Origin of the sequence: Microbacterium sp. zg-YB36 (genome assembly GCF_024623575.2) — a bacterium.
Taxonomy (GTDB): Bacteria; Actinomycetota; Actinomycetes; order Actinomycetales; family Microbacteriaceae; genus Microbacterium.
Genome location: NZ_JANJFD020000001.1, coordinates 958,336 through 1,186,328, shown reverse-complemented (window position 1 = coordinate 1,186,328; position 227,993 = coordinate 958,336). Strand labels below are relative to the sequence as shown.

General features: G+C 68.5%; 214 protein-coding genes, 4 tRNA genes and 2 pseudogenes (2 of these 220 only partly in view). 109 read left to right on the top strand and 111 right to left on the bottom strand.

All coding sequences use genetic code 11. The features are described 5' to 3' along the window. On the top strand, positions 1–1,959 hold the 3' portion of the coding sequence (gene helR / locus NQ151_RS05815; protein WP_257527309.1) for an RNA polymerase recycling motor ATPase HelR. The gene continues 180 nt to the left of window position 1, outside the view; the window shows 1,959 of its 2,139 coding nt (coding positions 181–2,139); its start codon lies off the left edge, out of view; its stop codon occupies positions 1,957–1,959. Between the two features lie 6 nt (positions 1,960–1,965). On the opposite strand, the gene NQ151_RS05810 is transcribed toward helR, so the two are convergent. The 4 genes from NQ151_RS05810 to NQ151_RS05795 form a co-directional block, all read right to left on the bottom strand. Then, positions 1,966–2,400 (bottom strand): VOC family protein, encoded by a 435-nt coding sequence (locus NQ151_RS05810; protein WP_257527308.1) that lies wholly within the window; start codon positions 2,398–2,400, stop codon positions 1,966–1,968. 92 nt (positions 2,401–2,492) lie between these two features. Continuing rightward, positions 2,493–3,137, bottom strand: coding sequence for a hypothetical protein (locus tag NQ151_RS05805; protein ID WP_257527307.1), 645 nt, complete (start codon positions 3,135–3,137; stop codon positions 2,493–2,495). Between the two features lie 54 nt (positions 3,138–3,191). After that, positions 3,192–3,362 (bottom strand): hypothetical protein, encoded by a 171-nt coding sequence (locus tag NQ151_RS05800; RefSeq protein ID WP_257508156.1) that lies wholly within the window; start codon positions 3,360–3,362, stop codon positions 3,192–3,194. Positions 3,363–3,433: 71 nt separating this feature from the next. After that, positions 3,434–4,270, bottom strand: a complete 837-nt coding sequence (locus tag NQ151_RS05795) for a zinc-ribbon domain-containing protein (RefSeq protein WP_257527306.1) — start codon at positions 4,268–4,270, stop codon at positions 3,434–3,436. Positions 4,271–4,358: 88 nt separating this feature from the next. Between NQ151_RS05795 and dinB the strand changes: the two genes are divergently transcribed. From dinB to NQ151_RS05770, 5 genes are all read left to right on the top strand, one after another. After that, on the top strand, positions 4,359–5,555 hold the full coding sequence (dinB, locus tag NQ151_RS05790) for a DNA polymerase IV (RefSeq protein ID WP_257527839.1): 1,197 nt from the start codon (positions 4,359–4,361) through the stop codon (positions 5,553–5,555). Positions 5,556–5,591: 36 nt separating this feature from the next. Further along, a complete protein-coding gene (locus tag NQ151_RS05785) occupies positions 5,592–5,732 on the top strand; it encodes a hypothetical protein (RefSeq protein WP_257508158.1) in 141 nt (46 codons plus the stop codon). Between the two features lie 166 nt (positions 5,733–5,898). Continuing rightward, positions 5,899–6,465 carry an RNA polymerase sigma factor gene (locus tag NQ151_RS05780; RefSeq protein WP_257508159.1) on the top strand — a complete coding sequence of 189 codons (567 nt, stop codon included), beginning with the start codon at positions 5,899–5,901 and terminating at the stop codon, positions 6,463–6,465. After that, positions 6,465–7,085: a hypothetical protein gene (locus NQ151_RS05775; RefSeq protein WP_257527305.1), complete on the top strand. Its 621-nt coding sequence runs from the start codon at positions 6,465–6,467 to the stop codon at positions 7,083–7,085. The genes NQ151_RS05780 and NQ151_RS05775 overlap by 1 nt, the downstream gene beginning before the upstream one ends. 75 nt (positions 7,086–7,160) lie before the next feature. Further along, the gene (locus NQ151_RS05770) at positions 7,161–7,748 is read left to right on the top strand and encodes a hypothetical protein (RefSeq protein WP_257527304.1); all 588 of its coding nucleotides are present in this window, start codon (positions 7,161–7,163) and stop codon (positions 7,746–7,748) included. Positions 7,749–7,864: 116 nt separating this feature from the next. On the opposite strand, the gene NQ151_RS05765 is transcribed toward NQ151_RS05770, so the two are convergent. Then, the gene (locus NQ151_RS05765) at positions 7,865–8,515 is read right to left on the bottom strand and encodes a TetR/AcrR family transcriptional regulator (protein WP_257527302.1); all 651 of its coding nucleotides are present in this window, start codon (positions 8,513–8,515) and stop codon (positions 7,865–7,867) included. A 139-nt stretch (positions 8,516–8,654) separates the two neighbouring features. Between NQ151_RS05765 and NQ151_RS05760 the strand changes: the two genes are divergently transcribed. The 4 genes from NQ151_RS05760 to NQ151_RS05745 all read left to right on the top strand — a co-directional run bounded on the left by NQ151_RS05760 (position 8,655) and on the right by NQ151_RS05745 (position 11,819). Then, the gene (locus NQ151_RS05760; protein ID WP_257527301.1) at positions 8,655–9,668 is read left to right on the top strand and encodes an NAD(P)-dependent alcohol dehydrogenase; all 1,014 of its coding nucleotides are present in this window, start codon (positions 8,655–8,657) and stop codon (positions 9,666–9,668) included. 93 nt (positions 9,669–9,761) lie between these two features. After that, positions 9,762–10,250, top strand: a complete 489-nt coding sequence (locus tag NQ151_RS05755; protein ID WP_257527300.1) for a DUF6326 family protein — start codon at positions 9,762–9,764, stop codon at positions 10,248–10,250. Positions 10,251–10,371: 121 nt separating this feature from the next. Then, positions 10,372–11,067, top strand: a complete 696-nt coding sequence (locus NQ151_RS05750) for a hypothetical protein (protein WP_257527299.1) — start codon at positions 10,372–10,374, stop codon at positions 11,065–11,067. A 275-nt stretch (positions 11,068–11,342) separates the two neighbouring features. After that, positions 11,343–11,819 carry a hypothetical protein gene (locus NQ151_RS05745; RefSeq protein ID WP_257527298.1) on the top strand — a complete coding sequence of 159 codons (477 nt, stop codon included), beginning with the start codon at positions 11,343–11,345 and terminating at the stop codon, positions 11,817–11,819. Positions 11,820–11,934: 115 nt separating this feature from the next. On the opposite strand, the gene NQ151_RS05740 is transcribed toward NQ151_RS05745, so the two are convergent. Then, positions 11,935–12,681 (bottom strand): alpha/beta fold hydrolase, encoded by a 747-nt coding sequence (locus tag NQ151_RS05740; RefSeq protein WP_257527297.1) that lies wholly within the window; start codon positions 12,679–12,681, stop codon positions 11,935–11,937. Between the two features lie 65 nt (positions 12,682–12,746). Here NQ151_RS05740 and NQ151_RS05735 point away from each other — a divergent pair, with 65 nt between their 5' ends. Next, positions 12,747–13,355 (top strand): recombinase family protein, encoded by a 609-nt coding sequence (locus tag NQ151_RS05735; RefSeq protein ID WP_257527838.1) that lies wholly within the window; start codon positions 12,747–12,749, stop codon positions 13,353–13,355. Between the two features lie 340 nt (positions 13,356–13,695). Then, the gene (locus NQ151_RS05730; RefSeq protein ID WP_257508168.1) at positions 13,696–14,460 is read left to right on the top strand and encodes a class I SAM-dependent methyltransferase; all 765 of its coding nucleotides are present in this window, start codon (positions 13,696–13,698) and stop codon (positions 14,458–14,460) included. 117 nt (positions 14,461–14,577) lie between these two features. On the opposite strand, the gene NQ151_RS05725 is transcribed toward NQ151_RS05730, so the two are convergent. The 3 genes from NQ151_RS05725 to NQ151_RS05715 all read right to left on the bottom strand — a co-directional run bounded on the left by NQ151_RS05725 (position 14,578) and on the right by NQ151_RS05715 (position 16,380). After that, the gene (locus NQ151_RS05725) at positions 14,578–14,859 is read right to left on the bottom strand and encodes a hypothetical protein (RefSeq protein ID WP_257508169.1); all 282 of its coding nucleotides are present in this window, start codon (positions 14,857–14,859) and stop codon (positions 14,578–14,580) included. A gap of 149 nt (positions 14,860–15,008) precedes the next feature. Next, positions 15,009–15,917, bottom strand: coding sequence for a serine hydrolase domain-containing protein (locus tag NQ151_RS05720; RefSeq protein ID WP_257527296.1), 909 nt, complete (start codon positions 15,915–15,917; stop codon positions 15,009–15,011). A 247-nt stretch (positions 15,918–16,164) separates the two neighbouring features. Next, entirely contained in the window at positions 16,165–16,380 is a 216-nt protein-coding gene (locus NQ151_RS05715; protein WP_257527295.1) for an AsnC family protein, read from the bottom strand. 369 nt (positions 16,381–16,749) lie between these two features. Here NQ151_RS05715 and NQ151_RS05710 point away from each other — a divergent pair, with 369 nt between their 5' ends. Beyond that, the gene (locus tag NQ151_RS05710; protein ID WP_257527294.1) at positions 16,750–17,184 is read left to right on the top strand and encodes a hypothetical protein; all 435 of its coding nucleotides are present in this window, start codon (positions 16,750–16,752) and stop codon (positions 17,182–17,184) included. Next, positions 17,181–17,474, top strand: a complete 294-nt coding sequence (locus NQ151_RS05705; RefSeq protein ID WP_257508172.1) for a transcriptional regulator — start codon at positions 17,181–17,183, stop codon at positions 17,472–17,474. The genes NQ151_RS05710 and NQ151_RS05705 overlap by 4 nt, the downstream gene beginning before the upstream one ends. Here NQ151_RS05705 and NQ151_RS05700 read toward each other — a convergent pair. Together NQ151_RS05700 and NQ151_RS05695 are read right to left on the bottom strand one after the other, a co-directional pair. Beyond that, entirely contained in the window at positions 17,461–17,781 is a 321-nt protein-coding gene (locus NQ151_RS05700) for a hypothetical protein (protein ID WP_257527292.1), read from the bottom strand. The two genes, NQ151_RS05705 and NQ151_RS05700, sit on opposite strands and share 14 nt — an antisense overlap. Further along, entirely contained in the window at positions 17,778–18,446 is a 669-nt protein-coding gene (locus NQ151_RS05695; RefSeq protein ID WP_257527291.1) for a hypothetical protein, read from the bottom strand. The genes NQ151_RS05700 and NQ151_RS05695 overlap by 4 nt, the downstream gene beginning before the upstream one ends. 453 nt (positions 18,447–18,899) lie before the next feature. Here NQ151_RS05695 and NQ151_RS05690 point away from each other — a divergent pair, with 453 nt between their 5' ends. Then, on the top strand, positions 18,900–19,169 hold the full coding sequence (locus NQ151_RS05690) for a hypothetical protein (protein WP_257527290.1): 270 nt from the start codon (positions 18,900–18,902) through the stop codon (positions 19,167–19,169). 30 nt (positions 19,170–19,199) lie between these two features. Here the strand turns inward: NQ151_RS05690 and NQ151_RS05685 are convergent, their stop codons facing one another. Next, a complete protein-coding gene (locus NQ151_RS05685) occupies positions 19,200–19,403 on the bottom strand; it encodes a hypothetical protein (protein ID WP_257527289.1) in 204 nt (67 codons plus the stop codon). Between the two features lie 562 nt (positions 19,404–19,965). On the opposite strand from NQ151_RS05685, the gene NQ151_RS05680 reads away from it, so the two are divergent. Beyond that, positions 19,966–21,702, top strand: coding sequence for a hypothetical protein (locus NQ151_RS05680; protein ID WP_257527288.1), 1,737 nt, complete (start codon positions 19,966–19,968; stop codon positions 21,700–21,702). Between the two features lie 386 nt (positions 21,703–22,088). On the opposite strand, the gene NQ151_RS05675 is transcribed toward NQ151_RS05680, so the two are convergent. Beyond that, positions 22,089–22,505 carry a pyridoxamine 5'-phosphate oxidase family protein gene (locus NQ151_RS05675; RefSeq protein ID WP_257527287.1) on the bottom strand — a complete coding sequence of 139 codons (417 nt, stop codon included), beginning with the start codon at positions 22,503–22,505 and terminating at the stop codon, positions 22,089–22,091. Positions 22,506–23,029: 524 nt separating this feature from the next. Here NQ151_RS05675 and NQ151_RS05670 point away from each other — a divergent pair. Both NQ151_RS05670 and NQ151_RS05665 read left to right on the top strand, forming a co-directional pair. Then, positions 23,030–23,464 carry a hypothetical protein gene (locus NQ151_RS05670; RefSeq protein WP_257527286.1) on the top strand — a complete coding sequence of 145 codons (435 nt, stop codon included), beginning with the start codon at positions 23,030–23,032 and terminating at the stop codon, positions 23,462–23,464. 164 nt (positions 23,465–23,628) lie between these two features. Next, positions 23,629–24,105: a hypothetical protein gene (locus tag NQ151_RS05665; protein ID WP_257527285.1), complete on the top strand. Its 477-nt coding sequence runs from the start codon at positions 23,629–23,631 to the stop codon at positions 24,103–24,105. 23 nt (positions 24,106–24,128) lie between these two features. On the opposite strand, the gene NQ151_RS05660 is transcribed toward NQ151_RS05665, so the two are convergent. From NQ151_RS05660 to NQ151_RS05630, 7 genes are all read right to left on the bottom strand, one after another. Beyond that, entirely contained in the window at positions 24,129–24,692 is a 564-nt protein-coding gene (locus NQ151_RS05660; RefSeq protein WP_257527284.1) for a hypothetical protein, read from the bottom strand. Between the two features lie 164 nt (positions 24,693–24,856). After that, complete coding sequence (locus NQ151_RS05655) at positions 24,857–27,430, bottom strand: AAA family ATPase (protein ID WP_257527283.1); 2,574 nt, start codon at positions 27,428–27,430, stop codon at positions 24,857–24,859. 301 nt (positions 27,431–27,731) lie between these two features. After that, positions 27,732–28,403, bottom strand: coding sequence for a protein kinase family protein (locus tag NQ151_RS05650; protein WP_257527282.1), 672 nt, complete (start codon positions 28,401–28,403; stop codon positions 27,732–27,734). A gap of 243 nt (positions 28,404–28,646) precedes the next feature. Next, positions 28,647–29,183: a hypothetical protein gene (locus tag NQ151_RS05645; protein WP_257527280.1), complete on the bottom strand. Its 537-nt coding sequence runs from the start codon at positions 29,181–29,183 to the stop codon at positions 28,647–28,649. Positions 29,184–29,710: 527 nt separating this feature from the next. Beyond that, positions 29,711–29,783: transfer RNA gene (locus tag NQ151_RS05640), tRNA-Lys, on the bottom strand. A gap of 23 nt (positions 29,784–29,806) precedes the next feature. Then, positions 29,807–31,351 (bottom strand): serine/threonine-protein kinase, encoded by a 1,545-nt coding sequence (locus tag NQ151_RS05635; protein WP_285891684.1) that lies wholly within the window; start codon positions 31,349–31,351, stop codon positions 29,807–29,809. 187 nt (positions 31,352–31,538) lie between these two features. After that, a complete protein-coding gene (locus tag NQ151_RS05630) occupies positions 31,539–32,189 on the bottom strand; it encodes a fasciclin domain-containing protein (RefSeq protein WP_257508740.1) in 651 nt (216 codons plus the stop codon). Between the two features lie 155 nt (positions 32,190–32,344). Between NQ151_RS05630 and sigK the strand changes: the two genes are divergently transcribed. From sigK to NQ151_RS05610, 4 genes are all read left to right on the top strand, one after another. Next, on the top strand, positions 32,345–32,944 hold the full coding sequence (gene sigK, locus NQ151_RS05625; protein ID WP_257508183.1) for an ECF RNA polymerase sigma factor SigK: 600 nt from the start codon (positions 32,345–32,347) through the stop codon (positions 32,942–32,944). Further along, positions 32,941–34,089, top strand: a complete 1,149-nt coding sequence (locus NQ151_RS05620) for an anti-sigma factor domain-containing protein (RefSeq protein ID WP_257527279.1) — start codon at positions 32,941–32,943, stop codon at positions 34,087–34,089. The genes sigK and NQ151_RS05620 overlap by 4 nt, the downstream gene beginning before the upstream one ends. A 39-nt stretch (positions 34,090–34,128) precedes the next feature. Beyond that, complete coding sequence (locus NQ151_RS05615; protein ID WP_257508185.1) at positions 34,129–34,770, top strand: DNA-directed RNA polymerase subunit beta; 642 nt, start codon at positions 34,129–34,131, stop codon at positions 34,768–34,770. Between the two features lie 321 nt (positions 34,771–35,091). Further along, entirely contained in the window at positions 35,092–35,976 is an 885-nt protein-coding gene (locus NQ151_RS05610; RefSeq protein WP_257527278.1) for an aminodeoxychorismate lyase, read from the top strand. A gap of 18 nt (positions 35,977–35,994) precedes the next feature. On the opposite strand, the gene pstB is transcribed toward NQ151_RS05610, so the two are convergent. The 7 genes from pstB to NQ151_RS05575 form a co-directional block, all read right to left on the bottom strand. Continuing rightward, the gene (pstB, locus tag NQ151_RS05605) at positions 35,995–36,774 is read right to left on the bottom strand and encodes a phosphate ABC transporter ATP-binding protein PstB (protein WP_257508187.1); all 780 of its coding nucleotides are present in this window, start codon (positions 36,772–36,774) and stop codon (positions 35,995–35,997) included. Between the two features lie 38 nt (positions 36,775–36,812). After that, entirely contained in the window at positions 36,813–37,922 is a 1,110-nt protein-coding gene (gene pstA, locus NQ151_RS05600) for a phosphate ABC transporter permease PstA (protein WP_257508188.1), read from the bottom strand. After that, the gene (gene pstC / locus NQ151_RS05595) at positions 37,922–38,878 is read right to left on the bottom strand and encodes a phosphate ABC transporter permease subunit PstC (protein ID WP_257508189.1); all 957 of its coding nucleotides are present in this window, start codon (positions 38,876–38,878) and stop codon (positions 37,922–37,924) included. The genes pstA and pstC overlap by 1 nt, the downstream gene beginning before the upstream one ends. A gap of 73 nt (positions 38,879–38,951) precedes the next feature. Continuing rightward, entirely contained in the window at positions 38,952–40,058 is a 1,107-nt protein-coding gene (gene pstS, locus NQ151_RS05590; protein ID WP_257527277.1) for a phosphate ABC transporter substrate-binding protein PstS, read from the bottom strand. A gap of 384 nt (positions 40,059–40,442) precedes the next feature. Next, a complete protein-coding gene (locus NQ151_RS05585) occupies positions 40,443–41,390 on the bottom strand; it encodes an NUDIX hydrolase (protein ID WP_257527276.1) in 948 nt (315 codons plus the stop codon). Continuing rightward, the gene (locus NQ151_RS05580; protein ID WP_257508192.1) at positions 41,387–43,555 is read right to left on the bottom strand and encodes an RNA degradosome polyphosphate kinase; all 2,169 of its coding nucleotides are present in this window, start codon (positions 43,553–43,555) and stop codon (positions 41,387–41,389) included. The genes NQ151_RS05585 and NQ151_RS05580 overlap by 4 nt, the downstream gene beginning before the upstream one ends. A gap of 52 nt (positions 43,556–43,607) precedes the next feature. Next, on the bottom strand, positions 43,608–44,306 hold the full coding sequence (locus NQ151_RS05575) for a response regulator transcription factor (protein ID WP_257508193.1): 699 nt from the start codon (positions 44,304–44,306) through the stop codon (positions 43,608–43,610). A 114-nt stretch (positions 44,307–44,420) separates the two neighbouring features. Here NQ151_RS05575 and NQ151_RS05570 point away from each other — a divergent pair, with 114 nt between their 5' ends. From NQ151_RS05570 to ygfZ, 3 genes are all read left to right on the top strand, one after another. Continuing rightward, on the top strand, positions 44,421–44,711 hold the full coding sequence (locus NQ151_RS05570) for a hypothetical protein (RefSeq protein ID WP_257527275.1): 291 nt from the start codon (positions 44,421–44,423) through the stop codon (positions 44,709–44,711). Between the two features lie 134 nt (positions 44,712–44,845). After that, on the top strand, positions 44,846–45,445 hold the full coding sequence (locus tag NQ151_RS05565) for a nitrobindin family protein (RefSeq protein ID WP_257508195.1): 600 nt from the start codon (positions 44,846–44,848) through the stop codon (positions 45,443–45,445). Then, positions 45,445–46,530, top strand: a complete 1,086-nt coding sequence (ygfZ, locus tag NQ151_RS05560) for a CAF17-like 4Fe-4S cluster assembly/insertion protein YgfZ (protein WP_257527274.1) — start codon at positions 45,445–45,447, stop codon at positions 46,528–46,530. The genes NQ151_RS05565 and ygfZ overlap by 1 nt, the downstream gene beginning before the upstream one ends. A 52-nt stretch (positions 46,531–46,582) precedes the next feature. On the opposite strand, the gene NQ151_RS05555 is transcribed toward ygfZ, so the two are convergent. Further along, positions 46,583–47,419 carry a class I SAM-dependent methyltransferase gene (locus NQ151_RS05555; protein WP_257527273.1) on the bottom strand — a complete coding sequence of 279 codons (837 nt, stop codon included), beginning with the start codon at positions 47,417–47,419 and terminating at the stop codon, positions 46,583–46,585. 50 nt (positions 47,420–47,469) lie between these two features. On the opposite strand from NQ151_RS05555, the gene NQ151_RS05550 reads away from it, so the two are divergent. Then, positions 47,470–48,219 carry a phosphoglyceromutase gene (locus tag NQ151_RS05550; protein ID WP_257508198.1) on the top strand — a complete coding sequence of 250 codons (750 nt, stop codon included), beginning with the start codon at positions 47,470–47,472 and terminating at the stop codon, positions 48,217–48,219. A gap of 204 nt (positions 48,220–48,423) precedes the next feature. Here the strand turns inward: NQ151_RS05550 and phoU are convergent, their stop codons facing one another. Next, the gene (gene phoU / locus NQ151_RS05545) at positions 48,424–49,110 is read right to left on the bottom strand and encodes a phosphate signaling complex protein PhoU (protein WP_257527272.1); all 687 of its coding nucleotides are present in this window, start codon (positions 49,108–49,110) and stop codon (positions 48,424–48,426) included. Between the two features lie 188 nt (positions 49,111–49,298). On the opposite strand from phoU, the gene NQ151_RS05540 reads away from it, so the two are divergent. Both NQ151_RS05540 and NQ151_RS05535 read left to right on the top strand, forming a co-directional pair. Beyond that, positions 49,299–50,504: a sensor histidine kinase gene (locus tag NQ151_RS05540; protein ID WP_257508200.1), complete on the top strand. Its 1,206-nt coding sequence runs from the start codon at positions 49,299–49,301 to the stop codon at positions 50,502–50,504. Then, positions 50,501–51,184, top strand: coding sequence for a response regulator (locus NQ151_RS05535; RefSeq protein WP_257527271.1), 684 nt, complete (start codon positions 50,501–50,503; stop codon positions 51,182–51,184). Before NQ151_RS05540 ends, NQ151_RS05535 begins: the two co-directional genes overlap by 4 nt. A gap of 9 nt (positions 51,185–51,193) precedes the next feature. Here the strand turns inward: NQ151_RS05535 and NQ151_RS05530 are convergent, their stop codons facing one another. Then, the gene (locus tag NQ151_RS05530; protein ID WP_257508202.1) at positions 51,194–51,679 is read right to left on the bottom strand and encodes a DNA modification methylase; all 486 of its coding nucleotides are present in this window, start codon (positions 51,677–51,679) and stop codon (positions 51,194–51,196) included. A gap of 144 nt (positions 51,680–51,823) precedes the next feature. Here NQ151_RS05530 and NQ151_RS05525 point away from each other — a divergent pair, with 144 nt between their 5' ends. Beyond that, the gene (locus tag NQ151_RS05525) at positions 51,824–52,306 is read left to right on the top strand and encodes a CarD family transcriptional regulator (protein ID WP_257508203.1); all 483 of its coding nucleotides are present in this window, start codon (positions 51,824–51,826) and stop codon (positions 52,304–52,306) included. A gap of 22 nt (positions 52,307–52,328) precedes the next feature. After that, the gene (gene ispD, locus NQ151_RS05520) at positions 52,329–53,525 is read left to right on the top strand and encodes a 2-C-methyl-D-erythritol 4-phosphate cytidylyltransferase (RefSeq protein WP_257508204.1); all 1,197 of its coding nucleotides are present in this window, start codon (positions 52,329–52,331) and stop codon (positions 53,523–53,525) included. A 15-nt stretch (positions 53,526–53,540) separates the two neighbouring features. On the opposite strand, the gene NQ151_RS05515 is transcribed toward ispD, so the two are convergent. Both NQ151_RS05515 and NQ151_RS05510 read right to left on the bottom strand, forming a co-directional pair. Then, positions 53,541–54,002 (bottom strand): GNAT family N-acetyltransferase, encoded by a 462-nt coding sequence (locus tag NQ151_RS05515; protein ID WP_257508205.1) that lies wholly within the window; start codon positions 54,000–54,002, stop codon positions 53,541–53,543. A gap of 16 nt (positions 54,003–54,018) precedes the next feature. Beyond that, positions 54,019–54,948, bottom strand: coding sequence for a DMT family transporter (locus tag NQ151_RS05510; RefSeq protein WP_257527270.1), 930 nt, complete (start codon positions 54,946–54,948; stop codon positions 54,019–54,021). 79 nt (positions 54,949–55,027) lie between these two features. On the opposite strand from NQ151_RS05510, the gene cysS reads away from it, so the two are divergent. From cysS to NQ151_RS05495, 3 genes are read left to right on the top strand one after another with little or no spacing between them, the layout of a single operon-like run. Next, on the top strand, positions 55,028–56,458 hold the full coding sequence (gene cysS, locus NQ151_RS05505; RefSeq protein ID WP_257527269.1) for a cysteine--tRNA ligase: 1,431 nt from the start codon (positions 55,028–55,030) through the stop codon (positions 56,456–56,458). Then, the gene (rlmB, locus tag NQ151_RS05500; RefSeq protein ID WP_257508208.1) at positions 56,451–57,446 is read left to right on the top strand and encodes a 23S rRNA (guanosine(2251)-2'-O)-methyltransferase RlmB; all 996 of its coding nucleotides are present in this window, start codon (positions 56,451–56,453) and stop codon (positions 57,444–57,446) included. The genes cysS and rlmB overlap by 8 nt, the downstream gene beginning before the upstream one ends. Then, on the top strand, positions 57,443–58,081 hold the full coding sequence (locus tag NQ151_RS05495) for an NAD(P)-dependent oxidoreductase (protein ID WP_257527268.1): 639 nt from the start codon (positions 57,443–57,445) through the stop codon (positions 58,079–58,081). The genes rlmB and NQ151_RS05495 overlap by 4 nt, the downstream gene beginning before the upstream one ends. A gap of 33 nt (positions 58,082–58,114) precedes the next feature. Here NQ151_RS05495 and NQ151_RS05490 read toward each other — a convergent pair whose 3' ends face one another. Then, a complete protein-coding gene (locus NQ151_RS05490) occupies positions 58,115–59,422 on the bottom strand; it encodes a DUF4032 domain-containing protein (RefSeq protein ID WP_257508210.1) in 1,308 nt (435 codons plus the stop codon). Between the two features lie 72 nt (positions 59,423–59,494). Next, positions 59,495–60,598 carry an ABC transporter ATP-binding protein gene (locus NQ151_RS05485; protein ID WP_257508211.1) on the bottom strand — a complete coding sequence of 368 codons (1,104 nt, stop codon included), beginning with the start codon at positions 60,596–60,598 and terminating at the stop codon, positions 59,495–59,497. Between the two features lie 205 nt (positions 60,599–60,803). Here NQ151_RS05485 and NQ151_RS05480 point away from each other — a divergent pair, with 205 nt between their 5' ends. Together NQ151_RS05480 and NQ151_RS05475 are read left to right on the top strand one after the other, a co-directional pair. Then, the gene (locus NQ151_RS05480) at positions 60,804–61,754 is read left to right on the top strand and encodes a DsbA family protein (protein ID WP_257508212.1); all 951 of its coding nucleotides are present in this window, start codon (positions 60,804–60,806) and stop codon (positions 61,752–61,754) included. Positions 61,755–61,881: 127 nt separating this feature from the next. Next, positions 61,882–62,154, top strand: coding sequence for a hypothetical protein (locus tag NQ151_RS05475; protein WP_257508213.1), 273 nt, complete (start codon positions 61,882–61,884; stop codon positions 62,152–62,154). 232 nt (positions 62,155–62,386) lie between these two features. Here the strand turns inward: NQ151_RS05475 and NQ151_RS16750 are convergent, their stop codons facing one another. From NQ151_RS16750 to NQ151_RS05465, 3 genes are all read right to left on the bottom strand, one after another. Next, positions 62,387–62,713, bottom strand: a complete 327-nt coding sequence (locus tag NQ151_RS16750) for a helix-turn-helix domain-containing protein (RefSeq protein ID WP_350338708.1) — start codon at positions 62,711–62,713, stop codon at positions 62,387–62,389. Positions 62,714–62,896: 183 nt separating this feature from the next. Then, positions 62,897–63,181, bottom strand: a complete 285-nt coding sequence (locus NQ151_RS05470) for a transposase (RefSeq protein WP_257527267.1) — start codon at positions 63,179–63,181, stop codon at positions 62,897–62,899. A 24-nt stretch (positions 63,182–63,205) separates the two neighbouring features. Next, positions 63,206–64,375, bottom strand: coding sequence for an FAD-dependent monooxygenase (locus NQ151_RS05465; protein ID WP_257527266.1), 1,170 nt, complete (start codon positions 64,373–64,375; stop codon positions 63,206–63,208). Between the two features lie 461 nt (positions 64,376–64,836). Between NQ151_RS05465 and NQ151_RS16820 the strand changes: the two are divergent. After that, a pseudogene (locus NQ151_RS16820) lies at positions 64,837–66,001 on the top strand (IS30 family transposase). Between the two features lie 452 nt (positions 66,002–66,453). Here the strand turns inward: NQ151_RS16820 and NQ151_RS05450 are convergent. The 8 genes from NQ151_RS05450 to NQ151_RS05415 all read right to left on the bottom strand — a co-directional run bounded on the left by NQ151_RS05450 (position 66,454) and on the right by NQ151_RS05415 (position 70,102). After that, positions 66,454–66,714: a hypothetical protein gene (locus NQ151_RS05450; RefSeq protein WP_257508218.1), complete on the bottom strand. Its 261-nt coding sequence runs from the start codon at positions 66,712–66,714 to the stop codon at positions 66,454–66,456. Continuing rightward, positions 66,711–67,253, bottom strand: a complete 543-nt coding sequence (locus NQ151_RS05445) for a hypothetical protein (RefSeq protein ID WP_257527264.1) — start codon at positions 67,251–67,253, stop codon at positions 66,711–66,713. The genes NQ151_RS05450 and NQ151_RS05445 overlap by 4 nt, the downstream gene beginning before the upstream one ends. A gap of 11 nt (positions 67,254–67,264) precedes the next feature. Next, the gene (locus NQ151_RS05440) at positions 67,265–67,651 is read right to left on the bottom strand and encodes a helix-turn-helix domain-containing protein (protein WP_257508220.1); all 387 of its coding nucleotides are present in this window, start codon (positions 67,649–67,651) and stop codon (positions 67,265–67,267) included. A 33-nt stretch (positions 67,652–67,684) separates the two neighbouring features. Then, positions 67,685–67,849: a hypothetical protein gene (locus NQ151_RS05435; protein ID WP_257508221.1), complete on the bottom strand. Its 165-nt coding sequence runs from the start codon at positions 67,847–67,849 to the stop codon at positions 67,685–67,687. Position 67,850: 1 nt separating this feature from the next. Next, entirely contained in the window at positions 67,851–68,513 is a 663-nt protein-coding gene (locus NQ151_RS05430) for a helix-turn-helix domain-containing protein (protein ID WP_257508222.1), read from the bottom strand. A gap of 130 nt (positions 68,514–68,643) precedes the next feature. Further along, entirely contained in the window at positions 68,644–69,171 is a 528-nt protein-coding gene (locus NQ151_RS05425) for a hypothetical protein (protein ID WP_257508223.1), read from the bottom strand. Then, positions 69,168–69,779: a hypothetical protein gene (locus NQ151_RS05420; protein ID WP_257508224.1), complete on the bottom strand. Its 612-nt coding sequence runs from the start codon at positions 69,777–69,779 to the stop codon at positions 69,168–69,170. Before NQ151_RS05420 ends, NQ151_RS05425 begins: the two co-directional genes overlap by 4 nt. Positions 69,780–69,889: 110 nt before the next feature. Continuing rightward, on the bottom strand, positions 69,890–70,102 hold the full coding sequence (locus tag NQ151_RS05415) for a helix-turn-helix transcriptional regulator (RefSeq protein ID WP_257508225.1): 213 nt from the start codon (positions 70,100–70,102) through the stop codon (positions 69,890–69,892). Positions 70,103–70,192: 90 nt separating this feature from the next. On the opposite strand from NQ151_RS05415, the gene NQ151_RS05410 reads away from it, so the two are divergent. The 3 genes from NQ151_RS05410 (at position 70,193) to NQ151_RS05400 (ending at position 72,076) form a co-directional block, all read left to right on the top strand. Further along, positions 70,193–70,882 (top strand): helix-turn-helix domain-containing protein, encoded by a 690-nt coding sequence (locus tag NQ151_RS05410; protein WP_257508226.1) that lies wholly within the window; start codon positions 70,193–70,195, stop codon positions 70,880–70,882. Between the two features lie 175 nt (positions 70,883–71,057). After that, positions 71,058–71,927, top strand: a complete 870-nt coding sequence (locus NQ151_RS05405; protein WP_257527263.1) for a site-specific integrase — start codon at positions 71,058–71,060, stop codon at positions 71,925–71,927. A 76-nt stretch (positions 71,928–72,003) separates the two neighbouring features. Continuing rightward, positions 72,004–72,076, top strand: a tRNA-Thr gene (locus tag NQ151_RS05400). A 336-nt stretch (positions 72,077–72,412) separates the two neighbouring features. On the opposite strand, the gene NQ151_RS05395 is transcribed toward NQ151_RS05400, so the two are convergent. Both NQ151_RS05395 and NQ151_RS05390 read right to left on the bottom strand, forming a co-directional pair. Beyond that, complete coding sequence (locus NQ151_RS05395; RefSeq protein WP_257527262.1) at positions 72,413–73,417, bottom strand: SDR family oxidoreductase; 1,005 nt, start codon at positions 73,415–73,417, stop codon at positions 72,413–72,415. Positions 73,418–73,427: 10 nt separating this feature from the next. Continuing rightward, positions 73,428–73,790, bottom strand: coding sequence for a UBP-type zinc finger domain-containing protein (locus tag NQ151_RS05390; RefSeq protein ID WP_257527261.1), 363 nt, complete (start codon positions 73,788–73,790; stop codon positions 73,428–73,430). A gap of 187 nt (positions 73,791–73,977) precedes the next feature. Between NQ151_RS05390 and nhaA the strand changes: the two genes are divergently transcribed. After that, positions 73,978–75,783 (top strand): Na+/H+ antiporter NhaA, encoded by a 1,806-nt coding sequence (gene nhaA / locus NQ151_RS05385; protein ID WP_353477563.1) that lies wholly within the window; start codon positions 73,978–73,980, stop codon positions 75,781–75,783. Positions 75,784–75,791: 8 nt separating this feature from the next. Beyond that, a complete protein-coding gene (locus NQ151_RS05380; RefSeq protein ID WP_257527259.1) occupies positions 75,792–77,420 on the top strand; it encodes an FAD-dependent oxidoreductase in 1,629 nt (542 codons plus the stop codon). 557 nt (positions 77,421–77,977) lie between these two features. On the opposite strand, the gene NQ151_RS05375 is transcribed toward NQ151_RS05380, so the two are convergent. After that, entirely contained in the window at positions 77,978–78,256 is a 279-nt protein-coding gene (locus NQ151_RS05375) for a putative quinol monooxygenase (RefSeq protein ID WP_257508232.1), read from the bottom strand. A 98-nt stretch (positions 78,257–78,354) separates the two neighbouring features. On the opposite strand from NQ151_RS05375, the gene NQ151_RS05370 reads away from it, so the two are divergent. After that, positions 78,355–79,269, top strand: coding sequence for a DMT family transporter (locus NQ151_RS05370; protein WP_257527837.1), 915 nt, complete (start codon positions 78,355–78,357; stop codon positions 79,267–79,269). A 5-nt stretch (positions 79,270–79,274) separates the two neighbouring features. On the opposite strand, the gene NQ151_RS05365 is transcribed toward NQ151_RS05370, so the two are convergent. Together NQ151_RS05365 and msrB are read right to left on the bottom strand one after the other, a co-directional pair. Beyond that, positions 79,275–79,811 carry a nitroreductase family protein gene (locus NQ151_RS05365; RefSeq protein WP_257527836.1) on the bottom strand — a complete coding sequence of 179 codons (537 nt, stop codon included), beginning with the start codon at positions 79,809–79,811 and terminating at the stop codon, positions 79,275–79,277. A gap of 14 nt (positions 79,812–79,825) precedes the next feature. Continuing rightward, positions 79,826–80,245, bottom strand: a complete 420-nt coding sequence (gene msrB, locus NQ151_RS05360) for a peptide-methionine (R)-S-oxide reductase MsrB (protein ID WP_257527258.1) — start codon at positions 80,243–80,245, stop codon at positions 79,826–79,828. A gap of 70 nt (positions 80,246–80,315) precedes the next feature. Between msrB and NQ151_RS05355 the strand changes: the two genes are divergently transcribed. The 5 genes from NQ151_RS05355 to groL all read left to right on the top strand — a co-directional run bounded on the left by NQ151_RS05355 (position 80,316) and on the right by groL (position 84,286). After that, positions 80,316–81,326 (top strand): DUF2332 family protein, encoded by a 1,011-nt coding sequence (locus NQ151_RS05355; RefSeq protein WP_257527257.1) that lies wholly within the window; start codon positions 80,316–80,318, stop codon positions 81,324–81,326. A gap of 9 nt (positions 81,327–81,335) precedes the next feature. Next, positions 81,336–81,596, top strand: coding sequence for a DUF3263 domain-containing protein (locus NQ151_RS05350; RefSeq protein ID WP_257508235.1), 261 nt, complete (start codon positions 81,336–81,338; stop codon positions 81,594–81,596). Between the two features lie 9 nt (positions 81,597–81,605). Continuing rightward, the gene (locus NQ151_RS05345) at positions 81,606–82,178 is read left to right on the top strand and encodes a LytR C-terminal domain-containing protein (protein WP_257508236.1); all 573 of its coding nucleotides are present in this window, start codon (positions 81,606–81,608) and stop codon (positions 82,176–82,178) included. A gap of 144 nt (positions 82,179–82,322) precedes the next feature. Next, positions 82,323–82,523, top strand: a complete 201-nt coding sequence (locus tag NQ151_RS05340; RefSeq protein ID WP_257527256.1) for a cold-shock protein — start codon at positions 82,323–82,325, stop codon at positions 82,521–82,523. Positions 82,524–82,666: 143 nt separating this feature from the next. Then, positions 82,667–84,286 carry a chaperonin GroEL gene (gene groL, locus NQ151_RS05335; protein ID WP_257508238.1) on the top strand — a complete coding sequence of 540 codons (1,620 nt, stop codon included), beginning with the start codon at positions 82,667–82,669 and terminating at the stop codon, positions 84,284–84,286. 68 nt (positions 84,287–84,354) lie between these two features. Here the strand turns inward: groL and NQ151_RS05330 are convergent, their stop codons facing one another. From NQ151_RS05330 to NQ151_RS05315, 4 genes are all read right to left on the bottom strand, one after another. After that, entirely contained in the window at positions 84,355–84,642 is a 288-nt protein-coding gene (locus NQ151_RS05330) for a WXG100 family type VII secretion target (protein ID WP_257508239.1), read from the bottom strand. Positions 84,643–84,756: 114 nt separating this feature from the next. Next, positions 84,757–86,505, bottom strand: coding sequence for a sensor histidine kinase (locus NQ151_RS05325; RefSeq protein WP_257527255.1), 1,749 nt, complete (start codon positions 86,503–86,505; stop codon positions 84,757–84,759). Positions 86,506–86,509: 4 nt separating this feature from the next. After that, a complete protein-coding gene (locus tag NQ151_RS05320) occupies positions 86,510–87,202 on the bottom strand; it encodes a response regulator transcription factor (RefSeq protein WP_257508241.1) in 693 nt (230 codons plus the stop codon). A gap of 80 nt (positions 87,203–87,282) precedes the next feature. Beyond that, the gene (locus NQ151_RS05315) at positions 87,283–87,819 is read right to left on the bottom strand and encodes a TetR/AcrR family transcriptional regulator (protein ID WP_257527254.1); all 537 of its coding nucleotides are present in this window, start codon (positions 87,817–87,819) and stop codon (positions 87,283–87,285) included. Between the two features lie 111 nt (positions 87,820–87,930). On the opposite strand from NQ151_RS05315, the gene NQ151_RS05310 reads away from it, so the two are divergent. The 5 genes from NQ151_RS05310 (at position 87,931) to NQ151_RS05290 (ending at position 94,216) form a co-directional block, all read left to right on the top strand. Then, entirely contained in the window at positions 87,931–88,851 is a 921-nt protein-coding gene (locus tag NQ151_RS05310; protein ID WP_257527253.1) for an alpha/beta fold hydrolase, read from the top strand. Between the two features lie 297 nt (positions 88,852–89,148). Beyond that, complete coding sequence (locus NQ151_RS05305; RefSeq protein WP_257527252.1) at positions 89,149–90,543, top strand: ABC transporter substrate-binding protein; 1,395 nt, start codon at positions 89,149–89,151, stop codon at positions 90,541–90,543. Continuing rightward, complete coding sequence (locus tag NQ151_RS05300) at positions 90,540–91,556, top strand: carbohydrate ABC transporter permease (protein ID WP_257527251.1); 1,017 nt, start codon at positions 90,540–90,542, stop codon at positions 91,554–91,556. Before NQ151_RS05305 ends, NQ151_RS05300 begins: the two co-directional genes overlap by 4 nt. Then, entirely contained in the window at positions 91,553–92,473 is a 921-nt protein-coding gene (locus NQ151_RS05295) for a carbohydrate ABC transporter permease (protein WP_257508246.1), read from the top strand. Before NQ151_RS05300 ends, NQ151_RS05295 begins: the two co-directional genes overlap by 4 nt. Positions 92,474–92,488: 15 nt before the next feature. Beyond that, entirely contained in the window at positions 92,489–94,216 is a 1,728-nt protein-coding gene (locus NQ151_RS05290; RefSeq protein ID WP_257527249.1) for a sugar phosphorylase, read from the top strand. A gap of 226 nt (positions 94,217–94,442) precedes the next feature. On the opposite strand, the gene NQ151_RS05285 is transcribed toward NQ151_RS05290, so the two are convergent. Next, positions 94,443–96,101 carry a DNA repair helicase XPB gene (locus NQ151_RS05285; RefSeq protein ID WP_257508248.1) on the bottom strand — a complete coding sequence of 553 codons (1,659 nt, stop codon included), beginning with the start codon at positions 96,099–96,101 and terminating at the stop codon, positions 94,443–94,445. Between the two features lie 69 nt (positions 96,102–96,170). On the opposite strand from NQ151_RS05285, the gene NQ151_RS05280 reads away from it, so the two are divergent. Then, positions 96,171–96,461, top strand: coding sequence for a DivIVA domain-containing protein (locus tag NQ151_RS05280; RefSeq protein ID WP_257527248.1), 291 nt, complete (start codon positions 96,171–96,173; stop codon positions 96,459–96,461). Between the two features lie 10 nt (positions 96,462–96,471). Here NQ151_RS05280 and NQ151_RS05275 read toward each other — a convergent pair whose 3' ends face one another. Together NQ151_RS05275 and NQ151_RS05270 are read right to left on the bottom strand one after the other, a co-directional pair. Then, positions 96,472–98,226 carry a helicase-associated domain-containing protein gene (locus NQ151_RS05275; RefSeq protein ID WP_257527247.1) on the bottom strand — a complete coding sequence of 585 codons (1,755 nt, stop codon included), beginning with the start codon at positions 98,224–98,226 and terminating at the stop codon, positions 96,472–96,474. A gap of 1 nt (position 98,227) precedes the next feature. Further along, the gene (locus tag NQ151_RS05270; RefSeq protein ID WP_257527246.1) at positions 98,228–98,494 is read right to left on the bottom strand and encodes a multidrug ABC transporter ATPase; all 267 of its coding nucleotides are present in this window, start codon (positions 98,492–98,494) and stop codon (positions 98,228–98,230) included. A gap of 103 nt (positions 98,495–98,597) precedes the next feature. Between NQ151_RS05270 and NQ151_RS05265 the strand changes: the two genes are divergently transcribed. Continuing rightward, complete coding sequence (locus tag NQ151_RS05265) at positions 98,598–98,981, top strand: cold-shock protein (protein WP_257508252.1); 384 nt, start codon at positions 98,598–98,600, stop codon at positions 98,979–98,981. After that, the gene (locus NQ151_RS05260; protein WP_257527245.1) at positions 98,965–99,651 is read left to right on the top strand and encodes a DUF3027 domain-containing protein; all 687 of its coding nucleotides are present in this window, start codon (positions 98,965–98,967) and stop codon (positions 99,649–99,651) included. The genes NQ151_RS05265 and NQ151_RS05260 overlap by 17 nt, the downstream gene beginning before the upstream one ends. A gap of 293 nt (positions 99,652–99,944) precedes the next feature. Here the strand turns inward: NQ151_RS05260 and NQ151_RS05255 are convergent, their stop codons facing one another. The 6 genes from NQ151_RS05255 to NQ151_RS05230 form a co-directional block, all read right to left on the bottom strand. After that, on the bottom strand, positions 99,945–102,251 hold the full coding sequence (locus NQ151_RS05255) for an exo-beta-d-1,3/1,6-glucosidase (protein ID WP_257527244.1): 2,307 nt from the start codon (positions 102,249–102,251) through the stop codon (positions 99,945–99,947). Continuing rightward, the gene (locus tag NQ151_RS05250; RefSeq protein WP_502883556.1) at positions 102,248–103,282 is read right to left on the bottom strand and encodes an ABC transporter permease; all 1,035 of its coding nucleotides are present in this window, start codon (positions 103,280–103,282) and stop codon (positions 102,248–102,250) included. The genes NQ151_RS05255 and NQ151_RS05250 overlap by 4 nt, the downstream gene beginning before the upstream one ends. A gap of 1 nt (position 103,283) precedes the next feature. Continuing rightward, a complete protein-coding gene (locus NQ151_RS05245) occupies positions 103,284–104,267 on the bottom strand; it encodes an ABC transporter permease (RefSeq protein WP_257508255.1) in 984 nt (327 codons plus the stop codon). Continuing rightward, positions 104,264–105,067: an ABC transporter ATP-binding protein gene (locus tag NQ151_RS05240; RefSeq protein WP_257527242.1), complete on the bottom strand. Its 804-nt coding sequence runs from the start codon at positions 105,065–105,067 to the stop codon at positions 104,264–104,266. The genes NQ151_RS05245 and NQ151_RS05240 overlap by 4 nt, the downstream gene beginning before the upstream one ends. Next, positions 105,064–105,927 carry an ABC transporter ATP-binding protein gene (locus tag NQ151_RS05235; protein ID WP_257527241.1) on the bottom strand — a complete coding sequence of 288 codons (864 nt, stop codon included), beginning with the start codon at positions 105,925–105,927 and terminating at the stop codon, positions 105,064–105,066. The genes NQ151_RS05240 and NQ151_RS05235 overlap by 4 nt, the downstream gene beginning before the upstream one ends. A gap of 73 nt (positions 105,928–106,000) precedes the next feature. Continuing rightward, positions 106,001–107,656, bottom strand: coding sequence for an ABC transporter substrate-binding protein (locus tag NQ151_RS05230; protein WP_257527240.1), 1,656 nt, complete (start codon positions 107,654–107,656; stop codon positions 106,001–106,003). A gap of 173 nt (positions 107,657–107,829) precedes the next feature. Between NQ151_RS05230 and NQ151_RS05225 the strand changes: the two genes are divergently transcribed. Beyond that, on the top strand, positions 107,830–108,462 hold the full coding sequence (locus NQ151_RS05225) for a TetR/AcrR family transcriptional regulator (RefSeq protein WP_257527239.1): 633 nt from the start codon (positions 107,830–107,832) through the stop codon (positions 108,460–108,462). Between the two features lie 151 nt (positions 108,463–108,613). Here the strand turns inward: NQ151_RS05225 and serC are convergent, their stop codons facing one another. Beyond that, the gene (gene serC / locus NQ151_RS05220) at positions 108,614–109,726 is read right to left on the bottom strand and encodes a phosphoserine transaminase (protein WP_257527238.1); all 1,113 of its coding nucleotides are present in this window, start codon (positions 109,724–109,726) and stop codon (positions 108,614–108,616) included. A 109-nt stretch (positions 109,727–109,835) separates the two neighbouring features. Between serC and NQ151_RS05215 the strand changes: the two genes are divergently transcribed. From NQ151_RS05215 to NQ151_RS05205, 3 genes are all read left to right on the top strand, one after another. Beyond that, a complete protein-coding gene (locus tag NQ151_RS05215) occupies positions 109,836–110,537 on the top strand; it encodes an iron-dependent transcriptional repressor DtxR (RefSeq protein WP_257508261.1) in 702 nt (233 codons plus the stop codon). A gap of 230 nt (positions 110,538–110,767) precedes the next feature. Beyond that, positions 110,768–111,697: a M23 family metallopeptidase gene (locus NQ151_RS05210; RefSeq protein ID WP_257527237.1), complete on the top strand. Its 930-nt coding sequence runs from the start codon at positions 110,768–110,770 to the stop codon at positions 111,695–111,697. Between the two features lie 300 nt (positions 111,698–111,997). Beyond that, positions 111,998–112,495, top strand: coding sequence for an HNH endonuclease (locus NQ151_RS05205; RefSeq protein ID WP_257527236.1), 498 nt, complete (start codon positions 111,998–112,000; stop codon positions 112,493–112,495). Between the two features lie 169 nt (positions 112,496–112,664). Here the strand turns inward: NQ151_RS05205 and NQ151_RS05200 are convergent, their stop codons facing one another. The 7 genes from NQ151_RS05200 to NQ151_RS05170 all read right to left on the bottom strand — a co-directional run bounded on the left by NQ151_RS05200 (position 112,665) and on the right by NQ151_RS05170 (position 121,223). Beyond that, a complete protein-coding gene (locus NQ151_RS05200; protein ID WP_257527235.1) occupies positions 112,665–114,248 on the bottom strand; it encodes an MDR family MFS transporter in 1,584 nt (527 codons plus the stop codon). A 59-nt stretch (positions 114,249–114,307) separates the two neighbouring features. Then, the gene (locus tag NQ151_RS05195; RefSeq protein WP_257527234.1) at positions 114,308–115,282 is read right to left on the bottom strand and encodes a sugar kinase; all 975 of its coding nucleotides are present in this window, start codon (positions 115,280–115,282) and stop codon (positions 114,308–114,310) included. Continuing rightward, positions 115,279–115,932: a bifunctional 4-hydroxy-2-oxoglutarate aldolase/2-dehydro-3-deoxy-phosphogluconate aldolase gene (locus NQ151_RS05190; RefSeq protein ID WP_257527233.1), complete on the bottom strand. Its 654-nt coding sequence runs from the start codon at positions 115,930–115,932 to the stop codon at positions 115,279–115,281. The genes NQ151_RS05195 and NQ151_RS05190 overlap by 4 nt, the downstream gene beginning before the upstream one ends. After that, the gene (manD, locus tag NQ151_RS05185; protein WP_257508267.1) at positions 115,922–117,148 is read right to left on the bottom strand and encodes a D-mannonate dehydratase ManD; all 1,227 of its coding nucleotides are present in this window, start codon (positions 117,146–117,148) and stop codon (positions 115,922–115,924) included. Before manD ends, NQ151_RS05190 begins: the two co-directional genes overlap by 11 nt. A gap of 70 nt (positions 117,149–117,218) precedes the next feature. Beyond that, a complete protein-coding gene (locus tag NQ151_RS05180; protein WP_257527232.1) occupies positions 117,219–118,610 on the bottom strand; it encodes an MFS transporter in 1,392 nt (463 codons plus the stop codon). Between the two features lie 76 nt (positions 118,611–118,686). Further along, a complete protein-coding gene (locus NQ151_RS05175) occupies positions 118,687–119,691 on the bottom strand; it encodes an L-idonate 5-dehydrogenase (RefSeq protein WP_257527231.1) in 1,005 nt (334 codons plus the stop codon). Beyond that, positions 119,688–121,223 carry a mannitol dehydrogenase family protein gene (locus NQ151_RS05170; RefSeq protein WP_257527230.1) on the bottom strand — a complete coding sequence of 512 codons (1,536 nt, stop codon included), beginning with the start codon at positions 121,221–121,223 and terminating at the stop codon, positions 119,688–119,690. The genes NQ151_RS05175 and NQ151_RS05170 overlap by 4 nt, the downstream gene beginning before the upstream one ends. Before the next feature lie 90 nt (positions 121,224–121,313). On the opposite strand from NQ151_RS05170, the gene NQ151_RS05165 reads away from it, so the two are divergent. The 4 genes from NQ151_RS05165 to NQ151_RS05150 all read left to right on the top strand — a co-directional run bounded on the left by NQ151_RS05165 (position 121,314) and on the right by NQ151_RS05150 (position 128,275). Then, on the top strand, positions 121,314–122,279 hold the full coding sequence (locus NQ151_RS05165) for a LacI family DNA-binding transcriptional regulator (RefSeq protein WP_257527229.1): 966 nt from the start codon (positions 121,314–121,316) through the stop codon (positions 122,277–122,279). Positions 122,280–122,609: 330 nt separating this feature from the next. Beyond that, on the top strand, positions 122,610–123,299 hold the full coding sequence (gene imuA' / locus NQ151_RS05160; protein WP_257508744.1) for a DnaE2-dependent mutagenesis accessory factor ImuA': 690 nt from the start codon (positions 122,610–122,612) through the stop codon (positions 123,297–123,299). Continuing rightward, a complete protein-coding gene (locus NQ151_RS05155; RefSeq protein WP_257527228.1) occupies positions 123,296–124,819 on the top strand; it encodes a DNA polymerase Y family protein in 1,524 nt (507 codons plus the stop codon). Before imuA' ends, NQ151_RS05155 begins: the two co-directional genes overlap by 4 nt. Before the next feature lie 33 nt (positions 124,820–124,852). Next, a complete protein-coding gene (locus tag NQ151_RS05150) occupies positions 124,853–128,275 on the top strand; it encodes an error-prone DNA polymerase (protein WP_257527227.1) in 3,423 nt (1,140 codons plus the stop codon). A 71-nt stretch (positions 128,276–128,346) separates the two neighbouring features. Here NQ151_RS05150 and NQ151_RS05145 read toward each other — a convergent pair whose 3' ends face one another. Further along, positions 128,347–129,120, bottom strand: a complete 774-nt coding sequence (locus NQ151_RS05145; RefSeq protein ID WP_257527226.1) for an EcsC family protein — start codon at positions 129,118–129,120, stop codon at positions 128,347–128,349. 72 nt (positions 129,121–129,192) lie between these two features. Between NQ151_RS05145 and NQ151_RS05140 the strand changes: the two genes are divergently transcribed. Beyond that, complete coding sequence (locus NQ151_RS05140) at positions 129,193–129,771, top strand: hypothetical protein (protein ID WP_257527225.1); 579 nt, start codon at positions 129,193–129,195, stop codon at positions 129,769–129,771. Between the two features lie 319 nt (positions 129,772–130,090). Here the strand turns inward: NQ151_RS05140 and NQ151_RS05135 are convergent, their stop codons facing one another. Next, the gene (locus tag NQ151_RS05135; RefSeq protein WP_257527224.1) at positions 130,091–130,372 is read right to left on the bottom strand and encodes an iron-sulfur cluster biosynthesis family protein; all 282 of its coding nucleotides are present in this window, start codon (positions 130,370–130,372) and stop codon (positions 130,091–130,093) included. A 167-nt stretch (positions 130,373–130,539) separates the two neighbouring features. On the opposite strand from NQ151_RS05135, the gene NQ151_RS05130 reads away from it, so the two are divergent. The 8 genes and pseudogenes from NQ151_RS05130 to NQ151_RS05095 all read left to right on the top strand — a co-directional run. Next, a tRNA-Arg gene (locus NQ151_RS05130) sits at positions 130,540–130,614 on the top strand. A 413-nt stretch (positions 130,615–131,027) separates the two neighbouring features. Continuing rightward, positions 131,028–131,213, top strand: a complete 186-nt coding sequence (locus tag NQ151_RS05125; protein ID WP_257527223.1) for an excisionase family DNA-binding protein — start codon at positions 131,028–131,030, stop codon at positions 131,211–131,213. Between the two features lie 2 nt (positions 131,214–131,215). Continuing rightward, complete coding sequence (locus tag NQ151_RS05120; RefSeq protein WP_257527222.1) at positions 131,216–134,473, top strand: helicase-related protein; 3,258 nt, start codon at positions 131,216–131,218, stop codon at positions 134,471–134,473. After that, the gene (locus tag NQ151_RS05115; RefSeq protein WP_257527221.1) at positions 134,470–135,135 is read left to right on the top strand and encodes a DUF4391 domain-containing protein; all 666 of its coding nucleotides are present in this window, start codon (positions 134,470–134,472) and stop codon (positions 135,133–135,135) included. Before NQ151_RS05120 ends, NQ151_RS05115 begins: the two co-directional genes overlap by 4 nt. An 18-nt stretch (positions 135,136–135,153) precedes the next feature. After that, positions 135,154–137,106 carry a site-specific DNA-methyltransferase gene (locus tag NQ151_RS05110; RefSeq protein WP_257527220.1) on the top strand — a complete coding sequence of 651 codons (1,953 nt, stop codon included), beginning with the start codon at positions 135,154–135,156 and terminating at the stop codon, positions 137,104–137,106. Between the two features lie 4 nt (positions 137,107–137,110). Then, positions 137,111–140,191 (top strand): type III restriction-modification system endonuclease, encoded by a 3,081-nt coding sequence (locus NQ151_RS05105; RefSeq protein ID WP_257527219.1) that lies wholly within the window; start codon positions 137,111–137,113, stop codon positions 140,189–140,191. Positions 140,192–140,202: 11 nt separating this feature from the next. Next, the gene (locus NQ151_RS05100) at positions 140,203–140,364 is read left to right on the top strand and encodes a DUF262 domain-containing protein (protein WP_257527218.1); all 162 of its coding nucleotides are present in this window, start codon (positions 140,203–140,205) and stop codon (positions 140,362–140,364) included. Continuing rightward, a pseudogene (locus NQ151_RS05095) lies at positions 140,345–141,031 on the top strand (IS30 family transposase); the annotation flags it as partial. The gene NQ151_RS05100 and the pseudogene NQ151_RS05095, both read left to right, overlap by 20 nt. Here NQ151_RS05095 and NQ151_RS16745 read toward each other — a convergent pair. Next, the gene (locus NQ151_RS16745; RefSeq protein WP_353477559.1) at positions 141,009–141,401 is read right to left on the bottom strand and encodes a transposase; all 393 of its coding nucleotides are present in this window, start codon (positions 141,399–141,401) and stop codon (positions 141,009–141,011) included. The pseudogene NQ151_RS05095 and the gene NQ151_RS16745 overlap by 23 nt on opposite strands. Before the next feature lie 326 nt (positions 141,402–141,727). Here NQ151_RS16745 and NQ151_RS05090 point away from each other — a divergent pair, with 326 nt between their 5' ends. Further along, positions 141,728–142,906 (top strand): DNA cytosine methyltransferase, encoded by a 1,179-nt coding sequence (locus tag NQ151_RS05090; RefSeq protein WP_257527217.1) that lies wholly within the window; start codon positions 141,728–141,730, stop codon positions 142,904–142,906. A 19-nt stretch (positions 142,907–142,925) separates the two neighbouring features. Here NQ151_RS05090 and NQ151_RS05085 read toward each other — a convergent pair whose 3' ends face one another. Next, positions 142,926–143,858 carry a NaeI family type II restriction endonuclease gene (locus NQ151_RS05085; protein ID WP_257527216.1) on the bottom strand — a complete coding sequence of 311 codons (933 nt, stop codon included), beginning with the start codon at positions 143,856–143,858 and terminating at the stop codon, positions 142,926–142,928. A 315-nt stretch (positions 143,859–144,173) separates the two neighbouring features. Between NQ151_RS05085 and NQ151_RS05080 the strand changes: the two genes are divergently transcribed. After that, positions 144,174–144,698 carry a very short patch repair endonuclease gene (locus NQ151_RS05080; protein ID WP_308211127.1) on the top strand — a complete coding sequence of 175 codons (525 nt, stop codon included), beginning with the start codon at positions 144,174–144,176 and terminating at the stop codon, positions 144,696–144,698. 234 nt (positions 144,699–144,932) lie between these two features. Here NQ151_RS05080 and NQ151_RS05075 read toward each other — a convergent pair whose 3' ends face one another. Then, positions 144,933–145,112 (bottom strand): hypothetical protein, encoded by a 180-nt coding sequence (locus NQ151_RS05075; protein ID WP_257527215.1) that lies wholly within the window; start codon positions 145,110–145,112, stop codon positions 144,933–144,935. A 298-nt stretch (positions 145,113–145,410) separates the two neighbouring features. On the opposite strand from NQ151_RS05075, the gene NQ151_RS05070 reads away from it, so the two are divergent. From NQ151_RS05070 to NQ151_RS05045, 6 genes are all read left to right on the top strand, one after another. Beyond that, positions 145,411–150,072 carry a DEAD/DEAH box helicase family protein gene (locus NQ151_RS05070; RefSeq protein ID WP_257527214.1) on the top strand — a complete coding sequence of 1,554 codons (4,662 nt, stop codon included), beginning with the start codon at positions 145,411–145,413 and terminating at the stop codon, positions 150,070–150,072. Continuing rightward, positions 150,069–153,299: a helicase gene (locus tag NQ151_RS05065; protein WP_257527213.1), complete on the top strand. Its 3,231-nt coding sequence runs from the start codon at positions 150,069–150,071 to the stop codon at positions 153,297–153,299. The genes NQ151_RS05070 and NQ151_RS05065 overlap by 4 nt, the downstream gene beginning before the upstream one ends. Beyond that, entirely contained in the window at positions 153,292–155,094 is a 1,803-nt protein-coding gene (gene drmB / locus NQ151_RS05060; RefSeq protein WP_353477558.1) for a DrmB family protein, read from the top strand. Before NQ151_RS05065 ends, drmB begins: the two co-directional genes overlap by 8 nt. A 2-nt stretch (positions 155,095–155,096) precedes the next feature. Next, positions 155,097–156,893: an alpha/beta hydrolase family protein gene (locus NQ151_RS05055; protein ID WP_257527212.1), complete on the top strand. Its 1,797-nt coding sequence runs from the start codon at positions 155,097–155,099 to the stop codon at positions 156,891–156,893. Positions 156,894–157,202: 309 nt separating this feature from the next. Continuing rightward, positions 157,203–157,421: a hypothetical protein gene (locus NQ151_RS05050; RefSeq protein ID WP_257527211.1), complete on the top strand. Its 219-nt coding sequence runs from the start codon at positions 157,203–157,205 to the stop codon at positions 157,419–157,421. A gap of 268 nt (positions 157,422–157,689) precedes the next feature. Next, positions 157,690–158,319 carry a hypothetical protein gene (locus NQ151_RS05045; protein WP_257527210.1) on the top strand — a complete coding sequence of 210 codons (630 nt, stop codon included), beginning with the start codon at positions 157,690–157,692 and terminating at the stop codon, positions 158,317–158,319. Positions 158,320–158,383: 64 nt separating this feature from the next. On the opposite strand, the gene NQ151_RS05040 is transcribed toward NQ151_RS05045, so the two are convergent. The 4 genes from NQ151_RS05040 to NQ151_RS05025 form a co-directional block, all read right to left on the bottom strand. Further along, positions 158,384–158,968, bottom strand: a complete 585-nt coding sequence (locus NQ151_RS05040; protein WP_257527209.1) for a hypothetical protein — start codon at positions 158,966–158,968, stop codon at positions 158,384–158,386. A gap of 13 nt (positions 158,969–158,981) precedes the next feature. Beyond that, complete coding sequence (locus NQ151_RS05035) at positions 158,982–160,421, bottom strand: ADP-ribosylglycohydrolase family protein (RefSeq protein WP_257527833.1); 1,440 nt, start codon at positions 160,419–160,421, stop codon at positions 158,982–158,984. A gap of 157 nt (positions 160,422–160,578) precedes the next feature. Then, complete coding sequence (locus tag NQ151_RS05030) at positions 160,579–161,253, bottom strand: hypothetical protein (RefSeq protein ID WP_257527208.1); 675 nt, start codon at positions 161,251–161,253, stop codon at positions 160,579–160,581. A gap of 790 nt (positions 161,254–162,043) precedes the next feature. After that, the gene (locus tag NQ151_RS05025; protein ID WP_257527207.1) at positions 162,044–162,394 is read right to left on the bottom strand and encodes an MDR/zinc-dependent alcohol dehydrogenase-like family protein; all 351 of its coding nucleotides are present in this window, start codon (positions 162,392–162,394) and stop codon (positions 162,044–162,046) included. Positions 162,395–162,562: 168 nt separating this feature from the next. Here NQ151_RS05025 and NQ151_RS05020 point away from each other — a divergent pair, with 168 nt between their 5' ends. Then, entirely contained in the window at positions 162,563–163,810 is a 1,248-nt protein-coding gene (locus NQ151_RS05020; protein WP_257527206.1) for an MFS transporter, read from the top strand. 82 nt (positions 163,811–163,892) lie between these two features. Here the strand turns inward: NQ151_RS05020 and NQ151_RS05015 are convergent, their stop codons facing one another. Then, complete coding sequence (locus NQ151_RS05015) at positions 163,893–164,054, bottom strand: helix-hairpin-helix domain-containing protein (RefSeq protein WP_257527205.1); 162 nt, start codon at positions 164,052–164,054, stop codon at positions 163,893–163,895. 101 nt (positions 164,055–164,155) lie between these two features. On the opposite strand from NQ151_RS05015, the gene NQ151_RS05010 reads away from it, so the two are divergent. After that, a complete protein-coding gene (locus NQ151_RS05010) occupies positions 164,156–164,992 on the top strand; it encodes a nuclease-related domain-containing protein (RefSeq protein WP_257527204.1) in 837 nt (278 codons plus the stop codon). A gap of 281 nt (positions 164,993–165,273) precedes the next feature. Continuing rightward, entirely contained in the window at positions 165,274–165,945 is a 672-nt protein-coding gene (locus NQ151_RS05005; protein WP_257527203.1) for a VOC family protein, read from the top strand. Between the two features lie 34 nt (positions 165,946–165,979). Here the strand turns inward: NQ151_RS05005 and NQ151_RS05000 are convergent, their stop codons facing one another. From NQ151_RS05000 to NQ151_RS04975, 6 genes are all read right to left on the bottom strand, one after another. After that, positions 165,980–166,765, bottom strand: coding sequence for a Stk1 family PASTA domain-containing Ser/Thr kinase (locus NQ151_RS05000; RefSeq protein WP_257527202.1), 786 nt, complete (start codon positions 166,763–166,765; stop codon positions 165,980–165,982). Positions 166,766–166,929: 164 nt separating this feature from the next. After that, entirely contained in the window at positions 166,930–167,346 is a 417-nt protein-coding gene (locus NQ151_RS04995; RefSeq protein WP_257527201.1) for a GNAT family N-acetyltransferase, read from the bottom strand. A gap of 48 nt (positions 167,347–167,394) precedes the next feature. Continuing rightward, complete coding sequence (locus tag NQ151_RS04990) at positions 167,395–168,267, bottom strand: ABC transporter permease subunit (RefSeq protein WP_257527200.1); 873 nt, start codon at positions 168,265–168,267, stop codon at positions 167,395–167,397. Beyond that, positions 168,264–169,178, bottom strand: coding sequence for an ABC transporter ATP-binding protein (locus tag NQ151_RS04985; RefSeq protein WP_257527199.1), 915 nt, complete (start codon positions 169,176–169,178; stop codon positions 168,264–168,266). The genes NQ151_RS04990 and NQ151_RS04985 overlap by 4 nt, the downstream gene beginning before the upstream one ends. Before the next feature lie 125 nt (positions 169,179–169,303). Next, positions 169,304–169,975 (bottom strand): NAD(P)H-binding protein, encoded by a 672-nt coding sequence (locus NQ151_RS04980; protein ID WP_257527198.1) that lies wholly within the window; start codon positions 169,973–169,975, stop codon positions 169,304–169,306. Between the two features lie 85 nt (positions 169,976–170,060). Continuing rightward, positions 170,061–172,814 (bottom strand): helix-turn-helix transcriptional regulator, encoded by a 2,754-nt coding sequence (locus tag NQ151_RS04975; protein WP_257527197.1) that lies wholly within the window; start codon positions 172,812–172,814, stop codon positions 170,061–170,063. A gap of 159 nt (positions 172,815–172,973) precedes the next feature. Here NQ151_RS04975 and NQ151_RS04970 point away from each other — a divergent pair, with 159 nt between their 5' ends. Genes NQ151_RS04970 through NQ151_RS04955 form a run of 4 tightly spaced genes read left to right on the top strand, consistent with a single transcriptional unit; the run spans position 172,974 to position 175,281 of the window. Beyond that, positions 172,974–173,171 carry a hypothetical protein gene (locus NQ151_RS04970; protein WP_257527196.1) on the top strand — a complete coding sequence of 66 codons (198 nt, stop codon included), beginning with the start codon at positions 172,974–172,976 and terminating at the stop codon, positions 173,169–173,171. A 9-nt stretch (positions 173,172–173,180) separates the two neighbouring features. Then, complete coding sequence (locus tag NQ151_RS04965; RefSeq protein WP_257527195.1) at positions 173,181–173,942, top strand: helix-turn-helix domain-containing protein; 762 nt, start codon at positions 173,181–173,183, stop codon at positions 173,940–173,942. A 51-nt stretch (positions 173,943–173,993) separates the two neighbouring features. Further along, entirely contained in the window at positions 173,994–174,578 is a 585-nt protein-coding gene (locus NQ151_RS04960; protein WP_257527194.1) for a small multidrug efflux protein, read from the top strand. Positions 174,579–174,585: 7 nt separating this feature from the next. Continuing rightward, on the top strand, positions 174,586–175,281 hold the full coding sequence (locus NQ151_RS04955; RefSeq protein WP_257527193.1) for a hypothetical protein: 696 nt from the start codon (positions 174,586–174,588) through the stop codon (positions 175,279–175,281). Between the two features lie 281 nt (positions 175,282–175,562). Here NQ151_RS04955 and NQ151_RS04950 read toward each other — a convergent pair whose 3' ends face one another. Together NQ151_RS04950 and NQ151_RS04945 are read right to left on the bottom strand one after the other, a co-directional pair. After that, the gene (locus NQ151_RS04950; protein WP_257527192.1) at positions 175,563–176,609 is read right to left on the bottom strand and encodes a hypothetical protein; all 1,047 of its coding nucleotides are present in this window, start codon (positions 176,607–176,609) and stop codon (positions 175,563–175,565) included. A gap of 4 nt (positions 176,610–176,613) precedes the next feature. Further along, complete coding sequence (locus tag NQ151_RS04945) at positions 176,614–179,460, bottom strand: hypothetical protein (protein WP_257527191.1); 2,847 nt, start codon at positions 179,458–179,460, stop codon at positions 176,614–176,616. Between the two features lie 251 nt (positions 179,461–179,711). Between NQ151_RS04945 and NQ151_RS04940 the strand changes: the two genes are divergently transcribed. From NQ151_RS04940 to NQ151_RS04925, 4 genes are read left to right on the top strand one after another with little or no spacing between them, the layout of a single operon-like run. Continuing rightward, a complete protein-coding gene (locus NQ151_RS04940; protein WP_257527190.1) occupies positions 179,712–180,101 on the top strand; it encodes a VOC family protein in 390 nt (129 codons plus the stop codon). A 16-nt stretch (positions 180,102–180,117) separates the two neighbouring features. Further along, positions 180,118–181,953 carry a glycoside hydrolase family 15 protein gene (locus tag NQ151_RS04935; RefSeq protein ID WP_257527188.1) on the top strand — a complete coding sequence of 612 codons (1,836 nt, stop codon included), beginning with the start codon at positions 180,118–180,120 and terminating at the stop codon, positions 181,951–181,953. A 22-nt stretch (positions 181,954–181,975) separates the two neighbouring features. Then, positions 181,976–182,131: a hypothetical protein gene (locus NQ151_RS04930; RefSeq protein ID WP_257527187.1), complete on the top strand. Its 156-nt coding sequence runs from the start codon at positions 181,976–181,978 to the stop codon at positions 182,129–182,131. 39 nt (positions 182,132–182,170) lie between these two features. Next, positions 182,171–182,857, top strand: coding sequence for a DUF6226 family protein (locus tag NQ151_RS04925; RefSeq protein WP_257527186.1), 687 nt, complete (start codon positions 182,171–182,173; stop codon positions 182,855–182,857). Here NQ151_RS04925 and NQ151_RS04920 read toward each other — a convergent pair. Then, positions 182,805–183,569 (bottom strand): hypothetical protein, encoded by a 765-nt coding sequence (locus NQ151_RS04920; protein WP_257527185.1) that lies wholly within the window; start codon positions 183,567–183,569, stop codon positions 182,805–182,807. The genes NQ151_RS04925 and NQ151_RS04920 overlap by 53 nt on opposite strands. A gap of 153 nt (positions 183,570–183,722) precedes the next feature. Here NQ151_RS04920 and NQ151_RS04915 point away from each other — a divergent pair, with 153 nt between their 5' ends. Continuing rightward, on the top strand, positions 183,723–186,617 hold the full coding sequence (locus NQ151_RS04915; RefSeq protein ID WP_257527184.1) for a helix-turn-helix transcriptional regulator: 2,895 nt from the start codon (positions 183,723–183,725) through the stop codon (positions 186,615–186,617). An 8-nt stretch (positions 186,618–186,625) separates the two neighbouring features. Here the strand turns inward: NQ151_RS04915 and NQ151_RS04910 are convergent, their stop codons facing one another. The 5 genes from NQ151_RS04910 to NQ151_RS04890 form a co-directional block, all read right to left on the bottom strand. Continuing rightward, a complete protein-coding gene (locus tag NQ151_RS04910) occupies positions 186,626–186,898 on the bottom strand; it encodes a DUF4242 domain-containing protein (RefSeq protein ID WP_257527183.1) in 273 nt (90 codons plus the stop codon). A gap of 80 nt (positions 186,899–186,978) precedes the next feature. Next, a complete protein-coding gene (locus NQ151_RS04905; RefSeq protein ID WP_257527182.1) occupies positions 186,979–187,947 on the bottom strand; it encodes an NAD-dependent epimerase/dehydratase family protein in 969 nt (322 codons plus the stop codon). Then, positions 187,944–190,583 carry an alpha/beta fold hydrolase gene (locus NQ151_RS04900; RefSeq protein WP_502883555.1) on the bottom strand — a complete coding sequence of 880 codons (2,640 nt, stop codon included), beginning with the start codon at positions 190,581–190,583 and terminating at the stop codon, positions 187,944–187,946. The genes NQ151_RS04905 and NQ151_RS04900 overlap by 4 nt, the downstream gene beginning before the upstream one ends. After that, positions 190,580–191,602 (bottom strand): 3-oxoacyl-ACP synthase III, encoded by a 1,023-nt coding sequence (locus tag NQ151_RS04895; protein WP_257527181.1) that lies wholly within the window; start codon positions 191,600–191,602, stop codon positions 190,580–190,582. The genes NQ151_RS04900 and NQ151_RS04895 overlap by 4 nt, the downstream gene beginning before the upstream one ends. Positions 191,603–191,719: 117 nt before the next feature. Then, positions 191,720–192,808 (bottom strand): LacI family DNA-binding transcriptional regulator, encoded by a 1,089-nt coding sequence (locus NQ151_RS04890; protein WP_257527180.1) that lies wholly within the window; start codon positions 192,806–192,808, stop codon positions 191,720–191,722. A 73-nt stretch (positions 192,809–192,881) separates the two neighbouring features. Between NQ151_RS04890 and NQ151_RS04885 the strand changes: the two genes are divergently transcribed. The 4 genes from NQ151_RS04885 to NQ151_RS04870 all read left to right on the top strand — a co-directional run bounded on the left by NQ151_RS04885 (position 192,882) and on the right by NQ151_RS04870 (position 197,682). Next, complete coding sequence (locus NQ151_RS04885; RefSeq protein WP_257527179.1) at positions 192,882–194,141, top strand: ABC transporter substrate-binding protein; 1,260 nt, start codon at positions 192,882–192,884, stop codon at positions 194,139–194,141. A gap of 27 nt (positions 194,142–194,168) precedes the next feature. After that, a complete protein-coding gene (locus tag NQ151_RS04880) occupies positions 194,169–195,107 on the top strand; it encodes a carbohydrate ABC transporter permease (protein ID WP_257527178.1) in 939 nt (312 codons plus the stop codon). 98 nt (positions 195,108–195,205) lie between these two features. Beyond that, the gene (locus NQ151_RS04875) at positions 195,206–196,027 is read left to right on the top strand and encodes a carbohydrate ABC transporter permease (protein ID WP_257527831.1); all 822 of its coding nucleotides are present in this window, start codon (positions 195,206–195,208) and stop codon (positions 196,025–196,027) included. Further along, positions 196,027–197,682, top strand: coding sequence for a glycoside hydrolase family 13 protein (locus NQ151_RS04870; RefSeq protein WP_257527177.1), 1,656 nt, complete (start codon positions 196,027–196,029; stop codon positions 197,680–197,682). The genes NQ151_RS04875 and NQ151_RS04870 overlap by 1 nt, the downstream gene beginning before the upstream one ends. On the opposite strand, the gene NQ151_RS04865 is transcribed toward NQ151_RS04870, so the two are convergent. Beyond that, positions 197,679–199,028, bottom strand: a complete 1,350-nt coding sequence (locus NQ151_RS04865; protein ID WP_257527176.1) for an HNH endonuclease signature motif containing protein — start codon at positions 199,026–199,028, stop codon at positions 197,679–197,681. The genes NQ151_RS04870 and NQ151_RS04865 overlap by 4 nt on opposite strands. A gap of 183 nt (positions 199,029–199,211) precedes the next feature. Continuing rightward, positions 199,212–199,799 (bottom strand): TetR/AcrR family transcriptional regulator, encoded by a 588-nt coding sequence (locus tag NQ151_RS04860; protein WP_257527175.1) that lies wholly within the window; start codon positions 199,797–199,799, stop codon positions 199,212–199,214. On the opposite strand from NQ151_RS04860, the gene zapE reads away from it, so the two are divergent. After that, positions 199,798–200,841, top strand: coding sequence for a cell division protein ZapE (gene zapE / locus NQ151_RS16740; RefSeq protein WP_353477557.1), 1,044 nt, complete (start codon positions 199,798–199,800; stop codon positions 200,839–200,841). The two genes, NQ151_RS04860 and zapE, sit on opposite strands and share 2 nt — an antisense overlap. A 37-nt stretch (positions 200,842–200,878) precedes the next feature. On the opposite strand, the gene NQ151_RS04850 is transcribed toward zapE, so the two are convergent. From NQ151_RS04850 to NQ151_RS04835, 4 genes are all read right to left on the bottom strand, one after another. Beyond that, complete coding sequence (locus NQ151_RS04850; protein WP_257527173.1) at positions 200,879–201,553, bottom strand: esterase/lipase family protein; 675 nt, start codon at positions 201,551–201,553, stop codon at positions 200,879–200,881. Then, positions 201,550–202,257 (bottom strand): alpha/beta fold hydrolase, encoded by a 708-nt coding sequence (locus tag NQ151_RS04845; RefSeq protein ID WP_257527172.1) that lies wholly within the window; start codon positions 202,255–202,257, stop codon positions 201,550–201,552. Before NQ151_RS04845 ends, NQ151_RS04850 begins: the two co-directional genes overlap by 4 nt. Positions 202,258–202,307: 50 nt before the next feature. Beyond that, positions 202,308–202,658 carry a histone-like nucleoid-structuring protein Lsr2 gene (locus tag NQ151_RS04840; protein WP_257527171.1) on the bottom strand — a complete coding sequence of 117 codons (351 nt, stop codon included), beginning with the start codon at positions 202,656–202,658 and terminating at the stop codon, positions 202,308–202,310. A gap of 68 nt (positions 202,659–202,726) precedes the next feature. Beyond that, positions 202,727–203,584 (bottom strand): LuxR C-terminal-related transcriptional regulator, encoded by an 858-nt coding sequence (locus NQ151_RS04835; RefSeq protein ID WP_257508336.1) that lies wholly within the window; start codon positions 203,582–203,584, stop codon positions 202,727–202,729. Positions 203,585–203,754: 170 nt separating this feature from the next. On the opposite strand from NQ151_RS04835, the gene NQ151_RS04830 reads away from it, so the two are divergent. Together NQ151_RS04830 and NQ151_RS04825 are read left to right on the top strand one after the other, a co-directional pair. Beyond that, entirely contained in the window at positions 203,755–204,105 is a 351-nt protein-coding gene (locus NQ151_RS04830; protein WP_257527170.1) for a DUF485 domain-containing protein, read from the top strand. After that, positions 204,102–205,718 carry a monocarboxylic acid transporter gene (locus tag NQ151_RS04825; RefSeq protein WP_257508338.1) on the top strand — a complete coding sequence of 539 codons (1,617 nt, stop codon included), beginning with the start codon at positions 204,102–204,104 and terminating at the stop codon, positions 205,716–205,718. Before NQ151_RS04830 ends, NQ151_RS04825 begins: the two co-directional genes overlap by 4 nt. Before the next feature lie 62 nt (positions 205,719–205,780). Here NQ151_RS04825 and NQ151_RS04820 read toward each other — a convergent pair whose 3' ends face one another. Continuing rightward, positions 205,781–206,290, bottom strand: coding sequence for a methylated-DNA--[protein]-cysteine S-methyltransferase (locus tag NQ151_RS04820; protein ID WP_257527169.1), 510 nt, complete (start codon positions 206,288–206,290; stop codon positions 205,781–205,783). Positions 206,291–206,457: 167 nt separating this feature from the next. Between NQ151_RS04820 and NQ151_RS04815 the strand changes: the two genes are divergently transcribed. Further along, positions 206,458–210,195, top strand: coding sequence for a DEAD/DEAH box helicase (locus NQ151_RS04815; RefSeq protein ID WP_502883567.1), 3,738 nt, complete (start codon positions 206,458–206,460; stop codon positions 210,193–210,195). A gap of 196 nt (positions 210,196–210,391) precedes the next feature. Here NQ151_RS04815 and mscL read toward each other — a convergent pair whose 3' ends face one another. The 3 genes from mscL to NQ151_RS04800 are packed head-to-tail and all read right to left on the bottom strand — an operon-like array spanning position 210,392 to position 211,772. Then, entirely contained in the window at positions 210,392–210,799 is a 408-nt protein-coding gene (gene mscL / locus NQ151_RS04810; RefSeq protein WP_257527830.1) for a large conductance mechanosensitive channel protein MscL, read from the bottom strand. A 33-nt stretch (positions 210,800–210,832) separates the two neighbouring features. After that, complete coding sequence (locus NQ151_RS04805) at positions 210,833–211,156, bottom strand: FmdB family zinc ribbon protein (protein ID WP_257508341.1); 324 nt, start codon at positions 211,154–211,156, stop codon at positions 210,833–210,835. Between the two features lie 19 nt (positions 211,157–211,175). After that, positions 211,176–211,772 (bottom strand): 5-formyltetrahydrofolate cyclo-ligase, encoded by a 597-nt coding sequence (locus NQ151_RS04800; protein WP_257508342.1) that lies wholly within the window; start codon positions 211,770–211,772, stop codon positions 211,176–211,178. A gap of 67 nt (positions 211,773–211,839) precedes the next feature. Between NQ151_RS04800 and galU the strand changes: the two genes are divergently transcribed. From galU to NQ151_RS04780, 4 genes are all read left to right on the top strand, one after another. After that, a complete protein-coding gene (gene galU / locus NQ151_RS04795) occupies positions 211,840–212,724 on the top strand; it encodes a UTP--glucose-1-phosphate uridylyltransferase GalU (RefSeq protein WP_257508343.1) in 885 nt (294 codons plus the stop codon). A 20-nt stretch (positions 212,725–212,744) separates the two neighbouring features. Then, positions 212,745–213,371, top strand: a complete 627-nt coding sequence (locus NQ151_RS04790; protein ID WP_257508344.1) for a GNAT family N-acetyltransferase — start codon at positions 212,745–212,747, stop codon at positions 213,369–213,371. 83 nt (positions 213,372–213,454) lie between these two features. Next, a complete protein-coding gene (locus NQ151_RS04785) occupies positions 213,455–214,447 on the top strand; it encodes a large exoprotein (RefSeq protein WP_257527167.1) in 993 nt (330 codons plus the stop codon). Positions 214,448–214,525: 78 nt separating this feature from the next. Beyond that, a tRNA-Ala gene (locus tag NQ151_RS04780) sits at positions 214,526–214,601 on the top strand. 174 nt (positions 214,602–214,775) lie between these two features. On the opposite strand, the gene NQ151_RS04775 is transcribed toward NQ151_RS04780, so the two are convergent. Both NQ151_RS04775 and NQ151_RS04770 read right to left on the bottom strand, forming a co-directional pair. Further along, entirely contained in the window at positions 214,776–216,074 is a 1,299-nt protein-coding gene (locus NQ151_RS04775; protein WP_257527166.1) for a cellulase-like family protein, read from the bottom strand. Then, positions 216,071–219,328, bottom strand: coding sequence for a DUF5107 domain-containing protein (locus NQ151_RS04770; RefSeq protein ID WP_257527165.1), 3,258 nt, complete (start codon positions 219,326–219,328; stop codon positions 216,071–216,073). Before NQ151_RS04770 ends, NQ151_RS04775 begins: the two co-directional genes overlap by 4 nt. Before the next feature lie 94 nt (positions 219,329–219,422). Between NQ151_RS04770 and NQ151_RS04765 the strand changes: the two genes are divergently transcribed. Continuing rightward, positions 219,423–220,286, top strand: coding sequence for an AraC family transcriptional regulator (locus NQ151_RS04765; protein ID WP_257527164.1), 864 nt, complete (start codon positions 219,423–219,425; stop codon positions 220,284–220,286). A 30-nt stretch (positions 220,287–220,316) separates the two neighbouring features. After that, positions 220,317–222,437: a beta-galactosidase gene (locus NQ151_RS04760; RefSeq protein ID WP_257527163.1), complete on the top strand. Its 2,121-nt coding sequence runs from the start codon at positions 220,317–220,319 to the stop codon at positions 222,435–222,437. A gap of 19 nt (positions 222,438–222,456) precedes the next feature. Here NQ151_RS04760 and NQ151_RS04755 read toward each other — a convergent pair whose 3' ends face one another. Then, positions 222,457–223,179, bottom strand: a complete 723-nt coding sequence (locus NQ151_RS04755) for a VIT1/CCC1 transporter family protein (protein ID WP_257527162.1) — start codon at positions 223,177–223,179, stop codon at positions 222,457–222,459. Positions 223,180–223,233: 54 nt separating this feature from the next. Further along, a complete protein-coding gene (locus NQ151_RS04750; protein ID WP_257508351.1) occupies positions 223,234–224,307 on the bottom strand; it encodes a Glu/Leu/Phe/Val dehydrogenase family protein in 1,074 nt (357 codons plus the stop codon). A 341-nt stretch (positions 224,308–224,648) separates the two neighbouring features. On the opposite strand from NQ151_RS04750, the gene NQ151_RS04745 reads away from it, so the two are divergent. Beyond that, positions 224,649–225,500, top strand: coding sequence for a PDDEXK-like endonuclease domain-containing protein (locus NQ151_RS04745; RefSeq protein WP_257527160.1), 852 nt, complete (start codon positions 224,649–224,651; stop codon positions 225,498–225,500). A 226-nt stretch (positions 225,501–225,726) separates the two neighbouring features. On the opposite strand, the gene NQ151_RS04740 is transcribed toward NQ151_RS04745, so the two are convergent. Then, positions 225,727–226,170 (bottom strand): pyridoxamine 5'-phosphate oxidase family protein, encoded by a 444-nt coding sequence (locus NQ151_RS04740; RefSeq protein ID WP_257527159.1) that lies wholly within the window; start codon positions 226,168–226,170, stop codon positions 225,727–225,729. Positions 226,171–226,193: 23 nt separating this feature from the next. On the opposite strand from NQ151_RS04740, the gene NQ151_RS04735 reads away from it, so the two are divergent. Together NQ151_RS04735 and NQ151_RS04730 are read left to right on the top strand one after the other, a co-directional pair. Then, positions 226,194–226,670, top strand: coding sequence for a YbaK/EbsC family protein (locus NQ151_RS04735; protein WP_257508355.1), 477 nt, complete (start codon positions 226,194–226,196; stop codon positions 226,668–226,670). A 9-nt stretch (positions 226,671–226,679) separates the two neighbouring features. Further along, entirely contained in the window at positions 226,680–227,501 is an 822-nt protein-coding gene (locus NQ151_RS04730) for an SDR family NAD(P)-dependent oxidoreductase (protein ID WP_257527158.1), read from the top strand. An 8-nt stretch (positions 227,502–227,509) separates the two neighbouring features. Here the strand turns inward: NQ151_RS04730 and NQ151_RS04725 are convergent, their stop codons facing one another. Then, positions 227,510–227,993, bottom strand: partial view of a 2,3-butanediol dehydrogenase gene (locus NQ151_RS04725; RefSeq protein WP_257527157.1) — the 3' portion only. The gene runs 572 nt beyond the window's last position; 484 of the gene's 1,056 nt are visible here — the last part of the coding sequence; its start codon lies beyond the right edge, outside the window — the gene reads right to left on this strand; it ends in the stop codon at positions 227,510–227,512.

Genomic DNA, 227,993 nt, shown 5'->3' with positions numbered 1-227,993 from the left:
CAGGCCGCGCTCGAGCGCGACCTCGAGATCCACCGCATCAACTCGCAGTTGACCACGCTGCGCCGCTTCGGTCTGGACATGTGCCTCGGCCGCCTCGTGGCATCCGATGGCTCCGCCCCGCTCTACATCGGGCGAATGGGTCTCACCGGGGAGGACGGCCACCCGCTGCTCGTCGACTGGCGCACGCCCGCCGCCGAACCGTTCTTCGCCGCGACGCACGCTGACCCGATGGGCCTCGTCAGCCGCCGCCGCTACCGCTGGGCCGGCGGTCGGGTGATCGACTACTGGGACGAGGTGTTCACCGCCGACGGCGTGGAGGCCACCGCCGCGGTCGACGAGCAGTCCGCGTTCCTCGCCGGTCTCGGCGGCGCCCGCACGTCGCGGATGCGGGACGTGCTGGCCACCATCCGGGCCGATCAGGATGCCATCATCCGCGCGGGATCCCGCGGTGCGCTCGTCGTCGACGGCGGACCGGGCACCGGCAAGACCGTCGTCGCGCTGCACCGCGCCGCCTACCTGCTCTATGCCGACTCCCGCATCACCCGCGGCAGCGGCGGCGGCGTGCTGGTCGTCGGACCCCACCAGCCGTACTTGGCCTACGTCGAGGATGTGCTGCCGAGCCTGGGTGAGGACCGCGTGCAGCTGTGCACCCTGCGCGACCTCGTCGCCGAGGGCGCGACCGCACTGCCGGAGGCCGACGCCCGCGTCGCGAGCATCAAGGCCGACGGCCGCCTCGTCGACGCGATCGACAACGCCGTCCGGCTGTACGAACAGCCGCCGCTGACCGCCATCGTCGTGGAAACCGACTGGGACGACGTGCGGCTCACCCCCGACGAGTGGGCGGATGCCATGGATGCCGAGCCCGGCCAGCCGCACAACGACGCTCGTGACGAGGTCTGGGATGCGCTGCTCGGCATCCTGACCGCCAAGTCCGACATCCCCGCTGCGCACACGCGGCAGGTGCTGGCGCAGAACGACGCGCTCGCCCGGGCGTTTCACCGGGTGTGGCCGGTGCTCGATCCGCGCGGGCTGGTCGCGACGCTGTGGACGGACGCCGATTTCCTGCGTCGCTGCGCGCCCTGGCTGAGCGACGCCGAGGTGCTGCTGCTGCAGCGCGACGATGGCCGCGCGTGGACGGCATCCGATCTGCCCTTTCTCGACGCCGCCCACCAGCGGATCGGCGACCCCGGCGCCGGCCGCGTGCGCCGCCGGCGCGAGGCCGCGCTCGCCGCCGAACGGGAGTACCGCGCCGACATCGCCGACTATCTGATGCGGTCCTCCGACGACGACCTCGGGCTGATGTCGATCCTGCACGGGGAGGACGCGCAGAACAGCCTGGACGACCACGACGCGCTGCCGCGCACGTCGCCCGACCTGCTCGCCGGGCCGTTCGCGCACGTGATCGTCGACGAGGCGCAGGAGCTGACGGATGCCGAATGGCGGATGCTGCTGAGCCGCTGTCCCTCCCGCAGCTTCACCGTCGTGGGAGACCGCGCGCAGGCGCGGCACGGGTTCACGCAGTCGTGGCCGGAGCGACTGACGCGGGCCGGGCTGAAGAACATCACGGTGTCCGAACTGACGATCAACTACCGCACGCCCGCCGAGATCATGGCCGAGGCCGAGCAGGTGATCCGCGCGGCTGTGCCGAATGCGAACGTGCCGACGTCGGTGCGCACCGGTGGGGTGCCGGTCAGGCGTGGCACGCGGTCGGAACTCGAGACGATCGTGGCGTCGTGGCTGGCCGAGAACGAGGAGGGCACGGCGTGCGTGATCGGGGACCCGACATTCGCGTCGTCGGCGCGGGTGCAGTCGCTGACGCCGGAGCTGTCGAAGGGGCTGGAGTTCGACCTGGTGGTGCTGGTGGATCCGCACCGTTTCGGGGAGGGAATCGAGGGGGTCGTCGACCACTACGTCGCGATGACCCGGGCGACGCGGGGGCTCGTCGTGCTGGAGGGGTGACCGGGCTCAAGCCTGCACCGACTGGGCGAGCATCACGAGGATGCCGCTGGGCCCGCGCACGTAGGTGAGCTTGTACATGTCCTCGTAGGTCGCCACTCCCCGGAGCGGAAAGCAGCCGTGCCGCGCGGCGATCGCGAGGGCTTCGTCGATGTCGTCGACGGAGAAGGCGACGCGGTGCATGCCGATCTCGTTCGGCAGGGTGGGTTCAGTCTCGATCGCTTGGGGGTGGATGTACTCGAAGAGCTCGAGCTGGCCGTGCCCGTCCGGCGTATCGAGCACGGCGATGCGGGCATGGTTGCCGTCGAGGCCCACGGCGGTGTCGGCCCACTCGCCGCTCACCGTGTCGCGCCCGAGCACGGTGAGACCGAGGTCGGTGAAGAAGGCGATCGTCGCTTCGAGGTCGCGCACGGCGATGCCGACGTTCACCAGCTGGATGCTCATGCGACGGATGGTAGCCGCGACCGGTGCCCGATCACAGGCGTCTCTAGGCGGTCGCGTTGAGCGCGGCGCGAGCGCGGGTGGCGGCAAGGCTCCTACGAGGAGCCCTCCACGACACGGGTGACAGCCGCGAGGGCGAGGTTCGCCGCGGTCTCGTGTGACAGAGCCGTGCCGTCGGCGATCGCCCACACATTCGCGTCGAAGGCGTAGGCGATCGTCGACCCGAGTTCGTCCTCGATGGACATCGAGAACACCGGGATGCCGCCGCGGGTGGTCGCGGTGTACACGGCAGCGGAACTCAGCGCGTCAACCAGGCTCTCGCTCGCGCCGGGAGCGATCAGCGCCACGGAGACGTACGCGCCGGAGTCGGTCTGCGGAACGCCGTAGCTGCAGGCGACGGTGGCGGATGCCGAAGCGAAGGTCTGCCGTGCAACCGGACCGGGTAAGTGGCTCCCGTCAAACTCCTCCAGGTCACCGAAGGCTTCGGCGTTCGGCATCTGCGCGGTGTTCCTGACCTGGTCGAGCGTGAGCAGGTTCGCGCAGTCGGGAAGCGTCGTGACCTCCGCCGTCGCTGGGGTCGGAGTCGGAGCCGGAGTCGGGGTCACGGGCGGGGAGGTCGCCGGACTCGGCGTGTTCGAGCTCGCCGTGTCCGAGCGCTGCGGCGCCGGTTGATTCGTGCATCCGGCGAGCACGGCGGCGACGGCGAGAAGGCCGAGCAGGCTGGGCAGGGTCCGACGCATGGTCTGACTGTGGGGGAGGATGACCTCGCGCGTCAAGACCGGTGTCGCCGAGATCTACTCCCGACCGGAGTCGCCGTGGTCGATGTCGGGCTTGGCCCGGAGCACGTCGGCGATCTCTTCCTCCGGCCGCGGCGCGACCGTCTGGTCGTCCTCGATTTCGGGGATCGTCGACTCGCCCCGATCGGGAACGTGGTCGGGAGAGTGGTGCTCATTCGCGGATGCCATGGGGAGTCCTTTGTTCGGCGACTTCAGGCTACCCACACCCCTGATCTCGCTCCGGGCCTGGCGCCCTCCGGTCAGACACGATAAGCGTCCACCATGAGCGGGCCGCGGATGTCACGCAGCGCCTCGATCAGTCGCTCGACGGTGCGGCGGCTCGTCGTGGCCCCGGTGATGTCGTGCGGCCCGAGCGGCGGCAGCGCGCCCGCGCGCAGGCGCACCACTTCCCAGCCGGCTGCGCGCAGCAGTCGGTCCTTGCGGCGGTCCGTCTCCTCACGCTGTCCGACGTGCTCCAGACCGAACTTGCCGGTCGTGTCGTACTCGACGGCCACGCGCAACTCGGGCAGCAGCATGTCGGGCCACACCTCGAGGTGCTCGAAGAAGGGACGGGAGACGCGCACAGCGTTCATGCCGCCGGTGACGGCAAGCGTGCCGAAGAGGGCGGCGCGGATCTTCTCCTCCGCGGCCGACGCCGGTTTCGGCGCACAGGTGCTGACGAAGGCGGTACCCACCGGGACGTCCGGAGTCTTCGGGCAGACCTGCTTGCGCCGGGGAGCACGTGGCTGTGGCGCGTCGGGGGAGCGCGCCTGGGCCGGGGCGAAGCGCTGCTGCACGGCGCCGGCGGTGCAATCCGGGCACCATGCCGAGCGTCGCCGACGGCCCTCGGGGCGCTCGCGCTGCTCCGTCGGGGTGGCGACGAACAGATGGCCGGCCTCGCACTGCCAGAGCAGCAGCACGTCCGCGGCCGGCGGGATCTGCGACAGCACGATGCCGGCGTTGAGCTCGGGGTGGTACTGCCGCACGAGCATCGGATACGACGCCCACGCGTCGTGATAGGTGCCGACGTCGTACGGCACCGCGCGGCCGCGGGAGAACTGCCGCCGCGCCCACCAATCCTCGATGCGCTCCGTCATGTCACGGAGGGTACGACCCGCCCCCGACATCGCGAGGGCGGTGTCCGCCGTGCGTGGCACGATCCACATCACGGAGGAGGAGGCCGATATGCGAGGCGAGGCCACCGTGCTGCACGCCGATCTCGACGCGTTCTACGCGTCGGTCGAGCAGCGCGACGCACCGGCGCTCCGCGGTCGTCCCGTCATCGTCGGCGGTGGTGTGGTGCTGGCGGCGAGCTATGAGGCGAAGGCGCGAGGAGTGCGGACCGCGATGGGCGGCCGGCAGGCGCGCGAGTTGTGTCCGGATGCCGTTGTCGTGCCGCCGCGCATGGATGCCTACACCGCTGCCAGCCGTGCCGTGTTCGCGATCTTCCACGAGACCACGCCGCTCGTCGAAGGACTCTCGATCGACGAGGCGTTCCTCGAGGTCGGGGGCCTCCGGCGCCTCGTTGGTACACCCGAGCAGATCGCGGTGCGCCTGCGCGAGCGCGTCCGCCTCGAGGTCGGCCTGCCGATCTCGGTCGGCGTCGCGCGCACCAAGTTCCTCGCCAAAGTCGCGAGCGCCGTCAGCAAGCCCGACGGGCTGCTCGTGGTCGAGCCCGACGGTGAGGAGGCGTTCTTGCTACCCCTCCCCGTCGAGCGACTGTGGGGTGTCGGCGCCGTCACCGCGGACAAGCTGCACCGGCTCGGCATCCGGACCGTCGGTCAACTGGCCGAACTCGAGACCGCGACCGCCGAGCGCTTGCTGGGTGGGGCCGTCGGAGCGCACCTGCACGCGATGGCGCGGTTGCGCGATCCGCGCCCCGTCGTCACGACCAGGCGTCGGGGCTCGATCGGTTCGCAGCGTGCGCTCGGCATCCGCCCGCGCACCGCCGAGGAGCTCGACGTCATCCTGACGCAGATCGTCGACAGGGTCGCGCGCCGCCTGCGCGACGGGGAGCGCGGATGCCGCACTGTCGTGCTGCGGCTGCGGTTCGGGGACTTCACGAAGGCGACGAGGTCGCGCAGCCTGCGGTCGCCGTCCGACCGCACCGCGGTGCTGCTGGCCGTGGCCCGAGCGCTGCTGGATGCCTCGCAGCCCGAGATCGCGGCGCGTGGCATCACCCTGATCGGCATCTCGTTCACGCAGCTGGCGCGCGGGGAGGAGCTTCCGCCCGAGCTGCCCATCGACTGGGGCGATGGCGCGCACCTGGATGCCGTGTTCGACACGGTCCGGGATCGTTTCGGTTCCGCGTCGCTCGGCCGGGCGACCCAGCTCGGGCGCGACCCGGGGTGGTCGACGCCGGTGCTCCCTGAGCACGAGTGACCGGTGCGTGCTCCACCGCGTCCCTACGCTGGGGGCATGGAGATGCGCCCTTCAGAGACGTGGAGCTGCCCGACCTGCGGCGACCAGCTGAAGTTCGAGATCCTCGACGATGAGCGATTCCTCGTCGCCTGGTCGTGTGTCACCTGCGGTCTCATCCGGACGACTGAGCCGATTTGACGGGGCTCGGCGCAGGTGATCCGGCATCCAGACCCGAGGCGTCGAGCCTCTCGCGGGATCCCTGAGCGGACGCTGGTTACGCGATCGTTGACATACGACTCGCCGGGGGATTGCTCAACGCGTGAAGGACGTGTGACTATTCGGCCGGCTCCGGACATTATGGAGTGTGTCGGAAGACTCGGATGAGGTGGTGTGGCGGCTGGTGCTGTCGGGAGACAGCCGCTGTTACGGCATGATCTGGGACCGGCATCGGGACCGCATCTTCCGGCACCTGGTTGCGAGCGGGAACAGCCCGAGCAATGCCGAGGATCTGACGGCGGCGGCGTTCCTCGAGCTGTGGCGGCGGCGGGGCTCGGTGAGGTTCGTGGATGGTTCCCTGCTGCCCTGGTTGATCGTCACGGCGCAGAACATCTCGAGGAACGCCGCCCGTGCCGCCCGCCGGTACCAGCGGTTCCTCACAGCACTTCCCCCGCCACCGGTGATGCCCGACCCCGCCGACCCGATCGCTGATCGCGATGATGTGCACCTGATCGCTTTGCGTGCTGCGATCGCCGCCGCGCGCCCTGCGGACGCGACGCTTCTCGCCATGACGGCGCTGGAGGGATTCACCACCCGCGAGGCCGCGACCGCGCTCGGACTTTCCGAGTCGGCCGCGAAGATGCGGCTCAGTCGGCTCCGTGCCCGGCTCAGGAGTGCGGTCACTGCACAACCGATCCGTGAAGGAGGCTCGTGATGGTCGACTTCACCCCGAGACGCGCCGACTCGATCAGGGCTGCCCTGATCAATCACGTTGCCGAGAACCGACGGCCGAGACGGCGCCGTGCCCTCTGGGCTGCGGGACTCGTGCTCGCTGGGGCACTGGCCGGTGCCGGGGCGTCGGCGGCCGCTCTTGCCCCCGCTGGCCTCTTCGCACCCGCTGACGTGCAGCCACGTGTACCCAACTATGGGCCTGGACCGGAGTACGTACTCGCGCTGCAGGCAGTCGGCGCCGACGTGGATGAGCCGAAGGACCCGCACGGCACGCTCACCATGCTCGGTCTCAGCCCTGGCGAGCTGCGGCAGTACGAGAACTTCCGCGGCCTCAGCATCTGGAGTGGAGAATCGCGCCACGGCAGGGCTTGCCTGCTCGTAGCCCACCCCGTGCAGGGACTCCTGGAGGGGATCGGCGACGCACGCTGTTCCCCGGAAGGCCTCGACACCATCGCTGACCTGACGCTGTGCTCCGGGTGCTCAGCCCCGGACGTCTTCGACGGCCTGCCGACTGGCAGTCTGATTCGATTCGTGCTCAAGGGCGACCACGTCGACGTCTACGTATATGTGAGGGCCGCCTATCCGATTTCGTCGTCTGGGTAGGGACGTACCGCGACACTGATCCGGTTCCTGGCATCGAACAGTCAACCGGCTGAGCCGAACCGAAAGGACACGCCGATGGACGAGTCGACAAGTGCAAGGAACAGCGAACCGGCCGGTTGGCAGGCAGCGGGCCGGGCTTCGGATCCGTCCCCGGCTGCGGCGCTCCACACCAAGCCACGAGATCCGCACAAGGCGCAGGTTCGACGGATCCTGCCGTGGGTCGTCACCGCGGCCGCCGTGCTGGTGGCGGGTATCGCAATCGCCGCTCTCCTCATCGACAACGCCAGCGAACCCACACCCGTCGCACAGCTCGCGCCGCAGACCGATTCCGCCCAGGGCACCATTCCGCTGGACGACGAGACCGCCCGCAACTGGGGAGTGACGGAGGCTGACTTCGTCTCGCACGGCTCGTACGGTGACTTGCAGATTTGGAGTACAACAGCGCCGGAGGCGAAGCGGTGCCTCGCGGTGGTCGTGGAGAATCGTATTTCGGTGTTCAACTGTGCCGCGCCGACACTCGACACAATTGCCGATTTCGACATCGACCCCAACTTGGTTCCACCCGCGCCGTCCGGTGAACCTGCGTCAAACGTCCGATTCGTCCTTCACGATGAAATCGTCGACGTGTACCTGGCACCTAATCCTGAGGGCGGATTCTTCTGACGCCAGTCCTACATGGCCTCCGGTACTCCACGGTCACCGTCAGCGTCGCCGGCGAGGTTGACGATCGGGTTCGGGCGGCGGTGCAGAGCCCTCGCCGCCAACCGTAAGCGTCGCCGCTATGCGGAGGCTCTCAGAGGCTCGAGAGCGGCCAGGACGAGGTCGAGGCCGAAGATGAACTCCTCCGCCGGGTCATAGCCGGCAGCGACGAGTCCCAAGGCGGACTCGTTGAGGAAGGGGAACTGATCAGGAGGAAGCTGAGGCAGGTAGACGTCCTCGGTCATGTCGGCGAGTTCGTCGGCGGTGTCGAACGGCAGGCTGGCTTCCTGCAGGGCGTGACCGTAGACATAGCTGTTGAGCAACCAGTTGGCGTGTGTCGCCATCAAGACTGAGAACCCGGCCTTTCGCAGGCAGGCGGTGACCGCTTCGCGGTGGCGAAGGTTCGCGGGCCCGGGCCTGGTCCGCGACTCCATAAGGGCGATCGCCCAGGGGTGGCGGGCGAGAACCCGTCGTGTGGATACCGCCTCCCGTCGCATCGCCGACTGCCAGTCGGCTTCTTCGAGCGGGGGTTCGATCTCCTGGAACACGATGTCGATCATGGCGTCCAGCAGGTCGTCCTTGCTTGCCACGTAGTGGTAAAGCGACATAGCGCCCGCGCCGAGTGCGCCGGCCAGGCGGCGCATGCTCAAGCCGTCGACCCCCTCGCGGTCGGCGAGCCGCACCGCCTCGGACACCACCCGCTGCTTGCTCAGCCCCGCGTCTGATGCCACCGGGCGTTGTTCCTTCGCAGACACAGGTCTCCTCGCTGGCTAGAACCGCTTGACAAGCGTACAGCGTACGGCGATAGTACATCGTACGACGTACGGTGTACGAGCAGCGAGGGTCGCGGCTCGGTGTGAGGAGGCTTCGGTGGGTATCGAACAGCAATTGAATGCGGGAAAACACCTGGCGACCATGCGGGCCGTCGTCCAGCACCGATACGGCCCGCCCTCAGTGCTCGCGTTGTCCGAGGTCGCGATCCCGGTTCCGGGTTCAGGCGGTGTGCTCGTCCGGGTGAGCGCGGCCTCGGTGCATCCTGGCGACTACTTCGTCATGACCGGGAAGCCGTACATGGTGCGTCTGGTGTTCGGGCTCCGCCGGCCACGCCACGGCATCCCCGGCATGGACCTCGCCGGCGTCGTGGCGGCGGTCGGAAGCGATGTCACCGCCCTCCGCCCCGGCGACGAGGTGTTCGGATGGAGCACCGCTGGAGCGCTCGCGGAGTACGCCTGCGTCCCGGCGGACAACCTGGTGCCGGTGCCCGCCAACGTGTCGGTCGTCCAGGGCGCAGCGGTGCCCACGTCGGCCATGACGGCGCTGCAGGCGTTGCGCAAGATCGCGAACGTCCAACCAGGCCAGACGGTGCTGGTCACGGGCGCGTCCGGCGGCGTGGGCTCCTTCGCCGTCCAGATCGCCAAGGCTTTCGGCGCCGAGGTGACCGGTGTGTGCAGCACCCGCAACGTCGACTTGGTCCGATCGCTCGGCGCCGACCACGTCGTCGACTACACGAGGACCGACTTCACCCGGAGCGAGAAGCGCTACGACGTCATCCTCGACAACGTGGAAGCTCAGCCCCTCGCGGCTGTCCGCCGAGCGCTGACGCTCACCGGCATCCTGATCCCCAACAGTGGACGAGGTGGCCGCTGGCTCGGCCCCATCCGTCGGATCGTCAAAGCGCGCCTGCTGTCCGGGTTCACCCGTCAGCGACTGAAGCCCTTCACGTCGATCGGGAAGCGTCAGGACCTGCTCGCCCTGGCCGACCTGCTCACGACGGGGCAGGTCAGGGCGGTCATCGATCGCACCTGCGCCCTCGATGAAGCTGCCGACGCCCTCCGCTACGTCGCGGCGGGCCACACCCAAGGGAAGGTCGTGATCACCGTCTGACGAGCAGACCGACGAGAACGCCCATTTGTGCGTACGGACCACAGACCTTCCCCCACTCCGGGGCACGGACCGCTCCTGAAGGAAGAAGAACCGATGATCACCCGAACAAGCACCCCGAAACTGCTCGACAACGCGCCGATCCCCGTCCAGGCCAAGCTCGCGGCAGCCTGGACCAGCCTCATGTTCCTCATCATCTACATCGACTATTTCCACCTCTATCAGCCCGGCGAAATCGACGACATCCGGGGTGGCATCATCTTCGAGTTCGACATCAGCGGCACATTGATGTCCATCTTCTTCGTGATCATCGCGGTCCCGGCCTTGATGGTGATGCTCTCCATGACGCTGCCCGCCCGGGTGAACCGCGTCACGAACCTCGTCATTGGATTGCTGTACATCCCCGCCGTCGGGATGAACTTCCTGGGGGCGCTCCCGGACTATGCCTTCTATTACGCCCTCACCATCGGAGTCGAGGTGCTGATCCTGGCCCTCATCCTGCGCTCCGCCTGGACGTGGCCTCGCACCGTCGCCGTTCCCGCCGGTGTTGCGACGGCCGACCTTCGACAGGGCCTTCGACAGTAGGTATCCGTTGGAGCCCTACGGCGTGAAACCGCCTCGCTGTACACCGGACCTGCTCGTGAAACGAAGACCGCGCAACTGCTCGCAATCCGCCGGTCAAGCGACCGCAACCAAGGAGTATGAGATGACATCCCCGAAGAACACCGCCACCGCCCCAGCCCGCAGTGGGTTCGCTCAAGGACGGCTCGTCGGTGCCGCGGCGATCGGGTTCGCGGTGTTGTGGGTGAGCGAGAACGCGTTGTTCGCGGCAACGGTCCCGCCGACCTACGGTGCGCCGATCGAAGAAGTGCTGGCCTACTACGCGGCCAACCGCAATACGGTCGCGATCGTGTCCGGTCTGGTGGCCCTGTACCTGCCGCTGCTGCTCGTGTTCGTGACGGGCCTGCACGGCCTGGTGGAGCGACGCGGAGGGGCGGGCGCGGACTGGTCGCGCCTCGCCATGGCCGCTGGCGCGACGCTGTCGGCCATCTTCGTGCTTTTCAACGTGACCCAGATCGGGCTCTCGCTCTTCGCCGGCGGGCTGGACGAGCCGGCGCCCGCTTTCGAGCTCGTCTGGCAGATTCACGCGGCGGCGTTCGGGCTGGCGCTGCCGATGATCGGCACCACCTGCATCGGCGTGGCCCTCGCCGCGCACGCGAGCGGGCTGACTCCGGCGTGGCAGCGCTTGCTGGGCCTGGGGGGCGGGAGCCTGCTGCTGGCCGCGGGGCTCGGCAATCTCGCGATCGCCGACGGCTCGGCGCTGATCTTCGTTGGGCTCCTGGGGTTCGCCGCCTGGCTCGTCTGGCTGCTCGTGACCGGCATGCGCCTTATCCGATCGTGACCAAGATAGGGCGGCGGAGTAGGCGCTGGATGGGGCCGAGCGTTATCCGCGCGTCGACCGACCCTCTTGTACGGGCTCGGGCGGGGTGCGAGCCTCAGCCCCGTGCCAGATGAGCGACCGGGCGCGTCCGTAAGCCCATCGACCTGCGCGACAACGATGCCGCGTTCAAACGACCGGCTTGCCGGCGCAGTGATGAAATCGCAACGGCGCCGCGTCCATTAGCCGGATCGATGTCTACTCATGCAAAAGCGACCCCGACGTAGGCTGTCCCTGACATGAAAGACAGCGATGCGGGTGTTCGGTACGTCCCGCTTGATCCCGACGCGGCCCGTACCGAGCCCGCCAAACGTCTGCCGTTTGACCTTTCCACACTGTCCGTGACAGGTCTGGTCATCATCTGTGAGATCGATGACCCGCCCCCGGGGAACTCCAGGCCAACCATGAGCATGAAAATGACTCAATTTCTACGGCTGTCGGATGAATCGATGATTCGCCTCGACATGGATCGCGGAGTCAACACCTTCAAGTACGGGTACACCGAACCGGTCTCGTGGAAACGAACTTCGGCAGATGTCATCTCAGAAGTGCTAACGCTGGTGCAAGGTGATGAGCCCGACCCCGGGGTCTTTCCCTGGGAAGAATACTCGCAGGCCGCAAAGCTGCGCGGAATCTCAGTTGGGGCCGAGACGCTGCGGGACCTCCCGCACACGGTGCTGTTCTCAGATGAACTCGCCACGATCTTCGAATTCTGAACGACGCCCATCCCGCGGACAACAAATTGGCCGGCTCTCAGAGGTCATCCACTAATGGGCACTGCGCGGGAGCGCCCCTGGCGGGCAGGCATGACCTGGTCCGACTGGCATGGGCTTACGGACGCGTCCGCCAGTCGCTCATCTGGCGATCGAGTTCCGACACGACGACACGTGGGTCTGAGAGGGGGATGTCGTGCGCAGCACCCTCCACGGTGAGCAGGGTGCTCCCGGGTAGAGCTGACGAGGTCAGACCGGCAGAGTCGTGCATCAGCTTCCTCTCCCGTGCCCCGACGAGGATGCTGGCGGAGCCCGGGTAGTCGCTCCATGTTGAGGGAAGTGTGAATCGAATGTTCTCACTGACGCTGGCGAGGAGGGTTTCGCGTGAGGTCGTCGCGCTGTCGCGCAGGTATTCAGCCCAAAGGTCCTTCGGGATGCCGAGTTGGCGGGCTTGAGCTTCGGCGAACCATCGCTGACGGGAGAGTGGTGCAGCCAGTGCCAGCAGACCGAGCGTGGGACCGGGGAGTGGTGCGGGTTTGGTTTCTGCGCTGATTATCGTGGCGCTCCGTACGAGGTGGGGTACCTCCGACGCGAGCAAGATCGTGAGTTGTGCTCCTAGTGAGAACCCGACGACGTGCGCTCCCTGCGGGGCGTGACGTTCAATGACCACACGCAATTCTTCGACCGTGGCCTGATGCGAAACGTACGGATGGGAAGCACTGCGGCCGAATCCGGGGAGGTCGGGAACGATCGTTTTCACTGCAGAATTCAGCAGCGCACGTGTGGGTGACCACATCCACCCGCTGACACCGGCTCCATGGAGCATCAGCACCGGTTCGTCGCCATCGCCCACGTCTATGTACATCAGGCCATCATCCCGCGAGGGGTCCTCATCGTGTGGCGTCGGTAGCGCGGCACGACGCTGGGCCTATGGATGGAATACAGATTGGATACGCCAGGGTCTCGACCACGGATCAGGACCTGACCGCTCAACGCGACGCACTGCTGCGTTTGGGCGTTCACGACGCGCACATCTACGTCGACCACGGCATGACCGGCGCGAATCGCGCCCGACCGGGATTGCGGGAGGCGCTTGCCGCGGTGCGAAGCGGAGACACCCTCGTCGTAACGAAACTCGACCGGCTCGCCCGGTCGCTGAGAGATGCGCGCGAGCTCGCGGATGAGCTGACGTCGAAAGGCGTCGCACTCAGCCTCGGCGGGAACCGATACGATCCCACCGATCCCGTTGGTCGACTGCTGTTCAACGTGCTCGCCATGGTGGCGGAGTTCGAGCGGGACCTGATCAGCATGCGCACCCGGGAGGGGATGGCGGTCGCCCGCGCCAAAGGGAGGCTGAAGGGAAAGCAGCCGAAGCTGTCGAAGACGCAGCGCGGCCTGCTGTTCGAGGTGCACGATCGAGGCGAGTACACCCAGACCGAGATCGCGGAACTGTTCAGCGTCTCGCGCGCCACCGTTTACCGCGAGCTTCAGCATCGCCGTGAGAAGTTCCTCGCATCCTGCGAAGCGCACATCTTCTAGCGCCCTTGGAGCCGCGGTCGCCCAACTCGAGCGTCCGACCCGACACGGCCGCGGCCCGCTGGGAGATCCTCCTGCGTGCGGCCTCGAGAGGTCAGCGACGGACGTGAACTCCCTGCCATCAAACAAGGTCGGCGCCGATGCATGATCGTTTGGTCGGCGAATCGTGAATGAATGCGGTCGGCCAACCCGCTCCCGAAGGGCACGGATGGGTGGTGCTGGTCGGCGTGGATTCGTGGCGCGCCGTACTATTCGCGCGTACCGATCTTGGAGGATGCTTCCGCTGCCTGCACTGATCGGGCGGTCCCTTCCACCGATGGGTCGGGGGACGTACGGTGTGCGCATGGGATTCGAGGGCGCAGCGGTCGATTACGACCGCTTCATGGGTCGCTATTCCGAGCTGTTGAGCTCCCCATTTTCGGATTTTGCGGGTGTCCAGCAGGGTCAGCGCGTGCTCGATGTGGGGTGCGGGCCCGGGGCGCTGACAGCTGAGCTCGTCGCTCGACTGGGAGCGGCGGCCGTCACCGGAGTCGAGCCCTCAGTCTCGTACTCAGCGGCGGCGCGGGAGCGCTTTCCGGGAGCACGAATCGAGATGGCGGCTGCGGGCGATCTTCCCTTCGAAGATGCCGAGTTCGACGTCGCGTTGGCGCAACTGGTGGTCCACTTCATGAGCGACCCGGTGCACGACCTTCGGGAAGTGGCGCGGGTGGTCCGCCCCGGCGGCGTGGTTGCAGCGTGCGTATGGGACCACGCCGGGGGTACCAGTCCGCTTAGTCAATTCTGGGAGGTGCTCAGCACGGTCGATCCGGACGCGCCGTCCGAATCCGAGCGCCCGGGTACTCGACGGGGACAGCTCGGCCGCTACCTGGCTGCGGCCGGGCTCCGTGAGATCGCCGAGACCGTATTGACGGTGCGCGTGCTTCATCCGACCTTCGAAGACTGGTGGCAACCCTACGAGCGCGGCGTGGGTCCGGTCGGGGCGTACATCGCGTCGCTTGACGACGCGGGACGGCTGCGATTGCAACACACGCTTCGGTCCGAGATGCCGCCCGCCCCGTTCGAAGTCACGGGGTCAGCGTGGACAGCGCGGGGGACTGTGCCCGCGTAGCCGTAGAGGCGCAACTCAGGATGCCCTGCAGGCGGGACCCTGGATTCTCTGGAGAGCGCAGATCCCGTCCTCCCGAGGGTCAACGGCGTAACCACGGAGGTGCAATTGCCGGTCCTCCTACGCCCCGTCAATTTGGCGCAGAAGACGGTCGAGGTCGTCCAACTCTTGTCGGATCTCTACCATGGCCGCCGGCGTGAATCTCGGTACCTGCAGATGGAGGATGGCGTCGGCCGCTATCTCGCTGACGCCGAAAGCTTCGGCGACCGCTGACCTTGCTGCCGCGGCATCACCGTCGACGCTGGCGCAGACGTGCAGCAGCTCACCAGTGCGCTCGAGGACGGTGACGTAATCGCGGAGAATCTGTCGGCGCGTTAGCAGATTGTTGCGGTCTTGGTTCATGGGCTCCCCGTAGCGAGCTACGGGCATCCGTCACCGCGACGCTGATTGACGGGTTCAAGCACCGTTACTCAGCCCTAGTCGTGCCCGCATGGGATCCGCTTGCGCATCGAGAAGCAGCCCCGGCTATCGGTAGATCGAGTGCAGCCTCATCAGTCGAGGACTGCCGATCCACTAGCTACGAGTTCCTCGAGAAGACGAAAGCCCGGACGGTCCACGGCTGCGTGCCGTGCGGAAAGCACGGCCACACCGATGCGGGCTTCCCTGTCGATACCGATCCAGCTACTGAACCCCCCAGTCGCGCCGTTGTGCCACGTGATTGTGCGGCTGCGGTACGGCATAGTAATCCATGCGGCGCCGATCCGGACCCTTGAGGAGAAATCTGCAACGGGTTCGAGCGCGGTGACACCCGGAGCAGTGTGATCCAGGATCGATCGCAGGAGGTCTCCTATGGTGCCTATGTTTGCCCGGATGCCGCCTGCCGGAGCCAGAGCCTCGCCGACCCACGGCTGGACCAGGCGGCCAAGCCGGGAGGTTCCCCGGAGGTCTGCGTCATCAAGGTCGTCCTGACGCGACGGCGTCCAATACCCGGGGCCAAAGACCTCACGGAGGAGTCGGCCGTACTTTCGCCCGTCAGCACTCGCGGTCGCGTGCCCGAGAAGTTGAAACCCGAGGTTTGAGTACCGAGGTCGCGTCGACCCTACGCGTACGTCCCGCGTCTGCTCGAGGAGCTCAGCGAGGGTCTCGCCGTACGGATTCTCCCCGCGGATCGAGAACGCCAGACTGCGACGTAGAACGGGCATCCCGGGCGCCAGGCGTGGGAGGCCAGATCCGTGGACGGCCAGCGAGCCGAGGGGCACCGCGGCGACGGGTCCGAACCCGTTCAGAGGAAGCAAATCCCCCAGCGTCGTCTTCGGCGAAACTACGCCGCGCTGAAGCGCGTCGGAATACAGCATGCCGGTGAGCGCCTTCGAGACCGACCCGATCTCGAAGGTGTCTTTCACCTCGGTCCCCGCAGTTGCAACGAAGACCCGCTGCGGAGAAGCGACCGCGATCGCCACCGGCCACGATGGCCGGAGTACCCGATTAGCCGGGCGGAGCAACTCCGCGTCCCCTGTCCACTCCCATGGCTGCATGAGATCCTCCTCGGGGCGCTCCGCACGCCCGTATATGCCAAGAGCCTGTCAACATACGTTGACGCGTCCTCTTCGCTGAACGTAGTGCATGAAGGTCTATTGCGTCAACATTCATTGACGAGTCGCGTTGGTGCGCCCATCAGGACATCGATGGGCGGCTGCGCCGCCAGCCCTACTGCTTGCCGTATTTACGATGCACGGCCTGCTTTGTCACGCCGAGACACTCCGCTATTGCCTCCCACGACAGGCCAGCCTGGCGGGCGCTGCGGACGAGACCAGCTTCGGTGCGGGCGACCTCGCCCCGGAGCTGGGTGACGGCCCGTAGTGCGGCGGCCGGACCCTTGCCAGACAGGGAATCGACGAGCCCATAGAGTTTCTCCGCGGTCATCTGTCAAAGATAGTTGACGGATATCCGCAGACGGCGAAGAGCTTCACGTCAGGATTTGTTACCCAGCGCGAAGTGTCGACAAGTCGAAGCCCGACCACCCTCCGCATTTGCAGCGATGCATGAATGGATCCCTCAGCGGGCACTGAACGATCCGAAGGTGACGCGGGCGCACGTTGGCTCGATGCGTTTCGACCGGCCTCTCGCCTCGATGTTGCACGCCTTCTCACCGAAAACGATCGTTTTCGGCAGCCCCTGGGTGGCCTCAGTGTGTTCGGCTAGTCCCAGTTTCGCTCTCCGCATCTACTTGCGTACATGCCAACTAGATGCCATGCTTGCAACTGCAACGTCCACACAGCAAGGAAGCGACGCATGAGTTCCCATGAAGTAGACCCGCAGGACGCCGCCGCCACGCTTGCGCAAACCGACCGGCTTGCCGCAAAGATGAGCAAGGACGTCTACGCGATGCGTGTCGCTATGGTGAGCCTGTCCGCTGCAACCGCCTTCGGGCTGCTCATCATCGGGCTGGTTCCGTCGATCGGGGCGATCATCGCCGGCACCGCCGCGATCGTCGCTGCAACCGTTCCGGTTTCGCTCGTTGGAGCAACCGCACGAGCACGTGACCGTGCGTTCTCTCGACGCTACGTTCTCACCATCGGCTGCTGGGGGCTGCTCTTTGCCGCGACGATCGTCATCGGCATGCTTCTCTTCCCCCATGTGTGGGGCTTCTGGATCCCCGCGGCGATCCTGTGCGCAATCCCGCCGGTCGCCTTCGTCATCACAGGGAGCCGAGCGGTCCGCTCATGACACACCCACGATCCGAGCTCGACAAGGAGCTCCTCTCGCCTCTCCGCCTCTCGGTCCTCGCCGCTCTCTCCCGCGTGGGGGAGGCCGAGTTCGCCGCCATTCGGGATGCAATCGAGACGAACGATGCCGAGCTTTCGCGACAACTCACCCGACTGTCTGAAGTCGGCTACCTCCTGATCGATAAACAGCGCTCCGGCCGCTACATGAAGACATGGCTCTCCCTCACAGAGGAAGGTCGCGTCGCCCTCACTTCACATATCGCGGCGCTCAAGCGGATCACAGACATCTGAGACCTCTATCGCTGTTCAGCAACGCCCGGAAGAGGTTCGCCTGGGCGACTTCGGCGCCGCCACAGAGTGATAGCAGAACACCGCCTCGAAGCGATTTAGCTTTAGTGCGCACCGGGCGGTCGACGTCGGTCAGCCCACCGCTAACGATCATTTCCGGTTCCGCTGAACGACGCCAGGCGATCATCATCGTCTCTGCGAGGAGATCGGCCGCGTCTGCCGAAACATCAACCCGACGTTCGAAGAACGCGAGCAAATCGGCAGCATTCAGGGCCAGAGCGTCGCGCACCCGCTCGTCGTGGGCGGTCACCCCTCCGCTCCAGGGCACTTCGTTTCGGCCTCAAGCCCGAGCAATCCCTGGCCGCCTCTTGGGTCCAGCCCGCGACGCTCGAGTTCATCGAAGATGACCTCACGGAGGGCCTTTTGTACAGCCATGGAGTACTCGCGGTCCGGGGACGGGTAGTACTCCGTGCCGTACCAAGCAGGGACATCGATGCCCTCGTCGGTTTCCATCCACACGTCCCGGTTACTGCGCGCCGCCGCGATCTCCTCGTCGATGTCGATGGCGTCCATGACATCGAGACCCGCAAGGTACTTCAGGATGTCTGTCTCCTGGCTCTCGAACTCGGGCGACAGGCTGAGCCCGCCGATCCGCGACTCACACGTCTTTCCGCTGGGCAGCGTGTAGGAGAACTCGACCGCAGGGGTTTCCGCCCATGGGAAGATCCAGTTCGTGCCGGCGCTGGCAGCGGCGACGCCCGCCCCCGTCAGAAGCAAAGCCCCGACAATTGCACCCGTTGCCACGCCTGGGCGGTTCCACCGATCTGCCCGGCGCGCCAGCGCATCGTCGGTCCTTGCGGCCACAGTCATCCGCGCGAGCTCGTCTTCCACTCGATTGCTGACTGTCGTCGTCTTCGGTGCTGCGGATTGCAGCACCTGCTCGAAGTCCTCGTCGAGTGGGTCGTCCATGTCCATGATGATCCTCCAGATGCACTCATCACGTACATGTCCGGCCAGGGCCGTCGCGTCCACGGGGGATAGCGAATGTTGAGTCGTCAGGAACCGAAGTGGGGAGAAGACGAACGCAGAAGTTGCTTACTTCCCAACTACACCCGCGCCGGTAACGATCGTTTTCGGCGGGCTTACCATCCGGCACGATAGGCGCGCGACACGCCGTTGGATCGGGCCACCGAAAACCCCCACCGAAACGGCGGTCCGCCGAAACGCTCCTCAGACGTTTTCGGCGCGCTCTCGCCGTCGCTACGTTTGGTCCGGCTTCCATCCCGGATCCGCAAACCGGCAGTGCCCGCAAGCGGGACCCGAGCAAGCACCGGTGACCATTCTGCTCGATGTGCGGGCACGCGGCGTCACGAGCCGGGAGCCCTTTTGGCACGCGTCGGAGTCGGAGGCGTCTTGTAGCCTCGCAGCATGCGCCTGCAGGAATCTATGAACGCCGACGAGGCTCCCGTGACGGCAACGCTCTATGCGCTTATGGAGGGTCAGCGCGCGGACATGCGGCTGTTGCGAAAGGATGCCAAAGAGCAGCTCGGAGAAGATCTGACGCCGCACCAGCGTGCGATCCTCCTCGAAGCGGAGACCGACAGCATGTGGCATGTGTTCGACGCGTTCCTCGAGGCGGTGCACAAGCTGGAGACGGGTACCGGCTTCACTTCCAGGCTCGAACTCGACGCTGACTGAGCAAGTTAGCGCGAGCGTCCTGCCGGGCGGCTAGCGGGTGATGAGGTCCTCTGTCGCGATGTAGTGCACCTCGTTGTGGTCGAGGTTCGAGATGCGCGCGTACCGCTCGCCGTAGAAGTTCATCTCATTCAAGGGCTCACCCTCGTAGAGTTCGACGATCTCACGCCCAACCTCGGAGCCAATGCGTCCGTTCATTCGGGCGAAGATGGCGACATAGGTGGTCGGGAGCGTCATGCGCCAAAGGTACACGGACCTTGTGTCGTCGATGACGCAGTCCGATCAGACTCACGACTTTCATCGAACCGGAAGATCTTGTGGGCGAGCGATCCCCATTAGGGCCAAGCACGGTGAAGGTGCGTGCCCGGGAGACTAGAAAGGTCGGGGTGGATGGCGATCGCTCGCAGGCAGCTTCTTCAGTTGTCCGTAATCCGAACCTCGCCGCCTGACTCCGTCCACCAAGCGGTGTGCTTCTCGCCGGACACATCCCGCCACCGCGTTGCGTGGTCGGCCGCATCGGGAATCGGCAAGTTCGCGTGGCCAGCAGGCAGGGCGCACTGAAAATCGCCATTGCGTGATCCGCAGGCAGAGCTCGGGACGGTCATGCCGCGACTGTATCAGCGCACGTTTAGTCACTGCCGGCATTCTTATCCGGGCATCGCTCGTTGAGCGGACCGCCTCGTTCAAGCCAGGTCGGATGTCACCCTGCTCAGTCAGCAGTCCCGACGTACATGTGCTGAGCTGGACTCGGTGCATTGCGAATGTGGCGTTCGCGTTCGGCAACAGGCCAGGATGGAGTGTGCCTGATCCGGACGAGGTTGCTCACCCGAAGCCAACATTGGCGACGGTTCGAGAGCTGTACTCGCACGCGTTCACCTGCGCACAGCCGGAGTGCGCGGAATGGCTGTACCGGCAAGAGTCGGGTGTTGCGCGACCGGTGCTGAACAGCCGGGTCTCGCACATTCATGCGAGGCAGCCGGGCGGGCCGCGCTGGAAGCCGGGGATGTCATCGGAAGATAACCGGTCGGTCAAGAACCTGCTCTTGATGTGCATCCCGCACTCGTACGAGATTGATGAGCACGAGGCCCGATTTTCGCCGGAGTTGTTGCAGGAGTGGCGGGTTGGACAGATTCAGGAGTACTTCGACCGTCGTCATGGTTGGCCGATCGACGAGGACGAGGCCGTTGAGGTATTGGCGGCCTCGTTCGACTCTCCGCCGATCGCGGCGCCGGTGCTGAGGTCGGTCGTTGAGGCTGCAGAGTTGTATGCGCTTCGGGCTCTGGGTACTAGATCTGGGCCGGCAGCCGCTGCGGCGGCTTGGCGGAGGACGCGTGCCGAGGCGAACGCGATGGTGCTCGCCTACGACGACGACGGTAATCGTGTGTTCGTGGAGCCGTCGAACATGGAGCGGCAGCAGCATGAGCGAGCGGTGCTTGCGGCGCTGGATGGGGTGCGGGCGGTGGTGGGGCCTCTGTACGAAGACGTCCTGGCGAAGGTCGCGACCGCCCGGCACACCTCCTTACGGTCGGGTCCTTGGTGCGACTGGGTTGCACGTGCTGTCGACGAGCTCCTTGCTGCTGCCTCAACCTGGCCTTGGGTACCGCCGTACGAAGACACTGACCGGCTGAGCGAGGCTGCTGCCGAGGTGCGTGCGGCGGTCAGCGGGCTCGCATCATCGCTTCGTGGAGAGAACCCGCCTGCGCCGCCGACTGTGCCGGAGCCGGTTGCAAGCAAGGAGGACGAAACTCGTGCTGCTCTCGCTGAGGCAATGGCATCGCACAACGCCCTCCTGGAACGGGCCCGGCCGTGGGCCCGAGTAAAGACAAAGGCATACGACCCCGACCTGCGCGCTGAGCTCGTTGTGGCAGCCGACGAGGTGACGCTAATACCGCAAGTGTGGTCCACCTATGGGTTCGCGTTGGGTTCTGTCGCCAGCCTTGCTGCCTCCGTCGCGCGGAACGCCACTGGCGAAGAGGTGGCGGCACTCATCAGCGAGGACCGCGCGCGCCGGCCGTTGGTAGTTGCCGCGGCGCTATTGGTGGAGCTGTGGCAAGAGATGATCGCCGCCGAACGTGGCGACCTGGCCAACCTGGCCCGCGAGAGCCTTCTCGAGGAGCTCGCGGCCCAGGACTGGTCGGCCGAGAACGCATGGGTCGGGAACTACGTGCATGGGGCGAAGATATTCACAGCGTGGTCGCACTGGGCGTCAGCTGACGCGGTGAAGGGTGCGCTTTCGGGTGCGCTGGACGCCGCACCCGCGCGTCTGGACGATGTCGTGCTCACATGCGCCTCCTGGTTAGAACGTGAGAGCAGAGTCGATGGGTCGCGGCATGCTGCGCGCTCCTATCGTGAACTGCCGCATTGGTTTCCGACCGAAGCCCTCGTCCGCGCGGCTGCGGTCCAGTATCCACACGTGGTCGCCACGACCTCCGACTACGACGACGGCGTCCCCGAAGGGACGCCCGAGGTGGAGCACCACCTGAGCCACATCCTTCGCCTGGCAACCGGACCTACCGCACAGACTGGTGACGGTTGAATCGGCCTGACTTTCGTTCCGTTCTTCAACCAAGGATTCCCAAGCAAGGATAGGAACTCGATCAACAGTGAGGCCCTCGTCTCCGATTGGCTCGACGCCTCGATTGATGCTGGTTCCCAGGTCACCTGGTTCGCGTTCTCGACCGCCGTCTGGTCGATGACGTAGCGCTCAGTGCCTGCGCGGTCGGATCGCCGTCAGGCCATCGCGTTGGCTTGCAGACCAGCACGAGGAAAGTCGGGAAGGGCTGAAAAACTGAGCGAGCTCCGTCGGACACCTCATTGGGATTGCCAGCCCGCAACCCGGTCCGTGAGCGGGTGAGTGCGGACGGAGTCAGCGCGCTGTCTGTCCCAGCGTGTCGATGCCGCTAGCGATCGAAGGCGTGGGAGCTAGACCGCGTAGCGCGATACACGCTCAGGCGAGAATACGATCCGCACCAGCTCCGCGGCGCGCCAATCGTCCAGAACGGCAAGCTTCTCGGGCTCGCCTGCGTAGTACCGGAGCGCCAATCGTTCAGCCAGTTCGTACGCACCTTCAGTGGTCAACGTCACTGACCCTTCGAGCGACACCCACTGCTCGGCTTCTCCTAAGGGCGCGGCCACAACGATCGATGCGCGAGGAACCTCGCGCAGGCGGGCGACGCGCGTTGTAGAGGCAAACGAGAATATCTGAACCGCGTCCGAGTTCGTTAACTCAAACCACACCGGCCGCGGCGCTGGCCATCTGTGACGCGCTGGCTGCACGGTCACCATCGCTTGCAACGGCCGTGAGAGCAGTTCCCGATCAGCTGGCGTCAAACTGCTCACGCCACACCGATGAGCTCGTCGCGCCGAATCAGCGTGGCGCCGTTCGTTCGCTTCGTGGCTTGCAGCAAGTTCTCTGGCTGCTCCAAATTTGAGCATCTCATAGGCCAAGGGTAGCTTCGTGCGTGCCCGTGGGCCGTCGGAGAAAACTGGTCAGCGGTTCATCCCGCCACAGGGAACGAACTTCGCTGCGGACTCGGCGCCTGCATTCCCGTGACGCGGGGCCTTGACCAGCGCAGCCAGCTTTCGATCCTTATCCGGGCCGTTGCCGGTTGAGGGACCCTCGCGTGCGCTCGTCGAAGTCCTGCGGTCGGGGTGTCGGCCGGCGAACTCGTGCCAGCGACTTCATTTCACGCAAACGAACGTCCTTGCGGGAGCCGGGGCGTGAGCCTCGTGCAGACTCTCTTCATGGCGAGCGCTAAAGGTCCATCGTGGGGGCGCATTGAGATAGGCCCCGGAACGGAAGTCGATGCACACGGTGTGCCCCTTGGCGCCTTCGGCGAGCCAGTTCCTTCGGAGTTCTTGAGGTGTTGGGCCGAATCCTGGCCGTCAACGGAAAGATTGAGTACCTACACGATCGCTTGAGCCATCTGCCGTCCTCCGAGACGAACGGGACGAGAAAGGTCGAGCAGTTCCTCGCGCGGGTCAGTGCGGAGAAGTCGGATCGAAACGCCATTGTGCACTCCCATTGGACGTTTGGCGCGCACACGAGTGGGCCTGACGTAGTCACAGCAATTCGGTACAAGACCAGGAAGCAGACCTCCGGCGAGGTTGCGACGCTCTCGATGGTCGACCTACCCGGAAGCGAACGCGAACAGGACTTTGCTCTCTACACCCTGGATGATCTGCGGGGAGTGCTGCGGCGCAGCGTCACGACGATGCAGATCGGTGAACAGGCGTACACCCAGGCGATGCTCAAGTGGGCCGCGACACAGCCTGATGCGGAGCCATCCCCGCGCTAGGACTGCACCGTGTGGGGGCGTGGCAGCCGGATCTACTCTGCGATCCACTTGCGGGCAGTGCACGGACGCGGGACCGTCACGTGCGTTGCCCGGATCTCGACCCGTCCAGCTGGTTACCCCGCCGAGATGTTGCTACCAACCGAGCCCGGCGCCATTGTAGGTGGGTGAACCTGGCCGAGCTACACGACGCATCTCTGACCGATCTTCTCGCATTGCGTGCTGCGATCGATCAGGAGATCGCCGAGCGGGGCCATAGCAGGACGGCCTCATCGCTGCCAGGTGAGCTGATGGAGCGCGCGGTCGCTGACGCATACTCGGCTACGTTGGCACCAGTTGGCGTGAAGTCGTTCGACGTCATCACGGGCGACGGTCGACGGATTCAGGTAAAGACTCGTTCCCTGCCCAAGGGCGACATGCGCCACTGGGCGTTCAGCGACTTCGAGTTCGAGGTAGCCGTCGTGATCGCTTTCGACCGCGCCGAATCACGAGTGGACTGGGCGCGCGAGTTGTCTGCGGATCAGGTACGTGTACTGGCTCGTCCACACGCCTCCGATGGTTGGCGACTCCGTATGGCGCCCGCCCGCACTGCTGGCCGAGACGTTACCGACCTGGTAAGCCGTGCCCTCACTGAGCTCGCGTAGTTATGAGCCCATCGGGGCCGACATCACTCGCCCGAAGCGTGATCGCTCTCGCGCCCGGCCGATTCTCGCCGCGACCGCGCCTCACGCCTCGCTGTCCAGATGCGCTGCCAGTCGCGGCGTTCGCCCTCTACGAGTTCAAGCAGCGACGGTACATGGATCCCGGCCTCGCTCAGTCGTCGCGAACGTCGCCGCTTCACCCAGACTGCAACAAGCGCGTAGCCAATACACACAATCGCGATCGAGACAAAGGCAACTACCGCAGTCGACGACGGTGCAAGAACGGCCGCGATGAGGAGAAGCACTCCGTAGGTGAGCACTCCGAACGTCGACCACCATCCCGGGCCATCGTTCAGCATGAGGCGCGTGAACTCGGCGGTGGCGAACCGGGCGGTGTTGGTCAGACGGGCTTCCATGAAGCCGTCTGCGCCCTCGCGTTCACCTGACTCCCGGCGAGCCTTCAGTAGGGCAAGCGCCAGCTGCGCCTCCTCGGCACGGCGACGTGCTCGCGACGTACGCGTGGAGGCCCACGCCACGAGACCTGTCACGCCAACCCCCAGCGCAGCGATGACGGCATTGACCCAGTCCACAGGCTGACGATACCGGCCGGGGCGCTCGAAACCCGCCGCAGCTGGGCGCGTGCCGGATCCACAGACGGGCATGGTGCGCAAGCGGGTCCGCAGGATCCCGCCCCGGACTTCGCGATCGCTATGGACCATCTGCGGAAGCGCGGCAGGTGCAGGCCGGACGTCGCTTAGCTGATGTAATCTTTGCGGGCCTGTTGGATCTGCGCCCACTCGGTTTCAAACTCGTCGAGCTTGGGGCGCACCGACAGAGTCTCCAGTGGCTGCGAGTGTCCGTCCATGATGCGGCAGGCCTTCTCATACAGCGGATAGATGATCTGCTTGGCCTTATCCAGCCGTTGCCCGTCGATCGCGGGGAGCCGGGTGAGCATGATGTTGGGCTGGTAGCGCTGCACGACCTGTTGCAGGATTTCTTGCTCCACCACCACCTCGATCCATGACCGCAGCAGGCTGTAGCACTTTTCGACGAGCGCCTCCCTGGTCTCTCCTTCAGCGCCCCGCGCGGCCCTCTGCATCGAATCGACCTTGCTGGTCAGCTTCTTCACCGTGTCCCAGCGTGGATGGTTGCCGGCAGTGACGATTCCCTTGGTCTCACCGTCGTCCTCGATCGAGTAGTAGCTGCAGCTGGCCTGCTTTTTGTCGAACCTCGACAGCAGTTCCGTGGCGAACCAGATGTTGTGGGTGAACACGATGACCTGGCGCTGCTCGGCGAGCACAGCGATCCGTGCGGACACTTCTTCGATGCGCCGATAGTCAAGGCTGTTGACCGGATCATCAAATACGACCGGGGCGGAAGAGGACCTCAGCCCGGATTCGGCGAGGAAGTCCGCGAGGGCGATGGCCTTCTGCTCACCCTCCGAGAGAACCTCGGACGGCTTGTGCTGCTGCACAGTCTTGAGCCGCCGCGTCGTGCCCTGCCGTCCCGGGAAGTCGAGCTTCACCTCCGGTGCGCGCAGCGCGATGCGCTCCTTCTCGAACCGCGCCTCGAAGTTGCCATTCAGGAGCAGTTCGCCGGCTTCTTTTGTCACACGGGTCAGCGACGTCGAGGTGGTCGAGAGGCGTCCCGCGGCCTGCTTCGCTTTCGCCGTCCACTTCGCGTCCTCGACGTATGCGGTGATGTCGCTGAGGTCAGCCTGCAGTCGGATGCGAGACTGCAGCTCGGCCAGCCGCGACTTCTCCTCCGACAGTTTCTCCGCTCTCGTGTCCGAGCGTTCGGCGAGTTCGCTCAGGAGGCTGCGGCTCGCCTCTACCCGCCTGCCAGCCTCCACTGACAGTTCGTTGAGCCCGGAAGGCGCATCCCAGGCCACTGGACTGCGTACGTTGAGGTTGTCCTGCGCGGTCCGCAACCACTCGATCATCTTCAGCGCCGCGTCCGTGTGGGGGTCTTCGCGACCGCCATCAGAATCCGCACTGAGAGCCGCGAGGAGGCGCTCCGTATCGATCGATACCAGGGGGCCGATGAGGGTCCCGGCAGTGTTCTGGGCGTGACTGATCATCGCCTGGGCAGCGTTCGTCGCGAGGTCCTGGTAAGCCTTCAGCAACTCGATCTGGTCTGCACTGAGCGGCTGACGACAGTAGAGGCATGCGTCGCCCTCGTGGGGATAATCGACAAGCCCGAGATGGCGCCGGTACTCATCACCGGATCTCACGAACGTCTGCCACTGCGGGCTCTCCGCGCCTGGGATGCCGAACGTCGTCGAGGTGGTCACAGTCAGTTGATCCTGAGCGGCGATCGCCTCGGCCAGGTTCTCGAGAGTGGCGTTATAAGCGTCAGCGTTGAACTGCTGAACCGCGGCGACGGCCGCGGAGAGTTGAGTATTCGCTTCGTACCGGTTACGCGCCACCGCCTGCTGCGCGGCGATATTGTCAGACTGCAACGCCGTCACAGCCTGCTGGATCTCGGGAACGCTCGCGATCTCGCTCTCAGAAACGTCAGCCAACCCTTGCAGCACGGCGAGGTCCGTTGCCGCACTGAGAGTCTCGACGAGGGGGTACACCCGGGTGCCGCGTTCGTAGCGCTGCAGGAACGACGGGCTCTTCGGCGCCCGGTCGTCGATCTCCGCTCCGGCACGCTCGCTGACGGCACGGATCGCGTCAGAGACGTGCTTGAACAGGGCGATGTCGGCCGGTGTGTACGAGTAAGTCAGATCGGTGTCGACATGCATCAGCACCGCGGGAGCATCGAAGACATCCACTCGTGTCAGCGGGAACAGCCCCTCCTCGTTCTCCCACCGGTGTGTGACCTCCACGCCATCCAGGCTCCACGTGACCTGAGCGGAGGGCTGCCGACCGGCCGGGGAATGAACGTTGCCCAGGACGGTCTCGGCCGATCGTGTCTTCGCCGCGCGCTTCAGCACGCGGGTGTAGCCGGTCTTCCCGGCGCCATTCTCACCGAATACGACAGTCAGCTGGGGATTGAACTCGATCTGCTGGTCGCTGGCGAGCGCATTCACTCCCTCCACCGATTCGAGCCTGACGAGCTTCAACGCCGCGCCGTCCTCGGCCGCCCCGCCTGCTCCGGAGAGGAGCTCGACCTTGACGACGTCGACCTCGGACAGACCCTTCTCCGCGAGGTACTGGGCGTAGAGCGCATCGATGTCCGAGCCATCCAACTCCGAACCGGATTCGAGGACCTTAGCCGCCGCAAGCCTCACCCAACCGTCCTGCGCGTTCGCCCACGCGATGAGGAGATCACGCGCGGTCTCGGCGATTACAGGGGCGGCAATGGCGGTGTTAGTTTCCACGTGCTCTCGATGCAGTCGAAGGGTCTCGGTCGTCCGATTCTGGCAGAGGAGCGAACGCGGACTTGGTGAACCCGGATCACGCCCGAGCACCGCGTCGCGGTAGGTACGGTCAGCGCCAGTTCGATATCACGGTGCACGAAGCCGAGAGGCGCGATGCGACCCCGTGGATGATCATCGACACGGCGGGAGCGACGGGGCAATCGCCGCGCTCTTGCTGGTTGTCTGGCCACCGCTGCCCGCACCAACTCCAACTCCATTGCCGAACTGAGCTGCGACGTAACCCGGTCCCGTAGCGCGCGGGTTAGGTGCTGGCGTGAGTTGTCAGTTCGACTCGGACGAAGGGGAGTTCGTCGCGGGTTAGGACGACAGTAACTAGGGCAGAGCTGTCGAGTTCGGTTCCGACGGCGAAGACATGCGGATCTGTGTCGATCAGGACCGCGGGGCGGTCGATTCCATCGATCCGGAGGACGGCATCGTGTTGCACGGCGGCGGTGGTGATGTCGGGTGCCGGGGGGAGGCTGCCGACCCTGCCGTCGAGTCCACGCTCTGGCCGGAAGCTGGTGTTCAGCACCTCGGTGGTGTGAGCGACGAGCGCTTCGGCGATCGAGGGCCGTTCCGCTGGGTCGCGGTACCAGCTGGTCCTCACGGCCTCCCACAGCATGGGGTAACGCTGCCGCTCGGTCAGGTCGATGAGCCATTTCGGTAGCGGCCAAGGCGGGACCTCGTCCAGCACGCGCGTGACCTCTTCGTCGAGATCCGCCAGGTTGGCTGGGTCAGCCCGATCTGCAGGGTTACGGATCACGATGTACGACAACCCGACCTGCGCGTTACGCAAGCCGGCGCTGTCCGATCCATTGCCGATCGAGGATGGGTCGAACATCTCGATCGTCGGTTGAGGAGCCAACCCGAGCACCGGGATCGGCCACTGCGCGATGCGTTCCCACTGTGCGTCCATTGGGTCCGGCGAGTCCACACCGAGGACTCCCTCGAACTCATAACGAGCAGATTCCATGCGACCGAGTCTCCTCCACGTTTGCGCCCACACACCACGGCGATGATCGACGCGTGGATTCTCTACAGTCGCTCATCAGGCTCGGCGACGTTCGAGCGCTGGTTTATCCCCGCGGCGGTCGATGGTCTTCGGGGCTGCACCACACGGAGCGCAAGCCGGTCGGTGAGCGCGCTGATTCTCGTGTGAAGTGGTGGGATAACGGGGTCAGCTGTCCCAGCCGTCGGGGAGACGGGGATCCTCACGGATGAGCGCCGCGGCTGCCACCGGGTCACGATGCCAGAGTCGGATGCGATCGCCCAGCAGCTGCATCGCGTCGAAGGATTCCATGGAGCCAGCGGCGAGGGTGCTCTTTACGTCGATGGAATCAGCGAACCTCGTGACCCATCGCGCGATCCCATTGTCGGCTTCGGGCCCAGCGAGGAACGCAGCCTCGTTGAGCCGGAACGTGTACTCCTGGACGACCTCCTGCTTCGGCTTGCCCGCGAATCGCGCTCCGACGAGCCCCGCGGCGAGCTCATTGAGGACCGAAGCGTAGCCGGCCCGTGCAGACATGCCCGCGATGTCATTGGCACGCGTTAGCGCGGTGGCCGACTCCTGCCAAGCGGTGAGCGCAGCGATCTGGGCCTGCCGAGCCTCTACGCTGGCGCGATCGGCCTGGATCGCCTGCCACCACGCGACGGCTGCAGCTCCGGCGGTCGCGACGAAGATCCCGATGTTGATGTACAGCGCGGCGTAGTCCACGCCGGCACTCTATCGGCGAGCTCATTCGTGAGCTCCGCGTCTTCCTCCTTGACCGCGACGTCGGGCTCGACGACGCCGGCGGGGGCGCCGGCTGCGCGTGCGGCGTGATCCTCTAAGGTGTGTGCGGAGGCGGGTCCTCGATCGGGCGCGTTCGTGTCCGCGGTCGTCAACTGTGGTCGTCGCGGCAGTCGCGTCGCAGAGGACCCGCCCGCACGAATTCTCAAAGAGCGGACCCTATGTGATGTCGAGGATCCTGACAGCCTCTCTAAGGCCCGTGGAAGCCAGCCGGTCGAAGCCGAAGACGGCAACGCGCGCAGGCAGGTTGTATGGGTGCTTTGCGTTTCGGAAATACAGCGATCGAGCGCGAAGCACTCCCTGCCGAGGAGCGGGAGTATCTATGGGCAGCACCTATCCGGACGCGAAAGCGACCGGGAGACGGCATGCGATCAGGTGCTCAAGCTCGGAGGTAGGCGACCTGCGCGGAATCCGCACCAACGGCGAAAGGGTTGACGAGGCGAAGATTGGAGTGGGCCCCGTGGGGCTCGAACCCACGACCCGCGGATTAAAAGTCCGATGCTCTACCGACTGAGCTAGAGGCCCTCGACATCTAGCCTAGTCGGCCCTCAGCCGTTGCCGTTCCCAGGCCCCCCGTTGCCGTTGTTGTTGCCCGGTCCACGGTTGTTGTTGCCGGGGCCGCCACCGTTCCCGTTGTTGCCCGGCCCGCCGTCCTTCGCGGGGTCGGGTTTCTCCGCAGGTCCGGGTTTGTCCGCGGGTCCGGGTTTGTCCGCGGGTCCGGCGGGCGACTCCTTCTCCACTACCGGCGCGGGCGCCTCTTCCTCAACCACCGGCGCGGGCGCCTCGGTCTCGATCACCGGTGCCGGCTCCTCGTCAACCACCGGTGCCGGCTCCTCCTCCGTCGGGGTCACGACGGGCGCGGGGTCCTCCACTGCGGGCGCGGTGGGGGTGGGTGTCGGCCGCAATGTGGACAGTGCGGCGATCCCCGCTCCGGCCAGCGCGAGCAGCAGCAGCACGATGACGGCAGCCAAGATCAGGCGGCGGCGCCGATCCGCCGGCGGAGCCTCAACGCGGTCCTCAGCACCGCCAGGCCCGACCGGGGAAATCTGCGTCACCGCCGTCTCACCCGCCACCGACGGCGGGAGGATCAGCGACAACGGAGCCGTCGGCGGATCCGCCGACGCCGGCTTGCCCGAGGCATCCGCCGGCACCAGCGCCTGCGTCGTCTGGTCCGTCACAGTCGGAGCGGCCCCAGCAGTCGCAATCGCGGCACCGACGGCACCGGCCGGAGCCCCCCCGCGCGCCGACCCCGTGAGCTGCGCCGCGGCAGTCGCCACTTCCAGCGCCGTGGGGCGATCCTCGGGCCGCATCGCAGTCATCCGCCGCAGCAGCGACCACCACGGCTGCGGCAACGTCTCGGGCACCGGCGGCGGGTCCAGGAGCCGCGCCATCAGGGCGCCGATCCCCTCGGCATCCGCCCACGGCCGCGCGCCGGTGAGCGCCTCGATGAGCATGATGCCGAAGGCGTAGATGTCCGCGGGTGGCGCGGGTGACTCGCCGCGCGCCTGCTCCGGCGCGAGGTAGGCGGCGGTGCCTAGAACCAGCCCCGGCTCGGTCGCCCGGGTGGAATCCTGCAGGTACGCGATGCCGAAGTCCGCCAGCTTCGCCCGCCACCGCTCGCCGTCCAGGGGTGAGCGCCACAGCAGCACGTTCGACGGCTTGATGTCGCGGTGCACGACACCCGCGATGTGCGCGACGTGCATACCCTCGGCGATGTCGACGGCGATACCCGCGAGTTCTTCGGAATCCATCGCCCCCTGCGCCATGCGATCGCGCAGCGTGACTCCCGGCACGTACTCCATCACCAGATACGTCGGTTCGTCCTCGCTGGTCGCGATGCGCGCGTCGAACAGCGTCACCAGGCAGGGATGGCTGAGGGATGCCAGCGTCAGCGTCTCCGCCCGCGCCCGCTCGACCGAGCCCAGGCCGTCGACGTGCCCGCGCATCACCTTGATCGCGATCGTGCGCTGCAGGTGCTCGTCTTCGGCCCGGTATACGCGCGCCGCCCCGCCGGCGCCGATGTGCTCGATCAGGCGGTAGCGCTGATCGAGCAGCTCTCCGGTGGAGACGCCGTCCACCCCAGAATCGATCATTCTTCCCCCTGCCGTCGCGGCACCCAGAGCCGCCCACTCGCCTCTCACACGTTAGCCCCGCCGCCACGCCGCAATATCACACTTGACGCGGGCCCCTCAACGGTGCAACGGCCGCCGACGCCCCCAGAGCGCCGGCGGCCGCACCGCCCACCACGGGCCGCGGCCCCCCCGCCGCGACCCGGGTCGATCACTGTGCCGGAGGCATCAGCACCGTGTCGAGCAGGTAGACGGTGGCATTTTCGGTCTGCACGCCGCCGCAGATGACCATGGCGTCGTTGACCATCCACTCATCCCCAGAGCCGGTCACCTCGATGTCCGCGCCCTGCAGCGTCGTGTGAGTGCCGGCGATGTCCGCAGGATCCACCCGGCCATCGACCACGTGGTACGTCAGGATCGACGTTAACGTGTCGGTGTCGGTCTTCAGCGACTCGATCGTGGCCTCATCGATCTTCGCGAACGCGTCGTCCACCGGCGCGAACACCGTGTACTCGCCGCCGTTGAGCGTCTCCACCAGATTCACCTCGGGGTTCAGTTGGCCGCTGACGGCGGCGGTGAGCGTGGTGAGCACCGGACTGGTGGATGCCGCCGTGGCCACCGGTACCTGGGACATCTCCTCGATCGAGCCCGGTCCATCCGGGACGGCCTCGGCGTAGTCCTCGCAGCCGGCTCCGACGAGCATCGCCGTGGCATCCATCGCCTCCGGCGTCATGGATTCCTCCGTCATCGTGTCCGTCGCCTCGTCGGTGGTGTCGCCGCCCATCGTGCATGCCGACAGCGCGAACGCGCCCGCCAGCGTGAGAGTCAGAGCTGCGGTGATCTTCTTCTTGGTGCTGAGCATCATGTCCTCCGTTGTCGGTACCGCCTCACTGCGGCGATGACAGGTGTTCGGAGCGGTCGCCGGATCGGATGGGATGCGACGCCGCGGCATCCGCGATCGCCTACTCGTCCCCGCCCTGCAGGGCAAGCCCTCTGGCGGCAGGCAGGGTGGCGTGCATGCTGGGGGCGATGGTCATCGACGGGGTGGAGGAGCCCGAGGACGGCGTGACGCGCGATCGCGCCGCCGACCTCCTCGTTCGCGTGGCCGCCGGAGACAAGGCCGCGTTCGCGCGACTGTACGACCTGCTCGTGCCGCGCGTGTTCGGTCTGATCGTGCGCGTGCTGGTGGACCGCGCGCAGAGCGAAGAGGTGCTGCAGGAGGTGTTCCTGGAGGTGTGGCAATCCGCCGCGCGGTTCGCTCCGAACAAGGGACAGGGGAGAGCGTGGGTCCTCACGATCGCCCACCGCCGCGCGGTGGATCGGGTGCGGGCCTCGCAGTCGAGCAGCGACCGTGACGTGCGTGCGGGGCTGCGCGACATCGATGTCGCCCACGACGGTGTCGCCGAGCAGGTGGAACTGAAGCTGGAGGGGGAGAAGGTGGCCGGTGCGCTGTCGACCCTTCCCGATCCGCAGCGCGAGGCGATCGTCCTGGCGTACTACGGCGGCTACAGTCAGAGCGAAATCTCGACCCTGGTGGGGGCACCCCTGGGGACGATCAAGACCCGGATGCGTGACGGCCTGTCGCGCCTGCGCACGGCGATGGGGGTGACCGCATGAACGAGCAGGAGTTCGCCGAGCTCGCCGCCGGTCACGCCCTCCACGCCCTGTCGCCCGACGATGAGGCGCGGTACCTCGAGGCGCTGGCGGAGCGGCCGGAGTGGGAGAGCGTGGCGCTGGCGGATGCCGCCGCCGTGGCGTCCCTCGCCGACGGCGTCGCCGATGCCGTCCCGCCGCTGACGATGCGCTCGAACCTGCTGGCACGCATCGCGCATTTGCCGCAGGAGGCGGTGGTGGTGGCGGATGCTCCGGCGGATGCGCCCGTGGTCGACGCGGAGGTTTCGGATGCGGATGCCACGCGCGTTGTTCCGGTGGTCGACGCCGAGGCGGAGGATGCGGACGCGACGCGCGTTGTTCCGGCGGTCGCGGCTGAGCCCCCGGGCGCGGATGTCACTGTCGTGGTGCCGGCGGTCGACGCCGAACATGCTGCCCCGGAACCCCACATCGCCGAGGCCTCGCCGGAGACCACCGACACGGACACCGACACCGCCGACGCCTCGCCGGAGACCACCGACACGGATCCCCTCGACAGGCTCCTGCGGGAAGGGACGACCGGCCGGCCCACCGACGCCATGCCCCTCAGCGCCGATGCGCTGACGGTGGTGTTCGCGCCGGGTGCCGTGCCGCCACCGGGCACCGGCCGAGACGAGCCGGTGCCCACCACCACGACGACGCAGGCTATCGTGCGCCGCAGCTGGACCCGCGCGCTGCTCGCGCTCGCCGCGTGCATGGCGCTGCTCGTGGGGATCGGGCTCGGCGCGGGGGCGCTGTACAACTGGCTCAACCGTCCCGCCGCGCTGGTCGCGCTGGAGCAGATCGAATCCGCGCCCGACGCGCAGTCGGTCACCGTCACCGAGGAGGGGCTGTCGGCCACCGCCTACTGGTCGGAGCAGGTCGGCGAGGCCGTTGTCGTCTCGGAGGGGCTTCCTGCGATCACCGAGGACGAGACGTTCGAGCTGTGGCTCATCCGGGACGACGAACCGATCTCCGCGGGCACCTTCGCGGCCGAAGGCGCGACTGCCACCGCAGCCGTGGACGGCGAGATTCAACCGGGAGACGTGATCGCCATCACGGTGGAGCCTGCCGGGGGAGCGCCCGGTGGCATCCCGACGGGCGACCCGATCGTCGCGGTCCCCACGGCCTGACGCCGGCCGGTCCTCCGGGGGCGCGGGTAGCCTGGATTGATGACCGACGACGCCGGCAACCACTTTCACAAGCCCGTCCGGCGACCCTCGGAGACGTTCGACCGCCTGTTCGCGGCGGAGGATCCGGCCGAGGTGTCGCGAGTCGCTCACGCCACCGCGCACGCGCTGCTGACCCGGGTGCGGGAGCAGCAGGACGCCGACGTCGTGGAGCGTCTCGTCGGATTCACCGATAGCCACGGCATCCACGACATTGCGGAGCTGTGGTCGCGCGCGCCCGCCCGTTCGCTGCCCGGTGCGCTGTGGCGGCTGTACCTACTGCAGCTGATGATCCACGACGACCCGCAGACGGCGGCGCTGCTGTACGACCGGGGCCGGCTTGCGATCGTCACAGTCGACCCGGTCGTCGCCGGGGCGCCCACGCCCGCCGGGCCGGAGGAGCTGGTGGCGCTGGTGGACACGATCCTGCGGGGGCTGTTCACCGGGGACTTCGCGGTGGCGCTGGAGCGGGCGGCGGCGTTCTGCCGGGTGCAGGCCACCGGGGCAACGCATCTGGCCGACGACTATGACGCGACCGAATCCGACCGCGCCACGGCCCTGACCACGCGCGCGCTGCGGCTGTCGACCTACGCCGGCGACCTCGCCTCGTGCGCCGCGCTCTGGCGCCGCGACTCGCTGACCTGACCCCGGGACGCTGAGACCACAGCTGGTCGCCGAGACCGTGGGAACCTCCCATCGTTTCGGCGACCAGCTGTGGTCTCACGGGCCGAGGGAGGCCGGGAAAGAAGGTGCCGGGCCGCAGAACGCCTCTCGGCGCGAGGCCGCTCAAAGCGGCAGAAGATGGAGCCCGGGGTTACTGCGGCCCGGCTGGTCAAGTGTAACCGAGGCCCGTGGCGGGGCATTCCCCTTGACAATTCAGCCTGTGCGGACAAAACAGCTCCGGATGCCGCGGTTCGGGTCTCCTCAGGCTGAATTCTGACGGCGCAACGTCGCTAGGCTCACGTCATGGCCTGGCGATTCGCGCTCACGATCGACCCCGCAAACCCCTCCGACGCCCGCGACTCGTTCGCCGACACGTTCACGGTGATCGACCCGTCCGCACCCGCGCTGAGCGTCGGCGAGCTCAGCACGCAGCGCGGCGACGGCATCTTCGAGTCCATCGGCGTCATCGACGGCCACCCGCAGGAGACCACCGCCCACCTGGAACGCCTCGCCCACTCCGCGCGACTGTGCGACCTGCCAGAACCCCACCTGACGCAGTGGCGCCAGGCCATCGACACCGCCGCCGCAGCCTGCGGCCCGGGGGAGTCGGTGATCAAGCTCATCCTCAGCCGCGGCGTCGAGCACGGCCCCGCGCCCACCGCGTGGGTCACCGCCGCGACCGCCCCCGGCCGCAGCGCCGTCCGGGAGCACGGCGTGCGGGTCGTGACCCTCGACCGCGGCTACGCGATGGACGTCCCCGCGCGCGCCCCGTGGCTGCTGCTGGGCGCGAAGACCCTGTCCTACGCGGTCAACATGGCCGCACTCCGCGAGGCGCACCGCCGCGGCGCGGACGACGCGATCTTCGTCAGCTCCGACGGGTTCGTGCTGGAAGCGCCCACCGCCTCGCTCATCCTGCGCCGCGGCGACACGTTCGTCACCCCCGCGCCCAACGGCGGCATCCTGCACGGCACCACCCAGCTGAGCGTGTTCGCCCACCTCGAGGCGCAGGGGTTCGCCACCGCGTACGAGACCATCCCGCTGACGGACCTGACGACGGCGGATGCCGCGTGGCTGGTGTCCAGCGTGCGGCTGGCCGCGCCCATCACCGCGATCGACGGGGCCGCGCTCCCGGTGGATGCCGAGCTGACGGCATCCATCAACCGGTACCTGCTGAGCCCCCGCGATTGAGCCCGCGAGGCCCGCACCTCACCCGAAGCGGCCGGAGACGTAGTCCTCGGTGGCCTTCTGCGACGGGGTCGTGAAGATCGTGTTGGTGTCGGCATACTCGATGAGCTTGCCGGGCTTGCCGGTGCCGGCGATGTTGAAGAACGCGGTGCGGTCGGACACCCGCGAGGCCTGCTGCATGTTGTGCGTCACGATCACGATCGTGTAGTCCGCCTTCAGCTCCTCGATGAGTTCCTCGATCGCGTAGGTCGAGATGGGGTCCAGCGCCGAGCAGGGCTCGTCCATCAGCAGCACCTGCGGCGACACTGCGATCGCCCGCGCGATGCACAGTCGCTGCTGCTGCCCGCCGGACAGCCCCGACCCGGGTCGGTCGAGGCGGTCCTTGACCTCGTTCCACAGGTTCGCGCCCTTGAGGGACTTCTCCACCAGCTCATCCGCGTCGGATTTCGAGATGCGCCGGTTGTTGAGCTTGACGCCGGCCAGCACGTTCTCGCGGATCGACATCGTGGGGAAGGGGTTGGGGCGCTGGAAGACCATGCCCACCTGCCGGCGCACCAACACCGGATCGACGGTGGGGCCGTACAGGTTGTCGCCGTCCAGCAGCACCTCGCCCTCGACACGCGCGCCGGGGATGACCTCGTGCATGCGGTTGAGGGTGCGCAGGAACGTGGACTTGCCGCATCCGGACGGACCGATGAACGCGGTCACGCTGCGGGGCTCGATCTCGAGCGAGACGCCTTCCACGGCCAGGAAGTCGCCGTAGTAGACGTTGAGGTCGTTGACTTCGATGCTCTTTGACACCTGGGGTATTCCTTCGGGTTGGAGATTCGGATGCCGCGTCAGCGGCCCATCTTGGGAGCGAAGATGCGCGCGACCAGTCGCGCGACGAGGTTCAGCACCATGACGATGACGATCAGCACGAGGGCGCCGGCCCACGCGCGGTCGAGGTACGCCCAGCTGGGGATTCCCTGGTTCATGTACTGGGTGTAGACGAACACCGGCAGTGACGCCATGCGCCCCTCGAACAGGTTGTAGTTCATGGAGGTGGCCATGCCGGCGGTGATCAGCAGCGGCGCGGTCTCGCCGATCACGCGGGAGATCGACAGCATGATGCCGGTCGTGATGCCGGCGATGGAGGTGGGGAGCACCACCTTCACGATCGTCAGCCACTTCGGCACGCCCAGCGCGTACGCCGCCTCGCGCAGCTCGTTGGGGACGAGCCGCAGCATCTCCTCGGTCGAGCGGACGACGACCGGGATCATCAGGACCGACAGTGCGACGGCGCCCATGATCCCGAGGCGCACGCCCGGGCCGAAGAACAGTGCGAACAGGGCGAACGCGAACAGGCCGGCGACGATCGAGGGGATGCCGGTCATCACGTCCACAAGGAACGTGATGCCGCGGGCGAGGCGCCGGTCGGCGCCGTACTCGATGAGGTAGATCGCGGTGAACAGGCCGATCGGGATCGAGATGATCGCGGCGGCCAGCGTCATCAGCAGGGTGCCGACGATCGCGTGCAGCGCCCCGCCGCCCTCGCCGACGACGTTGCGCATCGAGTGGGTGAAGAACTCCGCAGACAGGCCGGCGATGCCGTTGGTGAGCACGGTGATCGCCACCGACACCAGCGGCACCATTGCGATGAGGAACGCGACGGTCACCACCCCGGTTACCAGGCGATCCACGCCCTTGCGGCGGCCCTCGATGACCGAGGAGATCGTCGTGATCAGCGCGAGGTAGACCAGCGCGGACACGATGGCCCAGCCGGCGATGTTGAACGCGGTGCCGGCGGCCAGCGTGATGACGCCGAACAGCAGTGCGACGGTGGCGGCGGAGACCGCCAGCAGCACCCAGGGCGCCCAGCGGGGGAGACGTCCGCTGGTCAGGCGCATCGAGTCGGCGTCGGTTTTCGGTGGTGCGGGCGCCGGGGCGGGAGCGGTGGTGACAGTCATCAGTTGGCTCCCGAGAATTCCTTGCGGCGGCTGACGATCCAGCGCGCGAGCGCGTTGACCGCGAAGGTGACGATGAACAGGATCAGCCCCGTCGCGATCAGCACGTTGACGTTGGTTCCGTATGCCTCGGGGAAGGTGAGGGCGATGTTGGCGGGGATCGTGCTGGGGTTGTCGGGGGTGAACAGCCGGAAGGTCACGATGCCGGTGGCCGAGAGCACCATGGCCACGGCCATCGTTTCGCCCAGCGCACGGCCGAGACCCAGCATGGATGCCGAGACGATGCCGGAGCGGCCGAACGGGAAGACGGCCATCTTGATCATCTCCCACCGCGTTGCCCCGAGGGCGAGGGCCGCCTCTTCGTGCAGGCGCGGGGTCTGCAGGAAGATCTCGCGGCAGATCGCGGTGATGATGGGCACGATCATCACGGCCAGCACGACGGACGCGGTGAAGATGGTGCGGCCCGTCGAGGAGGCGGGGCCGGCGAACAGCGGGAACCAGCCCAGGTTGGTGACGAACCAGCTGTAGACCGGCTGCACCGCCGGGGCGAGCACCATGATGCCCCACAGGCCGAAGACGACCGAGGGGACGGCGGCGAGCAGGTCCACGGCGTAGCCGAGCGCCTGCGCGAGGCGGCGGGGCGCGAAGTGGGAGATGAACAGCGCGACGGCCACCGACAGCGGCACCGCGATGAGCAGGGCGATGAATGACGCCCACACGGTGCCGAACGCGAGCGGTCCGACGTACTCCCAGAAGTTGCTGCTCAGCAGTGACGCATCCTCGTTCGTGGCGGCGATGCCCGGCAGGGACTGCACGACGAGGAAGATCGCGACCGCGGCGAGTGTGGCGAGGATCATCGACCCCGCGAACAGTGCAGTGCCCGAGAACACGCGGTCGCCCACGCGCTGCGGGGGTTTGGCCGGTGCGGTCGCGGTGACCGGGGCGGGGGTGGTGGTCATGGCTTCCTGTCTCGGTTCAAGCTTTCGGGGCGCTGCCCGGTCCGGTGCGCGCACCGGACCGGGCAGCGGGAGGTCACTCCGTGACGATGAGGTCCACGGCGGCGTTGACCTTCTCGCGCAGCGAGTCGGAGATCGGTGCGCTGCCGGCGGCGGCCGCCGCGGCATCCTGGCCTTCGGCGCTGGCGACGAACTGCAGGTAGCCCTTGACGATCGGGGCGACCGCGGTGTCGACGTAGTCCTGGCAGGCGATCATGTAGCTGATGAGCACGATCGGGTAGACGCCGGCGGCCTGGGTGGTGCGGTCCAGCGCGATGGCGAGGTCGCCGGGTTCGCGGCCGTCCTCGAACGGGGAGGCGTCGGCGACGGCGGCTGCGGCCTCCGGCGAGTACTCGACGAACTCGTCGCCGACCTGGATCGCGACCGTGGACAGGCCCTCTTCGCTGGCGCGCGACGCGTCGGCGTAGCCGATGGTGCCGTTGCCGCCGCTGACGGCGGACACGACGCCCGAGGTGCCCTGGGCGGCCTCGTTGACGCCGCCGGTGCTGGGCCAGACGCCGTCCGGCTCCCAGGTCCACGTGTCGGGGGCGGCCTGGAACAGGTAGTCGGTGAAGTTCTCGGTGGTGCCGGAGTCGTCGGCGCGGTGCACGACGGTCACGGCCTGGTCCGGCAGCGTCGCGTCGGGGTTGAGCGCGGCGACGGCGGGGTCGTTCCAGTTCGTGATCTTGCCGGAGAACAGGCCCGCGAGGGTGGCGGCATCCAGGTCGAGGCTGTCGACGCCTTCGACGTGGAAGATGACGGCGATGGGGGAGATGTAGGTGGGCAGCTGGACGATGCTGGTGCCGTCGACGCAACCGTCGAACGTGTCGGCGAGTTCCTCGGTCGTGAACGGGCGGTCGGAGCCGGCGAACGCGACCGCGCCGGCCTGGAACGACTCGCGGCCGGCGCCGGAGCCCGCGGCGTCGTAGGTGACCTCGACGTCGGGGTTGGCCTGCTGGAAGCCTGCGGTCCAGGCCTGCACGGCGACTTCCTGCGACGAGGCGCCGGAGCCGGCGATCGTGCCGGAGAGGGCCGAGGAGCTTTCCGTGGATTCGGGCGCGCGTTCGTTGGCCGCGCAAGCGGTGAGGGTCAGAGCGGCGACGGCGACGAGAGCGCCGGCCTGGGCGAAACGGGAGAGCTTCACTGTGTGATCCTTCGGATGTCGGAGTGGCGGGCCCGGTGCAGGGCACGCCCCGACGCTAGAGAGCGACTCTTACGAGAGTGCGCTGTCTGGGTGAACGAAAGGTGAACGCCCCCGCCGCCGCTGCCGAGTGAGTATTGCTGCTGCCGAGTGAGTATTGCTGCCGCCGAGTGAGTATTGCTGCTGCCGAGTGAGTATTGCCGCTGCCGAGTGAGTATTGCCGCTGCCGAGTATTGCTCGCGCGAGTGAGTACTCGGAGGCGCGCGAGTACGCACTCGCGCGAGTACTCACTCGAGACGACGAATACTCACTCGAGACGACGAATACTCACTCGAGACGACGAATACTCACTCGAGACGACGAATACTCACTCGGCAGCGCGAGTACTCACTCGGGGGACGGCTTCGGGTCGTGGGTCTCGATCGCGACGATTCCGGAGCCCGGGTTCGTCGCGGACAGGTGCACGACCGAGAACGACGCGACCTCCAGCGCCGACGCGCTTCCCAGGTACGAACCCCGCATGGTGCCGGTCGCGAGCGCGATCTCGGTCAGGATGTCGGGAAGCACCGGGCCGTGGCTGCACAGCAGGGTGGGCTTGCGGGCCCGCACCCGCGCCCCCACGACGGCACGTGGGTCGGAGCGGCCCTCCTCCCACGCGTCCTGGCTGATCGCTTCGCTGCGTTCGATCCGACGCTCCAGGGATGCCGCGAGCGGCGCGACCGTGGCCACACACCGTTCCGCGGGGCTGGTGACGACCCGCATCACCCCGAACGCGCTCAACGGCCCGACCAGCGCCGCGGCCTGCCGGGTGCCCTTCTTCGACAGCGGCCGCTTCGCGTCGGCCTTGGTCCACTTCTCCCGGGCCACCGCCTTGGCATGGCGCAGCACGATCAGCGGGAACGTCTCCAGCACCCCGTCGTCGACCAGACGCTCGAACCCGTCGAGGATCTCGATGTCCACCGGGTAGCTCAACAGCCCGCGCGCCTTCTTCAGGGTCGCCCACTCCAGCGCGGCGATCTCCTTGTTGGGCACGAAGACGGAGGCCCGGATCGCCGGCTCCGTCGCCTGCGCCGACCAGTAGTGCACGATCTTCTGCTTCTTGCTGGGCAGGCTGTACCGCGACACCCCCAACGCGACCCCGAGGGAGACACGGATGCCGGTCTCCTCGTGGATCTCGCGCACCGCGGTCTCGGCGAGTGTCTCGCCCGGGTCGACCTTGCCCTTGGGGAGGGTGACGTCGCGGTAGCGGGTGCGGTGGATCAGCAGCACCAGCAGCTTGCCGTCGACGACACGCCAGACGACACCGCCGGCGGCGTAGATCGCCGTATCGGTCATCGCACCGCCCGCACGCGTCGACGCCGCTGCACGGACGCCATGGTCTTGTCCTGCAGGTCGGCCAGCGGCTTGCCGGTGCTGCTCAGGTGGTGACGGGCCCATGCGCCGTCCGGCTCCAGATGCCACGAGCTGGTGCGGTCGCTCATGGCCAGATCGAACAGGTCGACCAGTTCCTTCACATGGGCGGACTCGGTCACCCGCACCAGCGCCTCGACGCGGCGGTCGAGGTTGCGGTGCATCATGTCGGCGCTGCCGATGAAGACCTGCGGGTCGCCGTCGTTGTGGAACGCGAAGATGCGCGAGTGCTCGAGGTAGCGGCCCAGGATGCTGCGCACCGTGATGTTGTCGCTCACCCCGTCCAGCCCGACCTTGATCGAACAGATGCCGCGCACCCACACGTCGACCTTCACGCCGGCCTGGCTCGCGCGGTAGAGGGCGTCGATGATCTGCTCGTCGACCATGGAGTTGACCTTGATGCGCACCGACGCGGGTTTGCCGTTCTGCGCATTGCGCCGCTCTGCGTCGATGAGGCGCAGCAGCCCCTTGCGCAGGTGCAGCGGGGCCACGAGCAGGCGCTTGAACTTCTTCTCGATCGCGTAGCCGCTGAGTTCGTTGAACAGTCGCGTGAGGTCCCGGCCCACCAGCTCGTCGGTGGTGAACAGCCCGAAGTCCTCGTAGAGCCGGCTGGTCTTGGGGTTGTAGTTGCCGGTGCCGATGTGGCTGTAGCTGCGCAGCGCCCCGTCTTCGTCGCGGATGACGTGCAGCAGCTTGCAGTGCGTCTTCAGACCCACCAGGCCATACACGACGTGCACGCCGGCCTTCTCGAGCTTGCGGGCCCAGACGATGTTGGCGGCCTCGTCGAATCGGGCCTTGACCTCCACCAGCGCCAGCACCTGCTTGCCCGCCTCGGCGGCGTCGATGAGCGCCTTCACGATGGGGCTGTCACCGGAAGTGCGGTACAGCGTCTGCTTGATCGCGAGCACGTGCGGGTCCTTGGCCGCCTGCTCGAGGAACGCCTGCACGCTCGTGGTGAACGACTCGTACGGGTGGTGTACCAGCACGTCGCCCTGGCGGATCGCGGCGAACATGTCGGCGCGGCCGTTCTGCTCGTTCGGCTGGAACGCCACCGCCGTGGTGGGCACATGCGGCGGGTAGTGCAGGTCGGGCCGGTCGATGCGGGACAGGTCGAACAGTCCGCGCAGATCCAGCGGCCCGGGCAGGCGATAGACCTCCTGCTGGGTGATGTCCAGCTCGCTGATCAGCAGATCCAGCGTGAGGTCGTCCATGTCGTCGCCGACTTCCAGGCGGATGGGCGGCCCGAAGCGGCGCCGCAGCAGCTCGGCCTCCAGCGCCTGGATGAGGTTCTCGGTCTCGTCCTCTTCGATCACGACGTCTTCGTTGCGGGTGAGCCGGAACGCGTGGTGGTCGAGGATCTCCATTCCGGGGAACAGGTCCTTGAGGTTGTGCGCGATCAGGTCCTCCAGCGGCAGGTAGCGCACCGTCTGACCGTCGGCGCGGACCTGCACGAACCGGGGGAGCATCGGCGGCACCTTCAGCCGGGCGAACTCCTGCCGCCCGGTGCGGGCATTGCGGATGCGAATCGCGAGGTTCAGCGACAGCCCCGAGATGTACGGGAAGGGGTGCGCCGGATCCACGGCCAGCGGCATCAGCACCGGGAACACCTGACCCTGGAAGTAGTCGTACAGCAGGGTGCGCTCGCCGTCGCTCAGGTCATGCCACGAGACGATGTCGATGCCGGCATCCGCCAGCGCGGGACGCACGAGGGTCGTCCAGGCGTCGGCGTGGCGCACCTGCAGCGCGTGCGCTTCGGCGGAGATGTCGGTGAGCACGTCCAGCGGCGCGCGCCCGACGTTGGTCGGAATGGCCAGGCCGGTCACGATGCGGCGCTTGAGGCCGGCGACGCGCACCATGAAGAACTCGTCGAGGTTGCTGGCGAAGATCGCGAGGAAGTTCGCCCGCTCCAGCACCGGAATGGCCGGATCCTCCGCCAGTTCCAGCACTCGGCGGTTGAACGCGAGCCAGCTGATCTCCCGGTCCTGGTAGCGATTTTCCGGCAGTTGCAGGTCATACGTCTCGACGGCCTGGTCGAAGTCGTCGTCGTCTGCGTCCCCGAGGCCGCTATCGAGTGCTTCGGTGTGGATCATCAGCCCATCATGTCAGGGCGTTGCGGCAGGAGGGGGAACGGATGCCGCCGCGTCACGCCTGCGAGCGCTCGCGGGGAGCGGGCACCTGATCGTCCTCATACACGTTGAAGCGGTACCCGACGTTGCGCACGGTGCCGATGAGCTGCTCGAGGTCGCCGAGCTTGGCGCGCAGGCGCCGCACGTGCACGTCGACGGTGCGCGTGCCGCCGAAGTAGTCGTAGCCCCACACTTCGCTCAGCAGCTGTTCTCGCGTGAACACCCGCGAGGGGTGCGTCGCGAAGAAGTGCAGCAGCTGGAACTCCTTGTAGGTCAGATCCAGCGGCTTGCCGTGCACCTTCGCGGAGTAGGAGGACTCGTCGATCGTGATGCCGGAGGTCTGGATGCGGGTGGAGACCTGCTCCGCCGACTGCCGTCCCACCGCCAGGCGCACCCGTGCGTCGACTTCGGCCGGTCCCGCCGTGACGAGGATGACGTCGTCGATGCCCCAGTCGGTGGACACCGCGGTCAGGCCGCCCTCGGTCACCACGAGCACGAGCGGGGCGTCGAGCCCGGTGGTGGTGAGGATCTTGCACAGTGACTTCGCGCCGACCAGATCGATACGGGCATCCACGAAGATGACATCGGCGCTGGGGGCGTTCACCAGTTGGGCGGGCTCCGCGGGGATCTGGCGCACGCGGTGGCTCAGCAGTTCGAGCGCAGGCAACACGGCAGTGCCGCCAGGCGCGGAACTCAGAACGAGTAGCTGGGCCAACAGAGGATCCTCCCCGCGGCGCGGCGGGCCGCGTCGTGCCCCCATCTTAGGGTGCCGTCGCCGCACCGATCGCACGCACAGCCAGAAGGGGGTGCGGTGGTCCACAATGGTGAGATGTCCATTCCCGAACTCGCCCCGCGGCGCACCTTCGGCGGCATCGTCGCCGTGTGGGTGGTCGCGGCCGTTGCCGCCGTGGTGATCGGCGTGCTGTCCCCGCCGGAGTGGCGGTCGGCGTGGGTGACGGTGGCGCTGGGCGGATGCCTGGTGCTCGCGTTCGCCGTGCAGCTGTTCTACGGCCGGTCGCAGCAGTTCACCGAGCGCATGGCGGTGAGCGTCCTCGGCGCACTGCTGGTGATGGGGCTCATCGGCCTGGGGTTCGGGCTGGCGACCCTCGTTCCGGCGTAGAGTGCTACCTATGGATCTCTTCGCCCTCGAGATGTTCTTCGTCGGTCTGCTCGGCCTGGCAGGCCTCGCGATCGCTTTCGTATCCGGCGTGGTGCTGAAGAACCTCTACCGCGGCCAGCGCTGACGGCGGCGCCGTGCTCGAGCTGCCGACCGATCTACCAGCGGACCTCGTCCCGCTGTCCTGGCTGCTCGGCGTCTGGGAGGGCACCGGGGTCATCGACTACGAATCCGGTGACGGCCGTCGCCTGGAGGGCGAGTTCGCCCACCGCGTGAGCTTCAGCCACGACGGTGGCGACTACCTCAACTACTCCGCCGACGCCTGGCTGCTCGGCGACGTGCGACTGCCGCTGGTGGCGGAGACCGGTTTCTGGCGGCTCGGCCGCCCCGCGAGCGACGCCGACGCCGGCCCCGGGCTGCTACCTGCCACCGCGGACCCGGTCGTGCGCACCGTCGACGATGTCGAGGCGCTGCGCACCGAGGAGGGCGGCTTCGCCATCGAGGTGTCGATCGTGCACTCCGACGGCGTCAGCGAGCTGTACCTCGGGCAGGTGCGCGGTCCCCGCATCGACATCGCGACGGATGCCGTGATGCGTTCGGCATCCACCAAGCCCTATGCCGCAGCGACGCGCATGTACGGACTGGTCGAGAACCACCTGCTGTGGGCCTGGGACATCGCTGCGCTCGGTGCCCCGCTGGCCTCCCACGCGTCGGCGCGTCTGGCCCGGGTGCAGTGATGACCGATCCGTTCACCGCCGTCCCCGGCGCTGTCGTCGACGACGGCCGCCTGGTGCACCTCGGTGCGCCCACCACGGAGCAGCGTTCCCTCGCGCAGGGCACCGCCGTCGCGCCGCTGGGCGACCGCAGCGTGCTCGCCGTGACCGGCGAGGACCGGCTGTCGTGGCTGGATTCGCTGTCTTCGCAGGCACTGACCGCACTGGCGGCGGGGGAGAGCACCGAGTTGCTGATACTCGACCCGCGCGGTCATGTCGAGCACGCGGCATCCGTCGTCGATGACGGCGAGACCACGTGGCTCATCGCCGACGCCCCGGATGCCGCGGGGCTGCTGGCCTGGCTGACGCGCATGCGCTTCCGGTTGCGGGTGGCGCCGCGGGACGCCTCGGACGAGGTCGCCGTCATCGGCGGGACCGCCGCCGCGGTGGCCCGGGCCGTGCCCGACGCCCTCGCAGTGTGGGTGGACCCGTGGCCGCAGGTGGGCGCCGGCGGCTGGGGTTACGCCCCCGCCGAACCGCACCCCGGTGCCGAGCGCGACTGGAGCGAGGCGATCGTGCCCCGCGCGGTGCTGCAGCGGCTCGCCGACGCTGCGATCGCAGGCGAGATCGCGCTGGCGGGAACGCTGGCCGCCGACGCGCTGCGGGTCGCCGCGTGGCGTCCGCGTGCCGTGACCGAGGGGGGCGAGCGCACCCTGCCGCACGAGGCCGATTGGCTCCGCACGGCCGTGCACCTGAACAAGGGCTGCTACCGCGGTCAGGAAACCGTCGCGAAGGTGCACAACCTGGGCCACCCGCCCCGGCGCCTGGTCGCGCTGCAGCTGGACGGCAGCGATGCGATGCTCCCCGAACGCGGTGCCGCGGTGCGCCGCGACGGCGACGCGATCGGCGAGGTCACCTCGGTCGCCCACCACTATGAAGAGGGGCCGATCGCGCTCGCGTTCGTCAAGCGCTCGGTGCCGCTGGACGCCGCACTCACCGTCGACACCCCCGACGGCGTCATCGCCGCCGCGCAGGAGACGATCGTGCCGCCCGACGCCGGCGCCACCGCCGCCGTGCCGCGCCTGCCGCGGCTGTCGCGCCGCCGCTGACCCGCGCCCGCGTCAGCTGACCCGAGCCCGCGTCAGCTGACCCGAGCCCGCGTCAACGCGGAGCGACCGCGTCCCACGGCAGGGTGACCTCGCCGAGACGCCACCGCCCCGGCGCCTGCACCGGCCAGCCGGAATCGACCATCGCCTGCAGCGCCGTGCGCCAGCGGTGCACCGGTCCGAACGGGGAGACGACGGCGGCCTGATCCCAGTGCCGGTCCAGCGCTGTGAACAGGTCGTGCACGCGTTCGCCGGGCACGTTGCGGTGGATCAGCGCCTTCGGCAGCCGCTCGGCGGCGATCGACGGCTGCAGCAGTCCCGGCAGGCGCAGCGAGATGGTGAGGGAGCGCGGCGCGGCATCCGCACCCACCTCGATCCACGTACACACCCGGCCGATCTCGTCGCAGGTGCCTTCCACCAGGATGCCGCCGGGCGCGAGCCGCGCGGTCATGCGGCGCCAGGCGCCCGCGACGTCGGCCTCGTCGTACTGCCGCAGCACGTTGAACGCGCGCACGACGGTCACCGGGCGCGGCGCGGGCACTTCGAAACCGCCGCGCGCGAAGGACACCCGGGCATCGGGGGCGAAAGTGCCCAGCCCCGCCCGCACCTCGGCCAGCTGGGCGTTGGCCCGCGCGACCCGGCCCGGGTCGATCTCGAGCCCCAGCACCTCGACGCCGGGGCGCAGGAGTCGCAGCCGGGCCTCCAGCTCGAACGCCGTCACTCCGCTGGCGCCGTAGCCGAGATCGACCACGAGCGGGTCGGCGGACGCCCGCAACGAGGGGTGGCGGGCGATCCACCGGTCGACGCGGCGCAGGCGATTGGTGTTCGTGGTTCCGCGCGTGATCTGCCCGACCGGGGTGGACATGATCCGCCCGGCCGGGCTGGGTTTCATACGCCCATCATCTCAGGTGCCGTTGAGAGGCCCCCGAGTAGGATTGCCCTATGACCGAGCCCTATACCCTCATCTTGCTCCGACATGGCCAAAGCGAGTGGAATGAGCTGAATCTGTTCACCGGATGGGTCGATGTGCGCCTCACGGCGCAGGGGAAGGCAGAGGCCCAGCGCGGTGGCGAGCTCATGGCCGAAGCGGGCCTGCTGCCGGACATCCTGCACACCTCGGTGCTCAGCCGCGCCATCCAGACCGCCGACATCGCGCTGGATGCCGCCGACCGGCTGTGGATCCCCGTGAAGCGCTCGTGGCGCCTCAACGAGCGTCACTACGGCGCGCTGCAGGGCAAGGACAAGGCGCAGACGCTCGCCGAGTTCGGCCAGGAGCAGTTCATGCTGTGGCGCCGTTCGTTCGACGTGCCGCCGCCGCCCCTGTCCGCCGACAGTGAGTTCAGCCAGGCGAACGACCCGCGCTACGTCGGCATCGACGGGGACATCCCCGACACCGAGTCGCTCAAGCTCGTCATCGACCGCCTGCTGCCGTACTGGCACGACGAGATCGTCCCCGACCTGCAGACCGGCAAGACCGTGCTCGTCACGGCGCACGGCAACTCGCTGCGCGGGCTCGTGAAGCACCTTGAGGGAATCAGCGACGACGACATCGCGCAGCTGAACATCCCCACCGGCATCCCGCTGGTCTACCGCCTCGGCGCCGACTTCACCCCGGTCGCACCGGGCGAGTACCTCGACCCGGAGGCTGCTGCCGCGGGAGCTGCCGCCGTGGCCGCGCAGGGCAAGAAGTAACAGCCACAAACGACGAGGGACGGATGCCACGTGGCATCCGTCCCTCTTCGCTTCTCACCGACCTCACGCAATGGACGGTTCGGTCGTCGCGTACGTCCCTCGATCGCCCGGAAGACGGCACGGATGTGACGACTGAAGGCGACTGACCCGGCGCCGGAGCTCGCAGGCGCTCTCCGCCCGCGCAATAGGTGCTGGGCCGCGGGGTCAGGCGTGCTGCTGCGCGCGCAGCATCTCCAGCGTCTCGGTGTCGGGGGTCCAGTCCCCCGTGGCGAGGTACAGCACCTTCTTCGCGACCGACTCGGCGTGGTCGGCGAACCGCTCGTGGTAGCGGCTGGCGAGCGTGGCATCCACCGTCGCTGCCGCCTCGCCCTGCCAGTTATCGCTCAGCACCTTCTCGAACACCGAGATGTGCAGGTCGTCGAGCTTGTCCTCCGCGGTGCGGATCTGCTCGACCAGTGCGAGGTCTTCGGTGCGCAGCAGCTCGGTCAGCAGGCGGGCGACCTCGACATCGAGCTCGCCCATCTTGATGAACGTGTTCTTCAGGCCGCGCGGGATCGCGCGCTCCGGGAAGCGCATGCGGGTGAGCTGGGCGATGTGCTCCGCGATGTCGCCCATGCGCTCCAGCGATGCCGACACCCGCAGGGCCGCCACGACGATGCGCAGGTCTCGCGCCACCGGCTGCTGACGCGCCAGGATCTGAATCGCCAGCTCGTCCAGGGCGATCGCCTTGTCGTCGATGACCTGATCGGCTTCGATGACCTCTTCGGCCAGGCCCACGTCACTGGCGCTGAATGCGCGCGTCGCCTTGTCGATGGCCACCGTGACGAGCTCGGAGATCTCGACGAGACGTCCCTGAACGTCCTCGAGGGACTGATGGAAAACTTCGCGCATGGCTGCACCTTCCTTGTCGCGGTGCGCAGCACCGCTCTGGCCGCGCGGCCGACGTCGTTCGCGGGCTCGGCGATTCTTGTCGGCGAAGGTTAACGAACGGTGCCGCGGGAGTGAATTGTATCTCGCGCGCATCCGGGACCGTCGGATGCCGACGGAGCGGCGGCGCGGGGCACGCTTACGCTGGAGTCATGGACTCGCTGCAGCTTGCGCTGCTTGCCCTGCTGGTGGGGATGATCGTCGGCGTTTCAGTGGCGATGCTCATCGCGCTGGCGCTGCGCGCCCGGGACCGCGCGTTGGCGATGGGTTCCTCGCACATCCCCGAGGGCGTACATGCCGTGCTCGGCGGCATGGAAGACATCGCCGTCATCGTGGATGCCTCGTTCACGATCGTCGCCGCGTCCGCCGCGGCGCAGATGTTCGGGATGACGGAGGGCGTCGCGGTGACCAGCCCCGAGCTGCGTGCGCTGGTGCGCGGGGCGCGCACGACCGGTCGACCCCACAACGAGACGCTGCGGCTCGGTCGCAGCGCCCCGCTGGCGCCCACGCGGCTGGTCACAGCGCGGGCGAGCGTGGTGACACCGCGCCTGGTGCTGCTGATCGTGCGCGACATCAGCGAGCGCGAGCGGGTGGAGGACATGCGCCGCGACTTCGTCGCCAACACCAGTCATGAGCTGAAGACGCCGGTGGGTGCGGTCATGCTGTTGTCCGAAGCGATCGAGTCCGCCGCCGACGACCCCGCGCAGGTGCGGGCCTTTGCCGGTCGGTTGCACGCGGAGGCGGCGCGGCTGGGGCAGTTGACCGGCAGGATCCTGAACCTGTCGCGGTTGCAGGCATCCGACCAACTCGCCGAAGTGCGCGACGTCGCCATCGACCAGGTGGTCGCCGCAGCGATCGACGCGCATCAGACGCAGGCGGAGGCCGCCGAAGTGGAGCTGGTGCGCGGCGGCGACCGCGGCCTGTTCGTACGAGGTGATGCGCAGATCCTCGCCGAAGCGGTGGGAAACCTGGTGGCCAATGCGATCGCGTACTCGCCGGCCGGTTCCCGCGTGGGCATCGGGGTGAAGGCGGTCGACGGCGTCGTGGAGATCGCCGTGACCGATCGTGGCATCGGCATTCCCGAGGGCGAGCAGGACCGCGTGTTCGAACGGTTCTACCGCGCCGATCAGGCCCGCTCCCGCCGCACCGGCGGCACCGGACTGGGACTGTCGATCGTCAAGCACGCCGTGCAGCGCCACGGCGGCGACGTGCGGCTGTGGTCACGGCCGGGGCAGGGATCCACCTTCACGATCCGGTTGCCGCGTTCCGAGCCGCCCGCGCCCGATGCCCAGCAGCGTAAGAAGAGGACCAGGTCCACACCCGACCGGGCCCCCGTGGCGAATGGAGAACACCGATGACCCGTGTGCTGATCGTGGAGGACGAGCCGGATCTGGCCGACCCTCTCGCCTACCTGTTGCGCCGCGAGGGCTTTGAGGTGGACATCGCCGAGGACGGCCACCGGGCGCTGGAGCTGTTTCAGGCCAACGGCGCCGACATCGTCCTGCTGGACCTGATGCTGCCGGGGATCCCGGGCACCGAGGTGTGCCGGCAGATCCGCACGACCTCGGCGGTGCCGATCATCATGCTCACCGCCAAGGACGCCGAGGTCGACATCGTCGTGGGGCTGGAACTGGGCGCGGACGACTACGTCACCAAGCCGTACTCGTCGCGTGAACTGCTCGCCCGAATGCGGGCGGTGCTGCGCCGCAGCGCGTCCCAGGACATCGACCTGGATGAGCGGGTGCTCACCGGGGGCCGGGTCACCGTCGATCTCGACCGGCACGCGGTGGCGGTGGACGGCAAGGAGATCAGCATGCCGCTGAAGGAATTCGAGCTGCTCGAAGTGCTGATGCGCAACGCCGGGCGGGTGCTCACGCGGGGTCAGCTGATCGACCGGGTGTGGGGGAGCGACTACTACGGCGACACCAAGACGCTCGACGTGCACATCAAGCGCATCCGCTCGCGCATCGAGGAGAACCCGAGCGAGCCGGTGATGCTGGTCACCGTGCGGGGGCTCGGGTACCGCTTCGAAGCGTGACCGCCTGGGTCAGTCGGTGATGAACTGGTCCTCGACCGGCACGAACTCCGAGTAGTACGGCAGCGCGCCGTCGAGCACGGGGATCTCCACCCGGGCGCCTTCGGCGCCGCCGGACTGCACCCCGATCGGCGTGGTCGCGCCGGGCGGAGTGTCGAGCTCGGCGATCAGCAGCGGGTCCTCGTCGACGCCGAGGGTCACGGCAGTGCCGCCATCGAGCAGCCAGACACCGATGTCACCGTTCTCGAATCCGATGTTGACCGTCTGCGGCTCGGTCGAGGTGTTCACCAACGACGCGATGAAGTTGCCGGCCGAGCCGTCTTCGTTCGCGATGATCATCGCGTTGCGCACGTCGACGGGGCCCGAGTCGGGCACGTTGACGCCGTCAGAGGGGGAATAGGTGATCGTGGTCGCCTGCGGGGCGATCATGTTGCAGCCGGTCGCTCCCAAGACGACGGCGGCACCCATAGCGAGCGACGCGAGCAGGCGCGATTTCACGGTTCCTCCTGGAGAGCAGACGGCAATCTGAGCAGTCTACGCGGTGCCCGAGGATCGCCCGCGAACCGCGGGAAGCCGCCCGCCGGAGAACCTTAGCGTATGGGGGCTGTGGTATCCTAGAGGTTGCCGAAAGGACACAGCTGCATGCTTTTTGAGGTTGGCGAGACGGTGGTTTACCCGCACCACGGGGCCGCGACGATCATTGAGGTCAAAGAACGAGTCATCAAGGGTGAGACGAAGAAGTATCTCAAACTGAACGTGACCCAGGGCGACCTGATCATCGAGGTGCCGGCGGACAACGTCGACCTGGTGGGCGTTCGCGACGTGATCGGTCAGGAAGGCCTGGACCGCGTTTTCGAGGTGCTGCGCGCCCCGTTCACGGAGGAGCCCACCAACTGGTCGCGCCGGTACAAGGCGAACCTTGAGAAGCTCGCCTCCGGCGATGTCATCAAGGTCAGCGAGGTCGTCCGCGACCTGTGGCGCCGGGATCAGGACCGCGGCTTGTCCGCTGGTGAGAAGCGCATGCTGGCCAAGGCCCGCCAGATCCTCATCTCCGAGCTCGCGCTCGCAGAGAAGACCGACGAAGAGCGCGCCGGCCTGGTGCTCGACGAGGTCCTCGCAAGCTGACGCCGCCCGGTAGGTTCGAGGCGTGAACATCACGCCCGTTCCCCGTGTCGCGGTGATCGTCGTCGCCGCCGGCTCAGGCACTCGCCTGGGATCCGGCGGACCGAAGGCGTTCGTCGGGCTCGACGCTCATACGATCCTGCGCCACTGTCTGCACGGCGTCTTCGCCGCGCCGTCGGCGCAGGTGATCGTCGTCGCGCCCGCGGGGCGTGAAGGCGACGCTCTCACCGACGCCCTCGAGGCCGCCGGCGATCGCCGCGACCTCGTGCACGTCGTCACCGGCGGAGCGACCCGGCAGGCTTCGGTCGCCGCGGGCCTGCACGCCGTCTGGCCCGACGTGGAAATCGTGCTCGTGCACGACGCTGCCCGCGCGCTCACGCCGCCCGAGGTCTTCGACCGGGTCATCGCGGCGATCGACCAGGGCGCAGCCGGAGCCATCCCGGCGCTGCCGGTGGTCGACACCCTCAAGCGCGTCGAGGGTGACCGCATCGTCGCCGCCGTCGACCGCGCCGAGCTCGCTGCCGCGCAGACCCCGCAGGGGTTCCGCCGTGACCTGCTGGAGGCGGCCTACCGCGCGGCATCCACGGACTTCACCGACGACGCCGCGCTCGTGGCATCCGCCGGTCACCGCGTCGTGACCGTCGCCGGGTCCGAGCGCAGTTTCAAGATCACCACCCCCGCCGACCTCGAGCGCGCCCGCGGACTGCTTGCGCCGCTCGCGGCGGCGCACAGCGCGATCGACGCGCCCCCGCGCGCCCCACGGGTGGGGGTGGGCACCGACGTGCACGCGTTCGGCGGCGAAGGGGCGCTGTGGCTGGCCGGGCTGGAATGGCCGGGGGAGCAGGCGCTGTCGGGCCACTCCGACGGCGACGCCATCGCCCACGCAATCGTCGATGCGCTGCTGGCCGCCGCCGGGCTGGGCGACATCGGAACCCACTTCGGCACCGACCGTCCCGAATACGCCGGCGCGCACGCCGACGCCTTCCTCGCTCGGACCCGCGCGCTGCTGGGCGAGGCGGGCTGGGCCGTGGGGAACGTGTCGGTGCAGGTGCAGGCGAACCGCCCCCGGCTGTCCGCGCGCCGCGTCGAGGCCGAGGCCGCGCTGTCGGCCGCGCTCGGCGCCCCGGTGTCGGTGTCGGCGACGACGACCGACGGCCTGGGGTTCACCGGCACCGGCGACGGCGTCTCGGCGTTCGCGGTCGCCCTCGTCGTTCCGGTGTGAACGGTGTGAGCGGCGTCAGAGCTCGCGGGTGAAGAAGACCGACAACCGGTCTTCGACGTAGCCGTCGAACGGCCCGCACGGGGTGAAGCCCTCGCTGAGGTAGAGGCTGCGGGCCGCGACGAACTCGTCACCGGCTCCCGTCTCGAGCCACAGGCTGGTGAGGCCCTCGGCGCGCGCCGTCGCCATGATGTGGCGCACCAGCGCGCGTCCGACGCCGGTGCCCAGGTGCGCAGGCGCCACCCGCATCGACTTGATTTCACCGCGGGCGTCGTCCAGCCGCTTCAGGGCGCCGATCCCGGCGAGGTCATCGCCGACCCACGCCGACCACACCCGGATCGCCGGGTCCTGCAGCTGGTCGACGCCGAGCGCGTGCACGCTCTCCGGAGGGGTGTGCTGGTGCATGTCACCCAGGTGCGCGGCCACGAGGGCGCGCGTAGCCGCCCCGGTCAGGTCGTCGCTGCGGATCTCGAGCGTCATGGCTGCATCCCCTCCGTCATCCCTCCACGGCATACGGCTGCGGGTCCCTCGGTGCGCGGGAGCCCCACGCCAGCAGCACCAGCCCCGTCGCCAGCACCGCGAGCCCGCCCACGGCCAGCGCGCTGAGCCGTTCCCCGAGCAGTGCGACCCCCAGGATGCCGGCCGTCAGCGGCTCCGCGAGCGTCAGAGTGGCCGCCGTCGCCGCGGTCAGCCGCTGCAGACCCCAGGTGAACAGGGTGTACGCCACCGCGATGGTGGCCACCCCCAGCCACAGCGCCATCACGAGGCCGGTGGGGGTGAGCACCCACGACAGGTCGACGAACGGCAGCATCAGGATGCCGCAGGCGGCGGCCCCGGCGCCCATGGCCGCAGCGACCGTGAACGGGTCCCAGCCGGCATCCATCAGCCGTCGCTGCGCATTGGCGATGACGGCGAACGACGCCGCGGCCCCGAGCGAACCGAGCAGCCCCCAGGGATCCACACCCGCCGAGGCGCCCGCGCTGCCGCCGAACGCGAGCAGCACGACGCCGGTCGTCGCCAGTGCGGTCGCGGCCATCCAGGCCCGGCTGGGCAGCCGCCGGGTCAGCAGCCACTCCAGCGCGCCCGCCATCACCGGCGCCGACCCCAGCGCGATCACAGTGCCCACCGCGACGCCGTTGCGTTCGGTGCCGGCGAAGAACAGCGGCTGGTACAGCGCCAGGCACACCCCGGTCGCCGCCATCAGCAGCAGGGCGCGGCGGTCGAGGGTGGGCCGCGGTGCCGCCGGTGTCACGCGGCGATGCCGGCGCGCGAGGGAGAAGGCGATGGCGGCGAGCCCCGCACCGCCGATCACCAGGCGCACCGCGCCGATGCCGAAGGGGGTCGCGTCGTCCGGTCCGAGCGCCTGCGAGGTGCCGGTCGTGCCGAACAGTACGGCGGCGGCGAGCACGGCGAGAACGGGAAGCACGCATCAGTTCTAGCCGATCGGTGTGTCGGCCTGATCACGGCGCCCCGGGGCGGGGTGGTGCCGCCGGTAGGCTGGTGCAGTGACGAACCGGGGATCGGGCGTGAAGCTCTACGACACGAAGACGCAGAAACTGCGCGACTTCGTCCCCGCCGACCCCGCCAACGTCACCGTCTACGTCTGCGGTCCCACCGTGCAGTCGGGTCCCCACATCGGGCACCTGCGCGGCGCGCTGAGCTTCGACATCCTGCGGCGGTGGCTCGCCCACCGCTTCGGGCGGGTCACGTTCGTGCGCAACGTCACCGACATCGACGACAAGGTGCTCGCCAACGCCACGCCCGCCGAGCCCTGGTGGGCGCTGGCGTACCGCATGGAACTGGAATTCACGCGTGCGTACTCGGCGATCGGCATCCTGCCGCCGACGTATGAGCCGCGTGCGACGGCGTCTATCCCGCAGATGCAGGAGATCATCGCCCAGCTCATCGACGCCGGCCACGCCTACGCCGCCGGCGACGGCGCCGGCGCCGGGGACGTGTACTTCGACGTGCGCTCCTGGCCCGCCTACGGCGAGCTGACGCGGCAGTCGCTGGATGCGATGGAACCGGCCGCCGACGCCGACCCGCGTGGCAAGCGCGACCCCCGCGACTTCGCACTGTGGAAGGGCGCCAAGCCCGAGGAACCCGCGGATGCCGCGTGGGAGTCGCCGTGGGGACGCGGCCGGCCCGGCTGGCACATCGAATGCTCTGCCATGGCGCGGCGCTACCTCGGATCGTCGTTCGACATCCACGGCGGCGGCCTGGATCTGCGCTTCCCGCACCACGAGAACGAACTGGCCCAGTCCACCGCGGCGGGCGACGCGTTTGCCGGCTACTGGGTGCACAACGGCCTGGTGACCGTCGGTGACCAGAAGATGTCGAAGTCACTGGGCAACTTCCTGCTCGCCGATGACGTGCTCGGCAAGCGCGACCCGCTGGTGGTGCGGTACGCCCTCGCGGCGGCGCACTACCGCTCGAACCTCGACATCACGGATTCGTCCTTCGACGAGGCTGACGCCGCGCTCGATCGCATCCGCACCTTCCAGACCCGCGCGGCGCGCACGCTCGGCGCCGGCAGCTGGCTCACCGTGGCCGACCTGCCCGACGCCTTCACGGCGGCGATGGACGACGACCTCGGGGTGCCGCAGGCGCTGGCCGTCGTGCACGAGCACGTGCGGGCCGGAAACGCCGCCCTCGACGCCGACGACCGTGACGCCGCCGCGCGAGCCGCGGTGCAGGTGGGACGCATGACGGGGCTGCTCGGACTCAACCCCGAAGACCCTCGCTGGGCCGCCGTCGACGGCGGCCCGACGGCATCCGCCCTCGACGCGCTCGTGCAGGCGATGATCACCCAGCGCGCTCAGGCGCGCACCGACAAGGACTGGCCAGCGGCCGACCGCATCCGCGATGCGATCGCCGCCGCCGGCATCACTCTGGAGGACACTCCGGACGGAACACATTGGAGTATCGATGGTTAAGCCAGGACGCCCCGGCGCAGGCAAGGGCAACAAGAAGGGCCCCACCAAGGGCACCGGCGGCAAGAACAAGCGTTCCCTGGAGGGGCGTGGTCCGACACCCAAGGCCGAGGACCGCGCCTGGCACCCCGCCGGCAAGCGCAAAGCCGCCGCGGAGCGCTACGCCGCCGCCGGCGGCAAGGGCACGCCCGCGTCCAAGACGGGTCCCCGTCGCGCCACCGGGCGCAAGGACGAAGACACCGAAACGGTCACCGGCCGCAACTCGGTGCTGGAGGCGCTGCGGGCCAAGATCCCCGCGACGGCGTTCTACATCGCCCAGCGGGTGGAGATGGACGACCGCGTCAAGGAGATGCTCTCGCTCGCCACCAACCGCGGCATCCCCGTGCTCGAGGTCACCCGCCCGGAGCTGGACCGCATGGCCGGGTTCGACGGCGTGCACCAGGGCGTCGCGCTGAAGGTGCCGCCGTACGAGTACGCGCACCCGCAGGACCTGCTGGAGGAGATCCTCGAGAAGGGGCAGACCCCGCTGCTGGTCGCCCTGGACGGCATCACCGACCCCCGCAACCTGGGCGCCATCATCCGCTCCACCGCCGCGTTCGGCGGGCAGGGCGTCATCGTCCCGCAGCGTCGCAGCGCGAGCGTCAACTCGGCCGCGTGGAAGACCAGCGCAGGCGCCGCCGCACGCACCCCCGTCGCGATGGCACCCAACCTCACGACCACGCTGAAGGAACTCAAGAAGCAGGGCCTGTTCGTGCTCGGGCTCGACGGTGCCGGCGACGTGTCGCTGCCGGACCTGCAGCTGGCCGACCGTCCGGTGGTCATCGTGGTGGGCTCCGAGGGCAAGGGCCTGTCGCGTCTGGTGACCGAGACCTGCGACCAGATCGTGTCGATCCCGATCTCGGCGGCGACCGAGTCGCTCAACGCCGGCATCGCGGCATCCGTCGCGCTGTACCAGGTGTCCGCGATGCGCTCCACGAAGGCCGGGGCATGACCCGCATCGCCGTCATCGGCGGCACCGGCTACGCCGGGCGCAACATCGTCGCCGAAGCGGTCGACCGCGGGCACACGGTGATCTCGGTCGCCCGCACGGTGCCGGGCGACCGCATCGAGGGTGCGACGTACCTGGAGGGCAACATCCTGGATGTGCCCTCGCTCGTCACGTCGCTGGAGGGTGTCGAGGTCGTCGTGGTGGCCACCTCGCCCCGCGGCGACATGGCCGGCAAGATGCGGGATGCCATCGCGCAGTTGGTCGCCGCACTGCCCGAAGACGTGCGGGTCGGCGTCATCGGCGGTGCCGGCGGGAGCCTGGTCGCTCCCGGTGGTCCCCGCCTGATCGACACCGACTTCCCCGAGGAGTACAAGGCGGAGTCGCTCGAGCTGATCGGCGTGCTGGAAGACCTGCAGGCGACGGATGCCGCCCGCGACTGGTTCTTCGTGCACCCCGCGGGCGCGTTCGGCGCCTGGAACGTGGGGGAGCGCACCGGGACCTATCGCGACGGCGGGGACGTGCTCGTCGTCAACGAGGCGGGGGAGTCGTTCATCTCCGGTCCCGACCTGGGCGTGGCGGTGCTCGACGAGATCGAGTCGCCGAAGCACCCGCGCGACCGCTTCACCGTGGGGTACTGACCCGCGAACCCGCGTGTGAGTGGCTTTGACCGCTCAGACCAGGTCGCGCCAGTCGACCGATTCTTCTTCGTCGTCGGTCACCGGGATGGCCGAGGTGGACATCAGGACCGACAGGGTCTCCGTCTCGGGGCCGACGACGGTCGCCTCGTCGCGGCGGTGACGCAGCACGTTCTCGATGTAGGACGTCAGCGTCTCGGCCAGCGGCACCGAGCGGCCCCGGCCCTGTGACATGTACCAGCGGTGCTCCAGCACCTGGTGGAACACCTCGGCGGGCTCGAGCTTGGCGCGCAGGTCCCACGGGATGGCCTTCACGACCGGCTCGAACACACGGGTGAGCCACTCGTGGGCCACCATGTCCTCGTCCGACCCCAGGCGGGAGACGCGGGCGGCGAACTCGTCGAGGTCGTTGAGCAGACGGCGGGCCTGGTTCTCTTCCACGTCCAGCCCGGTCAGCCGCAGCAGGCGCCGCTGGTGGTGCCCGGCGTCGACGACCTTCGGCTGGATCGACACCCGGGTGCCGTCGGCGGTGGACTGGATCGACATCTCGCCGATGTCGAAGCCGAGATCGTTGAGCCGGTTCACTCGCTCGGTGATGCGCCACGACTCGTTCGCGGCGAACGTCTCGCGGTCCGTCAGTGCAGCCCACAGGGAGTGGTAGGACGAGACGATGCCGTCGGCGATCGCCACGGCATCCACTCCGCCCTCCAGGCGTCCACCGGCCTCGAGATCCATGATCTCGCCGGCGATGTTGGTGCGCGCCACGTCGAGGTCGTGCTCGCGCTGACCGCGGGTGAGGCCGGATTCGTGCAGCTCACCCGTCTCGGCGTCGACGAGGTAGGCCGCGAACGCGCCGGCATCCCGGCGGAACAGCGTGTTCGACAGTGACACGTCACCCCAGAAGAACCCGACGTTGTGCAGGCGCACCAGCAGCAGCGCGAGGGCGTCGACCAGTCGGGACGCCGTGTCGGGGCGCAGCACCTGCGTGAACAGGGCGCGGTAGGGGAGGGAGAACTTCAGGTGCGCCGTGACGAGGGCCGCCGCGAGCGGTTCGCCGTTGTCATCGGTGCGCCCGTCGATGACGGCGACGCGGGAGACGCACGGCACGTCGAGCCGGGCGAGGTTGCCGAGCATCTCGTACTCGCGGCGCGCCATCTCGACCGTGGTCTCCTTGATCGCGACGACCCGGTTGGACAGGTTCGCGAAGCGCACCAGGTGCCGGGAGAGGCCCTTGGGAAGGAAGACGATGTGCTGGGACGGCCAGTCGGCCAGCGGCGTGGACCACGGCAGGGTCAGCAGGCCTGGGTCGACCGAGCTCGCGGTGATGCTGAGGGCTGAGGGCAACGGGTACTCCTGGCGAAAACGACGCGGCGCGGGAGCCCTAAGGCTACCCGCGCCGCGCTGTATCTGGGCTGATCAGGCCGAGACGACCGGCTTGTCGTTGAGGCGCTCGCCCGACTCGATGTCGAACGCGTGCACGTGACCGGCCGTGGCCGCGAGGGTGACCGTCTCACCCGCGTTGGGGTGGTTGCGGCCGTCGACGCGTGCGACGAGGTCGGTGCGCTTGCCGTTGATCTCGGTGTGGCCGTACAGGTAACCGTCGGCGCCGAGCTCCTCGACGAGGTCCACCATGACCGAGAGGCCACGGCCGTCGGCGGGGCCGACGACGATGTCCTCGGGGCGGACACCCACGGTGACCTGGCTGCCGTTGGCGCGGCCGACGGTGTCGCGGTCGAGCGGCACGACCTCGTCACCGAAGCGCACGCCACCCTCGGCGAGGTCGGCGGCGAACAGGTTCATCGCGGGCGAGCCGATGAAGCCGGCGACGAAGACGTTGTTCGGCTTCTCGTACAGGTCGCGCGGGGTGCCGACCTGCTGCAGCAGACCGTCCTTGAGCACCGCGATGCGGTCGCCCATGGTCAGCGCCTCGGTCTGGTCGTGCGTGACGTAGACCGTGGTGACGCCGAGGCGACGCTGCAGCGACGCGATCTGGGTGCGCGTCTGGACGCGGAGCTTGGCGTCGAGGTTCGACAGCGGCTCGTCCATGAGGAACACCTGCGGCTGACGCACGATGGCGCGGCCCATGGCGACGCGCTGACGCTGACCACCCGAGAGTGCCTTCGGCTTGCGGGTCAGGTACTCCTCGAGGTCGAGCAGCTTGGCGGCCTCGAGCACGCGGGCGGCGCGCTCTTCCTTGCCGACGCCGGCGATCTTCAGGGCGAAGCCCATGTTCTCGGCGACCGTCATGTGCGGGTACAGCGCGTAGTTCTGGAAGACCATCGCGATGTCGCGATCCTTCGGCGGGACGTCGGTCACGTCGCGGTCACCGATGAGGATGCGGCCCGAGTTGACCTCTTCGAGGCCGGCCAGCATGCGCAGCGACGTGGACTTGCCACAGCCGGAGGGACCCACCAGCACGAGGAATTCGCCATCGGCGACTTCGAGGTTCAGCTTGTCCACTGCGGGGCGCGTGCCTCCGGGGTACAAGCGGGTTGCGTTGTCGAAAGTGACAGTCGCCATGTTTTCTTCTCCTTCACCGGCAGGTACGTGCCGGACGATCCGTAGTGAAGTTGAGCGGGGCTTATTCCCGCGCGCCCGCCTTCGGGTGCGCGTTCAGTATGTCACGTCTGGGCTTTTCCCAGGCACTCTGACTAGCATCGATAACGCCGCGCATACCCGAGCGGCCCCCGCCGGACAACCGGCCGCACGTCTCCCAGAAGGTTCCATGTCCAGCGACGATCCCTCGACCGCACCCGCCAAGCGCGACGCCCGCGAAGCCGTGCGCGAGAAGGCCCAGCAGGTGCACGCGAAGCAGACGCGAATGCGCCTCATCCGCCGCTCGGTGCTGGCTGTGGCCGCGCTCGCTGTCATGGGGATCATCGCCGGATCGCTGGTCTGGATCGTCTCCAGCAACGCGTCGCAGCCGCAGATGTCGCCCGCGAACGAGGTGGACAACGGCTTCGCGATCTCGTCGGTCTCCGGCCTCGACGACGCCGGGCCGCTCGAAGCCACCGAGGCGACCGACGAAACCACCGACCCGGCGCCGGCGGAGGTCGCCCCCGAGGCTGTGCCGACGCCCGCGAGCGAGTCGGCCGTAGACATCCGCGTGTACGTCGACTACCTGTCGGAGGGGTCGCGCACGTTCCAGATGACCAACATGGAGCAGCTGGCGACGTGGGTCAACGACGGCTCGGCGACGCTCACGTACTACCCGGTCGCGATGCTCAGCGCCAAGTCCAACGGCACCAAGTACTCGCTCCGGGCCGCCAGCGCCGCTGCGTGCGTGGCCACCCACTCGCAGGAGGCGTTCTTCTCGTACACCAACGAGCTGCTCATCAAGCAGCCCGAGGTGGATGCGGACGGGATGTCCGACAAGGAGCTCGCCGACCTCGCCCAGGCATCCGGTGTGCAGGATCCCAAGACGGTGCGCGCCTGCATCGAAGAGGGACGCTTCGCCGCCTGGGCGCGTGACGCCACCGACGGCGCTCTCGCGGGCATTCCCCACACCGACAATTTGGCGCTGACCGGCACGCCGACCGTGCTCGTCAACGGCGAGCCGTATGTCGGCGCGCTGGACGACCCGGCCGAGTTCGCGCAGTTCGTGATGACGCTCGCCAGCGACGCGTACTACCAGGAATCGGCAACCCCGACCCCCACGCCCACCGCCACGCCGTAATCGGCCCCGGCGGCGCTCGCCTGTCGCGCATTCCGCGGCCGGACTGGTCATGCCGCGCCCGCTCTTCGGCAGGTTCGGCGCCCGGAATTTGGCGGTGCGCGCGCACTGAGGGTCGTATGCTCACCGCATGAGCGACTTTCGCGGAATGTGGGGCTTCGGCTGGGGCTTTTTCCTTGTGGGTGTGATCCTGTACCTCGGGATGATCGCACTCGTGCTGTGGGTGGGGTACCTCATCGTGCGCACCGGCGTGAAAAACGGCATCCTGCTCGCCGATCAGGAGCGCGCCGCGGTCGCCGCCGGCCGCACCGGGCCGCCCGCGCCGGCCGGGTGGTACGACACGGCAGCGGGACGCCGCTACTGGGACGGCCGCAACTGGAGCGCACCGCCGACGACTGGGTGACGGCGGCTGGCGCACACCGGACGCTCTAGACTCTGTGGTGGCTTCGTCGGCGACGGCGTAGCACTGCCGGCTTGGCGCAATTGGTAGCGCACCGTACTTGTAATACAGTTCGGGGCGATATCAGAGGTTAGTGCGGGGTGTCAGACCCACTGCCCCCCGTACCCCCGACTGCTCCCGTCGTATCACTGGGCCTCTTCGCCGCTCGCTGAATTTGCGGGGTAAATGCGGGGTTCTACCCTAAGAACCCGCCTCTCCGTAGGGCTTCGACGCTTTCGTCCTGGGTCATGCGCCCGTGGGGGTCGATGCGGTCGATGTACGCGGTCGCGGCACGCATATTCTCCAGTCCGCGTTCATAATCGGCTAAGCGCTGCGCGCGTCGGCGAGGGACCGGTCTGCTTGTGTCCGCTACTGGGCGCTCTGGCCGCATCGCGTCGATCACCTCTGAGACGCGGAAGCGATAGCGGCTTCCGAGTCGGATGTGGGGCAGGTCTCCCCTCTGCGCCATGGAGTACACGGTCGAGCCCGAGCCGCAACTCAGCGAGCACCCACGGCGCCCCATACGTCTGCCGAGAGTCGGCATGGATGCGCCGGATCGTGGCCGTCAGTTCGCCGTCGGCGATGGCCCGCGCAGACGGTGGCCGCCTGGCCCAGTCGTAGTAGCCGGAGGTTGAGATGTTCAGGAACCGGCAGGCCACCGCGACAGGGACACCGTCAGCGGCGAGCTCCTGGACCAACCGGAACCCTATTTTGGGAGCACATTCTCCCGGGCGAAGTACGCCGACGCGCGCTTGAGGATCTCGTTCTCCATCTCCAGAACCCGCAACCGACGACGCAACTCGACGAGCTCCTGATGCTCATCGGTGGTCAGGCCGGGCTTGCGGCCGGAGTCGACCGCGTCCCGGTTCATCCAGTTCCGAAGACAGGATTCGCTGATCCCGAGATCACGGGCGGTCTGGCCGACCGGGTTACCCTGGGCGACCAGATCCAGGGCTCGACGCCGGAACTCCGGCGGGTGGGCAGCAGGCATCTCACGGACTCCTCTCTGAGACGATCATCGCCTCAACTCAGGTGTCCGGAAAAGCGGGTCAAGCTCCCTTCGCTTCGGCCATGCGTGGATGCGTTGACTTAGCGCACCCATGACCTTGCCCGGCGTGAGTCTCAGAGCAGCGTTACGCAGTCCCACCGCTAGAGGGTTTGCAGCTTGCGCGACTCGGCCTGCCATGCGCGAGCGTTGCTGGATCGTGCTGGTTCGTTTCCGGCGGAGGTCGGAGTAGCGCGCGAGCACCGAGTCGAGTTCGTTGATGCCCGCATTGCGAAGCAAGAGTGCCAAAGTAGCGGCGTCTTCGATGCCTTGCCCTGCGCCTTGTCCGAGATTGGGAGTCATTGCATGGGCTGCGTCGCCTAGCAGAACCGCACGTCCGCGCACGAACGAGGGGAGCGGCTTCGCGAGGTCGTAGATGTCGTGTCGCATCACCGCATCCGGCTGGGTCGCGGTGATGCACTCTTGGATCGGATCATGCCACTGGTCGAACTGACGTTGAACTGCCTTGTACTCGTCGCGAAACACCGTGCCTGCTGCTGTGGTCAACGTTCCGAACCAATAGACATGATCATCTGGAAGAGGCACGATCCCGAAAAGCTGTCCGCGCCCCCAGGTCTCGCCGGCCTCTCCGTGAATATCGACAGGGCGGCTGGTGACTCCGCGCCAGGCGGTGTATCCCGCATAGTGGAGTCCGGCGTCCAAGCCGAGCGAGACGCGGTTCCGGCTGCGGATACCATCGGCGACGACTACGAGGTCAAAGTGCTCTGTCCGGGCGTTTACCGTGACGTGCGGGGAGCCGTCAGACGCGACAAGTGCGACGCTCCCCGTGCGCAGGGTTCCGGCTTGCAATTGTCCGGTGAGTGCTCGGTGCAGTTCGACACGGTGGACGCTGCGCATCGAAGCGACCGCGCTTTGAGGCACGGTGATGAGCCACGACCCCGAGGGGTGTCGCTGGCCGGACCGCATCGAGGCGATTGCTCCACTCGAAATGCTTCTGACCACATCGCCAAGGCCCAGCAAGTCCAGCGCCTCGAATGCGTTGCTGAAGAGAGTCAGTCCAGCACCGTCAGGGCTTGGCTTTTGCCTCTGCTCAAAGACCGTCACCTCATGGCCGTCAGATTGCAGCCCGGCAGCAGCCACGAGTCCGCCGATCCCTGCGCCGATTACAGCGATACGCATCACCACTCCTCACCTTCTACAAAAAGAGAGTCTCACGCCAGTACAGCGAGGAGCATCGCCTTGTCGGCGCGTCCGGTCAGACGATTCGCACTACGTGGGGGTACTACATCGCAGGCGCGTGCTTTCACGAGCGTGTTGACCACCACGCGGCCCATCACGGGGGCGGCGGTTCGCTGCATCGGTGCAACGGGTGCTGGGCCCCTGTGACGTACGAACACAACCGCCCCGAGTGTCATCGCTGCCGCGACTGGAATAGCTGCGGACGCGACTGCACACGAAGCGCGATGCTCTGCGAGAACTGCGGTATCCGCGTCGAATTCGCTCTTAGGTAATCGCGAATGCGTGAGCCACCTGCTCGAGCACAGGGACCCAAGGGATGCCGGAGCACGCAGGGGCACCACCCGCGGGCATCGCCCGCATGCGGATCGTTGGGTTCTTGCGGTGGTCGCAACACTTACTGAATGGAGAGTGTTGTGGCGGAGTTGGCGTTGAGGTTCCGGCTCGATGCAGTGCAGCAGGCGTGGGACGGTTTCCAGGCCGGGCTGTTCGCGAGTGAGGTCGGCGAGCAGATTGGGGTGGACCGCACGACGGCGAAACGGATGCTCGTCGCTGCCGGCGGCGTCCGGCCGCGACACGGACGGGACCTGCAGGGCCGGTATCTGTCGTTCGCCGAGCGGGAAGAGATCGCGGTCGGCGTCGCGCGGGGCGAGTCGGTACGCGCGATCGCGAAGCGACTAGGACGCGCGCCGTCGACGGTGTCTCGGGAACTGTCCCGGAACCCCGTGCGTGGCCGATATCGGGCGTCGATGGCGCAGATGACGGCGATGGGGCGGGCGTGCCGGCCGAAGCCGGCGAAGCCGGCGACCAACCTGCGACTGCGTGAGAGAGTGGAGCAGGACCTGGCTAAGCGTCGACCGCCGGAGCAGATCGCCGGCCGGCTGAGGCGAGAGCTCCCCGATGATCCGGAGATGCAGGTGAGCGTGGAGACGATCTACCAGTCGCTCTACGTGCAGTCGCGGGGCGCGTTGAAACAGAAGCTGACCCGGCATCTACGCACCGGGCGCGGGCTTGCGTCATCCCAGTCGGAAGGTCGGGCAGCGCAAGAACCGGATCCCCAACATGGTCAACATCTCGGAGCGACCGCCGACGGCGAGTGATCGGGCCGTCCCGGGAAGCTGGGAAGGCGACCTGATCATCGGCGCGGGGAACATGTCTGCGATTGGCACGCTCGTGGAACGACATTCGAACTTCACGATGCTCGTTCACCTCCCCGACGGCTACAAGCCCGACCAGGTCGCCCCCGCACTGACCCGCAAGATCCAGCAGCTCCCGGTGCAGCTGCGCGGCGCACTGACTTGGGATCAAGGACCAGAGATGCGCGACTGGGAGAAGGTTCGCATCGATACCGGCATCGAGGTGTTCTTCTGCGACCCGCACTCACCCTGGCAACGCGGCATCAACGAAAACACGAACGGGCTGCTGCAGTACTTCCCGAAAGGCACCGACCTCGACGGGTTCACCGAAGGCCAGCTCGACGCCGTCGCCCACGAACTCAACGACCGACCCCGCAAACGGCTCGAGTTCCAAACCCCGAATGAGATCATCAAATCGGTCCTGTTGCGATGACCGCTTGAATCCGCCGATCGGCTATCGGGCAGTGCTCGACAGCCGGGACCCTGTGGGCGGGCACCGTTGCGCGCATGTCGCGTTCAAGTGCTCCACTATGCCCCGGGCACGACCGAGCGATGGAGCCTGTCCGATCTACGGACCTACGGGGCTGAGGATAAAGCGGCCATGGACGCCTTCACATGGAGCGCTCAGAGAAGTAGCAGCGGTTGGCGCGTCCCGCCTTCCGCGGCGAGTCGCTCTTCTCGCCGCTGAACGATCGTCAACGGCGTCACCACCGCATCCTCACCGCCCCCAAATTCGTTCGTTTCCATGTGAAGTCCTGTCAGTCAGCCGGCGAGACGATGCTCAACCGGTGTCGAAAAAAATCTCAGAGAGGGACGTCGGCAGTACCCGGAGACCTGGGCGGCTGAGGCTGAGGGGTACCCTCCCCTGGGTGCTGCGCGGGGTCGTCATGAGATCCGCCCGGTTCTGTCTCTGTTGGTTCGGTCGATGGTGAGCAGTGCTTGGTATGCCTCGGCGAACTCGCCGCGAATGGTGAGTGAGAGACGTGTGCTCTTGGTGATCGAGACCGCAGTGTCTTGGGAGATGGGCATGAACCCTCCGCGGTGTGCTGTGCTGATCGCTTCGCGGAAGACTGCCCATGCTTCGGCTTGCGGTAGGTCGAGGCGGCGATCGTCGATCTGGATGGTCGCGCGGTTGTCTTCGGTCATCGGAGGATGAACGCGTACTGCATCGTGCGCTCGAAGCTGTTCTCCTTGAGCGCGTTGAGGCGGTTGAGGTCTCGCACCACGTCGGTGAGTTCGGGCCGGTGCGCGGTGAACGCATCTTGGACGCTGCGCCATCCGTTCTCGATGGCGCGGCGGAAGATTGCGTGGGCGAGCGAGGTGTCGTTCTGCCGGATGGCGCGCTCGAGCATGGGCTGCGCCTGCTCGGGCTTGGCGATGCGGTCGGCTCGGTCCTGGGCGTCGCGGAAGGCGATGATGTCCGCGGCGGTGCGTCCGCTTGTGGAGTCGATGCGGCCCTGGAGTTCCTGGATCTTGCTGCTGATCAGTTGCTCTTCGCGCTGGCGGAGTTCGCGCAGGCTGGCGCGGTGGCTGTCGTAGCTGCGCTTCTTGGCGTCCTCCTTGCCGGTGGCGCTGAGGCTGGTGTCGCTTTCGATCTCGCGTGTCGCGTTGCCGTGGCTGCGCTGCAGTACTTTGGCGCGGTCGCGGAGGGTGAGGATCTCGTTCTCGAGTGCGTCGAGGGCCATGGTGTTTCCTTTCAGTGCTTTCGTCCGCTGGCGATGTAGGTGGTGGCGTCGTCTTTGTGGATGAGCCAGCTCTTGCCGGGTTTGGTTGCGGGGATCGTCTTGTCCTGGATGTGTAGTCGGATGGTTCGTTCCGCTTGTCCCGTCGCTTTCGCCAGTTGTTGTGTTGTCCAGTACTCACGTTCCTCCGATGCCGCTTCTTGCCGCGTTTCGTTGCCGGGTGCGGCATCGGGGGAGACTGCGAGCCCGACGCGGTACACGTTCACCAGCAGGGAGTAGAGGCGGTTGTTGCCCCCTGTGCGGTGCTTCAATCGGAGCTCGTTGAGGCGTGCGGCCTGCCAGAGGATGCGGGCATCAGATGCCGTGAGGATGATCACGGGCTCGTCGGGTAGGTAGGTCACGCGGCACCGCCCAGCGACTCGGTGCGACCGGAGTTAGCTCCTGTCATGGCGGGCCTCCGTCCAGTCGACCGATTCGCCGTGACCTTCCCGGGCGAGTTGTGAGTAGTACAGGGCGATCTGGTTGGCGAACTCGTGTGGGTTGTTCCATGCGAAGGTGAGGGCGTCGAAGTTGTACGGCTTGGGTGCTGGACGTCCCATGTCAGGCCACCTCGTCTGCGCGGATGTCACAGTCGATGCAGGTGCCGTCTGCGACCGTGCGGTGTGTTCCGGGAGCGCAGTGGACCCCGGGCTGGACTGTGCGCATGAAAACGGCTGCCGGCTGCCGAGCGGTGTTCGCCATGGCCCGCTTGCGTGCTTCACCGCATGGACGGCATGGCTGGTCTGTCCCGAGGGGGTGGATAGCGCAGTAGGGGGAGAGGGGGGTCAGGTCGCTGGCCCCTCCCTTCTTGTTCTCTTCCTTTCCCTTCGTGGCGGGATACCCCGCCACGAAGCCCGCCACGTCGCCCGCCAGGTTCCCCGCCACGTCGCCCGCCAGGTTCCCCGCCACGTCGCCCGCCGGTTTCGTGGCGGGATATCCCGCCAGGTCAGCGAGGATCACCCAACGTGTAGACCTTCCGACCTGGCGGGATGCCCGCTCGATGAGTCGGTTGTGCTCCAACGCGTCCAGCGCGTTGCGTGCGTCGCGTCGAGTCATGCCGACGTCCGCGGCGATGCTGTCAGCAGATGGCCACGCCTCGAGATCCTGATTCGCGTACTGGCATAGGGCGATGAGCACACACTTGCTCGCCCAAGCTCCGACCTGCCTATTGCCGCTGACTGTTGCGGAGAGTGCCCAGCGGGTGAGTTCGTCGATCGCTGTCACGCCTCCCCCTTTCAATATGTGGAGCAGGCTTCCGGGGGCCTACCCGTGTTATCTAGCGCCGTGCCCGCATCGGCGGCAGGCATGTGATGGTGGGTGGCCCGAGACTGTTGGGCCACCCACCCGCGGGGCGTCAAACGTCTCGCTCTGCGAGTGCGAGGGTGACGCTGGGGTGCCGTTTGAGGGCGGGGGCAGGGGCCTCGCGGAGTTCTGATGCGGCGATAGTGAGTCGGGTCGCGAGCGCCAGGGCGAGGCTCCTGTCGCGGTCGAGTGCGATCTCACCGTCCGTGCCGAAGATGCAGAGCTTCGTGTTGTCTGTGGTTACTCCGACGATCTCCGCTGCCTCGTTGGCGTTCCAAGCGGCATCGGGGGTGATTTCTGCGGTCGCACCGCTGTGCGCCTTGGCGAACTCCAGGTACATGTTCTGCATGCGCAGGATCGCCGCTTGCAGGTCGAGCAGGGTGGTGTCCCCGACGTCGGGAACGTCGTACTCCGCCGCGCTAGACCAGTACAGGTACGGTTTGCCGGCTTCGATACCGAGCACGAACTCGAGGTCGATCTCGCCGCTGTTGACGGTGGCTTCTTTGCGGTGCCATTCGGGGTCGCGCGGGTCATCCGCGTTGTGGTCCTGATCGCACCAGTCGAAGGTTGCGCACGTCATGACTGCACCTGACCCTTCGTGTAGTCGATGCCGTGCATCCATGCGAAGGCGGTAACGATGTCTCCTTCGTGGACGACGTTGTTGAACGGGTCGATGAGCGCGACGTCGAGCCCGCGCACGCGTACCCGCATGCACTCTGACTTGGCCATGTTGCGGAGCCTTCCGATGGCTCGCCAGTGACCGGCTTCTTCGTCCTCGGGGGTGAGGGTCGGGACGACGAGGTAGCTGTGGTCATCATCGACAAGGATGACCTCGTGCTGACCCCAGTCGATGAAGAACTGGTTGGCGAGGGTCCCGGAGTACGGGCCGGGGAGCCGGCCGTGAGCGGGATGCCCGGGACGAATGGAGAGATCGTGCTCGACACGGCCGGGGTATGCCGCGACTCTCTCGACTACGAACCCTGTGGCGCCGACCTGGGGCACGCGCGAGTAGTTCGCGTGGCAGATGCGAGCGTTGATTCCGGACGCGATCAGCTCCGCGAGCGTAGTGATCATCAGGTTCTTGCGCCGCTCAACGAGGTCGTTGATCGGGGAGCGGATGTCGTCGAGCCGACTGCGAGCGCTTGACACGACGTCGGGGACGGGCCGTACGCTGATAGCGTCTTTCATGATCGTTCCTTTGGTAGAGATTCGGTCGTTGCCCCCAGCAGAGTTGGCGCTCTGAACCTGGGGGCTTTTTTCCGTTTGGGCGGGGCGCTGTATCTGCTGCGCGGTTGGCATCAGCACGTTTCCGCCAGGCCGTCGATCCACGCGAGCACGTCGGCCTTTTTGTACCTGCATGCCCGACCGATCTTCGTCACCTTCGGGCCTTCCTCATGCATCGCCCAACGGGCAAGTGTGGGGACAGAGATCTGCGTGTACTCGGCGACCTGCTGCCTCGTCGCCAGCGGCGGTAGATCGAGTGCCAATGTGTCCTGCGAGTGGGTGGCCATAGCCGGTCCTTACGGTTGTCGTGTTCAACAATCAATGTCGGTGACAACAACGTACCACGAGATTGCGCCGTGGAGCATAGGATGTCGCTCATGGCAAATATTGACGAGTCGTTCGGTTCATCAGTCGCGAAGGCGCGGTCGTTGCTCGGCATGAGCCAGAAGGAGCTCGCGAGCGCCCTGGCGGAACGCGGCATGAAAGTCGACGCCTCGGCGGTGTCTCGGATCGAGAAGGGGCAGAGGTCGGTCAGGCTGGCGGAGGCGAACGTGATTGCTGGCGCGCTCGGACGTGATCTAGGCGACCTGCTCGAGGCTTCTGGCACGCTGCAGGAGCGGTTGTTCGCGGCCTATGATCAGGTCGAATGGCGCACTACTGATCTCGCGGATGCGGCGTCGAAGTTCGTGCAGTCTCTCTTCGCACTTTCGAACTTGGTCCAGGGAAACGACGATCAGCTCGCGATGCTCAGGGACGAGGCTGTTGGTCAACCGACCTCGGGCCGCGATGTTCCACACTGGTACGCAACTTTGCTCGACGCTAAGCAGCTCGATCTGAAGCGTGAACGGGTGCGCCACGATCGATTCGTGGCGTACACCCACGCGGACGATATCGACGGTGTTCGGGCGGCGGTGAGCGCGGCGATCGAGCCGTCGTTGGTGACCTTCGCGGAGCTAGAAGCTCTGGAGGAGATGGGTTCCGGGACGCGATCAATTCTCGACACGATCTGGACTGGCAATGTTCTTGGGGGTGGTCATGATGCCCCGCCCTCGGACGCCGCTGAGTAGCTATGGCGCGATCCGCGCCGTAGAGGTAGCGCCGGGCAAGTGGCGGGCCCGGGCGCGATACAGGTTCGACGACGGGAAGTTGCGCCAAGTCGAGCGGTTCGCCCCCTCCCAAGCGAAGGCCGAAACGGCGTTGCGGAAGGCGCTAACGGAGGTGCAAGCGACCTCTGCGAGTGATGTGAAGCGGGAGACTCGCATCCGTGACCTCGGCGAGCGGTTCCTCGCGTCGAAGGCCGGCCGGGCGCCACGCACGGTCGAGACCTACGAGCATTCGGTGCGCAAGGTCATCGTGCCTCGGATAGGCGACCTGGCCGTGTCGGAGGCGTCCTCTGAGCGATTGCAGCGCCTGCTCGACACGATCACCCGTGAGAACGGTCCAGGGGAGGCGAAGAAGGCGCGCGCTGTGCTGTCCGGAATGATGGGCCTCGCTGCCCGATCCGACGCGGTGAAGACCAACCCTGTGCGTGAGCTCGCTGCGATCGAGGCCAAGGCTGTTGGTGCGGTGCCGGTGCCGCTGGGCGAGTTGCCGGGGCTGCTCGAGAAGGTGCGCGGCGACGAGCGGTTGCAGGCGATGGACATGGTTGACCTCATCGAGTTCATCGCCGGCACCGGCGTTCGCATCAGCGAGGCGGTCGCGCTCGATTGGGCAGACGTGGACCTGGACGCGGGTGTCGTGACGGTGCGGAAGTCGAAGACGACGGCGGGGGAGCGGCGCATCACGGTCCCTGCTCGCGTGCTCGGTGTTCTGTCTGCTCGCGAGCGGAGTGACGGCCCAGTATTCCCCACGCCATTGCTGAAGCGCCGTGACCGGCGCAACACCGCGGCGGAGTGGCAGGAGGCGCGCAAGCGCCTGGGGCTCCCCGACTACACGTTCCACAGTTTCCGGAAGACGGTGGCCACGGCGCTCGATCAGGCGGGCCTCACTGCGCGCGACATCGCGGAGTACCTGGGGCACGCGAACCCCTCGCTGACGATGAACACCTACATGTCGAAGACGGTGGGCGGTAGTCGCGCCGCGGACGCTCTAGACTCGGTGATGACGAAATGAATGTGCGGGGTTTGTGCGGGGTGGGTTACCCCCGAACTGCATGAGGCACCCGCAGAAGCCCGGAATCCCGGGCCTAGCCGGCTTGGCGCAATTGGTAGCGCACCGTACTTGTAATACGGGGGTTGCAGGTTCAAGTCCTGTAGCCGGCACCCCTCCGTTGGCGCTCGTGATGGCTTCATGGCCGCCCACCGCGAACCGCCGTCGGAATTCAGGCTGTCGAGCAGATTCGGCCCCGAAATCGCCGGGTTCCCGCCCCTCAGCCTGAATTCCGACGCCCGGGGTCGCGCGCCCGGCCCCGCCCGGCCTGCGGCCGCGCCCGCATTCCGCCGCAGCCGCACCCGACCCCGTGCCGCAACGCGGAGATCCGCCGAAATGCGGTCCCTCAGCGCCCAGGCATCCGCAGCCCGGCAGATCTCCTCACCCCGGCAAACCCGCGCCGACCCCGCGCCCGTCCTCCATGAGCCACGGCGGGGCCGGGGCCGAACTCAGGCCGGCGTGCCGGCTCCGCGGGCGTGGGCGACCATCGCGTCGAACGCGGCATCCAGAGATGCGTTCACGCGCTGCTCCTCCGGATGCGCGTCGTAGAACTCCACGATGCGCCGCGCGCCTTCGTCGAAGGTGATCGTGGTGCGAAACTGCGGCACCAGCCGGGTGACCTTGGACACGTCGAACGTCACCGAGTGGGCCTTGTCGCCCAGCAGGGTCGGACCGACTTCGGGTGCCCACGCGGCGATCGTCTCGCTCGCGACGTGCACGAACTGCGGGTCGGTGACGCCGGCGGCATCCGCGAGCCAGCGGTAGATCTGGTTCCAGGTGGGGGCGTGGGTGCCGGTGATGGTGAATGCGTCGCCGATCGCGGCCGGATTTCCCAGCAGCCCGGTGAAGGCGACCGCGAAATCGTCGGCGTGCGTGATGGTCCACAGGCTGGTGCCGTCGCCGTGGATCACGACGGGCTTGCCGGCCCGCATCCGGGCGATGTCGGTCCATCCGCCGATGGTCGGGATCTTCGTCTGGTTGTAGGTGTGCGACGGGCGCACGATGGTCACCGGCAGGCCCCGCGACCGGTGCGCGTCGACGAGCAGCTGCTCGCATGCGATCTTGTCGCGGGAGTACTGCCAGAACGGGTTGCGCAGCGGCGTGGATTCGGTGACCGGCAGGTACCGCGGCGGCTTCTCGTAGGCCGACGCCGAGCTGATGTACACGTACTGCCCGACGCGGCCCTCCACGGCGGACAGCACCGTTTCGACATGCTCGGGCACGAACGACAGGAAGTCGGCCACCACGTCGAACCGCTCATCCTTGACGGCCGCGCGCAGCGACGCGGCATCGCGGACGTCGCCGATGATCTGATGGACGGATGCCGGAAGCTCCCAGTCACGGGTGCCGCGGTTCAGGACGGTGACGTCGTGACCGGCGGCGACGGCGGCGCGGACGCACGCGGTGCTGATGGTGCCGGTGCCGCCGAGGAAGAGGAGACGCAGGGAGCTCATCTGTCCGACCCTAGCCAGCCGCCCCACCGGCCGCGAGCAGCTCGCGCCATCGGGCCGGCACGCGGCCTCGGGGTCCGGGCGACGGCTGGTCGTCGGGCCTGCTCGTCGGCGGTGCGAGGGGAGGACCGGTGAACGTCTCCTCGGTGACGTAGTCCCAGAACCAGTCCTCGCCTGGTTCGAAGCTCTGCACGTAGCGGTGGCCGGAGCTGTGGAAGTGGGCCGTGGCATGTTTGTTGAGGGACGAGTCGCAGCAGCCGATGTGCCCGCACACCGCGCAGCGCCGCAGATGGACCCACCAGCTGCCGGTCTCCTCGCACTCGACGCAGCCGGTGCCCGACGGCGGCACGGTGGGGTTGATCTGTGACTCGGTCATCAGCGCCCTCCAGACGGTCCGCTCACGCGTGGAACTCTACGCGGCGGCCCTCACTTGAACCAGGAGTGCTGAGATGGTTATCTGCTGACATCGTGGGAGTGGAGAGCAGATGAGCGACTTTTCCACAATCGGAGCACCGCCACGGCACCCGCGCGCCGCCCGCAAGCCCAAGGAGTCGATCGCGGCGATGGTCGGCGCGATGGGGCAGCAGCGGATGGGCGCGCTCCTGCTGCTGCTGGCCACCGCGATCGCGATCGCGTGGGCCAACCTCGCCGGCGGCGGGTACGCGTCGTTCTGGGAGACCGACCTGTCGATCGGGGTGGGCGATCTGCACCTGGACTTCACACTGCATGCGCTGGTCAACGATGCCCTCATGGCGATCTTCTTCTTCACCGTGGGGTTGGAGGTGCGCCGCGAGTTCGCGATCGGCGAGCTGACGAGCTGGTCGCGCGCCATGGTCCCCGTCATCGCCGCGATCGCAGGACTGGCCGTCCCGGCCCTGTTGTTCGTGCTGATCGCAGGTCCCAGCGGGCATGGCGGGGCGTGGGGGGTCGTGATCTCGACGGACACGGCGTTCCTCGTCGGCGCGCTTGCGCTGATCGGACCGCGCGTGCCCGGCCGACTGCGCGTGTTCCTCCTCGCGCTGGCGGTGGTCGACGACATCGGCGCGCTCAGCATCATCGCCCTGGTGTACACCGAGAATTTCGTGCCGATGCCGCTGCTGATCGCCGCGGTGGGCCTCGCGGGCATCTACGCCACCCGATACCTGCGCGGCGGCCGAGGCCCGGTGTACGCGACGCTCGCGATCATCGTGTGGCTGGCCTTCCTCGCCTCCGGCGTGCACCCCACCCTCGCCGGCGTCGCGATCGCGCTGCTGGTGCCGGTCTACCGGCCCAACCGCCGCGACGTCGAGCACGCCCTGGAGCTGGCCCGCACGTTCCGGCAGTCGCCCAACACCGAATACGCCCGGGCCGCGGCCAACAGCCTGCGCGAATCGATCTCCATCAACGAGCGCCTGCAGTCGGCGTACTCGCCGTATGTCGCGTACGTGATCCTGCCGGTGTTCGCCCTGGCCAACGCCGGGGTGATCGTCACGCCCGAGATCCTGCAGGCCGCGTTGGTGTCGCCGCTGACCTGGGGCATCATCGTCGCGCTGGTGGTGGGAAAGTTCGTCGGCGTGCTCGGGTCGGCGGCGGTGCTGCGCCTGCTGCGGCTGGGGGAATTCGGACCGGGTCTCACTCTGGACCGCATCGCCGGCGGCGCCGCGCTGTGCGGCATCGGTTTCACCATCTCGCTGTTCATCGTCGACCTCGCCATCACCGAGCCGATGGCACAGAACGAAGCGCGGGTCGGCGTGCTGGCGGCATCCGTCATCGCGTTCGTGCTGGCCACCGCGATCTTCCGCATCTCCGACGCCGTTCACCCCGACACCCAGTCGGGTCAGGTGCTCGTTCGGCCGGTCGATCCCGCCCGCGACCACATCTTCGGCGCCGCCGACGCGCCCTACACGATCGTCGAGTACGGCGACTTCCAGTGCCCGTTCTGCCTGAAGGCGTCCGGATCGATCCAGCAGGTTCACGAGCAGCTGGGCGACCGGCTGCGCTACGTGTGGCGGCACGCACCGCTGACCCGGCAGCACCCCAACGCGCTCGCCGGAGCCGAAGCGTCGGAGGCGGCGGCGCGTCAGGGCAAGTTCTTCGAGTTCGAGCGGGCACTGTTCGCCGATCAGGAGAACCAGCGGCCCGCCGACATCATCCGCCTCGCCGAGCGGACCGGGCTGGACGTGCCGCGGTTCGAACGCGACCTGGAATCGGCCGTGGTCGCCGCGCGCGTGCAGGACGACATGCTCGACGCCGAGGCGATGAACATCACGTCCGTGCCGACGCTGTTCGTCAACGGACGCCGTCATACCGGGCCGTACGATGCCCAATCACTGATCCGTGCGCTCGAGCAGACGGATGCCGAGACGCGCGCGATCCGGGTGGAAGGTTGAGGATGCCGATGCCGCAGGTGACCGACCCGGAGCTGGCGCCCCGCCTCACCGATGCGCAGTGGGCGCGGTTGACGGCGCGTGCGGAGGCGTTCGACGTCGCGGCGGGGGACTACGTCTTCCGCACGGGGGACCGGGAGTACCCGATGATCCTCGTGGAGGAGGGGGAGATCGAGCTGCTCCGCGACGCGCTGGCCTGGAGCGACGAGCTGGTGCTGGCAACGGTCGGACCCCGATCGTTCGCGGGGGAGCTGGGCCTGCTCAACGGGCAGCGGGCGTTCCTGTCGGCGCGGGCCACGCGTCCCGGCCGGGTGCGGAGCCTGTCCCGCCGCGAGCTGCGGCGCCTGCTGGCCGACGACGATGAGTTGGGCGACATCATCCTGCACGCGCTGTGGGCCCGGAGGGAGTCGCTGCGGCGCGGGCCGGCGGCGATGACCCTGAAGTTCGTGGGGTCGGGCGGGTCGAGCGAGTTCCTGGCGCTGCGCCGCTTCGCCGAGCGCCTCGACCTGGTGCACACCGCAGTAGCGCTGCCGCCGGGGGAGCCGCTGTCGCATCCGCTGCACGAGTACCCGGTGGAAGACCTGCCCATCGCGTTCATCCAGGGCGAGCCGATCCCCCGTGCCACCCCCGGCATCGTGGCCGAGCAGCTCGGGCTGAGCTACGAGCCGACCGATGAGGGCAGCGTCGACGTGGTCGTCATCGGCGGCGGGCCGGCGGGGCTTGCCGCGGCGATCTATGCGGCATCCGAAGGGCTGTCCACCGTGCTGCTGGATTCCGTCGCGCCAGGCGGGCAGGCGGCGGCCACCTCACGCATCGAGAACTTCCTGGGTTTTCCGTTCGGGGTCAGCGGCGGGACGCTCATCGGCCAGGCGTCGCTGCAGGCGATCAAGTTCGGCGTGCGGGTGTGCGCGCCGTGCGAGGCGGTGGGGCTGCGCCCGGTCGGCGACGAACTGGCGGTGCAACTCGCCGACGGTCGCGCGGTGATGGCGCGCGCCGCGATCGTCACGGCAGGCGCCGCCTACCGACGGCTGCAGCTGGACCGCTGGGAGGACTTCGAGCACTCCGCGATCTACTACGCGGCGACGCCGCTGGAGCTCAAGCAGGTCGCCGGGTCGCCCGTGATCGTCGTGGGCGGTGCGAACTCGGCCGGTCAGGCCGCGCTGTACCTGGCCGGCCACGGCTGCCCCGTGCACCTGGTGGTGCGAGGGGACGACCTGCGGGCGCGCATGTCGTCTTATCTGGTCGACCGCATCGCCGAGGAGGGACGCATCCAGGTGCACACCGGGTCCCGCGTCGTGGGGCTGCACGGGGAACAGGCGCTGGAGGCGGTCGACATCGACACCGTCGGCCCCGTGGATGCCAGCGGCCTGTTCTGCTTCATCGGCGCGGATCCCGCCACGTCATGGCTGGAGGCCGTCGACCGTGACCACGCCGGCTTCATCCGCACCGGCGCCGACGTGACCAGGCAGTCGCTGGACCAGTGGCGGTCGCTGGGCCGCGAGCCGCTGCCGTTCGAGACGTCGATCCCGCGGGTGTTCGCCGCCGGCGACGTGCGCCGCGGGTCGATGAAGCGGGTCGCCGCCGCCGTGGGCGAGGGCTCGAGCGCCGTGGCATCCGTGCACCGCGCGCTCGCCGGGTGAGGGGGCGTGGCGAGGGGTCGGATCTCCTCGCTCCCGCCCCAAACGCATGACCGAGAACCCGTCATAATTCAGGCTGGCGAGCCGATTCGACCCCGAAATTGCCGTCGTCGCGCTCCACAGCCTGAATTCCGACGCGCGCGCCGGGGTGCGGCCTTGCGCGCGGTTGCCGAAACGCGGGGAACCGCCGAAATGCGGGCCCTCAGCGTGCAGGCATCCGCACCCGGGCAGATCTCCTCACCCGGGCAGATTTCCTCACCGCGCGGTTGCCGAAGCGCGGGGATCGGCCGAAATGAGGGCCCTCGGCGTCCAGGCATCCGCAACCGGGCAGATCTCTCCTCACCCGGGCAGATCTCCTCACCCGGGCAGATCTCCTCACCCGGGCAAATCCGCCCGGGTGCGGTTGCCGAAACGCGGAGATCCGCCGAAATGCGGGCCCTCAGCGTCCAGGCATTCGCAACCGGGCAGATCTCCTCACCCGGGCAACTCCTGCCGCGACGCCGCGAGGGCAGCGTCGTACGATCCAACAACTCTGTCGGTCGATATCGAGGTCGGTACGGCTAGATGCCCTCGATCGTGTACCGGCGCTCGATCCCGTTCGTGGCACGGCCCCAGTCACTGGCAGCGGTGCGCTCCTGGTGGGCGTGGAGGGCGGCGGCATCCGCGAAGCACTCATCGACCTGCCAGATGAGCGGGTCGTCGGTGGGGGTCACATCGAACGAAACGCAGCCCACCTCGGCGCGGGTCAGCGCCAGGTGAAGCGGCAGGTGGGCGGCGACGATGGCCGACTGCTCCTCGTTCTCGCAGACGAGTTGACCACTCAAGCGCACCGTACTCACCTTGCCAGCGTAGGCGAGCGGCGGCGGTGGCCGAGCCGGATCCTCGGTCGCACTAGACTGCCGCGGTGCCCCCCGAGCCTCGCCACCTCCCCGTCTGGATGGCGCTGGCCGGCGCCGTGCTCATCGGGGTGATGACGGCGCTGCAGGCCCGGGTCAACGGTCAACTCGGTGTGCGGCTGGAAGACGGTCTGGTGGCCGCGCTCGTCTCGTTCGGCTCCGGGCTGGTGATCCTGGTCGTGCTGTCTGCGGCGCTTCCGGCGGGCCGACGCGGGTTCGCGCGCCTGGCATCCGGGGTCCGGGAACGGCGTATCCCGTTCTGGATGCTGTGCGGCGGCGCTGCCGGAGCGCTCACCGTCGCCACGCAGGGACTGGCGGTCGGCATCATCGGCGTCTCGCTGTTCACCGTCGGCGTCGTCGCCGGCCAGACCGTGTGCGGGCTCGTGCTGGATCGCGCCGGATACGGCCCCTCCGGCGTCGTGGCCGTCACGCCGGGCCGGGTCGCCGGGGGAGTGCTCGCACTCGTCGCCGTGGGCATCGCGCTCACCGGGCGGACCGTCGAGGTCCCGCTGTGGATGCTGCTGCTGCCGTTCGCGGCAGGAGTCGGGATCGCCTGGCAGCAGGCGACGAACGGACGGCTGCGCCAGCGGGTGGGAACGCCGCTCACGGCGACGGTGGTCAACTTCATCGGCGGGACGCTGTGCCTGCTGGTCGTCGCGGGCGTGCACGTCGCCGTCGCGGGCCCGCCGGCGCCCTTCCCCACGAACCCCTGGCTCTACCTGGGCGGCGCGCTGGGCGTCTGCTACATCTTCCTCGGCGCGGCGCTGGTGGTGCACACCGGCGTGCTGCTGCTCGGCCTGGCATCGATCGTGGGCCAGCTGGCGGCGTCACTCGTGCTCGACGCGCTGTGGCCTGCTCCCGCCGGGCCCAGCGTCGGCGCCTCGCTGGCGATGGTCGCCGTCGCGCTCGCGTCGGTCGCGGTCGCGGCGGTGCCCTGGCGTCGACGCGCCAGGTGACACCGTCACATCGCCGCGGTCTTGCGCTGCGGCATCCGGCTGACGAACGCTGCCGCGTCGATGACCTTGTCACGTGACTCGCGCGAGCGCTCCGGCTTGCCGCCGACGTAGAGCCAGCCCAGCAGCTGCTCGTTCTTCTTCAGCCCGTGCGCCTTCGCGACGGCCTTGGCGCGCGTGTAGTGGCCGCTGCGCCAGATGACGCCCCAGCCCGCTTCGTCCAGCAGCAGACTGAGAGCGTGCGCGACGCCGGATGCCACCGCCTCCTGCTCCCAGCGGGGGACCTTCTCGCTCTTGCGGTAGCTGGCGACCACGGCCACCAGCAGCGGCGCGCGCAGCGGCTTGGACGACGCGCCCTTCTCACCCTCGGCCTTGTTGATCGCCCGGCCCAGCGTCTCCCGGTCGTCGCCGCGCAGTTCGATCAGCCGCCACGGCTTCAGTTCGGAGTGGTCGGCCACGCGACCGGCGGCGGCGACGAGTTCGAGCAGCTCATCGTGGGTGGGCGCGTCGTCGGTCACCTTCGACACGGACCGACGACGGCGCATCGCCTCGAGTGCGCTCACCCCTGGTCTTCCGGGGTCTCCTGCGGGCTGAACTGCAGCGCGACGGAGTTCATGCAGTACCGGTCGCCAGTGGGCGTGCCGAAACCGTCGGGGAACACGTGCCCCAGGTGGGAGCCGCAGCTCGCGCAGCGCACCTCTGTGCGCACCATGCCGTGGGCGTTGTCCTCGACCAGTTCGACCGCCTCGGGCCGCACCGACTCGTAGAAGCTCGGCCACCCGCAGTGGGAGTCGAACTTCGTGCCGCTCTGGAACAGCTCCGCCCCGCAGGCGGCGCAGGCGTACAGGCCCGCGCGGCTTTCATCGAGCAGTTCACCCGTCCACGGGCGCTCGGTCGCAGCTTCCCGCAGCACTGCGTACTGCTCGGGGGCGAGCTCTTCGCGCCACTGGTCGTCGTTCTTGCTCACTGCGTAAGTCATTTGTCGCTCCTTCTCCCCTCCATTCAACCCGACCAGGCGGCGGTGTGTTCCGATCGGGCACAATCGGGAGGTGAGTTCAGAGCCGGATGCCGCCGCCGCCGTCCGCGACCGTTACGCCCGCTTCGCTCGCGACGAGGCGCCCGGCCGGTCCGAGCTGTACCGGGAGTGGGCCGCCGGAATCGCCGCCGAACCAGGCACGCAGGAGCTGCTGGCCCGCATCCCCGCGACGCACCGTCAGCCCCCGCTCGTGTTCGCCGTGACCCGGCTGCTGGGCGCACCCGAATCCGGCTACCCGGACTGGGCGACCTGGCTGCACGCGCACGCCGACGATGTCATCGCGGAGTGCGGGCGGCGCAGCCTGCAGACCAACGAACCGCTGCGCTGCGCCGTGCTGCTCCCGGCCCTCGCGCTGATCCCCGGCCCCATCGCCCTGCTCGAAGTGGGCGCGAGCGCCGGGCTGTGTCTGTACCCCGACCGCTACGGCTACCGCTACCGCCGCCCCGACGGCACGGTGGCGGCCCTCGACCCCATCGCCGGTGCGTCGCCGGTGACGCTGGAGTGCGAGCTGCGCGGGGAGCGGATGCCGCCGCTGGCGCTTCCCGACGTGGTGTGGCGGGCCGGCATCGACCTGGCCCCGCTGGATCCGGGCGACCCGCAGACCGAGGCATGGCTGACCGGTCTGGTGTGGCCGGGGGAGGCGGGGCGCGCCGCGCGCGTGCGCGATGCCCTCGCCCTCGCGGCATCCGACCCGCCGATGCTGGTCGCCGGGGACGCCGCCGACACGATCGCCCGCGTCGCGGCCCTGGCCCCGCCGGAGACGACCCTCGTCGTCACGACCCCCGGCGTGCTCGCCCACATTCCGTGGGCTCGTCGCCAGGCGGCCATCGCGGCCGCTCGGGCGGCGGGACGCTGGGTCACGATCGACGCGCCCGGGCTGCACGACGGATGGACGCGGCCGATCGACCTGGATGCCTGGCCGGGCGGCTTCGCCGTCGCCCTCGACGGCGAGGTGCTCGCCGCGGCCGACCCGCTCGGCGGCTGGCTGGAGTGGCGCGCCGAGGAAGCAACGCTCCCGCGTTAGCGTGGATGCGTGCCCCTTACTCCTCGCGATCGCGCGATCCTCGACTTCGAGTCGGGCTGGTCCCGGCACGGGCCGGTGAAGGAGGAGGCGATCCACGCCCACCTCGGCCTGTCGCCGGCGCGGTACTACCAGCTGCTGGGGCGGCTCATCGACACCCCGGAAGCGCTCGAGTACGACCCGATGATGGTGGCGCGATTGCGCCGCATCCGCGACGCCCGGGAGCAGGCCCGTCGCGCCCGCGTCGCGATGAGCCCTCGAGTGGCCAGGTAGCATTCCAAGGTGCCGAGACCGACCTACCCGAAGGATCGCTTCGACCAGCTGCCGCCGTCGAGCGGCCGCGTCGGCGCGCACCGGGCCGAGAATCCCCACATGCGCGGCTGGGTCGTGCTGCTGTGGGCCGCCGTCGCGACGGTGGTGCTCGTGGCCGTCGGAATCTTCGGCACCCTCGTGTTCACGGGCCGCGTGACGCTGTTTCCCACGGCCGAGCCGACGGTGGCGCCGGCGCCGGTGGTGACCCCGGTCCTGGATACGACCTACGACGTGCTGGTGCTCAACGCCACGCCCGAGGCGGGGCTGGCCAGCCGCACCCGCGATGAGATCATCGCCGCCGGGTGGCCGGCGGACCTGGTGCTGGCCGGCGACGCCGGGTCGGAGGACTTCGCCACCACCACGGTGTACTACCCGTTCCCCGCCGACGAGGCCGCCGCCCTCGCGCTGGCCGAGGTGATCGGCGGCGCCGACGTCGCCCAGAGCGTGGTGTACCAGCCGCTCGACAACGCCGAAGCCCGCCAGCTCGCCGTCGTGCTGGGTCTGGACCGCACCGCTGCCGGAACGCCGACACCGGCATCCTGAGCCCCCTCACGCGGCCGATCCGGGGCCGTGTGTTACGCGCGTGTGAAAACTTCGATGCACGCGCGTCAACAGTTGCCGATTCGGCGAATCGCCGCCTGAACTGCTGGTTACGCTGACGACGTCCCACTGCAACAGGAGATTCGCATGGCCAACGGCACCGTCAAATGGTTCAACGCTGAGAAGGGCTTCGGTTTCATCACCGGCGCCGACGGGCAGGACGTGTTCGTCCATTACTCGAACGTCGAGATGGATGGATTCCGCGTGCTGGAAGAGGGCCAGCAGGTCGAGTTCACCGTCGGGTCGGGGCAGAAGGGCCCGCAGGCCGAAGCAGTGCGCGTCCTCTGACGCCCCCTCCTGTTGGTGTGTCGGTGTGTGTCGACGCGCCCGTCGTGGCTTGCACTCGCCTGGGGTGAGTGCCAGAATGGCTTAGCACTCACTCCTGTTGAGTGCTAAAAGACATTCCTACGTCCGGGAGGGACGACACACACATGGCAAAGATCATCGCTTTCGACGAAGAGGCTCGTCGTGGCCTCGAGCGCGGCCTGAACATTCTGGCTGACGCCGTCAAGGTGACGCTCGGCCCGCGCGGTCGCAACGTCGTGCTCGAAAAGAAGTGGGGCGCTCCCACGATCACCAACGATGGCGTCTCGATCGCCAAGGAGATCGAACTCGACGACCCGTACGAGAAGATCGGCGCAGAGCTCGTCAAGGAGGTCGCCAAGAAGACTGACGACGTCGCGGGCGACGGCACCACCACCGCCACCGTTCTCGCCCAGGCACTGGTCCGCGAGGGCCTGCGTAACGTCGCCGCCGGCGCCGACCCGATCTCGCTCAAGCGCGGCATCGAGAAGGCCGTCGAGGCCATCACGGCCGAGCTGCTCGCATCCGCCAAGGAGGTCGAGTCCAAGGAGCAGATCGCTGCCACCGCGTCGATCTCGGCCGCTGACGCATCGATCGGCGCGCTCATCGCCGAGGCGATCGACAAGGTCGGCAAGGAAGGTGTCGTCACCGTTGAGGAGTCGAACACCTTCGGCACCGAGCTCGAGCTCACCGAGGGTATGCGTTTCGACAAGGGTTACATCAACCCCTACTTCGTCACCGACGCCGAGCGCCAGGAAGCCGTCTTCGAGGACGCCTACATCCTGATCGCGAACCAGAAGATCTCGAACATCAAGGACCTTCTGCCGATCGTCGACAAGGTGATCCAGGAGGGCAAGGAACTCGTCATCATCGCTGAGGATGTCGAGGGCGAGGCTCTGGCCACGCTGGTGCTCAACAAGATCCGCGGCATCTTCAAGTCGGCTGCCGTCAAGGCTCCCGGCTTCGGCGACCGTCGCAAGGCCCAGCTGCAGGACATCGCGATCCTCACCGGCGGCCAGGTCATCACCGAAGAGGTGGGCCTCAAGCTCGAGAACGCCACGACCGACCTGCTCGGCCGTGCGCGCAAGGTCATCATCACCAAGGACGAGACCACCATCGTCGAAGGTGCCGGCGACTCGGCTCAGATCGAGGGTCGCGTGACCCAGATCCGCCGCGAGATCGAGAACACCGACAGCGACTACGACCGCGAGAAGCTCCAGGAGCGTCTGGCCAAGCTGGCCGGTGGCGTCGCCGTCATCAAGGCCGGCGCGGCCACCGAGGTCGAGCTCAAGGAGCGCAAGCACCGCATCGAGGACGCCGTGCGCAACGCGAAGGCAGCCGTCGAAGAGGGTGTCGTCGCCGGTGGCGGTGTCGCCCTCATCCAGGCCGGCAAGAAGGCGCTCGACGCCCTCGAGCTGACCGGTGACGAGGCTACCGGCGCGAACATCGTGCGCGTCGCGATCCAGGCTCCGCTGAAGCAGATCGCTCTGAACGCAGGCATGGAGCCCGGTGTTGTCGCCAACAAGGTGGCAGGTCTTCCCCTGGGTCACGGCCTCAACGCCGCGACCGGCGAGTACGGTGACCTGTTCGCACAGGGCATCATCGACCCCGCCAAGGTGACCCGCTCGGCGCTGCAGAACGCCGCATCCATTGCCGGCCTGTTCCTGACGACCGAGGTCGTCGTCGCCGAGAAGCCCGAGAAGTCGGCCGCTCCGGCCGGTGACCCGTCGGGTGGCATGGATTTCTGATCTGATCAGAGTCTGACGTAAACGAAGGGCCCCTCCCATGTGGAGGGGCCCTTCGTCGTACGTGCGGGCTACCGGAACAGGCCCGCCGTCGTGGCCTCGGTCTGCGCGTACTGCTGACCGGCGGTCGCCAGCGCCGTGCTGATGTCGGCGAGGGTCGCCTCCACCTCGCGCTGGGTGGCCCGCCAGCGGTCGATCACGGCTTGAAAGCCCAGGGCGGCAGTCCCGGTCCACGACGACTGCAGCGCGGTGAGCTGGGCGAGCATCGCCGAGGTCTCGCCGGCGAGGCGGTCGGCGGTGCCGCGGACGGCCGCGGTGGCGGTGAGGACGGCGTCGCTGTCGACGGAATAGATCGGCATGGGGTGCTCCTTCCGAGCGGATGCCGCCACGCTACGGCGCCCACGCGCACCGCGGATGCCGCGATCGGCCGAACCGGGGATCCGTCGCGGGGCCCGGGTGCTGGGGAGGAGGCGTCAGGCCTCGGGATCGGTGAGCCGCGGCATCGGCTGCGTGTCGATCTGCAGGTGCTCCGCCGCGTCGCGGGTGCGGGCGAGGGGGAACGCCACGCGGAACGTCGCACCGCCGCCGGGGGTGTCGCCGACCTCGATCGAGCCGTGCAGGGCCTCGACGATGGCCGCGACGATCGACAGGCCGAGTCCGGAGCCGCCGGTCTCGCGTGTGCGCGACGTGTCGGCACGCCAGAACCGCTGGAAGATCTTGTCGCGGATCTGCGGGGGTACGCCCTCACCGTGGTCGCTCACGGCGATCCACCCCATGCCGGCCTGGCGATCAATGCCGACGGTGAGCTCGATGGGGGAGTCCTCGGGGCTGTACCGGCGGGCGTTGCCCAGCAGGTTCGTCACCACCTGCCGGATGCGGTTCTCATCGCCCAGTACGATCGGGGCCAGCACAGCGCCGGCCAGCGGCACGGTGGTCACCGGCTCCGTAGCGGCATCCTGCTCGTGGTTGGGGTGCCGCGGCTTGCGGCGCAGCAGCGACAGCGTCGCGCCGGCCAGTCCGGTGCCCGGAGCGGTCGCGCCGCGCCGGCGATGCGGGTGTGGCTGGTCGTGCTCGGTGACGGATGCCGGACGAGGAATGGTCCCGGTGGCGGCGGTGGTGTCTAGCACGGTCACGGTGCGAAGCGGCGATGCTGCGCGGGCGTCCAGCGCGGCGTCGCGGGCGATGGGGCGCAGGTCGATGGGCGCGAACGCGAGGTCGCGGCGCTCGTCGAGTCGGGCCAGGGCCAGCAGGTCCTCGACCAGCACCCCCATCCGGATCGCTTCCTTCTCGATGCGGTCCATCGACTGGGCGACCTGCTCCTCGCCCGAGATCGCGCCCATGCGGTACAGCTCCGCGTAGCCGCGCACCGTGACCAGCGGGGTGCGCAGCTCGTGGCTGGCGTCCCCGATGAACCGGCGCATCTGGTTCACGGTGGCATCGCGTTCGGACAGTGCGGCATCGATGCGGCCCAGCATCGCGTTGATCGCCGTCTTCAATCGCCCGACCTCGGTGGTGGCCGGTTCGATGTCGGTCATGCGCAGGCTGAAGTCTCCCGCCGCGATCGCATCCGCTGTCGCCTCCACCTGCCCGAGGCTGCGGAACGTGAGGGTGACGATCCATCGCACCAGGAAGGCGCTCGCTATCACCGTGATCAGCGCGAGGAAGCTGTAGATCCCGAGGAACGACGCGAGGAAGCGTTCGTTGGGCGCCGTGGGCAGGGCCACGAGCTGGGTGTAGAAGGCGCCGGCGGCGGTGTCCTCCACCCCGACGGCGGCGCGGTAGGCGGGGCCGCCTTCGCTGTTGGCGAGGTCGAACACCGTGTTGGGGCCGTAGATCGTGGCGTCGGCCAGCGTGAAGCTCGCCGGAAAGACGGGCTCGGGTGCGCCGTTGCCGCCGCCGCTGGTGAGGAAGGAGCCGTCGGGACCGTAGATGGCCACGAAGTAGGCGGTGGCATCCGAGCGCACCTCGAAGTCGTGGCCGGTCTCGGTGACCGTTCCGGTGAACATGCTGCTGACGGCATCCGTCACGGCCAGCTGCTGCACCTGCGCGTCGAGGTTCGCCGCGAGCGTGTTGCGCAGGAACGCCAACGTGCCGACGCCGGCCGAGACGAGCCCGATGGCCAGCACCGCGACGGTGACCCCGGTGACCTTGGCACGCAGGCTGACGCTGCGCCACCAACTGGTCAGCGCATCGTTCTTACCCGCGTGGGCTGCTATCGCCACCGGCTCACGCGGACTTGCCGGCCTTGAGCATGTAGCCGAAACCGCGCTTGGTCTGGATCAGGGGTTCGGAGGAGTGCGGGTCGATCTTGCGGCGGAGGTAGGAGATGTAGCTCTCCACGATTCCGGCATCCCCGTTGAAGTCGTACTCCCACACGTGGTCGAGGATCTGCGCCTTGCTGAGCACCCGGTTGGGGTTGAGCATGAGGTAGCGCAGCAGCTTGAACTCGGTGGGGGACAGGTCGATCGACACGTCGCCGACGAGCACGTCGTGGGTGTCCTGGTCCATCGTCAGTTCGCCGGCGCGGATGATCGACTCCTCGTCGGCCTGCATCGTGCGGCGCAGGATCGCCTGGATGCGGGCGACGATCTCGTCGAGGCTGAAGGGCTTGGTGACGTAGTCGTCGCCGCCGGCGTTGAGGCCGGTGATCTTGTCCTCGGTCTCGTCCTTCGCGGTGAGGAACAGGATCGGGGCGGTGTAGCCGGCGCCGCGGAGCCGCTTGGTGACGCTGAACCCATTCATGTCGGGCAGCATGACATCCAGCACGATCAGGTCGGGCTCTTCTTCGAGGACGGCCGAGATGGTCTGGGCGCCGTTGGCGACGGCGCGCACCTGGAAACCGGCGAAACGCAGGCTCGTGATCAGCAGGTCGCGGATGTTCGGCTCGTCGTCGACGACAAGAATGCGCGGAGCGGTCATGCCCTCATTATGGCCATCGAACCCACGTGCTGTCTGGACGTCGGCCGGAGCGGCTGGCATCCCGCACCCGTCCGGGTGGTCTACGCGGCCAGCGCGGCATCCACTGCCCGCGCGATCACCGCCTCGACCGGTGCGTCGGGATCGACCGTCATCCGGTGCAGCAGCGCTCCCTCCGCCGTAGCCATGAGGAACCTCGTCTGCCGTTCGGCGGCCTCACCGCCCAGGTCTCGCAGGATCCCGCGTATCCAGGCCTCGAACACCGCGCGCTGCTCGAGGAGTGGCTGCGCGGCCTCGGCGTCCGCCTCGAGGAACAACGCGTACCGCGCTCGGGTGCGCAGTATCTGAGGGCCCGATTGCACCTCGATCATGCGGGTGAACCCGGCGACGAGATCATCCCGCGTACGGATGCTGGGCAGACCGGCGTCGGCGCGCTCCTCGGCGGCGATCCACTCGATGACCCCGGTGACGAGCGCTGCGCGGGTGCGGAAGTGGTTCGACGTCGACCCCGGCGGCAGTGCTGCCGCGGCATCCACCCGTCCGTGCGTGAGGGCGCGGATCCCCTCACCGCCGACGAGCTCGACGGCGGCGTGCAGGGCACGGAGTCGGGTGCTGCTCACGCTGCGAGGGTACTACGACGTTTCTAGTGACAGGGCACTATGAACGTAGTATTCTGCGTGCGAACAGTGCGGTTCCGCCCGTCGCGGGACCGTCGTGAGAGGAGTCGAGCCATGGATGCGTCGCACGCGGGCGGGCCGTCGGCCGGAACGGTGGCGTGGGTGCCGCCGCTGCCGCAGGCTGCGGGGTTCGAGCACGTCGTCATCGAGACACCGGGGCTGCGAAGCCATGTCGCCCTCGTCGGTGAGGGGCCGCCGGTGCTGCTGCTGCACGGTTTCCCGCAGCACTGGTGGCAGTGGCGGGAGGTCGCGCCGGCGATAGCACGGCGGGGCTACCGCGTCATCTGTCCGGACCTGCGCGGTGCGGGCTGGACGTCAGCCGACGACCCGCGCATTCGTCATGAGACCCGCATGCACGACGTCCTCGCGCTGCTGGACGCGCTCGGCGTCGCGCGCGCCGACGTGCTGACCCACGACCTCGGGGCCCTCACGGGTATGCACCTCGCCTACGCCCATCCGGAGCGGGTGCGCACCCTGGTGCAGCTCTCGGTTCCGCCGGGGTTCATGCGGTTCACCCCGAAGATCGTCCCCGCGTTCCGCCATTACCCGTCGCTGATAATGAGCAGCCCCGACCGCTCGCTGCGATGGCTTCTCGCCCCGCCGTACACGGTGCGGCCGATGACCGAAGAGACCCTCGATGGGTACCTGCGCGTCGAGCAGCGGCCCGAGATCCGTGGCATGGGCCGTGCCGTGGTGCTCGGCATGATCACGCCCGAGCTTCCCCGGCTGGTGGGGACCTACTACAAGCGCCGACGGCTGCAGCCGCCCACCCTCGTCGCCTTCGGCCGGCTGGACGACCCGTTCACCGAGCCGACGGTGCGCGGCATGTGCCGCGACCACGAACGCTCCGCCGAACGGTTCGAACTGGCGTTCGTGGACGACGCCGCCCATTTCATCACCGACGACGCGCCGGACGCCGTCGTCGAGCTCGCCGTCGACTGGTTCGGGCGGGGGCCGCAGTCCGCACACCGCTGACGGCGAGGGCGGCGCCGGTGCCGGCGGTCGGCCGCGCGCCGCGGGACTGTTGCCGGGGTGAGGAGATCTGCCGGAATGCGGATGCTGGGGCGGGGAGGGCCCGCATTCCGGCCGATCCCGTCGTTGCGGCGTGGGTGGGCCGGGGCCTCCTGGGCGTGCGGCGGGCCGCGGCACGCACGGCCGCGGCTGGGGGTTACGCGTCGCGCGCGGCGTTGACGGCGGCGGCGGACACCCCTAGCTTCTACGCATAACGCGTCCCGGGACGTGTGTTCGGCAGCATCCAGCGCAAGGAGGCGCATGGTGAAGATTCGTGCCATAACAGTGACCATCTCGGCGATCACGGCCGCACTCGTGCTCGGCGGGTGCACCGCTTCGGACGACAACGGCGATGGGGGCGACGGCGGGACCCTGACCTTCTGGGTGCAGGAGGACCTGCCCGACCGGGTCGCGGCGACGCAGGCGATCGTCGACGATTTCTCGGAGGAGAGCGGCGTCGAGGTGGAACTGGTCTCGGTCGCCGAGGACCAGTTCAGTCAGCTCATCACGTCGGCTGCTGCCGCGGGCGACCTGCCCGACGTCATCGGCGGCATCTCGCTGCCGCAGGTGCGCACGCTCTCGGCCAACGAGCTGATCGACCCCGACGCGGTCGCGAGCGTCATCGACACGCTCGACCCGGCCACCTTCTCCGCGAAGGCCCTCGAGCTGACCGCGGATGGTGACACCCAGCTCGCCGTGCCGAGCGAGTCGTGGACGCAGATGCTGTACTACCGCACCGACCTGTTCGAGGCGGCCGGGCTCGATGCCCCCGACTCCTACGACGCGATCCTCGAAGCAGCCGCGGCGCTGGACAGCGACGAGGTGGCCGGTTTCGTCGGCGCGACCGCCCCCGGCGACGCGTTCACCGAGCAGACTTTCGAGCACATCGCGCTCGGCAACGGCTGCGAGCTGGTCGACTCCGACGGCGAGACGCAGCTGGATTCGGATGCCTGTGTGGCGGCGTTCGACTTCTACGGCGACCTGGTGACCAACTACTCGGTGCCCGGGGCGCAGGATGTGGACACCACGCGCGCGACCTACTTCGCCGGGGATGCGGCGATGTTCATCTGGTCGAGCTTCGTGCTGGACGAGCTGGCCGGGCTGCGCGAGGATGCCAAGCCGTCGTGCCCGGAGTGCGTCGAGGATCCGGCGTTCCTCGCTGCCAACACCGGTGTGGTCACCGCGATCGCCGGTCCCGACGCCGACGCGCCGGCGCAGTTCGGCGAGATCACGTCGTGGACGATCACCGACGGCGCCGAGACCGAGTCGTCGCAGGCGTTCATCGAGTACATGATGACCGACGGCTACGAGCCGTGGATCGCGATCGCCCCGGAGGGCAAGGTGCCGGTGCGCACCGGAACCGCCGACGAGCCCACGCTGTACGCCGACATGTGGAGCACGCTGCCCGCCGGGGTGGACACCAAGGCGCCGCTGTCGGACTTCTATGCCCCCGAGGTGCTCGAAGCCGTCGCCGCCGGACCGGAAGACCTCGCCCGCTGGGGCATAACCCAGGGGCAGGGCACGCTGCTGGGCGCGCTGCAGGGCGAACTGCCCGTCGCCGAGGCTGTCAGCCAGGTCTCCCAGGGGGATGACCCCGCCCAGGCGGCGACCACCGCCGCTGAGGCGGTGCGCGCCGTCGCGGAGTCGATCCAGTGACCCAGGTGGCCGGCGGGCCGGGCCTGGTCGGCGCGGCCCCCGGTCCACCGGAGGCACCCGCGCCCGCGCGACGCGGCCGTCGGACGCGCCGGGGTGCGGAGGAGAACCGCGCCGGGCTGCTGCTGATCTCCCCGACCCTCATCATCGTGCTGGTCGCGGTGGTGCTGCCGATCCTGTGGGCCATTGCGCTGGCGTTCCAGGACGTGCGCCTGATCAACATCCGCGGCACCGGGTTCTTCGGCGAGTACACCCTGGAGAACTTCGTCAACGTCCTCACCTCGCCCGGGTTCCTGCAGGCGCTGTGGACGACGGTGGTGTATTCCGTCTGCGGCACGGCACTGGCGATCGGCATCGGGCTCATCGCCGCGCTCGCACTGCGCGCCCCGTTCCGCGGGCGGGGCCTCATCCGCGCCTCGCTGCTGCTGCCGTACGTCGCACCGGTCGTGGCGGCCACCTTCGTCTGGTCGACCGCGCTGAACGCGCAATACGGCATCGTGAACTGGTTCGGCACCACCGTGCTCGGGTGGGAGGAGCCGGTGGCGTTCCTGTCCGACCGCGCCCTGCCGGTGTCGATCTTCGGGTGGGAGGTGGAGCTGCCCATCGCGCTGATCACCGTCATCTGCTTCGAGGGGTGGCGCTCCTTCCCCTTCGCGTTCCTCTTCCTCACCGCACGCCTGCAGGCCGTGCCCGCCGTGCTCGAGGAGGCCGCCCGCATCGACGGGGCCACCCCCACTCAGCGCTTCCGGCACATCCTGCTGCCGCAGCTGCTGCCCACCATCGCGGTGCTCAGCGTGCTGCGGTTCATCTGGACCTTCAACAACTTCGACGACATCTACCTGCTCACCGGCGGCGGCGCGGGCACGGAGGTCGTGTCGGTGCGGGTGTTCGACTACCTCACCGCGCGCGGCGATATCGGCGCCGCGGCGGCGCAGGCACTCGTGCTCGCCGGCATCCTGGCGCTACTGGTCTGGGCGTACCTGAAACTGTTCGGCCGGCAGGAGGAACAGGCATGACCACCGCCGTCGGCAAGCCGCCCGCCGCCACGCAGGCCCACGCACGGGGCGTCGGCCGCGACCGGTTCGAGATCGCCCTCTTCGGCATCCTGCGCCCGGTCGTCATCGTCCTCCTGCTGCTGGCCGCCGTGGTGCCGTTCTACTACATGGTGCTGCTGAGCTTCCGGTCGCTCGACTCGCTGCTGCAGAACCCCGGCGCGCTGTGGATCTCGATCGACGAGCTCAACCTGGCCAGCTACATCGAGGTGCTGGCGCCGGTGTCCGAGGGTGGCCAGGGGTTCGTCGTCTTCATGCGCAACTCGCTGCTGGTGGCGCTCGGCACCGTCGCGGTGACACTGCTGGTGGCGATCCCCGGGGCGTATGCCATCAGCCGGCTGAACTTCTTCGGCCGCCGCCAGGTGTCGGGACTGTTCCTGGCGGTGTACTTCTTCCCCAGCATCCTGCTCGCCGTTCCGCTGTTCGTGTTCTTCACGCAGATCGGGCTGCGCGGGTCGCTCTTCGGGCTGCTGATCGTCTACGTCTCGCAGGTGGTCGCCGTGTCGATCTACACGCTGCGCAACTACTTCGCCACGATCCCGGTGTCGCTCGAGGAGGCCGCCGCGATCGACGGATGCAACCGCCTGCAGACCATGCGCCGCATCAGCCTGCCGCTGGCGATGCCGGCGATCGTCTCCAACGGCCTGTTCATCTTCATGATCGCGTGGAACGAGTTCCTGTTCGCGTTGCTGTTCCTGGTGGAAAAGCGCGACTCGTGGACGGTGTCGCTCGGGCTGTCGCAGCTGTCGGGCAGCATCGAGGTGCCCACGACCGTGCTGATGGCGGGGTCGGTCATCCTGACGCTGCCGATCATCGTGCTGTTCTTCGCGTCGGAGCGCCTGCTCGTCGGCGGCCTCACCGCCGGCGCCGAGAAGGGCTAGCGCGGGAGCGCGCGGATGACCGACGTGGATGCCGCGGCGTTGCGCGACCGGCTCGCGCCGCTGGTGACGCAGCTCTATGCTTCCGACGGCCCGGAGGTGCTGGCGGGCCTGCTCTCCCTCGTTGAGCGGTGGACGCCCGCCCTGCGCGGCGCGGGGCGCCCCCGGCCAGACCAGGGGAGCGCCTACCTCATCACCTACGGGGATGCGTTCCGTCGGGAGGGTCAGGCGCCGCTGCACACGCTGGCCGAGGTGCTGCGCGAGCACGTGGGCGACGCCGTCACCGACGTGCACCTGCTGCCGATCTACCCCTGGACCTCCGACGACGGGTTCGGGGTCGTCGACCACCGGCAGGTGAATCCCGACCTCGGGTCGTGGGACGACGTCGCCGACCTGCGCACCGACCACGCGTTGGCGCTGGACTTCGTTGCCAACCACGTCTCGTCCGCGAGCGCGTGGTTCCGGGGGTGGCTCGCCGGCGACCCGCGATACGCCGGGTACTTCCTCGACCCCGGCGCCGACTTCGATGTCTCCCGGGTGGTTCGGCCCCGCACGACTCCACTCGTCCACGAGTATCCGCTACCCGACGGCACCACCGCGCGTGCCTGGACGACCTTCGGGCCCGACCAGGTCGACGTCGACCCGCGCACCCCGGCGGTGCTGCTGGAGCTGACCGACGTGCTGCTCGGGTACCTCGCGCGCGGGGCGACGACGGTGCGGCTGGACGCCATCGGGTTTCTGTGGAAGGAACCCGGCACCACCTGCATCCACCTGCCGCAGACGCATGCCGTCGTCCGCATCTGGCGTGCGCTCGTGGATGCGCTGGCCCCGGGCATCCTGCTGCTGACCGAGACGAACGTGCCGCACGCCGACAACGTGCGCTACTTCGGTGACGGGTCCGACGAGGCGCACATGGTCTACCAGTTCGCGCTGCCGCCGCTCGTGCTGCACGCGTTCGTCACCGGGCGCGCCACGGTGCTGACGGAGTGGGCGAGCGGCATCGGGCCGGTCAGCGACAGCGCCACGTGGTTCAACTTTCTCGCGAGCCACGACGGCATCGGGCTGCGGCCGACGGAGGGGCTGCTCACCGACGACGACCGCGCGCTGCTCGTGGAGCGCACTCTCGCCCGCGGCGGCCAGGTGTCGCTGGCGTGGCGCCCCGACGGCACGAGCGGCGTGTACGAACTGAACACGAACTACCTCGACGCGCTCGTGTCGCCGGATTCCGCCGACCCCGACGGTGACGCCGTGGCGCGCGGACTCGCGGCCCACGCGATCCTGCTGTCGGTGGTGGGCGTGCCCGCGATCTACTACCACTCGCTGCTGGGCTCGGGGCAGGACCGCGCGGGAATGGAACAGTCCGGCATCCCGCGCCGCATCAACCGTGAGGTGCTGGATGCCGATCGGTTGCGGGCCGAGGTGAGCTCGTCGCCGCGACGGGCGGGGATGCTTCAGGGGCTCCGCGGGCTGCTCGCGGCCCGTCGAGGGCTGCCGGGGCTGTCACCCTTCGCCGCGCAGCGCGTGGAGCGGCTGGACGAGCGGGTGGTGGTGATCCGCCGCGCCGCGGGGACGCCCGACGAGGTCGTGGCCGTGACCAACGTCAGCGGCGACCACCTGGAATTGCCGGCGCTGTCCGGCACGGATGTGCTCACCGGCATCCACCACCACGGCGTGCGGCTGGGGCCGCACGGGTATGCGTGGCTCGTCGGCACCCGGGGCACGTCGGGGTCGGGTTTGCCGGAGTGAGGGGATCTGCCGGGATGCGGATGCCTGGGCGCTGAGGGCCCGCATTCGGGCGGATCCCCGCATTTCGGCACAGGGCGGGTGCGGGGCGGCGGGTGGTTGCGGGCGCGGCCGCGGGCCGGGTGCGCGGCGCCCCCGCGGCGGAATTCAGGCTGAGCGGCGGGAAACCGGCAATTTCGGGGCCGAATCTGCTCGACAGCCTGAATTCCGCCGCCGGGACGCGCGCGCCTCAGGCCGCGGCGACCTGGTCCGCGTCGAGGATCGTGTACGAGTAGCCCTGCTCGGCGAGGAACCGCTGCCGGTTCTGTGCGAAGTCCTGGTCGACGGTGTCGCGCGCGATCAGGGTGTAGAAGCTCGCGGTGTGACCGTTGGTCTTGGGACGCAGCAGGCGCCCGAGGCGCTGGGCCTCCTCCTGACGGGAGCCGAACGACCCCGACACCTGGATGGCGACGGATGCCTCGGGCAGGTCGATCGAGAAGTTCGCGACCTTCGAGACCACCAGCACCGGCACCTCGCCGACCCGGAACTGCTGGTACAGTCGCTCGCGCTCATCCACGGGCACGGCTCCGGTGATCTTGGGCGCGTCCAGCGCCTCGGCCAGCTCATCGATCTGGTCGAGGTACTGGCCGATCACCAGGATCTGCTCGCCCTCGTGGCGCGCGACCAGGTCACGTACGACGTCGATCTTCACCGGCGCGGTGGCCGCGAGCCGGTAACGGTCCTCGTCGGCGGATGCCGCGTACTCGAGCCGCTCGTCGACGGGAAGGTCCACGCGCACTTCGTAGCAGATCGCGGGGGAGATGAAGCCCTGCGCCTCGATCTCCTTCCACGGGGCGTCGAACCGCTTCGGCCCGATCAGGCTGAACACGTCGCCCTCGCGGCCGTCCTCGCGCACGAGCGTCGCGGTGAGTCCGAGCCGGCGCCGGGCCTGCAGGTCGGCGGTCAGCTTGAACACCGGGGCGGGCAGCAGATGCACCTCGTCGTAGATGATCAGGCCCCAGTCCAGCGCGTCCAGCAGCGACAGGTGCGCGTACTGGCCGGCGCGCTTGGCGGTGAGGATCTGGTAGGTCGCGATCGTGACCGGCTTGATCTCCTTGACCTGGCCGGAGTACTCGCCGATCTCCTCCGCGGTGAGGCTGGTGCGCTTGAGCAGCTCATCGCGCCACTGCCGGGCGCTCACGGTGTTGGTCACCAGGATCAGCGTCGTGGTCTTGGTCTCGGCCATCGCTCCGGCCCCGACGAGCGTCTTGCCGGCACCACAGGGGAGCACCACGACTCCGGAACCGCCCTCGTGGAAGGTGTCCACCGCGGTGCGCTGGTAGGGCCGCAGCGTCCAGCCGTCTTCGGCGAGGTCGATCGGGTGGGGAGTCCCGGGCGTGTACCCGGCGTGGTCTTCGGCGGGCCAGCCGATCTTCAGCAGCTCCTGCTTGATGTGACCGCGCGCCCAGGCGTCCACCACGAACGTGTCCGGAGCGGGGTGGCCGATCAGCAGCGGGTTGATGCGCTTGTTGCGCGAGACTTCCGACAGCACCGCGGCATCCGTCGAGCGCAGCACCAGCACGCCCTCGCCGTGACCCTCGACGTCGGCGCGCTCGATCACGAGGCGCCCGTAGCGGTTCACGGTCTCGCGCAGGTCCAGCGACACCGAAGCCGGCACCGGGAAGCGCGACCAGCGCTCCAGCGTGCCGAGCATGTCGTCGGCGTCGTGGCCGGCGGCTCGGGCGTTCCACAGCCCCAGCCGCGTGATGCGGTACGTGTGGATGTGCTCGGGGGCGCGCTCGAGCTCGGCGAAGATCGCGAGCTCGTGGCGCGCGGTTTCGGCATCCGGGTGGGCTACTTCCAGCAGCACCGTCCGGTCGCTCTGCACGATGAGGGGGCCGTCAGCCATAACGAGCAAGTCTAGTCGGCGCCGCGGCGGGTGCGGTCGATCCGCGCAGGCATCCGTTACTGTCACGTCGTGCACAGTTCCGACATCCGCGGTGTCCAGTTCCCCAGGCTCAAGACTGTGCTCGGCCTGTTCGGCCCCGCCGGCTACGCCACCGGGGACGTCGACGAGTTCCTGAAGCAGTGCGCCGAGGCCCTCAAAGCGCGGGAGAGCGGCGGCTGGACGCGACTGCGCGGCGAAGACATCGTGGTGAAGCAGTTCGATTACACGCGGCGCGGCGGACCCTACGATTCGGATGCCGTCGACCAATTCCTCGACCGGGTCGTCGTGGCACTGGGCGAGTACGAACAACCCGCGGGCTGAAACCGCGGACTCAGACCGGGTGCACCGATTCGATGCTCGCCACCGGCAGCGTGCGCTCCACATCGGCGGCGCGATCGCGTCCGCGCAGGCGCCCACCCCCGAGGCCGCTGGCCTCGAGTGTGAAGTCGCGGGTCGAGCCGTCGGGCAGGCGCACGGTGACCACGATCAGCGACTTCGCCCGCACGGCCTGTTCGAGCTCGCGGCCGAGCCACGCGGCATCCGCGTCGGCGTCGTGCGCGGCGCGCAGCCGCGCCAGCAGCCCGTCATAGGCGCGCACGGTCGCCTCGGCCGGGTCGGCGGCCAGGCGGTGGCGCATCACGGTGCGGGTGTGGCCGGACGCGTCCTGCATCCCGACGGGGTAGCGGGCGTCGGCGAGCATCCAGAACACGGTGTCGGCGCTCGAGCGTGACGCGAGGCCCTGCGGGTGGCGGACGAACCCGAGCGGGCGCAGCGCCTGGTCGACGGCGAGCGTGTCGAGCACCCGGGGGTCCTCGCTGGAGACCAGGGTGGATCCGGATGCCGGGTCGTCGACGACCCGGATCAGGCCGTGCCGGGCCGCGGTGCGCTCGATCTCATAGGCCAGCGGCTGCGGCAGGCCGGTCAGCGACAGGTCGGTGAGGAACTCGCGCAGCGACTCGGCGGTCTCGCCGCCGGTGATGGCGGCGCCGATCGAATCGGGCGTGAACCGATAGCTGGATGCCTGCGCGCGCGACTCCCGGATCGCCATGGTGCGCAGGCGCATGTCCAGGTGCGGGGCCAGCGGCCCAGGCGCGATCGCGGTGAGGTCGTTCTGCAGGAAGACGCGGTCCACCTCGGAGGGCAGCAGCGCCCGCAGTTCGTCCAGGTCGGTCTCGTCGCCGGCGGCCAGTCCCTTCGCCCACGGCGCGCTGGTGCCGTCGGCGCCGATGAGGGCCCAGCGGTGCATCAGGGCGCGCCACCGCTCCGCGCGCGGCGGCCACGACGGGTCGAACGGGTAGGCCGCGGGCCACTCGGCGGGGTCGGTCCAGCCGCCGTCGGCGGTGCGCAGCGCCGAGGGCAGTGCGTCGCGCAGCCGGCGCGCCACGTCCCCCCAGCGATCGACCGTGCCCGCGCGCAGCCACTCCAGGCCCGCAGACGTGACGAGCCACTCCTTGTCGGTGGGCGCGGTCAGTCCCGTCACCGCCGACAGTGCGACGAGTTCGTCGGCGGTGGCGGCGTCGTCGACGATGCCCGCCTCCAGCAGCCGGCGACGCTCCGTCGCGCCCAGCGCGCCCGAGCCGATGCGCACGAGCGGCGCCCCCAGGGCGAGCTGCAGGATGTCGGCGAGGGTGGCGGCGGCGGTGAAGGCACGCTCGGCCGCGGCGGCATCCGATTCGGACGCGGGGGCCGGTGACGCGGTGGTCGGTGACGCGGGGGTCGGTGACGCGGTGGCCGGGGATGCCGGGGCTGGTTGCGGTGCCGACGGGTGGGCTGCGACGGCCTCGGCGACGGCGCGGTACACCTCGCCGTCGGGGGCGACGAGGGCGCGGGCGATCAGTTCGGACCGGGCCGGTTCGGCCACGGTGCCGTCACCGGCGGCGATGAGGGCTTCGGCCAGCGGCCGAGGAAGTGCGGCGAGGGCACGCGCGAGCGGCGCGGCATCCTGGATCGCTTCGGCGGCGTCGAAGAAGTCGGCCCACGACGCGCTGGGGGAGATGCCCCGCTGGGACAGCAGTGCGCTGAGCGCGGCGTCGTCCTGCGCGGCGAGCCAGGTCGCCAGCGCACGGGAATCAGCCGGGTAGGGCACGTCAGTTCGTCCTATTGGCGCGAGCCCTTCGCACGAAGCTCATGATCACCAGCGCGATCAGCAGGACGAAGGCCAGGGGAGGAGCGAACCAGACGATGCCGCCCACGGTCGGCCACAGGCCGCTGCGCATGTCGCCACCCGCGGCGGAGCCGATCATGATCGCCACGAAGCTGACGATCGACAGCAGCAGCAGACCGAACGACATGAACGCAAGAATGCGGTCGATTCGGCGGATCGGCATGTCTTCGCCGGGGGTGCGTGTGCTCATCGGCTCCAGACTAGTGGGTGGTCGGTGCCGTAGGCTGTTCTGGGGTCCGATCGGCCCCGTTTGGCGTCCTGCACCTGTGCAGGCCCGATGCAACGAGGTTCGCATGCCCACCGGCAAGGTCAGGTTCTACGACGAGGAGAAGGGCTTCGGCTTCATCTCCGCCGATGACGGCCAGGATGTCTTCCTGCACGCCACCGCCCTCCCCGCCGGCACCACCGGGCTCAAGCCCGGCACCCGCCTGGAATTCGGCGTCGCCGACGGCAAACGGGGGCTGCAGGCGCTATCGGTGCGCGTGCTCGAGGCCCCTGTGAGCCTGTCCAAGCGCAGCCGCAAGCCCGCTGACGACATGGCGATCATCGTCGAAGACCTCGTCAAGTTGCTCGACGGCATCGGCGGCGACTTGCGTCACGGCCGGTACCCGAGCGGTCCGCACGCGAAGAAGATCGCAGCAGTGCTGCGCAAGGTAGCTGATGACTTCGAGGCCTGACCCCAGCGACGAACGACTGCTGGCCGCGCACGACCTCGCTCGCGCCGCGCTGCGCGAGGTGACCCCGGAGGCGTCGATCGGCGATGCCGCCGGCTACAAGCTCGAAGACGACGGTGTCGTCTCGCTGCGGTTCAACAACCGGCTCGGGGGCTACCCCGGGTGGTTCTGGACCGTCAGCATCGCCGCCGTCGAAGACTCCGAGCCGACCGTGCTCGAGGTGGAACTGCTCCCCGGCGACGGCGCACTGCTGGCCCCCGAGTGGGTGCCATGGGCGGTTCGTCTGGCCGAGTACCAGGCAGCGCAGGCGGTGCAGGCGGCCGCGGCGGCCGAATCCGGCGAGCTCGCGGCATCCGACGACGAGGACGATGACGACCTGGACGATGAGGAAGACGACGGCGATGACGTCGACGACCTCGACGATCTGGATGCGTCGGACTTCGACGACGACGGTTCGGCGATCCTGCACGGCGGCGACCTGGACGGTGTCGACATCGACGAGCTCGACGAGAGCGCCGTCGACGACGACGAGGATGCCGACATCGACGAGCTCGACGAGCTCGACGAGAGCGCCGTCGACGACGACGAGGATGCCGACGAAGACGATGACGAGTCTTCGGACGACGCGTACGTCCCCGTCGACGACGCCGACCGGGACGAATCGGGCGACTGAACCCGCCGCCCGAGTCCGGTGGCGCGCGACGCTCGGTCGTCGCAACCGACCCCGGAACTCACGGTGGCGGGGACGTTTGCGACGACTGAGCGCACGTGGATGCCGGCGCGGGCCGGCGCGGCTGGTTCGGTGGACGCGAACGACCCCGACGACGGGCTCGGCGGGGGCGTTTGCGACGACTGAGCGCACGCGGATGCCGGCGCGTGCCGGCGCGGAGGGCTCGGTCGTCACGAACGTCCCCGCAACCACGGTGGCGGGGACGTTCGCGACGACCGAAGGCACGTGCCGGTGGGTCAGCCCCGCACGGTGAACCCTGCGCTCAGCAGCGCGGCGTCCCGTGATGAGGGGCCGACCAGCAGCTCGAAGGCGCCGGGCTCGACGATCCGTCGCGCGTCGGCATCCACGATGGTGCACTCGGCGACCGGCAGCTCCAGCTGCACCGTCACCTCGGAGCGCGGTGGCACCTCGACCCGCTGGTAGGCCTTGAGCTCCTTGTCGGTCCAGCTCACCGAGGTCACCACGTCGCGCACGTACACCTGCACGACCTCGTGGGCGGGCCGATCGCCGAGGTTCCGCACCGTCACGCTCGCGCGCACGACGTCGTCAATCCCGAGCTCCCCGAGCTCGGCGTCCTCCACCACGAGGTCGGCGTACTCGACGCGCGTGTACCCCAGCCCCTCACCGAACGCATACGCGGGGCTCTGCGTCAGGTCGGCGTAGCGCGAGCCGTGCTGCCCGCGGATCTGGTTGTAGTACGTCGGCTGCTGGCCGGCGTGACGGGCGAACGAGATCGGCAGCCGGCCGCTGGGCTCGATGAGCCCCAGCAGCAGCTCGGCGACGGCGTGCCCGCCGGCCATGCCGGGGTTCGCCGCCCACACCACGGCGGCGGCGGATTCCACTGCCGCCGGCAGCACGAGCGGCTTGGATGCCAGCAGCACCACCACCATCGGAGTGCCCGTGGCGGCCAGCGCCTCCAGCAACGCGATCTGCCCGCCGATGAGATCCAGCGTGGCGGTGGAGCGGCCCTCGCCGACCAGTTCGATCCGGTCGCCCACGACGGCCACCACGACATCGGCGCGCGAGGCGGCCTCGACCGCCTCGGCGATCAGCTCGGCATCCGGTTCACACGGCACCACGACCTGCGGCCGCGGCTGCCCGTCGGGGAAGAATGCGCCCTCCGGGTCGTCGGCGAGGGTCAGGATGTCCGCACCCTTCGCGTATTCCACGCCCCACGAATCCGGCGCGTGCACGGTCAGACCCTGCAACACCGTCGTGATCATCTCGCGCGGCTGACCGTCGGGCAGCCACCCCGCCTGGCCGGAGTTGCCGGCCCAGTCGCCCAGCTGCGTCTGCGCGTCGTCGGCGAGCGGACCCACGACCGCGATGCGGCGGGCGGGTCCGGATGCCACGGCGCGCCCATCCCCGGAGGACGAGGTCGCGTCGGTCAACGGCAGCAGGCCGTCGTTGCGCAGCAGCACGAGGGAGCAGCGAGCGGTCTCGCGGTTCAGCGCGGTGTGCGCGGCGTTGCCGATCACGTTCGCGATGCGAACGGCATTGGGCAGGCGCGGGTTCTCGAACAGCCCGAACTCGAACTTGAGCTTCAGGATGCGGCTGACCGCCCGGTCGATGTCGGACTCGGTGAGCGTGCCCGCCGCGACCGCGTCCAGCGCGCCCTGGAAGAAACCGGGCGTGGTCATGACCATGTCGTTGCCGGCCTTCACCGCGGCAGCCGCGGCGTGCGCGTGATCGGGCTGCACCTTCTGCTCCCAGACCATGCGCCCGACGTTGTCCCAGTCGGTGATGAGGGTGCCGGTGTAGCCCCACTCGCCGCGCAGCACGTCGTTGAGCAGCCAGTCGTTCACCGTGATCGGCACGCCGTCGATGGACTGGTAGCCGAGCATGAACGTGCGGCATCCTTCCTTCGCCACCCGCTCGAACGGCGGCAGGAACCAGGAGCGGAGCTTGCGGCGCGACAGGTCGGCCTCACTCGCGTCGCGGCCGCCCTGCGTCTCGGAGTACCCGGCGAAGTGCTTGGCCGTCGCGAGGATGGCGGTGTCATCGCTCAGCCCGCCGCCCTGGTAGCCGCGCACCATCGCCGAGGCGAGCTCACCGATGAGGAACGGGTCCTCGCCGAACGTCTCGTTCACGCGGCCCCAACGCAGGTCGCGGGCGATGCACAGCACGGGGGAGAAGGTCCAGTGCACGCCGGTGGCCGCCACCTCGACGGCGGTGGCCCGGGCGACCCGCTCCAGCAGCTGCGGGTCCCACGACGCCGCCATCCCCAGCTGGGTGGGGTAGATGGTGGCGCCGACGAAGAACGAGTGCCCGTGGATGCAGTCCTCGCCCACGATCAGCGGGATGCGCAGGCGAGTGCGCGACACCAGGTCGTGCGCCAGCGCGAGCCGCTCGGGCGAGGCGTGCAGGATCGAGCCGACGTGGCGGCGCAGCACCTGGTCTTCGATGTCGTCGCGCGCGTCGAGCTGCATCATCTGGCCGACCTTCTCCTCGAGCGTCATGCGCGCGAGGAGGTCGGCGATGCGCTCGGCGACCGGCAGGGCCGCGTCGAGATACGCGGCGTCGGAGTTCAGAGGAGTCGTCATGAGGGAACTTCCGTCTTGTCGTGCGGGGAGGTGCGGGATGCGGGGGGCGTGCGGCGCACGGCGGTGACGCCGCTGGTGGGGGCAATGCCCTTCTTGCGCAGCGCGCGGGCACGCTCGCCGGCGGAGCGCAGCCGAGGGTTGACGTACTCGTCGATGCCGAAGTTGATCAGTGACAGCGCCATGCCCAGCATGGCGATGCACAGGCCCGCGGGCACGTACCACCACCAGTAGTCCGGGAACGCGCCGTTCTGCTGCGCCCAGAACAGGATCGTGCCCCAGTTGAGGTTGGTGATGGGGATGATGCCGATGAAGGCGAGGGTCGTCAGACCCAGCACGGCCGCGGTGACGGTGCCGACGAAGCTGGAGGCGATGATCGCCATCAGGTTCGGCAGCATCTCCACCGTGATGATGCGCCACAGCGGCTCGCCGTTGGCGCGTGCGGCGCGCACGAAGTCGCGGTCACGCAGCGACATCGTCTGGGCGCGCAGGACGCGCGCCCCCCACGCCCAGCCGGTGAGGGCCAGCACACCGGCGATGAGGAACAGGCTGGGGTCGTCGTACTGCGACGCGATGATGATCATCAGGGGCAGGCCCGGCAGCACGAGGAACACGTTGGTCAGTGCCGACAGCGATTCGCTGCGCCAGCCGGCGAGCATTCCGGATGCCACACCGACCGCGACGGCGGCTGCGGTGGCGAGGATGCCGGCGAGGAACCCGACCAGCAGCACCCCGCGGGTGCCGTAGACGAGCTGGCTGAAGACGTCCTCACCCATGTGGGTCGTGCCCAGCAAGTGCGCCCACGAGGGGGCCTGCTTCAGCGCGGTGTAGTCCTTGTCCAGCGGGCCATAGGGGGCGATGAGATCGCCGAACACGGCAACCAGGACGAAGATGCCCAGGATGATCAGCCCGGTCAGCGATTTGCGGTTGCGGAACATCGCGAACGATGCACCCATCCGCTGCAGCCCTGAGGGCGGGGTGCGGGCCTCTTCCGGCTCACTTGCCTCGAGGGCAGTCGTGGTGGGGATGGTCATGTCAGGCCTCCATCTGGCGGGCGCGGGGGTCAAGGACCGCGTAGGCGACATCGGCGAGGATGTTCGCGATCAGGACGGCGAGGGTGATGACGAGGAACAGCCCCTGCATGAGCGGGTAGTCCTTCGACGTGGTGGCATCCAGGAGCAGCTTGCCCACTCCGGGATAGCTGAAGACGAGCTCCATGACGAGCGTGCCGCCGACGATGAATCCCAGCGACAGCGCGAAGCTCGACAGCTGCGGGAGCATCGCGTTGCGGGCGGCGTAGCGGGTGACCACGCGGGCGGGGGACAGGCCCTTGGCCTGCGCGACGGTGATGTAGTCCTCATCGAGCACCGTGATCATCATGTTGCGCATGCCGAGCATCCAGCCGCCGAGCGAGGCCAGCACGATCGTCAGTGCCGGCAGGGTGCCGTGGTAGATCACGTCGCCGATGAACTCCAGCGTCAGGCCCGGGTCGGCGCCCTTCGAGTACGCGTGCGAGGCGGGGAACCAACCCAGCGCCGTGGAGAACAGGGCGATGGCGATGAGGCCCATCCAGAAATACGGCACCGAGGAGAAGAAGTTCGCGATCGGGATGGCGGCATCCGATGCGCGTCCGCGGCGCCAGCCGATGATCGCGCCGGCGGAGGTGCCGACGAAGAACGAGATGATCGTCGCAAGACCCACCAGGCCCACCGTCCACGGCAGCGCGGTGGCGATGACGTCGGTCACCGGAGCCAGACCGTGCGAGAACGACCGACCCAGATCGCCGCGCAGCAGCAGCGCCCAGTAGTCGATGTACTGCTCGAGGATGTTCTTGTCGGTGTCGAGGCCGAAGAGGGTGCGCAGGGCATCGGCTGCCTCGGGGCTGATCCTGCCCTGGTTCTTCTGCAGATACGCGGAGATCGGGTCGCCCTTCATCATCCGCGGCAGGAAGAAGTTGATGGTGATCGCAGCCCAGGCGGTGAACGCGTAGAACAGGGTGCGGCGTGCGGCGAACCTCACGACAGGGCTCCTTCTGTGGGTGCGGCGAAGTGCCGGTCGGGGTCGGGGGAGGCGTCGCGAAGCGCCCGGGTGTATTCGTGCTGCGGACGCAGGATCACATCGTCCGCGGTGCCCTCCTCCACGACGCGGCCGTGGTGGAGCACCATGATGCGGTCGCTGAAGTGGCGGGCGGTGGCCAGGTCATGCGTGATGTACAGCACGCCCAGGTTCGACTCCCGCTGCAGTTCGGCGAGCAGGTTCAGCACGCCGAGCCGGATCGACACGTCGAGCATCGAGACCGGCTCGTCGGCGACCAGCAGGGAGGGCCGGGATGCCAGTGCGCGCGCGATCGCGACGCGCTGGCGCTGCCCGCCGGACAGCTCATGCGGGCGGCGCTCGATCGTGCCGTCCGGGTCGAGGCGCACGCGCTCGAGCAGCCGGCGCACCTCGGCTTCGACCTCGTCCCGTGGGACGACGTGGTCCAGCCGCAGCGGCCGTTCCAGGTGGTGGCGCACCGTGTGGTACGGATTCAGCGAGGCGAAGGGGTCCTGGAACACCATGCGCACCTGCTGGCGGTAGCTGCGCAGGGCCCGCCCACCGCGGGGGAGCGGGGCGCCGTCGAGCAGCACGTCGCCGCTGGTGGCGCGCTCGAGCTGCGTGATGATCTTGGCGATCGTGGACTTGCCGCTGCCGCTCTGGCCGACCAGTGCCACGGTCTGCCCCGATCCGAGGCGGAAGCTCACGTCGTCCAGAGCGAGCATGTGCCCGGCGCCGCGCACGCGGTAGCGCTTGGTGACGGAGCGGAATTCGAGGGTGGTCATCGGGGGACCTCCAGAGTGGGGACGCGGTCGCCGCCGCGCACGAAGTCGCCGCGGTCGCCGGTGAGGCTGGGGAAGGCGCCCAGCAGGGTGCGCGTGTACTCGTGCTGCGCGTGGTGATAGAGGTTCTCGGCGGTGTCGAGTTCGACGATGCGGCCCTCGCGCATCACGGCGATGCGGTCGGAGATCTCCAGCAGCAGCGGCAGGTCGTGGGTGATGAAGACGACGGAGAAGCCGAACTCGTGGCGCAGGGCCGAGATCTGGCGCAGGATGTCGCGCTGCACGAGCACGTCCAGGGCCGTCGTCGGCTCGTCCATGATCATCAGCTGGGGGCGGAGCGCGAGGGCCATCGCGATCATGACGCGCTGGCGCATTCCGCCGGAGAGCTCATGAGGGTAGGACTTCAGGCGGTCGCGGCCGACGTCGACGATGTCGAGCAGGTCGCCGCACTCGGCGGTGCGCTGCGCACGGCTCATCTTCGGGCGGTGCGTCGTGAAGACATCGGCCAGTTGGCTGCCGATCGTCATGACGGGGTTCAGGGCGTTCATGGCGCCCTGGAAGACCATGGATGCCTTCGCCCACCGGAACGTGCGCATCTCGCCGTCGGTCAGCTCGCTGATGGCCACCTTCTGGCCGTTGGCATCGTGGAAGACGACGGAGCCGCCGGTGATCACGGCCGGCGGCTTGAGCAGCCGCTGCACGCCGTAGGCGAGGGTGGTCTTGCCGCAGCCGGACTCGCCGGCCAGGCCCAGGATCTCGCCGCGGCGGATCTGGAGGGACACGTCGCGGACGGCCTGAACAGGCGGGTCCACGTCGTAGGTGACGCTGAAGTCGGTGATCTCCAGCAGAACGTCGTCGGTCATGCGTACGGCTTCCGGGGGGCCGGGGGCCATCGGGGCCGAGGGGGATCGGCCCGGATGCCGCGAGGGGGATGGCTCAGCCGGCGGGCTGGAGCTTGGTGAGGATCAGCACCGAGGTGGGCTGGGTCGGGTCGGCGTTGATGTACGGGTCATCTTCACCGGGCCAGCCCACGTAGTTGCGGGTGTTGAACTCGCTGATGAACGGGCGGGTGCCGATCGGCATGGCCGGCACCTCCTCCACGAAGATGCGCTGCATGGTCTCCAGAGCCGTGGTGCGAGCCGCCTCATCGGTCGTGGTGGCGTACGTGTTCAGCGCCTCGGTGGCCTCGGCGTTGTCGAAGCGGCCGAAGTTGTAGTCGGCCGGCTCGCCGAACGGCTTGAGGAAGCGGCCGTCCATCATGTCGCTGTACAGGTCGTACGGCGTCGCGCCCGAGTCGGTCCAGTGCAGGATCGCCTGGAACTCGCCGGCGCTGCGCGCCTCCCACCACGAGTCGGAGTCGGGGGTGTCCACGGCCGCCTCGACGCCCAGCTGGGCGACGGAGTCGGAGATCAGGCTGATGCCGGTGACGTAGTCGTTCCAGCCCTGCGGGACCGACAGCGTGAAGGTGACCTCGGTGCCGTCGGGATCGATCAGCGTCTCGTTCTCCCAGGTGTAGCCGGCCTCTTCGAGCACCGACTTCGCACCGTCGACATCGACCGGGAATTCTTCGCCGGCGTACTCGTCGAGGATGTATTCGTCACCGGCGGGGGTCGGCAGGCCCGTCACGGAAGTCAGCGCCGGAACGCCGTTCTCGCGCGCGATTTCGGCGTGCTGCTCGCGGTCGATCACCATGTTGACGGCGGTGCGGAACGCGACGTCGTCGAAGGGCTTCTCCTGGGTGTTGACGAACATCGTGTCGATGCCCAGACCCGCAGGCGCCCAGTAGACGTTGTCCTCGTCCTTGTCGAGGTATGCCGACTGCACGTTGGGGATGAACGCCTGCGCCCAGTCGACATCGCCGTTGGCGAGCGCCGTGGTCAGTGCCGTGTTGTCCGCGTAGGAGACGTAGTACAGCGTCGGCACGGCCAGTTCGCCGCCCCAGTAGTCATCGCGCGAGGTCAGCTCGACGCTCTGCGTGCTGAAGTTGGACAGCGTGTAGGGACCGGTGCCGACGGGCTCCTCGTTGGCGAACGAGGTCGGGTCTTCGACGTCGGCCCAGATGTGCTCGGGAACGATGAGCTTGTGAACGACCTTGTCCTGCTTGACGAACATCGACGTCGCGAAGCTCACGGTGACCGTGTCGCCGTCGAGGGCGACGTCGGTGATGCCGAGGGCGGCGGTGTCGAGACCGGGGGTGTCCTTGATCAGCGAGAACGTGAAGGCGATGTCGTCGGCGGTGAAGGGCTCACCGTCGTTCCAGGTGACGCCTTCGCGTGCGGTGAATGCGACGGAGGTGTAGTCGGGGGACCAGGTGATCTCAGAGGCCAGCCAGGGCTCGACCTCGGCGCTCGGGTCGACCAGGTTGACCATCCCCAACGGCTCGAAGATCGCGTTGGCGTAGCCGAGGCGCATCGCGGACGAGTCGCCGACCCACGGGTTGTTGCCTTCGGTGGTGATCGGGCCATCCGGCTTGGCGATCGTCAGCGCGGCGCCGGCTTCGGGCTCGGACGAGTCCGAGCTTCCGGCCGAGCATCCGGTGAGTACCAGCGCGGCGGCGACGCCGGCGGCGACCAAAGAGGTCTTGAGCCTCATTGCTTCTCCTTGAGAGTGGGGCCACGGCGCAGCCGTGCCCTCGGGGTGGGGGGCTGCCAGCGATGTCGATACCGAAGCCCGACGGAGAAGAAAACTGCGTCGTGCGTGCCTCGACTTCGAGGGCGAATTCAACTTACCGTCGCGTAAGTAAGTAGTGCAAGTAGACTCTGCCTATGAGCCAGCAACGCCGCCCGGTTCGCTCCAGGCCAGAGACCGCCGCCCGCCGCAACGAGATCCTCGATGCCGCCGTCGAGGTGTTCGGCAGCAAGGGGTCCAGCGGCGGCACGCTGTCCGATGTCGCCGACCGCGTCGGCATGACCCACGCCGGCATCCTGCATCACTTCGGATCCAAGGATCAGCTGCTGCTGGAGATGCTCGCCCACCGCGACAAGACCGACGTGGCCGGACTCGAGGGCGCCCACATCCCCGACGGGGTGGACCTGTTCCGCCACCTCGTGCGCACCGCGATGCGCAACGCGCAGCGCGCCGGCGTCGTGCAGGCATACGTCGTGCTGTCAGCCGAATCGGTGACCGACGACCATCCCGGCCGCGACTACTTCCTCCACCGCTACCGCACGCTGCGCGAAGAGGCGGCCGAGGCCTTCCGTGCCCTCTGTGAGGACCGGGGAGTGGACGCGCCGGACACGATCGCGCAGGCATCCGCCGCCGTGCTGGCCGTCATGGACGGCCTGCAGGTGCAGTGGCTGCTCGATCCCACCGATGTCGACCTGGGACGGGCGACCGAGTTCGGTATCGAGGCGATCGTCGCCGCGGTGCTGGACCCGCCGGAGCCCCTGCTGGACTGACGGGCCGGCGGGCGCCGGCGGGGACGGCCGCCGCGGGTTCGGTCGTCGCAAAGGGCCCCACCGCCGGGCGTTCCGGGGACGTTCATGACGACCGAGGGCTGCCGGGCCCACGGGAGCCGGCCCGGCAACGACCCCGTGACTCCGGCGCGGGTCAGAGGTGGTCGACGACGTAGTCGATGCAGCGGATGAGCTGGCGCACGTCGTCGGGCTCGATCGAGACGAACGTGGCCACGCGCAGCTGGTTGCGGCCGAGCTTGCGGTAGGGCTCGGTGTCGACGATGCCGTTGCCGCGCAGGTTCTTCGCGACCGCCGCGGCATCCACTGCGTCGTCGAAGTCCACCGTCACCACGACGGGGGAGCGGTCGGCGGGATCGGTGACGAACGGGGTCGCGAACGACGAGGCCTCGGCCCAGTCGTACAGCGCCGACGACGACTCGCGGGTGCGGGCGTCGGCCCACTGCAGGCCGCCGTTGCCGATGATCCAGTCCAGCTGGTTGTCGAGCAGGTACAGGGTCGTCAGGGCCGGGGTGTTGAGCGTCTGGTTCAGGCGGGAGTTGTCCAGCGCGTTCTTGAGGCTGAGGAACTCGGGGATGTAGCGCCCGGATGCCGCGATGCGCTCGATGCGCTCGATGGCTGCGGGGGAGACCACCGCGAACCACAGGCCGCCGTCGGAGCCGAGGTTCTTCTGCGGGGCGAAGTAGTAGACGTCGGCCTGGCCGACGGAGAAGTCGATGCCGCCGGCGGCGCTGGTCGCGTCGATCACCGTCAGCGCGCCGGCATCGCCGTGCACCCGCTCGACGGGGGCAGCCACACCGGTGGAGGTCTCGTTGTGCGTCCAGGCGTAGACATCGACACCCTCGACGGGAACCGCGACGGCGCGGGTGCCAGGCTCGGCCTTGCGCACGTCGGGGGCGTCGAGCCAGGGCGCGGCGGCTGCGGCGGCGAACTTGCCGCCGAACTCCCCGAACACCAGGTTCTGGCTGCGCTTTTCGATCAGGCCGAACGCGGCGGCATCCCAGAAGGCCGTCGTCCCGCCGTTGCCGACGATCACCTCGTAGCCGTCGGGCAGCCGGAACACCTCGCCGAGGTTGGCCAGCACGCTGCCGACGAGGCTCTTCACCGGCGCCTGCCGGTGGGAGGTACCCAGCACTGCCAGGCCGGGGCCCACCAGGGCCTGGATCTGCTCGGCGCGCACCTTGGAGGGGCCGCAGCCGAAGCGTCCGTCGGTGGGCAGGATCTCGCGGGGCAGCGTCACGTGGGCCATGTGCCGATTCTAGAGGCGTCGCCGCCGCCGTTCCGGCCGTCCAGGGTCGGTGCGATGGCCAGAGGATAGGCTGGGCACCGCTGAACTCGCCCCCGACATCGAGGCTGCCATGACCGATCTGATCGACACCACCGAGATGTACCTGCGCACGATCCTCGAGCTCGAAGAAGAGGACATCATCCCGCTGCGTGCGCGCATTTCGGAGCGGCTCGGCCACTCCGGACCCACCGTGTCGCAGACGGTCGGACGCATGGAGCGCGACGGTCTCGTGGTGGTGTCCGAGGATCGCCGGCTGGAGTTGACGGATGCCGGGCGGCAGAAGGCCGTCGACGTCATGCGCAAGCACCGCCTGGCCGAACGGCTGCTCAGCGACGTCATCGGGCTCGACTGGTCGTACGTGCATGAAGAGGCGTGCCGCTGGGAGCACGTGATGAGCGAGCAGGTGGAGCGCCGGCTGATCGAACTGCTCGGGCACCCCACCGAGTCGCCCTACGGGAACCCGATCCCGGGCCTCGATCAGCTGGGCGATGTGCCGGCCAACACGTTCGATCAGGGCGTGGTGGGACTGGTGCGCTGGATGAACGCCGCGGATGCGCCGATTCAGGGCACCGTGCGTCGCCTGGCCGAGCCTGCACAGGTCGACCCCGAGCTGCTGACGCAGCTGCGTGCCGCGGGCGTGGTACCAGGCGGAAGGGGCGACTTCCGCTTCAACGAGGGGTACGTTCTGGTGCAGATGGACGACTACGACGAAGCCCTGGAACTGCCGGTCGAGGTGGCCTCCCACATCTTCCTCGTCGACGAGCGCGGTTGAGCTCTCGCACACTCCCCTGAACGTGCGGCAACGGGTTGTGCACAGGAGCGTGACTTGTTCGTTATCTTCCGGTAGCCTCGGGAATGTCCAACGGCGAGAAGCCCGCCAACGGATACCACGGGGATCGCCTCAGCGGCTCGTCGTTCTCGTGGGTAATCGCATATCTGTGCCCCGACACCGATTGCCGACGAGCCAGCGTGCATTTCGGCGCAGAGGCGCCGGAGGGTGATTTGACCGAAAACTTCGACTCGTCGCACACCGACGATGAGATCGCTCCCACGAGCGTGACGCGCCGCGGTTCGCGGCCCAGCCCGGTGCGCACCGCACCCCGTGGGGTCGTCCGCCGTCGGCCCGCGCCTGCGCCGGCCCCGGCATCCGCGTCGGCGTTGAGCCGTCGCGAGAAGACCAAGCCACTGCGCAACCTCGGCATCGTCGCCACGGTCGCCGGTCTCATCGCCACCGTGGCACTGCCCGCCTACGCGGCCACCTCGGGTCTTTCCGACGTCGAACCCCAGACCCTGCAGCAGGTCGCCGCAGACAACGCCCAGTCGCTCGTGGTCGCCTCGGAGGCCACGCCGAACTCCCTGGAGCGCTACAGCTACTCGGCCACCACGCCCGAAGAGATCGAGAAGAAGAAGGCAGAAGAAGCTGCCGCCGCCGCTGCAGCTTCCGCTGCCGCCGCGCGTGCCTCCGCCGTCACGGCCGCTGCCCGCACCGGTGCGGTCGCCTCGGTCGACCTGTCGATCACGGCACCCGGCTCCGGCGAAGTGCGCTGGCCGGTGACGGAGTTCAACTACCAGAGCTACAACCTCTTCGGCGGCTATGCCGGGCACAAGGGCTTCGACATGATGTGCGGCACGGGTACCCCGATCTTCGCCGCGGCATCCGGTGTCGTGCGCACCTCGACCGATGGCGGCGGCAGCTACGGCGCGGTCGTCATGATCGACTCCGTCGTCGGCGGCCAGAAGGTCAGCACCACCTACGCGCACATGAGCTACGGCACCCGCGTGGTCTCGGCCGGTCAGACCGTGTCGGCCGGACAGATGATCGGTCAGGTCGGCCAGACCGGCATGGCCACCGCCCCCCACCTGCACTTCGAGGTGCAGGTGAACGGATCGTACGTCGACCCGCTGGCCTGGCTGAACTCCAACGCCGGCTGACGACACGCCCGACCCGCCGCACGCTGAGATCCGGAGCCCCGGGCCTGTGGGTGCGTTAGCCTGATCCCGACGCTGAGAGAGAAGCGGAGGGACGCCGATGGACGGCACGCCACGCATCCGAACCATGGATGCGCTCGGGCTGCTCGTCCTCCGGCATCGTGAGAGCGGATTCGGCGGTCGTACCGTCGCGTCCAGGCGCTGTCTATAAGACAGCGCCTTTTTTCATGCCCCTGCGCAGATCGATCGGCGTCGGCTGAATATCCGGGAAATCCGTCCCGGCCATTCGGGAGGACAGCGAAAATGCGCACACTGGTGCTGAATGCGGGCTATGAGCCCCTTGCCGTGGTCTCCTTCAAGCGAGCTCTCGTGCTCGTGATGAACGAGAAGGCGACGGTGGTCGAACACGTCGATGGCGATCCGGTCTGGGGAGCGAGCGGGCCGTATGACCGGCCCGCCGTGATCCTGCTCTCGCGCTATGTGCGCCTGCCCGGAGGGCGTCAGGTCCCGGTGACCCGCAGGGGAGTGCTGCGCCGCGACGCGCATCACTGCGGCTACTGCGGAAAAGCGGCGACCACGATCGACCACGTGCTGCCGAGATCGCGGGGCGGGGCCGACACGTGGGAGAACCTCGTGGCGGCGTGCGTTCGCTGCAACAACGTCAAGGGCAACCGCACCCCGCAGGAGATGGGGTGGGAGCTGCGGCTGACCCCCCGTCCCCCGCGCGGCGCGCAGTGGACGGTGCGCGGCACCGAGCGCACCGACCCGCGCTGGGAGCCGTACCTGGCCCTCGCGGCCTGAGTCGCGGGCGGGGTCGGCGGCGCCGGCGCCGGGTCGCCGTCCCGCGGCATCCGTCCCTCGCGCGCCGAGAAACCACTTCTCGGTCGAGAAACCACGCATCGCGGCGTTTCTCAACCGAAAAGTGGTTTCTCGCCGGGGAGGGCGGGCCGGGTCAGCCCGCCGCGGCGGGTCAGCCCGCCGCGGCGGCATCCTCCTCGCGCGCGACCATCCCGGCGCGGGTGGACAGCCGGATCTCCCGCATGAAAAACGCCACGATGAACCCGATGAGCCCCAGCGGCACGAGGTACCAGAACGACGGAGCGAGGGCCTGGGCGTAGGCGTCGACGATGGCGTCGCGCAGGTCGGGCGGGAGGTCGGCGACGTTCGCGGGCGTGAGGGAGCTGGCGCCGAACGTCGACGGCACTTCGGATGCCGGGAGCTGTCGGGTGTCCTCGGCGATGGTCGTGGACAGTCGGGTCGTGAACGCGGTGGAGAAGACGCTCGTGCCGACGGCCGCGCCGATCTCGCGCAGGAAGTTGTTGGTGGAGGTCGCAACGCCCACCCGCTCGGGTGAGACGGAGTTCTGGGCGGCGATGACGATCGTCTGCATCACGAGGCCGAGGCCGAGGCCGAGCGTGAAGATCATCGCGCCGAACAGCACCATCGACATGTCGGCGGTGATGAGGGTGAGCCAGGCCAGCGCCGCCGTGGCGATGCCCATGCCCAAGATCGGGAAGATCTTGTAGCGGCCGGTGCGGGTGATGATCTGTCCTGATCCGATGGTGCTGATGAGCAGGCCCCCCGTCATCGGCAGCATCAGCAGCCCCGATTCGGTGGCGCCGACGCCGAGGGACATCTGCAGGAACGTCGGCAGGAACGACAGCGCAGCGAACATCGCCATGCCCAGCACCAGGGCGATGGCCGCGGATGCCGCGAACGTGCTGCTGCGGAAAAGGCGCAGCGGCACGATCGGGTCGGTCACGCGCGACTCCACGACGAGGAAGGCCAGCAGCGCGGCGAGGGTCGCGGCGGCCAGGGACAGCAGCCCGGGGTCGCTCCAGTCGTAGCCGGAGGAGTCGGTGAGGGAGGTCCAGCTGGTGAGGAACACGATGCCGGAGGTCGCCGTCGCCAGCAGCAGGGCGCCGCCGATGTCGAACCGGCGGGACGGCCGGTGCGAGGGCAGCTTCAACGTGAACCAGGCGATGCCGAAGGCGATGATGCCGATGGGCACGTTGGTCCAGAAGCACCAGCGCCAGCCGGGACCCTCGGTGAACCAGCCGCCCAGCAGCGGTCCGGCGACGGTGGCGATGCCGAACACGGCGCCCATCGGGCCCATGAACTTGCCGCGATCCCGGGCAGAGACGATGTCGGCGATGATGGCCTGCGAGAGGATCACCAGTCCGCCGGCGCCGAGGCCCTGCACCGACCGCCAGGTGATGAGTTCGACGAACGACCCCGACAGCGCCGAGCCGGTGGAGCCGACGACGAACAGGGCGATGGCCACGAGGAACGGCACGCGCCGGCCGAAGAGGTCGCCCACCTTGCCGTAGATCGGCATGACGATGGCGATCGCGAGCAGGTAGGCCGTGATGATCCAGCCCTCGTCCTGGGCGGCACCGAGGTCTCCGACGATGGTGGGCAGGGCCGTGCCGACGATCGATTGATCCAGCGCCGACAGGAACATCGCCGCCATCAGCGCGCCGAAGATGACGTAGACGCGCCGGCGCGAGAGTCCGGCCTCCGGCTCGGTGTTCGGGTTCGCTGGTGTGCTCATGGCCCCGGTGTACGCCCGGTCGGGACGACCGGCCACCCTCTTGACGCGCGGCCGGTACGTCAGCGCCTGACGGGGTCTCCACCCTCGAGGAAGCGCTCGATGTCGTGGAAGGTGGGCGCCGCTTCCCAATCTCCCGGGACTTGGCAGGCCATTGCACCACACGCGTTCGCTCGCAGCAGCGTGGATCTCGGATCGAGCCCCGCGAGTTGGGCGCTGAGATACCCCGCCACGAACGCATCCCCGGCTCCGACGGTGTCGATGACGTCGACGGCGAATCCAGGGACCGCGACCTGCTCTGAGCGTGTTGAGGTCGCTGCTCCTTCGGGCCCGAGTTTGAGCACGACCTGGGTGCACCCGGCTTCCAACAGCCGCGCGGCCGCATCGGCGGGGGTGATGTCGGGGTAGAGGACGGCGAGTTCGGCGGCGTCACCGAAGACGATGTCGGCCCGCTCCGCGATCTCGCGAAGGATCGGCCCGGCAACGGCGGGGCTCGCCAACGCGGAGCGGTAGTTGATGTCGAAGCTCACCGTGACGCCGGCGCTCCTGGCGCGATCGACGGCGGCGACCGATGCCTCGCGGGCAGAGCGGGAGAGCAACGGGGTGATGCCCGTGAGGTGCAGGATCGATGCGCTTTCGACCCATCCCGTCGGCAGGTCGGCGGGCTCCAGGCGGGAACCCGCCGAGCCGGCACGGTAGTAGTGCACAGCTGACGAGGTGGATGACGGTCGCGCCTTGACCATGAGGCCGGTAGGGGCACCCGCATCGACGATGCCGTGCGCGGTGACGCCCTCGCCGCGGATCTCGCGCAGCACCCGTTCGCCTAGCGGGTCGTCGCCGACTCGGCCCAGCCAGGAGACGGGCGTTCCAAGACGGCGCAGCCCGATGGCGACGTTGCTCTCGGCGCCGCCGATGCCGAGAGCGAGTGTGCTCGCATGCTTGAGCGACCCGATCTCGGTGGTGCGTGCGAGCGCCATGGTTTCGCCGAACGTGACGACGGCGGGAGTGCCGGCGGCGCGGAGCGCGGTCTCGTTCACGTGACACTCCCGGTGCACACGGCGACGAAGGCCGCGGCGCGGTCGCGGAGGGCACCGAGATCGCCGCCGCGGAACGCGTCACCGAGCAGCGGCCCGCCCACGCTCACCGCGGCGGCACCGGCGGTGAGCCAGGCTTCGGCGCCCGCGAGGTCGACGCCGCCCGAGGGGACGGCGACGATGTCGGGGAACGGTCCGCGGAGGTCCTTCAGGTACGACGGCCCGACCTGCCCGGCGGGGAAGATCTTCACGGCGGATGCGCCGGCCGACCACGACGCGAACAGCTCGGTCGGTGTGAACCCGCCCGGCACGATCGGCACGCCCGCCGCCGTCGCCTGCGTGACCAAAGCGACCGAGGTGATCGGGGTGACGAGATAGCTCGCGCCCGCATCCACCGCGCGCGCGAGGTGGTCACCGTTCGTGACGGTGCCGACGCCCAGGTCAGCCGCGCCCTCGTACCGTCGCAACAGGTCGGGCAGATGATCGAACGTGCCCGGCGTGGTGAGTGTGAGCTCGACACTGCGGATGCCGGCCTCGATCAGCACATCGAGCACCGGAGCGTAGTCCTCGGCGCGCTCGGCGCGGGCGACCACGATGAGACGGGAGTCGGCCGTGCGCGCGGGGAGCGCGACACGGCGCAGCTCACCAGTCATGAACGGTCCCGTCGAGCAGGCGGTTCACCGGCAGATACGCCTTCGTGTACTCGTGGCCGGCTGCGGCATCCTCGTCGAGCTCGATGCCCAGGCCCGGCTGATCGCCCGGATGCAGGAAACCTCGGTCGAACGTGAAGGAGGTCTGGAACACCTCGAGCGTCTGCTCGTTGTGCGGCATGTACTCCTGGATGCCGAAGTTGTGGATCGCGAGGTCGAGGTGAAGCGCTGCGGCCATGCCTACGGGAGAGATATCGGTCGGACCGTGGATGCCCGACTTGATGCCGTAGATCGCGGCGAAGTCGAGGAGCTTCTTCATGGCGGTGATGCCGCCTGTGTGGGTGACCGCCGAGCGCACGTAGTCGAAGAGTCGCTCGGTGATGAGGGTTTGGTAGTCGTAGACCGAGTTGAACACCTCGCCGATGGCGAGGGGGGTCGTCGAGTGCTGGCGCACGAGGCGGAGCGCGGTCTGGTCCTCGCCGGGGGTGCAGTCCTCAAGCCAGAAGAGGTCGTAGGGCTCGATGTCCTTCGCGAACCGGGCGGCCTCGATCGGCGACATGCGGTGGTGGCCGTCGTGGAGGATGCGCAGGTCGCTGCCGAAGTCCTCGCGGATCTGCGCGAACACGCCGGGCATGTGCGTCAGGTAGTTGCGGGTGTCCCAGCGCTCCTCGGCGGGGCGGTCGCCGGAGCGCTTGGCGGGCTCGTAGTCGTAGCGCACGCCGGGGCCTGCGGCCGAGACGCCGTAGATCTGGCCGAGGCCGGGAACGCCGGTCTGCACGCGCACGGCCGTGAAGCCGAGCTCCTCGTACCCGGTGATGGCGTTCTTCAGCGCGGCGTAGTCGGTGCCGGAGGCGTGGGCGTAGACGCGGATGCCGTCGCGACTGGCGCCGCCGAGCAGCTGGTAGAGGGGCATCCCGGCCCGCTTCGCCTTGATGTCCCAGAGCGCCATGTCAACGGCGGCGATAGCCGCCATCGTCACCGGGCCGCGACGCCAGTACGGTCCGCGGTAGAGGTACTGCCAGGTGTCTTCGATGCGTTCCTCATCGCGGCCGACGAGCGTCGATGCGACGTGGTCCTTGAGGTAGGAGGCGACAGCGAGCTCGCGACCGTTGAGGGTGGCATCGCCCCAGCCGACCAAGCCGTCCGAGGTCGTGATCTTGAGCGTGACGAAGTTGCGTCCGGGGCTGGTGATGATGACATCGACGAGCTCGATGGCCATGGTGTTCTCCTGGAGGTGCGGGGTGCGGGCCTTCAGGCGCCCGCACCCCGGGTTGGGATGGTCTTGTCGGTCAGATCGCGTCGCGCGGGTCCGTCAGGTCGCGACCGGCGACCTCCGGCATCCAAATCGCCGCGATGAGCGTGGACAGCGTGAAGAACACCAGCATGATGATGATCGGGATGAACGATCCGGTGACGGCGGAGACCCAGGCGGCGGCGATGACGGGCCCGATGCCGGTTGCGACGATGGCGCCGATCTCACGCGCCATCGCGGTGTAGGTGTAGCGGTTGCGCGCGCCGAAGATCTCCGGGATGGTCAGGTTCTCGAGCGACGCGAAGCTCATCACCGCCAGGTTGTGCAGAATGACGTAGCCCACGAAGACCTGCGTGGTGTCCTGGCTGCTGATCATGAGCATGGTCGGGACGATGACGATGAGCGCGACGACCGCCCAGATGATGTACATGCGCTTGCGACCGAAGCGGTCGCCGAGCCAGCCGGACACCGGCACCGTGATGAAGGCGACGAGCGACGAGACGATGACGGCGTTGACGCCGATCGAGCGGTCCAGCAGGAGCACCACGGTGATGTAGCTGATGAGGTACGTCTGGATCATGCCGGAGTTCCCGGCCTGGCCGAAGCGCAGCATCAGCGCGATGATGAACGCCTTGATGGGCTTGCGCTGCATCGCCTCCAGCGTGCGGACGTCGCCGGTCTCGGTGGCGAGCTGGAGGGCATCCGCCTTGGAGAGCGCCCTGCCGTCGACGACGTCGTCGCGCTCCTCGAAGACCGGGGTCTCCTTGAGGTTGAAGCGCACCCAGAGAGCGAAGAGCATGATGACCGCGCTGGCGAGGAAGGGGATCCGCCATGCCCATTCGATGACTTCCTCCTCGCTGTACGCGATCAGCAGGATGGCCCAGATGCCCGAGGCCAGGAGGGTGCCGCAGTTGGTGCCGAGGGCGACGAGAGAGGCGATGATGCCGCGGCGTTTCGCGGGGGCGTACTCGGCAAGCATGACCCCGGCTCCGGAGATCTCCGCGCCGGCGCCGAAGCCCTGCGCGATCCGCAGCAGCACAAGGAGGATCGGCGCGAGCATCCCCACCTGCGAGTAGGTCGGGAGCACACCGATGAGCGTGGTCGCCAGCCCCATGAGCAGGATCGTGTAGAAGAGGACCTTGGCGCGGCCGGTCTTGTCACCGAGCCGGGCGAAGAAGAACGCGCCGACGGGGCGAGCCACGTAGCCGACGCCGTAGGTGGCCATCGCGGCGACTACTGCCACGGCCGGGTTCTCGGCGGAGAAGAAGAGCTCGGCGAAGACGAGCGCGGCGGCCAACGAGTACAGCTGGTAGTCCATGAACTCGAGAGCCGTGCCTAGCCAGCCGGAGATGGCGGCTCGCACGAGGTCGCGGACCGACCTCTTCGCGGCGGGATCGGCGGCCGTGACCGTCGTTGGTGATTCTGACATGGGAGGTACTCCTTTGGACCAGGAAAACGGTGGTGGGTGTGATGGGTGCGGCGGGGCCGCTGGGTAGCGGTGATCGCTAGAGGGAGAGAAGGACTTTGGCGGAGGCGGACGAGTCGCGGGCGATCTCGAACGCGCTGACGGCATCGGATGCCGGGAGGACGTGCGACACGACGGGGTCGAGAGCATCGGACTCCGCGAGCATCCGCACCGCGTCGTCGATCTCCGTCGAGAAGCGGAACGCACCGCGGATGGTGAGCTCTTTCGCCAGCATCGGCGCGAGGTTCACTCCTACGTCTGCGTTCGGGAGCATCCCGACCTGGATGACCGTGCCGGCGCGGCGCGCCGCGCGCACGGCCTGAGTGAGTGCGGCGCCCACGCCGGAGCATTCGAAGACGACGTCGTACGACTCGTTCTCGACCGTGTCGCGCCCGACGAGGGAGACCTCGGTCGCGCCCAACGCCTGCGCGCGTTCGAGTGGTTCGGAGCGCACGTCGCTCGCGCCGACGACCCCGGCGCCTGCGTGCACGGCAGCCGCGACGACGAGCAGACCGATGGGGCCCGCGCCGATGACGAGCACGCGCCGCCCGGTGAGGTCGCCCGCGAGCCCGACGGCGTGCAACGCGACGGCGAGCGGCTCGGCGAGGGCAGCGCGCTCGAGGGGCAGGGTGTCGGGCAGTACCCGCACCATATGGTCCTCGACGATGAGCAATTCGGATGCTCCGCCCTGGCGGTGCGGGTTCGCCGCGGCGCTGCCGAGGTAGTCGCCCCCGGGGCGCAGGTGCGGCTGGTCCTCGAGGCCGGGTGCAGGGGCGCCGTAGCGGGCGGGGTGCACGGTGACCGGCGTGCCGGGCGCGAGGCGCCCGGACGGGTCGAGGTCGACGACGCCGGAGAGCTCGTGGCCGGGGGTCAGCGGCTCGCGGATCGTGTACTCGCCGTTGGCGCCGTGGAAGTAGTAGTGCAGGTCGGACCCGCAGATTCCGACGAAGGCGACGCGCAGCCGCACCTCGCCGTCGCGGGGCTCGGGAGCCTCCTGGTCTTCCCAGCGGATGTCTTCCTTGCCGTGTATGACGAGCGACTTCATCGTCGTCCCTCCTTCGTGGTGAGTGCGGACGACGTCGCGGACGATGCCGAGATCGCGTCGGTGGTGGCGGCATCGACCCCGCGCCTGCGGATCGTGTCGACGAGCTCGCCGACCCGGGCGATGAACGCGTCCTGGTGGGCGAGGGCGGTACCGAAGAGCTGCAGGTCGGTGATGACGCGGCGGGCCAGTTCTCCGCCATCGCGCACGGTGGCCGAGAAGGCGGCGAGGCGCTCGCGCGCCGGATCGGTCATCGCGGCTGCATGGATGCCGGGATCGAAGCCGGCCATCGGGGCAAGGCACGAGAGGTAGCCGGCGACGGTGAGCGCGATCAGGTGCGGCATCTCGGCGCGGCCGAGCGCCTGCAGGGCGGGCTCCGGGATGCGCTGGCGGAGCTTCACCGAGCCGTCGGAGCCGACCTGGCTGGTGCGGTGACCGAGGGCGCTGTTTCCCCAGCGCTCGAAGAGCTGACCCTCGTATTCGCGGATGTCGACGCCGGTGGGCACCTCGACCGACGGCTCGTACTCGCGGCGCATGACGCAGCGCGCGGCATCCTCGATCCCGCCCAGGCCGATGGCCTCGGGGATCGTCGCGACGCCGCGGAGCGCGCCGAGGTACGCGATGAGCGAGTGCGTGCCGTTGAGCAGGCGCACCTTCATCTGCTCGTATCGGCCGACCTCGTCGGTGAAGACGGCGCCGCCGGCCTCCCATGCGGGGCGGCCGGCTGCGAACCGGTCCTCGATGGCCCACATCGTGAACGGCTCGGCCGGCACGGGAATGTCGTCGCGGGCGCCGAGGAGCGTGCTGACCTCGTCGCGCAGCCGCGACGTCGTGGCGGGGACGATGCGGTCGACCATGCTCGAGGGGAACGTCACGGCACGGTCGAGGAAGGCGAGGACATCGGATGCTTCACCGCCGGGCAGCGCCTGCAGGAACTCGCGCACGAGCTTCTCAGTGTGCTTGCCGTTGGCCGCGAGGTTGTCGCAGCTGAGCACCGAGAGGGGCTCGCCTCCGCCGGCTGCGCGAGCCTGCAGCCCGCGCGCGATCTGTCCGATCGTCGAGCGGGGTGCGCCACCGGCGAGGTCCGCGCGGACGGCCGGGTCGTCAAGGTCGAGATGCTCGGTCGAGGGCGAGTAGCTGTAGCCGTTCTCGGTGACTGTGAGCGTCACGATGCGGATGGCCGGGTCGGCGATGTGCGCGACGACCCGTTCGGGCTGGTCGGCCGCGACGAAGGCGTCGGTGTGCACGCCGGGGATCGCGAGCGTCATGCCGGCGGGGGAGATGGTGGCCACGGAGTAGAGGAAGTCCTGCGCGTGCAGCGCGTCGACGACTGTGCGGGAGTGAGAGGCGACGCCGACGATTCCCCAGTTTCCGCTTTCCCGCTGCAGGGCCGCGGCGGTGTACATCGCCTGGTGCGCACGGTGGAAGCTGCCGAGGCCGAGATGGAGGATGCCGGCACCCGCGGGGGTTACCAGCGGAGCGGTGGCCGCAGGGGTGGTGCGGCTCAGGATCCGCAGATCGGCGTCGATCGTCATGGAAAACAGTGTGTATGAGTTGTACAAAGTTGTCAAGCGGTTTCATTTGGGGCGCGATGTCCTAGGATGGCGGCGAAGGCGAGGGTGAACGTGGCAGCGACATTGACCGACGTGGCACGCCGCGCGGGAGTGTCGATCGCCACCGCGTCGCGGGCGTTCGGCGAGCCGGGGCGCCTCGCGCCCACCACGCGCGAGAGGGTCATGGAGGCCGCGGCCGACCTCGGCTACGCCAACCCGCAGGCGGGCACCGCCACCCGCACGCTCGGCGTCATCGTGCCCGATGTCGCCAACCCCGTCTACGGGAAGCTCCTCAAGGCCATCCAGGCTCAGGCGTGGCACGGACGCCACCGCATCGTGCTGTTCGACGCCGATGAAGACCTCCGCCGTGAAAGCGAGCAGATCGAACAGGCCCGCCGGTTCGACGGCATGCTCCTGTGCTCGCCCCGCCTGCCCGACGCCGAGGTCCTCGCCCTCATCGGCACCACTCCCGCGGTCGTCATCAACCGTCAGATCGACGGCGTCCCGTGCGTGCTCATGGACGCGGTGCACGGTCCCAGTCAGGCCATCGAGCACCTCGTTGCCCTCGGGCACCAGCACATCGCCTACGCCTCCGGCCCGCGGGGGTCGTGGGCCGATGCCCGCCGCTTCGACACCATCGGCGCGGCGTGCGAGCGCCACGGCATCCGCCTCACCCGACTCAGCCACCACGCCGCATCGATTCACGGCGGGCGGGTCGCCGCCGCGCTCGCGGCAGCGAGCGGGGCCACGGCCGTCGTCGCCTACAACGACCTCGTCGCCCTCGGGCTGGAGGCGGGGATGCTGGAACTGGGTCTCACCTGCCCCGACGACATCAGCCTCGTGGGCATCGACGACATCGACCTCGCCGGGGCCGTCACCCCGGCGCTCACCACGGTGCACATGCCGATCGAGCGCAGCGGCGCGCTCGCCGTCGACCTGCTGTTGCAGGCGATTACGGGCGCCGTGATCGGCGAGGTCGCGACGCTCGGCTCGCAGCTGATGGTTCGGGCGTCGACCGCGGTGCCGCGCTCGACCTGACCGACGCCTCCGCGCCGACGATCCGTTCCCGCGCTTTGCGGCATCCACACCCCGCGGCATCCGCCCCCCGGCATCCGCCCCTCGGCATCCGCCCCTCCGGGTGAGAAACCACGTTTCGGTTGAGAAACCACGCATCGCGGTGTTTCTCAACCGAAACGTGGTTTCTCGCGGGGGAGGGAGAGGTGGATGCCGCGCGGGGGAGGGCGGGGCGGATGCGGGCGGATGCCGCGTGGCGGCGGCCCGCGATCGATGTCGGAGGTCGAGCGTATCTTCGAGACCTGCGTTGAACATCTAGAACATCCGTTCTAGTCTGTCTTGGTGAGGTCGATCGTGCGAAACCAGGCTGCTGCCGAAGACGTGCAGCGCCTGCGCGCGCAACTCGAGCGGGTGCAGGGGCGGCGCCTGGATGCCCCGGTGCTGCCGGCCCATCCCGCGCTGGCCGGCCTGCTGCCCGGGCGCGGCCTGCGGCCCGGGTCGTCGTACTCGCTCGGTCCCTCACTCACGCTGCTGTCGGCCCTGATGGCGCCGCCGTCGCAGGCCGGCTCCTGGTGCGGGGTGGTGGGGATGCCGGAGTTCGGCGCCGAGGCCGCCGGCCGGGTCGGGGTGGACCTGTCCCGGCTCGTGCTGATCCCCGACCCCGGCAGCCGCTGGCTGGCGGTGACGGCGACGATCGCCGAGGTGCTGCCCGTCGTGGCCGTGCGTCCACCGTCGCGGGTCAGCGACGGCGACGTCTCGCGCCTGGCAGCCCGCCTGCGCGAGCGCGGCGCCGTGCTGCTGGTGCAGGGCACGTGGCCGCAGACCGAGGCCATGATCGACGTGAGCGACCCGGAGTGGTCCGGCGTCGGCGACGGCCACGGCTACCTCGCCGCGCGCGAGCTGACCGTCACGGTCTCCAGCCGTCGCACTCCGGTGCCGCGTCGCGCGCGGGTGCAGTTGCCGGCGGCATCCGGACAGGTCGCCTCGTCCGCACCGTCCAGCGCCTCGGCGCCGATGCCACTGCCCTGGCGGGTGGCGGGATGAACGCCGCACCGCAGCGCACCCTCGTGCTGTGGCTGCCGGATTGGCCCGTGGTCGCCCTCGCGCGGGAGCAGGGGGTGGATGCCGCAGCCCCCGTCGCCGTGCTCGACAAGGGAGCGGTGGTCGCCTGCTCCGCGGCCGCCCGCGCCGAAGGGGTGCGCCGCGGGCAGCGGCGCCGCGACGCGCAGGCCCGGTGCCCGCAGCTGACGATCGTCGACGCCGACCCGACGCGGGATCAGCGGGTGTTCGCGCCGCTCGTGGCGAGCATCGAAGAGCTCGCACCCGGCGTGCAGCTGATCCGGGCGGGGCTGTGTGCGCTGCGTGCCCAGGGTCCGGCGCGGTACTACGGCGGCGAGGAGCGCACCGCCCACGTGCTGCGCGATGCGCTGGGCGACACCGACGCGCGCATCGCCGTGGCTGACGGGGCGTTCACGGCGGAGCAGGCCGCGCGCATCACGCATCCCGACGCCCCGGTGCGGATCGTCCCGGCGGGGGAGTCGGGCGCGTTCCTCGCGCCGCTGCCGGTGACTGCGCTGGACGAGGCCGACGTCGTGGATCTGCTGGCGCGGCTGGGCGTACACACCCTCGGCCAGTTCGCCGCCATGCCCGCCGAACGCGTGGGGGAGCGCCTGGGCGAACGCGGCATCCGCCTGCACTCCTTCGCCTCCGGGAGCGACTCGCGTCCGGTGCAGCCGCGCATCCCGCCCCCCGAGTTGGAGCGCGAGGTGGCGTTCGAGCCGCCGCTGGAGATCGCCGACCAGGTGGCGTTCGCGATGCGCGTCGCCGCCGAGGAGTTCATCGCGGGGCTCGGCGAGCACAGCCTGGTGTGCACCGAGCTGCGCGTGCAGATCACCGGCGACCGGGGCGAGAACAGCGAACGGGTGTGGCTGCATCCCGGGGCGTTCACCGCCGGCGAGGTGGTCGACCGGGTGCGCTGGCAGCTGGGCGAGGCGGGGCTGCGCAGCGCCGTCACCCGGGTGCGCATCTCGCCCGAGACGGTGGATGCCGCCTCCCACCACGTGCGGTCCCTGTTCGGCGGCGGCCCCGACGAGCGGGTGCACCACGCGCTGTCGCGAGTGCAGGCGATGCTCGGGCATCGCGGCGTGGTGACTCCGGTGGTCGGCGGCGGGCGCTGGCTGGCCGAGCGGCAGGTGCTGGTGCCGTGGGGCGATCGCCCGGTGCTGCCGCGCCCCGCCGACCGGCCGTGGCCGGGGAGCCTGCCCGACCCGCTGCCGTCGACGGTGTTCGATCCGCCGCGTCCGGTGGAAGTGGTGGATGCCGACGGGGATGCCGTGGCCGTCGCCGACCGCGATGAGCTGACCGCCCCTCCCGCCGTGCTGTACGAGAGCGGCAGGCGCCGGCGCATTCAGGCGTGGGCGGGGCCGTGGCCGGTGCGGGAGCGCGGCTGGGACGCCGTGCGCGCCCGGCGGGCGCACCGGTTTCAGGTGGTGGATGCCGATCAGGCGGCGTGGCTGCTGGTGTGCGAGGCCGGCGACTGGACCGCCGAGGGCCGCTATGACTGACCTCCGATCCAACCCCGCGAAGGACCCCCGCTGATGGGCTTCAACAACCCCTCGGTCCCGTGGTCCGAGATGGAGCGGCTGCTCAGCGGCAACCGCCGCCCGCCCGGCGCGAACGGCGGCGACAGCCCCGCCTGGTCGCGCAAGCGCGGCGCCTACACGCCGCCGCCCATCGCCCGGCCCGCCGACGTCGTGCCGTATGCCGAACTGCACGTGCACACCTCCTTCTCGTTCCTCGACGGCGCCTCCTCTCCGGAGGAACTCGTCGAAGAGGCCGAGCGGCTGGGCCTGCACGCCCTCGCCGTCACCGACCACGACGGCTTCTACGGCATCGTGCGGTTCGCCGAGGCCGCCGAGGCCCGCAGCGTTAAGACGGTGTTCGGCGCCGAGCTGTCCCTCGAGCTGCCCGAACGCCCCCGCAGCTCCCCGAAGGCCAACGACGCCGACCCGCCGGGCCACCACCTGCTCGTCCTCGCCCGGGGCGAGGAGGGCTACCACCGCCTCGCCGCGGCCATCACCCACGCCCAGCTGGCAGGCGGACAGAAGGGCCGCCCCGTCTACGACCTGCACGACCTCGCCGAACGCGCCGACGGACACTGGGCGGTGCTGACCGGATGCCGCAAGGGCGCCGTCCGCGCCTCACTCGCCGAAGAGGGTCCCGCCGGCGCCGCCCGCGAACTCGACCTGCTCGTGGACCTGTTCGGCCCCGACGCGGTCAACGTCGAACTCATCGACCACGGCGCCCCGACCCATTCGCGGGATAACGACGTGCTGGCATCCCTCGCCGCCGACCGGGGGCTGCCGGTGCTCGCGAGCAACAACGTGCACTACGCCGCGCCCGAGCGGGCAGATCTCGCCGCCGCGATCGCGGCCGTGCGCGCCAACCGGGGCCTGGACGAACTCGACGGCTGGCTCCCCGCCAGCGCCGGCGCGCACCTGCGGTCGGGGCACGAGATGGCCCGCCGGTTCGCGCGGTATCCGGGCGCCGTCGCGCGCACCGTGACCCTTGCCGACGAGCTGGCCTTTCCGCTGCGGCGCGCCAAGCCCGCGCTGCCGAAGCTCCCCGTCCCCGAGGGGCACACCACCATGACGTGGCTGCGGCAGCTCGTCTGGGAGGCGGTGCCCCGCAAGTACCCCGACGCGACCGACGACGACCGGGCGCGCATCGAGAAGGAACTCGGGGTCATCGAGCAGAAGGACTTCCCCGGGTACTTCCTCATCGTCTACGGCATCGTGCAGGAGGCGCGACGCCGCGGCATCCTGTGTCAGGGGCGGGGGTCTGCCGCCAACAGTGCGGTCTGCTATCTGCTGGACATCACGGCGGTGGATTCCATCGCCTACGACCTGCCGTTCGAGCGGTTCCTCTCGGCGCTGCGCGATGAGGAGCCCGACATCGACGTCGACTTCGACTCCGACCGGCGCGAGGAGATCATCCAGTGGGTCTACGCGACCTATGGGCGGGAGCGTGCGGCGCAGGTGGCCAACGTCATCCAGTACCGGCCCAAGAACGCGGTGCGCGACATGGCGAAGGCGCTCGGGCATTCGCCGGGGCAGCAGGATGCCTGGTCGAAGCAGGTGGAGCACTGGGGTCCGCTGCCCGACACGGACGCCAAAGCCGAGACGCACGACATCCCCGACAAGGTGCTGGCGTATGCGACCGAGCTGCTCAAGGCCCCGCGCCATCTCGGCATCCACTCCGGCGGCATGGTGCTGACCGACCGGCCCGTCGGTGAGGTGGTGCCGATCGAGCACGCGCGCATGGAGAACCGCACCGTCATCCAGTGGGACAAGGACGACGCGGCCTGGATGGGGCTGGTGAAGTTCGACCTGCTGGGCCTGGGGATGCTCGCCGCGCTGCAGTACTGCTTCGACCTCATCGCGGATGCCACGGGGGAGCGGTGGGAGCTGTCGACGCTGCCGAAGGAAGAAGCCGCCGTCTACGACATGCTGTGCCGGGCCGATTCGATCGGGGTGTTCCAGGTGGAATCGCGTGCGCAGATGGGGCTGCTGCCCCGCCTGCAGCCGCGGCGGTTCTACGACCTCGTCATCGAGATCGCGCTGATCCGGCCCGGTCCCATCCAGGGCGGGGCGGTGCACCCGTATGTGCGGAGAAAGCTCGGGCAGGAGAAGGTGACCTACCCGCACCCGAAGCTCAAGCCGGTGCTGGAGCGCACGCTGGGCATCCCGGTGTTCCAGGAGCAGCTCATGCAGATGGGCATGGCCGTCGGCGGGCTGAGCGGGGCGGATGCCGACGTGCTGCGCCGTGCGATGGGCTCCAAGCGCGGCATCGAGCGGATCGATTCGCTCCGCGAGAAGCTCTTCTCCGGCATGGCCGAGAACGGCATCGTGGGGTACCTGGCCGACGACATCTACGCGAAGATCCAGGCGTTCGCGAACTTCGGGTTCGCCGAGAGTCACTCGCTGTCGTTCGCGCTGCTGGTGTACGCCAGCTCGTGGCTGAAGCTGCACTACCCGGGGGCGTTCCTCGCCGGGTTACTGCGCGCGCAGCCGATGGGGTTCTACTCGCCGGCCACCCTCACCGCCGATGCCCGCCGCCATGGCGTGGAGGTGCTGCGCCCCGACCTGCACCGGTCGGGTGTGGAGGCCGTGCTCGAGCCGGTGGCGGAGCCGGTGGGGGAGCCGGGGGCGGCGCCGACCGGCCGGGATGCCTGCACCCACCGCAAGCAGCCCCCGGTGCCGACGTTCGACATCAACGCGCCCGACGAGTCCGCCGCCCATCGCCGCGACGGCGGGTTCGCGGTGCGGCTGGGGCTCGCCGCGGTCAAGGGGATCGGGCAGGCGCTGGCGACGCGCATCGTCGCCGAGCGCGAAGCAGCGGGGGAGTACCGCGACCTGCGTGATCTGGTGCGGCGCACGGATGCCACCACCTCCCAGCTGGAGGCACTCGCCACAGCGGGAGTGTTCGGCTGCTTCGGCCTGAGTCGCCGCGAGGCGATCTGGCTGGCCGGATCCGCCGCGCAGGATCGGGCCGAGTTCCTCCCCGGCACGATGGTGTCGGTGCAGCCGCCGCTGTTCGCCGATCCCACGAGCTATGAGGTGCTCGCCTCCGACCTGTGGGCCACCGGCATCTCCACCGACGACCATCCGCTGACGCACTACCGGTCGCAGCTCGATGCGCGCGGCGTCATCACGTCCAGCGAGATGCGCAGCCACGAGATGGGCCGTCGGGTCGAAGTGGCCGGGCTGGTGACGCACCGGCAGCGGCCGGCGACGGCATCCGGAGTCACCTTCCTCAACCTCGAGGACGAGCATGGGCTGGTCAACGTGGTCTGCTCGGTGGGGGTGTGGAACCGATACCGCCGGGTGCTGCGCGATTCGCCCGCACTCATCGCCCGCGGGCTGCTGGAGCGCTCGCCGGAGGGGGTGACGAACCTGGTGGCGGATGCCTTCGAGGATCTGCGGGTGGGAGTGCAGCACCGCTCCCGCGACTTCCGGTAGCACGATGTGGGCGCCGAATTCGGTGATGTGCTCTTTCGGGGGCCGACCGGAGTGTCTGGCCGAGGCGACGTCTATTCGGGAGGAGGCGTCGACCGATGTCCAGGTTTGGTGAGCTCCAAGCTCACAAGGTGCCGCTGGAGCCGCTTGGCCATCGTGAGGAAAGTGCCGAGAGTGATACCGCCCGAAACCACCGCGCCCAACACGGGGACCGCCTTCGCTATCCCGCCGGCGAACAGTTTCTTCGTCATGCTCACCCCGAGATACGCCGAGACCTTTTTGACGATCGGGTATATGACGCCCTTAGTGAGTGCCTGCTGCGGAAGCTTCGTAGCGACGTTAGCGGCGACCATCCCGGCGACCTTGGAAACAGCACCATGAGCGATCTGGACACCAAACATGACGCCCACGAACAGGATGAGCAGGTTCTCCGTTGCTTCGTCAAGCTCCTCGCCCTCGTCTGCAAACAGATCGGGCCAGCCGTAAATGTAAGCGAGCTTCTGAGAGACCCGGAGCATGTGGCCCATGTACTGAACGAGATCGGCCGGCACCGTACCGATCATCGCTAGGCCACCGGGGATGCCGGCAATCGCCGAAAGGCCGGTCACCTTGCTGGTCTCGTACGTTATCGACGTGTTCGCGACGTCGGTGATGACCTTCAGCGGAATGCCAGCTGCGGCAGGGCTCCCCGTGACTGCTTGTTCGATCTGCTCTTCGGTGCAGTAGCGCTTGAGCGCAGTCCGGAGATATGCGGCCCGATTGATTCTCACACTGGGGAGCTTCGCTGCCGCGTCAAGCACCTGCGCGAACCCGGTGCTTTGGCTCGCGATCTCCGTGGATTCGGTCATGCGGTCACGCTATCGCGAGAGTCCGACACGACAACGCGTTTGGCGGGAGAGCGGCGAAGATAGTCTCTCGTCATGGTCGATACCAAGCAGACGAAGACCGTCGGTGAGCACTATGCCGCGGCCGAGCTCGCGCGCCGAGGGTGGGCGCCAGCCTTAACACGCGATGGACTGGAACGCACCGATATCCTCGCGGTCAAGACCGACGAAGAGCGTCGTCTCATCGAGGTGCAGGTTAAGGCTGCGATGAACACCGCCTGGCGCCACGTGAACTGGCCGCTCGGCGACAAGTCGCAGCAGCCAAGCGCGTCGGAGAACGAGTATTTCGTGATGGTCGGGGCGCTGATAGAAACGACAATCCCACCCCGCTTTTTCGTCCTGCCACGCGCCCACGTCGCCGCTGCTGCCTGGATTACGCACCAGAATTGGCTGACTGAGCCGGGCATACCCGTTGGCAAGCGCAACGTTCCCGCCTCACGTTCGCGAGTGCACATCCGTACGTTTGAACAGTACGAGGACCGGTGGGACCTGCTCGACATCGACGAGAGCAAGTGTCCGGTGCTGTTGCCGACGGAGTATCGCACGCTCGCTCTCGACCCACGCGTCGGACTACCAGAGGGTCATGCTTGGCACTCGGCGTTGCCGTCATGGTGAATGCTGTGCTCACGATCGCCGGGCCCGACATGGGCAGGCGTGTCTTGCAGGCGGGGCGAGTCATTCGTGCGGGCTGAGGGTCACGTCCATCTCGCAGGAGATCGGCCGTCGGCTACAGGACAGCATGGCTGGTCAACGGAGTCTGCTCGGTGGCGGTGTGGAACCGGAATCGCAACATCCTGCGCGATTCACCCGCGCTCATAGCCCGATGCCCTCGAGGATATGCGCCTGGGGTAACGCACCGGTCGCGGGACTCCCGCTGACACACACGACGAAGGCCCCAGGTCGGAACCCGGGGCCTATCGTCTTGTGGGGCGCGTCAGGCGCGCACGCCGAGCGCGAAGCTCAGCGATCCGTCCTCGCCGACCTGCGCGTCGAGCACGCGGTCGTCCAGCTGCACGGTGGCGGCCTGCTCGACGAACACCCGTGCGCCGCCGGTCTCGATGACCGCGTCATCGGGCTCGGGCGAGGGAGCCAGTGCCAGCTCGAAGCCAGCTTCTGCCTGGTCGGCTTCACGGATGCGGAGTCCGCCGGACTCGGTGGGGATCTGCGACGTGAGGGTCTTGACCGCGCTGGCGGCGTTCTCGGTGAGTGTGAGCATGATGCTCTCCTTCCGTGGATGGCTGCGAACCGGTTGGCTTGCGAACCGGCCACGATTCCGAGAACCGGCGGCCGATGCAACCCGAGACGCCGCGTCCGGCCGGACTCCCACCGGATACGGAGGTTGGGCCGGTCGCCCGCGACCCGGCCGGTAGAATCAACCAGCCAGCCTCTGTAGCTCAATGGAAGAGCAGTTGCGTCCTAAGCAAACGGTTGGGGGTTCGAGTCCCTCCAGGGGCACCACTCTTTTAGCATCTGACCAGCTATTCTTTTCGGTACTCAAGCTACTCGGGTCGCGTTCTTGCCTGAACGTGGGCCAGTCCCACCGGGTGATACCTCGAGGAATCGCCTTCGAGGCGAGCCATCAAGATGGACTTCACCCCATTCGCGTCCTGCAGGCAGACTATGGCCAACGCGTTGCGCTTCGCTGACACGTATATGTCGCCGGCGCCGAATGGGGTTAATCGAGTCCCGGACCGCATGCCGCAACGCAACGGGTCACTGGCCCGCGACCTGGACACCCATGTTGGGATGATCGAGGGCGCCGTCCCGCAGCCGCTCACCGCGACGTGCGCCCGTGGGGACCGCGGAGTAATCTCGTCCACTAGGCTCGGCCATACCCGGAAAAATCCGGCTCCATCCGCCTGGGGGCGTCAATGTCCGAGCCGTGGCTCTCTGCCGACGACATCGCCGAGCATCTTGGTGTCACCAAGGACGCTGTCTATGCCTGGATAGCCGAGAAGGGCATGCCGACCCCCCAGGTCGGGCGTCTATGGGAGTTCCAGGCGACCGAGGTGGACGCGTGGGTGCGTGGCGGCGGCAGCGCTGGGGGCGCGGGGTAGCTATGCGGATCATCGACAACGTCTCAGACCTGCTCGGCGATGACATTAAGGGCGAGATTCGCCGCGGCTCAAAGGTACGTATCGCCGCAGCGACGTTCTCGATTTACGCCTTCGAGGCACTGCGCGAGGAGCTCGAGCACGTGGAGAAATTGGAGTTCATCTTCACCTCTCCTTCGTTCAGCAATGGGCAGGCGACTGACAAACTGCGCAGGGATCATAGGGAGTTCTTCATCCCTCATGCCGAGGCCTCGCTATACGGCTCAGAGTTCGAGATCCGCCTCCGCAACAAGCTGACGCAACGAGCGATCGCGAGGGAGTGCGCCGCCTGGGTGCGAGACAGGGTCACATTCCGATCGAACGCGAGCGGTAGTCAGATGCAGCAGTTTGCTGTCGTCGATGATCAGGCCGCTTACCTGCAGCTACAGGGCCTCACTACAGCAGACCTCGGGTACGAGCGCGGCAACTCTGTCTCCAACCTGGTCACCAAACTGGAGGGACCGGCAGAGACGCAGGCCTTCCTCGCGGTCTTCGAACAGATTTGGGCAAATCCCACTCAGCTGGACGACGTCACCGAGGCCGTGTACGACCACATCGCCAGCGTCTATGCCGAGAACTCCCCGGCACGGATCTACTTCCTGATCCTGTACAACCTGTTCGCTGACTTCCTTGACGACATCAGTGAGGACGTCCTGCCGAATGATCGGACTGGATACCAAGACACCCAGGTTTGGCAGAGCCTCTATAACTTCCAACGCGACGCTGCGATCGGCATCATCAACAAGCTCGAGACATATAACGGCTGCATCCTCGCCGACAGCGTTGGCCTAGGCAAGACATTCACCGCACTGGCGGTCATCAAGTACTACGAGCTGCGCAACAAATCCGTGCTGGTGCTCGCGCCGAAGAAGCTCGCCGAGAACTGGACGAACTACAACGCCAACCTGACCACCAACATCTTCGCGCGCGACCGCTTCAACTACAACGTCCTCGCCCACACCGACCTCTCTCGCACGCGCGGCGAGTCACTCGGCCTCCGTCTCGATCGGATCAACTGGGGCAACTATGACCTCGTCGTCATCGACGAGTCGCACAACTTCCGCAACGCGGACTACGCCGAAGAGAAGGAGTCGCGCTACCAGCGACTCATGCGGCAGGTCATCCGCGAAGGCGTGAAGACGAAGGTGCTGATGCTCTCCGCGACGCCCGTGAACAACCGCTTCAACGATCTCAAGAACCAACTCCAACTCGCTTACGAGGGCGAGTCCGAGAACCTCTCCGAGAAGCTCAGCCTCTCGTCATCGATCGAGCGGGTGTTCCGCGACGCGCAGGCGGTCTTCAATGAGTGGTCGAAGCTTCCGGTCGATGAACGGACCGCGGATCGCATTCTGCGGATGCTCGATTTTGACTTCTTCGAGTTGCTTGACGCCGTGACCATCGCTCGTTCGCGTAAGCACATTCAGGCGTTTTACGACATGAGCGAGATTGGTGCGTTCCCCACTCGCCTCGCTCCGGCATCCATCCGTGAACCACTAACGGATCTCGAGGACATTCCACCGTTCAACGACATCTTCGAGCAGCTTCAAGTCCTGACTCTTGCGGTCTACACGCCCCTTGCCTATGTGTTCCCGAGCCGCCTCAGCAAGTATGAGGACCTCTACAACGTCACTACTGGCAACGCCCGTTCCAACCTCGGTCAGAAGGGTCGTGAAGAGGGGCTGAAGAAGCTGATGACGGTAAACCTGCTCAAGCGGCTGGAGAGTTCGGTCGAAGCGTTCCGGCTCACGTTGTCCAAGATCGAGAGCGCCGTCGACCGAACTCTCACGCGTGTGGATGGCCATGCGGGATTGATAGCTGAAGTCAGCGCAGACCTCACTGATCTCGATTTGGATCTCGACGATGAGGACGACGCGAACGTCGAGGCACTCTCGTTTGGTGAGAAGATCCGCATTGACATCAACGACATCGACGTCGAGTCGTGGCAGCGCGATCTCTGGCATGACCGGGAAACGCTGCGCGAGCTTCTGGACGAGATGGGCAAGGTCACCCCCGAGCATGACCTCAAGCTTCGGAGACTGAAGTACCTCATCGAGAAGAAGGCGCGGCAACCACTCAATGCCGGCAACCGAAAGGTGCTGGTCTTTTCGGCCTTCGCCGACACTGCAAATTATCTCTACCGCGAACTCGCACCTGCTTTGCAGCGAGTCGGACTCGAGAGCGCGGTCATCACGGGTGGAAGCCAATCTGCGAAAACGACGATCGGCACCGGATTCGACTTTCAGCAGGTGATGTCGATGTTCTCGCCGCGCTCCAAGCAGCGACACCTCACCATGCCGAAGGAGACACGAGAACTCGACGTGCTTGTCGGCACCGATGTAATCAGTGAAGGACAAAACCTCCAGGACTGTGACTACCTGATCAACTACGACATCCACTGGAATCCCGTGCGGATCATCCAGCGCTTTGGTCGAATCGACCGCATCGGATCGACAAACGAGGTGATCCAGCTCGTGAACTTCTGGCCGGACATTTCACTCGACGAGTACATCAACCTGAAGGAACGCGTCGAGAACCGGATGGTGATCGCGGACCTGGCAAGCACCGCCGACGACAACGTCCTCACTCCTGAGGGCTCCGACGCGGCTTTCCGCAAAGAGCAGCTGCAAAAGCTGCAAGCCGAGAACATCGAACTCGAAGATGTCCGTGCTGGTGTGTCGATCACTGACCTTGGCCTCAATGACTTCCGCATGGATCTCCTCGCATATATGAACGAGTACGGGGACATCGCGCACGCGCCAAAGGGCTTACACACGGTCATTCCCGCTGACCCAGACAAGGGACTTCAGCCCGGAGTGATCTTCGCGTTGAAGAACGTAAACGCCGACCCGGCCGTGAATCGCGGCAACCGCCTCCACCCCTACTACCTCGTGTACCTCGACGAAAGCGGTGATCCGATCGCCGACCACACCGAGGCCAAGAGGCTTCTCGACCTCGTACGCAGCGGCTCGCGTCCCTACGACGATCCCGTGGCCAGCGTCACTCGCATCTTCAACGAGTCGACGCGCGATGGTGCCGACATGGGTCGATACTCCGCGCTGCTCACTGATGCCATCCGTTCGATGATCGACGTGACCGAGGAACGCGACATCGATAGCCTCTTCACCGCCGGCCACACCACCGCACTCACGCAGCAGATTGCCGGCCTCGATGACTTCGAACTGATCGCGTTCATCGCCGTTGTCGATCCATCGAGGCCTGCATGACAGACGTGCTTTACGAGTGGCCCGCCGGCGCGAGATTCGGTGCGCACATTCCCAAGGCGCGGTTCTACGAGCGCACCGCTGCGAGGTCGGCTTTGCGCGAGAAGTTCGTCTCGGAGGTGAGCCGCATTAGCTGGACGTACAAGCTCGCGGTGGAGACGATCAACCTTCCCGGCTCGCGCGAAGTACCCGAGATCGAGGTTCTTCAACTGGATGCAAAGGCGAATGACATCGGCACCCAGGTCCTTGCGTCGATCGACAAGGCGATCCCCAATCCGGTGATCTTCGAGATTCACCGTGAGAACGGCGATGGCCGCGCCGTGCGGATGGCGGCAGCTCACAAGCCAGCGGGCTCCTCGACACCCGCGCCGAGCGCCTACTTCTCGACCGCATGGATGCGTGGCGACACACCTCGCACCCCTTTGCCTGTCGCGATCACGATGCCCGCGCTGTACGCGGTGCTTATCGGCCGGCTGACGTCAATAGCCGTCCGCCCCGGCGAGAATCCTTCGGAGGTAGGCGGGAGGTTGAACGCCGTGCGCCGGCTCGAGCGCGAGATCAGCACCATCGAACGCGCGCTCCGGTCCGAACCGCAGCTCAACCGCAAGATCGGCCTGCGTCGTGAACTGAAAGCCAAACAAGCCGAGCTGGACCAGACGAGGTAATTCATGGAAAGACTCCGAATGACGTCACCCGATCTCACCCGCGCCAACATTGACAAGATCGCAGAGCTCTTCCCAGGCGTCCTCACTGAAGCGCTCGACGCCGACGGTGAGTCGTCGCGAGCTATCGACTTCGATCTGCTGCGACAGGAGCTCTCCGACCACATCGTCGAGGGACCTCAGGAGCGCTATCAGCTCGACTGGCCAGGCAAACGCGCCGCGGCTTTTGCTGCCAACGCACCGATCGCGAAGACCCTGCGCCCAGTGCGCGAGGAGTCTGTCGACTTCGAGACGACGCGAAACCTCTTCATCGAAGGTGACAACCTGGACGCCTTGAAACTCCTGCAGGAGTCGTACCTCGGCAAGGTCAAGCTCATCTACATCGATCCGCCCTATAACACCGGCAACGACTTCGTCTACGAAGACGACTTCGCTGAATCCAGCGCCGACTACCTCACCCGCTCGGGCCAGAAGTCGGAGACAGGCGATCGCCTGGTGGCGAACACGGAGGCTAACGGTCGCTTCCACTCCGATTGGCTGAGCATGATGTATCCGCGCCTCCGGTTGGCCAGGAACCTCTTGACCAACGACGGAGTTTTGCTCGTCTCGATTAGTGACGTTGAAGTGGCAAATCTTCGGGAGATGCTGGACGAGATCTACGGGCCTCAGAACTTCATCGCTTCAGTGGTCTGGCAGGGCGGCCGCAAGAACGACTCACGCTATGTCTCCGTCGGCCACGACTACGTCCTCATCTACGCCCGCGACGAAATGACGCTCCGCGACTCCGGCGTGCGGTGGCGCGAGAAGAAAGCAGGAGTGGACGAGGCGCGTGCCGCTGGCCGGCGCGCCTGGGAGCAGAGCGGACACGATGCCGAACGGGCAACCGCTATGTTCCGAGCGTGGCTGTCAGCTCAGAAGGAGCTCACTCCCGCGGTGAGCCGCTTCAAGAACATTGACGACGCGGGACGCGTGTACAACGCCGACAAGGATTTGGGCTGGCCAGGAGGCGGCGGCCCGAGGTATGACGTCATTCATCCCACGACTGGGAAGCCAGTCAAAGTCCCGAGCACTGGGTGGCGCTTCACAGAGAACAGCTTCCGTGAGCAGATCCGGTTGGGCCTCGTGGAGTTCGGTGTCGACGAGAACAAGATCCCGCGTGGGAAGACATTCCTTGATGAACTCGAGGATCAAGTTGCGGAGTCGGTGTTCACGCAGATTCGAACCACAGCTGCCCAGCGCCTCTCCAACTTAGTTGGTTCGCGCGTGTTTGATTATCCGAAGGACGAGTTCGTCCTGGCCCGCTGGTTCGACCTCGTAACGTGCTCAGACCCAGATGCGTTGGTGCTGGACTTCTTCGCCGGTTCGGGTTCCGCAGCCCACGCCGTGCTCAACCTGAACTCACTCGACGGGGGACGTCGGCGTTTCATCGCGGTCCAACTCGGGGAACCTACGCCGCCGGAATCGTCCGCAAGGGCCGCCGGCTTCTCGTCGATCCCAGAGATTGCTCGGGCTCGCATTCAACGAGCTGTCGAAGGTATCCGCGCCGGTTCGTCCAGAGTTCTGGCGGACGGAGGCTTTCGTTCATTGCATGTCGCGACGACAAACATGGCTGACACCCTCACGACCGCGGATGACCTCGTGCAGTCTGCGCTATCCGATGCCGTCGGCAGCATAAAGCCGGACCGCACCGACGAGGATCTGCTGTTCCAGGTGCTCCTCGGCTGGGGCATCGACCTTGCTGAGCCTATTGCAGTCGAGGAGGTCGAGGACCGGCGGGTGCTGTCAGTTGCCGATGACGCCCTGATCGCGTGCTTTTCCGAACACGTTACCGACACAGTCGTGAGGGCAATCGCCGCGCGGCATCCGCTCCGTGCGGTCTTCATGGACGCGGGGTTCGCGACCGATTCCGCGCGGATCAACGCCCAGCAGATCTTCCACGAGGTGTCGCCCGAGACAGACGTAAAGACGGTCTAGCTCGATGAAGATTCAGTTTAAAGTCCAGCAATATCAGACCGAGGCCGTCGATGCCGTGGTCGAAGTGTTCGCCGGGCAGCCCTATGCCGACGGCGTGAGGTATCGGATCGACCCCGGCAAGGGCGCGGCAATCGCCTTGTTGGAGGACGCCGGTCTACGCAATACCGAGTTCGCGCTGACGCCGCCGCAGCTCCTGACGAACGTGCATCAGGTGCAGCGGGCGCGCGGGCTGGAGCTGGCGAAGGGCCTCAACGACCCGGCCAAAAAATCCGCTGCCCCGATCAATCTCGACGTTGAAATGGAGACCGGTACTGGCAAGACCTACGTCTACATCAAGACAATAATGGAGCTGCACAAGCGCTACGGGTGGTCGAAGTACATCGTCGTAGTGCCGTCGATCGCGATCCGCGAGGGCGTGAAGAAGTCGTTTGACATCACGGCCGAGCACTTCCAGCATCTCTACGGCACCAAACCACGCACCTTCATTTACAACTCCTCGCGTCTTCATGAGATTGAGCGGTTCTCGTCGGACGCGGGCGTGCAGGTGATGATCATCAATGTTCAGGCGTTCAACGCCACCGGCAAGGATGCCCGACGCATCTACGAGGTGCTCGACGACTTTCAGTCACGAAAGCCCATCGACGTGATTGCGGCGAACAGGCCGATCCTCATCATCGATGAGCCGCAGAAGATTGAAGGCGACGCGAAGAAGCCCTCGAAGTCGCTGGAAGCGCTGACCTCGTTCAACGCCCTCTTCGCGCTGCGCTACTCCGCGACGCACCGAATCGAACGCACCAAAGTGCACCGTCTCGACGCCATCGATGCCTACAACCAGAAGTTGGTGAAGAAGATCGCGGTGCGCGGCATCACCGTCAAGCATCTGGCCGGCAGTAGCGCCTATCTGTACGTGGACAGCCTCGAGATCGGAAAGGGCGCAGACTTTCCGAAGGCACGCGTCGAGCTGGAGGTGCAGACTGCGCAGGGCATCAAGCGGCAGGTGAAGCGCCTTAGCCAGGGGATGAACCTGCATGACATCTCCGGTGGAATCGAGGCGTACAAGGGCCTCTTCATCCGCGACGTGGACGCCACCCGCGACATCATCGAGCTGAGCAATGGTGACATCATTGGCGCCGGCGAGGTCACTGAGGACGTAGCTGAAGACCGGAAGCGGCGCATCCAGATACGCGAGGTCATCCGCGCCCACCTCAGCAAGGAACGCGAGCTGTTTGCGCAGGGGATCAAGACGCTCTCGCTGTTCTTCATCGACGAGGTCGTCAAGTACCGCGACTACGAGCGCGAGGACACCCTGGGTGAATACGCACGTGTGTTCGAGGAAGAGTACGAGGCTGTGCTTGCCGACTATCTCGGTGAACTCGACCTGGATGAAGCGGCTGCACGCTACCGTGACCACGTTCAGGCGATCCCGGTGCGCTCAACGCACGAGGGATACTTCTCGATCGACAAGAAGACCAAGCAGTTCGTCGACGGCAAGATCGCAGCCCGCGGCGACTTCGCGGGTCAATCGGACGACGTCGACGCCTACGACCTGATCCTCAAGGACAAGGAGCGGCTGCTCTCCTTCGAGGAGCCGGTCCGATTCATCTGGTCACATTCCGCGCTCCGCGAGGGCTGGGACAACCCGAACGTGTTCGTGATGGGGATGCTCAAGAAGAGCGACAACACTACGACGCGGAGGCAGGAGATCGGCCGCGGCCTGCGCCTTTCGGTCGACCAGCACGGGGAGCGCATGGACAACCCCGTCACCGTCCACGACATCAACGAACTGACCGTCGTCACCGACGAGTCTTACACCGACTTCGTGACCGCGCTCCAGAAGGAGATCATCGAATCGCTGTCGCCGCGGCCACGCAAAGCGAGCGTTGACTACTTCGTGGGCAAGCCGATCACGCTGGGCGACGGATCAACGAGCGCCCTCGAGAAGACGGTCGCGCAGGCGCTCTACTTCCATTTGATCAAGAACGACTACATCGACGAGTCTGGCCTGGTCACGCAGGCATACAAGGACGCGCGCACCGACGGCACCCTCGCGGCCCCGACCTCCGAGGCGCTGAAGCCGGTCATCGACTACGTCTGGCCGCTGGTCGACGCGCTATACCTCGACGTGCCGAAGCCGACCGATGGGCGCAAGCCGAAGAAGATCCCGGTCAACGAAGCCAACTTCAACAAGCGCGAGTTCCAGGAGCTCTGGGGACGCATCAACCACAAGGCCGTCTACCAGGTCGACTTCGACTCCCAGGAGCTGATCGACAACTGCATCCGCGTGCTCGACACCTCGCTCAACGTCACCGTCATGCAGTACCTCGTCGAAAGCGGCAACCAAGTCGTCGGCCTCGAAGTGGAACAACTGGAGACCGGCACGGGCTTCAAGGTCTCTGAGACGAAGGTCGAGCACTCGGCCGTGTCAGCAGGTTCGACCGTGAAGTACGACCTCCTGGGGGAGATCGCGGAGAAGACGCAGCTCACTCGCCGCACATGCGCGGCGATCCTCACCGGCATCCACCCGGGCACGTTCGCGAAATTCAAACAGAACCCCGAGCAGTTCATCACCGAGGCCGCCCGGATCATCAGCGAGCAGAAGGCAACCGCCATCGTCGAGCACCTCAGCTACGACCCACTCGACAACCGCTACGACTCGTCGATCTTCACGGAGAACCAGACCGCACAGGACCTGTCCAAGGCCGGTGACAAGCTGAAGAAGAGTGTCTACGAGTACGTCGTCACCGACTCCAAGGTCGAGCGATCGTTCGTCGAGAAGCTCGACGTCAGCGACGAGGTCGTCGTCTACTCGAAGCTGCCCCGCGGCTTCTTCATCCCAACACCGGTCGGTGACTACAACCCCGATTGGGCGATCGCGTTCCGCGACGACGACACGAAGATCAAGCACGTCTACTTCGTGGCCGAGACCAAGGGTTCGCTGTCCACTCTTCAGCTGAAGGGTGTCGAGAACGCCAAGATCGAGTGCGCCCGCAAGTTCTTCGCCGCGCTCAGCGCCAGGAGCGGCCAGGACGTCACGTACGACGTCGTCTCTAACTACTCCGAGCTGATGCAGCTCGTAACGACATAGAGGGAGGACCGATGGCGAAGTACAAAGTGACCCAATCTGCGGTGACCCAACTGCTCGAAGACGTCAAGCGAGAGCAGATCGCGATCCCGGAGCTCCAGCGGCCCTTCGTGTGGGACAGCGTCAAGGTGCGAGACCTGATGGACTCGCTCTACAAGGCGAGAGTTCCCCGATGATCCGGGGATGCAGGTGAGCGCGGAGACGATCTACCAGTCGCTCTACGTGCAGTCTCGGGGCGCGTTGAAACAGGAACTGACCCGGCATCTACGCACCGGGCGCGGGCTGCGCCATCCCAGCCGGAAGGCGGGGCAGCGGAAGAACCGCATCCCGAACATGGTCAACATCTCAGAGCGGCCGCCAACGGCGAGCGACCGGGCCGTTCCGGGGAGTTGGGAAGGGGACCTGATCATCGACGCGGGGAATCTGTCCGCGATCGGCACGCTCGTGGAACGGCATTCGAGCTTCACGATGCTCGTTCACCTCCCCGACGGTTACAAGCCCGACCAGGTCGCGCCCGCGCTGACCCGGAAGATCCAGCAGCTCCCGGTGCAGCTGCGCGGCGCGCTGACTTGGGATTAGGGTCCGGAGGTGCGCGACTGGGAGAAGGTGCGCATCGACACCGGCATCGAGGTGTTCTTCTGCGACCCGCACTCGCCCTGGCAGCGCGGCATCAACGAGAACACGAACGGGCTGCTGCGGCAGTACTTCCCGAAGGGCACCAGCCTCGACGGGTTCACCGAGGGTGAGCTCGACGCCGTCGCCCGAGAGCTCAACGACCGACCGCGCAAACGGCTCGATTTCCAAACCCCGAATGAGATCATCAGATCAGTCCTGTTGCGATGACCGCTTGAATCCGCCAAACCCCCAACGCGAGACAGGCTTTCCGGCTGCGGACTCCGTCAGCGTGGAGCTCGCCCACGAGGCGGAACCGGTCTTTTGGGGGCACCACCTGCTCCACCGCTGCAACCGCTCTGCGGAGGATCTTGTTCTCCTCTTCCAACTCACGGATACGCCTATTCGCGGCAGTCAGCTCGGCCGACGACGCGCGCCCGGACGGCGGTCTCATCCCACGGTCCACAAAATCTTGCTGCTTCCAGCGGTAGAGGCAGGGCTGCGCGATCCCGAGCGTGGCGGCAACGTCGACAACGGTGCGTCCGGACCTCACCAGCTCGAGCGCACGCTCACGAAACTCGGACGGATACGGTCTTGGCATACAACTACTTCTCGTCTCAGAAGCAGCCACATCCTCTCAACCAATCGTTCCGGGGAACTGGGGCATGACCAAAGGTGTCCGGAAAAGCGGGTCAGGCTCCGATGGGTCGGGAGCGATCGACTGTGTCACCACCTCGATCTTCCCAGCGTTGACCCGCGCCATCGAGGAGGTTGCCGCTACGAAGCCCAGCAGGTGGTCTCCGAAACGCACGTTCGACCGGCTGATTCAGCAGGGTTCCGAAGACTGAACTGCTGGCCGAGTCCGGGTCTGCCTCCAGTCCGGCGGGGGCGGACCCGGATGTCTGAGGGCGCGCATACGATCTAGGTATGACGAAGAACCTCCGCATGATTGACCTGTTCGCTGGCTGCGGGGGCATGACGGTCGGCTTCGCGGGCGAGGGGTTCCGCTCCGTGCTGGCTGTGGAGTGGGACAAGGCGGCCGCAGCGACGTATGCGGCAAACTTCGGCGAGAAGCATGTGATCGCGGGGGACATCGCAAGCGTTCCTGACGAAGCGATCCCGGAGACAGACATCATCATCGGAGGGCCGCCCTGCCAAGGGTTCTCTAACCTCGGGCTGAAGGACATCAAGGATCCGCGCAACCAGCTGTGGCGCGAGTTCATGCGCTTCGTCGAGCACTCTCGCCCGAAGGTCTTCGTCATTGAAAACGTCGACCGGTTCGCTAAATCGCCGGAGTTCGCCATGCTCCTTGCGGAGGCGGACCACGGAGCTCTGGCCGAGTATGAGCTCCAACACGCCGTGCTGAACGCCGCCGACTACGGAGTCGCACAGCGCCGCAAGCGGACGATCGTCATAGGTTCACGGATCGGACGAATCGACTTGCCTGCACCTACGCACGCGAAGGACGCCGGCGAAAACTCGGACCTTCTTCCATGGAGAACGGTGAAGGACGTGATCGGCACGCTCCCTCCGCACCCGGAGAGTACGGATCTCCCGAACAGCCGATTTGCCTTCTTCGGGGAGGAGATGCCCGGCGTATTCCGCGGACTCGATTTGCACATCCGCCGAACACCGACGAGCAAGAGCCTGGATCGTTATAGCTTTGTCCCGCCCGGCGGAGGTCGTTTCGATTTGCCCGATGAGCTGCTGCCGAACTGCTGGGCGAGGAAGCCGACCGGAACGACGGACGTCATGGGGCGCCTTCGATGGGATATGCCGTCTGTCACGATCCGGACGGAGTTCTTCAAACCTGAGAAGGGGCAGTACCTTCACCCGCAATGGGAGGCCGGTGAGTGGGTGGAGGCGTATGGAAAGCACCGCAGCGACCCGGTGCGGTCGGTTGATCGCGTGATCAGCCACTACGAGGCGTCGCTCATCCAGGACTTTCCCGCCGACTATCGATGGGTCGGCACGAAGATACAGATTGCCCGCCAGATCGGGAATGCTGTTCCTTCAGGCCTTGCGCGCGCCATCGCGAGGCAAATCAAGCCGCACCTTGTATCTCAGGCAGTCGAGAGGGCCGAGAGGGAGCTGGCTTTCGCCTAGCTTCCTCACGCGCGCAGCATCACCAGATGCCGGGATGAAGAGGCGTCGATTCGATCGATGCGACGATTCCAGTCGCGCGCGTTGCCACCCACGCCCCGTCCTTGAGGTCGAAACCGAGCTTCTCTGCTCGTATCCGGTCTTGCACCCACGTCCCGACCAGGACCTCCAGGCCCGAGGTCGAGCGGACCGCATCTTTTGCCTGTCTTGCTCGACGCAACGGGTCCCTATTCCCGAAGCAAACCGTCTCGATCGAGGATCTCGGGATCACCGTGTCGGGGAGGAAACCGAACAACGCGGTGAGCCGTGCAGTCTGCCCAACCCTCGGCGCGAAGACGACAGCAAGCTGCTCTGGCGTAAGCCGGGCTAACGGCTCGGCGGGTAGTGGAGTCCAAGCAACCAGCGGGATTGAGAAACGTCTAAGCGCCTCAGCAGCGATGCCGCGTTTTCCGTCCTTGTTCGCCCCTTCGTTCAGCCAAGCTCGATGGGTACGCATTAGGAAGGCGCGGTGGCGTCGCATCGCTGTGTCGACCTGGATGAGGATGCTGATTTGGCACTGCCCTTCGGTAGGGATCATCCAATTTGATCGAATCGTCGCTTTGAGTTCCACCGGGACATGGAGTATCCGCGTGTCCAGCGGGGGCTCCTTGTATAGACCAAGTTCGTTGAGTACCCGGTACTGGAGCTTCGTTCCCACGGATGCGCGTTCATCCGAGTCGACTTCAGGGCTAAGCAGGTCGAACCGTCCGGTTCTAGCACCGTCGAGAACATGCCGGACAGCGTCATCAACGGCGCGGGTGAAGTGCATCGATAGCGGGCGCGATATGAGCCATGCGCTTACTTTCTGCAGCTCGAGGTCGTCACACGCGTCCTCGGTCACATGAGCCCTGGCGGCGTGACCGGGTCGCTCGTCTGGCGCGCAGATTCCGCCCGCCAGCACCGCAGTTTTCCTCACTCTCGAGACGCTATCGCATCGGTTGCGGTGGAGACGGCGAGCAACAAGTACGCCCCGAAGATGATTCGATCCCACCCAATTAAATAGTGAGTATTCGACGGAGACGCGTGAGGATGCCCGCGGAAGCCAAGCGCGAGCATTCGACGGCGATAGCGGTCCGTCACGTCGCCGGGATCCTCGGAACGGCCCCAAGACATTGCATGCTGTGGCGCTGCTATGAGGACGACGAAGGGGCGACGCCAGGCATCACGACCGACGCAGCGGCGGAGATCAGCCCGTTGGCGCGGTCGACGCCCGCTCGAGGCTCTCGTCGACGTGTCGACGCTCACCATCGCCTGCATATTCGTCGAATCAAATCTACTGTGGGAGAAGGAGGCACCTCGGATGTGGGACAGCGGGTCGAACGCCCAAGCGTCGAGCGGCGTGTCATGGGCGAGCACGCCGAGTAGTCGCGCTTCGATGCAGTCGAACCGCGGCCGCGACACGTCGCCAGAGATCCTGGTTCGGCGGCATCTGCATGCGCTCGGGCTCCGCTACCGCGTGTCAGTCCGTCCTGTTGCGAATCTACGACGCACCGCCGACATCGTCTTCACCCGGGCGCGCGTCGCAGTTTTCATCGACGGCTGCTTTTGGCACGGATGCCCCGAGCACTATCAGGCCCCCGCTCGAAACGGCGAGTTTTGGCTCACGAAGCGGCTGCGCAATCGCGAGCGGGATGACGAGACGAATCAGGTGCTGCGTGGTAACGGCTGGCATGTCTTGCGGATCTGGGAACACGAGGTCCGGAAGGACGCGGCAGCGGTCGCCCTGAAGATCGCTCACGAGGTGCGTGCTAGATAGCGCACGCTGACGCTCAATCGAGCAGGAACCCGCTGGGCGCGCTCTTCCGCGTGATGACCAGCTGGTCGCGCGCGGCTCGCGGCGACATGGAGGATCGAGCGGAACTGGTTTCCTTGTCGGCTTGGTCTGCCTCCGACTAGCCTCTGTGCGCCCGGGGCCGGGGCGAAAGGCGCCGTCTGACACATCGAAGAGGACGACGGCGGGAGAAATCCAGGCCCTCGGGGGTGTGCCTCGTCAGGTTACCGGCTGCCCGCCGGCCACCCGTGGCGCGTTGACGAGGGCGTCGGGGAAGTCGCGTTCAGCGAGCCATTGCTGCGCCCTCTTGGTCCCCATATTCGACGGACCCAGTACCGTAATCGTCTCGGGACGGGCACCGTCTTCGTCGATCCACCGCGGGATGTCCGACGCGCTCATGTCGCTTGTTCAGCGCCGGGCTTCGCAGCGTGCCTAGAGCATGGCCCGGTAGTCATAGCGAGACGGCGTGACCGCCCTTGAATCTGGGTCCCGTTGTGTTTGAGCACCGTCGGGCCACGTAGATGCGATGCAGGCACGGGTCCGCCGATTTCGGGTATGAGAGCTTTCTCATTCTCTCGTATGCTCGCGAGTGATGTGAGCGTTTTCTCTGATGTCGGAGGTTGTGCGTAGCGTCGCTCGGCTGGGCGGAAGCCTGGTGCGGACCATGGGGGTCCACTCGCTGGGAGGGGAATCAGAGATGAGCTGGCCGGAGCTTATGGAGCCTGAACTGCAGGCGTACATCGAAGAGCGACAGGCGACCGCACTGCGGACGTATGAGAACGATCCGGACCTGCTCATCGAGCATGTCCGCCAGGAAGACAGCTTCCGCACCGGCGGCTACGGCACACGCCAGATCAGCGAGTTGCTGCAGAACGCGGTCGACGCCGTGGGGGCGTCGGGTGGGACGGGGATGGTCGAACTCCGCCTTGCCGACGGCGCGTTGTATTGCGCGAACGAGGGACAGGGATTCACCCGGGATGGTCTGCGTGCGGTGACGTACGCCTTCCTCAGCACCAAGCGGGGTGACGAGATCGGCCGCTTCGGGCTGGGTTTCAAGAGCATCCTCGGGATCACGGACCGCCCCCAGATCTACAGCCGCAGTGTCAGCTTCGAATTCAACGCGCCCGACACGGCGGAGCTGTTCTCCGGAATCCCCACGGAGAGCGGGCGGTTGCCGCTGCTGCGCATCCCGACGCTGGCCGAGCCGTCACGCGCCGCCGCGGACGACCCGAATATCGCTGAGATGAGAGGGTGGGCGACCACTGTCGTGAAGCTGCCACTCATCCGCGAGGGCGACCGGCTGCGCAAAGAACTCTTGGACTTCAGCGTGGAGTCACTCCTCTTCTTCAAGCCGCTCGAGCGTCTGCGCATCAGCGTCCAGGCGTCTCCCGGAGCGGCGCCCGATGCCCGGGATTATGTCCGCGTGGGTCACCCCGATGACGGTGAGGTCCACCTCATCGCTCCCGGTGGTGAGAGGGAGCGGTGGCTGTATGCGGAGCGGGAGTACCGACCGACCATCGACGTGGCGTCGACCCTGCCGCCGACCGCGCAGCGTGAGGCGATGAAGGTGTCCTACGCCGTGCGGCCGGAGGTGCGCGCGGGAGTGGGGCGCCTCTGGGCCTGGTTCCCGCTGAACGACGAGACCACGGCCAGCGGCGTGTTCAACGCCCCTTGGCAGGTCAACGACGACCGCACGTCTCTTGTACCGGGCTCACTTCTCAACCGCGCGATGCTCGGGGTCGCCGCGGACCTCTTCCTCGACGTGGCGACCGGCGCCTCCACCTCAGCGGATGCCGGCGCCCACCTCGATCTGTTCCCCGCGCGCGGACGCGAAGCGCGCAGCAACGCCGACACGTTCCTCTCGGATGAGATCCCCCGCAGGGCGATCGTTCGGCCGATGATCCCGGACGTCACGGGTGAGCTGAAGGTGCCCGGATACTTCGTCCGTGTCCCCGATCTACAGAAGACGCCGATCCCGCCCAGCGCAGCGCGTGCCTGGCAGGAGCGTGCTCCGCGGTCGACGATGCCCCACTGGCAGTGCTTCGCAACGCCGACGCGACGCCTTCGACTGCGCACACTGCTCGGCGGATCCGATGGGCAGCGCTCCTCGCGGGAAGCATCGGTGGCATCGTGGCTCGAAGAGCTCGCGCGGCGCGGTGAGATGGCCGACGTCGAAACGGCGCTTTCCATCGCCGCGGCGCTCGCGCCGGTCTCTGCGGAGATGAAGGAAGCGGTGGGTTCGGCGCCGATCGTGCCACTCGAGGGCGGCGGCTGGGCTCGTGCCGGCGCGAGTGCGTCGGTGCTGTTGCCCCTCGACGGAGCCGCCGTGCCGGAGGGTGTCAAACTCGTCGACCCGCAATCGGCGGCGTTCGGTGATGTTTCGGATCATCTGCGGGCACTGGGCTTCCGGACGGTCTCTGCCGATGAGGCGGCGTCGGCTCTCGGGCACGGTGCACGCGATCGATGGTCCATGCAGGAGTGGCGACGCTTCTGGACCGTCATCGGTGCCGCGAGCCCGCAAGCTGCGGCGACCGTGGTCCGCGAGATCCGTGCGCGGGGCGTGGACGTGCTCCTGCCGACGAAGGCGGGGACGTGGCGTCCCGCGTGCGAGGTACTGGCGGACCCCACGTTCGCGACGGAGATCCTCGATCGGCACGTCGACGCGGAGCAGGTGCCGAACATGACGCTCGTCCGCGAAGCGGGCGCTGTTGACGCGCCGACCCGAGGGTATCCGCTCCACCGCGAGGCGCTCAGGCCGCAATATGTGGCCGAGATCGGCTCGATGGCGCGTGCCTACCTGGCGCGCGAAGGTTACCAAGGCGTTCGCGTCGTCGTGCCCGACACGGACGGAGTCGGCCCGCTCGCCATCCTCCGGGAAAAGCTGACAGACGCCGAGAGCGTGTTCTGGACCCGAGCGGTCCTCCGGACGATGCCGAGCCGTGATGTCATCGTCAAGGTCCCGCTCGGGCGAGGCAAGACTGCGGAGATCCCCGCCTCATCGATCGAGTGGTGGGCGGTTCGGAGCTTCGGGAAAATCGTTACCACGCTCGGCCCGTGTTCCCTCACGTCGGCTGTGTCGTCGCGACTCATGCAGTTCGGTGCTTACCTCCCCGTCGCCGTGGATGCTGAACTGAGTGCGGTCACCCGTCTCCCCACCGAGGTGAGCTCTGTCTCGGACTCCCTCCTGCGCGCCTTCCTCGGCAGGGAGGGCTATCAGGTCGCATCCACCGGCCCGGATGCATTCGTGGAACTCCTGCGGGTCTGCGCTGCCCGTGATTCGCTCTCTGTGCCCGCCACGATTCCTGCGGTGCTCCGTGGGACGGTGATACTCGCGCCGACCAACGAGGTCGCGGTCACGGACAAGGGCTCGGACGTCGCGGCGCTCGACGAAGCCGGGGTCGCGCACATCCCCACCCACGGCGCACACGGTGCGCTCGTGAACCGCTGGGGCCTCTTGGCGCCCGGCGATGCGCTGCAGCAATCGCTGGAGGTCAGCGGCATGAGCGAGACAACTCCTGTTCTCGACCTGTACCCGAGTCTTCAAGCAAGAGTGGTCACCCGGCTCGCCAAGCAGAAGCTGGCCCGCGCGGAGTCGATCGCCAGGATTCTGCAGAGCATCCACGGCGTGACCAAGCGCCGTCTCATGTCCGCCAACCAGGACGGCGTGCTGATCGTCGACGCCTCGCTTGACGACCACGGAGTACTCGAGCAGCTCTCGGCCGCGCTCGACCTCGGGCTCTCCGTGGACGACGTGCGGGGAGTGATCGCGGACGATGAGCGGATGCGTCGCAGCGAACTGATCCAGACGGCTCAGCTCGCCCGGACCAATGAGGAGAGACTGCTGATCCTCGTCGGGGCGGACACTCTTCGGCAGCGGCTCCCGAAGGGCCTCCTGCCAGCCGTCGAGTCGCGCACCGGCGAGCTGGGGGATCGCGAGACGGCGGAATTGTTCCTGCAGGTCCAGGGACAGGATGCCGTTCGTGCGATCCGTGACGATCTGGCTCGCGTGGGGATCCCTGTTCCCAAGCAGTGGGACGGCTCGCCGAGCGCGCAGAGCGCCGTGAAACGTCTGGGTTTCGACACCTCCTACGCCGGCAGCCGTGAAGCGCGGCGAGCCTCTGTGACCCAGGTGCAGGGACAGATCTTCCTCAACGAACTGCACGACTTCCAGCAGGCACTCGCGGCCCAGATCAACGATCTGGCCACAACGAGTGATCCCGCCAAGAAACGTGGGCTCCTCTATCTCCCGACCGGTGCGGGGAAGACCCGGGTCACCGTCGAAGCCCTGCTTCACCTCCTCAAGAGCGGTGACATCGAAGCGCCGGTCCTGTGGATCGCGCAGAGTGAGGAGCTGTGTGAACAGGCGATCACCGCTTTCGCGGAGGTGTGGCGCTGGATGGGCGATGAACGTCCGCTCGACGTGAGCCGTTTCTGGTCAGGCCACGAGCTGGATGAGTCCAACGAAGAGCTGCAGGTCGTGGTCGCGATCGACGACACGCTGGCCAGTCGACTCAACGAGCCGCAATACGGTTGGCTCACTCGTCCCGGTCTCGTCGTCATCGATGAGGCCCACACCGCCGGAACCAAGACGTACACCGAAATCCTGCGCATACTCGGACTGACGGCCAGTCGCACCGAGCGGCCACTTCTCGGGCTCACGGCCACGCCCTTCCGTGGACGGAACGAAGAGCTCAATCGCCGGTTCGTCGAGAGGTTCGGGTCCAATCGCCTGGAATCGCTGGACCCCGACGACCCCATCGGGGAGCTTCGCGGACGCGGCGTGCTTTCCGAAGTGGATTACGACATCCTCTCCGGTGTCTCGGTGGCTGTCACTGACCAGGACGCCGAGTTCCGCAGGATGAGGGAAGTGTCCAAGAACATGCTGACCCTGATCGGCCAGGACATGGGACGTACCCAGGGGGTTGTGGACCATATCCGCGGTCTTCTCGCCGACGAACCCGACTGGCCCGTCCTCGTCTTCGCGGCATCCGTCGCGTCCGCCCACACGATCGCAGCCCTGCTGCGCCTCCAGAACGTGCGGGCAGACTCTGTGGACGGCGGAGTCCGCAAGAACCAGCGCCGACGCGTGATCGAGCGTTTCAAGTCAGGGGAGTCGCAGGTGCTCGTGAACTGCGACCTCCTCACGCAGGGATTCGATGCGCCGATGGTGCGTGCGCTCTACATCGCACGGCCCACCTTCAGCCCCAACCGATATCTGCAGATGGTGGGGCGGGGGCTGCGTGGCCCGGCGAACGGTGGCACCGACCGTTGCCTCGTCGTCAACGTCGCCGATACCTTCGAGCAGTTCGGCGAGCAGCTGGCCTACAACGAATTCGACTACCTCTGGAGCAAGAAGTGACCGACAGCATCGACACCGTACCCACCGCCGAACCGGTCACGGATCCGCGCGCCGGACGAGACGCCGTGACGGAGGAGTTGCGTCGACGCTGGCTCGGCCCGCTCGGGGGCGATGAGGAGATCCTCGACCGCAGCCCGGTATACGCCTACCTCGTCGGCACCCTCTATCCCGTCGAACGAGGTGTGGCCGCTCCCCTCAGTGACGACGTCGAGGCGGAGAACGTGGACGAGACTCCACTGGATTCGCCGGAGATCGAAGTCGGCGACGACTTCGACGCCGCGACCGGCGACAGCGACGATGAAGACCCGGGAATCAACATCACCGGCGCCTTCGGATGGGCACCCCAGTCCATGGGCGTGTCGTTCGTGCACTCGGGCGACGTCATCGCCGTCGACATGGACGCGGGCGTCTACACCAAGGTCGACGCGGGACCATCCGAAGGCGAGGAGCAGGCGGCCGCCGGCAAGCGGGAGCGCTGGCACCGCCGTCAGATGACGACCCGCGAGATGGTCACCGTGACCGGGTCCGGAAGCGCGATGGTCTTCGACGGGCGTGCGCGCCTGTCGTGGCGGTCCCGGATCCACCAGGGCAAGCGACTGACGACGGTGTCCCTGTCGAACGCGGAGGAAGTCGGCCAGGGCGAGGCCAAGCGTCGACCTGATCTCTGTCTGTTCCAAGTTTCGATGGGGTGCACCGACGACGGCGGACTGTACCCGTACCCTCAGCTCGGCACATCCGACGAGGAAGATCGCGAACTGGCCTTCCGCTATCGTCACAAGCCGACCTATGCGATCGGCCATGGTGTCGCGGTGGAGTGGACACCGGCCGTGGCTCCGATCTCGGTGTCGACGACCGTGCTGCCCTCGGTTGAGGTGCCGGCGATCCGCGCGAAGGTCGGATCGGGAGACGTGTACTCGATGCGGTGGTTGTCGGACGACGGTCTGAGCTCCGCGGACTACGCGGAAGCGCTCCGCGTTGTCGCGTCCGACTATCGGACGTGGATCGAGGGACAGCGCCAGGACGCCGAAGACGTCGTGGGCGAGGCGCGCATCGTGGCCGACCGCATCGTCGACCGGCAGGATCGGGCGGCATCCCGTATCGAAGAAGGCGTCGCGCTCCTCGCGTCCGATCCGGACGTCCTCACCTCGTTCCGCATGGCCAACCGCGCGATGCGCTGGCAGATGCTGAGGCAGGGGAAGAAGGTCGCGAAGGACACGCGCTACGGGGCGGCGCTGGATGCGGACAAGGGCGCGGATGAACCGCAGTGGAGACCTTTTCAGCTCGCCTTCATCCTGAGCGCCCTCGCCTCGACCGTGGACGAAGACCACGAGGACCGCGAGCTCGTCGACCTCATCTGGTTCCCGACCGGCGGAGGCAAGACGGAGGCCTATCTCGGGCTCGCGGCGGTGGAGATGATCCGCCGCCGTATCGTGGGCGGGCTGAAGGGCGGCGGGCTGGCGATCCTCACCCGCTACACGATGCGGCTGCTGACCGCCCAGCAGTTCCAGCGGGCGGCGACTCTGATCTGCGCGCTCGAACTGCTGCGCGACGACGACGAACGTCTCGACGGGGCGCCCGCATTCTCGATCGGCATGTGGCTCGGCAACTCGACGACCCCGGGGACCTACAAGGCGGCCGCGAAGCAGATGAGGCAGGTGCGCGCTCAAGCCACTCCCGAGAATCCGTTTCAGGTCCTCGTGTGCCCTTGGTGTTCGCACCCCATCATGCCGCCGCGGCACACCTCGCGGGATGAGGCATACGGCGTGCGCTCGTCTGACTATGGATTCGAACTGTTCTGCCCCGACGAGGAGTGCCCGTTCCACCACGGGCTACCCGTTCAGGTCGTCGATGAGGGTCTCTACGAGAACCCGCCGACCATGCTGGTGGCGACGGTCGACAAGCTCGCGCGTCTCGCCTGGATCCCGCAAGGCGGGCGGCTCTTCGGTGCGCACAGCGTTTCGCTCCCGCCCTCGCTCATCATCCAGGACGAGCTTCACCTGCTGTCCGGACCGCTCGGGACGATCGTCGGCATCTACGAAGCGGCGATCGGAGCGTTGCTGCGGTGGCGCGGCACAGCGCCGAAGGTTGTCGCCTCGACAGCGACCACCCGGGCATCTCGACGTCAGGTGGAGGGCCTGATGGCGAAGGATGTCGAGTCCTTCCCTCCTACGGGGCTCGACGCCGATGACAACTACTTCTCTGAGCCTGACCCGGACGCGGCCGGCCGCCTCTATCTGGGCATCATGCCGCAGGCGCACACCCCGTCGTGGGCCGTCGGACAGCTCTCGGCGGAGCTGTTGAACGCCCCCGTGGCGGTCGGCCTCGCGGGCGGAGCGGCGGACGCTTATTGGACTCTCGTGGTCTACCACAACAGCCTCCGTGAGCTCGGCCGCACGGTCACCATCCTCCGAGATGATGTGCCGTCGAACCTCATCCGGCGGGAGAAGTCCGAGGGACTGTCGCGCGCGATCGGACGAGACGGTGTCCACGAACTGAACGGCAACGTCGACTCTGCCGAACTGATCGCCCTGCTCGCGCGGCTGGAGAAAGGGCCTGACGACGCGCAGGTGATCGATGCGCTCGCCACGACGAACATCATGTCGGTGGGTATCGATGTGAGCCGGCTCGGCGTCATGCTCGTCAACGGCCATACCAAGACGACATCGGAGTACATCCAAGCGACGTCGCGGGTCGGCCGAGGGAAGACCCCGGGTCTGGTCGTCACCATGTTCCGATCAGGCAAGGCACGCGACCGGTCGATTTTCGAGTCGTTCGGTCCGTACCATCAGGCGTTCTACCGCTTCGTCGAACCCTCCAGCGTGACGCCGTGGTCGCCGCAGGCTCGGCGCCGGGCTCTTCGGGCGGCGCTCGTGATTCTGGTCCGTCACGGTGTGGGGCTCTCGGACAACCCGGATGCCGCGCTCTTCGACCCGGAGTCCGCGGGCGTCCGTAAGGCGGTACAGCTTCTCAACGAACACGTCGCGCGAGCCGATCCGAGGGAAGCCGGGAAAGTGGCCGAGCAGATCGACGAAGCGGTGCTGGAGTGGGTGGACGCCCGCAACCGGGCCCAGCAGGAGGGTAAGAAGCTGGTGTATCAATCACGCGACCAGGATGAGCGGCTGATGAGACAGTTCACCGAGCCGGGCCGGGGGTGGCCGGTGATGAACTCCATGCGCAACGTCGACGAGGTCGTGCGGGTGCGGGCGAACGGAGAGCGTCGTGGCTGAGCTGAACGTGAAGACGATCCGCGCGTCGGAAACGGTGTCGCCTTACGGCCCGGGGGCGATCGTCGACATCCTCGGTCAATCGTTCATGGTGCCGACGGGCGACCGCTGGCCGTCGACCAAGGTGCGGCGCAAAGTCAGCTCAGACCGACTCGTCGACGCCCTCGGCGTCGACGACCTCTGGGCGGCGCCGACGACGCACAGCCCCGAGAACCAGAAGACGCCCGGACTCGAGTTCGAACGGTTCCCGGGTTGGCTCTTCTGCCAGGTCTGTCGTCGGATGGTGAAGTGGACGCGGTCCATGGAGACCGGTCGAATCCCGCAGTGCCCCGAGGTCGCGTGCGATGGGCGACTCGTACCCATGCGCTTCGTCGCGGTGTGCATGTCGAACAGTCACATTGCCGACATCCCCTGGGTCGAGTGGATGCATCGCGACCATGACGGCGACTGCGCGGCATCCGACAAACTTAAGTTCGAATCTGCGGAGGGGCGAGCAGAGGGCCTGAGCAGCCTCCAGGTGCGATGCGATCGTTGCGGACACCGCCGCAGCCTCGGCGACCTGCGCCGCGACGTCCTCGCTGTCGAGGGGTTCACTTGCCGCGGGAAGCAGCCGTGGGAAAGCAGCTGGGGACAGTGCGGCAAGCCGATCGATCCGCAACAACGCGGAGCGACGAGTCTGCACTTCTCCGACACGATGAGCGCGATCGACATCCCCACCGTGGAAAGTCGCACTGAACAGCACCTTGAGAAGCTTCGCGCTCACAAAGCCTTCGCAGCCCTTGCGGTCGTGGGCGACCAGACGGCCCGTCAGATCCTGGTAGCGCAGATCGCGGCAGAAACAGGGATTCCTGAGGCCGTCGTCCTCGAACTGGCGGTGCCTGCCCCGGCCGGGGGAACCCTCGACGTCCGCGCCACCAGAAGCGGCCTGCTGGCTGCCGAGTACGAGGCGTTCATCGCGGCGTTGACAGACTCGGCGCCGACCGAGGGGTTCTCCACTCGGGTGACGTCTCTGTCGACTGACGCGGCGGGCGGACGGCTGGGCGGCCTCCTCTCCGATGTCGTGCTGGTTGACCGGCTGCGCGATGTGCGCGCAGTACTCGGTTTCCGCCGCTACACGCCCGAGGCCGCGCTCGTCGCGGCGGCACCCGTTCTGCCGCATGAGCGCAAGTGGCTGCCGGCGATCGAGGGACATGGGGAGGGAATCTTCATCCGTTTCCCGGAGAAAGCCGTGCGTGCCTGGGCGGGGCAGGAGGAGGTCCAGAGTCGCGGCGACCAATTGCTCGCCAATCAGAATCCGTCGGGTCTGGGCGGGCGGCTGCACGTCGTATCGCCGGAGTATGTGCTTTTGCACACGTTCGCCCATCTCATGATGCGCGAGCTCGCATTCGGCAGCGGCTACACCGCGGCATCCATCCGCGAGCGGATCTACTGCGAGTCGGACGGCGACTACGGGGTCTTCATCTACACGACGTCGTCCGACGTCGAGGGAACCCTCGGGGGGCTCGTCCGACAGGGTGAACCAGACCTCCTCGCTCCCGCGATCGTCCGCGCCCTCGAGCAGGCAGCCTGGTGCCCCAATGACCCGGTGTGCATCGAATCGGAACCGCAGAGCATCGACGGCCTCAACCTCGCCGCCTGCCACGCCTGCTGTCTTGCATCCGAGACGTCGTGTGAGTCGCAGAACCTCCTTCTCGATCGGGCGCTCGTCGTCGGCAGCGACGATGTGCGCGGCTACTTCGACGGCGTGCTGGATGCGATCCTCGGGCAGCGCACCGGCCGCGCCTCGGAAATCGGCTGAGCATGTCGGACCGACCGATCCTGCTCTTCCTGCATGGGGTGGGCACCGGAGACCGCGAAGATCTGTGGAAAGCGAGGCTCACGGAAACCCTCACCGCGCTCGGCTATCCGCATCTCGACACTGCGGAAGTCATCGCACCCAAGTACGCGCACGCGCTCAGAGGGTGGGACGAAAAGGTGGATCTCCCTCCGATCACCGTGAAGCAGCCGGGACGCGACGCTGCAAGGCAGAACCGCCGGGTGTTCGAGCGTCGCATGGGGGCGATCGAGTTCAGGCTCGGCCGCCACAGTCCTGGATCCGGTCTGCCGGGTGGTGACGTCGCCGTGGGTGCAGCCGTGGCCCTTCCGTCGTTCAAGCAGGCGCGCAGCTACCTCACTGATGGCAGGATTCGCGCGCAGGTCTTGGACCGCATCCTTGCAAAGCTCCCCTCCTCGGGGCGGATCGTCATCGTTGGGCACAGCCTCGGATCGGTCATCGCGGCGGACCTCGTGCGTCGCCTGCCAGTCGCTCTCGAGGTCGTGGGGATGATCACCATCGGGAGCCCTTTGGCGCACGCCGGCTTCGACGTCGACAAGCTGAGGGAATCGCTCAAGGAGCCGCCGGCGAACCTCGCCTGGTGGGTGAACTTCTGGAACACCTCTGACTTGGTGGCAGCACACCGCGGCCTTTCATCAGTGTTCCCCTGGATGATCGACTTCCGCATCGACACGAAGGCACCGCCCTCCAAACGGGCTCATTCTGCGATCGAGTACCTCGGGGCTGATGTCGTCGCCGAGGCGATCGGCTTCGCGTTGTTCGGCTCCCGTTCGAAGGAAGTCGCGAGGATCGGGCGAGTCGCGGACATTCCGCCGGATGCCACCGAACTGCTTGCTCTCCTGGCGTTGCGCTACGCACATCTCATCAAGCTGGGGCTGGAGGGAGATGTGCGGGAACGGTTCGCCGGCGCGCTCCGCTCTGTGCAGGCGACCGTCGTCGATGAGTTGGTTGCGCGCAACGCCGTCACCGGCAGGCAGACTCCGGCTGCACTGGCCTCGCTGGCATTCGACCTATCCGACCCCGCGGTCGACGCGCCGGAGCCCGCGCCCGCAGTGCATATCGTCAAGGACGAAGCGGTCGTCGTGCTGACGCTCCTCGCCTCCGAAAACCTCATCCGGCCCTTCGAGATATCGATCCCGACCGAGAAGCTCCGAGGCGCGATGCAAGATCTGACCGCGGAGATGGGTCTGGGAAGCAAGTACGGCACGGATGTGTTCGATGCCTCCAAGACGGCGCGCGAGATCCTCGCCGGTAGGACCGTGAATTGGCTGAAGTGGGGCGCGCTGGGGGCCGGTGCGGCGGCGATCATCGTGGCGACCGGCGGACTGGCGCTCGCAGCGGGTGCGGGTCTCGCGGGCGCTGCGGTGGTGACCAGTGCGCTCGCGACCTTCGGGCCCGGGGGCATGATCGGTGGGCTGCTGACGGCCGGCACGCTCGTGACAGCGGGCGGCGGAGGAATCGCCCTCGGACTCGCGAGCCCGAACACGACGGCCGAGGCGCTCGAGGAGGTGGTGCAACGGTTGCTCTCGACGGAGATCTTGCGTCGGCGCCAGCATCTGGAATCCGATCCCTCCGTGTGGCAGACGCTGGTGGAGACCGAAATCAACGTGCGTCGCGAGCACGAGCGTCTCGACGAGTTCTCGGACCCCTCGGCGCCTGGAATCAAGCAGCTCAAGGCGAAGATCGTCGCCGTAGAGCGTGCGCTGGATTACCTTCGCGAGAACGCGCTCGAACCGGAAGTGGAGGCTGCGCTGGAAACGTGACCAAGCGTGGAGTCGAGGTCGTGCGGAGAACCGACGGACGGACGGGTAGCCTCAGCAGCGTGGACCGAGACGAAGAGCTTCAGGCGATGCAGATGTACGGTGCGGAGGATGCTGAAGACCTCGCGATGATCCTGGACTACCTGGACAAGACTTAAGAAAGCATGAGGATCCACGGGTAGCGGCTGCCGGTTCGCTCTGCCTGCACGAGAGCGGGCCAGCGGAACACCACCGAGTCCGTTTACATCGCTCGGATCCGGCGCCGGGCTTCTAGCTCAGCATTCCGAAATAGGAAGCCGGGAAAACCGAGGGATGGACTGGGTCACGCGGGTGCCCACGGCAATCGACCTGCTGGAGTACGGTGGCCGCCACCCGGTGACGGTGTACGACGCGAAGTACACGGCTGCCTCGTGTGCCGGCCGGCAACCGCACGCAGATTTCGATCAGGTGCTCGCCTACTGCACGACGGCCAGCCTCGATCGCTGCTGGTGTACGCGCAGGGCGGCGAGCCCGTCGACCGCCAGGTGGTGAACTCGTGCGTGACGATTCGAGAGTGGCCGCCCGACCTCGCGCTCTCACCCGCCGCGATGCTCGACTCCGTCCGGCGAGCTGTGGATTCGGCATCACGCCCGCTCGCGCCGATTCGGTTCTCGGGGCCTGCGAATGCGAGTGTCGCTCCCCTCCGATAGTGTTGCGACGTCACGCGCACTGGGGCGACGTGGCGATGGGGGAATCTGATTATGCGCACCGTAATTCGACGATGTGCCCAATCGCGGGCTGAGCGAACGGAATCGGGCCGATGAGGGGGGTGCGCCGCACTTTTGTGGCTCTCGCCGCGCTCTCGGTCGCGGGTCTCATTGCGCTGGTGGCGCTGATGGGAACCGGCGTGTTGGGGCCGTTCATGAACTCGGCGCTGGCCGCGGATTCGGAGTCTCGCAGCACGCAGATGCGCCAGGCCATCACGACGGAGGAGCAGGTTGTGCTCGTGAGCCTCGGCATCCAAGGCATTGAAGAGGAGAGCGCGAACAGCAGTTTCTTCGGCATGGAAATACCCGGCAGCGATCGGGCATCGTTCTTGCGGTATGAGTTCACAGCGAAGCTAGGCCTCGAGGGTGCTGACGTCGACATTGAGCAGACCGCAGAGAACGACTTTCTCATCTCGATACCCGAGTTCATTTTCATCGGGCACGAGTTCATCAGCGACGACGGCTCGCCCTTCAAGATGGTCGTGCAGAGCAACGGCGCGCTCAGCTGGGTGACGCCCGAGATCGATGACACCGAGATGATCAACAGGGTTCTGAGTGATCCTGTGCGGTTGGACTACATCCATCAGAATCGGGCGCTTCTGCAGGAGCAAGCGAGGACCTTCTACTCCGGCATCGTCCACGGGGTGGACCCGAGCGCCGAGCTCACCTTCGACTTCCATTGAGCGCGCACCGCGGCTCGCTTTCCGTCATGACCGGAGACTCACAGATATCGCGCTGGCGAAGCCTTTATGCAGCGGGCATAACGAGATCGAGGAAATGCAGCATGACGACGACGCCCTCGGGGCCTCGTGCGACGTTTGTGACCGCATAGCGTCCGCCGGTGATGAGCTCGCGCTCGTCGCTCTTCAGGCCCGAAGCCTCCCACGCGGGGAGCGCAGGGAACGGTCCTTCGATTTGGAACAGGAACGCTGACCCGTAGGACCGCGCCACGTCGCGGTCCAGGCTCAACCCCCACAGTGGCATGGTGATGAAGCCGGTGTTGAGTGCGGCGTTGATCTGGGGGTCCTGGGCACCGCTCTTGATGCCACGACCCACCCACCCGGACCCGAAGCCCGTCCGCTCTGCCCAGCCCTCGCCGTCGCGGGTGGGGCTCGTCGCCAGTGCAGCGAGAAGGGTCTGGGCGCGCGCCATCGTCAGCGCGTTCGCCGACGCGTCTCGTTCATACCGGTCGATGAAGTCTGCCTCGAAATAGTGCTTCGTGCCCGTGAGAACGCGAGCGGCGGCGCGGATAGGGGACGATCCCCCGTCGCGCCCGTCCTGCCACGCGGCGCACGCATCGCGGAGCTCGTCGTTTGTTGCCGTCGATGTCATGTCAGCGCGTCCTTCATTCGGCTCGGTCGTCATTGTCTGCCGTCACCATTCTTTCTACTGCCTCGCGCAAGAACGTTTGCGGCGCGAAACGGGGGAGTGTCGCTTGCACGTCCTGCCAAGCCTGCGTCAGGGGAACGTCGTGGTGCCGCGCGCCGTAGAGGGCGGCCACCGCGGACGTGCGGCTGCGTCCTTCCGCGCAGTGGACGAAGACCGTGTGGCCGGCGGCGCGCAGGTCGGCGATGACGTCTGCTGCGTTGGTCAGCACGGCGTCGAGGTTGTCGTTGCGGTGCGGCTGGTCGACCAGCCAGACTTGCACGCTCTCCACACCGTGGGGCACCTGCTCGGTCCCGACGCGACACAGCGACACGACGGCATCCACTTCGCGAGGAAGACGAGCGAGCGCGGCGAGAGAGCCCACCCACACACCGGCGTCGTGGGGATGACGGAATAGGTAATCGCTTCGGGTGTAGACCGGCATGAGACCGGCGCTCGGCCACCCCTCGCTGTCGGGCTGGCCATGGCGCGCCGCAAGGCACGCGAGGCGGGTGAGGTCGTTGGCGTCGACGCCGGGCCAGCCGTGCAGCTTCCGCTTCCAGTCCAAGGGGACGGCGGACCCGCCGTACATTGCGCCGGCCAGGGATCCGGCGATCGCGGCGACGGTGTCGGTGTCTTGGCCGCCGCGCACCGCTCGCTCGAGCGCGTCGCGCAGCGAGGTCGCTCCTGCGACCGCGCTGAGCGCAGCCTGCAGTGCGCGCACGACCCATCCGTTGCCCTGGCGGAAGTCACGGGGGTGCATGCCGGGCGCGAGTGCCTCGGTGATCACGTCCTGCCACCGTGCGCGCCGGTCGATCGGGACCCACCCGATCTGCGCGCGAACGTCCAGCGTGCCGGTGAGTACCGCGTGCCGGATGGTGAGGCACCAGATCACGCACGCGTCGACGTTGTCGTCCTCCCAGTGGGTGAGCTGAGCGATGCGCCCCGCGGCGTTCGCCAGGTCCTCCTCGGCGCGGTCGAGGTAACCCAGAGCGACCGGACCGGTGCGCATGAGCGAGCCGTTGCCGGCGCTTCGCCCGGTGGTGCGGTGGAAGGACTCGGCGCGTGAGGTGGCGGCCTGTGCCGTCGTCTCCGACAGATCTGACAGCACGCCGCGCGTCTGGCTTCCGACGTCCTTCGCGTTGAGGGCCCACTCCTGCCATCGAGTCACGATTACGTCGAGCGTGGCGTCGTCGTCGAGTTCACGCCCGTCCGCGAGTGCCTGGAGGATCGGCATCGCCATGCTGGTGTCGTCCGTCCATTCGCCCATCTCGTGACCGAATACGCCGACGCCGAATTCCGGAGTGACGGCGTCGTCCAGGGGAGGGCCGAACTCGTACTGCGAACCGAGTGCGTCCCCAGCGGCGGACGCGAGGACGACGCCTACGGCGCGGTCGAGTTGCTGCGTGGAAAGGTGAATGGAAGACCTCGTTTGTGGGGTGCGGATAGGTCGATCACGTTGCGGGGTTCAGCATGCCGCAGGGTTACGACACCCGCGAGTGGACCTCGGCCCTGAGTGTGGCGTGCGCACCTCCGGCGGGGTGCATAAACGCGCGCTACTCACCGGCTGCGTCGTCTCAGCCCCAGACCTCAACCGCCCCGACATCATCCAGTTCGAGCTGGGCGACTCCGTCATACAATGTGATCGAGCCGGACGCGCACAGTGTCGTGCCGGTGGCCAGGGCTTCTATGCCCCCGACGTCCCAAAGCACGATCGTGAACCGCGCGGGGTCAGGATAAGCCCGGCCGAGATTGAGGAATACGTCATCGTAATCGCGACCGCTACTCGCCAGCGGTCCGCAAACACGCTGGTAGGAACCCACGTGCTCGAGTGCCTGATCCCATGAGAGACCGCCCTCAGGTCCGCTAGAGGACGCTTGGCCAGCTGTCGCACCATCGGTGCAGATCCCGTCTGCGCGGAGCAGATCGACAGCCTCAGGGTGAATGCGTTGCGCCCATTCTTCGCAGGCGTCGAATCGGAACTCGGACGGCATGCTGCGGGACGAGAGGTAGTCGATGACGATGTCGTACTCGTCTGGGCAGCTTCCACCCAGACGATCGATCTCGCTGTTGATGGCCCCCGATGTGTCGTCAGTCCGGGCGCGGTCGAGGACTGACGCGGCGAGGTCATCGCAGGTGGCCTCGGGGCGTTCGGACACGCCGTTGTGACGGTCGACCTCCCCGCATGCGGTGAGGGCAATAGCGATCAGTGCGGTGGCGGAAATAACGGCTAGACGATGTACTCGAAGCACTGAATGCCTACCTAGCGAACTCGCAGGCTATTGCGTGGTACGAGTGAGCGCCTACCTCATCCGTCACGTGGAACTGCGCGTCCCCTTTTGTGCGGACGGTGAGTGACGCCAAATTCGCCGACGAGAGGGCATTATCAGCGGATAGAGAGACGATCTCTCCGCCGTCGACTACTGCGTCGGCGTACATGCGACTTCCGGCGCCGTCGGTGAGAAGCTCGAATTTGCCATCTTCATTGACGTATACCGCGGTGCAGCTATACGGACCGTCCTTCAGCGTCGCGAAGGGCGACTGACTGGTCCACCACCACGCCCCACCGATCACAATTACACCTAGCAAAGCGTAGGGCTTCCAAGTGCGCCAAACCGATGTCCCCGTCACGATCTCCCCAGTCATTCGATTCCCCAGATAAGGCCTCGCCCGCCATGGTCCGGTGGTCCCAGAAACCCGCACCATTGAGGAGGAGTAGGCCAGCCGCGTCTCAGCTCCGCTGCTCGGGAATGGCAGTTTGGCCACGCCACGGGGTGGCTGTGGTGCTCATGATGGCCGCGAACGCGGGCCGCGTCAAATTGACCGAAAACGGCCACATACGGGCGATGAAGCTCGACCCGCTCGAAAAGGTCATTCACCGAGATAGCGCCCAGGCCGATAAACGCCTCGGCCATCGCGCATTCGCGGTGAAAAGAATGCGCAGAAGCCAACAACCGGGAGGTCCGCCTGGCCGGGGCTCAAACTACCCGAACGGCGGGCCGCCCTCCGAACTGGAAGACGGGCCGCCGAGCACAACCCGCGTCAGTCGAACACGACGGTCACCTTGTCCGCCGCGCCCGGCGTCGCCGCGAGCTCGAGCGCCTCGAGGGTCTGCGCGAACGGGAACCGGTGGCTGATGATCTTGGCGTACTTCTCCCAGTTCTCGACGATGTCGTCGGTCACCTCGAAGATCTCGGTGGGGTAGCCCATCGCCCACACGATGTTCAGCTCGGTCTGCAGGATGCCGCCGAAGTCCAGCTCGACCGGCTTCTTGTGCGCCGCTACGATGCCGAGCGTGGCGCCGTGCTTGGCGATGCTCGTGACGGTCTGCGGTACGACGGCGACACCCGCGGCATCCAGGTAGATGTCGGTGGCGGGCCGGACGCCGCGCACCCACGGGGTCGCGCCGTCGCCGTGCAGTTCGACCAGGCGTGTGCCGACGTCCTCCTTAGAGGAGTCGATGACGGCATCTCGTGACCTCGCCGACGCGCTGGCGATCGCGCACCCGGTCGAACCCGGCCCTGGGCGTGCGTGGGCTCCCGCCGCCCATAGGCTGGCGGAGTGTCGCGCGGTCGCGGGTTCGGCGTGCTCTGGAGCGCGAACGCTCTGTCGAACCTGGCCGACGGTCTCGCCTTCGTGTCGATGCCGCTGCTCGCGGCATCCATGACCGACGATCCGCGGCTGGTCGCAGGGCTGGCCACGCTCTACGCGCTGGTGCGCCTGCTGGTCGCGCTGCCGATCGGGGTCTGGGTCGACCGGTGGGACCGCCGCACCCTCCTCGTGGCGGCGAACCTGCTGCGAGGCGTCGCGCTGCTCGTCCTGGCGGTGACTGTCCAGTTCGGAGTCTCATCGCTGGTGATCATGTACGCGGCGATGGCTGTGGTCGGAGCGTTGGAGAGCGTGGCCGACAGTGCTGCGGTGGCCATGCTGCCTTCCCTGGTCGACCGGAAACGTCTCGACTTCGCGAACGGACGGGTCGCGGCCGCGCAGCTGGTCTGCGACGAGTTCGCCGGTCCGCCGCTCGGTGGCATCCTGTTCGCGTTGGCGGCCGCCGCACCCGTCTTCGCGATGGGCGGGCTGTGGGCCGCCGCGGGGCTCGTCGCCCTCGCGCTGCCCATCCGGCGCTCACCGCAGCCGCGCGCTGACGCCCCGCCCGCCCGGCGCTCGGTATACGCCGAGGCCCGAGAAGGGATCGCCTGGCTCGCGCGCCACCGCGTCGTCGGCATCCTCGCGCTCCTCGGAGCACTCGCGAGCGTCGGCTACATGCTGCCCTTCTCGATCCTGGTCCTCTTCGCCGAGGAGCGGCTGGGGCTGAACGGCACCGGGTACGGACTGCTGCTCGCCTTCTCTGCCCTCGGTGGGCTGCTCGGCTCGTTCCTCGCGCCCCGGCTGCGCACGTGGCTGGGATACCGCTGGACGGTCGCGACCAGCCTGCTGCTGGGAGCGTTGACTCTCGGCGGTCTTGCCGTCACGACGGATCCGGTCCTCGCCGGCGTGCTGCTGGCGCTGTACATCCTGCACGCGGTCGTCTGGAGCATCTGTGCACTCTCGCTGCGGCAGCGGCTCGTGCCCGACGCCCTGCTCGGTCGGGTCGGCGGCGCAGCGCGCGTGCTCAGCCTGCTGGGGCTGGCCGTCGGCTCCGCGGTGGGCGGCATCCTCGGTGCGATCGACCTGACGATCCCGGTTGCCGCGGGTGCGGCGGTGTTCGCGGGATGCTGCCTGCTCGCGGCGGTCACGCTGCGTGGCGAACTCACGCCCGACGATCACAGCGTGGTCGCGATTCGCGAGGTGGATGCCGAGCTGCGGTAGGTGCCGCGCTTGTGGCTGGCCGCGAAGAAGCAGCGCACCGACACCAGGTGGTTGCGTCGGCGGCCGGTGGCTGCGGTGCCGGTCAGTCCGCCAATGCATCCCGCAGAAGCTGGATGGCCTTCGGGCCCACCCCGTGAAGCGTCGCGATGCGTTCCAGGCCTATGCGGCGCACATCGTCCATGGTGCGGATCTGTGCGTTCTCCAGGGCGCGGGTGGCGGGCGCACCGATCTTCGGTAGGTCCATGCGGTGAACCCTAGTCCGCGGGCGCCCCCTGGCTCGAAGCCCGTAGTTCGCGCTCGCGCAGAACGGGGTCGGCGACGTTCGCTCCCTGCTAGCTTGACGCTGTGGCACCTGACGCGGATCCCGCTGACAAACGCATGCGCCTTCGGTACGCGGGAACGTGCCGGCTTTGCGCCGCGCCACTCGCCGCGGGCGCAGACGCGATCTACGAGCGGGAATCGAAGACCGTGCGTTGTGCCGAATGCCCCGAGGCATCGGCAACGGCATCGGCAACGGCGTCGGCATCGGTTGAGATCGAAGTCGGGGTCGCCGGGGCCTCCGCGCGACGAGAGCACGAGCGGCGCAGAGCCCGGCGTGAAGACCGTATCCGCGCTGACCACCCGCGGATCGGCGGCCTGATCCTTGCGGTGACTGAGGATCCCCAATCCACCCGAGCGTGGGAGAGCGGCGCTGTCGGCGAAGAGCGCCTCGCGCAATGGCTGAGCGCACTCCCTGACACGATTCGGGTGCTCCATGATCGGCGGATTCCCCGAACGAAGGCGAACATCGACCACATCGTCGTCTCACCCGCGGGTGTCTGGGTGATCGATGCCAAGCGGTACAAGGACCAGCGACCGTCGCTGCAGGTCGAGGGCGGGATCATCCGGCGGCGCACGGAGTCGCTTCGAGTCGGCGGGCGTGATCGCACCAATCTCGTCCGCGGCGTCGAGTCCCAAGTGGCCCGCGTCGCCGCCGCCCTCGATGACCCGAGCATTCCGGTCGGAGGAGTCCTGTGCTTTCTGGATGCGGACTGGCCGCTGATCGGTGGCTCCTTCGCCGTGGACGGCATCGACGTCGTATGGCCGCGACGACTCCTCCAGATGCTCACAGCGGCAGAGCCCCGGGCTGTCGACGCGGCGGCTGTTCACGCCCGCATCGCCGCAGCGTTCCCGCCCGCCTGACGCGGCGGCCGCTGATCAGTGACCCTCGGGCGCTGCCTCGTGCCGGTGCGACGGCGGCGCCTGTAGCATCCCCGGTTCTGCTCCTGTCCCTTAAGGTGCCGAGTTGCGGTAGGTGCGCGCTCTTCCGTCCTCGAGCTGGTGCTGATGGCTGCGCGGTGTTCGGACGTCCGGCCGGCACCCACGCCCGGCATTCGGCGTGTCGTGACCGCCGAGTACTGTGAGGTGCGCGTGTGCTCCTCGCTCGTCGGCGGCCGGGGGTCAGACAGCTGTGAGGGGTTGCTATGAGCGAGCCAACGACCGCATCGCCCGGGATCTCCGCGGCCGAGTTCCACCGGGCGCCGGGCGTCACCGACTGGCGGGTGACCGAGATCGGCCCGCACACCGTCTTCACCGCGACCTCGCTCGCGCACGCCGCGGGTCTCGTCGCGCCGGTCGTCGGTGCGGCCGAGCGATTCGGCATCCTGCCCGACATCGACGTGCGTCCCGAGGGCGTCGTGGTGCGCATCCCGCGCCCCAGCGACGGCGGCATTCCCGCAGCGGCCCCGCAGTTCGCGGCGGCCGTGTCGGACGCCGCCGCAGAGCTCGGGCTGACCGCCGATCCCTCGCGGGCGCAGGCGATCGGCATCTACGTCGCCGAGCACTCCGACGCCGATGTGCGCCCGTTCTTCCTGGCCGCGCTGGGCTACGAGCCGTTCGGTGACACGGATGCCGTCGACCCGCTGCGCTGCGGACCGCAGTTGGCCTTCAACCCGATTACCGGCGACGCCCCGGGGAGGGGCCGCACGCACTTCGACGTCTTCGTGCCGGCCGACCAGGCCCAAGCGCGAGTGGATGCCGCGCTCGCCGCCGGCGGCAGGCTCGTCGACGCGTCATCCGCGCCAGCTTGGTGGTCGCTCGCATCTCCCGACAACCACGGCGTGGACATCGCGTCGTGGACCGATACCGACGGCTGACGGCAACTCTTCTGCCCAGGCGTGCTCGCGGCGTCTAGTACCCGGCGCCCGCCACCTTGTCCAGCAATGCCGCGGCGGTAGGGTCGTCAGCCACCGCCGTGCGGAACTGGCCGACTGGGGACTCGGGTGTCGCCGCAGTGCCCCAATCGAAGTTCGTCGTTGCAGCCTCGTTCACCCCGAGAACCGGACCTTCGATGGCGCCGCTCGAGTCGCCGGTCACAAACAATGCGTAGACGCGACCGTCGGCCGAATCGATTGCGACAGCCACGAGTTGCGTCGCCGGGATCGGCGCCTGGGCGCGCAGGCCCGACGGAAGTTCGGTTGCAGCGCCCCCGACGACTGTGGTTTCACGGCCAGCGGTGACGCCCTCCGTGAGGATTTCCAGGTCGGGCTCGGAAAGCGGTGATGTCTTCAGCGTCTTGACCACTGAAACAATGATGGTCGCACCAGCCGGAACAGTGGTTCCGGCCGCGGGATCGGTGCCAACAACCTCCCAGTTGGTGGCCCGCAGGACAGTGTCGCCATCCTGAGCACTGAGATCAGCGTCGAGGCCGAGTTGTTTTAGCTCAGCAGAGGCGAGACTCGCGTTGACGCCGGTCAGATCCGGGACGTCGACGGAGGGTGCGGCGGAAGACGTTGATGTAGTCGACGGCGCAGCGGGCTCCACCGCCTCGCCTCTACCCAGCGCATTGCCCACAGTCCCGAGAACGATGACAGCGGCGAGCACCCACACCCACCACCGCAGGTACCACGGCTTCCTTTTCGCCTGTGAGGCATCTTGGTGAGGGGTACCGTTCGGCTGCTGTTGTGTAGTGGTCACGACTGTTCTTCCGCGTTCTGTTGCTCGGATCAGGTTCCGAGCCCGGACTAACCTACGTCACGCGCAAGGGCGCTCTGCACCGTCCCTGGTCCGATAGGTCACGTAGCGCGTAATGGTGGACAGGTTCGCTTCCGCGGCAACTGATTAGCCGGATCCTCCTAGAGTCAAGGACGACTGGCTCCCGCCCCGCGTGCGGGACCTCCGAGCGTGCGTCCCACCAAATCGACGTCCGCCAGTCGCGGCGTACGGTATGCCCCGCCCGCGGCGATGTACTCACCGCCGCGCTTCCTGAGGTGGCGAGCGAACAGTTGGCACATCGGCACGACAGTCACGCCTTGGCGGATGCTGTCGGCAAGCGCCTCGCGAAGGAGCAGCGCCCCGATGCCGCGTCCGCCGTATGCCGGATCGACCTCGGTGTGGAAGAAGATCCGCTCCGGGCGCCCCTCCGGCGCCTCGATGAAGTCCGCCCGCCCCGCGACGCGCCCGTCGGCGAACCTCGCGACGTAGCTGCTGATCCGATCCCCGCTGTCGAGCTGCACCGTCGCGGTGTCGCCCGTGCCGGTCGTTGTCTCCTGAGTCATGTCCTTCTCCTTGTCCGTGGCCACGGTGTATTTCCCGGCTCGGCGAGCTCAGGCATCCCGGCGCTTGAGGAGCACGGCCGCGGCGGTGAACAGCACGACCGCCCAGGCGACGAGGACGAGCGCGCCCTGCCACGGTTCGGTGAGCCAGCTGGCGGATTCCGGTGGGAGAAGGTCCACCCAGCTCTGCTCGGTGGGGTAGCTGAAGAGGAGGCTGCCGGCGGTCGACGGCAGCAGCGTCGCGACGTTCTCCACCCAGCCCGACGACGCGAAGCCGAGCACGAGGCTCAGCGCGAGCGGCGCCGCCAGCACCAGGCCGACCGCAACCGCGATGCCCCCGGCGGTGTTGCGCAGGAGGGCCCCGATGCCGAACGCGATGAGCCCCACCAGCACGAGGTAGCCCGCACCTCCGAGCAGCGCGAGCCAGTAGTGCGGGTCGTCGAGGGCCACATCGAAACCGTTGCCCGCGAACAGCCCCACCGAGATGGGAACCGTGATCGCGAACGCGACCGCGCTCACGACGAAGGTCACGACGACGAAGACGAGCGCTTTGGCGAGCAGCGCCGACAGGCGCTTCGGCACGGCGGTGAGGGTGGACCGGATCATGCCGGTGCCGTACTCGCCGGCGATGATGAGCACGCCCAGCACGCTCACGATGAGTGTGCTGACGTCGGTGCTGACCATCACGGCGTACACCGCCATGTCTTGCACCGCGTCCTGGGTGGGAACGGCGTCGACGCCCTGGAAGCTGAGCGACGCGGACATCTGCGCTCCGAGCCCGACCGTGAGCACCACCAGGATCGCGTAGGCCCACCAGGTGGAACGGATGCTGCGGAGCTTGATCCACTCGGCCCGCAACACCCCGGTGAAACGCAGATCGTGGCCGACGGGGGAGAGGGCGGGGTGTGCGGTGGTGGTGCTCATCGGGCTGCCTCCGTGCTGCGGTATTCGACGTCGTCTCGGGTCAATTCCATGTAGGCCTCTTCGAGAGACCGCGCCACCGGGGTGAGTCCGTAGACCACGATGCCGGCGGCCGCGGCGATCTCGGCGATGCGTGGCGCGGTGAGCCGGGTCACCGACATCAGGTCGTGCTCCAGGGTCATCACGGTCGCACCCTCCGCTTCGAGCAGGCGCGAGAGCCCGACGACCCGCGGCGTGCGCACCTGCACCGAATCGCCCTCGGTTCCCGCGAGGATCTCGCCCACGGGAGCGTCGGCGACGATGCGGCCCCGGCCGAGGATGATGAGGTGGTCGGCCGTCTGCGCCATCTCGCTCATCAGGTGCGAGGACAGGAAGACGGTGCGGCCCTCCGCCGCGAGGCTTCGCGCGAGCCGGCGCACCCACACCACCCCCTCGGGGTCGAGCCCGTTCACCGGCTCGTCGAGGATCAGCGTCGCCGGGTCTCCCAGCAGCGCCACGGCGAGGCCGAGCCGCTGACCCATGCCCAGCGAGAACCCGCCCACGCGCTTGCGCGCGACGGAGTCGAGCCCCGTGAGCGCGATCACCTCGTCCACGCGCTTCGATCCGATGCGATGGGTGGCTGCGACTGCGAGCAGGTGGTTGCGGGCGCTGCGCCCGGGGTGGACAGCCTTGGCTTCCAGGAGCGCGCCGACTTGCCGAAGCGGGGCCCGGTGCCGGGCGTAGGGCATGCCGTTGACCGCCACCGAACCGGATGACGGACGGTCCAGGCCCATGATCATGCGCATCGTGGTGGACTTGCCGGCCCCGTTCGGGCCGAGGAACCCGGTCACCACCCCGGGGCGCACGGTGAAGTCGATGCTGTCGACGGCGGTCTTCGCGCCGTAGCGCTTGGTCAGGGAGTGAGCTTCGATCATTGAGATACTCCAGGTGTTTCTGCGTCCGATGACGCCGTGAGGGCGGGGCCGAGGCGGCGCCCGCGGGGCCCATCCAGTGGACACCGTGTTGTCGGCACAGGGTCAAGCGCGGGGGCGGTCGCCCATCAGAAGCCGCCGCAGAAGGCTCGTGGACGGGCAGCTCGAACCGCCTGCGTGATCGGCGTCGCACCCTGGGTGACTTCGAGGATCTGCCGGGAGATCCGGGGCTCGTGGAGGAGTTCCGCGAGGGTGGCGGCGACGTCCGCGCGGGGGATCTCGTCGTGCGGCTGGGCCGGGCCGAGCGAGACCGTTCCGATGCCCGCGTCGTCGGTGAGCAGCGACGGCCGCAGTATCAGCCAGTCGAGGCCGCTCATGCTGACGGTGACGTCCACGAGCTTCTTCACCGCGAAGTAGAACTCCTCGTCGGCGCTGAGGTTCTGCCCGCGGCCTGCCTCGGGCAGCACCGATACCAGCGCGAAGCGCCGCACCCCGGCCAGTGACGCGGCGTCCAGTGCCGTGACCACGCCTTCGCCGTCGATAGCGACCGTGACGTCGCGGGCGCCGCCGTTCGAGCCGGCGGTGTAGACGACGGCATCCATTCCCGTCAGCAGGGATGCCAGGTCGTCAGCGCTCAGAGAGCCCAGCTCCCCGACGCTCGCGTCGACGCCGCGGGCCGCGAGCGCGGCGCGCTGCTGCTCGCGGCGCACGACGCCCGAGACGTGGTCGCCGCGGTCCAGAAGCTCCTGGGCCAGCAGGCCCCCGATCGCGCCGCTGACACCGATGATGAAAACCCTCATGCACCTTCTCCCTTCCGTCGAAGACGACGTGGGGACACTCCACCCCCTGTTCCCTGCACCGTGTCAAGCGGGGCGTGGATCAGAGTCAGGACAGCGGCATGTCGCGCAGTTGCCGGCGGGACGTGACGCCGAGCTTGCGGAAGATGTTGCGCAGGTGCGCCTCGATCGTGCGCGGGCTGAGGAACAGCTGCGTGCCGACCTCGCGCGACGTCGCGCCCGCCGCCACCAGCCGTGCGATGTGCAGCTCCTGAGCGGTGAGGGCGTCGGTCGGCTGAGCGGTGCGCTTCTGGGGATGCTCGCCGGTGGCGCGCAACTCGCGGGCCGCGCGTTGGGCGAACGCCTCGGCCCCCATGGTCGTCAGCATGTCGTGGGCGGTGCGCAGCTGTTCGCGGGCGTCCTGGCGCCGGCCCTCGCGACGCAGCCACTCGCCGTAGACGAGGTGCGTGCGGGCCAGGTGGGCCGCCATGCGGCTGCGCGCGAGGTGGTCGATCGCCTCGCGGTAGTGGTCCTCGGCGGCCGGCCCAGGGGTGGTCAACGCTTGCGAGCGGGCGGCCAGCCCGAGGGCCCAGGGGGTGCCGGCGGCGTTCGCTCGTGCGGTGAGCTCTGCGAGTGCTTCGGTCGCGCTCTCGGGCTGGCCGGAGCGGCACGCCGCCTCGATGAGCTCGGAGTAGATGAGGTTGTTGAACTTCAGGCCTTCGGATTCGATGCCGCGTGCCGCGGCGCTCTGTGCCGCCGCGTAGTCGCCCGAACCGTTGTGCAACACCGCCAAGGCGTACCCGGCAATGGTCATCTCGGCGCTGCGCCCGCGGGCGGGGCCCGCCTGGCCGATCATTGAGGTGATCTCCGCGGCCTCTTCGGCATGGCCGCGCCACGCAGCCAGGATGAGGCGCGTGTGGAGGTGGAGTCCGGCCTTGGTGGCCGCTGCGGCCTCGGTCTGCTCGGCCGCCCGGGTGAACTCACCGGAGAGCACGAGCATGACGGACTGGACGAGGAGAGCCGCGGGGAGCGTGGCCAGCGCGCCGGCTTCACGGGCCGACCGCATATGGTGCGCGCCGAGCGTGAAGAAGAGGTCCTCGTCGAAGACCGTCATCGCCGTCCGTGCCGCGAGCCATCCCCAGCGGCGGATGTCTGCGTCGGTCGCCGGGTCACCGCTTACGCCGTCGCAGAATGCGGCCAGCGCCTGCCGCAACTCCGGCACGCCCGCCGCGTGCCCCCGGGTGAACGTGGTCACCAGCCCGTCGAGCAGCAGATCCGCCGGTCGTGGTGACCCGGGCGGGGCGGGTGCGCTGCGGGCGGCCTCAGCCACTGCCCGCACCGCGGAGCCCGTCCCGGGCACGCCGGTGCTGATCGCGGCGTCGATGGCGTCCAGGTAGGTTTCGCGGGCCAGTGCCGGGTGCAGCCAGGCGAGGCTTTCGGCCGCCTTCAACAGCATTACCGGCCCCTCACCGTCGCGTGCGACGTGGTACGCGATCCGAGCGCGCAGCAGCTCGACGCGGGCCCGCTGCAACGCGTCGAGCGGCCCCGCGGCGGCCATCGCCAGCAGTTCGGATGCCGCTTCGGACGCGCCGGCCTCGTGCTTGGCATACGCAGCTTCCAGCGCTCGGCGCGCCCGGGCGCCCGGCTCCGGCGTCAGCGTCGCCGCCTGCGCCATGAACGCCGCCGATGCGGCCAGCCCGCCGCGGGCGCGCGCTCGTCCGGCCGACTGCTCCAGCTCCGCGGCGACCTGCTCGTCGGTGCCGAGCACGGCCTGCGCCCGGTGCCAGGCTCGTCGGTCGGGGTCGACGTCGCGATCGGTGGCGGCGGCCAACGCGTCATGCGCGCGACGCTGGTCGGATGGTGTCGCTTCGCGGTAGATCGCCGAGCGCACCAGCGGGTGCCGGAACGTCACACGCCCGTTGACCTGCAGTAGCCCGGCGGCCTCGGCGGGGCCGAGCGCGTTCTCGTCCACTCCCAGGTGTGCGGCCGCGCGGCACAGGAGCGCCGCGTCTCCGGTGGGGTCCGCTGCCGCGGCGAGCAGCAGCAGCTGGGTGTCGGCGGGCAGGCTGTGGGATCGGCGGCGGAAGCTCTCTTCGAGCCGACGCGGCACATCCAGGGCACTCGGCAACGCGTATCCGCCGGCCAGCTGTGCGGACTGCGCACTCAGCGGGAGCTCGAGAAGCGCCAGCGGATTGCCGTATGACTCGGCGATGATCCGCTCGAATACCCTCTCGTCGAGCGGAGCGGGCAGCGCCGACGTCAACAGTTCCCGCGCGTGCGCCTCGGAGAGAGCGTCGAGGCGCAGCTGCGGCAAGTCGGCCAGCGCCGCCGGCTCGGCTGCGGCATCCTCCCGCGCGGCGTCGCGCACCGCGAACAGGAGCGCGATCCGCTCGGCTGACACCCGTCGCGCCACGAACGCGAGCACCTGCGCGGATGCGTCGTCGAGCCACTGCGCGTCGTCGACGAGGCACAGCAGCGGCGCCGCTTCCGCCACCTCGGCCAGCAGGCTGAGCGTCGCGAGCCCCACCAGAAAGCGGTCGGGAGGGTCGCCCGCCTGCTCACCGAACGCCACGGCCAGCGCGCGCTGCTGCGGTTCGGGCAGGGCACTCGCGTGATGCAGCAGCGACGCGCACAACTGGTGCAGACCGGCGAACGCGAACTGCGACTCCGACTCCACGCCGACCGAGATCTCGACGCGGAACCCCGACGCCGCCGCGGTCGCACGGGCGTGGTCGAGCAGCGCGGTCTTTCCGATGCCGGCCTCACCGTGCAGCACGAGCGCTCCGCTGTGCCCGCTTCGTGCCCGGGTGAGGAGCTTTTCGACCGCTTCGCGCTCGGCGTGCCGACCGAGAAGATGCGTCACTGGGGCTCCCTTCGGGTTTTCGCCACGGTACTAGGTGTTTGTCACCGACGCGAATAACCCCGTCAGCGCATGCCGACGGGCGTACGTAGGGACGGCTACCGACGCGATGGGGAGGTCGCAACTGCGAGCCTGACGGGACCATCCGAGAAAGGACCCCTGATGACCACGCAAATGTCCGCACCACGGACCGCCGCGACCGCCTCGCCCCCCGTCGCGCCGCCGCGCGGATTGACCCGGCAGCCGGCCGTCTCCGACCACCCGGACACCCGGTACGCGGGTGCGGTCAGCCTGGCCGCGGCCCTCGCCGGCATCCTGCTGGGCGCGTCGGGCGCACGCGGCGCCGGCATCGCACAGTAGGAGCGAGCCATGGCGTGGAGCACCCGCGAGCTCGCCGACCTGGCGGGCACGACCGTTAACACGATCCGGCACTATCACCGGCTCGGTCTGCTCGACGAGCCCGAACGCCGCTACAACGGCTACAAGCAGTACGGGGTGCGGCACCTCGTGCGGCTGCTGCGCATCCGTCGGTTGGTGCAGCTCGGCATCCCCCTCTCTCAAGTGGGTCCCGTGGGCTCGGGCGACGAGAGGATGCCCGCCGCGTTGCGGGCGCTGGATGCGGAGCTCGCGGCCCACATCGAGCGCCTGCAGCAGGCGCGCGCGGACATCGCCGAGATCCTGCGTGATGACGCCCCCGCCGATGCCCCCGCCGGGTTCGCGTCGGTTGCGGCGCACCTCTCCGAGGCCGACAGCTCGATCCTCCACATCTATAGCCGGCTCTACGACCAGGAGGCGATGGCGGATCTGCGCCGCATGGTCGAAGTGGATGCCGCGACCGGCGCGGTCGGCGATGAGATCACCGCCCTGCCGGCCGACGCCGACGAGGCGACCCGCCAGCGGCTCGCCGAGCGGCTCGCGCCGACCCTGGCGCAGAACCTCATCGACTATCCGTGGCTCTACGACCCCGCAGGGCATGCGTCCCACAGCGCGCGCGTGACGCGGCAGACCTTCGTCGAGGCGGTGGGGGAGCTGTACAACCCCGCGCAGATCGACGTGCTCTCCCGCGCCGGCTTGCTCGCGCAGGAGCGAGTGCTGACAGCCGCACGATCCGACGATTTGACCCTGTTCTGAGAACAGGGGATCTCCTTACTCTCCGCTCACCACAACAGAAAAGGAAATGCCATGAATTTCGTGCAAGAACTCATCCTGAACCTGCAAGAGCTCGCCGCCCAGGTGCCCGATCTCGTCAAACCTCTCGTCGTCGCGCTCGCCGCCGCGATCCCGATGGTCGAGGGGGAGGTGGGGGCGGTGATCGGCATGATCGGCGGGATGCACCCGGTCGCCGCAGCAGCGGCCGCGGTTGCGGGCAACTTCCTGACCGTGCTGATCATCGTGCTGCTCACGTCGCAGGCACGCACCGCCGTCGTCAACCGCAGCAGAGCGCGGGTCGGCGCGAGCGTGGGCGCTTCGTCGCTCGCCGGTCTCGAGGACGTGGGGGACACCGCGGTCATCGAGCCGCTGGCATCCGCCAAGCCGGAATCGAAGGGGCGCCAGCGCGTCAAGACGTGGCTCGTCCGCTTCGGCGTGCCGGGTGCGAGCATCCTCGGTCCCTTCGCGATCCCCACCCAGTTCACCTCGGCGATACTCGTCGCCGCGGGGAGCTCAAAGGCGTGGGTGCTGCTCTGGCAGGCCGTCGCGATCGTCCTCTGGACGACGGTGACCACGGTCGGTTTCTGGCTCGCGCTCACCTACGTCGTCGGGGTGTGACCCGGCGATGGCTTCGCAATTCGACGAGCCGCCGGCAGGCGGAATGGCCTGGGGCGGCACGCAGCGCCCCTCGGGCCCTTCCGCCGCCGGCGGCGGGCACCCGCTGCCGCGCTTTCGCTGGTGGCAGTCGTTCGCCCGCTCGCTCTTTCATCTCCGCCTCGTCGACCCCAGCGGTCGGCTCGGGACGTGGTCGGTCGACGTGCGGCACGGGGGAGACGACGACGGCATCGTGTGGGCCGACCTCTACCGCGACGGTCGTCACGCCGGTCGGTCACGGCTCCCCGGGGCGTTCCCGGTGCCGGGTGGACGCATCGAGGTGGAGACCAGCGGCTTCGGGCTGCGGCGCGCGCACTACGTCGCGGCCGACGGCTCCGAACGGCAGCTGACGCCCGACCCGGCCTCCGCCGAGGGCAGGCGGGCGCGGCTGGAACGGACGGCTCCGGCGCTCAGTCACGCGATCAGCGCCACCTCGATGATCGTGCTCGTCGTAGCCCTTTTGCTCGCCGTACCGCAGCTCGTCGAGACCGTCACGCAGTTCCCGCTGATCGCGGAGACCATGGGCACGTTCGTCAGCCCCGTCCGCCTGCCGGCGTGGCTGAACATCGCGGTGGTCGTGGCGGGCCTGGCAGCCAGCACGGAACGTGCCCTGCGCCTGCGCTACAACCGACTCCTCGACGGCGGGCTGTTCGATGGCGATGAGTAGTAGGTCGGCCGCCGGCTCGCTGGCCCCGGCATCTCGCGCGGTGGTCCCCGGTCGCCGTCCGACGGTTCCCCGGAGGGCTGACATTCCCCTGCCTCAGCCGAGCGACATCGACATGCCGCCGACCTTCTCGGTCGATCTGACCCATCTCGTCACCGCGGCGCTCGGCGCCGCGGAGGTGGCTGACGGGCACGCGGGCTGATCGGGGTCGCCCGGTCAACGCTGCGCTGGTCGCGGAGGCGGTGCGGTCAGGGGGATGCCGGCAACCAGTGCTGAGCGGCTGACTACGTTCCAGATGAGCCGCCCTGCGGGTCGTCCTCGATAAACCGCCCACCGCGGTCGTCGGCGAAGGGGTCGTGATCGGGCCACTCATCGGCAGGAGGTTCGGCCGCCGGTGCGACGACCACGTCGCGCGTCGCCGTGACTTCCTCGCCACTCACCGGCGTGTACCGCACCTCCACCCGATGCTCGCCTTCCGTCAGAAGTCCGGCCGAGGCCGCGGTTCCGAAGCCGACTCGCTCGCCGTCGACGAACCACTGCGTCCGCTCCGGCCCGCGCCCCGGCTCCGCCGGCTGCTCGGGATGCTGCACGAGGCAGTCCAGCTCGACCGGTGTCCCCACCGTCAGCTTCTCCCGCTCGGCGGGGGACACGATCGTGATGACGGGTCCGATCGGGCGTACCTCGATCGGCTCGGTGTGGGCCACGGTGGAGCGCACCCCGTCGGAGTAGATGACGAAGAACTCGCAGCGCTCGCCGCCGGGGAGCCGGTCGGCGGGAATGGAGATCTTCTCGCGTGCCGGGCCGGCCCAGGCCACGTGGAATCCGCGCTCGCCCCAGCGGTAGAGCACTTTGACGTACGACGCCTCCTCGAGTGCGGCGCGGGTGGGGTCGATCGTCAGCACGGCCGGCTCGCCGCCGGGAAAGCCCTGCCCCTCCTTCGCCTCCCCGCGGACTGGCGGTGAGGCGAGCTCGACCGAGACGTCGGGTGCCTCTCCGATCGCCGTGGACCACAGCACCCGATCACCGCGGCGCAGCCGCACCTCTACCGCTTCGGCATCCAGGTCGACGTACACACGCACGCGCCACGAGTCGATCGGTGCGCAGACCTGTTCGCTCACGATGTTGGGCATCTCGGTCCGTAGCACTCGGCCGTCGGCATCCACGGTCTCGGCGACGACCTCGCCGTTGCGGTGGGCGGGCTGCAGGGCCTCGGGCCACCGATGGATGAACGTGGTCGATCCGCTCCGCCGGGGGAGGAATTCGTCGTTGCGTGTGAGACGACCCCGGATGAGCAGGTGCTCGCGGCGGCGTGTGTCTTCGGGAACCCTCATGACGTCAGCCTCCGATCTCATTCCACAGCCGCGTCCAGCGCGCGGGAATCGGCCAGGTGTTATTGGGGGTGCCCCAGTAGCTCATGAGATCGGCCACCCCTGTGCCCGGTGTGATGGCGAGCGCACGTGGGGTGTCTCCTCCCGCCGTGTTGCCCGCTGTGCCGGCGGTGTCGAACGGCACATCGAGCTGCATCGCATTGTTGGGCCACGCGGATGCCGCATCGCCGCCTTCCGGCGCGCCGGTGCCAGACGCCGGAAGTCGGACGTGCTGCTGGTCCAGGCAGTGCGCGATCTCGTGGGCCGCGTAGGGGCCGTTCGCCGGGGGCGTGTAACAGACGTTGCTCGGGATGTCATAGGCCTCACCGCGGCGGAAATCGCCGGGGATGAGCACCCAGATCGCCCCGTCGTCGTCGGGGCAGTCGGATCCCGCCCACTCCGTGATCTCCTCCCAGAAGGAGCAGTTGTGGAGATCGTCGAAGTCGTCGAGCATGTCGCGACGCTCGGGTGCGACCTGCGTCTTCTCATCGGGCCCCGACGAGCGCACCTCGATGCCGAGCCCCGGAACGGGTGCGATGCCCGCGGTGGGCGTCGGCAGAAGGCCGATCGCGCCCCGGATCGTGTCCTCGCAGACGGCGGGGGTGGGCGCACCCGCACCATTCCAGTTGACCCGCACGTAGCGGAACTGCAGCGTGCGCCGCCGCTGGTAGGTCACGGTCGCGGAGTTCCTGCTCGGGGTCTGCGCCTCGCCAACGTAAGCCCCCACGGCGCCGAAACCGGCGACATGTACTTCGACCTGGTAGCGCGCCGTGCCGGCGGCCCAGCCGGTCGGGAGCATGAAGTTGAGCGTGTCGGTCGTCGTGTTGAACGAGGGCGCGGCGGGGACCGTGATGGAGGTGCCGTTGGCGGCCTGCATGGGGCGTATGCCCGCCGGGGCGGGGTCGATCCACCCCGACCACCGCCCGTCGCGGTACATCCGCACCCGCCCCGTCACTCGCGGCACGACATCGCCGCCCCACCCCGCCAAGCCGTGCCGGATGAGCGCGCGCACGACCGTGGGTTTGCTCTCCACCATCTCGATGGTGTGCCCGGCATTCTGCAGCGATTGGGTGATCTGCAGCGATTCGATCCGCAGCAGCGGGGGCTTCACGGTGAACACCCGGACGGTGCGCGTCATCGTCCCGCCGCAGGCCCCGGCCGCACGGATGGTGTACCGCCACTCGGACGGGCCGCTGTGGTCGATGGGGCCGAAGGCGTGGATGCCGGTCAGGTTCGTGCTCGTCATGCTCGCGGCGCCCGCTGCGAACGCCGGGGCACCCGCCGTGTCGCGCGTGATGGTGACCGACGAGGCGTTGCGCACGGTCCAGTGCAGCGTGAGGGTCTCGCCGTCCTCGAGCAGCTCCGCACCGACGCCGTTCGCGGTGAACGTCACGATCTCCGCCTCGCCCGCCGTGATGGCGGTGATCGCGGAGGCGGGTGGGCAGACGCCGAACGGCGCGAGCCGCTGCCGCTTGACCGGGTGGCACTTCAGGGCGTTCAGCTGACCGATGACCTGATTCATGCGGTCGACCCATGCGTTGTAGGCGTCGATGTACGCCTTGTCGCCGAAGCCGACGGGTCCGGATGCCACTCGTGCGGGCAGCACCGCGGTGATGCGGGTGTCGCTCCAGGTGGCGGGGGTGACAGCCCGGCATCCGTCGAGTGTTGGAAGCAGCAGCACCGTGTTCGGCGGTTGGGAGGTTCCGAACCCCGATCCGCGGATGGTGAGCGTCTCGCCCGCGCAGGGACCCGTGAGGGTGACGCCCGAGATGCCGGTGTTCCACACCGCACCGGTGGCGGGCGCCGCGGGCGGCGGCTCCTCGAGAGCGCGCAGCAGTCGCCGCGCCGCGACGAGGCAGGCGATGAGTGCCGTCACCTTCGGATCGATGTAGTTGGGGCGCTCCCACCACCACGGCCACCATGGTCCCCAGTCGTTGGGATCCCACTTCTTCGGGTTCTTGAATCGGCCGAGGAGCGCCGCGAGCCAGGCGTCGACGATTGTCCCCGGGCCCTTGGGCAGGCCGGGCAGTCCGGGGGTCCCTGGTACGCCGGGTATCCCCGGCACGCCAGGCACGCCGGGCATCCCGGGCAGACCCGGCAGACCCGGCATGCCGGGCATCTGGCCGCCCATGAGCATCTGCGTGGCCGGCAGGTCACCGATCCAGGGCAACGTGCCCGCATCGGTGAGTCGCTGCAAGAGGCGCGCCGCTCCCGCGCCGCCCTCCGTGCGGTGGGCATCGACGAGAGCCGCCGCGAGCGCGGCGTTCGTGGCGAGCGACATCACGGCATCCATTGCCCGCCCGGCATCCAGTCGCGGGCCCAGCGCGCCGTCCGCCGCGAGGGTCGCCACTCCGACGAGCAATTCCGACATCGCGACCGCGTCGATCGCATCACCCGGATCCGGTTCGCGGTCCACGTCGGTGGCATCCGGATCGACGAGGTGGGGCTGTCGGTCCTCCGCTGGCACGCCGCCCGACCGCGAGTCGGACGACCGCTGCTCGCGACATGGCGCGCAGCATCCGCCGTCGATGGGCTCCGGCTGCTCGGGCGGCATCCCCGTGCGGGTGACGTGCAGCAGGATCTCCGAGACCCGGCGGGCGGCGTGGGCATCGCCCGCTTCGGCATCCGCCGTCGCCGTTGCCAACTCCTCCAGCAGGATCAGCGGGCTCGCAACGCCCCCGGTGAATCGCGCGAATCTGGCCAGCTCATTCGGGTCGACATCGTCGACCTCGGCGTCGGGGCCGGCGATGAGGTCGCTGAGCATTCTGCCGACGGGTGACCACCGGATGATCGTGGGGGCGGAGCTCCTGGGCATCGACGACCTCTCAGCCGGACTCAGCTTCTGCCGTCTTCATCGCCCCACTCGCTACGTCGACGAGATCGGATCTGGCTCGGATGCTACTCGCCGGGCGGCGTCGCAACCAGTACTGCGGTGAGCCGTCGGAAGGTGGCCCCTTGACAAGAACGCGTGGCTGGCGCATTCCGCCCGCGGCGACCGGCCTATACCGTGGGGCCGCAAGGATCCCTCGGCACGTGCCGGGATCCACCGCTGGAGAAAGGTCTCCCATGAGCGAGTCGACAACCGAAGCAGCGTGGATCTCCGCGGCCGAGTTCCATCGGGCGCGCGGTGTCTCCGCCTGGCGGGTCCAGGCCGACGTGCGGCCGTTCTTCACGGCCGCATTGGGCTACGAGGCGTTCGGCGACACGGATGCCGTCGACCCGCTGCGCTGCGGGCCACAGCCCGCCTTCAACCCGATCACCGGCGACTCTCCGGCCCGGGGCCGCACGCACTTCGACGTCTTCGTGCCGGCCGACCAGGCCCAGGCGCGAGTGGATGCCGCGCTCGCCGCGGGCGGGAGACTCGTCGACGATTCGGAGGCTCCCGCCTGGTGGTCGCTTGCGTCGCCCCACAACCACGGCGTGGACATCGCGTCCTGGACGGACACCTTCGACTGAGGGAGAGGTGCGGATCATGGGCGACTACCCCGACTACCCCTCCATCGCCGAGCACGGCCTGATCGGCGACCTGCAGACGTCGGCGCTCGTGGCAACGGACGGCACCATCGACTGGTTCTGCAGCCCGCGGTTCGACTCGCCGAGCATCTTCGGTTCACTGCTCGACAGCGCGCGTGGCGGTCACTTTCGCATGCGTCCGCGGGGCGGCGACTTCCAGACCAAGCAGCTCTACTTTCCGGACACTGCGATCCTCATCACGCGCTTTCTCACCGCGGGCGGCGTGGGCGAGGTGATCGATTTCATGCCGGTGAAATCCGGCATCCCGAGCGAACGGCATCGCCTCGTCCGGGGACTGAGGTGCGTACGCGGTTCCATCGCCTTTGACATCGAGATCGCCCCGCGATTCGACTACGGCCGTCAGCCGCATGAGGTCACGGTCGCCGAGGATGGCGCGACATTCGCCGCGGAGGGGACGACGCTGACGGTGAACCTCATCCGCGACCCGGGCCTCGAGCGCCTGGGTCAGGGCGTGCAGACCGAGAGCGGCGATCTGCGTCTCTCGCTGAGTCTCTCCGAGGGGCAGACGCGCGGCGTCGTCCTCGAAACCAACAGCGGATCCAGCCCGCGCGCGGTGCCGGTCGCCGAGGCGCAGCAGCTGTTCGACGACACCGTGCATTTCTGGCAGGACTGGATCGGGCAGTCCACCTACCGAGGGCGGTGGCGCGAAGAAGTGGAGCGCTCGGCGATCACCCTCAAGCTCCTGACCTACGCGCCCACCGGCGGACTGGTGGCGGCGCCGACGACCGGCCTGCCGGAGCAGATCGGCGGGGAGCGCAACTGGGACTACCGCTACACCTGGGTGCGCGACGCGTCGTTCTCCGTCGCGACGCTGGTGCGCATGGGATTCCACGAGGAGGCCACGGCGTTCGGCGGCTGGCTTCGCGATCGCATCTCGGAACAATCGGGCAGCGACACGGGGCCGCTGAACATCATGTACCGCATCGACGGTGACCCGAACCTGCCGGAGGAGACCCTCGACGACTGGGAGGGGTACCGGCAGTCGTCGCCGGTGCGCATCGGCAACGGCGCGGCGGGCCAGCTGCAGCTCGACATCTACGGCGAGGCCATGGATGCGCTCTGGCACGCCCACAACTCCGGACTCGCGATCGGCCAGCCGGGGTGGCTCGCCGTCAGCGGCATGCTCGACTGGCTGGCCGACAACTGGGATCAGCCCGAGGAGGGCATCTGGGAGACGCGCGGCGGGCGGAAGGACTTCACCTACGGGCGCCTGATGTGCTGGGTCGCGTTCGACCGGGCCATCCGGCTCGCCACGGAGTACGGCAGACCGGCACCGCTCGCCCGCTGGATCGAGCAGCGCGACGCGATCTACAACCAGATCATGGCGAAGGGGTGGGATGCCGAGCGGAAGGCATTCGTGCAGCAGTACGGCGTGCCGGTGCTCGACGCTTCGCTGCTCAAGATGGCGCAGGTGGGTTTCGTCGCCCCGCAGGACCCCATGTGGGCCGACACCCTCGCCGCGATCACGGCCGAACTCGTCTCGGACAGCCTGGTCTACCGGTACGACCCGAGCGCCTCACCCGACGGACTGCGGGGCTCGGAGGGCACGTTCTCGCTCTGCAGCTTTCTCTACGTCGACGCCCTCGCCCGCGCCGGCCGACTCGAGGAAGCGCGCATCACGTTCGCGAAGATGCTCACCTACGCCAACCACCTCGGTCTCTTCTCCGAGGAGATCGCACCGACCGGCGAGCAGGTCGGCAACTTCCCCCAGGCATTCACCCACCTGGCCCTCATCGATGCCGCGATCACGCTCGACGAACGACTGGGTGGGTAAGACTGCGCCGCGCGCAGCCGGAATGCCTCCCGCACTGGTGAGCGGGCTGCTGTCGTATCTCGAGCCCGATCCCGACATCGTGTGGGACCGGGCGGGCATCGAGTCGGCGCTGGAACAATCCGACGTGCTGGTCGAGCACGCCAGAGCTCAGCGCGACGAGAACCAGCATCGGCCGTAACGTCGCCGTCGCGAGGCCGGGCTGGGATACCGTGCGGAGATGAGCGACTACGCGCGGCCGGTCGTCGACCCGCAGAACTTCACCGACGCCGAGGGTGCGCCGATCGACTACGGCACCCGGTGGGAGGGTTCGCCAGATCCGGATGCGTACTCCGTCGTCAGCCACCCGGAGCGATTCGCGCCACTGTATGTGATCGCGGACGCGCTCATCGACTGGCTCACGGCCGAGTACGACGTCGTCGTCGAGGACGACCCCTCCGTCGCGTCGGACCTGCTGCATCTTCCGCGGCCGGTCGAGCGGGCGGTGCGCATCACGCCCCGGGACACGGATGCCGCCTCGGTGACGTTCGCCTTCACGGACTTTCCGGGGGTTATCCTCCACGCGGGTCTGCTGCAGGATCACCCGTTCCCGGTCTGCGGGTGCGATGCGTGCGACGAGACCTGGCAAAGCACCGCGGACGACCTGGAGTGGATCGTGCGCACCGTGGCCCAGGGAGGCTTCACCGAAGCCCTCGACCCGAACGACGATGCCCGCCTCTACGTTTCGCTGGAGGAGCCGGGAGTCGGCTCCCGCTCCGGCTCCGTACGGGCAGACGAGTTCCCCGCCGATCGGTTCGACGCCGTGAAGTCGCAGCTCGCAGGGCGTGGGTCGTGGGCGCCCTGGCCGCGCCGCCTTACTCCTGTGGGGGATCCGGAGCCGGGACAAGGAGGTCGCCGCTCGCGATAGGAGACCCGTCGGAGGCCCGAATGATTTCCACCTCGATGGAGTAGTCACCGGGCGACGACAGGTTCGGAATCCAGATGTCCACGCTGCCGCCGTCGTCGGTAGCGGGCTGGAACCGGGCTCCCAGGTGACTGGCGCTCCACCCAGGGCTGACGTCGGCACCGCTGAGTGACCAGGTCACCAGCAGCGGCACCCCGGCGAGCCCGTCGGCGGCGACATAGACGGCAACGGTATAGCCGAAGAGATCCACGGTGTCGTTCACTTCGGCGGCGTCGACCTCGCGCAGTGCCCCCGCGAGGAGAGCCGCCAGATCGTCGGTCGCCAGCGCCTCATCGTGGGGAGGCCTGGGGTCGATGTCGTCCGTGCTGGTCACCGGCAGGGGCGACAACGCCATCGCCTCCTCCTTCGTCAGCCGGTAGGGCGCCAGGCGCTGGTCGAACACCGCGGCGCTCGGCGTCGCCGCCATGGGGTCCGGCTGCGGCACATCCGCGATCGCTCGGGGGCCGTCGAATGCGTTTCTGACCGGGAACGAGAACTCGTGCAGTGTGGATTCGGCTATGAGGGCGAGATCGACACCGGCGGCACCCTGTGGCCCACCGAGGCTCGCGCAGCCGCCGAGACCGACGACGGCCATCATTCCCGCGGCGGCACCCGCACTCCTGACGAATGCCTTCTTCCGCTGCGGTGCAGTCGGAATGGTGCTGTTGGTGGACACGATCCACTTCCTCTCGAACGAGCGTGACCTGATACGGGCGACGCTAGGCGTGGGGGTCAGATCGCCACATGACATGAAATGCCTATTTGGAGGCGAAGATCCCACCACGTGCGCGGGGTCGACGCGATGGAGCGGCGGGCATAGGTTGGCCGCATGCGGGCGTGGAAACCGCCGCTCTTGCCGAGTTCGTGGCGCAGCTCCGATCAGCCACCCTTCGTTGCGCGCGACGGGGAGTTGAACGCCATCCTGTCCAGCTGGCCCGACGTGCAGCGCGGTGCTGCGCACTGCGTCTTCGTCACGGGGGAGCCTGGTATCGGCAAGACCAGGCTGATCGTCGAAGCAGCGACCCGGCTCAGCGCGCGTGGGGCCGCCGTATTCGCCGGTTCGTGCGTTGCTGAGTTCGGTGCGCCGTTCGAGCCGCTGGACAGCCCGCTGCGCAAGCTGCTGGAACTTGTCCGCGGCGCCGACGCGGAGGACTCGTCCAGTCAGTTGATCCGGCGAGCGATCGCGCCGGATCAGCCGAGCACGGCTGCTCAGGCAGGCAGCGTGGGGGATCAGCCGCGGCTGGCGTCAGCAATCGTGGAGCTGTTCCGGCAGGCTGCGCAGAGCCACTCCATCGCGATCGTGCTCGATGATCTGCACTGGGCCGATGAGGCTGCGCTGCGGCTGTTGCCGAGAGTGATCGCGGGCCTGGGGGACAGCCCCGTGCTGGTGCTCGGCGGGGTGCGTTCGACGAGCCCGGATCGATCGGTGATCGTCGATCGCGTCCTGGCGAACCTCAGCTCCTTCGAGGGGGTGCGCCGGATCTCGTTGCAGCCCATGGCGCTGGACGAAGTGATCGCCTATACGCGTACCCGCCTGGCGGCACCGGAAGGGAGCGTGCTCGAGGTCGCGACCAGGCTGAGCTTTCTCACGGGTGGAAATCCGTTCCTGCTGCGCGAGGCATGGCGATACGCCGGTGACGTCGTCGAACCCGGCGCCATCGGCATCACGCTGCCGGAATCGATCAATGACCTGCTGTACGCGCGGCTGAGCTCGATAGATGCCGCCGAACGTCGGCTTCTCGAAAACGCCGCGGTCCTGGGTATGGATGTCGTTCCGGAAGAGCTGACAGAGATGTCCGGCGAATCGCCCGACGTCGTCTCGGATGGGCTGGACCGTGCCCTCGCGGCCGGGCTCTTGGACGCCCCTCATGGCCCCGGCGAGGACCTGCGCTTTCCGCATGCCATCGCGCGGCAGGCCATTCTCGACAGCATCCCCGCACGCGAACGGCCGACGCTGCACGCACGCGCGGCCGGGATGCTCGAGCAGCGCGTGCCTACGCCCGCTCGCGTGACGCAGCGGCTCGCCTATCACTACTCCCATGCGATCCCGCTCGGATTCCGTGACCAGGCCATCTCCAACACCATCGCCGCGGCAGAGCTTGCGGCATCCAGAATCGCGTATGAAGAGGCCGCGCGCCTGTTCGAGCGCGCATCGGACCTGTGCGAGCTGCCGACCCGTCGCGACGAGCAGCTCCTGTCGGCGGCACAGCACTGGCGGCTTGCGGCTGACTTCGCCAGGGCACGCTCACTCGCGGAGCGGGTCTGCGAATCCGGCGCCCCGAGCGATCGACTGCGAGGCGCGATCGAATACGAAGAGGCGGCCTGGCGGCCGGGGCTGCCCGGAGCGCGGGCGGCTGAGCTTCTGACGCGGGCCTTGGAACTCGGTGCCGAAGCCGGTTCTCGCGGGGAGCGAATCGAAGCACTGGCCGCGCTCGCGCGGGCGACGTCGCTGTCGGGGCGCCCCGACGACGCGCTGGCGCTGGCGGCCGAGGCGACCGAACAGGCGCGCGCGACGGGAGACGAAGAGCTGCTGCTGCGGGTGATGCGGCGAGGATATCTCCACAGCTTCCGGCCACAGATCCTGCAGGAGGCCTACGAACGCGCCGGCGAGATCTGGACCACCGGGGGTGAGCGAGCGAGGACGTCCGGAGGCCTCGCCGAGTGGCTGTACGCAGCTCCCTTCTACGGAGCCGCTGCGGCCTATCTCCTGGGGGATCCTGCCGGGCTGGATGATGCGGAGTCGGCCTTGACCACGGCCGCCGCTCACGAGGGAAGCTACTGGCACTACTGGCGTGACTGCGTGGCCTACGGCCGGCACTTCGTGGCCGGTCGCCTAGACGAGGCGAGGAGTGCGTACCGGCGGGCGGCGAAGACGGAGGCGGGGTTCCGCTCGGATGCCTCCTCCAGCGTCGCCGCGCAGCAGCTGTACATGATCAAGCGCGAACTCGGCCAGCTGGGGCACGTGCGAGGAATCATCACCGGGACGGAATCGCCCCAACAGCATTGGGGTCCGGGGCTCCTCGGTCTTTACACCGAGTTCGAGATGACGAGACCCGCGGCGCGGATGCTGGCCTGGCTTCTTGACCGGGACACCCCGGTGGCGCATGAATCGGCCGAATGGCCCGCCGTTCTGGCGCTCCTTTCGGAAGCCGTCGTGCACTTGGGGGATCGCGACGCCGCGGCACGGCTGCGACCGCTGATCACCGAGTACAGCGGCTTGAACCTCATGTCGGGCTACTTCGTCTCCTGCTTCGGAGCGGCCGACCGCTACCTGGGACAGGTCGATGCGCTACTGGAGGCCCGCGACCCTGGTGCCTCCTTCGACGCAGCCCTCGCCTTGGAGGGCGGCGTCGGCGCGTCGCTTCATGCATCGCACACGCGAACGGCCAAGGCGCGATGGCTGGCTTCGCGAGACGCCCGCTCCCGGGAGGCGCGTGTCCTCGCGGAGCAAGTGCGCGCGGATGCCACCGCAGGTGGCTGGGCACGCGTGCTGCGCGTGATCGACCACGATGCGAGGTTGCGCGGACGTGCCGACAGGCTCACCCCCCGCGAGATCGAGATCATCGCTCTGATCGACGAGGGGCTGACCAATCGTGAGATCGCCGAGCGGCTGTTCCTCAGCGAGCACACCGTCGCGAACCACATGCGGAGCATCCTCACGAAGACCTCGAGCGCCAACCGATCCCAAGCGGTCCGTTACGCGCGGGACGAGGGCCTGCTCTAGCGGCCCGGTTACTCCGCTGCGACGAGTCGGCCGGTCGGCATGACGCGCCCGGCGACTTCGATCACGCTGTCCGCTGGGAGCCCCGCCCGCTCGGCGGCCGCGCGGATCGCGTCTGCCGATGGCGCCTCATAGAGGCAGTAGGTCTTGGTGCGATCGAGGGAGAGGTAGGAGAACACCCATCGCACGTCTTCTTCGTCGTTGATGAGGTTGATCTCCGCTGCGGCATCCACCGGCACGGGCACGGGCTCGTCGAAGGTGCGCTCGATGACGAAGTACGGCATACCATCACCACCTCGGATGTGGGATCAGGAACTGCTCGGTGGCGCAAGCCTACGCGTGCTGCCACGGGGAACAAGGCCGGTCAGGATGCGGAGTGCGCCGCGAGGCGACGCAGCCCCTCGTCGATGCTCACCGACGGTGCCCACGCGAGCGCGCGGCGCGTCTCGCGCTGGTCGAACCAGTGCGCGGTCGACAGCTGCTCGGCCAGGAACCGGGTCATCGGGGGCTCGTCCACGCCGGGGCGCAGCGCCCACGCCCGCTCGATGAGCGACCCGGCGGCGCGGGCGAGGCCCGACGGCACGCTCCACCGCGGCGGGGTCACGCCGGACGCGAGGCAGATGCCCGCCAGCAGTTCGCCGACCGGTCGTGGTTCGCCGTTCGTGATGACGAACGCCCGGCCGTGAGCCTCGTCGGCGCGGTGCAGGGCCGCCACGATGCCGGTGGCGGCGTTGTCGATGTAGGTGGAATCGATGAGCGCGCGCCCGCCGTCCAGGAGCGGCAGGCGCCCCCGCCGTGCGCGGTCGACGATGCGGCCGACCAGCTGGGTGTCGCCCGGGCCCCAGACCAGGTGGGGGCGAACTGCCACCACCCGCATCGCGGGGGAGTCGCGATCGAGGGCGATCAGCTCGGCCTCGGCCTTTGTCCGCGCGTATTCGCCGCGGGCGTGGACGGGGGATGCCGGCTCTGCCCCGACTCCCGCGAGCGCCGTACCGGCGTGCGCCACGGAGGGGGAGGACACCTGCACGAAGCGGGAGACTCCGGCGCGCTCTGCTGCATCGAGCAGCGCGCGCGTGCCCTCGACGTTGACCTCATGGAACTCTGCGGGATCTCCCGCCAGCGAGACCTTGGCGGCCAGGTGGACGACACCCTCGGCGCCGTCGACCACGCGGGCGACGGCCTTCGGATCGGTGACGGAGCCGAGCACGTCGGTGACCCCGTCGACGCGGCTGGGCCGTCGCTGCAACGCCCGCACCTCGTGCCCCGCGGCGACGAGCTCCGCGGCGACCGCGCGCCCGAGGTAGCCGGACGCGCCGGTGATGGCGACGATCACGGCCGGCCCATCCTTCCGCCGGCGAGCGTGCGTTCGGCCCACTCCGACAGCCGCGTGCGGTCGATCTTGGAGTTGTGACGGATGTCGGTGGGCAGTTGCGGCACGGTCAGCACCGCAACGAGCGGCAGGTCTGTCCGCTGCCGGAGGTCCGCCGTCAACTCAGGCGACGCAAGACCGGGGCGTGCAACGGCGGGGACCGTCTCGACGACAGCGACCGCCTGCCGCAGCCGGTGCGGACCGATGCCGACGATCGCGGCACGCCGCACCTGGTCGGACCCCTCGAGGTCCTGCTCGGGCCCGACCGGAGCGACCGGCCCGTCCGCGGTGGCCAGCACGTGGGGCAGGCGGCCTTCGATCCACAGCCGTCCTTCCGCGTCGAGGTGACCGACATCGCCGGTGCGGTGCCACCGCCCGACGGTGGGTGTTTCCAGCACGGCGCCGCGATCGGTGAGCCACAGCCGGTCGTACGACGTCTTCAGATGCGGCGCCGACACGACGACCTCTCCGAGCACTCCGGGCTCGGCGCTCAGGGTGCCGGTGGCGCGTCCGTCGGCATCCAGTGCACTGATCAGCACCTGATTCGTGCCGATCGGCGACCCCACGCAGACGCCGCGGTCGGCGGCATCCGCCACGGCACGGATGCCGTCCAGCGTCACATCCGTGACGAGTAGGCACTCGGTCATGCCGTAGGGGGTGTGCGGCTCGGCGTTGGGCATGAGCTCCCCGGCGGCCGCCAGCAGCGACTCGCCCACGGGGGCGCCTGTGGACAGGAACGTGCGCACCCGCGCGAGCGCGCGGCGATCGTCGTCGGAGAGGGCATCGGCCGTCGCGACGACGTTGAGGATGGCCGCGGGCGAAAGGAAGACGATGCGGGCGTCGGAGGCGCGCACGGCCGCGGCCACCGCTCGCGCCGTGAGGGTGCGGGGCGCGGAGACGTCCATGTCGGGGGTCGCCGAGCGGGTGCCGAGCGCCGGTCCGAGCAGGGCGAACGGCGCGAAGCCGGTGACCAGCCCGGTGTCGCCGGCCACCTCGAAGTGGGCGGCGAGCACGTCGCGCAGCGCCGAGAGTTGGCGATGCGTGTAGGCGACACCCTTCGCCGGTCCGGTCGACCCGGAGGTGAAGAGGATCGCGGCGGGGTCGTCGGGTGCCGGTTCGTCCGGCAGCGGCGCGCCCGCACCGAGCGCGGCGACCGCGGGCAGGTCGTGCGAGACGCCGAGCAGCTTCGCGGATGCCGTCGGCAGCCGAGGCACCGAGATGTGGATGCCGGGCCACCCCAGCGCGCGAGCGGCGGCCAGGCCCGGCAGCTCGCCGATGACGACGTCGGGCCAGGCGCCGCGGACGGCGCGGGAAAGCCCGCGCACCCCGAGCCCGGCGTCGGCTACAACCACGACGGCGCCGATCCGCAGACACGCGTAGACGACCGCCGTGAGCGTCGGCCCCGGCGGGACGAGCACCGAGACGCGCTGGCCTTTGCGCACCCCGATGCGCGCGAAGCCCGCGGCCAGGCTCCGCACCCGGTCATCGAGCTGCCGCCAGGTGACGCGGCGCTCGCCGCCACCGGCCATGTCGATGATCGCGACGTCGTCATCGTCGCGGCGGCCGTCGAGAGCGGCCCACAGGGGAGTGAAGTCCGCGGGGCTGTCGTCGTCGGCGGGCTGCGGCGCGTCGCCGCCGTCGCCGATCAGGCGGGCGGCGTTGTCGCCCAGCCACGTGAGGATCGCATCGGCGTACGGCCGGTCCTCGGCGATCAGGTGGCCGGCGCCTTCGAAGCGGTGGACGTCGGCGTGCGGCATCCTGTCGACGAGGTCGTCGAGATAGCGGTCGCTGAAGATCGGGTCGGCCGGCCCCCACAGCAGCAGTGCCGGCACGTCGAGCTCGGCGACGCCGGCGGCGATGCGCTGCAGCTCATCGGTGCTCTCGTGTGCGGCGTCCACCGGAATGTCCGCGACGAAGGCGCCGATGCCCTGCCGGCGCGCGGCGGTGCGGTACGGCGCGCGGTAGGCGTCCTTCACGTCCGGTTCGAGCGCGGGATGGGCCAGCGTCAGCGTCGTCTCGAGGAAGGCGGGGGTGGCGACGGTGGATGCCGCGAGCACGCCGCGTGTGCCGGCGACCCGCAGCGGGGCGGGGATCGGCTGGCCGGCGGGGTGGTGCACGGCGGTGTTGAGCGCAATGACGCCGGCCAGCAGCGCCGGGTGGTCGATCGCCCAGCCGAGGGAGACCACGCCGCCCCAGTCGTGGCCCAAGGTGACGACCGGGCCCTCGAGGCCCAGCGAGTCCGTGAAATCGGCGAGATCGCGCACGCGCTGCGCGAGGGGACGGGGCGCACCGGTGCGCGCCGAGAAGCCCATGTCGAGCTGGTCCACGGCGATCACGCGCCAGGCCGGCTGCCCGGCCTCCGCAGCACGCAGCGAGGCCGAGACCAAGCCGCGCCAGAGATATGACCAGGTCGGATTGCCGTGCACCGCGAGGATCGTGCCGACGACGTCAACGCCGAGACGAGCGAGTTCGTCGCCGGTGTCGAGGTAGTGCCACTCGTGGGTGGCATCCGTTCGCCGGTCGAGGACCAGCCGGGTACGGCTGCAGCGGGTGTCCAGACCAGGCAGCCCTGCGAGCGCCTGGCTGACCGCGTCGCTCACCAGGCGAGTTCCATCATGGCGGTGTTGAGCCCGGAGCCGACGCCCATGAGCAGCACCCGGTCGCCCTTGCGCAGGCTCGACTGCTCCTCGGCGAGGGTGATGGGAACGGATGCCGGGCCGATGTTGCCGAAGCGGGGGAACGTGGTCGGCACGCGGGAGTGATCCAGGTTCACCGCTTTCACGATGGCGTTGGTGTGGACCGAGGACACCTGGTGCGTGACGTAGCGGTTCATCGACTTCCAGTCCCACTCGTTTGCCGCTTCCTTCCACGCATCGACGACGAGCGCGAGACCGCCCTTGAGGAGGGCCTTGGCGTCGGTGAACATGCCGTCGACGCTGCCGACGCAGAGGCGGTGGAACTGGGTCGCGGCACGCGTCACGCCGCCGAGGATGCGGTGGCCACCGGGGTGCTCATCGGCGCGCCCCAGCACGGCCGCGGCGGAACCGGAGCCGAGTGTGAGGGACGCGAACTCGCTCATGAAGTCGTCGCGACCGCTCTCGCTTTGCAGGAGCCGCTCGATCGTGTTGACCTGGATCTCATCGGCGTCCTCACCGGCGACCACGATCGCGTAGCGGATCTGGCCGGAGTCGATCATCGTCGCCGCGAGCGACATGCCGTTGATGAAGCCAAGGCAGGCGTTGGCGATGTCGAAGTTGATGGCGGAGCTCGGCAGGTCCAGGCCATGGTGCAGCGCCACCGCGACGGAGGGCTCGAGGTTCGTGCGCGTGACCGAGGTGTTGATCAGGAGCCCGACGTCGGAGGGGCTGACACCGGCCTCGGCGAGGGCGCGGCGGCCCGCGGTGATCGTGGCGAGGTCGACGGTTTCCCCCGCCGCCCAGTTGCGGCGCTCTCGCACACCGGCGACGCGCTTGAGCAGACCGCTGCGGAGCTTCAGGCGCTTGAGCGAGGGCGCGAGCCGGGCCTCGATCTCATCCGAGGTCGTCACGCGACCGGGAAGTACGCTCGCAACGGAGAGCAGCGCGACGTTGTCGAAGCGAGCGGTGGCATTGCCGGGCACAGGTCCTCCTTCAGGAGAGTTGGGTGCATCCCTCCTCTTAAGGGTTTTACCTCACTCTGTCTGGGTGTTCGCAGGGGTTGCACTTCGCCCACGCGCCTGCTTCTGTACCGAACATCGTCACTTCGGGGGAGCGGTGCTGCGGCGGGGAACAAGCATGGTCGGCACCGTCACCGCCCGATCCACCGGCTGGCCGGCGAGGAGGGCGAGGGTCATGCGCGCCGCGGTCGCACCCTGGTGGGCAGCCGGCTGGGCGATCGTGGTCAGGTCGGTGAGGGCAGCCAGCGGATGGCCGTCGATGCCGATGACGGAGATGTCCTCGGGGACACGGAGCCCGGCGCGGCGGATCGTGCGGACCGCGGCCAGCGCGAGCTCGTCGGAGTGGGCGTACACCGCGGTGGGCGGCTCGGGCAGGCTCAGCAGGCCCCCCATCGCGAGGGCCGCAGCCTCGATGTCCCAGGGGATCCGTACGGTCAGGGCCGGGTCCAGCGGCGCGCCGGCGGCGGACAGTGCCGCGCGGAAGCCATCGGAGCGGCCGATGTCGATGAACCACTCCGGGATCGACGGCGGCACCGCCTCGATCATCGCGATCCGCCGGTGCCCCAGGGACAGCAGGTGCGCGGCCGCCTGACGTGAGGCCTCGATGTCGTCGATGCGCACGAACGGGAACGTGGTCAGCTGCCCGCTGACCGAGACGATCTGCACCCGCAGCGCCTCGAGCGCTCGCCGCTCGGCGTCGTCCACCGGCATGCCGACGACGATCACGGCATCCACTTTCCGTCGGGTCGGCAGGTCGCGGAAGAACCCGTGCCGAGCGTCGGCGTCGGGCACCTGGTAGAGCAGCACGTCCACCTCGGCGCGTCGCAGCTCCCGCTCGATCCCCTCGATGACCGCACCGAAGAACCACTGCGACGCGTGGGAGAGGAGCACCGCCACCCGCCCGGTCGCGCCGCGGGCGAGGCGGGAGGCCTCGGGGTGCACGACATACCCCATCTCCTCGGCGATGTCGCGGATGCGCCGCCTGGTCGACTCGGATACGCCGTAGGCGCCGCTGAGCGCACGGGACACGGTGGCCATCCCGACGCCCGCGCGCTGCGCGACGTCAGCCATGTTCACGACCGGCTGCGGCACCTCCATGCGCCACAGGATAGTGCGACGGAAGCGGTTGCGCGCCGGGTCGTTGACCTCGCCGGACCTCTGTGCTTCCATACCGGAAACGCTTCCCAAGCGCGAAGAACGCCCAGCAACGTTGCCGGCGGGAGGACGATGAATGTCTGATTCGATGCGTTCACGAAGAGGCCGCCTGCGTGCGGTCGCCGCGACTGCCACCGTTGCGGTGGCCGCCACTCTCGCCGCCTGCGCGGGGGGCAGCGGACCGGCGGAGGTGCGATTCCACCTCAGCAAGCCGGAGGCGATCCCGTACTTCCGGGAGTTGATCTCGGAGTACAACGCCTCGCAGGACGACGTGCGGGTGGTCTTCGACACCTCGTCCAACCTGCAGGCGGGATTCCTGCGCGGCAATCCGCCCGACCTCGGCCTGCTCAACTACAACATGGAGATGGCGCGCTTCATGGAGCGGGGCGCGTTGAGCGACCTCGGCGACATGCCGGAGGCCGACCGCATCCTCCCCGAGGTGCAGGACCTCGTCGACCAGTACGCCACGTACCCCGGCCGCACCAGCGTGCTGCCGTATTCGGTGATGGCGGCATCCGTCATCTACAACCAGGAGATCTTCGAGCAACAGGGGCTCGAGGTGCCGCAGACGTGGGACGAGCTGCAGGCGGTGTGCGACCAGCTGCTCGCCGCCGGCATCACGCCGTTCTACGCCACGTTCAAGGACCCGTGGACGGTCGGCCAGGGCTGGTTCGACTACACCGTGGGTGGATCGGTCGACGTGGCGGACTTCTTCGATCAGATGAACGAGATCGGCACCGAGGTGGGCGCCGACTCCGAGGTGGCGTTCCAGACGACCCTGGTGGACCCGGTGGAGCGGATGACCGAGCTCACCGAGAACTACGTCAACCCGGATGCCGCCAGTCGCGCGTACGGCGACGGCAACCTGGCCTTCGCGCAGGGTGAGGCGGCGATGTACCTGCAGGGGCCGTGGGCGTTCGGCGAGATCGCCAAGACCAACGACGACATGCAGCTGGGCACGTTCCCCCTGCCGATGACCGACGACCCCGACGACCTGCGGGTGCGGGTCAACATCGACCTCGCGGCATGGATCCCGGAGGCATCCGAGCACAAGGAGGAGGCGCGGGACTTCCTGAGCTACCTCTTCCAGAAGGACGTGATGGACGAGTACAACGCCGCGTTCCTGGGCTACGGCACCACGACGGACGCGGCGCCGGTGGAGGACGAGCGGATCATCGGCATGAAGGAGTACTACGACTCCGCCCGTTTCTATCAGGGCCCGTCCAAGGCGATTCCGCTGACCATCCCCACCGACAACTACATGCAGGGCATCGTGACCGGCTCGGACGTCGAACGGACGCTTCGGGTCATGGACGCGGACTGGGCGCGACTGGCGCTGCGCCAGTAGCCCGATCCCAGAAGGGACGACACGATCATGGCAACGATTCCGGCAGCTGCCCCGGTGCCCGTGGCGGCGAAGCGGACGCAACCGGGTGCAGTCGCCGCGACACGGACGAGGCGAAAGGTCGAGGGTGTCTACTACCTCTTCCTGCTGCCCACGCTCATCCTGTTCACGCTGGCGATCACGCTGCCCGCGGTGATCGGCATTTTCTTCAGCTTCACCAACTCCATCGGCTTCGGCGACTGGGAGTTCATCGGGCTGATCAACTACATCGCCGTGTTCACTGATCCGGCGATCCTGCAGAGCTACCTGTTCACGTTCTTCTTCGCGATCGTGACGGTGATCGTCGTGAACGTCGTGGCGTTCCTCCTCGCGGTGGGGTTGACGTCCCGCATCCGGTTCAAGACCGGACTTCGGGCGATCTTCGTCATCCCGATGGTGATCTCCGGCATCATCATCGCCTACGTCTTCAACTTCCTCTTCTCCAACTCCGTCACCGCTCTCGGGGAGGCGTGGGGGATCGGCTGGCTCAGTCAGAGCATCCTGGCCAACCCCGACCTGGCCTGGGTCGCGATCGTGATCGTGGCCTCATGGCAGGCGATCCCCGGCACGCTGCTCATCTACATCGCCGGGCTGCTGTCGATTCCGGCGGAGGTCTACGAGGCGGCCGACATCGATGGCGCCGGGAAGCGCCAGCAACTGTGGCGCATCACGCTGCCGCTGGTCGCGGGATACGTCGTCATCAACGTGATCCTCGGCTTCAAGAACTTCCTGAACGTCTACGACATCATCGTCGGTCTCACCAACGGCGGGCCAGGAACGGCCACCCGCAGCGTCGCGATGACGATCTTCACCGGCTTCACCGGCGGCGACTACGCCTACCAGATGGCCAACGCGACGCTGTTCTTCATCATCGCCGTCGTGCTCTCGCTGCTGCAGCTGCGGCTCACACGAGGAAGGAACGTGTTCTGATGTCCTCCACGCAAATCGCCCTCACCGTCGAGGACGTCAACGCCGAACGGGTGCTCGACGGCGACGCGCCGCGCAAGCGCTCCGCCGGCCGGTTCCGGATGGAGCGGGTGAACTGGCCGGGCACCATCCTCCTCATGATCTGCGCCGTCACGGTGCTCATCCCGCTGTACGTCACGGTGTCGATGGCGTTCAAGACGCAGTCGCAAGCCGTCGACGGCAACGCGTTCTCGCTGCCGGCGCCGTTCAGCATCGACGGCTTCGTCACCGCGTGGGAGCTGACGGACTTCCCCCGGGCGTTCACGATCTCGGTGCTGGTGACCGCGTTCACGGTGGGCGGGACCGTGCTGCTGGCCGCGCTGGCATCCTTCGCCATCTCCCGCAACTGGGACCGCAAGCTCTTCCGGTACTCCTTCTATTACCTGCTCGCGGCGATGTTCCTTCCGTTCACCGTCGTTGCGCTGCCGCAGATCCAGCTGACCGGACTGACCGGGCTGGACAATCCCGCCGGGGTGACGATCTTGCACATCATGTTCCAGCTGAGTTTCAGCATCCTGCTGTTCACGGCGTTCCTGCGCTCGATCCCTGCCGAGCTCGAGGAGAGTGCCCGCATCGACGGCGCCTCCACGTGGCAGACGTTCTGGCAGCTGATCTTCCCGCTGCTCGCGCCGATGAGCGCGACGGTCGGCATCTTCGCGTTCCTCGCGTCCTGGAATGACTTCATGATGCCGTCGCTGATCATCTCCGACCCGGGCGCGCAGACCCTGCCGGTGGTGCAGAACATCTTCCAGACGCAGTTCAGCAACAACTACAACGTGTCGTTCGCGTCGTACCTGATGGCGATGGCCCCCGCGATCATCGTGTACCTGTTCACGCAGCGGTGGGTCGTGGAAGGCGTGACCCAGGGCGCTGTGAAGGGGTGATGGCACCCGACCGGGACTGGTGGCGGCACGCGGTCGTCTACCAGGTCTATCCACGCAGCTTCGCCGACGCCGACGGAGACGGCATCGGTGATCTGCGCGGCATACTCTCCCGCGTCGACTACCTCGCGAGCTTGGGGATCGACGCGGTGTGGTTGAGCCCGTTCTACCCGTCGCCGCTGGCCGACGGCGGGTATGACGTGGCCGACTACCGCAACGTCGACCCGCGGCTGGGGACGCTGGAGGACATGGACGAGCTCATCGCGGTGCTGCACGAGCGCGGCATCCGGGTGGTCGTCGACATCGTCCCGAACCACACGTCCGACCGGCACCCGTGGTTCCAGGAGGCGCTCGCCGCCGGACGCGGGTCCGAAGCGCGGGAGCGGTACATCTTCCGCGACGGCGCCGGTCCGCAGGGCGCCGAGCCGCCGACGGACTGGGTGTCGATGTTCGGCGGTCCGGCCTGGGCGCCGGCTGGCGACGGCCAGTGGTATCTGCACACGTTCGCCGTCGAGCAGCCCGACCTCAACTGGGATCGGCCCGATGTGCGGGCGGACTTCGTGCGCACCCTGCGGTTCTGGGCCGATCGTGGTGTCGACGGGTTCCGCATCGACGTCGCGCACATGCTCACCAAGGACCTCACCGAGCCCCTGCCCAGTCGCGATGAGCTCGCGCTGATCCCGGTGGACGGCCAGCATCCGCTGTTGGACCGCGACGATGTGCACGAGGTCTACGCGGAATGGCGGCAGGTGTTCGACGAGTACGACCCGCCTCGCGCGGCGGTCGCCGAAGCGTGGGTGGACAGCTCCCGCGTGCCGCTGTATGCGCGGCCGGAGAGCCTCGGGCAGGCGTTCAACTTCGACCTGCTGGAGGCGGACTTCGATGCCGCGCAGTTCCGTCGCGTCGTGACCGAGAACCTCGCGCTGGCGGCGGCATCGGGATCGTCGAGCACGTGGGTGCTGTCCAACCACGATGTCGTCCGCCCGGCGACGCGGTACGGGTTGCCGCATCCGCCTCGCAAGACCGACGGCCACCCCGCGGTCAAGCACGGGGTGCAGTGGCTGCGCGAGGGCGGATCGGACAGCGCGGTGGACCGGGTGGCCGGACTGCGGCGGGCGCGGGCGGCGGCGCTGTTCATGCTGGGTCTGCCGGGTTCGGCGTATCTGTATCAGGGTGAGGAACTGGGCCTGCCGGAGGTCGGCGACCTGGCCGCGGCGGCCCGGCAGGATCCGACGTTCTTCCGCAGTGGCGGGCAGGACCCGGGGCGGGACGGATGCCGCGTGCCGCTGCCGTGGTCGCCGGACGGGCCCTCGTTCGGCTTCGGCCCGGGCCCCGCGCACCTGCCGCAGCCGGCGTGGTTCGCCGAATACTCCGTCGCCGCGCAGGAGGAGGCGGTCGGTTCGACGCTGCGGCTGTTGCGCCGCGCGCTGGCCTTGCGTCGACGGTTCGCCGAGACGGCGGTGTTCGAGTGGGTCGACACCGGCGACCCCGACGTGCTGCGGTACCGCCGCGGCGGCGGGTGGGAGGTCGTCACCAACTTCGGGCCCGCCCCGTACGACCTCGACCGCATCGAGATGGCCGTGACGAGCGGGCTGAACATCATGGGCGTCGTGCCGCCGGACACCACGGTGTGGCTTGCGCCGGCGTCGGGCGCTTAGAACGGTGCGGGTTCTTCGATGGCGGCGAGGGCCATGAATTCCAGCACCCGGCGGGGGATGTCGGTGTAGACCCGGCCGGTGGGGCTGGTCCATTCCAGGATGCCGTGGGCTTTCTGCACCACGCTCCACGCGGTGCCGTGCTTGACCGGATGATGTCGACCCGGGCACAGGTTCGCGAGATTGGTCAGGCAGGTCGGCCCACCCAGGGCGGCGTCGTGGGTGTGGTCGAGGTCGCACTGGCGGGCCGGTCTTCGGCATCCGAGGAACCGGCAGTGCTCGTCGCGGGCGTCGAGGTGCCTGCGCATCTCCCGGGTCGGCCGGTAGGTGAGCACCTGCTGCACCGCCCCACTGGTCGGGGAGGTGAACAGTCGCTCCCAGATCTCCGCGGTCGCCGCGAGCCGTCGGGCGGTGTCGGGGCTGATGGGCCCGTATCCGACCAGCTCGGCGGGCTCGTCGCCGATCCCGACGAGCGTGGTGGCAGGGATCACCACCTGGACCTGCGCGACGATCGCCGTGCCCTCCGGGATCGCCCCGGTGGCGGCGGGCGCGGTGGCGTGTCCGGTGAGCAGCAGGTCGGTGAGCACGTCGGCGCGGATCTGGTCCATCGTGCGGGTATCGGTCGCGAGGATCTCTGCCGCGGTGGCTTCGGCTTCGGCCTCCGCTGCGGCAGCGGCTTTGGCCGCGGCGCGGTTCGCGTCGGCGATCTGGCGGGCGTGCTGGTTCAGCCGGTCCCGGATCGCGTAGACCAGCTCCGCCGGCAGCAGCGCGGCGAGTTCGGCCATCCCGTCGTCCAGGTCCCGCACCCACACCCGCCGGCCGGCCGCGGCCTCCTTGTGGCGTTCTTCCAACGGCACCGGGTTGAGTCGCTGCGCGAGCATCAGGATCGTCGGCTTCGCCCGTCCCGGAGTGTCGTTCTCGCACACCACCAGCGCCGCCTGCTCGAACCGGGCCCGCGCGTCCGGGTCGGTGATGCGGGCGCCGGCATCCTGGATGATCCGCACATGCACCCGGTCGATCCGGTCCTCCCGCAGCGCCCTGAACGTCGCAGCGAACTCGTCCACCAGCACGGTCGCGTCGTGCATCCGGTCGCGCATGCCGTGGTCCGATCGGCGCAGCACCGCGCCGACTTCCGCGGCCATCGACCGCAACGGCATCTCCCTCTCTCGACCCTCACTGGACGGGATGCGGGCGGTCTGCGCCTGGGCAACAGCCTCCGCCTGCGACAGGAACCACACCTCGTCGGCATCCACCGCCGCCCGACGCCGCCGCACCTCCTCCAGCCCCGAGATCACCTGCTCATGCGACAGCACTGCCGCCAGAGCGGTGGTGGTCGGGGAGGTGTTCATACCCCCAATCCTGCCGACCCCCTCCGACATTGACGGCCGCGGAAACAACGCCTGACCTGGGGTTGTGGATAACTCCCCGAAACCCCGGCTGGGGAGGAAACGGCACCCGATCATCGGCCCGCCGGCCGGACCATAACTCAGGAAAAATGCGGCCCTCGGGCGTGAGCGGCGCGTTCGCGTGAGTCATGAGGATCTCGACGGCATGTCGGTCGTGCTCATCAGGAATCGACAGAGCGTGTTTGCAATTGAGGGTGCGTCGCCCGATTCTCGTCGTTGCCCGAACAGCAACCCGAAGAGCAACCCGGTGAGGAAGTCGATCAGGTCCAGAGACGCGTCGTGGGCGTTACCCCCGCCCAAAGCGTCGATCAGATCGGTTGCGAGCTCGCGCGAGAACAACGAACTCGACAGATGCGCGCGAAGCTCCCAGTCACCTTGCACCTCGGGCAGCAGGGCGAACACCGCCAGTGCATCGTCACGGCGACGACCCGCCAGCGACAAGAGCTGCCCTTCCATGAAGTCCGCCGCGTCCTGCGGAGTGATCGTCGCGGGCAGCGAAGCCTGAGTGAAGGCAGCGTTCGAGCGCGCCCGGATGCCCTCGATCGCCGCGGCGATCAGTTCGCGGCGAGAGCGGAAGTAGTACGACGTCGATCCGGCCGGTAGACCCGCGGACCGGTCGACGGCCTGATGTGTCAATGCGCGGGCGCCTCCGGCTGCGAGGACCGAGATCGCGTGGGCGGTGATCAATGGGCGGCGATCGCCGGGTCTGGCCATGGTGACTCCTCAGTTACTCTATGGATGTAGAGTAACGCGCGTGCTCAGACTTCCCGCTGGTCGCGTGACCGCGGCCACTCCGCATCGTCTCGCTGGCGCCGCAGTGGATCCATTCCATTCAGCGCTCGAGGCCAGCGGGCTCGTCTTCGATCGTCAGCAGACCGCAGCGATCGACGCGCTCAGTGCCCCGCCTCGTCACGGCTTCTACATCTGGGGCGACGTCGGGAGGGGCAAGAGCCTCATCAGCGAGGCCTACTTCGCCGCCATCCCGACAGACCGAAAGCGGCGGTTCCACTTCCACGACTTCTTCCGCGCGCTCCAAGAGCAGATCATCCGGCAGCGCGAGCCGCTCGACCGATCTCTCCGCGGACTCATCGGGAACGCTCGAGCGGTCTTCTTCGACGAGTTCCACGTCCACGATGTCGCCGACGGCGTCTATCTCACCGCCACACTCAAGAGCCTGCTGGATGACGGCATCCTCCTCCTTGCCACATCGAACTATGAGCCCTCCGCGCTCATGCCGAACCCGTTGTTCCACGACCGATTCCTGCCTGCGATAGACCTCATCCGCGCCGAATTCGACGTCGTACACCTCGGCGACGGAGAGGACTACCGACAGGCCCGAGCCCACACGAGCCACGGTTTCGGAGCAGGGGCGTGGCGCCTGAGACCACACGCCCAGACCCGCACGGCCCCCACACTGCTGAACGCAGCAGGTCATTCCATCAGAGCCCAACGCATCGACGGCAATCGCGCCGAGTTCACGTTCGATGACCTCTGCGCGCAGCCCCTCGGAGTCGCGCAATACCTCTGGCTCGCCGAGCGTTTCCGTTCCATCGCCCTCACATCGGTGCCCGACCTCGCCTCCATCACCCGCGATACGCTCGCCCGGTTCGCGAACCTCATTGATGTTCTCTACGACCGCGACATCCCCCTCCACGTCCACGCTGCGGGCGAACCACAACGCCTACTCCTGGCAGCGGAACCACCCCGCGACGCGCACCGCACCGTCAGCAGGCTCTCAACCCTGACGGTTTCATAACCCACTTGCCTGTTCGCAACGTGCTGAGGAACTACACCTAGCGCGTCCGAGCCGCCAGTAGCGTGAACTCAGCGACCACGCGGGGGTGGGCGAGGATGCGGAAGTGACCGCCGGTCTCGAGCCGCACGTTCCTGGCGCCGGGCAGCTCGCTGCCCTCGGGGATGTGCGGGTCGAACCGGCCGTAGACCGACACGATCCGCGAGTTCACCGCGGCTTGACCTGCCAGCGCCACGATCGTGGCATCGGTGGGGGAGAAGATGCGCAGCGTCGACGACGGCAGGAGCCGCGCATAGCGGGAGCCGCCGAAGGGCGTGGCGACGGCGAGCATGCCGCGCACGCGCGCGCCCGCGGGTCCGATCATCACCTGCTTGCCCACCAGTCCGCCCTTGCTGTGGGCGACGATCAGGACGTCGGAGAGGTCGTGCTCCTCGAGATACGCGGTGACCTGCTCGGCCATCTCCACGACGGGGCGCTCGTTGCGGTGCAGCGCGTCGAGTACGTGCACCGGGTGGCCGCGTCGGTGAATCGCCGCCACGAGCGGCTGCATGAACTTCCACGTCTCATAGATGCCGGGCAGCACCACCACGGGAACGCGGTCGCCGGAGAGGAACGTGTCAGGGTCGGTGCGGTTGAACGTGGCGCGGGCCTGCCAGAGCCCGGCATACGCGTAGTCACGCATCCACCACACGGCGGCCTTCAGCGCGTCGATCACGCCGTGGGCCTCGGATCGGTGTGCGCGCGGATCGCCGCCGCCACGGCCTTCGGCGCGGTGTGCGGGGCCACGTGATGCCGGCCGGGGATGATGGCGAGCGCGCCCGCCGCCGCGCTGTCACGCAGCCGGCGACACCAACGCATCCCCGCCACCGGGTCGTGCTCGCCGCGGATGACCAGCAGCGGCACAGTCAGATCGGCGACGCGCTTGTCGAGGGGATAGGCCAGCATGTGGCGCACCTGGGTGAGGTACCACGGGATGCCGCAGCGGATGTAATCGGTGAACACGATGGCGTTGGTGTTCGGGGTCTCCCCGAGCGTGTCCAGCGCGAGGGCGCGCATCTGCGCCGGCAGGGTGCGGTGACGGTCGTCGGTGACGGGGCCGATCACCACGACGTGCGCCGCGAGTTCGGGACGCTGCCGCGCGACCTCGACCACCCACTGCGCGCCCATCGAATGGCCCACGAGGATCGCCGGACCGATGTCCAGCGCGGCGATCACATCGCCCAGCGCCGCGGCCATCGCTTCGATGTCCACGTCGCCGGGTTTGGGCAGCCCCGCGAAGCCGGGGAGATCCACGGAGAATACGCGTGAATCTGCGGCCAATTCGTCATGCAGCCGCGACAGCGACCGGTGCGACATCCCGACGCCGTGGACGAGGACCACGGGAAGGCGATTCGTGGCGTGCTGGTCGTCGCCGAGCACGCGGAAGTGAAGCGGACCGCGGCCGGTCGGCCGCGCCCGCGCAGTGCGGCTCAGTTCGCGGCTTCGTACGCCTCGAGCACTGCAGCGGGTACCCGCCCGCGCTCGGAAACGGTGTAGCCGTTGGCCTTGGCCCATTCGCGCACCGGGCCATAATCGTGCTGACCCGTGCGACGACGGCGGCGTGCGGTGGAACCCGACGAGGAAGTGGAGCGGCCCGAAACGCGGCGGGCAGCGGACACATAGGGAACGAACGCATCGCGCAGCGCCTGCGCGTTGTCATCCGTGAGATCGATTTCGTAAGCGATGCCGTCTAGGGAAAACAACACTGTCTCCCCGGATCCGGCTTCGAGTTCGGTCCCGTCGAGGTCGTCGACGAGCTGGTGAACAATTCTGCGTGCCATGCGGGACACATTACTTGCCAAGAGGCGGTCGCGACAGTGGGCTCGTTGCAAGCGGGATCAGCGGGATATCAAGGTAAAATACCGACACGACGGGCCCGTAAAACGGCTGCGTGGCGGGTCGAGGCATCCAATTTCGACATCGCCGAAGCGAGATAGGACTTTACGGTCCCCTCTTTCAACCCGAGCGCGTGGGCGATTTCGGCATTGGTGGAGCCGAGCGCACAGCACGCGAGCACATCGACCTCGCGGCGGGACAGGCTGGTGTCGGCCTTTTGGGTGGCCGCGCCCCCGGATGCCGAGAGTGCGGCGAGCCGTTTCTCCAGCTGTGCCAGGCGGTCGCGGATGCTGCTGTCCTGCACGGCGGCGGCGATGCTGCGCAGTTCGGCGTAGCTCTCTCGCAACTCCTCCCGAGCTGCGGTGGGAAGCGTGGCGATCGGCTGGGTCGGCGGCGCCAGCGCCAGGCGGCGGCGGACCTCATCGCGCACGCGCAGTTCGGTCGCGAGCGACTCCGCGGCTGCGAACGCCGGACGCGAGACCACATCGCCCACGGGGGAGCGGTGCCAGGACCCGCAGTAGAACACCCCGCGTGCCCGCCCCGCCACCATCACCGGGACGGCGAGGAGTGTCGAGATGCCTTCCCCGAGGATCGCGCGGTCGTAATCGTGCGTGATGCTGCGACTCGTGCGGTAATCCAGCGCCAGCCGCGGACGGCCCTCGACGAACGACGCACCCCCCAAACCGCGGTTGGCCTGCACCACGAGGCCTTCGATGCTGCGGGTGCGAGCACCCGCGATGGCACTGACATGGACAGCGCCGGAATGCTCGAGACCGGCGAACACCACGGGGAACCGCGTGCGCCGGGACAGGTCTGCGACGGCGCGCGCAAGGAGCTGATCGTCGCTTTCGATTTCGGTCGGTGCCGTCACGCACTACCTACTTCCGGGGGTGACGGCCTCGTCGCCGCCTTCGTAGCGTCGACGATATCACGCAGCCGGGCGGTGGTTTCGGGGTTTCGGCAGCGTGCTCACCCTCGCAATGGGCGCCGCAAAGTGGCGGTGCCCGAGCGGACAGCACGAGTGGCAAGGAGGCCGCACAGATGACCGCACGACCCCACGAATCAGCCCCGCCGGGCGTGATCGACTACATCGCGGTGGAAGAATCGCCGCAATTCCGCGCACTCAAGCGCAGCCATCGCAGCTTCGTGTTTCCGCTGGCCGTCGCCTTTCTCGTCTGGTATTTCGTGTACGTGTTGCTGTCGTCGTTCGCGACGGAATTCATGAGCCAGCGGGTCTGGGGCGACATCACCGTCGGCCTGCTGTTCGGCCTCGGCCAGTTCGTCACCACTTTCGCAATCACGATGACCTACGTCTGGTACGCCAACCGCAAGCTCGACCCGCAGTCCGAGGCGATCCGTGACGAGCTCGAGAGCCGGGAGGCATCGGCATGAACGAGATTTTCGGTGCCATCGACGCCGCCGTCGAGACGGTGGAGAGCAACCCCATCCTGAACATCTCGATCTTCGGGGCCTTCGTCGCGGTGACCCTGTTCATCGTCATCAGGGCCAGCCGCAACAACAAGACCGCGGCGGATTACTACGCCGCCGGGCGCTCGTTCACCGGCCCGCAGAACGGCTTCGCGATCTCCGGCGACTACCTGTCGGCAGCGTCGTTCCTCGGCATCTGCGGCGCCATCGCGATCAACGGGTACGACGGATTCCTCTACTCCATCGGGTTCCTCGTGGCGTGGCTGGTGGCTCTGCTGCTGGTGGCGGAGCTCATGCGCAACACCGGAAAGTTCACGATGGCCGACGTGCTGTCGTTCCGGCTGAAGCAGGCCCCGGTGCGCATGGCCGCCGCGCTCACGACCCTCGCGGTGTGCTTCTTCTATCTGCTGGCGCAGATGGCCGGTGCCGGCGGGCTCGTCTCGCTGCTGCTGGGCATCGACGAGCCCATCGGGCAGTCCATCGTCGTGGCGGTCGTCGGCGTGCTGATGATCGTCTACGTGCTGGTCGGCGGCATGAAGGGCACCACCTGGGTGCAGATCGTGAAGGCGTTCCTCCTGATCGGCGGGGCGCTGGTCATGACGATCTGGGTCCTCGCCATTCACGGCTTCAGCCTCAACACGCTCCTTGAATCGGCCGTGGCGGCGTCGCCGGCGGGCGAGGACATCCTCGGGCCGGGGCTGCAGTACGGCGCCAACCCGTGGGACTTCATCTCTCTCGCGATCGCGCTTGTGCTGGGCACGGCGGGCCTGCCGCACGTGCTGATGCGCTTCTACACGGTGCCGACCGCCAAGGAGGCGCGTCGCTCCGTGGTGTGGGCGATCTGGCTGATCGGCCTGTTCTACCTGCTCACGCTGGTTCTCGGCTACGGTGCCGGGGCGCTGGTGGGACCGGAGACGATCGCGGCGGCGCCGGGTGGAGTCAACTCGGCCGCCCCGCTGCTGGCGTTCGCCCTCGGCGGCCCTGTGCTGCTGGGGTTCATCTCGGCAGTGGCGTTCGCGACGATCCTCGCGGTCGTGGCGGGCCTGACGATCACGGCGGCGGCATCCTTCGCACACGACATCTACGCGAACGTCGTCAAGAAGGGCGAGGTACCGCCGGACGGCGAGGTCAAGGTCGCGCGGCGCACGGTGGTCGTCATCGGTGTGCTGTCGATCCTGGGTGGCATCGGCGTGCAGGGCCAGAACGTCGCGTTCCTCGTGGCGCTGGCGTTCGCCGTGGCCGCCTCGGCGAACCTGCCGACCATCCTCTACTCGCTGTTCTGGCGCAAGTTCAACACCCGAGGCGCGGTGTGGAGCATGTACGGGGGACTGGCGGCAGCCGTCATCCTCATCGTGCTCTCGCCGGTGTTCTGGGGCACCGAGACGAGCGTGTTCAAGGGCACCGGCCCGGCCATCTGGCCGCTGAACAACCCGGGCATCGTCTCGATCCCGCTCGGGTTCTTCCTGGGCTGGCTCGGCACGGTCACCTCGCGCCGCAAGGAAGACCCGCGGCTTGCCGCGGAGATGGAGGTGCGTTCGCTCACCGGCTTCGGTGCCGAGAAAGCAACCCACCACTGACGCGTCACGTCCCGACAACGGCCCCGGGCACAGTGCCCGGGGCCGTTGTCGGCGCGGGCGGCCTACTCGCCCGCCGCGGCTTCCAGATCGAGCAGGAAGCGTTTGAGCTCCGGGTGACCGCCGTACTCGCCGATCGACCCGTCGGCGCGCACGACGCGGTGGGCGGGGACGACGATCGATATCGGGGTGCGGGCGCATGCGCTGCCCACCGCCCGATGCGCACGGACATGACCGGTCGCGATCGCGACCTCGCCGTACGACGCCGTCTGGCCGTAGGGGATCTCGCACACCGCCTGCAGCGCCTCACGGACGAAGCCCCGCACCAGTTGCCAGTCCAGCGCGATGTCGAACTCGCGGCGCCGGCCGGCGAAGTACTCGTCGATCTGACCGGTGACAGGCGCCGTGGCATCCGGATCGTGCTCGGGCACGCTGTGCAGCGCGGCGGTGAGTTCGGCCAGCGCGTCGTCGTGCGGACCGTCGAGGATTTGCAGGGCGACCAGGCCCTCATCGCTCACCACGACGAGGGCCTGGCCGATCGGTGTCGGGTGCACCGAGAACACTGTCGAGGTCATCTGCCCATCCTGGCCCGTCGCTGCGACCGCCGTCGGGGACGACCGGCCGATCGGGGGAGAGGCACCAGCGACACGGGCCTGTGCAGGAAGCGCCGATGGCGCGGCGTGTTTGGCAATACCGCGAAACTCGGGCCCGCGTCCGGCATACCTGGCGTGCGCCACCTAGTCTGGCTCGTGTGTGGCGCGGAGAGGGTATTACGACGGTCGGCACCGCTGAGGCGGAACAGGCGACCGTGTCGCCGAGCGACCTCGGGCTTGCCGAGCCCGGAGTCGTCGTGACGCACGTCGCCGAGTCCGAGCGCGTGCGGCTGCGCCAGCAGTCCGCGGGTCTGGGCGGGCGTTCGAGCCTGCTGCACTACGCCGACGCCGGCGACGCCGGCATCGAGATCACCAAGGCGCACCCCGGCAGCCTGCCGCAGTTCATCACCGGGCGCTCGACGCTGCTGTCCAACCTTTTCCGCGACGAGGTGGCCCTGCGGGGAGCGCGCCTGGCCGCCGAGCGGATCACCGCCCGCGACGTGGAACTGCGCACCGCGCGGGGACTGGACACCGTCAACCTCGCCGTGGGACTGGCGACCTGGCGACTGGGCGGACTTGTCTGCAACGCACCGGTGCTGCTGCGGCCGCTGGCCATCCGCCGCCATCACTCCGACTTCGAACTCAAGCTGCACGGTTCGTTCACCATCAACCCCGAACTGGTGCGCGCCGCGCGGACCCACTTCGGCATCGAGGTCGACGGCCGTGCGCTGGCCGCCCTCGCCTACGACGGCGGCGTGTTCAAGCCGCAGCCGGTCATCGACCACCTGCGCGCGCTGACCGCGCGCATCCCCACCTTCACCGTGCAGCCGAGGCTCGTCGTGTCGACCTTCGCCGACGTCGGCTCGGCGATGGAGTCGGATGCCGCGCATCTGGACCACCCGGTGCTCAATGCCCTGGCCGGTCACCCTGCCGACCGCGAGCGCCTGACGGCGGCTCGCCCGCTGCCGAAGACGCACAATGCCGACGAGCGGCCCCCCGCCGCCGACACGCTGCTGCTGGACGCCGATGCCGAGCAGGAGGGCGTGCTGGCCCGCATCGCCGCCGGACACTCGCTCGCCGTGCATACGCTCCCCGGCACCGGCGGCACCCAGACCGTCATCAACGCCATCGGCACCCTCGTGCAGGAGGGCAAGCGCGTACTTGTCGTCAGCGCCCGCCGCTCCACCCTCGAGGGCGTGCGGCATCGGCTGGCCGGCATCGGCCTGCCTGGCCTCGCCGTCTCGCCCCGCCAGCTGCACCGTGACCTCGTGCGCGCCATCGCCCGCAACGAGAAGGCCGAGCAGCCCAAGGTCGCGGACATCGACGACGCGCTGGTGCGGCTGCGCAGCGTGCTGCGCGACTATCGCGGCGCGCTGACCACGCGGCATCCCACCATCGGCGTCTCGCCGCTGGAGGCGCTGCGCACCCTGACCACCCTCGCGGCCAGGACGCCGCAGCCCTCGACCACCGCCCGACTGGACCTCACCACGCTGGTGCGGCTGTCGACGCGGCGCGCCGAGGCGGCGACCATGCTCTCGTCGGCCGCGCGGCTGGGGGAGTTCCGCTTCGGCCCCGACGATTCGCCGTGGTACGGCGTGAGCTTCGCCACGACCGAAGACGCCCGCGCCACGCACGCGCTGGCCTCGCGCCTGCAGCGCACCGACGTACCCGGGCTGCTGGAGCGCGGCTACGAGCTGATCGGGCAGACCCGGATGCGGCCGTTCCAGACGATCGCGGAACTGGGCGGGCACCTGCGTCTGCTGCAGGGGATGCGTGACTCGCTCGACCGGTTCAGCCTGACGGTGTTCGAGCGTCCGCTGGGCGAGCTCATCCAGGCCCACGGACCCCGGCGCGACGCGCCCAACATGACCGGCGCGAACCGCCGTCGCCTGAAGAACCTCGCCCGCGAGTATGTGCGTCCCGGCATGCACGTCACCGACATGCACGCCGGGCTCCTGCGCGTGCAGCAGCAGCGCGCCGAGTGGCAGCGCTATGTCGAACCGGGCACGCTCCCGGAGGTTCCGCTGGGACTTGCCGACGTGTACACCGCGTGGCAGCGGGTGGACGCCGACCTCGCCCAGCTCGACGCCGTGCTCGGGCGCCGCGCCGCCGACTCGCTGGCCCAGCTGCCGATCCCGCAGCTGCTGCGCACGCTCGCGAGCCTCGCCGCCAAGTCCGATGTGTTCGACAACCTCGTCGAGCGCGCCACGCTGCGCACCCGCCTGGCCGAACTGGGACTGGAGCCGCTGCTGGCCGAACTGTCGGTGCGGCACGTCCCCGAAGATCAGGTCGGCGCCGAACTCGAATTCGCCTGGTGGCAGTCGGCGCTGGAGTATCTGCTGCGCAGCGACCGCGCTCTGCTCGGGGCCAACACGACGGTGGTCGACCGCCTGGAGCGCGACTTCCGCCTGGTCGACGAGGCCCACGCCGCGGCATCCGGCCCGTTGCTGGCCGCCCAGCTGGCGACCCGCTGGAAGATCGCGATCGTCGACGAGCCCGTCGAGGCGGCCTCGCTCAAGCAGGCGCTGCGGGAGGGATCCGCCAACGCGGAGGAACTCTCCGCCTATGCGCCCACGCTCATGCGCACGCTCGCCCCGGTGTGGCTGGCGTCGCCGTACGAGGTGCCGCAGATCCCCGACCACCCCGAATTCGACGTCGTCATCGTGGCGGATGCCGCCGCTCTCAGCCTTGCCGAGGCGGCACCGGCCCTGCGCCGCGGCCAGCAGGTCGTGCTGCTGGGCGACCCGGTCACGCAGAAGCCGACGCCGTTCCGCGTGTCGGCGGCGCTGCCGGGCACGGTGGAGGACGACGACCCCGCCGTGGACACCGACGAGCCGAGCGTGTTCGAGCGCCTCGCCGAGATCCTGCCGGTGGAGACTCTCACCCGCAGCTACCGGGCCGGCGGCGAAGACCTCGCCGAGCTCGTCAACGACGCCTTCTACGGCGGCGAGATCATCTCCCTGCCGTGGGCGGGGTCATACCTCGGCCGCGGCAGCCTGGGCGTCGACTACGTCGAGGGCGGCGTCGGCGCACCTGACCCCGTCACCGGTGCCGTCGAGAGCCCCGATGCCGAGGTGGCCCGCGTGGTGACCCTGGTGGTCGAGCACGCCGTGTACCGCGGCGCCGAATCCCTCATGGTCGTCACCGCCAGCTCCCGGCACGCCGAACGCGTCCGTGCCGCCGTGGAGCGGGCCTTCGCCGGCCGGTCGGATGTGGCCGACTTCCTCTCCCGCGACACCGCGGAGCCCTTCGCCGTGCTCACTCTGGAAGAGTCCGTCGCCGAGAGCCGCGACCGCGTCATCTTCTCGCTCGGGTTCGGACTGACCCGGCACGGCCGGGTGCTCAGCGACTTCGGCGACCTGTCCACCCCCGACGGCGAGCGACTGCTGACGGTGGGCATGACCCGCGCGCGCCGCTCGATGGTGATCGTCTCCTCGATCCGCCCGTCGGCATTCGACGACGGGCGCCTGGAGTACGGCGCATCCACCCTCATGTCGATCCTCGGCGGCATCGCCGCGCGATCGCGTGAAGCCCGGCTGGAGGATCTGGCCGACCCGCTCACCCTCGCCCTCGCCCGCGAGCTGCGCCGCCTGGGCGTGGCGGTGGACGTCGACTACCGGGGGCTGCTGCCGCTGGTGGCGCAATACCGCGGCAAGGCGGTGGTCGCCGAGAGCGACCCCGAGGCCACCGGGGAGTCACTGCGCGAGGCGCTGCGGCTGCGACCGCTGATCCTCCGCCGCCTCGGCTGGCACTACGTGCGCGTGCACGCGTTCGATCTGTACAGCGATCCGGCGGGTGTCGCCGCGCGCGTCGCCGGCATCCTGGGCGTGCAGCCCGAGACGCCCACCGCAGACACCACGACGCAGCCGATCGATGTCATCGACTGATCGGCAACGCATCCAGCGTGTGCCAGGCGCACGCCGGGCCAAGCTCACGCCCGCGCCGGGGACGGACGTCGAACCGGTGACGGCAGACGAAAACGACCCGGACCCCGCCTCGCCCTTATCGGGTGAGAAAGCGGCATCCGGGCCGAATGACGAGCAATTGCGGCGAGACGTTCCACCGCACTATTGAGTGCAGCGCCTACGTGCGCTGCTTCTCGAGCAGGTCGCGGATCTGCATGAGCAGGTCCTGCTCGGTGGGCATCTTCTCCGCCTCCTCGACGACGCCGGCCTTGCGGGCCTGACGTTCCTTCCACCGGTTCATCGGGACGACGAACACGAAGTAGACCACGAAGGCCACGGCGAAGAAGCTGATGATCGCGCTGATGAGATCCCCCAGGGGGAACGTCACCTCTTGGCCGTAGATGCCGAAGAAAGTCGGTCCGATCTCGCCTGTCGCGCTCTCCTGATAGAACAGCGCGACGATCGGATCGATGATGCTGGAGACGATCGAGTTGACGACCGTGGTGAACGCACTGCCGATGACCACCGCGACGGCCAGGTCGATGACGTTGCCGCGCATGATGAAATCTTTGAAGCCCTTGATCAAGAGGACTCCCTTCGTCTTGCCGGCCATGGCCGGTCAGGATCCCGACGGAGCGGGCGAGGCGGATGCCCCTGCAGACGATGATGCGGGAGAAGACGTCGATGTGGAACCGGGGGTGCTGGACGAGCCGGCATCCTTCTTGGCGCCGCCGTCCTTCTTTGCGCCGCCGCTCTTCGCGGAATCGGCGCGGGAATCGGTGCGGTAGAAGCCTGATCCGTTGAAGGTCACGCCGATCTGGCCGTACTCCTTGCGCAGGGCGCCGCCGCACTCGGGGCATTCGGTGAGGGAGGGTTCGGCGAAGGACTGGACGGCGTCGAAGCGGTGGCCGCACTGTTTGCAGGCATACGCGTAGGTGGGCATGGTGATTCCCTCGGGTGGGTCAGTGCCGGTCGTGTGACAGGACGATGGTCTGAGTGGGGGTGACGACGCCGCTGACCGGCTGATCGTGCACATCGCGGGGGACCTCGTCGATGAGTTCCGAGTCGTAGATGACGGCGTACACCGGCGGGCAGCGTTCCATCGAACCGAGGGTCTTGTCGAAGTAGCCGCGCCCCCAGCCCAGCCGCATGCCGCTGCGGTCGACGGCGGCGGCGGGGATGACGAGCAGATCGACGTCGTTGACGGCGATCGGACCGAGCAGTTCGCCGACCGGTTCGGGCAGGCCGAACATGCCGTCGGTGATGTCGCCGTCGAGGGTGGCGACGGCCCAGTCCAGCAGACCGTCCACGCGGGTGACCGGCAGCAGCACCCGGATGCCGCGTTCGACCGCCGCGTTGACGAAGGCACGCGTACCAGGCTCGGTGGGCGTCGAGAGGAAGCAGGACAGCGATCTCACGCCGGTGCGGGCCACGAGCGCGTCGAGCTGCTGCGTCACACCTTCTTCTGCGGTGGCACGTGCTTTGTCGGTCAGCTGCTGACGACGCTCGCGCAACTCTGCACGCAGCGCACGTTTGGCGTCATCGATGTCGTCGGACATGCTGTTGATTCTAGGTCGCGTGGTTGCGCACCGCGTCGCGCGCCGCGTCCCGGATACACTGAACGGCATGTCTTTGCCCTTTAAAGCTGTCATTCCCGCGGCCGGACTCGGTACCCGGTTCCTGCCCGCCACCAAGGCGATGCCGAAGGAGATGCTGCCTGTCGTCGACAAGCCGGCGATCCAGTACGTCGTGGAAGAGGCCACACAGGCCGGCATCCAGGACGTCCTGATCATCATCGGGCGCAACAAGAACAACATCGCCAACCACTTCGACCAGATGCCGGAGCTCGAAGAGCGCCTGCGCGCCAAGGGTGACACCGACAAGCTGTCGAAGGTCGTGCACTCCACCGACCTCGCCGACATCCACATGGTGCGCCAGGGCGACCCGAAGGGACTGGGGCACGCCGTGCTGCGGGCCCGCCGTCACGTGGGCGATCACCCGTTCGCGGTGCTGCTGGGCGATGACCTGATCGACGAGCGCGACCCGTTGCTGACGATCATGATGGAAGAGCACGAGCGCACCGGAGCGGCCATCGTGGCGCTCATGGAGGTCGAGCCCTCCCACATCCACATGTACGGCGTCGCCGCGGTCGAGCCGACCGACCAGGACGACATCGTGCGCGTGACCGGTCTGGTGGAAAAGCCCCAGGCCGAAGACGCGCCCTCGAACTACGCCGTCATCGGCCGCTACGTGCTGGCCCCGAACGTGTTCGACATCCTCGAGCGCACCGAGCCGGGCAAGGGTGGGGAGATCCAGCTGACCGACGCGCTGCAGGAGCTGGCCGCCGACCCCAACGGCCCCGGTGTGCGCGGCGTCGTCTTCCGCGGGCGTCGCTACGACACCGGCGATAGAGTGGACTACATCAAGGCCATCGTGCAGCTGGCCAGCGACCGGGACGACCTCGGTCCGGAGCTGCGTCCCTGGCTGAAGGACTTCGCGGCGACGCTCTGACGCCGCGCCGAGGGGGATGCGTGGAACTGTCACCTCGCGAGCACGGCCCCGTCTCGATCCGTATCGTGCGTCCGCGTGACGCACGAGTGCTGCAGCACGAGCTGATGACCAATCGGTCCTGGCTGCGTCAGTGGGAGGCCACCAGCCCCGACGGGCCGGCGTCGTTCGACATGCGTCTGGGCGTGCGCCGGCTGCTGCAGCAGTATCGTGACGGGCTGGGCGTGCCGTTCGTCATGGAGTACGAAGGCGAAGTCGCCGGGCAGCTGAACGTCTGGGGCATCGCCCGCGGATCGCTGTCATCGGCCACGATCGGCTACTGGGTCAGCAAGCGCTTCGCCGGGCGGGACATCACCCCCACCTCCGTCGCGCTGGCCACCGATGTCGCCTTCACGCAGCTGGGTCTGCACCGCATGGAGATCTGCATCCGCCCCGAGAACCACGCGAGCCTGCGGGTGGTGGAGAAGCTGGGGTTCCGGTACGAGGGGCTGCGCAAGCGGTTCATCCACATCGACGGCGACTGGCGCGACCATTATGCGTTCGCGCTGGTGCGCGAGGACGTCCCGGACGGCGTGCTGCGGCGCTGGGTGGCCGGGGCTGCGCCCCAGGATGCCGCGGCGATTCCGCCCTCGGACCGCCTTCCGGCCTGAACTTTCACCCTCTGGTTGAAGTTCAGAGTGCGACACGCGCACATGTGCGGGATGTCGAGCCCGCTGTCCCATACCGTAGGGCCATGGGTGGGCAGGTATTGGGCGGCGGTGTGATCGTCGCAGTGGCGGTCGTGCTGTGGCTGGTGTACCTGCTGCCGTCGTGGCACAGCCGCCACCAGTACGAGGCCGCCGAGCGCAACGCCGTGCGCCTCAACCGTGCCCTGCGCGTTCTCGCCGAGACCAGCGAGACGCCGCAAGAGGTGCACCTCGAACTCAACGCCCGCACCGCGATGGCCCAGCAGCGGCTTGCCCGCCAGGCGCTGGCCGAGCGCGAACAGGCAGCCCTCGAGGTGGCCCGCACCGAACTCGCCGTCGCCAAGGAGAAGGCCCGCACCGATGCCGCGCTCGCCCGCGAGCAGGCACGTCACGACGCCGTCCTCGCGCGCGAGCAGGCTCGCGCCCAGGCCGAGGCTGCCCGTGCCGAGACTGCGGCTGCACGCGAACGCGCACAGGCGGCCGCAGCGGCCGCTCGGGCGCTGCCCGCTGCCCGCCGCGCGCGCGCCCGCCGCCGGGCCCGACTGATCACCACCCTGATCGGCGTCGCCGGCCTGGGGATCGCCGGATGGGGCGCGGTCGAACTCGTGCTGTTCGGTGCACAAGCGATGCTGTGGTGTGGTGGCGCGGTCGCCGCCGTGAGCGTTCTGCTGCTGGACCGCATGGCCCGGGTGCGCACGCGCGGTGTCGTCGCCGTCGCGCTCGCCCCCGAGGTTCGTCAGAGCGTTGCCGGCGAGGTGCAGGACGTCACTCTCGCCGACGAGCGGGCGTGGACGCCGCGGGAGCTGCCGCGGCCGCTCACCGCGTCGTCCGGGTCGCGTGCCGCTGCCGCACTCGACGCGGCCGCAGCGCGGGACGAACTGCGCCGCGCCGCCCGCGAAGAGGCGATGCGCGAACGCGCCGAGCGTGACGCGCCGCCGTCGATCGGAGCGGCCCGTGCCGCTCGCGCCGCGCTGAGCGACGATGCCGAGATCGAGGCGCACGTGCGCGACCTGCTCGCGCGCCGCGCGTCGGGTCAGTAACCGCTCTCCGACGGCATCCGTCGGGGGTCCCACGATTCGGGAGGGCCCCGTGACCGTGATAGTGTTGCTGAGTCTTACGGGCCTGTGGCGCAGTTGGTAGCGCGCTTCGTTCGCAATGAAGAGGTCAGGGGTTCGAATCCCCTCAGGTCCACCAGAGAATCCCCCTTAACCGGGGGATTTTTCGTTTCCCGGTGTGGTCGGCGCGGCCGGTTGCGACGACTGAGCCCGGTGGGGGTGCCTCTCCAGCCTTCGGTCGTCGCGAACGCCCCGCGACGGGGGCGCGGTGGGGACGGATGCGCCGACCGAGCGAGCGTGCGGCAGGACGGGGTCAGCGGGCGAGGATCTCGGCGTTGAGTCGCTGCTGCCACTCGCGCAGTTGCCACATCGGGTGGTGCGGCGCGGCGTTGGAGCACAGCACCACGCCCCACATGCCGTGATCCAGCGCGGTGCGGACGCCGTGTTCGGCCAGAGCGCGTCCGATGTCGCCCTCCTCGAACGTGCCGTGCAGCGGGGTGTAGCCGACCCAGCCCTCACCGACGATCGCCGGCACCCCGCGCCACCGCGCCCAGGCCGCGATGGCGATGCAGCGCGAGGCGACCTCGCGCTGCATGACCTCGGCGTAGGGCGGGTAGTGGTCATCGAGCCAGGCATCCCAGGCCGCGGGATCGACCCAGTCGTAGCCGTAGATCATCTGGTCGGTGATGACGGTGGCCCGCAGCTTCCACTGCGCCGGCCGACCGTACGCCGTCACCGACGGGGCATCGGCGCGCAGCAGCTCGCGCAACGCGGCGTTGGGGAAGTCGGCGCTGCCCTCCGAGCGGATGTCGATGCGCTGCTGCAGCGCGTCGAGCACACCGTAGGAGTACACGTGGCACTGCGCCGCTCCCAGCACCTCGGGCACCCGGTGCATCGCCAGGTGCGGCGGCTTGCCGTAGCTGGCGGTGATGAGCAGGTCGGGGTGGTCTGCGCGCAGCCGGGCGACGGCCGCGACGCCGTCGATGATGTCGGGGAGGATCGAGAAGTCGACCTCGTTGTGCAGCTCCACCAGCGCGATCCGGTCGCGGTGGCCGTGGTCGGTGAGCCACGCCACCAGGCGGTGCCATGCCCGGCCCAGCACGTCGTAGCGCTCGCCCAAGGGCACCGCATCGATCGCGTCGAACCAGCGGGCGGATGCCGCGAACGCCGGGGACTGCTGGTACTCCCAGCTGGCGAGGATCACGACCATGTCGTGGCGGGCGGCCGCCTCGAACAGCGCCAGCAGGTGGACGCGCAGATCCAGCCGGAAGCCGCCGGGGGTGTCGTACCAGCGCGTGCGCTGCCCGTAGTAGCCGTCGGGGGAGGCGCCGAGTCCCTCGATCTCCAGGTCGGCGGCGAGGTCCTCCAGGCCCAGCCCGCCGAACAGCAGCAGCGGTGCCGCACAGATGCGGATGGCGTTGTACCCGAGCGATGCGGCATCCGCCACCGCTGCCTCAAGATCCGCGTACGGCTGCCCCGGACCGGCCTGGGTGTACCAGGAGAAGTCCCACAGCGTGATGGTGAGCCGCTGCGGCAGGTGGGCGGGCACCGGCCCGGTGAGGGCTGATTCGTCGACCGGCAACGAGGCGGACCCGAGGTAGCGCTCAGTCATCCCTCGATCCTTCCCGATCCGGCGGCGCGGCCGAACCCGGCGAGCTCCCGGAGCCGCGTCGCAGTGCGGCGGCGGGCCGCGGCCGTGTCGACGTCGAACACCAGCAGCTCCGGCAGCGAGGTGGCGAAGTAGTCCGCCTCGTCCGGGGACTGTTCCAGTTCCGCCGCGCGCTGCTCCAGGCGTGCCCAAGCCGCTGCCGCCCGATCGACCTCGCCCAGCCGCAGGTGCGCCGTGCCGATCCAGAAGTCCGCGTCATCCGCGGGGCGCGGGGCGACGGCCAGCCGTGTAGCGGCGCACGCGGTCTCCCACGCCTCTCGGGCACCGTCGAGGTCATCCCGGGCGGCGCGGGCATCGCCGAGCAGCACCAGGCGCTCGGCCTGCGGCTCGGCGGGGTGGCGGCCCTCGCCGAGCGAGGCGGGCGGCACGAGGCCGTCGGTGAGGAGGGATGCCGCGTCGTCCGCGGCGCCGGCGTCGAGCAGGCGCCGTGCGATCGCGCACGACGCGCGGTCGAATGCCGCGATCACGCGTCCCTCGCCGCCCTCGAACGGGCGGAACGCGCGCCCGGTGAGCAGATCCCACGCCTCGTCGACGCGATTGACGTCCAGGAGGAGGGTGGCGTGCACGAGCGCCAGGTCGTCGCGCGCGTCGAGCAGCGGGGGCCGCTCCCGCAGCAGCGCCAGACGCTCGGCCGGCGTCAGATTCCGCACCTGGGCCAGCAGGTCGCGCTCGAAGACGAGGCGGGCGTCGTCGGACAGCATCAGGGCACGTTCATACGCGGCATCCGCGGTGGCGGGCGAGCCGCCGGTCTGCATGACCGCCAGCGCCAGGTTGCGCCAGGCGACCGGGTCGTCGGTGCCGGCGGCGGTCGCCGCTCGCAGATCCGCCAGGGCGAGCGCGGGCCGGCCGGCGTCGAGCAGCCACATGCCGCGCAGGGCACGCGCAACCAGATGCCCGGGCTCGGCGGTGATCGCCGCGGCGAGCGCGTCGAACTGGTCGAGCCCGGCGGGGAAGGCCAGCGCCGGGTCGGATGCCGCGGCGGCGGCGCGTTCCCCGGCGGCCGCTGCCTCATCGCCGGCCTGGTCGAACCAGGCCGCTCGCAGCAGCCGGCGCATCGGCTCGGGGTTGCCGAACGCCGCGGGTGCCGGGGCGGCAGGGTCGGCCGTCGCGGCGAGGGCTTCGGCGAAGCACCCCGCGCGGGCGAACTCGACGGCGACATCCAGCAGCGCACGCGGCTCGACGGCGATGCGCTCCCCGGCCAGTGCCTGCGTCGCGGCATCCAGCGGGTCGGCCTCCACGAGCGCCGCCAGCGCCCGGTCCGCCTCGGCGTCGCGGTGCAGTCGGCGCAGGGCCAGCACGCGCAGCCGCGCCGCCTCGGGGACGTCGGCGACGGCGGATGCCAGCGCCAGCGCGTCGGAGGCACGGTCCGCCCGCAGCGCGAGCCGCGCGCGGCCGAGCGTCGCCGGGACACGCCAGGCGTGCACCCACGCCGCCGTGGCGAACGCGGTGTCGGCGCCGGGGTGGTCGCCGGTGCGTTCGAGTGCGAGCCCGAGCAGGTAGTGCGCCTCCCCGTCGCGCGGGTTGAGGTTGCGCCGGGTGAGGCGGGCGACCGCGGTCTGCAGCAGTTCCCGCGCGCTGGCGTAGCCGCCGCGGGAGAGGTGCCAGGCGCCGAGCGCCGTCGCCGCGCGGGTGTCGCCGGGGTCTCGGCGCAGCGCCTCCTGCAGGTACGGCACGGGGGAGCGGGACGGATGCCGGTACTGCAGCAGGTGCTGGGCGGTGAGATTCAGCTCGTCGCTGGAGTGGATCTCGGCCGCGGCGTCCGGGGCGGTGGCCACCCACGGCTCGGCGGCGGTGCCGGCCCGGCGCGTCCAGGTGACGAGATCCGCGCCGGCAGCGGTGCGCACGCGGATCGCCGTCACCTCAGCCTCGGGCACGGGCAGCGTCCGCAGCAGCGGCGCGTCCGGCGCGAGGTCCGCGGACCATTGCGCCGCGACCCCCGCATCGGTCTCGACGGTGACGACGGCGCCCTGCACCGGGCGGGTCGCGATGATCCCCACGCGGGCGCCGTCGGGGTGCGACGTCAGCGACACCGCGGCATCCGTCGTCGCCTGACGCACCGGCCCGACCCGGTGGATCGGGAACCAGAACTGCGAGAACGTCTTGGTCTCGCCCGGTGCCAGCCACGCGAAGTCGGGCTGGTTGTCGGTGTAGACCCCGGCCATGAGCTCGACGTAGGGGCCGTCGTCGTCGGTCAGCTGGGCATCCCAGGCGCGACCGATGGCGCCGTCGCCCCACGTCCACTGCTTCTTGCCGGGGGAGATGGCACGATCGGCCCAGTGCACGAACCCGGCGTCGGCGGCGTGGTCGTATCCGCCGAAGAACTCATCCGCAGTGTCGGTGATCATGTACGACGTCGGCACCGGGATGTTGCTGTACACGTCGATGCGGTCGGCATCCGCTCGCTCGGCCGCCAGCGCCGGGTAGTCCACGCCGTAGTACGGGCGGTCGGCGCGGGGGAAGGCCGTGACAGCGCGACGCGCGTGATCGGCGACCCAGGCGACGTCGTCGGGGAAGAACGACTGATACCGCTCGTGGGAGCGGGCCGCGACGTTCGCCCACCACAGGAACGTCTGCGGCACGTCGGTGCGGTTGTGCAGGCGCGCCTCGAGCTCGATCAGCGACGACTCGGGCCGCAAGCGGATGCCGTGGACGCCCCGCATGCGCTGCAGCGGATCCAGATCGCTGTGCCAGACCACGACCGCACCGTCGTCCTCGCGCTGGATGCGGCTGTCGACGGGCAGGAAGGTCGCGGGGCGGTGGTGCTGCGGCCAGTTGAACTCGACTCCGCCGGAGATCCAGGGACCGGCGAGACCCACCAGGGCGGGCTTGATGACGTTGTTGCGGTAGAAGAAGTCATAGCCGGCGACCTTGTCGTAGCCGACGTGAATGCGACCGCCCAGCTCGGACAGCAGCATCAACCGCACCGTGGCGTTCTCGAGGTGGATCGCCTGCCACAGTCGGGCCCGCTTGACGTGGGAGACGTGGTCGATCATCGGCAGGGGGTACACCCGGCCGCTCGAGCCCTGGTACACCCGGCGGTCCAGGAACAGCGGGTACCGGTCGGGCTCACCCGCCTCGTAGGTGTCGATCTCGACCGGCTCGCTCCAGCACGCCACGCCGCCGGCGTCGAGAAGCGCCTGCTGGTCGGCAGGGGCGAGGGGCAGGTGGATGCGGCTCGGCGCGTCGTCACGGGTCACCCTGCCGAATCTAGGCGGCGCCCGCGGGGCGGACAATGGCGGATCGGTCGGTGGATATGGACGATCCGATGATGCCTCGTGTCAGGATGGACGGATGGAGCGGCGCGACGGGTTCTTTCATCAGCGGATGAACGTCGTGCCGCGCCCGCTGGTGGCGGCCGCGCTGGCGCGCCCCGTGACGCGGCGGATGCTGGTGACCGATGTCGGCTACTTTCCCCGCGCCCTCCAACACGGGCGCCGTCGCCCGCACGGCGCCGAGGAGACGATCGTCATCGTCTGCGTGGCTGGCACGGGATGGGTGGATGCCGGCGGCGAACGGCAGCGCATCGGAAGCTCCACGGCGGTCGTGATCCCCGCCGGCATGCCGCACTCGTATGGGGCGGATGCCGAGGATCCCTGGACGATCTGGTGGTGTCACGTGCGTGGCAGTGACGTGCCCGACCTGCTCGAGGCGGCGGGGGTGGGCCCCCATCGCGTGACGCTGTCCCTTCGCGCGGTCGACCGGGCCACCGCGCTGGTGGACGAGATCGCCACGTCGCTGGAGCGCGACACCACCCCGGCGCGGCTGATCGCGACGTCCGGGATGGCGTGGCGGCTGTTGACGCAACTGGCGGTGGACCGGGTGCTGCCGGAGGAAGGCACGCCGCTGCAGCGCGCCATCCGATTTCTGGAGGAGCGGGTGGACGCCCGGGTGCAGGTGCCGGAGCTTGCCGCGATGGTGGGCGTGTCCGCGTCGCACCTGACCGCGCTGTTCCGCGATGCCACCGGCGGGGGAGTGCTGGCCTATCACCTGGCGCAGAAGATGGCGCGTGCGCGCTGGCTGCTGGACACCACCGAACTGCCGGTGGCCGAGGTCGGGCGCGAGGTCGGGATGGCCGACCCGTTCTACTTCTCCCGGCAGTTTCGCCGCACCCACGGGTTGAGCCCCAGCGCATATCGGGCCACGCACCGTCCTTAGACTGGGAAGCGCATTCCACGAAAGGTCACCGTGCCCTCCAGCCACCACCTGCGGGTCACCCCGCCGGCAGCCCCCCGCCCCACAGATCTCGCCACCGGCGACGTCCAGGTCACCAGCCGATACGTCGCGATAGACGGCACCGCAGTGTTCCCCCTCACCGGGGAAGTGCACTTCTCCCGGTTGCCGCGCGCCCAGTGGGATGCCACGCTGCGCACCGCGCGTGCCGGCGGTCTGACGCACATCGCGACGTATGTGCTGTGGAACCACCACGAGCCGGTGCGGGGCCAGGCCTCGTTCACGGGCGACCTAGATCTCGGGGCGTTCCTGCGGGCCGCCCGCTCCCACGGGTTGAAGATCGTGCTGCGCATCGGGCCCTACGCACACGCCGAGACCCGCCACGGCGGACTGCCCGACTGGCTGGTCGACTCCGGCGTCGCGGTGCGCACCGACGACCCGGCGTATCTGGCCGAAGCGGAGCGCTGGTACACGATGCTGGCCGAGCAGGTGCGCGGCATCCCGCTGCTGGCCATCCAGGTCGACAACGAGCTCTACGACCAGCCGGATCACCTCAGCACCCTCCGGGGCATCGCCGAGCGGGTCGGGTTCACCGCCCCGCTGTGGGTGGCGACGGGCTGGGGCGGCGCGGAGTTGCCGGCCGACGTGCTGCCGGTGTTCGGCGGCTACTCGGACTCGTTCTGGATCGAGGCATCCGACACCCGGGATCTGCGCAGCGAGACCAACTTCTACCCCTCGCCCCGTCGCGATGACGACGGCATCGGCGCGGACCACCGCACCGGTACCCCGGGCCAGGCGCGCGAGTACGACCTGCCGTTCGCGACGTGCGAGATCGGCGCCGGCATGACCGCCGCCTACCACCGCCGCCCGGTCGTCACCGCCGACGACGTCGACGCGCTGACGCTGGCGAAACTTGCCTCCGGCAGCGTCTGGCAGGGCTACTACATGTACTCCGACGGCCGCAATCCGCGGCCCGGGCTGCAAGAGGCGCACGCCGTGGGCGAGCCCAACGACTTCCCGGACATCTCCTACGACTTCGGGGCGCCACTGACGGTGGATGCCAAGCCCCGGGAGAGCTGGTACCGCCTGCGCCGCCAGCACCAGCTGCTGCACCGGTGGGGATCGGCCCTCGCCGCCATGCCGGCGTCGTTCCCCCCGGACGCCGCCGACGCCCCCGACACCGAGCGGCTGCGCTGGTCGGTGCGCTCGGACGGCACCGCCGGGTTCCTCTTCGTCATCAACCACCAACCGGGTGTCACGCTGCCGGCGCACAACGGGGTGGCGTTCACGGTGACGACGGATGCCGGCGAGGTCGCCTTCCCCGCTGTGGACATTCCGTCGAATGCCGCGTTCGTGTGGCCGCTCGGGCTCCGCGTGGGGGACGCGACTATCCGGTGGGCGACCGCGCAGCCGCTGACCCAAGTGACCTGGCGCGGCCTGCCGCTGCTCGTGGTGACCCAGACCGCCGGCATCCCGGCGCGCTTCGATAGCGACCACACCGTGCGGCCGGCGCACCTGGACGGGCCGGAGGAGCTGTTCGAGCTGGTGCGGGACGGCGCCGTGCGCGCCCGCGTGCTGGTGCTGGGCGAGTCCGACGGGCTGCGTCTGAGCGTGGCCGGCGGCGAGCTCGTGCTCGCCGACGGCGTGGTGGCGGGCGACCGGGCGGAACTGTTCGACGCCGGCGACGTGGTGCGCTTGACCGACGACGGCTGGTCCGTGGTGGGGTCGGCCGCGCCGCGCCGCACCGAGGTCGCCGTGTCGCCGGTGCGCCAGGCCGGCAACCCGCCCGAGCGTCACAGCGCACCCAACGGGCGCGCGTCGATCCCGACCGATTGGAGCGGTGCCGCCCAGCTCGCGCTGGACCTGCCGGCGGACCCCGACGGCACCCTCGTGCTGACGTGGGAGGGGGACGTCGCCCGGGCGTGGGAGGGGGAGCGGCTGCTGTCGGATGCCGTCTACCGCGGCGAACCCTGGCGCATCGGCCCGCACGAGCGCCGCGGCGCGCGGCGCATCGCGATTGAGATCCTGCCGCCGCATCCCGCCGCGCACGTGCACATCGGCGGCGGCCGGGTGCCCACGCGCGCCGCGGTCGACGCGGCGTGGCTGGAGACACCCGCGACGGTGACGCTGAGCTGAGGCGGGGGCGGGCGTTCAGCTAGACGACGCCGGAGGTGTCCAGCAGGGTGCCGACGGCGAACGTCGCCGCCAGCGCGAGCGCACCGCCGATCACGGTGCGGATCATCGCGCGGGCCGGAGACGATCCGCCGATGCGCGCCGCCACCGCGCCGGTGATGGCGAGGGCCAGCAGCACCGCGACGAACGTCGTCGGCACGCGCCAGGCCGCCGGCGGCAGCAGGATCGCCGCCATCGGCAGGATCGAGCCGATGACGAACGCCAGCCCCGACGCGAACGCCGCGTTCCAGGGGCTGACCACACCTCGCTCGGTGATCTGCAGCTCGGCATCCAGGTGCGCCGCAAGCGCGTCGTGGGCGGTCAGCTCCTGCGCGACCTGGTGGGCGGTGGCATCCGAAAGGCCCTTGTCGCGGTAGAGCCCCGCGAGCTCGTCCAGTTCCTCTTCGGGGGTCTCCCACAGTTCGCGGCGTTCCTTCGCGATGAGTGCGCGTTGCGTGTCGCGCTGACTGCTCACCGAGACGTATTCGCCGAGGGCCATCGAGATCGCCCCGCCGATGAGGGCCGCCGCGCCTGCGGTGAGCACCGGCGAGACGTCGGAGGTCGCTCCGGCGACACCGACGACCACCGCGGCAACCGAGACGATGCCGTCGTTCGCGCCCAGCACCCCCGCCCTCAGCCAGTTGAGCCGCTCGGCGAGACCGCCCTGATGCGGCTCGTTGTGGGTGGCCTTCGCCGGTCCGCTCATGGGGCACACCCTATGCAGGATGGTCGGGGCGAGAAAGGGGCGTGGGTGCCGGAGTCAGGCCAGCGCCGCTTGCCTGACTCCCGCGGACAGCCGCTCGGCGGCGAGCCCCTCTGCGGCCTCCAGTGGGGTCACGCTCCGGCTGTCGGCTTCGTCGTAGATGCGCCGCAGGGTGTCGCCGATGCGGGCGACGCGCATCATCGTCTCGTCGCGGGTGCCGATGCGCTTGGCCTCGAGGTCGAGGTAGATCACACCGCCGGCGTTGACGACGAAGTCGGGGGCATACAGGATGCCGCGTGCCGCCAGCCGATCGGCGCCGGCGCGGGAGGCGAGCGGGTTGTTGGCGGGGCCGCAGACGGCGCCGGCATCCAACCTGTCGATGACCTCGTCGGTGAGCAGGCCTCCGATGCCGGCGGGGACGAACACATCCGCCGGGAGGAGGTGCTCGGTGCCGGGGGACACCCAGGTCGCCCCGAGTTCGCGCGCGAGGTGCCGCTTGGCCGGGTTGACGTCGGTGACGGTGAGGACCGCGCCCTCGGTGGACAGGCGCACCGCGAGGCGGCTGCCCACCTGGCCCAGCCCCGAGATGGTGATGCGGCGGCCCGCGACGTCGGGGGAGCCGGTGACGCGTTCCAGGGTCGCGCGCAGCGACTCGTACACGCCCAGGCTCGTCGGGCCGGCCGGTTCGCCGGATCCGCCGACCGCGTCGGGGAGCCCGACGACGTGCTCGGTGCGCTCCGAGACGACCAGCATGTCGTCGGTCGTCGAGCCGACGTCTTCGGCGGTGCGGTAGCGGCCTTCGAGTGAGGCGACGGCATCGCCCAGGTCGAGGAAGGCGGCGCGGCGGCGCTCGGCGCTGAGCACGGTGCCGGGCTCCAGGCCGATGACGGCCTTGCCGCCGCCGGCGTCGAGGCCTGCTGCCGCGTTCTTCAGCGTCATCGCGGCGGACAGCCGCAGGGCGTCGCCGAGGGCGTCGCTCCAGTGCGGGTACGTCCACAGGCGCGCGCCGCCGAGGGCGGAACCGAGCACGGAGGAGTGCAGCGCGACCACGACGAACAGTTCGCTGCGCCGGCCGGTCAACACCTCCACCCGCTCGTGATGGAAGTCGGGGAGGGGCAGGGCGGGCGTCATCGCGTTCCTCTTTCGGCGGGCCTTGTGGGCTGCACTTCGGAGCCGCGGCTTTGCGGCATCCTGCCTCCATTGTGCCTCACGTCCCTGAACGGTTCGAGGCCCCGCCGGCTCGCCGGGTCGGTCTCGCCCCCCCGGCGCGTCGGAATTCAGCCTGTGCGGACGCGGGAGCGCCTCCGGCGCCGGGTTTCGGCTCCTGAGGCTGAATTCCGCCGCCCGTCCGCGCCTGCCCGGCGCCGGAGCGGGGAGCCACCGTTTCCTCCACAGGAAAGGAAGGGGCGGATCCATCCACAATCCGGGCCCGCTGGAGCAGCGCGCGCCTCGGGTTCGGATAGGACGGGAGAATGCTGCGCCGATCCGATACACCCGCACAGACCGTGCGCGTGTTCGACCGCGGGGCACTGCTGGGTGCGGGCTTTTCTTCGGAGGCGCTGACCCGCGGCGTGCGAGCGGGCACGATCCTCCGCCCGCGCAGCGGCGCCTACCTCCCGCCGGAGACCCACCCGGACATCGTCGCCGCCGTCCGTGTGGGCGGTCGGCTCGCCTGCGTATCGGAGCTGGCGCGCCTGGGCGTGTTCGTCCGGGAAAATTCCACACTCCATGTGCACATCACGCGCGGCAGCTCACGGCTGCGGGACCTGCCGCGCCACGTGCGACGGCACTGGCGCCCACTGCGGCGCGCCCCGCACCCGGCGGACGCGACGGTCGACGTCTTCGATGCGCTCATCCAGGCGATCGGATGCCAGGCTCCGCGCGACGCCGTGGCGACGGTCGACTCCGCACTTCACCTCCGCTATCTGCGTGAGGACGACCTCGACGAGCTCTTCCGGTTCGTGGACACCAAGCGCCGGTCGCTGCGGCGGCTGGTGGACGGGCGGAGCGAGTCGGGAACGGAGACGCTCGTGCGGCTCATGCTGCGCGCGCTCGGGGCCCATGTCGAGCTGCAGGTGGTCATCACCGGAGTCGGGCGGGTGGACCTCGTGGTCGACGGGTGGCTCGTCGTCGAGTGCGACAGCAAGGCCCACCACTCCGACTGGGAATTGCAGCGGCGCGACCGTCGCCGTGACCAGGCGCTCGCCGCTCTGGGGTACTGCGTATACCGGCCGATCGCCGAGGACATCCTCTTTCGGCCCGAGCTGGTGATCGCCGCACTGCGCGGCCTGCTGCGCGGCGGCCGGCGTCAGTATTCAGCCTGAGGAGCGCAGGCAACGCCCGTTAGGCAGGCTGGGTGCGCGACAGGCTGAATTCCGACGCCACGTCCCGCGGCGGGCGGCGGCGAGCGGGCGCGAGGTGCCGGTCGGCCACAGGCGCTGGGCGCGGCCGGGCGCGGCAGTATTCAGCCTCAGGAGCGCGGGAGGGGGCGGGAAGACACCCCGGGTGCTCGTGAGACTGAATTCCGACGCCGCGACGGGAAGCGAGGGGTCAGGCGCCCCAGGCGATGACGCGCGTGGGCGTGAACTCGAGCAGCGTCGAGTACGTCTCGCCGTACTTGTCCAGGGGCATGCCGAAGTTCGCTATCGCCGCGTCGTACTTCTTCACGAACGGTTCCCGGAACCGCTCGAGCCATTCGCCCGTCCCGTTCGGCGTGATCCGCACGTCGCCGCGGAGCACCAGGATGTCGTCGCCGAACGGGCCGCCGGCATCCAGGTGCAGGACGGCCTGCGAGCCACGCCGCAGGTGCTTCATCTTGATGGTGTCGGGCTCACTGACGATCGAGATCACCCCGTCGTGCCAGAAGAACCACACCGGGGCGGGGTGCGGCCTGCCGTCGGCCGTCGTCGTGATCAGCCACGCGATGAGCTCGGTCTCCAGACGGGCGAGCGAGGTGGCATGAGCGGGGTTTTCGGCGTCGAACACGTCGTCCATGCGCTGACTCTAGGGTGGGGGTTGTGACTTCGCACCTGCCGATTCGCAGCCGACTCGTCCACGACGCGCTGCGCGCCGCCGGCATCCCCGGCGACATCGTCGTGCTGCCGGATGCCGCTGCCACCGCCCCACTGGCTGCAGCCGCCCTGGGCGTCGAGGTCGGCGCCATCGCCAACAGCCTCGTGTTCTGGTCCGACGGCGCACCCCTGCTGGTGATGACCAGCGGCGCCCACCGAGTGGACACCGCCGCGCTCGCCGCCCGGCTGGGCCGGGAGAAGATCCAGCGCGCGACACCCGAGCAGGTGAGGGATGCCACCGGTCAGGCGATCGGGGGCGTCGCGCCCACCGGGCACCCCGCACCGCTGGACACCGTCGTCGACGAAGACCTCGCCGGGTATGCGGAGATCTGGGCCGCCGGGGGCACGCCGCATACGGTGTTCCCGCTGACCTTCCACCAGCTCGTCGCCCTCACCGGCGGCCGAGTCACCAAAGTCGACTGAGGGACTGCCATGCCACGCACGATCGTGATCACCGGTGCCAGCGACGGCATCGGCGCCGCCGCCGCCGGTCAGCTGCACGACGCGGGGGAACGGGTCGTCGTCGTCGGCCGCGACCCCGGCAAGACCCGCGCGGTCGCCGAGCCGATCGGGGCACCCTGGCACATCGCCGACTTCAGCGACCTGGCGCAGGTGCGCCAGCTGGCAGCCGACCTGCTGGAGACCTACCCGCGGATCGACGTGCTCGCCCACAACGCCGGCGGCATCTTCGGGGAGCGCACCCTCACCGGCGACGGGTTCGAGATCACCTTCCAGGTGAACCACCTCGCCCCGTTCCTGCTCACCGCGCTGCTGCACCCGCGGCTCGCCGAGAGCGGGGCATCGGTCATCCAGACCTCGAGTGTCGCGGCGCGGCGCTTCGCCCGTTTCGACATCGACGACCTGCAGGCGCAGCGCCACTACTCCGCCAGCGCGGCGTACGGCAACGCCAAGCTGGCCAACGTGCTGTTCACGAAGGAACTGCAGCGCCGGTGGGGGAGCGAGGGGGTCAACGCCGTGGCGTTTCACCCCGGTGCCGTCGCGACGAGCTTCGCCGCGGCATCCTCCGGAGCGTGGCGCTTCGTCTACACCAACCCGGTCACCAAGCGCCTGATGACCTCGGCTGAAACCGGCGGCTCGCGCCTGACCTGGCTCGCCCTGGGCACCCCCGGGGTGGACTGGCAGCCGGGCCAGTACTACGAGCGCAACCGGGTCGCCCGCACGAGCACGCTCGCGGACGACCCGATGCTCGGCCGTGCGCTCTGGGAGCGCAGCGCCGAGATGGTCGGTCTCTGACCCGAACGTCAGGATGCCGAGGCGCGCACCAGGATCTTCGCGCCGGCACCGGAGCGCAGCCGCTGGAACGCGTCGACCACATCTGCCAGGTCGACCTCCTCCACCCAGCCGGTGGTGTCGTAGGCCCCGTCGGCCATCGCCGCGATGACGGCGTCGAAGTCCGCCGGCAGGTACGCCAGGCTCCCCACGATTCCGGTCTCGGACATCACGAGCTGCGTCGGCAGGAATTCCATCGGCCGTTCGTGCACCGCGACCACGACGAGCCGGCCGCCGGGGGTCAGGCTCGTCACCCCGGAGGTGATCGCCGCACCGACTCCGGCGGCGTCGAAGGCGACGTCCACCCCATCGCCGCCGGTGAGTTCGGCCACCGCGGCGGCGAGGTCGCCTTCGACGGGGTCGACGGTCGTCGCCCCCAGTGCCTCGACGATCGCCCGACGCTCGGCGCTGGGCTCCGAGACGAGCACGCGTTCCACGCCCCGCGCACGCAGCGCG

Excerpts from the sequence above, each read along its gene's own strand:
- zapE (WP_353477557.1), top strand. The coding sequence starts at position 199,798 with ATGGTGACTCCTCAGTTACTCTATGGATGTAGAGTAACGCGCGTGCTC.
- NQ151_RS04965 (WP_257527195.1), top strand. The coding sequence starts at position 173,181 with ATGGCGTGGAGCACCCGCGAGCTCGCCGACCTGGCGGGCACGACCGTT.
- NQ151_RS05550 (WP_257508198.1), top strand. The coding sequence starts at position 47,470 with ATGACCGAGCCCTATACCCTCATCTTGCTCCGACATGGCCAAAGCGAG.
- NQ151_RS05810 (WP_257527308.1), bottom strand. The coding sequence starts at position 2,400 with ATGAGCATCCAGCTGGTGAACGTCGGCATCGCCGTGCGCGACCTCGAA.
- NQ151_RS05330 (WP_257508239.1), bottom strand. The coding sequence starts at position 84,642 with ATGCCGATCTATTCCGTCGACAGCGACGCCGTCCTCACCGCCACCGCG.
- NQ151_RS05250 (WP_502883556.1), bottom strand. The coding sequence starts at position 103,282 with ATGACCATCCCCACCACGACTGCCCTCGAGGCAAGTGAGCCGGAAGAG.
- NQ151_RS04745 (WP_257527160.1), top strand. The coding sequence starts at position 224,649 with ATGCTGCGCCGATCCGATACACCCGCACAGACCGTGCGCGTGTTCGAC.
- sigK (WP_257508183.1), top strand. The coding sequence starts at position 32,345 with ATGCTGGGGGCGATGGTCATCGACGGGGTGGAGGAGCCCGAGGACGGC.
- NQ151_RS05800 (WP_257508156.1), bottom strand. The coding sequence starts at position 3,362 with ATGGCATCCGCGAATGAGCACCACTCTCCCGACCACGTTCCCGATCGG.
- NQ151_RS04740 (WP_257527159.1), bottom strand. The coding sequence starts at position 226,170 with ATGGACGACGTGTTCGACGCCGAAAACCCCGCTCATGCCACCTCGCTC.
- NQ151_RS05255 (WP_257527244.1), bottom strand. The coding sequence starts at position 102,251 with ATGACGACTCCTCTGAACTCCGACGCCGCGTATCTCGACGCGGCCCTG.
- NQ151_RS05795 (WP_257527306.1), bottom strand. The coding sequence starts at position 4,270 with ATGACGGAGCGCATCGAGGATTGGTGGGCGCGGCGGCAGTTCTCCCGC.
- NQ151_RS04870 (WP_257527177.1), top strand. The coding sequence starts at position 196,027 with ATGGCACCCGACCGGGACTGGTGGCGGCACGCGGTCGTCTACCAGGTC.
- NQ151_RS04775 (WP_257527166.1), bottom strand. The coding sequence starts at position 216,074 with ATGACTGAGCGCTACCTCGGGTCCGCCTCGTTGCCGGTCGACGAATCA.
- NQ151_RS05415 (WP_257508225.1), bottom strand. The coding sequence starts at position 70,102 with ATGGCCACCCACTCGCAGGACACATTGGCACTCGATCTACCGCCGCTG.
- NQ151_RS05015 (WP_257527205.1), bottom strand. The coding sequence starts at position 164,054 with ATGGACCTACCGAAGATCGGTGCGCCCGCCACCCGCGCCCTGGAGAAC.
- NQ151_RS04820 (WP_257527169.1), bottom strand. The coding sequence starts at position 206,290 with ATGACCTCGACAGTGTTCTCGGTGCACCCGACACCGATCGGCCAGGCC.
- NQ151_RS05260 (WP_257527245.1), top strand. The coding sequence starts at position 98,965 with ATGACTTCGAGGCCTGACCCCAGCGACGAACGACTGCTGGCCGCGCAC.
- NQ151_RS05055 (WP_257527212.1), top strand. The coding sequence starts at position 155,097 with ATGTCGGACCGACCGATCCTGCTCTTCCTGCATGGGGTGGGCACCGGA.
- NQ151_RS05630 (WP_257508740.1), bottom strand. The coding sequence starts at position 32,189 with ATGCTCAGCACCAAGAAGAAGATCACCGCAGCTCTGACTCTCACGCTG.
- NQ151_RS04925 (WP_257527186.1), top strand. The coding sequence starts at position 182,171 with ATGAGCGACTACGCGCGGCCGGTCGTCGACCCGCAGAACTTCACCGAC.
- NQ151_RS05170 (WP_257527230.1), bottom strand. The coding sequence starts at position 121,223 with ATGACGATCGACGCCGATCTGCGGATCCTGAGCCGCACCACCCCTGCG.
- NQ151_RS04830 (WP_257527170.1), top strand. The coding sequence starts at position 203,755 with ATGACCGCACGACCCCACGAATCAGCCCCGCCGGGCGTGATCGACTAC.
- NQ151_RS05540 (WP_257508200.1), top strand. The coding sequence starts at position 49,299 with ATGGACTCGCTGCAGCTTGCGCTGCTTGCCCTGCTGGTGGGGATGATC.
- NQ151_RS05535 (WP_257527271.1), top strand. The coding sequence starts at position 50,501 with ATGACCCGTGTGCTGATCGTGGAGGACGAGCCGGATCTGGCCGACCCT.
- NQ151_RS04840 (WP_257527171.1), bottom strand. The coding sequence starts at position 202,658 with ATGGCACGCAGAATTGTTCACCAGCTCGTCGACGACCTCGACGGGACC.
- rlmB (WP_257508208.1), top strand. The coding sequence starts at position 56,451 with ATGGTTAAGCCAGGACGCCCCGGCGCAGGCAAGGGCAACAAGAAGGGC.
- NQ151_RS05075 (WP_257527215.1), bottom strand. The coding sequence starts at position 145,112 with ATGAGCGCGTCGGACATCCCGCGGTGGATCGACGAAGACGGTGCCCGT.
- NQ151_RS05485 (WP_257508211.1), bottom strand. The coding sequence starts at position 60,598 with ATGGCGACTGTCACTTTCGACAACGCAACCCGCTTGTACCCCGGAGGC.
- NQ151_RS04990 (WP_257527200.1), bottom strand. The coding sequence starts at position 168,267 with ATGAGCACCACCACCGCACACCCCGCCCTCTCCCCCGTCGGCCACGAT.
- NQ151_RS05390 (WP_257527261.1), bottom strand. The coding sequence starts at position 73,790 with ATGACCGAGTCACAGATCAACCCCACCGTGCCGCCGTCGGGCACCGGC.
- NQ151_RS05380 (WP_257527259.1), top strand. The coding sequence starts at position 75,792 with ATGCCGCAGGTGACCGACCCGGAGCTGGCGCCCCGCCTCACCGATGCG.
- NQ151_RS05435 (WP_257508221.1), bottom strand. The coding sequence starts at position 67,849 with ATGGGACGTCCAGCACCCAAGCCGTACAACTTCGACGCCCTCACCTTC.
- NQ151_RS05120 (WP_257527222.1), top strand. The coding sequence starts at position 131,216 with ATGCGGATCATCGACAACGTCTCAGACCTGCTCGGCGATGACATTAAG.
- NQ151_RS05740 (WP_257527297.1), bottom strand. The coding sequence starts at position 12,681 with ATGTACATAGACGTGGGCGATGGCGACGAACCGGTGCTGATGCTCCAT.
- NQ151_RS05295 (WP_257508246.1), top strand. The coding sequence starts at position 91,553 with ATGACCACCGCCGTCGGCAAGCCGCCCGCCGCCACGCAGGCCCACGCA.
- NQ151_RS05805 (WP_257527307.1), bottom strand. The coding sequence starts at position 3,137 with ATGCGTCGGACCCTGCCCAGCCTGCTCGGCCTTCTCGCCGTCGCCGCC.
- NQ151_RS05240 (WP_257527242.1), bottom strand. The coding sequence starts at position 105,067 with ATGACCACCCTCGAATTCCGCTCCGTCACCAAGCGCTACCGCGTGCGC.
- NQ151_RS05735 (WP_257527838.1), top strand. The coding sequence starts at position 12,747 with ATGGATGGAATACAGATTGGATACGCCAGGGTCTCGACCACGGATCAG.
- NQ151_RS04940 (WP_257527190.1), top strand. The coding sequence starts at position 179,712 with ATGAGCGAGTCGACAACCGAAGCAGCGTGGATCTCCGCGGCCGAGTTC.
- NQ151_RS05005 (WP_257527203.1), top strand. The coding sequence starts at position 165,274 with ATGAGCGAGCCAACGACCGCATCGCCCGGGATCTCCGCGGCCGAGTTC.
- NQ151_RS05770 (WP_257527304.1), top strand. The coding sequence starts at position 7,161 with ATGGACGAGTCGACAAGTGCAAGGAACAGCGAACCGGCCGGTTGGCAG.
- NQ151_RS05110 (WP_257527220.1), top strand. The coding sequence starts at position 135,154 with ATGACGTCACCCGATCTCACCCGCGCCAACATTGACAAGATCGCAGAG.
- NQ151_RS05610 (WP_257527278.1), top strand. The coding sequence starts at position 35,092 with ATGGCCTGGCGATTCGCGCTCACGATCGACCCCGCAAACCCCTCCGAC.
- NQ151_RS04800 (WP_257508342.1), bottom strand. The coding sequence starts at position 211,772 with ATGTCCGACGACATCGATGACGCCAAACGTGCGCTGCGTGCAGAGTTG.
- NQ151_RS04960 (WP_257527194.1), top strand. The coding sequence starts at position 173,994 with ATGAATTTCGTGCAAGAACTCATCCTGAACCTGCAAGAGCTCGCCGCC.
- NQ151_RS04880 (WP_257527178.1), top strand. The coding sequence starts at position 194,169 with ATGGCAACGATTCCGGCAGCTGCCCCGGTGCCCGTGGCGGCGAAGCGG.
- NQ151_RS05725 (WP_257508169.1), bottom strand. The coding sequence starts at position 14,859 with ATGAACCAAGACCGCAACAATCTGCTAACGCGCCGACAGATTCTCCGC.
- NQ151_RS05495 (WP_257527268.1), top strand. The coding sequence starts at position 57,443 with ATGACCCGCATCGCCGTCATCGGCGGCACCGGCTACGCCGGGCGCAAC.
- NQ151_RS05635 (WP_285891684.1), bottom strand. The coding sequence starts at position 31,351 with ATGATCGATTCTGGGGTGGACGGCGTCTCCACCGGAGAGCTGCTCGAT.
- NQ151_RS05750 (WP_257527299.1), top strand. The coding sequence starts at position 10,372 with ATGACATCCCCGAAGAACACCGCCACCGCCCCAGCCCGCAGTGGGTTC.
- NQ151_RS04890 (WP_257527180.1), bottom strand. The coding sequence starts at position 192,808 with ATGGAAGCACAGAGGTCCGGCGAGGTCAACGACCCGGCGCGCAACCGC.
- NQ151_RS05615 (WP_257508185.1), top strand. The coding sequence starts at position 34,129 with ATGACCGACGACGCCGGCAACCACTTTCACAAGCCCGTCCGGCGACCC.
- NQ151_RS05265 (WP_257508252.1), top strand. The coding sequence starts at position 98,598 with ATGCCCACCGGCAAGGTCAGGTTCTACGACGAGGAGAAGGGCTTCGGC.
- NQ151_RS05045 (WP_257527210.1), top strand. The coding sequence starts at position 157,690 with ATGAGGGGGGTGCGCCGCACTTTTGTGGCTCTCGCCGCGCTCTCGGTC.
- ygfZ (WP_257527274.1), top strand. The coding sequence starts at position 45,445 with ATGACCGATCCGTTCACCGCCGTCCCCGGCGCTGTCGTCGACGACGGC.
- NQ151_RS05070 (WP_257527214.1), top strand. The coding sequence starts at position 145,411 with ATGAGCTGGCCGGAGCTTATGGAGCCTGAACTGCAGGCGTACATCGAA.
- NQ151_RS05140 (WP_257527225.1), top strand. The coding sequence starts at position 129,193 with ATGGTCGATACCAAGCAGACGAAGACCGTCGGTGAGCACTATGCCGCG.
- NQ151_RS05705 (WP_257508172.1), top strand. The coding sequence starts at position 17,181 with ATGACACACCCACGATCCGAGCTCGACAAGGAGCTCCTCTCGCCTCTC.
- NQ151_RS05215 (WP_257508261.1), top strand. The coding sequence starts at position 109,836 with ATGACCGATCTGATCGACACCACCGAGATGTACCTGCGCACGATCCTC.
- NQ151_RS04730 (WP_257527158.1), top strand. The coding sequence starts at position 226,680 with ATGCCACGCACGATCGTGATCACCGGTGCCAGCGACGGCATCGGCGCC.
- NQ151_RS05205 (WP_257527236.1), top strand. The coding sequence starts at position 111,998 with ATGCGCACACTGGTGCTGAATGCGGGCTATGAGCCCCTTGCCGTGGTC.
- NQ151_RS04970 (WP_257527196.1), top strand. The coding sequence starts at position 172,974 with ATGACCACGCAAATGTCCGCACCACGGACCGCCGCGACCGCCTCGCCC.
- groL (WP_257508238.1), top strand. The coding sequence starts at position 82,667 with ATGGCAAAGATCATCGCTTTCGACGAAGAGGCTCGTCGTGGCCTCGAG.
- NQ151_RS05420 (WP_257508224.1), bottom strand. The coding sequence starts at position 69,779 with ATGAAAGACGCTATCAGCGTACGGCCCGTCCCCGACGTCGTGTCAAGC.
- NQ151_RS16745 (WP_353477559.1), bottom strand. The coding sequence starts at position 141,401 with ATGCCAAGACCGTATCCGTCCGAGTTTCGTGAGCGTGCGCTCGAGCTG.
- NQ151_RS05285 (WP_257508248.1), bottom strand. The coding sequence starts at position 96,101 with ATGGCTGACGGCCCCCTCATCGTGCAGAGCGACCGGACGGTGCTGCTG.
- NQ151_RS05145 (WP_257527226.1), bottom strand. The coding sequence starts at position 129,120 with ATGACCGAATCCACGGAGATCGCGAGCCAAAGCACCGGGTTCGCGCAG.
- NQ151_RS05730 (WP_257508168.1), top strand. The coding sequence starts at position 13,696 with ATGGGATTCGAGGGCGCAGCGGTCGATTACGACCGCTTCATGGGTCGC.
- NQ151_RS04805 (WP_257508341.1), bottom strand. The coding sequence starts at position 211,156 with ATGCCCACCTACGCGTATGCCTGCAAACAGTGCGGCCACCGCTTCGAC.
- NQ151_RS04955 (WP_257527193.1), top strand. The coding sequence starts at position 174,586 with ATGGCTTCGCAATTCGACGAGCCGCCGGCAGGCGGAATGGCCTGGGGC.
- NQ151_RS05180 (WP_257527232.1), bottom strand. The coding sequence starts at position 118,610 with ATGTCAGAATCACCAACGACGGTCACGGCCGCCGATCCCGCCGCGAAG.
- NQ151_RS05685 (WP_257527289.1), bottom strand. The coding sequence starts at position 19,403 with ATGACGCTCCCGACCACCTATGTCGCCATCTTCGCCCGAATGAACGGA.
- NQ151_RS05715 (WP_257527295.1), bottom strand. The coding sequence starts at position 16,380 with ATGACCGCGGAGAAACTCTATGGGCTCGTCGATTCCCTGTCTGGCAAG.
- NQ151_RS05785 (WP_257508158.1), top strand. The coding sequence starts at position 5,592 with ATGGAGATGCGCCCTTCAGAGACGTGGAGCTGCCCGACCTGCGGCGAC.
- NQ151_RS05585 (WP_257527276.1), bottom strand. The coding sequence starts at position 41,390 with ATGACCGATACGGCGATCTACGCCGCCGGCGGTGTCGTCTGGCGTGTC.
- NQ151_RS05480 (WP_257508212.1), top strand. The coding sequence starts at position 60,804 with ATGTCCAGCGACGATCCCTCGACCGCACCCGCCAAGCGCGACGCCCGC.
- NQ151_RS05230 (WP_257527240.1), bottom strand. The coding sequence starts at position 107,656 with ATGAGGCTCAAGACCTCTTTGGTCGCCGCCGGCGTCGCCGCCGCGCTG.
- NQ151_RS05370 (WP_257527837.1), top strand. The coding sequence starts at position 78,355 with ATGGCGCTGGCCGGCGCCGTGCTCATCGGGGTGATGACGGCGCTGCAG.
- NQ151_RS05555 (WP_257527273.1), bottom strand. The coding sequence starts at position 47,419 with ATGAAACCCAGCCCGGCCGGGCGGATCATGTCCACCCCGGTCGGGCAG.
- NQ151_RS04860 (WP_257527175.1), bottom strand. The coding sequence starts at position 199,799 with ATGGCCAGACCCGGCGATCGCCGCCCATTGATCACCGCCCACGCGATC.
- pstC (WP_257508189.1), bottom strand. The coding sequence starts at position 38,878 with ATGACCACCACCCCCGCCCCGGTCACCGCGACCGCACCGGCCAAACCC.
- NQ151_RS05290 (WP_257527249.1), top strand. The coding sequence starts at position 92,489 with ATGACCGACGTGGATGCCGCGGCGTTGCGCGACCGGCTCGCGCCGCTG.
- NQ151_RS05105 (WP_257527219.1), top strand. The coding sequence starts at position 137,111 with ATGAAGATTCAGTTTAAAGTCCAGCAATATCAGACCGAGGCCGTCGAT.
- NQ151_RS05410 (WP_257508226.1), top strand. The coding sequence starts at position 70,193 with ATGGCAAATATTGACGAGTCGTTCGGTTCATCAGTCGCGAAGGCGCGG.
- NQ151_RS05175 (WP_257527231.1), bottom strand. The coding sequence starts at position 119,691 with ATGAAGTCGCTCGTCATACACGGCAAGGAAGACATCCGCTGGGAAGAC.
- NQ151_RS05445 (WP_257527264.1), bottom strand. The coding sequence starts at position 67,253 with ATGGCCCTCGACGCACTCGAGAACGAGATCCTCACCCTCCGCGACCGC.
- NQ151_RS05305 (WP_257527252.1), top strand. The coding sequence starts at position 89,149 with ATGGTGAAGATTCGTGCCATAACAGTGACCATCTCGGCGATCACGGCC.
- NQ151_RS05100 (WP_257527218.1), top strand. The coding sequence starts at position 140,203 with ATGGCGAAGTACAAAGTGACCCAATCTGCGGTGACCCAACTGCTCGAA.
- NQ151_RS04755 (WP_257527162.1), bottom strand. The coding sequence starts at position 223,179 with ATGAGCGGACCGGCGAAGGCCACCCACAACGAGCCGCATCAGGGCGGT.
- NQ151_RS05580 (WP_257508192.1), bottom strand. The coding sequence starts at position 43,555 with ATGATCCACACCGAAGCACTCGATAGCGGCCTCGGGGACGCAGACGAC.
- NQ151_RS04885 (WP_257527179.1), top strand. The coding sequence starts at position 192,882 with ATGCGTTCACGAAGAGGCCGCCTGCGTGCGGTCGCCGCGACTGCCACC.
- NQ151_RS05395 (WP_257527262.1), bottom strand. The coding sequence starts at position 73,417 with ATGAGCTCCCTGCGTCTCCTCTTCCTCGGCGGCACCGGCACCATCAGC.
- NQ151_RS05475 (WP_257508213.1), top strand. The coding sequence starts at position 61,882 with ATGAGCGACTTTCGCGGAATGTGGGGCTTCGGCTGGGGCTTTTTCCTT.
- NQ151_RS05040 (WP_257527209.1), bottom strand. The coding sequence starts at position 158,968 with ATGACATCGACGGCAACAAACGACGAGCTCCGCGATGCGTGCGCCGCG.
- NQ151_RS05310 (WP_257527253.1), top strand. The coding sequence starts at position 87,931 with ATGGATGCGTCGCACGCGGGCGGGCCGTCGGCCGGAACGGTGGCGTGG.
- NQ151_RS04930 (WP_257527187.1), top strand. The coding sequence starts at position 181,976 with ATGCCTCCCGCACTGGTGAGCGGGCTGCTGTCGTATCTCGAGCCCGAT.
- NQ151_RS05745 (WP_257527298.1), top strand. The coding sequence starts at position 11,343 with ATGAAAGACAGCGATGCGGGTGTTCGGTACGTCCCGCTTGATCCCGAC.
- NQ151_RS05620 (WP_257527279.1), top strand. The coding sequence starts at position 32,941 with ATGAACGAGCAGGAGTTCGCCGAGCTCGCCGCCGGTCACGCCCTCCAC.
- phoU (WP_257527272.1), bottom strand. The coding sequence starts at position 49,110 with ATGCGCGAAGTTTTCCATCAGTCCCTCGAGGACGTTCAGGGACGTCTC.
- NQ151_RS05450 (WP_257508218.1), bottom strand. The coding sequence starts at position 66,714 with ATGACCGAAGACAACCGCGCGACCATCCAGATCGACGATCGCCGCCTC.
- NQ151_RS05270 (WP_257527246.1), bottom strand. The coding sequence starts at position 98,494 with ATGAGCACACGCACCCCCGGCGAAGACATGCCGATCCGCCGAATCGAC.
- msrB (WP_257527258.1), bottom strand. The coding sequence starts at position 80,245 with ATGACTTACGCAGTGAGCAAGAACGACGACCAGTGGCGCGAAGAGCTC.
- NQ151_RS05190 (WP_257527233.1), bottom strand. The coding sequence starts at position 115,932 with ATGACTGGTGAGCTGCGCCGTGTCGCGCTCCCCGCGCGCACGGCCGAC.
- NQ151_RS05365 (WP_257527836.1), bottom strand. The coding sequence starts at position 79,811 with ATGCGCCGTCGTCGGTCCGTGTCGAAGGTGACCGACGACGCGCCCACC.
- NQ151_RS05115 (WP_257527221.1), top strand. The coding sequence starts at position 134,470 with ATGACAGACGTGCTTTACGAGTGGCCCGCCGGCGCGAGATTCGGTGCG.
- pstA (WP_257508188.1), bottom strand. The coding sequence starts at position 37,922 with ATGACTGTCACCACCGCTCCCGCCCCGGCGCCCGCACCACCGAAAACC.
- NQ151_RS04750 (WP_257508351.1), bottom strand. The coding sequence starts at position 224,307 with ATGACGCCCGCCCTGCCCCTCCCCGACTTCCATCACGAGCGGGTGGAG.
- NQ151_RS05155 (WP_257527228.1), top strand. The coding sequence starts at position 123,296 with ATGAACGCCGCACCGCAGCGCACCCTCGTGCTGTGGCTGCCGGATTGG.
- NQ151_RS05570 (WP_257527275.1), top strand. The coding sequence starts at position 44,421 with ATGTCCATTCCCGAACTCGCCCCGCGGCGCACCTTCGGCGGCATCGTC.
- NQ151_RS05695 (WP_257527291.1), bottom strand. The coding sequence starts at position 18,446 with ATGGACATGGACGACCCACTCGACGAGGACTTCGAGCAGGTGCTGCAA.
- NQ151_RS04785 (WP_257527167.1), top strand. The coding sequence starts at position 213,455 with ATGGGTGGGCAGGTATTGGGCGGCGGTGTGATCGTCGCAGTGGCGGTC.
- NQ151_RS05050 (WP_257527211.1), top strand. The coding sequence starts at position 157,203 with ATGGACTGGGTCACGCGGGTGCCCACGGCAATCGACCTGCTGGAGTAC.
- NQ151_RS04765 (WP_257527164.1), top strand. The coding sequence starts at position 219,423 with ATGGAGCGGCGCGACGGGTTCTTTCATCAGCGGATGAACGTCGTGCCG.
- NQ151_RS05150 (WP_257527227.1), top strand. The coding sequence starts at position 124,853 with ATGGGCTTCAACAACCCCTCGGTCCCGTGGTCCGAGATGGAGCGGCTG.
- NQ151_RS05125 (WP_257527223.1), top strand. The coding sequence starts at position 131,028 with ATGTCCGAGCCGTGGCTCTCTGCCGACGACATCGCCGAGCATCTTGGT.
- NQ151_RS05710 (WP_257527294.1), top strand. The coding sequence starts at position 16,750 with ATGAGTTCCCATGAAGTAGACCCGCAGGACGCCGCCGCCACGCTTGCG.
- NQ151_RS04915 (WP_257527184.1), top strand. The coding sequence starts at position 183,723 with ATGCGGGCGTGGAAACCGCCGCTCTTGCCGAGTTCGTGGCGCAGCTCC.
- NQ151_RS05200 (WP_257527235.1), bottom strand. The coding sequence starts at position 114,248 with ATGAGCACACCAGCGAACCCGAACACCGAGCCGGAGGCCGGACTCTCG.
- NQ151_RS05235 (WP_257527241.1), bottom strand. The coding sequence starts at position 105,927 with ATGACCGACGACGTTCTGCTGGAGATCACCGACTTCAGCGTCACCTAC.
- NQ151_RS04945 (WP_257527191.1), bottom strand. The coding sequence starts at position 179,460 with ATGCCCAGGAGCTCCGCCCCCACGATCATCCGGTGGTCACCCGTCGGC.
- NQ151_RS05515 (WP_257508205.1), bottom strand. The coding sequence starts at position 54,002 with ATGACGCTCGAGATCCGCAGCGACGACCTGACCGGGGCGGCTACGCGC.
- NQ151_RS05755 (WP_257527300.1), top strand. The coding sequence starts at position 9,762 with ATGATCACCCGAACAAGCACCCCGAAACTGCTCGACAACGCGCCGATC.
- NQ151_RS16750 (WP_350338708.1), bottom strand. The coding sequence starts at position 62,713 with ATGGGGCGCCGTGGGTGCTCGCTGAGTTGCGGCTCGGGCTCGACCGTG.
- manD (WP_257508267.1), bottom strand. The coding sequence starts at position 117,148 with ATGGCCATCGAGCTCGTCGATGTCATCATCACCAGCCCCGGACGCAAC.
- serC (WP_257527238.1), bottom strand. The coding sequence starts at position 109,726 with ATGGCCCACGTGACGCTGCCCCGCGAGATCCTGCCCACCGACGGACGC.
- NQ151_RS05690 (WP_257527290.1), top strand. The coding sequence starts at position 18,900 with ATGCGCCTGCAGGAATCTATGAACGCCGACGAGGCTCCCGTGACGGCA.
- NQ151_RS05320 (WP_257508241.1), bottom strand. The coding sequence starts at position 87,202 with ATGACCGCTCCGCGCATTCTTGTCGTCGACGACGAGCCGAACATCCGC.
- NQ151_RS04935 (WP_257527188.1), top strand. The coding sequence starts at position 180,118 with ATGGGCGACTACCCCGACTACCCCTCCATCGCCGAGCACGGCCTGATC.
- NQ151_RS05775 (WP_257527305.1), top strand. The coding sequence starts at position 6,465 with ATGGTCGACTTCACCCCGAGACGCGCCGACTCGATCAGGGCTGCCCTG.
- NQ151_RS04995 (WP_257527201.1), bottom strand. The coding sequence starts at position 167,346 with ATGACTCAGGAGACAACGACCGGCACGGGCGACACCGCGACGGTGCAG.
- NQ151_RS05470 (WP_257527267.1), bottom strand. The coding sequence starts at position 63,181 with ATGCCTGCTGCCCACCCGCCGGAGTTCCGGCGTCGAGCCCTGGATCTG.
- NQ151_RS04985 (WP_257527199.1), bottom strand. The coding sequence starts at position 169,178 with ATGATCGAAGCTCACTCCCTGACCAAGCGCTACGGCGCGAAGACCGCC.
- NQ151_RS04910 (WP_257527183.1), bottom strand. The coding sequence starts at position 186,898 with ATGCCGTACTTCGTCATCGAGCGCACCTTCGACGAGCCCGTGCCCGTG.
- NQ151_RS05340 (WP_257527256.1), top strand. The coding sequence starts at position 82,323 with ATGGCCAACGGCACCGTCAAATGGTTCAACGCTGAGAAGGGCTTCGGT.
- NQ151_RS04825 (WP_257508338.1), top strand. The coding sequence starts at position 204,102 with ATGAACGAGATTTTCGGTGCCATCGACGCCGCCGTCGAGACGGTGGAG.
- NQ151_RS05525 (WP_257508203.1), top strand. The coding sequence starts at position 51,824 with ATGCTTTTTGAGGTTGGCGAGACGGTGGTTTACCCGCACCACGGGGCC.
- NQ151_RS05425 (WP_257508223.1), bottom strand. The coding sequence starts at position 69,171 with ATGACGTGCGCAACCTTCGACTGGTGCGATCAGGACCACAACGCGGAT.
- NQ151_RS05225 (WP_257527239.1), top strand. The coding sequence starts at position 107,830 with ATGAGCCAGCAACGCCGCCCGGTTCGCTCCAGGCCAGAGACCGCCGCC.
- NQ151_RS04865 (WP_257527176.1), bottom strand. The coding sequence starts at position 199,028 with ATGAACACCTCCCCGACCACCACCGCTCTGGCGGCAGTGCTGTCGCAT.
- NQ151_RS05135 (WP_257527224.1), bottom strand. The coding sequence starts at position 130,372 with ATGCTCACACTCACCGAGAACGCCGCCAGCGCGGTCAAGACCCTCACG.
- NQ151_RS05090 (WP_257527217.1), top strand. The coding sequence starts at position 141,728 with ATGACGAAGAACCTCCGCATGATTGACCTGTTCGCTGGCTGCGGGGGC.
- NQ151_RS04950 (WP_257527192.1), bottom strand. The coding sequence starts at position 176,609 with ATGAGGGTTCCCGAAGACACACGCCGCCGCGAGCACCTGCTCATCCGG.
- nhaA (WP_353477563.1), top strand. The coding sequence starts at position 73,978 with ATGGTCGGCGCGATGGGGCAGCAGCGGATGGGCGCGCTCCTGCTGCTG.
- NQ151_RS04980 (WP_257527198.1), bottom strand. The coding sequence starts at position 169,975 with ATGAGGGTTTTCATCATCGGTGTCAGCGGCGCGATCGGGGGCCTGCTG.
- NQ151_RS05465 (WP_257527266.1), bottom strand. The coding sequence starts at position 64,375 with ATGCGTATCGCTGTAATCGGCGCAGGGATCGGCGGACTCGTGGCTGCT.
- galU (WP_257508343.1), top strand. The coding sequence starts at position 211,840 with ATGTCTTTGCCCTTTAAAGCTGTCATTCCCGCGGCCGGACTCGGTACC.
- dinB (WP_257527839.1), top strand. The coding sequence starts at position 4,359 with ATGCGAGGCGAGGCCACCGTGCTGCACGCCGATCTCGACGCGTTCTAC.
- NQ151_RS04875 (WP_257527831.1), top strand. The coding sequence starts at position 195,206 with ATGGAGCGGGTGAACTGGCCGGGCACCATCCTCCTCATGATCTGCGCC.